This is a genomic window from Kitasatospora papulosa, assembly GCF_000717245.1.
GTDB lineage: Bacteria > Actinomycetota > Actinomycetes > Streptomycetales > Streptomycetaceae > Streptomyces > Streptomyces papulosus.
The window spans coordinates 283,742-514,427 of record NZ_JNYQ01000003.1 but is presented as its reverse complement, the minus strand read 5'-3'; the positions used below and the strand labels follow the sequence as shown (position 1 = coordinate 514,427).

General features: G+C 71.7%; 190 protein-coding genes, 2 pseudogenes and 1 riboswitch (2 of these 193 cut by a window edge). Of the genes and pseudogenes, 110 read left to right on the top strand and 82 right to left on the bottom strand.

The features are described from left to right. Together IA22_RS0110735 and IA22_RS0110730 are read right to left on the bottom strand one after the other, a co-directional pair. A protein-coding gene (locus tag IA22_RS0110735) for an SRPBCC family protein (RefSeq protein WP_014157770.1) crosses the window boundary here: on the bottom strand, positions 1-384 show its 5' portion. Its footprint begins 51 nt before the window's first position; only the first 384 of its 435 coding nucleotides appear in the window; it begins with the start codon at positions 382-384; the stop codon falls past the left edge of the window. A gap of 67 nt (positions 385-451) precedes the next feature. Then, positions 452-1,282, bottom strand: a complete 831-nt coding sequence (locus tag IA22_RS0110730) for a DeoR/GlpR family DNA-binding transcription regulator (protein ID WP_030123464.1) — start codon at positions 1,280-1,282, stop codon at positions 452-454. Between the two features lie 226 nt (positions 1,283-1,508). On the opposite strand from IA22_RS0110730, the gene IA22_RS0110725 reads away from it, so the two are divergent. Next, on the top strand, positions 1,509-3,932 hold the full coding sequence (locus tag IA22_RS0110725; protein WP_030123463.1) for a hypothetical protein: 2,424 nt from the start codon (positions 1,509-1,511) through the stop codon (positions 3,930-3,932). Here IA22_RS0110725 and IA22_RS0110720 read toward each other — a convergent pair. The 4 genes from IA22_RS0110720 to IA22_RS0110705 all read right to left on the bottom strand — a co-directional run bounded on the left by IA22_RS0110720 (position 3,902) and on the right by IA22_RS0110705 (position 8,651). Beyond that, positions 3,902-6,337 (bottom strand): right-handed parallel beta-helix repeat-containing protein, encoded by a 2,436-nt coding sequence (locus IA22_RS0110720; RefSeq protein WP_030123462.1) that lies wholly within the window; start codon positions 6,335-6,337, stop codon positions 3,902-3,904. The genes IA22_RS0110725 and IA22_RS0110720 overlap by 31 nt on opposite strands. Before the next feature lie 205 nt (positions 6,338-6,542). Further along, a complete protein-coding gene (locus IA22_RS0110715; protein ID WP_030123460.1) occupies positions 6,543-7,154 on the bottom strand; it encodes an Rv1733c family protein in 612 nt (203 codons plus the stop codon). Positions 7,155-7,289: 135 nt separating this feature from the next. Beyond that, positions 7,290-8,114, bottom strand: a complete 825-nt coding sequence (locus tag IA22_RS0110710) for an MOSC domain-containing protein (RefSeq protein WP_030123459.1) — start codon at positions 8,112-8,114, stop codon at positions 7,290-7,292. Between the two features lie 45 nt (positions 8,115-8,159). Then, entirely contained in the window at positions 8,160-8,651 is a 492-nt protein-coding gene (locus IA22_RS0110705; RefSeq protein ID WP_014157775.1) for a DUF6643 family protein, read from the bottom strand. Positions 8,652-8,868: 217 nt separating this feature from the next. Here IA22_RS0110705 and IA22_RS0110700 point away from each other — a divergent pair, with 217 nt between their 5' ends. After that, complete coding sequence (locus IA22_RS0110700; RefSeq protein WP_051800359.1) at positions 8,869-10,146, top strand: TerD family protein; 1,278 nt, start codon at positions 8,869-8,871, stop codon at positions 10,144-10,146. A gap of 34 nt (positions 10,147-10,180) precedes the next feature. Here the strand turns inward: IA22_RS0110700 and IA22_RS0110695 are convergent, their stop codons facing one another. Continuing rightward, the gene (locus tag IA22_RS0110695) at positions 10,181-11,362 is read right to left on the bottom strand and encodes a glycosyltransferase (RefSeq protein ID WP_030123458.1); all 1,182 of its coding nucleotides are present in this window, start codon (positions 11,360-11,362) and stop codon (positions 10,181-10,183) included. Positions 11,363-11,420: 58 nt separating this feature from the next. On the opposite strand from IA22_RS0110695, the gene IA22_RS0110690 reads away from it, so the two are divergent. The 12 genes from IA22_RS0110690 to IA22_RS0110635 all read left to right on the top strand — a co-directional run bounded on the left by IA22_RS0110690 (position 11,421) and on the right by IA22_RS0110635 (position 22,369). Then, complete coding sequence (locus IA22_RS0110690) at positions 11,421-12,212, top strand: glutamate racemase (RefSeq protein WP_030123457.1); 792 nt, start codon at positions 11,421-11,423, stop codon at positions 12,210-12,212. A gap of 70 nt (positions 12,213-12,282) precedes the next feature. Then, the gene (locus IA22_RS0110685) at positions 12,283-12,846 is read left to right on the top strand and encodes a hypothetical protein (RefSeq protein ID WP_030123456.1); all 564 of its coding nucleotides are present in this window, start codon (positions 12,283-12,285) and stop codon (positions 12,844-12,846) included. 56 nt (positions 12,847-12,902) lie between these two features. Beyond that, positions 12,903-14,537 carry an apolipoprotein N-acyltransferase gene (gene lnt / locus IA22_RS0110680; RefSeq protein WP_030123455.1) on the top strand — a complete coding sequence of 545 codons (1,635 nt, stop codon included), beginning with the start codon at positions 12,903-12,905 and terminating at the stop codon, positions 14,535-14,537. 9 nt (positions 14,538-14,546) lie between these two features. Further along, positions 14,547-15,026, top strand: a complete 480-nt coding sequence (locus IA22_RS0110675; protein WP_015576049.1) for an NUDIX hydrolase — start codon at positions 14,547-14,549, stop codon at positions 15,024-15,026. A 222-nt stretch (positions 15,027-15,248) separates the two neighbouring features. Next, positions 15,249-15,380: a hypothetical protein gene (locus tag IA22_RS37995; RefSeq protein WP_015576048.1), complete on the top strand. Its 132-nt coding sequence runs from the start codon at positions 15,249-15,251 to the stop codon at positions 15,378-15,380. A 265-nt stretch (positions 15,381-15,645) separates the two neighbouring features. Continuing rightward, entirely contained in the window at positions 15,646-16,491 is an 846-nt protein-coding gene (locus IA22_RS0110665; RefSeq protein ID WP_015576047.1) for an STAS domain-containing protein, read from the top strand. Next, entirely contained in the window at positions 16,488-16,865 is a 378-nt protein-coding gene (locus IA22_RS0110660; RefSeq protein ID WP_014157783.1) for an STAS domain-containing protein, read from the top strand. The genes IA22_RS0110665 and IA22_RS0110660 overlap by 4 nt, the downstream gene beginning before the upstream one ends. Next, on the top strand, positions 16,862-17,287 hold the full coding sequence (locus IA22_RS0110655) for an anti-sigma regulatory factor (protein ID WP_015576046.1): 426 nt from the start codon (positions 16,862-16,864) through the stop codon (positions 17,285-17,287). Before IA22_RS0110660 ends, IA22_RS0110655 begins: the two co-directional genes overlap by 4 nt. After that, entirely contained in the window at positions 17,275-18,480 is a 1,206-nt protein-coding gene (locus IA22_RS0110650) for an ATP-binding SpoIIE family protein phosphatase (RefSeq protein ID WP_030123454.1), read from the top strand. Before IA22_RS0110655 ends, IA22_RS0110650 begins: the two co-directional genes overlap by 13 nt. Continuing rightward, the gene (locus IA22_RS0110645; RefSeq protein WP_030123453.1) at positions 18,477-20,258 is read left to right on the top strand and encodes a hybrid sensor histidine kinase/response regulator; all 1,782 of its coding nucleotides are present in this window, start codon (positions 18,477-18,479) and stop codon (positions 20,256-20,258) included. The genes IA22_RS0110650 and IA22_RS0110645 overlap by 4 nt, the downstream gene beginning before the upstream one ends. Beyond that, positions 20,255-21,931 carry a fused response regulator/phosphatase gene (locus IA22_RS0110640; RefSeq protein ID WP_014157787.1) on the top strand — a complete coding sequence of 559 codons (1,677 nt, stop codon included), beginning with the start codon at positions 20,255-20,257 and terminating at the stop codon, positions 21,929-21,931. Before IA22_RS0110645 ends, IA22_RS0110640 begins: the two co-directional genes overlap by 4 nt. A gap of 69 nt (positions 21,932-22,000) precedes the next feature. Further along, positions 22,001-22,369 carry an STAS domain-containing protein gene (locus IA22_RS0110635; protein ID WP_234435356.1) on the top strand — a complete coding sequence of 123 codons (369 nt, stop codon included), beginning with the start codon at positions 22,001-22,003 and terminating at the stop codon, positions 22,367-22,369. Between the two features lie 4 nt (positions 22,370-22,373). On the opposite strand, the gene IA22_RS0110630 is transcribed toward IA22_RS0110635, so the two are convergent. The 5 genes from IA22_RS0110630 to IA22_RS0110610 all read right to left on the bottom strand — a co-directional run bounded on the left by IA22_RS0110630 (position 22,374) and on the right by IA22_RS0110610 (position 29,109). Further along, on the bottom strand, positions 22,374-23,762 hold the full coding sequence (locus tag IA22_RS0110630; protein WP_030123451.1) for an MFS transporter: 1,389 nt from the start codon (positions 23,760-23,762) through the stop codon (positions 22,374-22,376). Between the two features lie 222 nt (positions 23,763-23,984). Continuing rightward, positions 23,985-25,805, bottom strand: a complete 1,821-nt coding sequence (locus IA22_RS0110625) for a glycoside hydrolase family 2 protein (protein ID WP_015576040.1) — start codon at positions 25,803-25,805, stop codon at positions 23,985-23,987. Positions 25,806-25,880: 75 nt separating this feature from the next. Next, entirely contained in the window at positions 25,881-26,780 is a 900-nt protein-coding gene (locus IA22_RS0110620) for a carbohydrate ABC transporter permease (RefSeq protein WP_030123450.1), read from the bottom strand. Between the two features lie 3 nt (positions 26,781-26,783). Beyond that, the gene (locus IA22_RS0110615) at positions 26,784-27,716 is read right to left on the bottom strand and encodes a carbohydrate ABC transporter permease (protein WP_030123449.1); all 933 of its coding nucleotides are present in this window, start codon (positions 27,714-27,716) and stop codon (positions 26,784-26,786) included. Positions 27,717-27,738: 22 nt separating this feature from the next. Continuing rightward, complete coding sequence (locus IA22_RS0110610; RefSeq protein ID WP_030123448.1) at positions 27,739-29,109, bottom strand: extracellular solute-binding protein; 1,371 nt, start codon at positions 29,107-29,109, stop codon at positions 27,739-27,741. A gap of 272 nt (positions 29,110-29,381) precedes the next feature. Here IA22_RS0110610 and IA22_RS0110605 point away from each other — a divergent pair, with 272 nt between their 5' ends. Both IA22_RS0110605 and IA22_RS0110600 read left to right on the top strand, forming a co-directional pair. Then, positions 29,382-30,437, top strand: a complete 1,056-nt coding sequence (locus IA22_RS0110605) for a LacI family DNA-binding transcriptional regulator (protein WP_014157794.1) — start codon at positions 29,382-29,384, stop codon at positions 30,435-30,437. Positions 30,438-30,601: 164 nt separating this feature from the next. Then, positions 30,602-31,522, top strand: coding sequence for an AEC family transporter (locus tag IA22_RS0110600; protein WP_014157795.1), 921 nt, complete (start codon positions 30,602-30,604; stop codon positions 31,520-31,522). An 80-nt stretch (positions 31,523-31,602) separates the two neighbouring features. Here the strand turns inward: IA22_RS0110600 and IA22_RS0110595 are convergent, their stop codons facing one another. After that, positions 31,603-32,727 carry a polyprenyl synthetase family protein gene (locus tag IA22_RS0110595; protein WP_030123447.1) on the bottom strand — a complete coding sequence of 375 codons (1,125 nt, stop codon included), beginning with the start codon at positions 32,725-32,727 and terminating at the stop codon, positions 31,603-31,605. Beyond that, positions 32,724-33,812, bottom strand: a complete 1,089-nt coding sequence (locus IA22_RS0110590; RefSeq protein WP_030123446.1) for a tetratricopeptide repeat protein — start codon at positions 33,810-33,812, stop codon at positions 32,724-32,726. The genes IA22_RS0110595 and IA22_RS0110590 overlap by 4 nt, the downstream gene beginning before the upstream one ends. A 429-nt stretch (positions 33,813-34,241) precedes the next feature. On the opposite strand from IA22_RS0110590, the gene IA22_RS0110585 reads away from it, so the two are divergent. Continuing rightward, positions 34,242-34,460: an MbtH family protein gene (locus tag IA22_RS0110585; RefSeq protein ID WP_014157798.1), complete on the top strand. Its 219-nt coding sequence runs from the start codon at positions 34,242-34,244 to the stop codon at positions 34,458-34,460. A 58-nt stretch (positions 34,461-34,518) separates the two neighbouring features. Here IA22_RS0110585 and IA22_RS0110580 read toward each other — a convergent pair whose 3' ends face one another. The 4 genes from IA22_RS0110580 to IA22_RS37535 form a co-directional block, all read right to left on the bottom strand. Beyond that, positions 34,519-35,454: an SDR family oxidoreductase gene (locus IA22_RS0110580; RefSeq protein ID WP_015576033.1), complete on the bottom strand. Its 936-nt coding sequence runs from the start codon at positions 35,452-35,454 to the stop codon at positions 34,519-34,521. Positions 35,455-35,686: 232 nt separating this feature from the next. Next, complete coding sequence (locus IA22_RS0110575) at positions 35,687-36,706, bottom strand: bile acid:sodium symporter family protein (RefSeq protein ID WP_081889787.1); 1,020 nt, start codon at positions 36,704-36,706, stop codon at positions 35,687-35,689. A gap of 113 nt (positions 36,707-36,819) precedes the next feature. Next, the gene (locus IA22_RS0110570) at positions 36,820-38,433 is read right to left on the bottom strand and encodes an ABC-F family ATP-binding cassette domain-containing protein (RefSeq protein ID WP_038272099.1); all 1,614 of its coding nucleotides are present in this window, start codon (positions 38,431-38,433) and stop codon (positions 36,820-36,822) included. A 246-nt stretch (positions 38,434-38,679) separates the two neighbouring features. Next, complete coding sequence (locus IA22_RS37535) at positions 38,680-39,366, bottom strand: DUF4232 domain-containing protein (protein WP_239987734.1); 687 nt, start codon at positions 39,364-39,366, stop codon at positions 38,680-38,682. Between the two features lie 229 nt (positions 39,367-39,595). On the opposite strand from IA22_RS37535, the gene IA22_RS0110560 reads away from it, so the two are divergent. The 4 genes and pseudogenes from IA22_RS0110560 (at position 39,596) to IA22_RS0110540 (ending at position 42,886) form a co-directional block, all read left to right on the top strand. Further along, positions 39,596-40,738: a PP2C family protein-serine/threonine phosphatase gene (locus IA22_RS0110560; RefSeq protein ID WP_015576027.1), complete on the top strand. Its 1,143-nt coding sequence runs from the start codon at positions 39,596-39,598 to the stop codon at positions 40,736-40,738. 63 nt (positions 40,739-40,801) lie between these two features. Then, positions 40,802-41,356: an NUDIX hydrolase gene (locus tag IA22_RS0110555; protein ID WP_275658118.1), complete on the top strand. Its 555-nt coding sequence runs from the start codon at positions 40,802-40,804 to the stop codon at positions 41,354-41,356. Positions 41,357-41,593: 237 nt separating this feature from the next. Continuing rightward, positions 41,594-41,917, top strand: a pseudogene (locus IA22_RS0110545) (MFS transporter); the annotation flags it as partial. 39 nt (positions 41,918-41,956) lie between these two features. After that, complete coding sequence (locus tag IA22_RS0110540) at positions 41,957-42,886, top strand: oxidoreductase (protein WP_030123437.1); 930 nt, start codon at positions 41,957-41,959, stop codon at positions 42,884-42,886. 51 nt (positions 42,887-42,937) lie between these two features. Here IA22_RS0110540 and IA22_RS0110535 read toward each other — a convergent pair whose 3' ends face one another. The 3 genes from IA22_RS0110535 to IA22_RS0110525 form a co-directional block, all read right to left on the bottom strand. Continuing rightward, on the bottom strand, positions 42,938-43,729 hold the full coding sequence (locus tag IA22_RS0110535) for a DeoR/GlpR family DNA-binding transcription regulator (protein ID WP_014157805.1): 792 nt from the start codon (positions 43,727-43,729) through the stop codon (positions 42,938-42,940). Positions 43,730-43,815: 86 nt separating this feature from the next. Beyond that, positions 43,816-45,174 carry a GntT/GntP/DsdX family permease gene (locus tag IA22_RS0110530; RefSeq protein ID WP_030123436.1) on the bottom strand — a complete coding sequence of 453 codons (1,359 nt, stop codon included), beginning with the start codon at positions 45,172-45,174 and terminating at the stop codon, positions 43,816-43,818. Continuing rightward, entirely contained in the window at positions 45,174-46,586 is a 1,413-nt protein-coding gene (locus tag IA22_RS0110525) for a homoserine dehydrogenase (RefSeq protein ID WP_030123435.1), read from the bottom strand. Before IA22_RS0110525 ends, IA22_RS0110530 begins: the two co-directional genes overlap by 1 nt. Positions 46,587-46,800: 214 nt before the next feature. On the opposite strand from IA22_RS0110525, the gene otnK reads away from it, so the two are divergent. The 5 genes from otnK (at position 46,801) to IA22_RS0110500 (ending at position 51,631) form a co-directional block, all read left to right on the top strand. Beyond that, positions 46,801-48,084, top strand: a complete 1,284-nt coding sequence (otnK, locus tag IA22_RS0110520; protein ID WP_030123434.1) for a 3-oxo-tetronate kinase — start codon at positions 46,801-46,803, stop codon at positions 48,082-48,084. Next, entirely contained in the window at positions 48,081-48,722 is a 642-nt protein-coding gene (locus IA22_RS0110515; RefSeq protein WP_014157809.1) for a class II aldolase/adducin family protein, read from the top strand. Before otnK ends, IA22_RS0110515 begins: the two co-directional genes overlap by 4 nt. Before the next feature lie 106 nt (positions 48,723-48,828). Further along, a complete protein-coding gene (locus IA22_RS0110510) occupies positions 48,829-49,395 on the top strand; it encodes a PadR family transcriptional regulator (RefSeq protein WP_014157810.1) in 567 nt (188 codons plus the stop codon). 47 nt (positions 49,396-49,442) lie between these two features. Continuing rightward, positions 49,443-51,161: an acyl-CoA dehydrogenase family protein gene (locus IA22_RS0110505; protein WP_014157811.1), complete on the top strand. Its 1,719-nt coding sequence runs from the start codon at positions 49,443-49,445 to the stop codon at positions 51,159-51,161. A gap of 107 nt (positions 51,162-51,268) precedes the next feature. After that, the gene (locus IA22_RS0110500) at positions 51,269-51,631 is read left to right on the top strand and encodes a hypothetical protein (RefSeq protein ID WP_030123433.1); all 363 of its coding nucleotides are present in this window, start codon (positions 51,269-51,271) and stop codon (positions 51,629-51,631) included. A gap of 77 nt (positions 51,632-51,708) precedes the next feature. On the opposite strand, the gene IA22_RS0110495 is transcribed toward IA22_RS0110500, so the two are convergent. Beyond that, positions 51,709-52,332 carry a TMEM175 family protein gene (locus IA22_RS0110495; protein ID WP_030123432.1) on the bottom strand — a complete coding sequence of 208 codons (624 nt, stop codon included), beginning with the start codon at positions 52,330-52,332 and terminating at the stop codon, positions 51,709-51,711. A gap of 102 nt (positions 52,333-52,434) precedes the next feature. After that, positions 52,435-52,698 (bottom strand): DUF5133 domain-containing protein, encoded by a 264-nt coding sequence (locus tag IA22_RS0110490; RefSeq protein ID WP_014157814.1) that lies wholly within the window; start codon positions 52,696-52,698, stop codon positions 52,435-52,437. A gap of 194 nt (positions 52,699-52,892) precedes the next feature. Here IA22_RS0110490 and IA22_RS0110485 point away from each other — a divergent pair, with 194 nt between their 5' ends. The 3 genes from IA22_RS0110485 to IA22_RS0110475 all read left to right on the top strand — a co-directional run bounded on the left by IA22_RS0110485 (position 52,893) and on the right by IA22_RS0110475 (position 54,934). Further along, positions 52,893-53,561 (top strand): DUF998 domain-containing protein, encoded by a 669-nt coding sequence (locus IA22_RS0110485; protein WP_030123431.1) that lies wholly within the window; start codon positions 52,893-52,895, stop codon positions 53,559-53,561. A 131-nt stretch (positions 53,562-53,692) separates the two neighbouring features. Further along, the gene (locus IA22_RS0110480) at positions 53,693-54,313 is read left to right on the top strand and encodes a HEAT repeat domain-containing protein (protein ID WP_030123429.1); all 621 of its coding nucleotides are present in this window, start codon (positions 53,693-53,695) and stop codon (positions 54,311-54,313) included. A gap of 72 nt (positions 54,314-54,385) precedes the next feature. Next, the gene (locus IA22_RS0110475; protein ID WP_030123428.1) at positions 54,386-54,934 is read left to right on the top strand and encodes a YciI family protein; all 549 of its coding nucleotides are present in this window, start codon (positions 54,386-54,388) and stop codon (positions 54,932-54,934) included. Between the two features lie 127 nt (positions 54,935-55,061). Here IA22_RS0110475 and IA22_RS0110470 read toward each other — a convergent pair whose 3' ends face one another. Both IA22_RS0110470 and IA22_RS0110465 read right to left on the bottom strand, forming a co-directional pair. Beyond that, entirely contained in the window at positions 55,062-55,739 is a 678-nt protein-coding gene (locus tag IA22_RS0110470; RefSeq protein ID WP_014157818.1) for a response regulator, read from the bottom strand. Then, complete coding sequence (locus tag IA22_RS0110465) at positions 55,740-56,933, bottom strand: sensor histidine kinase (RefSeq protein WP_030123427.1); 1,194 nt, start codon at positions 56,931-56,933, stop codon at positions 55,740-55,742. A gap of 186 nt (positions 56,934-57,119) precedes the next feature. Here IA22_RS0110465 and IA22_RS36780 point away from each other — a divergent pair, with 186 nt between their 5' ends. Both IA22_RS36780 and IA22_RS0110460 read left to right on the top strand, forming a co-directional pair. After that, positions 57,120-57,275 (top strand): hypothetical protein, encoded by a 156-nt coding sequence (locus IA22_RS36780; protein WP_157840924.1) that lies wholly within the window; start codon positions 57,120-57,122, stop codon positions 57,273-57,275. 31 nt (positions 57,276-57,306) lie between these two features. Further along, positions 57,307-57,960 carry a hypothetical protein gene (locus IA22_RS0110460; RefSeq protein ID WP_030123426.1) on the top strand — a complete coding sequence of 218 codons (654 nt, stop codon included), beginning with the start codon at positions 57,307-57,309 and terminating at the stop codon, positions 57,958-57,960. A gap of 328 nt (positions 57,961-58,288) precedes the next feature. On the opposite strand, the gene IA22_RS0110455 is transcribed toward IA22_RS0110460, so the two are convergent. From IA22_RS0110455 to IA22_RS0110435, 5 genes are read right to left on the bottom strand one after another with little or no spacing between them, the layout of a single operon-like run. Next, positions 58,289-60,064, bottom strand: a complete 1,776-nt coding sequence (locus IA22_RS0110455; protein WP_030123425.1) for a hypothetical protein — start codon at positions 60,062-60,064, stop codon at positions 58,289-58,291. Then, positions 60,061-63,945, bottom strand: coding sequence for a vWA domain-containing protein (locus IA22_RS0110450; protein ID WP_030123424.1), 3,885 nt, complete (start codon positions 63,943-63,945; stop codon positions 60,061-60,063). The genes IA22_RS0110455 and IA22_RS0110450 overlap by 4 nt, the downstream gene beginning before the upstream one ends. A 3-nt stretch (positions 63,946-63,948) precedes the next feature. Further along, positions 63,949-65,184, bottom strand: coding sequence for an ATP-binding protein (locus tag IA22_RS0110445; protein WP_015576009.1), 1,236 nt, complete (start codon positions 65,182-65,184; stop codon positions 63,949-63,951). After that, positions 65,181-70,373 (bottom strand): hypothetical protein, encoded by a 5,193-nt coding sequence (locus IA22_RS0110440; RefSeq protein WP_030123423.1) that lies wholly within the window; start codon positions 70,371-70,373, stop codon positions 65,181-65,183. The genes IA22_RS0110445 and IA22_RS0110440 overlap by 4 nt, the downstream gene beginning before the upstream one ends. Continuing rightward, the gene (locus IA22_RS0110435; RefSeq protein WP_015576007.1) at positions 70,370-71,230 is read right to left on the bottom strand and encodes a DUF4132 domain-containing protein; all 861 of its coding nucleotides are present in this window, start codon (positions 71,228-71,230) and stop codon (positions 70,370-70,372) included. Before IA22_RS0110435 ends, IA22_RS0110440 begins: the two co-directional genes overlap by 4 nt. 457 nt (positions 71,231-71,687) lie before the next feature. Here IA22_RS0110435 and IA22_RS0110430 point away from each other — a divergent pair, with 457 nt between their 5' ends. Continuing rightward, entirely contained in the window at positions 71,688-72,428 is a 741-nt protein-coding gene (locus IA22_RS0110430) for an alpha/beta hydrolase (RefSeq protein ID WP_015576006.1), read from the top strand. A 60-nt stretch (positions 72,429-72,488) separates the two neighbouring features. Here the strand turns inward: IA22_RS0110430 and IA22_RS0110425 are convergent, their stop codons facing one another. Then, positions 72,489-73,136, bottom strand: coding sequence for a hypothetical protein (locus IA22_RS0110425; protein WP_015576005.1), 648 nt, complete (start codon positions 73,134-73,136; stop codon positions 72,489-72,491). Positions 73,137-73,259: 123 nt separating this feature from the next. On the opposite strand from IA22_RS0110425, the gene IA22_RS0110420 reads away from it, so the two are divergent. The 3 genes from IA22_RS0110420 to IA22_RS0110410 all read left to right on the top strand — a co-directional run bounded on the left by IA22_RS0110420 (position 73,260) and on the right by IA22_RS0110410 (position 74,911). Then, entirely contained in the window at positions 73,260-73,694 is a 435-nt protein-coding gene (locus IA22_RS0110420; protein WP_030123422.1) for an Hsp20/alpha crystallin family protein, read from the top strand. A 337-nt stretch (positions 73,695-74,031) separates the two neighbouring features. After that, on the top strand, positions 74,032-74,466 hold the full coding sequence (locus IA22_RS0110415; protein ID WP_030123421.1) for a DUF2267 domain-containing protein: 435 nt from the start codon (positions 74,032-74,034) through the stop codon (positions 74,464-74,466). 172 nt (positions 74,467-74,638) lie between these two features. Next, complete coding sequence (locus tag IA22_RS0110410) at positions 74,639-74,911, top strand: hypothetical protein (protein ID WP_014157830.1); 273 nt, start codon at positions 74,639-74,641, stop codon at positions 74,909-74,911. A 210-nt stretch (positions 74,912-75,121) separates the two neighbouring features. On the opposite strand, the gene IA22_RS35150 is transcribed toward IA22_RS0110410, so the two are convergent. Further along, entirely contained in the window at positions 75,122-76,159 is a 1,038-nt protein-coding gene (locus IA22_RS35150) for a bifunctional GNAT family N-acetyltransferase/NUDIX hydrolase (RefSeq protein WP_030123419.1), read from the bottom strand. Positions 76,160-76,380: 221 nt separating this feature from the next. Continuing rightward, positions 76,381-78,420, bottom strand: a complete 2,040-nt coding sequence (locus tag IA22_RS0110400; protein WP_030123418.1) for an ABC transporter ATP-binding protein — start codon at positions 78,418-78,420, stop codon at positions 76,381-76,383. A 586-nt stretch (positions 78,421-79,006) separates the two neighbouring features. On the opposite strand from IA22_RS0110400, the gene IA22_RS0110395 reads away from it, so the two are divergent. Further along, entirely contained in the window at positions 79,007-79,588 is a 582-nt protein-coding gene (locus IA22_RS0110395; protein WP_015575999.1) for a snapalysin family zinc-dependent metalloprotease, read from the top strand. 212 nt (positions 79,589-79,800) lie between these two features. Then, positions 79,801-80,571: a type I methionyl aminopeptidase gene (gene map, locus IA22_RS0110390; RefSeq protein WP_030123417.1), complete on the top strand. Its 771-nt coding sequence runs from the start codon at positions 79,801-79,803 to the stop codon at positions 80,569-80,571. 494 nt (positions 80,572-81,065) lie between these two features. Here the strand turns inward: map and IA22_RS0110385 are convergent, their stop codons facing one another. After that, positions 81,066-81,872: a nucleotidyltransferase domain-containing protein gene (locus IA22_RS0110385; RefSeq protein WP_030123416.1), complete on the bottom strand. Its 807-nt coding sequence runs from the start codon at positions 81,870-81,872 to the stop codon at positions 81,066-81,068. A 391-nt stretch (positions 81,873-82,263) separates the two neighbouring features. On the opposite strand from IA22_RS0110385, the gene IA22_RS0110380 reads away from it, so the two are divergent. Next, on the top strand, positions 82,264-82,785 hold the full coding sequence (locus tag IA22_RS0110380) for a P-loop nucleotide/nucleoside kinase family protein (protein WP_030123415.1): 522 nt from the start codon (positions 82,264-82,266) through the stop codon (positions 82,783-82,785). 214 nt (positions 82,786-82,999) lie between these two features. On the opposite strand, the gene IA22_RS0110375 is transcribed toward IA22_RS0110380, so the two are convergent. The 6 genes from IA22_RS0110375 to kdpF form a co-directional block, all read right to left on the bottom strand. Continuing rightward, complete coding sequence (locus IA22_RS0110375; protein WP_014157837.1) at positions 83,000-83,815, bottom strand: SAM-dependent methyltransferase; 816 nt, start codon at positions 83,813-83,815, stop codon at positions 83,000-83,002. A gap of 259 nt (positions 83,816-84,074) precedes the next feature. Beyond that, complete coding sequence (locus IA22_RS0110370; protein ID WP_081889798.1) at positions 84,075-85,055, bottom strand: polysaccharide deacetylase family protein; 981 nt, start codon at positions 85,053-85,055, stop codon at positions 84,075-84,077. A gap of 660 nt (positions 85,056-85,715) precedes the next feature. Next, entirely contained in the window at positions 85,716-86,393 is a 678-nt protein-coding gene (locus IA22_RS0110360; protein WP_030123413.1) for a potassium-transporting ATPase subunit C, read from the bottom strand. A gap of 21 nt (positions 86,394-86,414) precedes the next feature. Next, entirely contained in the window at positions 86,415-88,514 is a 2,100-nt protein-coding gene (gene kdpB, locus IA22_RS0110355) for a potassium-transporting ATPase subunit KdpB (RefSeq protein ID WP_030123412.1), read from the bottom strand. Further along, the gene (kdpA, locus tag IA22_RS0110350; RefSeq protein ID WP_014157841.1) at positions 88,511-90,175 is read right to left on the bottom strand and encodes a potassium-transporting ATPase subunit KdpA; all 1,665 of its coding nucleotides are present in this window, start codon (positions 90,173-90,175) and stop codon (positions 88,511-88,513) included. The genes kdpB and kdpA overlap by 4 nt, the downstream gene beginning before the upstream one ends. 8 nt (positions 90,176-90,183) lie before the next feature. Next, a complete protein-coding gene (gene kdpF / locus IA22_RS34920; RefSeq protein ID WP_033248102.1) occupies positions 90,184-90,273 on the bottom strand; it encodes a K(+)-transporting ATPase subunit F in 90 nt (29 codons plus the stop codon). Between the two features lie 554 nt (positions 90,274-90,827). Here kdpF and IA22_RS0110335 point away from each other — a divergent pair. The 3 genes from IA22_RS0110335 (at position 90,828) to IA22_RS0110325 (ending at position 94,931) form a co-directional block, all read left to right on the top strand. Beyond that, positions 90,828-91,397: a TetR/AcrR family transcriptional regulator gene (locus IA22_RS0110335; protein WP_015575988.1), complete on the top strand. Its 570-nt coding sequence runs from the start codon at positions 90,828-90,830 to the stop codon at positions 91,395-91,397. Positions 91,398-91,455: 58 nt separating this feature from the next. Next, positions 91,456-92,655 carry a GDSL-type esterase/lipase family protein gene (locus IA22_RS0110330; protein WP_030123411.1) on the top strand — a complete coding sequence of 400 codons (1,200 nt, stop codon included), beginning with the start codon at positions 91,456-91,458 and terminating at the stop codon, positions 92,653-92,655. Between the two features lie 110 nt (positions 92,656-92,765). Next, entirely contained in the window at positions 92,766-94,931 is a 2,166-nt protein-coding gene (locus IA22_RS0110325) for a SpoIIE family protein phosphatase (protein WP_030123410.1), read from the top strand. 118 nt (positions 94,932-95,049) lie between these two features. On the opposite strand, the gene IA22_RS0110320 is transcribed toward IA22_RS0110325, so the two are convergent. The 5 genes from IA22_RS0110320 to IA22_RS0110300 form a co-directional block, all read right to left on the bottom strand. Continuing rightward, positions 95,050-96,495, bottom strand: coding sequence for a glyceraldehyde-3-phosphate dehydrogenase (locus IA22_RS0110320; RefSeq protein WP_015575986.1), 1,446 nt, complete (start codon positions 96,493-96,495; stop codon positions 95,050-95,052). A 226-nt stretch (positions 96,496-96,721) separates the two neighbouring features. Next, complete coding sequence (locus tag IA22_RS0110315) at positions 96,722-97,228, bottom strand: MarR family winged helix-turn-helix transcriptional regulator (protein WP_234434490.1); 507 nt, start codon at positions 97,226-97,228, stop codon at positions 96,722-96,724. A gap of 41 nt (positions 97,229-97,269) precedes the next feature. Beyond that, positions 97,270-97,500 (bottom strand): hypothetical protein, encoded by a 231-nt coding sequence (locus IA22_RS0110310; protein ID WP_030123409.1) that lies wholly within the window; start codon positions 97,498-97,500, stop codon positions 97,270-97,272. A gap of 166 nt (positions 97,501-97,666) precedes the next feature. Then, complete coding sequence (locus IA22_RS0110305; protein WP_030123408.1) at positions 97,667-99,337, bottom strand: FAD-dependent oxidoreductase; 1,671 nt, start codon at positions 99,335-99,337, stop codon at positions 97,667-97,669. A gap of 9 nt (positions 99,338-99,346) precedes the next feature. After that, positions 99,347-100,261: an AurF N-oxygenase family protein gene (locus IA22_RS0110300; RefSeq protein ID WP_014157849.1), complete on the bottom strand. Its 915-nt coding sequence runs from the start codon at positions 100,259-100,261 to the stop codon at positions 99,347-99,349. A 462-nt stretch (positions 100,262-100,723) separates the two neighbouring features. Between IA22_RS0110300 and IA22_RS0110295 the strand changes: the two genes are divergently transcribed. From IA22_RS0110295 to IA22_RS0110285, 3 genes are read left to right on the top strand one after another with little or no spacing between them, the layout of a single operon-like run. After that, entirely contained in the window at positions 100,724-102,064 is a 1,341-nt protein-coding gene (locus IA22_RS0110295; protein ID WP_015575981.1) for an extracellular solute-binding protein, read from the top strand. Continuing rightward, entirely contained in the window at positions 102,061-103,023 is a 963-nt protein-coding gene (locus IA22_RS0110290; protein ID WP_015575980.1) for a carbohydrate ABC transporter permease, read from the top strand. Before IA22_RS0110295 ends, IA22_RS0110290 begins: the two co-directional genes overlap by 4 nt. Further along, positions 103,020-103,919, top strand: coding sequence for a carbohydrate ABC transporter permease (locus IA22_RS0110285; RefSeq protein WP_015575979.1), 900 nt, complete (start codon positions 103,020-103,022; stop codon positions 103,917-103,919). The genes IA22_RS0110290 and IA22_RS0110285 overlap by 4 nt, the downstream gene beginning before the upstream one ends. A 36-nt stretch (positions 103,920-103,955) precedes the next feature. On the opposite strand, the gene IA22_RS0110280 is transcribed toward IA22_RS0110285, so the two are convergent. Next, entirely contained in the window at positions 103,956-104,843 is an 888-nt protein-coding gene (locus IA22_RS0110280; RefSeq protein WP_038272089.1) for a UbiA family prenyltransferase, read from the bottom strand. 120 nt (positions 104,844-104,963) lie between these two features. Here IA22_RS0110280 and IA22_RS0110275 point away from each other — a divergent pair, with 120 nt between their 5' ends. From IA22_RS0110275 to IA22_RS0110250, 6 genes are all read left to right on the top strand, one after another. Next, complete coding sequence (locus tag IA22_RS0110275) at positions 104,964-106,022, top strand: type III polyketide synthase (RefSeq protein WP_030123406.1); 1,059 nt, start codon at positions 104,964-104,966, stop codon at positions 106,020-106,022. Positions 106,023-106,035: 13 nt separating this feature from the next. After that, on the top strand, positions 106,036-106,554 hold the full coding sequence (locus IA22_RS0110270; protein ID WP_030123405.1) for an isoprenylcysteine carboxyl methyltransferase family protein: 519 nt from the start codon (positions 106,036-106,038) through the stop codon (positions 106,552-106,554). Further along, positions 106,551-107,564 (top strand): NAD(P)/FAD-dependent oxidoreductase, encoded by a 1,014-nt coding sequence (locus IA22_RS0110265; protein ID WP_030123404.1) that lies wholly within the window; start codon positions 106,551-106,553, stop codon positions 107,562-107,564. The genes IA22_RS0110270 and IA22_RS0110265 overlap by 4 nt, the downstream gene beginning before the upstream one ends. Before the next feature lie 45 nt (positions 107,565-107,609). Then, on the top strand, positions 107,610-108,362 hold the full coding sequence (locus tag IA22_RS0110260; protein ID WP_030123403.1) for a YqjF family protein: 753 nt from the start codon (positions 107,610-107,612) through the stop codon (positions 108,360-108,362). 114 nt (positions 108,363-108,476) lie between these two features. Next, positions 108,477-110,591: an MMPL family transporter gene (locus IA22_RS0110255; RefSeq protein WP_030123402.1), complete on the top strand. Its 2,115-nt coding sequence runs from the start codon at positions 108,477-108,479 to the stop codon at positions 110,589-110,591. Between the two features lie 82 nt (positions 110,592-110,673). Then, positions 110,674-113,376, top strand: a complete 2,703-nt coding sequence (locus tag IA22_RS0110250; protein ID WP_030123401.1) for a SpoIIE family protein phosphatase — start codon at positions 110,674-110,676, stop codon at positions 113,374-113,376. Positions 113,377-113,391: 15 nt separating this feature from the next. On the opposite strand, the gene IA22_RS0110245 is transcribed toward IA22_RS0110250, so the two are convergent. The 3 genes from IA22_RS0110245 to IA22_RS0110235 form a co-directional block, all read right to left on the bottom strand. After that, the gene (locus IA22_RS0110245) at positions 113,392-114,042 is read right to left on the bottom strand and encodes a class I SAM-dependent methyltransferase (protein WP_015575972.1); all 651 of its coding nucleotides are present in this window, start codon (positions 114,040-114,042) and stop codon (positions 113,392-113,394) included. A 25-nt stretch (positions 114,043-114,067) separates the two neighbouring features. Next, positions 114,068-114,853 carry an SAM-dependent methyltransferase gene (locus IA22_RS0110240; RefSeq protein ID WP_014157861.1) on the bottom strand — a complete coding sequence of 262 codons (786 nt, stop codon included), beginning with the start codon at positions 114,851-114,853 and terminating at the stop codon, positions 114,068-114,070. Between the two features lie 141 nt (positions 114,854-114,994). Further along, positions 114,995-116,710 (bottom strand): lysyl oxidase family protein, encoded by a 1,716-nt coding sequence (locus IA22_RS0110235; RefSeq protein WP_030123399.1) that lies wholly within the window; start codon positions 116,708-116,710, stop codon positions 114,995-114,997. Between the two features lie 440 nt (positions 116,711-117,150). Here IA22_RS0110235 and IA22_RS0110230 point away from each other — a divergent pair, with 440 nt between their 5' ends. The 12 genes from IA22_RS0110230 to IA22_RS0110170 all read left to right on the top strand — a co-directional run bounded on the left by IA22_RS0110230 (position 117,151) and on the right by IA22_RS0110170 (position 127,383). Next, positions 117,151-117,912 (top strand): DeoR/GlpR family DNA-binding transcription regulator, encoded by a 762-nt coding sequence (locus IA22_RS0110230; protein WP_014157863.1) that lies wholly within the window; start codon positions 117,151-117,153, stop codon positions 117,910-117,912. Positions 117,913-118,047: 135 nt separating this feature from the next. Continuing rightward, on the top strand, positions 118,048-119,406 hold the full coding sequence (locus IA22_RS0110225; RefSeq protein ID WP_014157864.1) for an ABC transporter substrate-binding protein: 1,359 nt from the start codon (positions 118,048-118,050) through the stop codon (positions 119,404-119,406). Further along, positions 119,403-120,368 carry a carbohydrate ABC transporter permease gene (locus tag IA22_RS0110220; RefSeq protein ID WP_014157865.1) on the top strand — a complete coding sequence of 322 codons (966 nt, stop codon included), beginning with the start codon at positions 119,403-119,405 and terminating at the stop codon, positions 120,366-120,368. The genes IA22_RS0110225 and IA22_RS0110220 overlap by 4 nt, the downstream gene beginning before the upstream one ends. Continuing rightward, the gene (locus tag IA22_RS0110215) at positions 120,365-121,243 is read left to right on the top strand and encodes a carbohydrate ABC transporter permease (RefSeq protein WP_014157866.1); all 879 of its coding nucleotides are present in this window, start codon (positions 120,365-120,367) and stop codon (positions 121,241-121,243) included. Before IA22_RS0110220 ends, IA22_RS0110215 begins: the two co-directional genes overlap by 4 nt. Continuing rightward, positions 121,243-122,232, top strand: a complete 990-nt coding sequence (locus IA22_RS0110210) for a zinc-dependent alcohol dehydrogenase family protein (RefSeq protein WP_014157867.1) — start codon at positions 121,243-121,245, stop codon at positions 122,230-122,232. The genes IA22_RS0110215 and IA22_RS0110210 overlap by 1 nt, the downstream gene beginning before the upstream one ends. Then, a complete protein-coding gene (locus IA22_RS0110205) occupies positions 122,229-123,143 on the top strand; it encodes a PfkB family carbohydrate kinase (RefSeq protein WP_030123398.1) in 915 nt (304 codons plus the stop codon). The genes IA22_RS0110210 and IA22_RS0110205 overlap by 4 nt, the downstream gene beginning before the upstream one ends. A 265-nt stretch (positions 123,144-123,408) precedes the next feature. Continuing rightward, the gene (locus IA22_RS0110195) at positions 123,409-123,828 is read left to right on the top strand and encodes a DUF6221 family protein (protein ID WP_030123397.1); all 420 of its coding nucleotides are present in this window, start codon (positions 123,409-123,411) and stop codon (positions 123,826-123,828) included. A 98-nt stretch (positions 123,829-123,926) separates the two neighbouring features. Continuing rightward, the gene (locus IA22_RS0110190) at positions 123,927-124,160 is read left to right on the top strand and encodes a hypothetical protein (protein WP_030123396.1); all 234 of its coding nucleotides are present in this window, start codon (positions 123,927-123,929) and stop codon (positions 124,158-124,160) included. A gap of 350 nt (positions 124,161-124,510) precedes the next feature. Then, on the top strand, positions 124,511-125,059 hold the full coding sequence (locus IA22_RS0110185) for a lamin tail domain-containing protein (RefSeq protein ID WP_014157871.1): 549 nt from the start codon (positions 124,511-124,513) through the stop codon (positions 125,057-125,059). 149 nt (positions 125,060-125,208) lie between these two features. Further along, positions 125,209-125,706: a peptidylprolyl isomerase gene (locus IA22_RS0110180; RefSeq protein ID WP_014157872.1), complete on the top strand. Its 498-nt coding sequence runs from the start codon at positions 125,209-125,211 to the stop codon at positions 125,704-125,706. A 154-nt stretch (positions 125,707-125,860) separates the two neighbouring features. Beyond that, positions 125,861-126,655: an SDR family NAD(P)-dependent oxidoreductase gene (locus IA22_RS0110175; RefSeq protein WP_014157873.1), complete on the top strand. Its 795-nt coding sequence runs from the start codon at positions 125,861-125,863 to the stop codon at positions 126,653-126,655. A 26-nt stretch (positions 126,656-126,681) separates the two neighbouring features. Further along, on the top strand, positions 126,682-127,383 hold the full coding sequence (locus IA22_RS0110170) for a ribonuclease H family protein (RefSeq protein ID WP_030123395.1): 702 nt from the start codon (positions 126,682-126,684) through the stop codon (positions 127,381-127,383). Positions 127,384-127,398: 15 nt separating this feature from the next. Here the strand turns inward: IA22_RS0110170 and IA22_RS0110165 are convergent, their stop codons facing one another. Beyond that, a complete protein-coding gene (locus IA22_RS0110165) occupies positions 127,399-127,803 on the bottom strand; it encodes an ATP-binding protein (protein WP_030123394.1) in 405 nt (134 codons plus the stop codon). Between the two features lie 247 nt (positions 127,804-128,050). Between IA22_RS0110165 and IA22_RS0110160 the strand changes: the two genes are divergently transcribed. The 4 genes from IA22_RS0110160 (at position 128,051) to IA22_RS0110145 (ending at position 131,601) form a co-directional block, all read left to right on the top strand. Next, positions 128,051-128,905 carry a Scr1 family TA system antitoxin-like transcriptional regulator gene (locus IA22_RS0110160; protein ID WP_014157876.1) on the top strand — a complete coding sequence of 285 codons (855 nt, stop codon included), beginning with the start codon at positions 128,051-128,053 and terminating at the stop codon, positions 128,903-128,905. Between the two features lie 119 nt (positions 128,906-129,024). Next, the gene (locus IA22_RS0110155) at positions 129,025-129,282 is read left to right on the top strand and encodes a WhiB family transcriptional regulator (RefSeq protein ID WP_014157877.1); all 258 of its coding nucleotides are present in this window, start codon (positions 129,025-129,027) and stop codon (positions 129,280-129,282) included. A 41-nt stretch (positions 129,283-129,323) separates the two neighbouring features. Continuing rightward, positions 129,324-129,662 carry a YkvA family protein gene (locus IA22_RS0110150; protein ID WP_030123393.1) on the top strand — a complete coding sequence of 113 codons (339 nt, stop codon included), beginning with the start codon at positions 129,324-129,326 and terminating at the stop codon, positions 129,660-129,662. Between the two features lie 37 nt (positions 129,663-129,699). Beyond that, positions 129,700-131,601, top strand: a complete 1,902-nt coding sequence (locus IA22_RS0110145; protein ID WP_030123392.1) for a rhamnogalacturonan lyase — start codon at positions 129,700-129,702, stop codon at positions 131,599-131,601. A gap of 42 nt (positions 131,602-131,643) precedes the next feature. Here IA22_RS0110145 and IA22_RS0110140 read toward each other — a convergent pair whose 3' ends face one another. Next, on the bottom strand, positions 131,644-132,375 hold the full coding sequence (locus IA22_RS0110140) for a VOC family protein (RefSeq protein ID WP_014157880.1): 732 nt from the start codon (positions 132,373-132,375) through the stop codon (positions 131,644-131,646). A 16-nt stretch (positions 132,376-132,391) separates the two neighbouring features. Then, positions 132,392-134,431 carry a prolyl oligopeptidase family serine peptidase gene (locus IA22_RS0110135; protein WP_030123391.1) on the bottom strand — a complete coding sequence of 680 codons (2,040 nt, stop codon included), beginning with the start codon at positions 134,429-134,431 and terminating at the stop codon, positions 132,392-132,394. Positions 134,432-134,740: 309 nt separating this feature from the next. Here IA22_RS0110135 and IA22_RS0110130 point away from each other — a divergent pair, with 309 nt between their 5' ends. Both IA22_RS0110130 and IA22_RS0110125 read left to right on the top strand, forming a co-directional pair. Beyond that, positions 134,741-137,176, top strand: coding sequence for a GH92 family glycosyl hydrolase (locus IA22_RS0110130; protein WP_030123390.1), 2,436 nt, complete (start codon positions 134,741-134,743; stop codon positions 137,174-137,176). 172 nt (positions 137,177-137,348) lie between these two features. Then, positions 137,349-140,690, top strand: a complete 3,342-nt coding sequence (locus IA22_RS0110125) for a LamG-like jellyroll fold domain-containing protein (protein WP_030123389.1) — start codon at positions 137,349-137,351, stop codon at positions 140,688-140,690. 85 nt (positions 140,691-140,775) lie between these two features. Here the strand turns inward: IA22_RS0110125 and IA22_RS0110120 are convergent, their stop codons facing one another. Continuing rightward, the gene (locus IA22_RS0110120) at positions 140,776-141,681 is read right to left on the bottom strand and encodes a LysR family transcriptional regulator (protein ID WP_030123388.1); all 906 of its coding nucleotides are present in this window, start codon (positions 141,679-141,681) and stop codon (positions 140,776-140,778) included. A gap of 239 nt (positions 141,682-141,920) precedes the next feature. Between IA22_RS0110120 and IA22_RS0110115 the strand changes: the two genes are divergently transcribed. Next, positions 141,921-142,565 (top strand): CatB-related O-acetyltransferase, encoded by a 645-nt coding sequence (locus IA22_RS0110115; RefSeq protein ID WP_014157884.1) that lies wholly within the window; start codon positions 141,921-141,923, stop codon positions 142,563-142,565. Positions 142,566-142,568: 3 nt separating this feature from the next. On the opposite strand, the gene IA22_RS0110110 is transcribed toward IA22_RS0110115, so the two are convergent. Beyond that, a complete protein-coding gene (locus tag IA22_RS0110110) occupies positions 142,569-143,630 on the bottom strand; it encodes a LacI family DNA-binding transcriptional regulator (RefSeq protein WP_030123387.1) in 1,062 nt (353 codons plus the stop codon). 210 nt (positions 143,631-143,840) lie between these two features. Here IA22_RS0110110 and IA22_RS0110105 point away from each other — a divergent pair, with 210 nt between their 5' ends. Beyond that, complete coding sequence (locus IA22_RS0110105) at positions 143,841-144,668, top strand: phytanoyl-CoA dioxygenase family protein (RefSeq protein WP_015575958.1); 828 nt, start codon at positions 143,841-143,843, stop codon at positions 144,666-144,668. Positions 144,669-144,724: 56 nt separating this feature from the next. Here IA22_RS0110105 and IA22_RS0110100 read toward each other — a convergent pair whose 3' ends face one another. Both IA22_RS0110100 and IA22_RS34035 read right to left on the bottom strand, forming a co-directional pair. Continuing rightward, positions 144,725-147,076 carry a glycoside hydrolase family 2 gene (locus IA22_RS0110100; RefSeq protein WP_030123386.1) on the bottom strand — a complete coding sequence of 784 codons (2,352 nt, stop codon included), beginning with the start codon at positions 147,074-147,076 and terminating at the stop codon, positions 144,725-144,727. 74 nt (positions 147,077-147,150) lie between these two features. After that, a pseudogene (locus tag IA22_RS34035) lies at positions 147,151-149,558 on the bottom strand (RICIN domain-containing protein). 476 nt (positions 149,559-150,034) lie between these two features. On the opposite strand from IA22_RS34035, the gene IA22_RS0110090 reads away from it, so the two are divergent. The 6 genes from IA22_RS0110090 to IA22_RS0110065 all read left to right on the top strand — a co-directional run bounded on the left by IA22_RS0110090 (position 150,035) and on the right by IA22_RS0110065 (position 157,018). Further along, entirely contained in the window at positions 150,035-151,120 is a 1,086-nt protein-coding gene (locus IA22_RS0110090; RefSeq protein WP_014157889.1) for an ABC transporter substrate-binding protein, read from the top strand. Positions 151,121-151,220: 100 nt separating this feature from the next. Next, positions 151,221-152,828: a sugar ABC transporter ATP-binding protein gene (locus tag IA22_RS0110085; protein ID WP_030123385.1), complete on the top strand. Its 1,608-nt coding sequence runs from the start codon at positions 151,221-151,223 to the stop codon at positions 152,826-152,828. Further along, positions 152,825-153,823, top strand: coding sequence for an ABC transporter permease (locus tag IA22_RS0110080; protein ID WP_030123384.1), 999 nt, complete (start codon positions 152,825-152,827; stop codon positions 153,821-153,823). The genes IA22_RS0110085 and IA22_RS0110080 overlap by 4 nt, the downstream gene beginning before the upstream one ends. Next, positions 153,820-154,860 carry an ABC transporter permease gene (locus tag IA22_RS0110075; protein WP_030123383.1) on the top strand — a complete coding sequence of 347 codons (1,041 nt, stop codon included), beginning with the start codon at positions 153,820-153,822 and terminating at the stop codon, positions 154,858-154,860. The genes IA22_RS0110080 and IA22_RS0110075 overlap by 4 nt, the downstream gene beginning before the upstream one ends. 56 nt (positions 154,861-154,916) lie before the next feature. Next, on the top strand, positions 154,917-155,954 hold the full coding sequence (locus tag IA22_RS0110070; RefSeq protein WP_030123382.1) for a LacI family DNA-binding transcriptional regulator: 1,038 nt from the start codon (positions 154,917-154,919) through the stop codon (positions 155,952-155,954). Continuing rightward, complete coding sequence (locus IA22_RS0110065; RefSeq protein WP_015575951.1) at positions 155,954-157,018, top strand: aldose epimerase family protein; 1,065 nt, start codon at positions 155,954-155,956, stop codon at positions 157,016-157,018. The genes IA22_RS0110070 and IA22_RS0110065 overlap by 1 nt, the downstream gene beginning before the upstream one ends. A gap of 57 nt (positions 157,019-157,075) precedes the next feature. Here the strand turns inward: IA22_RS0110065 and IA22_RS0110060 are convergent, their stop codons facing one another. Further along, on the bottom strand, positions 157,076-160,084 hold the full coding sequence (locus tag IA22_RS0110060; protein WP_030123381.1) for a carbohydrate binding domain-containing protein: 3,009 nt from the start codon (positions 160,082-160,084) through the stop codon (positions 157,076-157,078). 283 nt (positions 160,085-160,367) lie between these two features. Next, the gene (locus tag IA22_RS0110055; RefSeq protein ID WP_015575949.1) at positions 160,368-161,354 is read right to left on the bottom strand and encodes a LacI family DNA-binding transcriptional regulator; all 987 of its coding nucleotides are present in this window, start codon (positions 161,352-161,354) and stop codon (positions 160,368-160,370) included. Positions 161,355-161,849: 495 nt separating this feature from the next. Between IA22_RS0110055 and IA22_RS0110050 the strand changes: the two genes are divergently transcribed. The 4 genes from IA22_RS0110050 (at position 161,850) to IA22_RS0110035 (ending at position 167,392) form a co-directional block, all read left to right on the top strand. Next, positions 161,850-162,770 carry a carbohydrate ABC transporter permease gene (locus IA22_RS0110050; protein ID WP_014157897.1) on the top strand — a complete coding sequence of 307 codons (921 nt, stop codon included), beginning with the start codon at positions 161,850-161,852 and terminating at the stop codon, positions 162,768-162,770. A gap of 3 nt (positions 162,771-162,773) precedes the next feature. Then, positions 162,774-163,715, top strand: a complete 942-nt coding sequence (locus tag IA22_RS0110045) for a carbohydrate ABC transporter permease (RefSeq protein WP_014157898.1) — start codon at positions 162,774-162,776, stop codon at positions 163,713-163,715. Positions 163,716-163,875: 160 nt separating this feature from the next. After that, positions 163,876-165,219 (top strand): ABC transporter substrate-binding protein, encoded by a 1,344-nt coding sequence (locus tag IA22_RS0110040; protein WP_014157899.1) that lies wholly within the window; start codon positions 163,876-163,878, stop codon positions 165,217-165,219. Between the two features lie 91 nt (positions 165,220-165,310). Continuing rightward, positions 165,311-167,392: a beta-galactosidase gene (locus IA22_RS0110035; protein WP_015575945.1), complete on the top strand. Its 2,082-nt coding sequence runs from the start codon at positions 165,311-165,313 to the stop codon at positions 167,390-167,392. A gap of 76 nt (positions 167,393-167,468) precedes the next feature. On the opposite strand, the gene IA22_RS0110030 is transcribed toward IA22_RS0110035, so the two are convergent. Then, on the bottom strand, positions 167,469-170,669 hold the full coding sequence (locus IA22_RS0110030; protein WP_030123379.1) for an alpha-L-rhamnosidase: 3,201 nt from the start codon (positions 170,667-170,669) through the stop codon (positions 167,469-167,471). Positions 170,670-171,016: 347 nt separating this feature from the next. Between IA22_RS0110030 and IA22_RS0110025 the strand changes: the two genes are divergently transcribed. The 17 genes from IA22_RS0110025 to IA22_RS0109945 all read left to right on the top strand — a co-directional run bounded on the left by IA22_RS0110025 (position 171,017) and on the right by IA22_RS0109945 (position 192,239). After that, complete coding sequence (locus tag IA22_RS0110025) at positions 171,017-172,201, top strand: S8 family peptidase (protein WP_014157902.1); 1,185 nt, start codon at positions 171,017-171,019, stop codon at positions 172,199-172,201. A gap of 377 nt (positions 172,202-172,578) precedes the next feature. Further along, the gene (locus tag IA22_RS0110020; RefSeq protein WP_051694785.1) at positions 172,579-176,868 is read left to right on the top strand and encodes a discoidin domain-containing protein; all 4,290 of its coding nucleotides are present in this window, start codon (positions 172,579-172,581) and stop codon (positions 176,866-176,868) included. Between the two features lie 391 nt (positions 176,869-177,259). Then, positions 177,260-178,672 (top strand): extracellular solute-binding protein, encoded by a 1,413-nt coding sequence (locus IA22_RS0110015; protein WP_030123377.1) that lies wholly within the window; start codon positions 177,260-177,262, stop codon positions 178,670-178,672. A gap of 84 nt (positions 178,673-178,756) precedes the next feature. Continuing rightward, on the top strand, positions 178,757-179,719 hold the full coding sequence (locus tag IA22_RS0110010; RefSeq protein ID WP_014157905.1) for a carbohydrate ABC transporter permease: 963 nt from the start codon (positions 178,757-178,759) through the stop codon (positions 179,717-179,719). 16 nt (positions 179,720-179,735) lie between these two features. Beyond that, a complete protein-coding gene (locus tag IA22_RS0110005; protein ID WP_030123376.1) occupies positions 179,736-180,686 on the top strand; it encodes a carbohydrate ABC transporter permease in 951 nt (316 codons plus the stop codon). 110 nt (positions 180,687-180,796) lie between these two features. Beyond that, entirely contained in the window at positions 180,797-182,434 is a 1,638-nt protein-coding gene (locus IA22_RS0110000; protein WP_030123375.1) for a glycoside hydrolase family 13 protein, read from the top strand. Positions 182,435-182,466: 32 nt separating this feature from the next. Beyond that, entirely contained in the window at positions 182,467-182,784 is a 318-nt protein-coding gene (locus IA22_RS0109995) for a cupin domain-containing protein (protein WP_014157908.1), read from the top strand. A gap of 121 nt (positions 182,785-182,905) precedes the next feature. Next, positions 182,906-183,814 (top strand): YihY/virulence factor BrkB family protein, encoded by a 909-nt coding sequence (locus tag IA22_RS0109990; protein ID WP_015575938.1) that lies wholly within the window; start codon positions 182,906-182,908, stop codon positions 183,812-183,814. 49 nt (positions 183,815-183,863) lie between these two features. Then, the gene (locus IA22_RS0109985) at positions 183,864-184,556 is read left to right on the top strand and encodes a GNAT family N-acetyltransferase (RefSeq protein WP_014157909.1); all 693 of its coding nucleotides are present in this window, start codon (positions 183,864-183,866) and stop codon (positions 184,554-184,556) included. Between the two features lie 5 nt (positions 184,557-184,561). Continuing rightward, the gene (locus IA22_RS0109980) at positions 184,562-185,428 is read left to right on the top strand and encodes an ABC transporter substrate-binding protein (protein ID WP_030123374.1); all 867 of its coding nucleotides are present in this window, start codon (positions 184,562-184,564) and stop codon (positions 185,426-185,428) included. Positions 185,429-185,547: 119 nt separating this feature from the next. Continuing rightward, on the top strand, positions 185,548-185,811 hold the full coding sequence (locus tag IA22_RS0109975) for a type B 50S ribosomal protein L31 (protein WP_030123373.1): 264 nt from the start codon (positions 185,548-185,550) through the stop codon (positions 185,809-185,811). A gap of 112 nt (positions 185,812-185,923) precedes the next feature. Then, the gene (locus IA22_RS0109970) at positions 185,924-186,874 is read left to right on the top strand and encodes a carbohydrate kinase family protein (protein WP_030123371.1); all 951 of its coding nucleotides are present in this window, start codon (positions 185,924-185,926) and stop codon (positions 186,872-186,874) included. Positions 186,875-186,920: 46 nt separating this feature from the next. After that, on the top strand, positions 186,921-188,765 hold the full coding sequence (locus IA22_RS0109965; RefSeq protein ID WP_030123369.1) for an acyl-CoA dehydrogenase family protein: 1,845 nt from the start codon (positions 186,921-186,923) through the stop codon (positions 188,763-188,765). Further along, a complete protein-coding gene (locus IA22_RS37090; protein WP_014157914.1) occupies positions 188,762-188,926 on the top strand; it encodes a hypothetical protein in 165 nt (54 codons plus the stop codon). Before IA22_RS0109965 ends, IA22_RS37090 begins: the two co-directional genes overlap by 4 nt. A gap of 98 nt (positions 188,927-189,024) precedes the next feature. Then, positions 189,025-189,211, top strand: a riboswitch (cobalamin riboswitch). Positions 189,212-189,268: 57 nt separating this feature from the next. Next, positions 189,269-190,315 carry an ABC transporter substrate-binding protein gene (locus tag IA22_RS0109955; RefSeq protein WP_030123368.1) on the top strand — a complete coding sequence of 349 codons (1,047 nt, stop codon included), beginning with the start codon at positions 189,269-189,271 and terminating at the stop codon, positions 190,313-190,315. Continuing rightward, on the top strand, positions 190,312-191,397 hold the full coding sequence (locus tag IA22_RS0109950; RefSeq protein WP_030123367.1) for a FecCD family ABC transporter permease: 1,086 nt from the start codon (positions 190,312-190,314) through the stop codon (positions 191,395-191,397). Before IA22_RS0109955 ends, IA22_RS0109950 begins: the two co-directional genes overlap by 4 nt. Next, the gene (locus tag IA22_RS0109945) at positions 191,394-192,239 is read left to right on the top strand and encodes an ABC transporter ATP-binding protein (RefSeq protein WP_030123366.1); all 846 of its coding nucleotides are present in this window, start codon (positions 191,394-191,396) and stop codon (positions 192,237-192,239) included. The genes IA22_RS0109950 and IA22_RS0109945 overlap by 4 nt, the downstream gene beginning before the upstream one ends. A 62-nt stretch (positions 192,240-192,301) precedes the next feature. Here the strand turns inward: IA22_RS0109945 and IA22_RS0109940 are convergent, their stop codons facing one another. Next, entirely contained in the window at positions 192,302-193,297 is a 996-nt protein-coding gene (locus IA22_RS0109940; protein WP_014157918.1) for a PRC and DUF2382 domain-containing protein, read from the bottom strand. Positions 193,298-193,539: 242 nt separating this feature from the next. On the opposite strand from IA22_RS0109940, the gene IA22_RS0109935 reads away from it, so the two are divergent. Both IA22_RS0109935 and IA22_RS0109930 read left to right on the top strand, forming a co-directional pair. After that, positions 193,540-194,259 (top strand): adenosylcobinamide amidohydrolase, encoded by a 720-nt coding sequence (locus IA22_RS0109935; RefSeq protein WP_015575931.1) that lies wholly within the window; start codon positions 193,540-193,542, stop codon positions 194,257-194,259. Positions 194,260-194,308: 49 nt separating this feature from the next. Then, positions 194,309-195,211 (top strand): NAD(P)-dependent oxidoreductase, encoded by a 903-nt coding sequence (locus IA22_RS0109930; protein ID WP_015575930.1) that lies wholly within the window; start codon positions 194,309-194,311, stop codon positions 195,209-195,211. Between the two features lie 205 nt (positions 195,212-195,416). On the opposite strand, the gene IA22_RS0109925 is transcribed toward IA22_RS0109930, so the two are convergent. The 10 genes from IA22_RS0109925 to IA22_RS0109880 all read right to left on the bottom strand — a co-directional run bounded on the left by IA22_RS0109925 (position 195,417) and on the right by IA22_RS0109880 (position 205,425). Continuing rightward, complete coding sequence (locus IA22_RS0109925; RefSeq protein ID WP_030123365.1) at positions 195,417-196,313, bottom strand: sucrase ferredoxin; 897 nt, start codon at positions 196,311-196,313, stop codon at positions 195,417-195,419. Continuing rightward, positions 196,310-197,518 (bottom strand): cupin domain-containing protein, encoded by a 1,209-nt coding sequence (locus IA22_RS0109920; protein WP_030123364.1) that lies wholly within the window; start codon positions 197,516-197,518, stop codon positions 196,310-196,312. The genes IA22_RS0109925 and IA22_RS0109920 overlap by 4 nt, the downstream gene beginning before the upstream one ends. Beyond that, positions 197,515-197,793: a hypothetical protein gene (locus IA22_RS0109915; protein WP_030123363.1), complete on the bottom strand. Its 279-nt coding sequence runs from the start codon at positions 197,791-197,793 to the stop codon at positions 197,515-197,517. The genes IA22_RS0109920 and IA22_RS0109915 overlap by 4 nt, the downstream gene beginning before the upstream one ends. Positions 197,794-198,012: 219 nt before the next feature. Further along, positions 198,013-198,717 carry a GPR1/FUN34/YaaH family transporter gene (locus tag IA22_RS0109910; RefSeq protein WP_014157924.1) on the bottom strand — a complete coding sequence of 235 codons (705 nt, stop codon included), beginning with the start codon at positions 198,715-198,717 and terminating at the stop codon, positions 198,013-198,015. A gap of 172 nt (positions 198,718-198,889) precedes the next feature. After that, positions 198,890-199,249, bottom strand: coding sequence for a VOC family protein (locus IA22_RS0109905; RefSeq protein WP_030123362.1), 360 nt, complete (start codon positions 199,247-199,249; stop codon positions 198,890-198,892). Between the two features lie 557 nt (positions 199,250-199,806). Beyond that, positions 199,807-200,160 (bottom strand): PRC-barrel domain-containing protein, encoded by a 354-nt coding sequence (locus IA22_RS0109900; RefSeq protein ID WP_014157926.1) that lies wholly within the window; start codon positions 200,158-200,160, stop codon positions 199,807-199,809. A 325-nt stretch (positions 200,161-200,485) separates the two neighbouring features. Then, the gene (locus IA22_RS0109895) at positions 200,486-201,763 is read right to left on the bottom strand and encodes a sulfite oxidase (protein ID WP_030123361.1); all 1,278 of its coding nucleotides are present in this window, start codon (positions 201,761-201,763) and stop codon (positions 200,486-200,488) included. Beyond that, positions 201,760-202,947 (bottom strand): homoserine O-acetyltransferase MetX, encoded by a 1,188-nt coding sequence (metX, locus tag IA22_RS0109890; RefSeq protein ID WP_030123360.1) that lies wholly within the window; start codon positions 202,945-202,947, stop codon positions 201,760-201,762. The genes IA22_RS0109895 and metX overlap by 4 nt, the downstream gene beginning before the upstream one ends. A gap of 20 nt (positions 202,948-202,967) precedes the next feature. After that, the gene (locus IA22_RS0109885) at positions 202,968-204,329 is read right to left on the bottom strand and encodes a bifunctional o-acetylhomoserine/o-acetylserine sulfhydrylase (protein WP_015575922.1); all 1,362 of its coding nucleotides are present in this window, start codon (positions 204,327-204,329) and stop codon (positions 202,968-202,970) included. 223 nt (positions 204,330-204,552) lie between these two features. Continuing rightward, positions 204,553-205,425 carry an RNA polymerase sigma factor SigF gene (locus tag IA22_RS0109880; RefSeq protein WP_030123358.1) on the bottom strand — a complete coding sequence of 291 codons (873 nt, stop codon included), beginning with the start codon at positions 205,423-205,425 and terminating at the stop codon, positions 204,553-204,555. Between the two features lie 483 nt (positions 205,426-205,908). On the opposite strand from IA22_RS0109880, the gene IA22_RS0109875 reads away from it, so the two are divergent. The 3 genes from IA22_RS0109875 to abc-f all read left to right on the top strand — a co-directional run bounded on the left by IA22_RS0109875 (position 205,909) and on the right by abc-f (position 209,824). After that, complete coding sequence (locus IA22_RS0109875) at positions 205,909-206,667, top strand: GNAT family N-acetyltransferase (protein ID WP_030123357.1); 759 nt, start codon at positions 205,909-205,911, stop codon at positions 206,665-206,667. 24 nt (positions 206,668-206,691) lie between these two features. After that, a complete protein-coding gene (locus IA22_RS0109870; RefSeq protein WP_030123356.1) occupies positions 206,692-207,891 on the top strand; it encodes a PP2C family protein-serine/threonine phosphatase in 1,200 nt (399 codons plus the stop codon). Positions 207,892-208,132: 241 nt separating this feature from the next. After that, the gene (gene abc-f / locus IA22_RS0109865) at positions 208,133-209,824 is read left to right on the top strand and encodes a ribosomal protection-like ABC-F family protein (protein ID WP_030123355.1); all 1,692 of its coding nucleotides are present in this window, start codon (positions 208,133-208,135) and stop codon (positions 209,822-209,824) included. On the opposite strand, the gene IA22_RS0109860 is transcribed toward abc-f, so the two are convergent. Continuing rightward, positions 209,788-210,297 (bottom strand): NUDIX hydrolase, encoded by a 510-nt coding sequence (locus IA22_RS0109860; RefSeq protein ID WP_030123354.1) that lies wholly within the window; start codon positions 210,295-210,297, stop codon positions 209,788-209,790. The genes abc-f and IA22_RS0109860 overlap by 37 nt on opposite strands. A gap of 183 nt (positions 210,298-210,480) precedes the next feature. Between IA22_RS0109860 and IA22_RS0109855 the strand changes: the two genes are divergently transcribed. Then, positions 210,481-213,972 carry a phosphodiester glycosidase family protein gene (locus IA22_RS0109855; protein ID WP_030123353.1) on the top strand — a complete coding sequence of 1,164 codons (3,492 nt, stop codon included), beginning with the start codon at positions 210,481-210,483 and terminating at the stop codon, positions 213,970-213,972. 116 nt (positions 213,973-214,088) lie between these two features. On the opposite strand, the gene IA22_RS0109850 is transcribed toward IA22_RS0109855, so the two are convergent. From IA22_RS0109850 to dhaK, 3 genes are read right to left on the bottom strand one after another with little or no spacing between them, the layout of a single operon-like run. Continuing rightward, on the bottom strand, positions 214,089-214,499 hold the full coding sequence (locus IA22_RS0109850; RefSeq protein WP_014157936.1) for a PTS-dependent dihydroxyacetone kinase phosphotransferase subunit DhaM: 411 nt from the start codon (positions 214,497-214,499) through the stop codon (positions 214,089-214,091). Continuing rightward, positions 214,496-215,113, bottom strand: coding sequence for a dihydroxyacetone kinase subunit DhaL (dhaL, locus tag IA22_RS0109845; RefSeq protein WP_030123352.1), 618 nt, complete (start codon positions 215,111-215,113; stop codon positions 214,496-214,498). Before dhaL ends, IA22_RS0109850 begins: the two co-directional genes overlap by 4 nt. Before the next feature lie 47 nt (positions 215,114-215,160). Further along, on the bottom strand, positions 215,161-216,153 hold the full coding sequence (gene dhaK / locus IA22_RS0109840; protein ID WP_037828106.1) for a dihydroxyacetone kinase subunit DhaK: 993 nt from the start codon (positions 216,151-216,153) through the stop codon (positions 215,161-215,163). A gap of 238 nt (positions 216,154-216,391) precedes the next feature. On the opposite strand from dhaK, the gene IA22_RS0109835 reads away from it, so the two are divergent. Further along, entirely contained in the window at positions 216,392-217,450 is a 1,059-nt protein-coding gene (locus IA22_RS0109835; RefSeq protein ID WP_030123349.1) for an NAD-dependent epimerase/dehydratase family protein, read from the top strand. Positions 217,451-217,460: 10 nt separating this feature from the next. Here the strand turns inward: IA22_RS0109835 and IA22_RS0109830 are convergent, their stop codons facing one another. Both IA22_RS0109830 and IA22_RS0109825 read right to left on the bottom strand, forming a co-directional pair. After that, positions 217,461-218,576, bottom strand: coding sequence for a sensor histidine kinase (locus IA22_RS0109830; RefSeq protein ID WP_014157940.1), 1,116 nt, complete (start codon positions 218,574-218,576; stop codon positions 217,461-217,463). Between the two features lie 5 nt (positions 218,577-218,581). Then, a complete protein-coding gene (locus tag IA22_RS0109825; RefSeq protein WP_202432894.1) occupies positions 218,582-219,355 on the bottom strand; it encodes a response regulator transcription factor in 774 nt (257 codons plus the stop codon). 123 nt (positions 219,356-219,478) lie between these two features. Between IA22_RS0109825 and IA22_RS0109820 the strand changes: the two genes are divergently transcribed. Genes IA22_RS0109820 through IA22_RS0109810 form a run of 3 tightly spaced genes read left to right on the top strand, consistent with a single transcriptional unit; the run spans position 219,479 to position 221,645 of the window. Further along, on the top strand, positions 219,479-220,210 hold the full coding sequence (locus IA22_RS0109820) for a glycosyltransferase family 2 protein (protein WP_030123347.1): 732 nt from the start codon (positions 219,479-219,481) through the stop codon (positions 220,208-220,210). Then, positions 220,207-220,866, top strand: coding sequence for a TIGR04282 family arsenosugar biosynthesis glycosyltransferase (locus tag IA22_RS0109815; protein WP_015575912.1), 660 nt, complete (start codon positions 220,207-220,209; stop codon positions 220,864-220,866). Before IA22_RS0109820 ends, IA22_RS0109815 begins: the two co-directional genes overlap by 4 nt. After that, entirely contained in the window at positions 220,863-221,645 is a 783-nt protein-coding gene (locus tag IA22_RS0109810) for a class I SAM-dependent methyltransferase (RefSeq protein WP_014157944.1), read from the top strand. Before IA22_RS0109815 ends, IA22_RS0109810 begins: the two co-directional genes overlap by 4 nt. A 307-nt stretch (positions 221,646-221,952) precedes the next feature. Here IA22_RS0109810 and IA22_RS0109800 read toward each other — a convergent pair whose 3' ends face one another. Beyond that, positions 221,953-223,224: a molybdopterin-dependent oxidoreductase gene (locus IA22_RS0109800; protein WP_030123346.1), complete on the bottom strand. Its 1,272-nt coding sequence runs from the start codon at positions 223,222-223,224 to the stop codon at positions 221,953-221,955. Between the two features lie 164 nt (positions 223,225-223,388). On the opposite strand from IA22_RS0109800, the gene IA22_RS0109795 reads away from it, so the two are divergent. Next, positions 223,389-224,792: a hypothetical protein gene (locus IA22_RS0109795; RefSeq protein WP_030123344.1), complete on the top strand. Its 1,404-nt coding sequence runs from the start codon at positions 223,389-223,391 to the stop codon at positions 224,790-224,792. 87 nt (positions 224,793-224,879) lie between these two features. Here the strand turns inward: IA22_RS0109795 and IA22_RS0109790 are convergent, their stop codons facing one another. Both IA22_RS0109790 and IA22_RS0109785 read right to left on the bottom strand, forming a co-directional pair. Further along, positions 224,880-226,076, bottom strand: a complete 1,197-nt coding sequence (locus tag IA22_RS0109790; protein WP_030123343.1) for a glycoside hydrolase family 26 protein — start codon at positions 226,074-226,076, stop codon at positions 224,880-224,882. 111 nt (positions 226,077-226,187) lie between these two features. Next, positions 226,188-227,477: a cytochrome P450 gene (locus IA22_RS0109785; protein ID WP_015575908.1), complete on the bottom strand. Its 1,290-nt coding sequence runs from the start codon at positions 227,475-227,477 to the stop codon at positions 226,188-226,190. Positions 227,478-227,669: 192 nt separating this feature from the next. Between IA22_RS0109785 and IA22_RS0109780 the strand changes: the two genes are divergently transcribed. Together IA22_RS0109780 and IA22_RS0109775 are read left to right on the top strand one after the other, a co-directional pair. Beyond that, positions 227,670-228,134, top strand: coding sequence for a tyrosinase family oxidase copper chaperone (locus IA22_RS0109780; RefSeq protein WP_014157950.1), 465 nt, complete (start codon positions 227,670-227,672; stop codon positions 228,132-228,134). Positions 228,135-228,149: 15 nt separating this feature from the next. Further along, a complete protein-coding gene (locus IA22_RS0109775; protein ID WP_030123342.1) occupies positions 228,150-229,010 on the top strand; it encodes a tyrosinase family protein in 861 nt (286 codons plus the stop codon). Positions 229,011-229,097: 87 nt separating this feature from the next. On the opposite strand, the gene IA22_RS0109770 is transcribed toward IA22_RS0109775, so the two are convergent. From IA22_RS0109770 to IA22_RS0109760, 3 genes are all read right to left on the bottom strand, one after another. Next, the gene (locus IA22_RS0109770; RefSeq protein WP_015575906.1) at positions 229,098-229,382 is read right to left on the bottom strand and encodes a chaplin; all 285 of its coding nucleotides are present in this window, start codon (positions 229,380-229,382) and stop codon (positions 229,098-229,100) included. Between the two features lie 111 nt (positions 229,383-229,493). Continuing rightward, positions 229,494-230,660: a GNAT family N-acetyltransferase gene (locus IA22_RS0109765; RefSeq protein ID WP_030123341.1), complete on the bottom strand. Its 1,167-nt coding sequence runs from the start codon at positions 230,658-230,660 to the stop codon at positions 229,494-229,496. After that, positions 230,657-230,686, bottom strand: partial view of a YveK family protein gene (locus IA22_RS0109760; RefSeq protein ID WP_030123339.1) — the final stretch only. The gene runs 639 nt beyond the window's last position; 30 of the gene's 669 nt are visible here — the last part of the coding sequence; its start codon lies off the right edge, out of view; it ends in the stop codon at positions 230,657-230,659. Before IA22_RS0109760 ends, IA22_RS0109765 begins: the two co-directional genes overlap by 4 nt.

The window sequence follows — 230,686 nt, the reverse complement described above, 5'->3', positions numbered from 1 at the left end:
CGCCGCCAGCAACGGGTCGGCCCAGCGGGGAAGCAGGCGCACACGCAGCTCCTCGACCCAGATCACGTGGGAGCCGGAGCCGGTCGGGCAGACGTCGATCGAGGCCTGCCCACGCACCACGGAACCCCGCTTCTCCAGCCGGCAGACCCCCGCCCGGCCGGCAGCTGGCGGGGTCCAGCGCACCACTTCCATCGGGTCGTCGAAACCCAGCGGCCCCACACCGGTACGGGCCACGAAGACCGTCCCCGGCCCGGTGGATCCGCCCGCCGGGACGGTGACGGAGGTGAGCGGAACGGTCCCGCCGTGCCGCTCCCAGTCGGTCACCCGTCGCCACGCCTCGGCGGCGGGAAGGGGAGTGAATCGTTCGATACGGAAGAGGGCCACAGCCCGATCCTAGGACGTACGGCACCCGCCGGGCGCGGAGCGCGGGACCCGGGTGCGGCGCGGCGGACTACTCGTCCGGCGACCCACCCGCCACCACGAGGCCGGGGAGGTGCTCCTCGATCTCCTGCCGCGCGGCGTCGGGCACCCCCGCGTCCGTGACGAACGCGTCGACCTCGTCGAGTCCCGCGAACGAACTCAGCCCCACCGTGCCCCACTTGGTGTGGTCGGCCACCACGACGACCCGCCTGGCCGCACGCACGAAGCGCCGGTTCGTCTCGGCCTCGGCGAGATTCGGCGTGGAGAGACCGGCCTCGACCGAGATCCCGTGCACACCGAGGAACAGGACGTCGAAGTGGAGCGAGTCGATCGCGCGGTCCGCCACCGGTCCCACGAGCGAGTCCGAAGGCGTCCGGACCCCGCCGGTCAGGACCACCGCGGCCGCGCCGGCCCGCGCCCCGCCGGCCGACGTCGGACGCTGGGCACTGTGGAACACCTCGGCCACCCGCACCGAATTCGTCACCACCGTCAGCCCCGGTACGTCCAGGAGGTGATGGGCCAGCGCGAACGTCGTCGTACCGCCGGAGAGCGCGATCGCGCTGCCGGGCACCGCCATCGAGGCCGCGGCCCGCGCGATGTCCTCCTTGGCGCTGAGCTCCAGTGTCGACTTGGCCTCGAAACCGGGCTCGTGCGTGCTCGCCTCGACGACCGGAACAGCTCCGCCGTGCACCTTCTCGACGACGCCCTGACGGGCGAGCGCGTCCAGATCCCGGCGGATGGTCATGTCGGAGACGCTCAGCCTGCGGGTCAGCTCGTTGACCCTGACCCCGCCGCGCCTGCGGACCTCGTCGAGGATGAGCGCGCGCCGCTGCTCCGCGAGCAGGTTCTGATTGTCGCTCAACGCCGGCCCCGGCCCTTCCCTCTGTCCGCACGGTCCGGCAGCGGTCCTGCGGGACGCCCTCATCCTCCCACGCACGCCCGCGCACCGTCCCACTGGGGAGATTCGGTGAGAGCCGGTGCGGCGAGCCCCTCCCGTCCGCGAAAGTGGTGACTGCGCATCAGTTCAGACCCCGTCCGCCCTTCCCACCGGCCGAGAGCCGGACGGAGCAGAGAGCGAGTCACCCACATTGCCTCCCGCATCCCGGGCCGAGGCCGCCCAGAGCAGCGGCCCCACACTGGAACTGCTCGTCCACGGTGTCGGCGGAACCACCCCGCAGGAGATGCTCGGCGACCCGCGTACCACCAGGATCACCGGTGACGCCACGGCCGCCGTGTACCGCCGCACCGAGGACGTCGGAGCCGAACAGCACCCCGGACGCCACCGGGACGGGCCCGTCGCCGAGGCCTACTGCTGGTCCAACCTCACCTCGGGCAACGGCTCGCGGGCCCTGTGGCTGCTCCTGCTCCCCTTCATGGTGGTCAACCTCGCGCACTGGATGAGGCCCTCCACCCGGGGGCACGTCCGGACGGTCCGGCTCTACGGGGTCCTGGTACGGCTCGTCGCCCTCAGCCTCACCGTGCTGCTGACGGCGGCCGCCTGCGAGGTCGCCCTCGACCTGGTGGCCTGGCAGTGCGCCGGGACGCCCGCGTGCTCGACGCAGCGTTCCTGGCTCGGCTTCCTGTCCGCCCGGCAGGACGGCTGGTTCGCCCAGCCCGGACGCCGCCTGGCCGTCGCCGCGCTCGTGCCCACCGCGCTGGTGGGCCTGCTCTGGTACCTGTCCAACCGCACCTGGAGCGCCTACGAGTCCCAGCGCCCCCTCACCTGGGAGGAACCGGCCGGCACGGAGACGGACGCGGAAGCCGGCGCGGACGAGGACACCGAGGCGGCCGCCCCGACCGGTGCCCCGCGGGTCCGACCGGCTCTCGGCAGGCCCGGGTTCTGGTACGGACGCAGGCTCGTGGCCCGGCTGCGCGCCGCGCACACCGCGGCCGGATTCCTCACGGTCGCGGCGGCGGTCGGCACCACGGCGGCCCGGCACGACAGGGCCGCCGGGAGCCCCGTACCGGCGGTGGCCGGACACCTGGTCGAGGCGGGCCTGGTCCTGTGCGGACTCCTCACCGTCACCGTCGTCTGCCACCGCGGCCGCAGCGAGCGACGTCTCGACAACCGGGTCGACCGGGCTGTCACCACCTTCCTGCCCGGCGCCGCACTCGCCCTGCTGCTCTGCGCGGTCGTCCACGCGGGCTGGTCACGTCCCGACTGGGTGTCCACGGGCGCCCTTCCCGGCGAGACCGCTTTCCGGGCACTCGCCCTCGGCCAGGGTCTGCTCGTCGTCGTGCTCGCCGCGGTGGCCCTGAGCCTGTACCGGCGCGCCCCGGAGGCACGCACCACCCTGGGCGGCCTCGGCGGCCCCGCGGTTGCCATGCTGGCCTGCGCCCTCGGGGGCGTGATGACCGGCGGGATCGCCCAGCGGGTGGCCGACTGGCTCGACGGCCCCGGAACCCCCGGCATGGGTGCGGGAGCCGACATAGAGGGACCGCCCGTCCTCCTCAGCTGGCAGGCCTCCGTCATCCCGGTCCTCCTGCTGCTCCTGGTCCCGCCGGTCCTCTGGCTGGCGGTCCGCACCGTGCGCCGGGCCCGCCGGACGGGACCCGCGATCGAGGCGGAGTACGGCGAGGAGCACCCGCAGCCCGGACGCACCCGGCAGATCGCCCGCACCCGTGCCACCGCCGCACTCACCGACGCCGCCCCCGGGATCCTCGGGCTGCTCTCCGCCGCCACCCTGCTGCTCGGCATCGGGGCGGTGGCCGGCTCCTGGCTCACCGGCGAGGTCCCCGGTCTCGCCGCGGACGGCACCGCGCCCGTCGTCGAATCGCTCGCCGAGACCGCTCAGTCGACCGGATCCTGGCTGACCGGATTCGGGGTCATACTGTTCGTCACCTGGGGCCGCCGTGCCTACCGTGACGTCTCCGCACGCCGCACCATCGGCATCCTCTGGGACGTGGGGACGTTCTGGCCGCGCGCCGCACACCCCTTCGCGCCGCCCTGCTACGCCGAGCGGGCCGTCCCGGACCTCTCCTCCCGCATGTGCGCGTGGACGGGCAGCACCCGCGGCAGGCTGGTCATCTCCGGACACTCCCAGGGCAGCGTGCTCGCCGCGGCGGCGGTGTGGCAGCTCCCCGACCCGGCGCGGCGCCGGGTCGCGCTGCTCACCTACGGTTCCCCGATCGAGCGGCTCTACGGGCGGTGGTTCCCGGCCTACTTCGGCCGGGTCCCCCTCGAAGGACTCCAGAGGTCCGTGCACTGCTGGCGCAACCTCTGGCGCGCGACCGACCCCATCGGCGGCCCCGTCCTGATCGACGAGGGGCCCGGCGGCCACGAGGTGGACCGCGGCCCGCTCAAGGACCCGCTGGTCTACGGACGTACGGTCGAACACCCGCTGCCGGAGCCGGTCCTCGGGCATTCGGACTACCAGGCCGACCCGGTCTTCGCCGTCGAGCGCGCCGCGCTCCTGGAACGGCTCGGGCCCGTCGTGCCCCAGCAGGCGGGCGGGGACGCCGAGGGCCGGGGCGGCGTCGCTCAGGGCAGCGCCGGGAGGTCCTCCGGGTAGAGCATGGTCAGGTCGTCCGTGCTCGGCTCGCTGAGCTGGGCGACCCGTCCCGCGTGCCGCTCCACCATCGACTCGAATGTCTGACGCGCCGTTCTGCCGTTACCGAAGGCGGGGCCCTTGGGCAGCGCCGTGAAGTACTTCAGCAACGCTTCACCCGTCCCCTCCGCCAGGCTGTACTCGTGCTCGTCGCTCTGCTGCCCGACGATGCGCAGCAGCTCCTCGGGCTCGTAGTCGCTGAAGGTGATGGTCCGCGAGAAACGCGACGCCACACCGGGGTTGACGGTGAGGAAGCGCTCCATCTCGTGCGTGTACCCGGCGACGATCACCACGACGGCGTCGCGGTGGTCCTCCATCAGCTTCACCAGCGTGTCGATGGCCTCCCGGCCGAAGTCGCGGCCGGAGTCCTCGGGGGACAGGGCGTACGCCTCGTCGACGAACAGGACCCCGCCGCGCGCCCGGTCGAACGCCTCCTGGGTCCGGATGGCCGTGGAGCCGATGTGCTCGCCGACCAGATCGACACGCGACACCTCCACGAGATGGCCGTGCTCCAGGACACCGAGCGAGGCCAGGATCTCGCCGTAGAGCCGGGCCACCGTGGTCTTGCCCGTGCCGGGGGAGCCGGTGAAGACCAGGTGCCGGCGCACCGATGCCGCCTTCAGGCCGGCCAGCCGGCGGCGACGGCCCACCTCGATCATGTCGGTCAGTGCCCGCACCTCGCGCTTGACGCTGTCCAGGCCCACCAGCGCGTCCAGTTCACCCAGCACGGCCGCGGCGTCGCGCGCGGGTTCGGCGGTGGGCGAGGGGGCGACGTCGGCGGGCTCGGCGGCCCGTTGGCCGGGCATCGTGCCCAGCAGCCCGGGTGTGGTCTGGGTCGCGGTGAGGACCGCAGGGGCCGGGGGAGTGGCGCCGCGCAGCCCGCTCTCGTCGCTGGTGCACTCCTGTGCCACGGGGCCCACCGCGTGTCCGTCGCCGCCCGAGGTGTCCGGGAACTCGTAACCGCCGCGTGCGCAGCGTTCCGTCCGGCAGCGGGTCAGCGTGGACCGGCAGCCGTCCATCACATGGAAGCCGTAGCCCTCGCTTCCCGTGACCCGGCAGCTGTCGAAGGTTCCCCGGCCCTCGGCGGAGACGTAGAACCCGGCCTCCGCGGGCGAGGTGACCGTGCATCGCTCGATGGTCGGGTCCGCGCCCTTGGTCACGATGACCCCGGTCTGCGCCGCGTCGATGGTGCAGTTGTTCAGCGTGCCGCCGCTGCCGTGGTCACGGAACCAGGCACCCGTGGACGCCTCCCGGATCCGGCAGTCGTCGAGCTGGGCGGTGGCCCCGTCGCTGACCGAGACCGCGGTGTTGCGGATCTGGGACAGGTCGCTGTCCACGACATCCGCACGGGAACCCCGGTCGAGGACGAAGAGGGCGTCGGGCACGTCGTGGACACGGCACGAGTCCAGTATCACCGTGGCCCCGTCGCTGACCCACACCGCCGGATAGTCGCCCGTGCTGTCGTGGATCTCGCACTGGTTGGCGTCGACACGGGTGCCCGGGTCCCAGACCGAGAGGCCGTTGCGACCGAATCTGCGGACGGTGGATCGGGTCAGGGTGAGGACCGAACGGGAGCGCAGGTCGACCGCGTTCTCCGGAATGTCGTGGATGTCGCAGTCCGCCAGAGTGACGACCGCGTCGGTGTCCAGGGTGACCCCGTCGGCGGACGTGCGGTGCACGCTGCAGTCCGTGAGGTGCGCGGTGCCGCGGGAGGTGACCTGTACACCGCTGCCCTTGATCTCGTACACCTCGCAGCCCACGGCCTCCAGGCCGCTGCCCTCCCCGGTCACGCTCAGTCCCGCCCCCGAGGCGTGGTGCACGCGGCAGCGTTCGAGCCTCGGGTGGGCGCCGTCGCGCACCGCGACGCCGGACTGTCCGGCGGAGACGATCTCGCACTCCTCGAACACCCCGCCGGCGCCGTCGAGTACGGCGATGCCCACACCCGCCGGGTTGTCCACCGTGCAACGGCGGACGGTCGGCCGCGCCGCACCCCGCACCTCCATGCCGGCGGCCGACCTCGTCACGATGCGCAGGTCCGACAGCTCGGGAGCGCCCTCCTCGACGAGCAGCGCGGGAGCGGCGGAGTCCTGGCCCTCCACGTGCAGGTCCTGGATCACGGCGGAGGCGCGGACGGTCAGCGGGACGCCGTCGGCCGGGGCGATCCGTACGGACCCGGCTGACCCCTCCGGTCCGCGCAGCGTCACCGCGCGGTGGACGACGAGATTCTCCCTGTAGGTGCCGGGGGCGACGGTGAGGACGTCACCGTCCGCTGCGGCCTCCAGGGCGGCGGTGAGGGAAGCGTATTCGCCCGTGCGGCGCCGCCATCGCGATGTGCCGGTGTGCGTCACCTGGACCGTGCCCTGTGCCATGGTGCTGCTGTGCCCCCACCTCGTGCCGTGTGCGCTGCCTCGAACCTGTCCGCGTGAGCCGCCGGTCCACCGGCAGCCCTCCCGCCCGCCTGCCGAGGAGTCGGGCGGGCCGGTCCACCGTAGCGCGCGTGACGGGTCCGGGTTGACGGGTCGGCCGCCGAAAAGCCCTACTCAGCCGTGCGAGAGGGAACCTGCGCCCCGGATGTCAGCTGCCCGTACCCGTTCTGCCCCAGTCGGGGCCGACTTCGGCCCATGCGCGGTCGAGCCGGGCGTACCGCCGTTGTCTCATCCGCCATACGACGAGCCTGCGGACCGATTCCGTCAGACCGCCCGCCAGCAGTGCCGCGCCGATGCCCGCGAGCACCGCGTGGGTGTGGGCGGCGGAGATGTCCATGGGGCGCATCACCAGGTCTCCCCGGTCGTCCGTCCAGACGTCGATCGGGGTGCCGGGAGCCGTCTTCGTGGACGCCGTCGACACGGTGCCCCTGCGTGCCGTACCGTCCGGGGCGACCCAGTCGGCGACCACCGACCGCCGCATGGAGTCCTCGGTGACGGCGGCCTCGGGGTCCTGGGCGAAGCGGGACGTGCCGGAGGCCGCGCGGACCACGACGGCCGGGGTGAGACGGCGTTGCTCGTGCTGCGCCCGCACGGTCCGCCGGAGGGAGTCGTCCGTGAGCGCACCGGCCTTCCAGCCGAGCACCGGTGCCGCGATCAGCATCAGCAGCAGCGCGGTCAGCGCCACCCAGGCCTCGTGACGGTCGGTGGGCCGGCACACAGGATTGCGCCGCCACCGCCGGATTCCCAGAACCGCTCGCACCGTCCTGCACCCCCTTTCCCTCCGTGATAACCCGACAGGGCCGCGAATGCCTCCTCGGACGGCGAAGAGAGAGCAACCTCACGCCGTAACACCCCCCGCATCCGCCCGAGTTCTCCCGTCGGGCGGTCCCGGCGGTCAGCCGAGCACGCGCACCGGGTCCCCGACCCGGACCGCCCCCGTGCTCTCCGGGATCATGTTCTGGCCGAAGAGGAGGTGCTTGCCGTCCCTGCGGTGGCGGGCGAGTGTGCGCAGCGGTTCCCGGCCCCGCGCGGCCGTCCGCTGGTCGGTGGTCGTGACGACGCACCGACCGCACGGCTTCACGACCCGGAAGACGACCTCCCCGATCGCGATCCGCTTCCAGCCGTCCTCGGCCCAGGGTGCCGTGCCGTCCACGACCACGTTCGGCCGGAACCGGTCCATCGGCAGCGGTCCCTCCCCGGGAAGATCCCCCAGGGCCACCCATGCGTTCAACGCGTCCAGCGAGGCACTCGTGGTGAGGAGCAGCGGATAGCCGTCGGCGAGCGAGACCGTCTCGCCGGGCCGGCCGAACTCCGGATCGACGGGCCTGCGGTGCGACGGCGCGTCGAGATGGACGAGCCGGACCTCCGCACCGAGGCGCGCGCCGAACCAGGCGTGTGCGGCCTCCGCGGCCACGGTCACCTCGACCTTGCTCCGGTGCAGCTCCGCGACGACGGAGCGGTCGGAGCCGGGCACCTCCACCACCAGTGACGGGCTCCCGGGCGCGGACAGAGCCACTCCGCCACCGGGCAGCACCTCGGCGGACAGCTGTGCCATGCGGGGCTGCTGACGCTGGGTGACCACCCTGTTCTCGGCGTCGATCAGCATCCAGCGGCGGTCGCCGTCGAGTCCCCACGGCTCGACCGCGGCCTCGTCCGCCGCAACCGCGGCCAGCGACTTGACCGGATGAACGAACACGGCGCCGAGTGCGGGGGAGACCATGCCTCCATCCTGCCAGCCGTCACCGGACGTGCCGGGCGTGGCCCGTCAGTACCCCCGGCTCTGGTACGGCCGGTTGTACGGGTCCTCGTACGGCGACTGCGCGGGAGCGGGGGCCGGCCGGGGCGACGCGGGGCGCATCGCCTCGTACCCCGTGCCGGGCCGCTGGGGCTGCTGCGGCTGCTGGTAACCGCGGGGCGCCGACGGCTGCTGCGGGATGTACGGCGCCGGGGCGTGCTGCAGCTGCGCGGGCTGCATCATCGGCGACTGCTGCATCCCGGCGCTCTGGTACTGCGGCTGCGCCGACTGCTGCGGATAGCCGTAGGACCCGGTCTGCTGCGAAGGTGCCGCGGGCAGGGCGGGGAGCGACGACGGCAGGGCCGGCAGGTAGCTGTTCCCGGTGTCGTAGGCGGCCGGGACCCGGATCGGTGCGATCTGAGGGGTCCCCCGCTCGGCTACCAGGGAGTCGTAGATCGGGGTGTCGGGGAACGACGGCGTGGCGTAGTAGCCGCTGCCGTAGGTGGAGCGGGGGGAGGTCATGACACCTAAGTTAAGCCCACGATGTGCCGGTTGGGGAGTCCCAATCTTGGGCTCATCCGATTTATGCTGGTTCTGATCATCTGACCAGCCAAAACATCGTCAGCGCTTCTGCGGACGGCAGGTGTTTCCGCGCCGGGGCCCCGACGGCCGGACTGTGGGCTCACCGGTGGGCCGGGCACTAGGTTGGCGGAAGACTCTCCGGGCAGCCGGACTCGTGATGGGGGCGAGCATGACCATGCAAAAGGGAACCAATGTCGGGGTGCCGGCTCGGGCCGTGCGGGTCGAGCTGGGCTGGCACACCTCACCCGGAACACCCGACGTGGACGCCTCGGCGCTCCTCCTGGTGTCGGGAAAGGTGCGCAGCGACGCGGACTTCGTCTTCTACAACCAGCCGGTCCACGGATCCGGCGCGGTGCGACACGAGGGCAAACGGACGGCCGGGGGAGCCGTCACGGACAGCCTCACGGTCGACTTCGCCCGGATCGAGCCGGCGATCGACCGCGTCGTGATCGCGGCCTCGGCGGACGGCGGCACCTTCGGGCGCGTGACCGGGCTCCACGTGAGGATCGTGGACCAGGTGAACGGCTCGGAGATCGCACGCTTCGACACCGCCGACGCCACCGTCGAGACCGCCTTCATCCTCGGCGAGCTCTACCTGCGCCAGGGAGCCTGGAAGTTCAGGGCCGTGGGGCAGGGGTACGACACCGGACTCGAAGGTCTCGCGACGGACTTCGGGATCTCCGTCGACGAGCCCCAGCAGTCGCCTCCGCCCCGGAGGGCTCCCCAGCCGCCCGCGCCCCCGGCCGCGGCGCGGACCGCCCCCGCACCTCCGCCCGCGCCCCCGGTCGTGCAGGCCGTGAGACTGACCAAGGTCACGCTGACGAAGGACGCCCCCTCGGTGTCGCTGTCGAAACAGGGCGGCACGTCGGGAGCGCTGCGCGTCAACCTCAACTGGGAGGTGCGCAAGCAGTTCAAGGGCTGGGGCGCGAAGCTCGGCAGGGCGGTCGCCGTGCACGCGGACCTGGATCTCGACCTCTGCGCACTGTACGAACTCACCGACGGACGCAAGGGCGTCGTCCAGGCGCTCGGAAACGCCTTCGGGTCCCTCCGGCAGCCTCCCTACATCCACCTCGACGGCGACGACCGCACCGGTGCGGTCTCCACCGGCGAGAACCTCACGGTCAACCTCGACCACAAGGACCAGCTCCGCCGGGTCCTGATCTTCGTCACCATCTACGAGGGCGCCCGGAGCTTCGCCGATCTCCACGCCACGGTCACCCTGCAGCCGCAGAACGGCGCGGCGATCGACTTCTCCCTCGACGAATGCACCGTCCCGTCCACCGTGTGCGCGCTCGCGCTGATCACCAGTGACGGGCGGGACCTCACCGTGCAGCGCGAGGCCCGCTACCTCGTCCCCCAGCGAGGGGTGAGCCCCCAGCGGACCATCGACGCGGCCTACGGCTGGGGCATGAACTGGACCCCCGGGCGCAAATGACCGCCGAGCCCGGCCACCCCGCCGGCGGCCGGGCTCAGGACTCCGGTGCGGCCTCGGGACGGGCGTACGTACGCCCCTTCCAGGCCGCGCCCCGCCCCCGGTGGTGCCGCACCGCGGAATCCACCGTCATCAGGAGGTAGAGGACGGCGGTGAAGGGCAGCAGCGGTGCCAGCCACGACGACTGCCGGTAGTACCCGAGCATGGGCAGGTAGGTGCCCGCCATCACCGCCCACGCCGCCCCGCCCGCCGTCGCCGCCACCGGCTCGCCCGTCAGCAGCCCGGCGACCAGCGTGACGGGCGGCGCGACGTAGACCAGACCCAGCCCCAGGACCGTGCCGGCCAGCAACCACGGGCTGTGCCGCAGCTGCGCGTACGCACTCCGCGCGACCATGCGCCACAGGTCGGCCAGTCGCGGAGAGGGCCGCACACTGTCGACCCGGTCGGCGAGCCCCAGCCAGATCCGGCCGCCGCTGCGCCGGACCGCGCGCGCCAGCGAGACGTCGTCGATCACCGCCTGACGGATGGACTCCGGGACACGCGCCCGCTCGGCGGCCCGTGTACGCAGCAGGACGCAGCCGCCCGCCGCCGCCGCGGTCCGCGACCTCTTCCCGTTCACCCGCCGGAACGGGTAGAGCTGGGCGAAGAAGTAGACGAAGGCGGGAACCACCAGCCGCTCCCAGACGCTCGTCACCCGCAGCCTCGCCATCTGCGAGACCAGGTCGAAGCCGTCCTCACCCTCGGTCCCGGCCGCGGCGACGAGTTCCCGCAGGCTGTCCGGCTCGTGGGCGATGTCGGCGTCCGTCAGCAGCAGGAACTCGGGTTCCCCCTGCCGGGCCAGCGCCATCCCGTGCCGCAGCGCCCAGAGCTTCCCCGTCCACCCGGGCTCCGGCTCACCGGGTGCCACCACCGTCAGCGGCAGCCCCCCGCACCGCGCGGACAGCGCACGTGCGAGCTCACCCGTGCCGTCGCCGCTGCAGTCGTCGACCAGGATGATCTCCGCGTGCCCGGGATAGTCCTGGGCGAGCAGCGACGGCAGGCTCACCGGCAGCACCTCCGCCTCGTCCCGCGCGGGGACGACCACGGTCACCGAGGGCCAGCGCTCCGGGTCCCCGCGCCGTGGGAGCCGCTGGTCCGTCCGCCAGAAGAACCCCTGGCCCAGCAACAGCCACACCCACACGACCAGCGAACCCACGGCGATCCAGGCAACGGCGCTCATCCGTCGAAGTGTGCCCCACACCGGCGGCCCCGCAAGGGCTGTCGACTATGGTGACCGGGTGAAGATCGCACTCATGGACTCGGGAATCGGCCTGCTCGCGGCAGCGGCCGCGGTACGCCGACTGCGGCCGGACGCCGATCTGGTGCTGTCCTCGGACCCCGGCTCGATGCCCTGGGGGCCGCGTACCCCCGAGGACGTGACCCGGCGTGCCCTCGCCGTGGCACAGGCGGCCGCCGCCCACCGCCCGGACGCCCTGATCGTCGCGTGCAACACCGCCTCCGTCCACGCGCTGCCCACCCTGCGGGCCGAACTGGAGCCCGGCCTCCCCGTCATCGGCACGGTGCCGGCGATCAAGCCTGCCGCCGCGGGCGGCGGCCCCTTCGCGATCTGGGCGACGCCGGCGACCACGGGAAGCCCCTACCAGCGCGGGCTGATCAACGACTTCGCCCGGGCCGTGGACGTGACCGAAGTGCCCTGCCCGGGTCTCGCCGACGCCGTCGAGCACGCCGACGAGCAGGGGATCGACCGTGCGGTGGCGGCCGCCGCCGCCCTCACGCCGCCGGACGTCACGGACGTCGTCCTCGGCTGCACCCACTACGAACTCGTCGCCGAACGCATCCGCGCCGCGGTCGAGCGGGACCGGCCGGGCCGGGCGCCGCTCGTCCTGCACGGTTCCGCCGACGCGGTCGCCGCGCAGGCGCTGCGCCGTGTCGGAGCGGCTCCCGCCCCGTCGGCCGAACCGACCGGCGCCCTCACGGTCCTCCTCGCGGGGCACGCCGCCGAGCTCCCCGTACCCGCTCTGGCCTACGCCGAGGGGCTGCTGCTCAAGGCCGTCAGCCCCGCTGTCTGACCGTGTGAGGCCCCCTCGCCGGGTCGCGCGTCCCCTCCCCGGGTCGCGGAACGTGGGTACGCTGCTGGGCATGACGGACCACCCCCGTAACGCGCGGCACGGTTCGAGCCAGGTCCCGAGCACGGTGTGGACGGGACGGGCCACCAACCGCTTCCAGTGGCTGCTCGCGGCCGTGGGGGCGGCGTTCCTGGCACTCGGCATCGAACTGGCCGTCGACTCGGCCTGGGGCGGCGGATTCGCCCCCCTGCTCATGTCCGTCATCGGCTGTGTCGCCGCCGGACTCCTGATCCTCTTCGGGACCCTCGCCTTCGTGCACGTGGCCGTCAAGGTCGACGGGGACGCCCTCGAGGTGCGCTGCGGTCACGCCGGGCTCCCCAGGCGCCGGATCCTGCTCACCCATGTGGTGGGCGCGGAGTTCGCCCCCACGGTCACCCCGCGCCAGTGGGGCGGCTGGGGCTACCGCTGGCGGCCCGAACAGGGCACGGCCGTCGTCGTGCGCCGCGGGGAGGCGCTGGTGCTCCGGCTGGGGGACGGCATGACCTTCACCGTCACCGTCGACGACGCCGAGGCAGCCGTGCGTTTCATCCGCGACCGCCTGCACCTCACGGCCACCGGGAAGACCCCGGCGCCCTGAGACGGCGGGCCGGAGCGGCTGCCGGGCCCTCAGCGGCCCACCGTAGACTCCGGCAGGTGAGCGCCACCATCACCACCGTCGAACCGCCGCCCGTCCCCGCGCCCCGCAGCAGCACGCTGTGGCCGAGGCTCGCCAGGCCGGCCGCAGCCGTGCTGTCCGGCGCCCTGCTCTACGCGAGCTTCCCGCCCCGGCCCCTGTGGTGGCTGGTGCTGCCGGGCTTCGCCCTGCTGGGCTGGGTCCTCTCGGCACGCAAGCTGCGCGCGGCGCTGGGCCTCGGCCTCCTCGCGGGCCTCGGCTTCATGCTCCCGCTGCTCCACTGGACGGGGGAGGAGGTCGGCCCCGTCCCCTGGCTCGCGCTCGCACTCGCCGAAGCGGTGTTCGTCGCCGTCGGCTGCGTCGGTGTCGCCGCGGTCTCCCGGCTGCCGTACTGGCCGGTCTGGGCCGCTGCCGTCTGGACCCTCGACGAGGCGGTGCGCGCCCGCGTTCCCTTCGGCGGCTTCCCCTGGGGCAAGATCGCCTTCGGCCAGGCCGACAGCGCGTTCCTCCCGCTCGCCGCACTCGGCGGCACCCCGCTGCTCTCGTTCGCCGTCGTGCTGTGCGGCTTCGGGCTCCTGGAGGCCGTCCGGCAGGTCCGCCGGCACCGTGCCGCGGGCACCGTGCCGCGCTCCGCCGTCGTCGCCGCCGTCGTCACCGTGGCCGCGCCGGTCGCCACGGCCCTGGCGGCCCTTCCGCTCGTGGACGACTCGCCCGAGGACGGCACGGCCACGGTCGCCGCCGTCCAGGGCAACGTGCCGCGCCTGGGACTCGACTTCAACTCCCAGCGCCGGGCCGTCCTGGACAATCACGCGAACCGGACCGAGCAGCTCGCCCGCGACGTGAAGGCGGGGAAGGTGCCCCAGCCCGACTTCGTCCTCTGGCCGGAGAACTCCTCGGACCTCGACCCGTACCGCAACGCCGACGCACGCGAGGCCATCGACCGGGCCGTGCGGGCCATCGGCGCCCCCACCGTCATCGGCGCCGTCCTCACCCCCGACACCGGGCCGCTGCGCAACACACTGATCGAGTGGGACCCGAAGAACGGCCCCGTGGACACCTACGACAAGCGGCACATCCAGCCGTTCGGCGAGTACATGCCAATGCGGTCCGTGGCACGCGTCTTCAGCAAGGACGTCGACCGCGTGCAGAGGGACTTCGGCCGGGGCCGCACGGTCGGTGTGTTCGACCTCGCGGGCACGAAGGTCGGGCTCGTGACCTGCTACGAGGCCGCCTTCGACGACGCCGTGCGCGACACCGTCAAGAACGGCGGACAGCTGATCGCCGTGCCGAGCAACAACGCCACCTTCGGACGGAGCGAGATGACCTACCAGCAGCTGGCCATGAGCCAGGTGCGGGCGGTCGAGCACGGGCGGTCCGTCGTCGTGCCCGTCACCAGCGGCGTCAGCGCGGTGATCAGGCCGGACGGCACGATCGTGGAGAAGACGAAGATGTTCACCCCGGACGCGCTGGTCGACGAGGTGCCCCTGCGGTCCTCGCTCACGCCCGCCACCAGGATGGGGGCCCTGCCGGAAGGCGTCCTGGCGCTGCTCGCCCTGAGCGGGCTCGGCTGGGCCACCGCCCGGTCGGTGCGTGCCCGGAACGGGCGGAAGGGTGCGGCGGCGGCCGCACCGGAGGACGTTCCGGCCGGGACGTAGGCTCCTCGCATGGGCACTCCAGACTTCATCCGCGACATCCGCGCCACCGCCGGCCACCAGCTGCTCCTGCTGCCGGGGGTGACCGCGGTCGTCTTCGACGACGCGGGCAGGGTCCTGCTCGGCCGCCGGTCGGACACCGGCAAGTGGTCGGTCATCGGTGGCATCGGGGAGCCCGGCGAGGAACCCGCGCTGACAGCGGAGCGCGAGGTGTACGAGGAGACGGCGGTGCGCTGTGTCGCGGAGCGGGTCGTGCTCACCCAGGCGCTGAAGCCGGTGCAGTACGCCAACGGGGACCGCTGCCAGTACGTCGACATCACCTTCCGCTGCCGTGCGGTCGGGGGCGAGGCCCGGGTGAACGACGACGAGTCGCTGGAAGTCGCGTGGTTCGACGTCGACGCCCTGCCGCCGCTGAGCGAGTTCTCGCTGTTCCGTATCAAGCAGTCCCTCACCGACGGCCCTACCTGGTTCGCGCGCACGCCGGACGCCTGACACGCGGGGCCGGGGCGCGGGAAGTGGCGTTCAGGCGACCTCCCCAGGTGCCTGGAACGACCGCTTCCCGTGGTGCCCGTCCGGAGTTCAGGAACTGACGTGTCCTGGGCGACCTCGGGACCGTCTCACCCGTGAGCGCCTCCGTAAACCTGCCCGCTCGGGAGAATCACGGGCGGGGCGGTCCCCCGGACCGCCCCCATCAGGTCACGCGCGGTTCCCAGGGTGGAAAATCCCCCCGCGAGCAGGCGTGAAGTATCTGTGAAGGGGCACCGGGTGTTCATGCTGCCTGTCGTGCTCGTACTCCTCCTCGGCCTCGTCCTGCTCTGCGCCGGGTTCGCGCTGGAGGAGATGTGAGGGAGCGCGCTCACCGCGCCCGCCGTTCCCGTCTCCTGGTGCCGTGCTCCTCTTCTGCCACAGCCCGCGAAAGGCCTGGTGGCGGCAGGTCCGACGCGAGCCGCAGGGCCGGGTCGTGCGCTCCCCGGCTGCCGCTCGGGGCCGGGCGGAACGAGTGTGATGATGGTCGCCGTCGTGGCGGGTGCGAAGCCGTCCGGGGCGTCGTTGCGATGGCATACGCTGCGCAGGAACGGTGATGACGGGCATGAGAGAAGGGGTCACTTCGGTGGCAGAGCAAGAGATATCGACCCGCCTGGTGGAGCTGCTGACGCAGCAGCGGGAGTCGCTGGGCGCCGCTTGGCTGGAGAACGTCTCGGCCACGCTGCGGGGGCGGATCTCCGTCGCGGAGCTGGACCGTGAGCTGCGGGAGCTGTACTCCGCGCTGGTGGACGGCCTCCGGACGGGGGGATTCGACTGGCAGGGCGACTCGTACGCAGAAGTCCGCGCCCTCCTCGGCGAGCTGTCGCGGAACCGCGCACGCCAGGGCTTCTCGCCCACCGAGACCGCGGTCAGCGTGCTCGCAGGCAAGGAGATCCTCGAACCCACGACCGAGACGTCGGCCGAGGACATCCAGGCCTACCTCCGGCTGAGCCGCCTCATGGACGCGCTCGGGCTGTACACGCTCGAGGTGTACGCGAAGACCCGCGAGGAGATCATCAGCGCCCAGTCCGAGCAGCTGATGGAGTTGTCCACCCCGGTGGTGAAGCTGTGGGAGGGCGTCGTCGCCGTCCCTCTGGTGGGCACCCTCGACTCGGCGCGCACCCAGGTCGTCATGGAGAAGCTTCTCCAGACCCTTGTGGACACCGGTTCCGACCAGGCGATCATCGACATCACCGGTGTCCCCGCCGTCGACACCGAGGTCGCCCAGCATCTGCTCAAGACGGTCGTCGCCGCGCGGCTGATGGGTGCTGAGTGCACCATCTCGGGTATCCGCCCGCAGATCGCCCAGACGATCGTGGCGCTCGGCATCCAGTTCGGCGACATCGTCACCAAGGCCACGCTCGCCGACGCGCTCAAGCACGCCCTGCGACGCAACAGCGTCGACCTCGGCCGGGCCGGAGGCGCAGCGTGACCGAGCGAGTCCCCGTGCTGAAGATCGGCGACGTCCTGCTGGTGTCCATCCAGGTCGACCTGGAGGACCAGACCGTCCTGGACCTGCAGGACGACCTCGCGGCGCGCATCGTGGCGACCGGTGCGTCCGGCGTCGTCATCGACATCACCGCGGTGGAGATCGTCGACTCGTTCGTCGGCCGCATGCTGGCGACGACGGCCGCCATCTCGCGCATGCTGGATGCCGAGACCGTCGTGGTGGGCATGCGGCCCGCCGTCGCCATCACCCTCGTCGAGCTGGGCCTCTCGCTCGGCGGCGTCCGTACGGCTCTCACCCTGGAGAAGGGGCTCGACATGCTGGCCCGGCCCGACAGTCGCCCCCCGGCGAAGCCGTGAGCGGGCCCCGGCCCGTCCCCGACGCAGACCACGAGACGATCACCATCGAGTCGAACGACGACGTGGTCCGAGCCCGCCAGCTGGTGCGCACCCTTGCCCAGCGGTGCAAGCTCTCCCTCGTCGACCAGACCAAACTGGTCACCGCCGCGAGCGAACTCGCGCGCAACACCCTGGTGTACGGAGGCGGCGGCGTCATGCGCACCGGACTCGTCCGCCGGGACAGCCGGGTGGGTGTCACGGCCGTCTTCGAGGACTCCGGCCCCGGCATCCCGGACCTGGACCTCGCCCTGACCGACGGATGGACGTCGGGCGGCGGCCTCGGCCTGGGCCTCAGCGGAGCCCGGAGGCTGGTGGACGACTTCACCCTCGACACCGAGGTCGGCCGGGGCACGCAGGTTGCGGTGACCAAATGGGCCCGCTGAACCTGCCCCTGCTGGAATCCGAGGACATCGCCTGGTTCCGTGACGACGACTCGCTCCCCGCGTCGACGAGGGGAGCCGCTGCGGCGCTCGCCCGGCGCCTCGGGTTCGACGAAGTGCGTTGCGCCGAGGTCGCGCTCGCGGTGAGCGAGGCCGCCTCCAATCTGCGCAAGCACGCCGTCGACGGAGCGCTGCTGCTCCGGGTCGTGCGCACGGAGCACGACGCCGGGCTCGAATTCGTCACGACGGACGAGGGGCCCGGTATGGCCGATGTCGCCGGGTGCCTGGTGGACGGCTCGTCCTCGGCGGGCACGCTGGGTATCGGCTTGGGCGCGATCGTCCGCCTCGCCGACACCTTTGACGTGCACTCACTGCCCGGAAAGGGCACGGCCATGTCCGCCCGCTTCTGGACGAAGGACGCCGCGGGCCGTTCCGCCGCCGTGGGTGAGCCCGTCGTCGCCGGACTCACCCGGCCCCTCACGGGGGAGTCCGTCTGCGGGGACGCCTGGGCCGCGCGCGCCGTCGGCGACCGCGAGCACATACCGACGCCACCTGCCGAGCGGCGGGTGACGGGACGCGAATCCCCGGCGGAACCGCTCGGATGGGCCGCGCTGACCGGTTTCCGGCCTGAGCCGGACCGGGCACGGCCGGCGAAGGCCGTGCAGGAGCGGACGGACAGGACCGAGGGGCCCGCCCTGCTCATGATGTTCTGTGACGGACTCGGCCACGGTCCTCTCGCGCACCGTGCCTCCCAGACGGCGGTGGCGGCGTTCCGCGACAGCCGGTCGCAGACCCCCGAAGGCGTGCTCACCGACATGCACAAGGCACTCCGCGGAAGCCGTGGGGGAGCGGTCGCCGTGGTGCGCGTCGAATCGCTGACGAGGAGCGTCCACTTCTGCGGCGTGGGCAACGTGAGCACCTTCGTCGTGGACGCGGACACGGACGAGAGGCGTGCCCTCCTCTCGTCGCCCGGGATCGTGGGCCACCAGCTTCCGACGCTCCGTACCGTGCGTCAGGAGCTCCCGCGCCACGGCGGCGTGGTCATGCATTCCGACGGGCTCACCGAACGCTGGCAGCCGGCCGCCCTGCCCGGCTTCCTGTCGCACACCCCGCTGGTGGCCGCGGCGCAGCTGCTCCGGGAGGCGGGCATACGCAGGGACGACGCAGGCGTCGCCGTACTGAAAGGAAGCTGGTGACTTCGACCGCGGCCGACGGCACCCTCCACCTCGTCACGATCCGCATCACCACGGAGCAGGACGTCTTCGCCCTCCGCCGCAGCGGCAAGGCGGCCGCCGAGGCCCTGGGCGCGGAGGGACAGGACCAGATACGCCTGGCGACCGCCCTGAGCGAGCTGGGCCGTGATCTGCTCGGCTCGTCCGAACTGAGGGTCGCCCTGAGCGCGGAACAGGGCGCACAGCCCGTGCTGCGCGCGGCGCTCCACTGGGGGGACGGCCCCGGCCCCGGCGCCGAGTCGCTGCGGGCCGCCTCCCGCCTGGTCCAGGTGCACCACGAGGACGGTGGCCGGACGCTGCTGATCGAGCAGCAGCTCACGGCGGGCGCGCAGACCGCCGAGAGCGTGCGCAGGGCACGGGACCTCCTCGTCGAGCGCAACGGCGGCGGCGTCCTCGAGGACGCCCGCGCCCAGACCAGCGATCTGATCGCCGCGCTCGAGGAGTCGCGGGAGCAGAAGGAGGAGCTCCGCCGTCTCAACGAGGAGCTGGAGGAGACCAACCGGGGAGTGGTAGCCCTCTACTCCGAGCTGTCCGAGGAGTTGGAGGAGACCAACAGAGGGGTCGTCGCCCTCTACGCGGAACTGGACGAGAAGTCGCGCCAGCTGAGGGAGGCCAGCGAGGCCAAGACCCGGTTCTGGGCGAACGTCAGCCATGAACTGCGGACGCCGGTCAACTCCGTGGTGGGCCTCGCCCGGCTCCTGAACGACGCCGGCTCCGACGGGCTCGACGAGGAACAGCGCAGACAGGTCTCCCTGATCTCCGCCTCCGGAGCCACGCTGCTCGCGCTCGTCGACGAACTTTTGGACGTCGCCAAGGCCGAATCGGGCCGCCTCGAACCGCACATGGCGCAGGTCGACCTGCGGGCCGTACTCGGCCAGCTGCGCGGAACGCTCAAGGGATACGGCGCGCGGGGCGAGGTGGAGCTGTCGGTCGCCACATCCGGCCTCCCGCTCGTCACCGACGAGGTGATGCTCACCCGCATCCTGCGCAACCTCCTGTCCAACGCGCTCAAGTTCACCGAGCACGGCACCGTGAGCCTGGAGGTCGAGGCCGAGGACGGACCCGGGGGCGACCACGTGGTCTTCACGGTGACGGACACGGGAATCGGCATCCCCGAGGAGGAGCAGCAGCAGATCTTCGAGGAGTTCTACCAGGTGCGCGGCCCGCACCAGCGCGGGCGTTCCGGAACCGGCCTCGGTCTGCCCTACGCCCGGCGGCTCACGGAGCTCCTCGGCGGAAGCCTGGTACTCACGAGCGGCCCGGGTCAGGGGACCCGGGTCACCGTCAGGCTGCCCGCCGGACAGGCCCCCGCCGACGCGGGCGCCGGCCACACCGGGCATCGCCCGGCTCTCGCGCTGCTGGTCACCGTGGACGACGACGAGACGTTCCGCGGCACCGTCCGTCCCGTCCTGGCACAGCTGGCCGGCCGGGTGGTGGAGGTCGGAGAAGGCGGCCTGGCGATCTCCACCGTGCGCGCCGAACGGCCGGACGCGGTCCTCCTCGATCTACACATGCCGGACATGGACGGCTACACGGTCCTGGCCGGACTCGCCGACGACCCCGAGCTGCGCGGCACACCGGTCGTGGTCGTCACCTCGGCCCCCACCGAGGCGCTGGACAAGGACAGACTGGCCCACGCGCGAGCCGTCCTCGACAAGTCCACGCTCACCCTCGCGCAACTCGTCTCCGCCTTCGGAGACGCGCACAGCCCCCGCACAGCCGGAGAGGACGGCGGTCAGTGAGTACCCACGCGCACCTGGACAGCGCCGTCGCGACGGTCATGGTGCTCGACGACAACGACACGAAGCGTTACATCGTGGGCAGCTGGCTGCGACGCGCCGGGCACACGGTGGTGGAGGCGGCCGACGGGGCCGAGGGCCTGGCCCTACTGGCCGGTGCCTCCGACGCGGACCTGCCGGAACTGGCCGTCGTGGACGTACGTCTGCCGGACATGAGCGGGTTCGAGGTGTGCGAGCAGATCAAGGCGGACCCGCGCACCGCCTCCCTGCCCGTCATCCACGTCTCGGCGTCGGCCGTCGAGGTGAGCGACCGCGCCCAGGGCCTGCACCGTGGAGCCGACGCCTATCTGACCGAGCCCATCGCGCCCGACGAACTGCTGGCCACCGTCACGGCCGCACTGCGCTACGCCCGGGCCCGGCGGCGTGCCGAGCGGCTCGCGCGGCGCGTGGCCGCGCTGAACAGCAGCACCCTCGCCGTGTACGGCGCGCGGGACGGTGAGGCCTTCACCGCCGCTGCCGCCGCGGGGGCGGCCGCTCTGATGGCCTCGCCCGCCGTCGCGATCTCCCTGAGCCCCGACAACCGCACACTCCTGCTCGCCGCTGCTGCCGCTGCCCCGCCGGGCCTGTCCGGCCCCACGGAGCCCCTGGTGGTCCCGGAGCAGCCCGCGGCGTCCGTCCGGCAGGCGGACCTGCGTGTCCTGGACCTGCTCTGCGAGACGGCTCTCGGGGACGGCATCGGGACGGACATGGTGCTTCTGTCCGGTGAGCAGTGGAAGAGCCTCGTCCCAGGGGACCCGTCCGGCGGGGCCGACGTGTTCCCCGGGCGGGTCGGGCTGGTCCTCGCCCGTACGAAGCAGGGACGCCCGCCCGTGGCACTCGCGGTGGACGCCACGACCCTCGCGGGGGTCGACGACGGCGAACTCCTGTCCCAGCTGGCGCAGGCGTGCGCGCTGGCCCTGGAGGCTCTGCGCAGCCAGAGCGAGGAGCACGCCCTCGTGCTGACCCTGCAGCGCACGTTCCTGCCGGACAGGCTTCCCCAGGTGCCCGGCGTGGACATGGCGGTGCGGTACGAGCCGGCCGCCGATCACGCCGAGATCGGCGGCGACTTCTACGAGGCCATCCAGACCCCCGACGGCCTGCTGCTCGCCATCGGTGACGTGGCCGGGCATTCCCTCCAGGCCGCCATGGTCATGGGCGAGGTACGCCACGCGCTACGCGCCTACGCCATCGAGGGGCACGATCCCCGGACCCTGCTGGACCGCCTGGACGCCCTGCTGGTGCGGCTGCGCCCCTCCATCACCGTCACCGTCTGCCTCGTCCTGGTGGAGACCGGCGGCCGGCGGATCCACGTCGCCAACGCGGGCCACATACCACCGCTGCTGAGACGCACCGACGGTTCCACGCGCTATCTGACGGAGCACGGCCCGCTGCTCGGCCTGCAACTGCCGCATCCGCCCGCGACGCCCCATGACGTGGCGGAGGGCTCCACGATCCTGCTGCTCACCGACGGGCTGATCGAGGTGCCGGGGGAGGACCTCGACGACAGCATGGACGCGCTGAGCGACACGCTCCGAGGCGCGCCCCAGGAACTGGGGGAGCTGTGCGACGTACTGCTCGACACCTTCGGAAAGGGAAAGACGGATGACATCGCGCTGCTGGCGGCCCGGCTCCTGTGACGTCCGGCGCACTCCGGCCCGCGCCCGCCGTGACCGGGCCGTCCAACCCGTGCTCGGGGGGTGCTGACGGTGCCTGACCGCGCGCTGGTAGTCACCGCCGACCACAGTCCTTCCGGCGCGGTCGTCCTGCGGCTCGAGGGAGTGCTCGACCACCTCACCGCCGCCCGTTTCCGCAGGACCGTCGAGGAGATCCCCCTGCGCGCGGAGTCACCGCTCGTCCTCGACATGTCCCAGCTCTCGTTCTGCGACTCGGTGGGACTCACGGAGCTCCTCCTCGCCCACCGCAGGGCCCGGACGGCGAGTACGTCGGTCCTGCTCGTGGGCGTGTCCAGGGAACTCGGCCATCTCCTCGAACTCACCGGGGTCGACAGGGTGCTTACCGCCGGGGAGGGCCCCGTCGGCGGGCCGGGAGACGGATCCCGGCCCGCCCGCGAATGAGGGGTCAGACGCTCCGGGCGTCGGCGGGGAGCGTCGTGGCGTCCGCCGGTGCCCGGCCGGAGTCCGGCTCGATCTCCGTGAGGTCGCGGTTCCTGGTCTCCTTCGCGCAGACGATCGCCAGCACGGTGAGCAGCGAGGCGGCGATGACGTACAGCGAGATCGGAGTCGAACTGCCGAAGTCGGCGAGGAGCGCGGTGGCGATGAGCGGTGCCGGGGCCCCTGCGGCGACCGACGAGAACTGGGCGCCGATCGAGGCTCCCGAGTAGCGCATCCTGGTCGCGAACATCTCCGCGAAGAAGGCCGCCTGCGGTGCGTACATGGCACCGTGGAAGACCAGTCCCACGGTGACGGCGAGCAGCAGGCTTCCGAAGCTCCTGCTGTCGATCAGCGCGAAGAACGGGAACATCCACAGGGCCACACCGATGGCACCGACCAGATAGACGGGCCTGCGCCCCACCCGGTCGGACAGCGCCCCCCACAGCGGGATCACGGCGAAGTGCACGGCGGACGCGACGAGTACGGCGTTCAGGGCGGTCTGCTTGCTCAGCTCCGCGGAGGTCGTCGCGTACACGAGGATGAACGCGGTGATCACGTAGTAGCTGATGTTCTCGGCCATCCGGGCGCCCATGGCGATCAGGACATCCCGCCAGTGATGCCGCAGGACGGCGACCAGGGGCATCCTCTCGGCCGGCGCGGCGGCCGCCTTGCGCTGTTCGGCCTGGGCCAGTGCCGCCTTGAAGACAGGCGACTCGTCGACGGAGAGACGAATCCACAGTCCGAGGATCACGAGCACACCGGAGAGGAGGAAGGGGATCCGCCAGCCCCAGGACTCGAAGGCGGACTCGGACAGGAGCGCGGTGAGGGCGGAGAGCACGGCGGTCGCGAGCAACTGCCCCGCGGGCGCCCCGGTCTGCGGCCACGACGCCCAGAACCCGCGCCGTTGCGCGTCCCCGTGCTCCGACACGAGCAGCACGGCGCCGCCCCACTCGCCACCGAGGGCGAACCCCTGCACCAGGCGAAGGACGGTGAGCAGCACGGGCGCCGCCGAACCGATCGTGGCGTGCGTCGGCAGGAGCCCGATGGCGAAGGTCGCGCCTCCCATCATCAACAGGCTGAGCACCAGTAGCTTCTTGCGCCCGAGCCGGTCACCGTAATGCCCGAACACCAGGGCCCCGATGGGGCGTGCGGCGAATCCCACGGCATAGGTGAGGAAGGAGAGAAGGGTGCCGACGAGCGGGTCGGACCCGGGGAAGAACAGCTTGTTGAACACCAGCGCGGCAGCGGAGCCGTAGAGGAAGAAGTCGTACCACTCCACCGTGGTCCCGACGAGGCTCGCGGCGACGATGCGGCGAAGGTTGGACGGGGGTGGGGGAGCGGTTGCTGGGGCGGCCATGGATACCACTTCCGGACAGTTGGCGGGGACGTTTCCGTGTCGCCATACCGTAGGAAGGGGCAGGTCGGTGGCGTATGTGGCGGGACACCACAGTTCCGGGTGCGGGAGTGCGCCTGTCCACCATGGAGGCGGGGCCGTGTTCGGGACGGGACCCGCACGAGGCCGTCCGGCGGGTCCGACGGCCGCCCCGGCGGGCCCGGGGCGGCCGTCGTCAGGTCCGCGTCAGCGGCCGTCCCGCTCCTCGATCGCCGCCGGGCGCGTCTGGGCGGCCCGGATGCGTTCCACGTCGAGCTTGGTGCCGCGGTCGAAGCGGTAGACGCCGTTCTGCTCCTGGAAGACGTCCGTCAGCTGCGTGTAGCAGTAGCCGAACATGGCGGGGTCCTGGAGCAGCACCCCGGTGAGACCGGTGAAGCGTTCGTGGAACTCGTCCTCGTTCCGCACCCGCTCGCCGTACCCCCACGACAGGGTCCGGTCCTCACCGGACTGGGCGGCGGCCTCGGGGTCCCACCAGATCCCGCCGAACTCGCTCACGAAGTACGGCTGCCCCCGGTAGGGCTGCGAGTAGGCCGCCCCGTTCTCGTAGCTGTTGACGAAGGGCTCGCCCTCGGCCAGGCCGGCCATCTGCCGGCGGAAGGCCTCCGGGTCCTGCTCGTAGCTGTGGGAGTCGTAGACGTCTGTCTCCGCGACCCGGTGGGCGTAGCCGGACGCGTCGATAACGGGTCGCGTGGCGTCGAAGGCCTTGGTGGCCAGGAACATCGCGCGTGTGACGTCGTCGAGCACGGTGATGCGGTCGTGCAGCTTCTGGTACGTCTCGTTGAGCGGGCACCAGCCGACGATCGAGGGGTGCGAGTAGTCGCGTTCCACGGCTTCCAGCCACTGGCCGACGTAGGAGGCGTCCGGCTGCTGGTTGTCGCCGGACGAACCGCCCGTCTCGCAGCCCCAGTCGCCGAACTCGCCCCAGACCAGGTAACCGAGGCGGTCCGCGTGGTACAGGAAGCGCTCCTCGAAGACCTTCTGGTGGAGCCTGGCCCCGTTGAAGCCGGCTTCCATGGCGAGCTCGATGTCGCGTACCAGGGCCTCGTCGGTGGGCGCGGTCATCAGCCCGTCGGGGTACCAGCCCTGGTCGAGGACGAGCCGCTGGAAGACCGGGCGCCCGTTGAGGGTCACGGCCTTGCCCCGCAGGCCGACGGCGCGCAGCCCGGCGTAGCTCTCCACCGTGTCGAGCACCTCCCCGCGCTCGTCGACGAGTTCGAGCCGCAGGTCGTACAGGTGCGGGTCGTCCGGACCCCACTCGCGCCTCCTGTCCGCCGGGACGGGGAGGTGGAGGCGGGGCGCGAGGTCCAGGTCGGCGCGCGCCTCGGCCCTGCACACCTCTCCCTCGTCGTCGCTCAGTACCGCGCGCACCACCTGGCCCGGACGGTTCCCGGACAACGGGAGCTCCAGGTGGAAGGCGGAGCCGGCCAGGTCCGGGGTGATCCGAGGACGCCTCAGGTGTGCCTCGTGGACCGGCTCCAGCCAGACGGTCTGCCAGATGCCGGTGACACGCGTGTAGTTGCAGTCGTGATTGGCGTACTTGATCGCCTGCTTGCCACGGGCCTGCGGGCCCGAGCGGGTGTCACGGGCCCGTACGGTGACGACGACGTCCCGCCCGGAGCCCGCGATGTCGCCGAGGTCGGCGGTGAACGGGGTGAAGCCGCCACGATGGCGCGCCACCTCGGTGCCGTCCGCCCAGACCGTCGTGTCGTGGTCGACCGCTCCGAAGTGCAGCAGGACCCGGCGCCCGGCCCAGTCGGCCGGCAGGGTGAGGACACGCCGGTACCAGACGGCCTCGAGGAAGTCGGTGTCGCCGACGCCGGACAGCTCGGACTCGGGCGGGAAGGGGACGAGGATCTGCCCGTCCAGGTCACGGGTGAGGAGACCGCGTTCGAGACCGCTGTCCCCCCGGTCGGTCTCGAACTGCCAGAGGCCGTTCACGTTGAGCCAGTCGCGACGGACGAACTGCGGTCGCGGGTACTCCGGGCGGGGTACGGAGTGAGTGGGCACACATGCTCCAGTGAGTCGTAGGGCGGCGGCGGGCGCCGGCCCCGGGTGGTACGGAGGGACGGGAAGAGGTGCGGGTCAGGCGCCGCCGAGGCCGGTGGTGGCCACCGAGCTCACGATGCGGCGCTGGAAGAGCAGGAACACCACGACCAGCGGGAGCGCCGCCAGCAGGGCCGAGGCCATGGCCTGGGCGTACTGGATGCCGAAGGCGTCCTTGACGGTGGCGAGTCCGACGGGGAGCGTCATCAGGCCGGGGTCGTTGGTGACGATGAACGGCCACATGAAGTTGTTCCACGCGCCGATGAACACGAAGATCGACACGGCTGCCACGATCGGCCTGGACAGCGGCAGCACGACGGACAGGAAGACCCTGACCTCGGACGCGCCGTCGAGCCGGGCGGCGTCCTCCAGCTCCCGGGGGACGCCGTCGAAGAACCTCTTCAGGATGAACACCATCATGGGCGCGACCACTTGGGGCAGGATCATCGCCGCGTAGGTGTCGACCAGGTCGAACATCAGCATCTGCTCGAACAGCGGCACGACGAGGAGCTGCGGCGGGACCATGACCGCGGCGACGGTGACGGTGAGCAGGAGGCGACGGCCGCGGAAGCCGCCCCGCGAGAAGCCGTAGGCCGCCAGCGTGGATACCGCGACGGTGATCAGGGTGACCAGGCCGGCCACGAGGAAGCTGTTGGCCGCCCAGACGGTGACGTTCCCGCGTTCGAGTATCTGCTGGTAGGCGTCCAGGGTGAAGGCGCCCTTGAAGGGGGACAGGCCCGGCTTGGCGACGTCCTGCTCGCTCTGTACGGAGGTGGCCACCGCCCAGACGAGCGGCAGGAGCCAGACGGCCGCCAGGACGACGAGTGCGGTGCCGGCCAGGACGCGCGGCAGCCGGCCGTGGCCGAGGAGCATGGGGGCGCCGGGCCGTTCCCGGGGCGGGAGACGGCGGGCACGCACGGGGCTTGCGGTGGTGGACATCGGTCAGTCCTCCTGGCGGAAGAGGCGGAGCTGCGCGAGCGAGACGACGATGACGAGGGCGAAGAAGACGTAGGACACGGCGGAGGCGTAGCCCAGCCGGTACCCGGTGAACCCGACGTCGTAGACGTACTCGAGGATCGGACGGGTCGAACCGTTCGGGCCGCCCTTGGTGAGGATGTAGATCTGGTCGAACACCTTCAGCGACGCGAGGATCTGGAGCATGGCGACCAGGACGGTGGTCCTGCGCAGCTGCGGAAGGGTCACGGACCACAGACGGCGCCAGGCACCCGCGCCGTCGAGCGCCGCCGCCTCGTCGAAGACCGTGGGCAGGGACTGCAGTGCGGCGAGGTAGAGCAGGAAGTTGAAGCCGACCGTCCACCAGACCGTGAGTGCGGCGACCGACCACATCGCGACGGACTCGTCGGACAGCCAGCCGACCGGTTCGAGGCCGAGCGCCCCGAGCAGTTCGTTGCCGAGGCCGACGTCCGGCTGGTAGAGCCAGGTCCAGATGAGGGTCACCACCGTCACCGGCAGCAGGTAGGGCACGAAGAAGGACAGGCGCCACACCCACTGCCCGGCGAGCCCGCTGTGCACCAGGAGCGCCATGGCGAGTGCGACCAGCACCAGGGGGACGCTGGAGGCCGCGGTGAAGAGGACGGTGTTGCCGAGACTGCTCCACACGTCCGGGTCGCCGAAGGCCTCGGCGTAGTTGTCGAGACCGACGAAGGACGTGTCGCGCAGCGCGAGCGAACTGTCGGTGAAGCTCATCCAGATGCCCTGGAGCACGGGCCACACGAGGAACAGGACGAAGGGGACCGCGAAGGGCAGGACGAAGAGCGGGCCCGGTCCGCGGCGGCCGGTCCTGCGCCGGGGGGACACGACGGGGGGCCGTTCGCCGGTCGGGGCGGGCGCCCCGACGGGCGTGGTGGTGGTCACGTCGGTTACTCCTTCTGCTCGGTCAGGCCACCGGATTGGGCTGCCGCAGCAGCGTGTTCGCCTCGCGGACCATCTGGCGTACCGCCTTCTCGGCGGAGGTGTTGCCCAGCAGTGCCGACTGGAGCGGCTGGCACATGCGGTTCTGGAAGTTCGAGGCGGCGCCGGCGAACCAGTTCGGCGGGTCGAGCACCGCGACCTTCCCCGCGTCGGCGTAGGAGGACTGGGGGTCGAGCTTCGCGTACGCCGGTTCGGCGAGCACGGGCTGGTAGGCGGGGATGTGCCCCGCGCTCGCCCAGGTCAGGCTCTGCTTGAGGATCTCCGCGACGTAGCGGTGCGCCTGCCTGCGGCGGGCCGGGTCGGGGCTGCTCTGGTGCGGCAGGACGTAGCTGTGGGAGTCGGTGTAGACGGCCGGCTTGCCGAACACCTGGGGGAAGGGTGCGGCCCCGAGCGGTATCCCGGACTTCCGAAGCGTCGGAAGCTCCCACTCGCCCAGCATGGCCATGCCGCCGCGACCGCCCAGGAACCCGGCGAGGGCACTGTTGTAGTCGAGGTTGTTGGGATTCGTCCGGCCGTCGAAGAGCTGCTGCATGAACGACACGACCTGCACCGCGGCGTCGGTGTCGATCTCGGCGGGCCCGCCGTCCGGCAGGGTGAAGGCGGCGCCGGTCTGCGCGTAGAGTGCGGCGAACTGCCGCCAGTTCTGGGCCGTGTCGGTGACGTGGCCGAAGAGGATGCCGGACTTGCCCGTCACCTCCGCCAGCGCCTTGCCCGCTTCCAGCATGGCCTTCGGTGAGCCCATGGGGGCGAGTTCGCCCTCGGTGTCGAGGAGACCGGCCCGGTCCGCGGCGTCCCGGTCGTAGAACACGATGAACGGGTGGACGTCCAGGGGGATGGCGTAGACGACCCCTTCGTGCTTCGTACGCGCCCAGACGGCCGGCGTGAAGTGCTTCTCGGTGACGCCGAACTCGGCGAGGAGATCGAGGTCGAACGGGTCCAGCAGCCCGCCCGGGGCGTACCCGGCGAGCCGTGACAGATGCAGGACCGCCACGTCGGAGGCCCGTCCGCCGGCGGCCGACATGGCGAGCTTCGTGTAGTACGACGGTCCCCAGTCCAGGATCGTGCGATCGACGTCGAAGCCGTCGGACCCCTTGGAGACGGCCCGGATCATGTCGTCCATCAGCATGCCGTCACCGCCCTGGAACAGGTCCCACACGTTCAGTGCCGAGGCGTCGGAGGCGGAGGCCCGCGAGGAGCAGCCGGTCAGGGAACCCGTGGCGAGCAGCGCGCTCGCACCGGCCGCTCCGTAACGCAGCAGCCGACGGCGCCCGATGCCGGGGGCCGGGCCGGGGCCGGGCACCGCCGGCACCTCACGGGGATGGGACGAAGAACTCATCGCGGACCTTTCGACGGCCGGACGCTCATGCCGGATCGGCGGTGGACCGCCGGCACGGGCGGGTCCACCGCACACGGCAGGTGGGTGGGCCGCGCTGGCTGAAACAGTGCGGCCACCTTTTTTTACATCGATGTACATTCGCTGTAAAGAGTTCGGGCGGTACTGCTGGACGAGAGCCGGAGCGCCGGCCGCGAACCCGGCCGGGAGCCTCCGTCCACCGCCGTCGCGCCGGGACATAGACTCGGCATCGCTCGAGGCCAGGGAGGTTGGGCGTGGCACGGCCCAGGATCAAGGACGTCGCACGGCACGCGGGGGTGTCGGAGAAGACGGTGTCCAACGTGATCAACGACTACGTCCATGTCTCCGAACGGACCCGGCGCGTGGTCCGCGAGGCCATCGACCACCTCGGCTACCGGGTGAACCTGGCGGGGCGTCACCTGCGGAAGGGCCGGACGGGCATCATCGCCCTCGTGGTACCCGAGCTCGACGTGCCGTACTTCGCCGAGCTCGCCCGGCACGTCATCCGTGAGGCGGAGCGGCTCTCCCTCACGGTGCTCATCCACCAGAGCGGGGCGGACCGCGAGCACGAACTGGCCGCGCTGGCGGGGTTCGGCTCGGACTTCGTCGACGGGATCATCCTCAGCCCGCTCGCCCTCACGGCGGACGACGTCAGCGACCGGGCGGGGGCTCCCCCGACCGTGCTGCTCGGGGAGCTCCTGGAGGAGGGTGCCGATCACGTGGCCATCGACAACGAGAAGGCGGCGCGTGAGGCCACGGAGCATCTGATCGGTCTCGGGCGGCGCAACATCCTCGCGGTCGGTGGCGTCGAGGCGCCGGGCCTCGGGACCGCGGAGGCGCGCACCCGTGGATACCTGGCCGCCCTGGCCCAGGCGGGAATCCCCCACCGCCCGGAAGCCCTGCTGCCCGTGGGCGACTTCAGGATGCCCGACGGCGCCCGCGCGGTGGCCGGGGTCCTGCGCGCCGGAGAGCGGCCCGACGCACTGCTCTGCCTCAACGACCAGCTCGCCCTCGGAGCGTTGCGAACCCTGTACGAATCCGGCCTCCGCGTCCCCGAGGACGTGGCGGTGATCGGCTTCGACGATGTGGAGGGGGGCCGCTTCAGCGTGCCGACGCTGAGCACGGTGGCACCCGACAAGGCGGCGGTCGCCCGCGTCGCCGTCGAGCTCCTCCACCGGCGCATCGAGGAAGCGGCGCAGGGCCCGGAGGCGTCCGGTGCCGGGTCCGGCGGCGTCCAGTCACCCCAGGACCGTGTGGTCTCCCACCGGCTGGTGCTGCGTGAGAGCACGGAGGGACCCGGGGGCGGATGACCGCGTGCCGGACGCGGCGCGGCCCTTTGACCCCGCACCTCCGTCCCTGCCCCCCGTCCCGTTAGACTCCCCATGCCCAAGCCGTTGACCAGCACCGATGAAGGGGGCGGGAGCGCCGAGGCCCCTGCCCGACCCGGTGGTCGGGTAGCTCAGCGAGGAAGTCCATGCAGGGAGTTCTCACCGGATTCGCGGTGATCGCCGTCGTCATCGGCGTCGGTTACGTCCTCGGACGGCGAGGGCACCTGGGTGAGGACGGCAGAACGGTCCTGACCCGGCTCGCCTTCAACGTGGCGACGCCCGCACTGCTCTTCACCACCCTGGCGCGGGCCGACCTGTCGGTCATCTTCTCGCAGCGGCTCCTGGTCACCGCGGCCGCGACGGCGGCCGCAGCCGCCGTCTTCGTCGCCGTGGGACTTCTGCGGGGCTGGGGCCCGGGGCAACTCACCATCGGCGCACTGTGCTCCAGCTACGTCAACGCCGGCAACCTCGGGATCCCGATCGCCGTCTACGTGCTGGGTGACGCCTCGCTCGTCGCCCCCGTCCTGCTGTTCCAGCAGATCGTCGTCACCCCCCTCGCCCTGACCGTCCTCGACCTGAGCCGGCCGGGCGAGCCCCGCTCCCTCCTGCGGCGCCTGACGACGCCTCTGCGCAACCCGATGGCCCTCGGCTCGCTGTCGGGCGTCGCCGTCGCCGCCACCGGGTGGACCGTCCCGGCACCCGCCCTCGAACCCCTCACCCTCATCGGCAACATGTCGGTCCCCGCCGTCCTGCTGGCCTTCGGGATCTCGCTGCGCGGCAGCGGCGTCCCCGCCCGCGGCGAGAACCGTCCCGCCATCGTCCTGTCCGCCGTCCTCAAGACGGCGTTCCAGCCGGTCGTCGCCTGGGGCATCGGCGCCGGCGTCTTCCACCTGCACGGGGCGGCGCTCCTCGACGTGGTCGTGACCTCGGCGCTGCCCGCCGCGCAGAACCTCTACACCTACGCCTCGCAGTACCGCGTCGCCGAGCAACTGGCCCGGGAGTCCATACTGCTGTCCACCCTGGGTTCGGTCCCGGCCCTGATCACCGTGGCCGCCCTCCTCGGGTAGCACATACGCGCACCTCACCCCGCCGCCGGTGCCGGCGCCCACGCCCGCGACAGCCGCCGATTCGCCTGATGCCGGCACGGTCACATCCTGCGGCGGAGCAGGAATCCGAGCAGCACCTCGATCTCGCCCGCCGCGCGCGGGGCGAGGGACGCACTCCGCAGGCAGACGCGGGCGGCGTCCAGATGGTGACGCGCTTCCTCCAGGGTGGCGTCACGGCCCCCGCACGCCTCGACGAGCGCGGCCGCGCGCAGGGCGCCGGCCTCGTCCAGCGGCACCGGGGAGTCCAGGATTCCGGCGAGCTCCGCCGAGCGGCGATCGTCACGACCGAGGGCGGCGAGCACGGGGTAGGTCTTCTTGCGCTCCCGCAGGTCGCTGTGCACGGGTTTGCCGGTGACCGCCGGATCGCCCCAGATGCCCAGCAGGTCGTCGACGGCCTGGAAGGCCACTCCGAGGTGCCGCCCGGCCCGGTCCAGCGCCGCCACGACGGGCTCGGGGGCCCCGCCCAGGAGTCCGCCGAGCGCCGCCGCGCAGCCCAGCAGCGTGCCCGTCTTGAGCTCCGCCATGGCACGGTACTCATCGGTCCGCACCGCACCGGGCCCCGTCCAGGGGCGAGCGGCGAGAAGCAGGTCCTCCGCCTGGCCGCGGGCGAGACCGCTCAGCGTCTCGGACAGGCGCCCCACGGCCACGGCGGTGAGCGGACCCGGTGCCTCGGCGAGGGTCTGCACGGCCAGGGCGAGGAGCGCGTCGCCCGCCAGCACCGCGGGACCGGTGCCGTACGCCTTCCAGACGGTCTCCCTCTGCCGACGGGTCCCGTCCCCGTCCATGATGTCGTCGTGCAGCAGCGAGAACGTGTGGACCAGTTCCACGGCCACCGCCGCGGCCACCGCGCTGTCCGGGGGAGCCCCCGCGGCCTCGGCGCACAGCACGGCGAGGGCCTGGCGGACGCCCTTGCCCTCGCGTGAGCCGTCGGAGGGTGCCCCGCCGACCTCGCACCAGCCCAGCGAGAACGCGGCCATCTCGCCCTGCCACGGATGGAGCCGCCCGATCGCCGCGGCCAAGGAGGGGCGCACCAGGTCACGGCAGCGGGCGAGTACGCGGTGGGCGCCGTCCGCGCTCTCCCGCGAGCCGGTGCCCGGGGGTGTCGCCTTGCCGTGAGCCGCGAGGCCGGACGGGAGACCGGTGCGCACGGTCGTCCGGGAGGTCATCGCGTCACTGCCCGCTCCGCGGGGTTCCCGACGTCGGGCAGTGGGCCCACCCCCAGCTCGGCCGTCGCCTTGTCGACCATGTCCCGCGCGTGCCGCAGCCCTATTCGGTCCAGGTCCCGGCGCAGTTCCGCCAGTTCCACGACGGTCTCCGCCGGGTTGCGCCCGAGCCGCGCCAGCGCCTTGGCGAGCCCCAGCCGTGACAGCGCGGTGCCCCTCGGCTCGTTCATCTCCTGGAATTCCGCGAGTGCCTGCGCGTAGGTGTCACGCGCCTGCGCGTACTGCCCCGCCCGGTAGTGGACGTTGCCGCGCATCTTGTGGTTGTACGCCAGAGCGCTGGACAGCTTCATCCCACGGCAGAGGGATTCCGCCTCCGTGAGCAGCGACAGCGCACGCTCCACATCGCCGTCGCGTACGGAGACCACGTCGGCGATGCCGCGCAGTGCCCAGGCCCGGCCGCGCCGGTCGTCGGCCCGGCCCGCGGTCGCCGCCGCCTCCTCGAAGAGGGCGAGCGCCCTGTCGTACGAGCCGGTGTTGCGGTGCATCTGGGCTATGCCTTCCAGCGCCCACACGGTGTGCCGCGCCTCGCCGCGCCTGCGGGCCTCGGCGAGCAGCTGCTCGTGCAGTTCGCCGACCGCCTGGTAGTCGCCCTGGATGCGCCCCGTCTCCGCGAGACCGGCGAGCGAGTAACCGCGCACCACCACGTCGCCCCCGCGTTCGCCGAGGTCGGCCGCGAGCCGCAGCAGCCGGTAGGCCAGTGCCAGCGAGCCCCGCTGGCGGGCGAGTGTCCCGCCGCTCCACAGCGCCCAGGCCATCGCCCCGACGTCGTCGACCGAACGTGCCGCGCGGTAACTCGCCTTCCAGGCGGAGTCGGCCTCCGTCACCCGCCCCAGGCGCCTGCACGCCTCCGCCACGGCGAGCCCGCAGCGCGCCATCTCCCGCCGCTCCCCGGCCTGCTCGGCGGCCCGCAGTTCCTCGACCCCCTTCGCCAGCACGTCGGTGAGGGAGGAGTTCACCGACAACGAGCCGAGTGCTCCCTGGTATTCGGGAGCGAACGCCTTGTCCGTCGGCCGTTTCCGCTGATCCACCCGCGCCACCCGCTCACTGTCTCGCCTGTCTTCGACACCGTCAGGGGCGACTCCTGTCGGCAGCCGCCCTTGATCAAGACGGTAGGGGCGGGCGGGGGTTCCACGAATCCCTCTCTTTATGGGTCCTGGGTCCTACCTGAGTGCCACGGGGCACGGCCCGCGTAGTCAGCGGGATGGACACGGGCGGGGCCCGGAGCCCCGGCACACGGGGCGTCCTCCGGGTGGTGGAGGCGGCCTGGCACGCCTGCTGACGCGACGTCACCACGCGTACCGCGTCGGGGACGCAGGCCTCGGCCCCGACGCACGCCCGTCCTGTGGACGCGAGTCAGCCGCGGGGAAATTCACGGCGTTCCATACGCCGACGAGGCGCGATCCGGGTATGGTGACCAAGCGAAGTCAAGATAGCCTTACCTAAGTCGAGGAGCACCGGTGAGTAATCCCTTCGAGGACGAGAACGGCACCTATCTGGTGCTCGTCAACGACGAGGGGCAGCACTCGCTGTGGCCCGCCTTCGCCGACGTGCCCGCCGGCTGGACCGTCACCCACCAGGAGGACACGCGCCAGGCCTGCCTCGACCACGTGGAGCGGAACTGGACGGACCTGCGGCCCAAGAGCCTGATCGGGAGCACGGCCGCCGACCCCGCCTGAGCGGCCGGGGCGTCGGACCGCGCACGTGGTCCGACGCCCCGCCCCGGGAGCAGCGCGGTCACCGGTACCCGGCCGGGTCGGCCGGCCTGCCCGCGCCCTCGACCTCGACCAGGTAGCGCCAGCAGTCCGGACGTGAGCCGTCCAGGTCCGTGAAGCCGTACTCCTGGGCGAGCTGACCGCTGGAGAGGGACCGGCCGTTCCGGCGCGCGACATCGGCGTCGCCGGCCAGCGCCGCGACCGCGCGTCCGACGTACGCCGGGCTCTCCGAGATGCAGAAGTGCGGCACCGCGGCCTGCGCGTCGCGCCAGTTGTCCTCGGTGACTCCGAACGCGTCGAGCATCATCTCCGACCGCATCCAGCCCGGGGTGAGCGCCACCGCCGTGCCGCCGTGCGGCTCCAGCTCGTGTGCGAGCACGAACGCCGTACGCAGCACGCTGTTCTTGACCAGGTCGTAGAAGTACGAGTTGCGGTAGTGCGTGCTGTTGTACGCGGACGTCCCGTCGGTCATCTCGACCACCAGCCCGCCCGGCCGCCGTACCAACAGCGGGAGCACGAAGTGGCTGGTGATCGCGTGGGTCTCCACGCCCAGCCTGAGGAGCCGCAGCCCGTCGTCGAGGTCGTGCTCCCAGACCGGCTTGTCGAACGCGAACAGCCGCTCACCGCCCCAGACGTCGTTGACCAGTACGTCGAGCCGGCCCTGCTCCCTGTCGATGCGTTCGGCCAGGGCGCGGACCTGCTCCGGCACCAGGTGGTCCGTCGGCACCGCGATGCCGGTTCCGCCGGCCGCCGTCACGAGCTCGGCCGTCTCCTCGATAGTCTCGGGCCGGTCGTACTCCGAGCGCCGCTGGCGTGTCGTCCGGCCCGTGACGTAGACCGTGGCGCCTGCCGTGCCCAGCTGGACGGCGATGCCGCGCCCGGCTCCCCGTGTGGCCCCCGCGACGAGCGCGATCTTTCCGCTGAGGTCCGGTGCCGAGCTGTCGGGCGTGAGTTCCATGGAGTTCCCTTGTCCGTGCGCGTGTCCTGGTCGATGCCTTCACCGGCACCGCTCTCCGGCACCATGCTCGACCCGAAAGAAGACATCTTGTGTCGTACTTTCCCGCACGGTCCCGCCCGCCCGGCGGACGTGGCGGAAGCGGTCGCCCCGGGGGCCGCACGCGGGAGCCCTCCGTCCCGCCCGCGGTGGCGGGTGGGACGGAGGGCTCCCGCCGACAGGTGCGGTCCGCCCGTCAGGCTTCCTCGGTGACCGCGGTCCTCGGCGCGGGTCCGGCGACCGGAGGCGCCGGCTCCTCGCGCCGCGACCGGTGGGACATCCAGGCGGCGACCAGGGCGCCCGAGATGTTGTGCCACACGGAGAACACCGCGGCCGGCAGCGCCGCCAGCGGGCTGAAGTGCGCGGTGGCCAGCGAGGCGGCCAGCCCGGAGTTCTGCATACCGACCTCGAAGGCCATGGCGCGGCTGGCCGGCCGGCCGAGCCCCGAGATCTTGCCCGCGCCGTATCCGAGCGCGAGTCCGAGGCCGTTGTGCAGCACGACGGCGATCAGCACGGTCACGGCCGCCGACTTGATCGCACCGGCGCTTCCCGCCACGACCGCGCAGACGATCGCGGCGACGGCCACCGACGAGAGCCAGGGCATGAGGCCCAGCGCCCGGTCGACCAGCTTGCCCGCGACCAGCCGCACGACCAGACCGCCGAGGACCGGAAGCAGGACGGTCTTGAGGATGTCCGTGATCATCGACCCGGCGTCCACCGGCAGGTACGCGCCCGCGAGCAGCAGCGTGAGCGGCGGCGTCACCAGGGGAGCCACCAGTGTCGAGACGGTTGCCACGGACACCGACAGGGCGACGTCACCGCGGGCCAGGAACGTCACGACGTTCGACGCCGTGCCGCTCGGCGCACAGCCGACCAGGATGAGTCCGGCCGCCAGTTGCGGCGGCAGCCCCAGCAGATGGGCGATGGCCCAGCCGAGTCCCGGCATGATCACGTAGTGCGCGACCAGTCCGATGGCCACGGCCCACGGGCGTTTGGCCACGCCCCTGAAGTCGACCGGGGTCATCGTCAGGCCCATGCAGAACATGACGATGCCCAGCAGGTACGGAACGGATCCCGTCCAGCCGTCGAACGTGCCGGGAGTGACGAGACCGGCGACGCCCGCCACGAGTACGAGCACGGGGAACACCGTGACGGCGCGCCGCGCCGCCTTGTCGTCGGACACCGGTTGATCAGGGGTTATCTGTTCCTTTTGCACAGGCGCGATCAGACGCCGCAGGCAGGGGCCTCTGCAAACCCGTCTCGACATACGGACAGATTGTCCAGGATTCGTCTGTCGCGCGGCCTCTCGGCATCACCCTCCGGCCGGCGTCACAGGCGTAGCTCACGCCCCTGCCACCGCCTCCGCAGCCAGCGGTCGTGACCCGCCACCACGATGGCTCCGGGCCCCGCGCCCATGGCGGCCTCCAACTCGTCGCACAGGGCGGGCGACAGATGATTCGTGGGCTCGTCGAGCAACAGCAACTCGGGCGGATGCGCCACCAGGAGGGCCAGCGCGAGGCGGCGGCGCTGGCCCACGGACAGGTGGCCGACCGGCCGGCCCAGGTCCGCCTCGCTCAGCAGGCCCAGCGAACTCAGTGGCACGGCTTCCGCGCGCTCACCGCCGAGCGTCTGCGTGTAGGTGTCCCGGACCGTGCGGTCCGGCCGCTCGAACACGGTGTCCTGGGTCAGCAGCCCGACGGAGAGGCCGCCCTTGCGCCGTACGCCGCCGTCCGCGGCGAGCCGGCCGGCGAGCACGGCCAGCAGCGTCGACTTCCCCGCCCCGTTGTCACCCGTCACGAGAAGACGCTCGGTCGCCGACACGTCGAGGCGGTCGAGGGTGAGGCGCCCCGGCACCCGCACGTCACGGAGGGAGACGAGCGTCCCGTCCGCGGTCGGCCCGGTGAGCGAGGTGCGGCGGAAGCGCAACGGCCGGGGCGGTTCGGGGATCCGGTGCCGTTCCAGTTCGTCCAGCCTCCGGGAGGCGTTGCGCACCCGGCGTGAGATCTGGCTCTGCACGCGCCCCGCCCGGACCCCGTAGCCCATCTTCTCGTTGTCCCGGGGCCCGCGGTCCGGAGCGACCCGGTGCGCGGTCGTGCCGGCCGACCGGTGCAGGGCTTCCCGTTCCTCCTGCTCCTCGGCGTAGCGGCGTTCCCAGCGCTGCCGTTCGGCGCGCTTCTCGGCCTGGTAGGCGGTGTAGTCGCCGCCGTACCGCACCGGCCCTTCGGCCGCCGGGTCGAGGTCGACCAGATCCGTGCACACCGCGTCGAGGAACGCCCGGTCGTGGCTCGCCAGGACGATCGCCCCGGGCAGAGCGCACACCTGCGCCTCCAGGAACGCGGCAGCGGTGTCGTCCAGGTGGTTGGTCGGCTCGTCCAGCAACAGGGCCGAGGGCCGCCGGACCAGCAGGGAGGCCAGGGCCAGCCGCCCGCGCTGGCCGCCGGACAGGGAGCCGAGCGTGCGGTCCTGCGGGATCCCGCCGAGGCCCAGGCCCTCCAGCACCCTCCCGGCCCGGCGGTCGGCGTCCCACGCCTCCTCGTCCTGGGCGTGCTCGAGCCGTCGGGCGTAGGCGTCGAGCAGCGCGGCACGGCCGGGGTCCTCCTCCTCGGTGCGCGCCAGCCGCACCGAGAGCCGTTCGAGCTCGGCGAGCCCCTCCCGGACCTCGCTCAGCGCGCCGTCCAGCACGTCGGCGATCGTGGCCGCCGCGTCGAAGGGCATCTCCTGGTGCAGGTAGCCCACATCGGCGGGCCGGGTGATGCTGCCCGAGTCCGGTTGGTCGGCACCGGCCAGGAGGCGCAGCACCGTCGACTTGCCGGCCCCGTTCTCCCCGATCAGTCCGATGCGACGGCCGGGGGACGCCGTCAGGGAGAAGCCGTCGACGACCCGGCCGGTACCGAAGGACCGGACGATGTCGCGTGCGAGCAGGGCAGTGGGTACGTCGGACACAGGCAGGACCTCGCGTGACAGGGGGGGGCGGACGGACGTCCGCCCCGGGCGGGCACGGTGAAGGGGAACGACACAGGGGCCTGACGGCAAAGGGGTGCTGTCGCATCCGCCGTCGGCCGCTCACACGTCCGGGTGTCACCCGGAGATGTCGTCGTCTCCCGCCATGTCCGGTCTCCTCGTCGAGGGGTCAAGGTCCGGAGCGACCCTAGCAGCCGCCCGTGAGAAGGCCCTGAGGGTGTGTCACCGCTACTTGCCCGAGCCGACCGGATCCACCGTGATGCGGGAACCGGAGCCTGTGTCCGCGGGGATGCCGACGGCGAGGGGCACGCGGTGCGCGTGGGTCTCGTCCGGCGGTGTCACCATCGCCGAGGTGAAGGTGACACCCGAGCCGCCCCCGGTGTCCGGCGGGAAGTGCAGGGAGAAGTTGGTGCCCTCCCCGGGGGCCAGAGCGACCGTCGGGATCGTCCGGCCGCTGCTGCGCCCGGCACTCACGGTCCCCTGCTCGCTCTCGAGGTCGAGGCCGGGGAAACCGTGCATCGAGCAGGACGAGGATCCGGTGTTCTTCAGGTTGATCAGCACCTCGCCCTCCGCCATCCCGCCCGAACTGCTGAAGGAGAGGTCCGCCGTCCGGCAGATGTCGCCGTACGGCGCCCCGGCGGCGGGCGAGGTCGCGGAGGCCGGTGCCCGCACCTCCCCTCCGCCGGATCCTTCCGTGGCCGCGGGCCCGGTGGAGGAACCCGGGCCGACGGTGGCCGGGGGACCGCCCGAGCTGTCCGTGGTGGACGCACCCGGCGACGAGGGCGCCGATGCCGATGCGGGAGCGGATGCCGCCGCGTCGGTTCCGTCACCGCTGCCACTGCCACCGCAGGCGGTGAGCGTCAGGGCTGCCGTCGCGGCCGTGGCGAAGGCGACGTAGGTCTTCTGAAGGCGCATGAGTTCCCCCGGGACGAGGACCGGCTGCTCCGTACGAGCACTTCCATGTGCAATACACGCGATCGTTCCGCGAGGTGGCGTGCCGGACCGAAGATCATCGCACGGGGTGGACGACCGGCCCGTCACGCGCCCTCGGAGGACTCGTGCCCGTCAGGAGCCCCGCCATGTGTGCCGGAGGGCGGTGGGGCCCGGAGATGCGGAGGACGGCGCCGGCGGGCAGCGTGGTGGGGTGTCGCAACTGCTGAGAACCCGGTGGATCCCCGTAGGCCTCATCGTGCTGGCCGTGGTGGTCGACCTGGTCACCCCGCACGACGTGACATCCGCGCCGCTCCTGATGGCGGCGCCCGTCGCCGCCGCACCCCTCCTCGGGGTCCGCGGGATCATCGTGACCGGCCTCGTCTCGATGATCGTCCACGCCTTCCTCGCACGGGTCGACGGCACCTTCGGCTGGCGCGCGGGCATCGCCAACCAGCTCACCCTGGCGGCCCTCACCGCGCTCGCCGTCCTCATCCACCGCACACTGCGCCGACAGGACGACAGTGCCCGGCGCGCTCGGCACGTCGCGGCCGTCGCCCAGCGGGCCGTACTGCCGAGACCTCCGTCCCGTCTGGGGGACCTGCACATCGAGGCGCGGTACGTGCCCGCCGAGAGCGAGGCCCTGATCGGCGGGGACCTGTACGTGGTGCAGAGCACCCCGTACGGGATCCGGGTCATGGTCGGCGACGTACGGGGGAAGGGCCTCGGGGCCGTCAGTGCCGTCAGTGCCGACCTCGGCGCGTTCCGGTACGCGGCCGACGAGTCCGAGGACCTTCCCCAGCTGGTGAACCGTCTGGAGCGCGCCCTGCTGCGTGAGGGCGGCCGGCGTGGCGGCCAGCAGCAGGAGGAGGGCTTCACGACGGCCCTGATCGCCGAGTTCTCCCAGGACCTGGAGACCGTGCGCCTGGTCAACCGCGGCCACCCGCCCCCGGTCCTCATGGACGCGCAGGGCCGGGCCACGCTCCTCGAAGCGTCCGAGGAGGCACCACCGCTCGGGATGAGCGACCTGGGCGCCTGGTCCTCCCCGGTCGACAGCTTCCCCTTCCCGGCCGGCTCGACGCTCCTCTGCTACACCGACGGCATCACCGAGTCCCGCGACGCCACCGGACGTTTCTACGATCCGGTCGCCCGCCTGCCGCTCGTGTTCGTCAGGCGCGCGCGGGGCGGCCGTCTCTCGCCGGGGCAGCTCCTGGACATGCTGATCCACGACGTCCGCCGTCACGTCGGTGGACGGCCCCAGGACGACCAGGCCGTGCTGGCCCTCCACCGCGCGCCTGCCGGGTCCGGCCCCGTCCTGCGGGACGGGGGGACCGCGCCGGCCGCGTCCCCGGGCTGACGGCGGGCCCGCACGCCCGTTCCCACCCGTTTGCCATGCCCAAGGCGGGACATGATGCGGTTCATGACGGGAAGTCGTGAAGCGATGACGTGGACGCTGAAGAGCGAGCGTCCGGAAGCCGCCGGGTACCTCACCGTCCGGTGCCGCACCTACCTGCAGCCCGACGGCAAGGAGTCGGACTGGGACATCCTGCAGGGCTCGCCGACGGTCGCCCTCGTCGCCTTCACCGAGGAGGGCCGGGGCATCCTCGTGCGCCAGTACCGCCCCGGCCCCGGCAAGGTGCTGGCGGAACTGCCCGGCGGCATGATCGAGCCAGGCGAGGACGTGCTGCGCGCGGCGGCGAGGGAGCTCCTGGAGGAGACGGGGTACCGGGCGGGGACGGCCGAGGTGGTCCTGAAGACCTACCTGGCGTCCTACGCGACCCACGAGCGGTACGCGGTGGTGGCACGGGACTGCCGCAAGGTCGCCGAACCCACCCCCGACGCGGAGGAGTTCGTCGAGCCGTTCACCCTCGCGCGGGACGCCTACGTGGACCACCTCCTCAGCGGCGAGTACACCGACACGGACGTCGGCCTGGCGGGGCTCGTCGCGGCGGGACTGCTCGTCAGGAAGGCCTGAGGTACCGCCGTCCGGCGGGCCGGGCCTGACGTGCGGGGTGCCCCCGCGCCGCCGACACTCGGACCATGCCGACCACGGGGGTCCCCGACCCAGACCCGCCGGCCGGACAGGGGGCCGCCCACCAGACACTGTCCCTGGCCGCGATGCTCTTCGCCGTGTCGATGACCTTCATCGACCAGACGATCGTCGCCATCGCCGCTCCGAGCATCATCGACGAACTCGGCCTCACGTCGCCGGGTCGTGGAGACCCTCAGGTCCAAGGGCGTACCGGCGGGCCCGGCGAACGAGGCCGCCCGGTCCGTCGCGGAGGCGGTCACGGGGAACGCGGACGCGAAGGAGCCGGCCGGGGACGGCCGGACCGCCACGCTGATGCGGGACTCGATGGACGCGATCAGGCTGGATTTCGCCGAGGCGAACCAGTGGGTCTTCTACGGGATGGCCCTCGCGCTCGGCATCGCGTACCTGTGCGCCCTCCGGCATCCGGGGACCCGGGTGACCGGGGACGCGCCCGTCCGGACACCCGGGGGAGAGGCGCCGGTCACCCGAGGAGACGGTGGCTGAAAGACGTGTGCGGGCCCGCTCGCGGGGGAGGCGGGACGTATGCACTCATGGACGTTCGACGACATGCCCGACCTCTCCGGCACCACCGCGGTGGTCACCGGGGCCAACAGCGGGATCGGCGCCGTGACCGCGCTCGTCCTGGCCCGTTCCGGGGCCCGGACGATCCTCGCCTGCCGTGATCCCGAGCGCGGCGCGCGGGCGCTTCAGGCGGTCCGGCGCGCCGCACCGGGATCGGACACCCGGCTCGTCGGCCTCGACCTGGCCGACCTGTCGTCCGTCGCCGAGGCGGCGGGGCACATCGCGAAGGAGACCGACGGGAGTCTCGATCTCCTGGTCAACAACGCGGGAGTGATGGCCCTGCCCCTGCTGCGTACGGCCGACGGGTTCGAGATGCAGTTCGGGACCAACCACCTCGGCCACTTCGCCCTCACCCACCACCTGCTGCCCCTCCTCGGGACGGGCGGCATGTCCAGGGTGGTGACGGTGTCGTCGCTGGCTCACCGCATCGGCCGCATCGACTTCGGCAACCTCGACGCCGCGCGGGGTTACGACAAGTGGCGTGCCTACGCCCAGTCCAAGCTCGCCAATCTGCTCTTCACCGCGGAGCTCCAGCGCCGGGCCGACGAGGCGGGGAGGCCGGTGCTCGCGCTGGCCGCCCATCCGGGCCTGTCCGCGACGGAGCTGGGACAGGCGGGTCCCCGGCTGGCCGGGCGTACCTGGGCGGCGAAGCTGGAACGGGCCACCCGCGTCTACACGCAGCCCGCGTCCGCCGGTGCCCTGCCCACGCTGTACGCGGCCACCCTGCCCACGGCGCTCGGCGGAAGCTACTACGGACCCCGGCTGCTGGGAGGCACGAGGGGCGGCCCCGGACCCGCGCGCATGTCCGCACGCGCCCAGGACATGGACACGGCCCGGAGGCTGTGGGACGAATCGGCGCGCCTCACCGGGACGCCGGCCGACGCCATCTGAACGCGGCGCCGCCCCGCTCCCCCTCGGAGGAGCGGGGCGGCGCCGGCGGGCTCAGACGACTGCCAGCCGCAGGTCCGCGCCCCCCGCGCGCAGCCCCTCGGCGGCGGCCTCCGCGAGGCCGTGGTCGGTGACGATGGTGTCGAACGCGCCGAGCGGCGCGACCCGGAACTTGCCGAACGTCCCGTACTTCGACGAGCCCGCGACCAGCACACTCGACCCCGTGCACTCCATCGCCGCCTGCTTGACCTCCACCTTCGCCGCCGACGGGGTGGTCACCCCGCGCAGCAGATCCCAGGAGCTGGTGCTGATGAAGGCGATGTCGAGGGCGAGCTGACGCAGTGTGGTGGCCGCGAGCCGGCCCACACTCGACCGGTTGGACGGGTCCACCTGCCCGCCGATGTGTATGACGTCGAGGTGCGACGAGCCCATCAGGCGGTCGACGGTCGTGAAGTCGTTGGTGACGACCGTCAGCGACTCGTGGCGTGCGAGCAGCGGCACCATGGCCAGCAGCGTCGTGCCCGCGTCGAGGTAGACCGTCATGCCCTCCTGGACCAGCCCGGCGGCGACCCCGGCCATGGCCTCCTTCTCCGGCTGCTCTATCAGCGACTTGGCCTGGAAGCTGGGCTCGCTCCGGAGATGACTGGCGATCCGGGCCCCGCCGGGCACCGAGAACACCAGTCCGCGGCGCTCCAGTTCGGCGATGTCGCGGCGGACGGTCATGTGGGAGACGCCGAAGAGCTGGGTGATCTGCTGCACGCTGAGTACCCCGTCGCGCCGCAGGTGCTTCAACAGGAGCTCGCGCCGTTGATCGGGGATCAGGGGCAACTGCTCTTCGTCGGCCACTGCTTCTTACCTTTCCTCGCGCGGCCACCGCGGCCGCTGCTCGATTGTGCCGTCCGGGCCCGGGCCGTCCCAACAGGGCACGGCGTTCAGGACCCGACGAACGTGCTCAGCAGGAGTACTCCGCCGAGGCTGAGCAGCGACTGCAGGGACAGCATGAGCGTCCAGGTGCGGAACGTCTGGGCGACCGAGAGCTGGTAGTACTCCTTGAACAGCCAGAACCCGGAGTCGTTGACGTGCGAGAGCATCACCGCGCCCGACGCCGTCGCCAGCACCAGCAGTTCCGGGGAGAGGCCCGGGTAGGCACCGATCAGCGGGGCGACGATGCCGGTGGCGGCGGCGGTGGCCACCGTCGCGGAGCCGAGGCAGATACGCAGCAGCGCGGCGACCAGCCAGGCGAGCAGCAGCGGGGGGACCGACCAGTCCACCGCGTAGTCGGAGATCAGCTTGTCGATCCCGGTGGCGGTGAGCATCGCCTTCAGACCGCCGCCGGCGCCCAGGATCAGCACGATCCCGCCGACCGGCCCGAGACCCTTGCCCGCCATCTTCTGGAGCTGGCCCAGGCCGAAGCCGGAGCGCAGTCCCAGGGCGAAGAAGGCGAAGATGACCGCGGCGAGCAGCGACATGACCGAGGAGTCGCACGCCTCGAAGATCGCGTAGGGCAGGGAGCCCTCCGCGGTGTTCGCGGTGCCGACGGTCCCGATCAGCATCAGGACGGGCGGCAGCAGCACCGTGATCAGGGCGAGCGTGAAGGAGGCGGGCCGCTTGCGGTTCTCCGGTTCGGGGCTCGACTCGGGGATGGGGCCCTTGTCCAGGTCCGGGGCCGGACCGAACCACCGAGAGGCGAACTTCGTGAGCAGCGGACCGCTGATCACGGCGATCGGGATGCCGATGATCAGACCGTAGAGAATGGTCAGGCCGGTGTTCGCCCCGTACGCCGAGACGGCCAGGGTGGGGGAGGGGTGCGGCGGGAGCAGGCCGTGCGAGATGTAGAGGCCGGCGGCCAGCGGCAGTCCCACGTACAGCAGATGCGTACCGGTGCGCTTGGCGACGGCGTACACCAGCGGCACGAGCATCACGAAGCTGACGTCGAAGAGGTGAGGCATCCCGATGAGCAGGGCCGCGGCCGTGATGGCCGTGGGGATCCACTTGACCGGGCGGGCCCCGATGAAGACGGTGGCGATCCGGTCGGCTCCGCCGGAGCCCAGCAGGATGCCGCCGAGTATGGTGCCCAGCCCGATGGTGGGACCGGTGCTCTTCAGCGCGTCGCCGAAACCGTCCTGGAAGTGCTCGACGGTGTCGCCCGGACCCAGGCCCGCCGCGAGTCCCAGACCGAGCGCGGAGAGCGCCAGTGCCATGAACGGGTGCAGCTTGGCCTTGGTGATCAGCAGGATCAGGACGACGACCGCGGCGGCGCCCAGCAGGAGGTTCTGGAGGTCGGTACTCATCATCGGCTCGCGTGGGGGGCGTCAGTGGTGCCGGTGGCGCGCGATCCACGCCCGGACGTCCAGGCGTGGAGCAGGTCCGCGTCCGGGTCGGCGAGGTCGCCGAGGGTGATCAGGGCGCCGGCCGGTACGTCACGTCCGAGCGTCGCGTGCGCGGCAAGGTACAGCGGGGCCGTGTCCGCGGGAGCGTCCTCGTCACGCAGCAGCACGGCCTGGACGCCGGTGACGTCGTGGTGGTGGCCGCCCATGTCCAGCACGGTGCCGGCGGGCAGGTCGCGCTCGGCCCGTCCCGCGAGCACGGCGTGGGCCTGTGGGTCGGTGCCGCCGGAGGGCCGGCCGTGGAGCACCGCGGACAGCAGCGAGACCGGGGTCTCGACCCCCATGAGGTGGTACGGCAGGTAGACCGCCGCGTAACGGCCGTCCCTGCTGACCACGTGGCCCTTGCCGCGCAGCGTCTCCCAGGTGACCGGGTCACCGGTCCGCACGACGACGAAGACGCCCCCGGCGAACGAGGCCTCGTCGGGCAGCCGCAGCGCGCTGAACACGTCGACGGCACCGGAGCGGTGCAGTACGCCGCCGTCCTCGCGCAGGGAGTAGACGTCGGCCAGCTCGGCGATCCGGGCGACCGGGTAGTGCAGGCGCTCGACGTCCGGCCGGAAGCCGGTGCCGGTCGCGACCACCGCCATCTCGCAGTAGTCCGCGGTGGCGCCGGTGGGCAGAGCGCTCACCGCGGCCGCACGGGCGGCGAGCGTGGCGCGTACGTCGGAGCCGAGGCCGAGCAGCCCGGCCAGTTCCGGAGCGGGGACGGTGGTGTCGAGCTGGGTCACGGAGCCGGTCTCGGGATCGAACACGAGGTCGTACTCGCTGGACTTGCCGATCGCCACGATGTCCAGGCCCAGCAGCTCCGCCCAGGTCACTAGGGCGATGAGGTTGGCGGGCTGATCGCCGTCGGCCGTGGTGTAGACGACGCCGTTGTCGCGGGCCAGATCCGCGAGGTGCAGCCCGGCGACGGAGTCGACCTCCTTGCTGACCATGGCGACGTGGCGTCCGCCCGTCAGCGCCTCGCGAGCCATCGCGTAGCCGTCGGCAGGGCTTCCTGTCGCCTCCACCAGGATGTCCCAGGGGGCCGCGGGCAGCAGTGCGCCGTCCGCCACCAGGGCGACGTGCCCCTGCTCCGCGGCGCGCGCGACCTCGGCGACGTCCGCGCAGACGGCCAGGTGGTCCGCCGGGTAGCCGAGCTCGACGAGCATGCCGCGCAGCCGCTCCACGTCACGGTCGCACAGGACGGCAGGGGCCAGACGACCGATGCGCGGGGTCTGCGCCAGCAGGGTCCGGGCGAAGCCGCCGCCGGCTCCGGACAGTGCGTAGCGCACGGTCCGGTCGCCGGTTCCGGCGAACAGGTGATGCAGATTCATTGGCTCTCCTAGACGGGCGCACGGCTCGGTTCTACGGCTCCGGCTGACGCGGTCTCGGCGACGGCACGAGCACCACACGGGAGCGTGTTAACAAGATGTACCAGCAGATATCGTCTGCGTAAAGTCTGTTAACATTTTTTCACACACGGACACGCAGGCACACTCAGCTGCCGGGGACTTCACCCGGCACCGCACACCGACGCAAGGAGGTCCGATGCCGACCCTCGGGGCCATCGCCGACGACTTCACCGGAGCAACCGATCTCGCCACCATGCTCGTCGCCCGGGGCCACCGGACCGTGGTCACCGTGGGCCCGGAGTCCCTCTCCGAGGGCCCGGAGGGAGCGGCCGTGCGTGACGCGGACGCGGTCGTGGTGGCCCTCAAGTCGCGCACCGCGCCCGTGGACGAGGCCGTCGGCACGTCACTCGCGGCCCTGCGCGCCCTGCGCCGGGCCGGCTGCGAGCGGTTCTACTTCAAGTACTGCTCCACCTTCGACTCCACCCCCGCCGGCAACATCGGGCCGGTCACCGACGCACTCCTCGAGGAGCTGGGCGAACGCCGCACGGTGGTCGTGCCCGCGTTCCCCGCCACCGGCCGCACCGTCTACAAGGGCCGTCTCTTCGTCCACGACGAACTCCTCGACGAGAGCCCGATGCGGCACCACCCGCTCACCCCGATGCGTGACTCCCACCTCGGCCGGCTGCTCACCCCGCAGACCCGTCACCCGGTCCGTCTCGTCGGCCTCGACACCGTCCGGCAGGGCGGCGACACCCTGCGCGCCGCGCTCGGCGCCCCCGAGCTTGCCGACTCCCTCGTGGTCGTGGACGCCGTGACCGACGAGGACCTGGTGACCGTCTGCGCGGCCACCACCCACCTCGCCCTCGTCACCGGTGCGGCGGGCCTCGCCCTCGGGCTCACCGGCCCTCACCCCGATGCTGCCCGCGCCACGCCCGCGTCCCGGCCGGGAGACCCCGGCGTCGTCCTCTCCGGCAGCGCCTCGTCGGCGACCAGGGCCCAGGTCGCGCACGCGCGTGCCCGCCTGCCGCACCGCAAGCTCGACATCCCCGCCCTGCGCGCCGACTTCACCGGCGAGGTCGCCCGGCTCGTCGCCTACGTACGCCGGTCCTGGGAGGACGAGCCGGGCAAGCCGCCCCTCCTCCACTCCGTGGACGACCTCGGCGACGTCGAACGGACGGCTCCCGGTGGCGGCCCCGCCGCCTCGGAACTCGTCGAACGGGCCCTCGCCGCCTGTGCCACCGCGCTGGTCGCGGCAGGCGCGCGGCGCATCCTCGTCGCCGGGGGCGAGACCTCCGGCGCCGTCGTCACCGCCCTCGGGGTCCGCACCCTGTCCATCGGCGCGCCCATCGCCCCCGGCGTCACCTGGGCACGTGCCGAAGGCCGGGCCCACGGCCGGGACCACACCGTGGACCTCGCCCTGAAGTCGGGCAACTTCGGTGACACCGACATCTTCACGGAAGCCTGGAGCGCGCTGGCATGAGCGACCCCCGCACCGAACTCGCCGCGGCCGGCGCCCGGCTGGCGGCCCTCGGGCTCAGCCCGGGTTCCTCCGGCAACCTGAGCGTCCGGATCGACGACCGTGTCCTCATCACCCCCACCGGCGCCGACCTCGCCGAGGTCGACCCCGACGGGCTCAGCGTGCTCGCTCTCGACGGCACCCACCTCGACGGGCCGCGTCCGTCGAAGGAGTTCCCCTTGCACGGCGCCTTCTACCGGCGGGACGACGCCACCCGCGCCGTCGTCCATCTGCACGCCCGGAACGCCACCGCGGTGTCCTGTCTCCCGCCGTGGTCCGCCCGGAGTGCCGTGCCACCGCTGACTCCGTACTTCGTGATGCGGGTGGGGCAGACCCCCCTCATCCCGTACGCCCCGCCCGGCGACGCGGACCAGGCCGAGGCCCTGGCCCTGCTGCCCTTCCCGCTCCGTGCGGCACTCCTCCAGAACCACGGCCCCGTCCTCGCCGGCCCCACGATGGCCCGCGCCGTCGACGCGGCGGTGGAACTGGAAGAGGTGTCGGCCCTGCTCCTGTCTCTGGGGGAGCGGTCCCCGCGGCTTCTGACTCCGGCGGAGGCGGACGCGCTCGCGAGGACGTACGACTCGCCGTGGGGCGAGCACTGAGGCACTGCGAGGCGCCGCGGCGGGCGGCGGGCGGCGGGCGGGTGAGGAGCGTCTCACCCGCCCGCCGCCGCTTGCTGTGCAACCAGTTGCATAGAACGATCGAGGCATGGCGCTCGAACACGCGATCCTCGTCTCCCTGCTGGAGCAGCCGGGCTCAGGCTATGAACTGGCCCGGCGGTTCGAGCGGTCCATCGGATACTTCTGGACCGCCACCCACCAGCAGATCTATCGCGTCCTCAAGCGCATGGAGGGCGACGGCCTCCTCGACGTCCGCGACGTCCCGCAGGAGCGGAGGCCCGACAAGAAGGAGTACTCCGTCGCCGGCCCCGGCCGTGCCGCGCTCTCCGGCTGGCTGCACGAACCGATCGAACCGGAAAGCCTCCGCCACGACCTCGCCGTGAAGATCCGAGGCGCGGCCTTCGACGACCCGGCCGCACTGCTCGACGAGGTCGAGCGGCACCACCGGGTGCACAGCGACCGGCTCGCGCACTATCTGACCGGGGAGCTCCGGGACTTCACCGGACCGGACGCCCCGGCGCCGCTCGACGCCGGTCAGGAGCTCCAGCACGTCGTGCTGCGCGGCGGCATCGCGTACGAGCGCATGACCGTCGCCTGGCTCGACGACGTACTCGCCACCCTCCATCGGCTCGGGGCGGCCGGCCCGCGCCGCTGACCCGCCCCGCATCCTCCCGCCCGCACACCCCTGGAAGGCGTACCGCCATGGCCGACCCGCTGATCTTCAACCCGCTCACCTACGACCCGGCACACTTCGACACCGAGACCCGCAGGCTGCTGCGCGCCACCATCGACTGGTTCGAGAGCCGCGGCAAGCGCCGGATCATCGAGGACTACCGGTCCCGCGCCTGGCTGGGGGACTTCCTCGAGTTCTCCGCGAAGGAAGGCCTGTTCGCCACCTTCCTCACCCCCGCCTCCGCCACGGACCGGGAGGACGGACGCTGGGACACCGCTCGCATCGCCGCGCTCAACGAGATCTTCGGGTTCTACGGACTCGACTACTGGTACGCCTGGCAGGTGACCATCCTCGGCCTCGGCCCGGTCTGGCAGAGCGACAACGCCGCCGCCCGCGACCGTGCGGCCGAACTGCTCTCCCAGGGTGAGGTGTTCGCCTTCGGCCTGTCGGAGAAGGCGCACGGTGCCGACATCTACTCCACCGACATGCTTCTGGCACCGGACGGCGACGGCGGCTTCCTCGCCACCGGATCCAAGTACTACATAGGCAACGGCAACGCCGCGGGCCTCGTCTCCGTCTTCGGCCGCCGCACGGACGTCGAAGGCCCCGACGGCTACGTCTTCTTCGCCGCGGACAGCCGCCACCCCGCCTACCACCTGGTGAAGAACGTCGTCGACTCCTCGAAGTACGTCAGCGAGTTCCGCCTCGACGGCTACCCGGTCGGCCCCGACGACGTCCTGCACACGGGACGCGCCGCCTTCGACGCCGCCCTCAACACGGTCAACGTGGGCAAGTTCAACCTCTGCACCGCCTCGATCGGCATCTGCGAGCACGCGATGTACGAGGCCGTCACCCACGCCCGCAACCGCATCCTCTACGGCCGCCCCGTGACCGCCTTCCCGCACGTGCGCCGCGAGCTCGCCGACGCCTACGTGCGGCTCGTCGGCATGAAGCTGTTCAGCGACCGCGCCGTCGACTACTTCCGCTCGGCGGGACCCGACGACCGCCGGTACCTGCTGTTCAACCCGATGACGAAGATGAAGGTGACCACGGAGGGCGAGAAGGTCATCGACCTGATGTGGGACGTCGTCGCCGCCAAGGGCTTCGAGAAGGACACCTACTTCGCGCAGGCCGCCGTGGAGATCCGCAGCCTGCCGAAGCTCGAGGGCACCGTCCACGTCAACCTCGCCCTCATCCTGAAGTTCATGCGCAACCACCTGCTGGACCCCGCCGGCTACGAGCCCGTGGCGACCCGTCTGGACGCCGCCGACGACGCGTTCCTCTTCCGTCAGGGACCGGCACGCGGCCTCGGCTCCGTGCGCTTCCACGACTGGCGCCCGGCCTTCGACGCGTACGCCGCGGTGCCCAACGTCGCCCGCTTCCGGGAACAGGCCGACGCGCTGTGCGACTTCGTGGCCCGTATCGCGCCCGACGAGCGGCAGAGCCGTGACCTCGACTTCCTGCTGTCCGTCGGCCAGCTCTTCGCCTTGGTCGTCCACGGACAGCTGATCCTGGAACAGGCCCGGCTCACCGGCCTGGACGAGGACGTGCTCGACGAGCTCTTCTCCGTGCTCGTCCGCGACTTCTCCGCGCACGCCGTCGAACTGCACGGCAAGGACTCCGCCAGTGGGGAGCAGCAGGACTGGGCCGTCGCGGCGATCCGCCGACCCGTCGTGGACGAGGCCCGCTCGGCGCGGGTCTGGGAGCGCGTCGAGGCGCTTTCGGGGGCGTACGAGATGGCTTTGTGACTCCGACCGGGTATCAGGCCGGGCCTGACCGCATCGCCCGCGCTCGCCGGGGCATATGGAAGGTCCGGCAGCCGGAAGTGGCCGGCTGCCAGGAGGAGGAGGTGACCATGACCATGGAAACGGTCTGGGCGGGTCCGGAGCACACGGACGGCGCGCTGGGTGAGGGTGTCATCGGGTACGACGTGGAGGCACCGGACGGAAGCGTGGGCACCGTGATCAGGCTCTCGCCGGTACCGGGGTTCGACCACCTGGTGATCGACGCGGGCGTCTGGAAGTTCGGGAGAAGCGTCGTGGTGCCCGCCGGCATGGTGACCGGTGTCGACGACGCCGCACGGGTGATCAGGGTGGGGTGCACCAAGGACCAGATCAAGGACGCCCCGCGCTTCGAGCGTGATCAGGACACCGGGGACCTCTTCTACCTGCGGCAACTCGGCGCGTACTACGAAGCGCTGTCCGCCGGCCAGGGATGACCGGAGGCCGGGTGGTACCGACGGTCGTCGGTGCCACCCGACGGCCGCCCGCCCCGCGTCAGGAAGGCTGCCCCGCGTCAGGAAGGCTGCTCCCGGCGGTAGCGCCGGCCGAGCGTCACCTTGAGCGGGAGGAGCACCAGCCAGGACCACATGGCGGCCACCGGTGATACGGCGTAGGCGAGCGGGACGGTCGCGCCGAAGACCAGGGCGGTGTTCCCCAGATCGGTCGCCACGAAGCGGGCCGTCCTCTCCGTCGCCGGATCGGACGGCCATCTTCCGTGCAGCCCCGTCCGGAGCACCGCCAGTTCGAGCAGGTTGGTCAGGCACACGGCGCCCGCGTAGACGGCGACCGCCAGGGGCTCCGACGCGTACTCCGACAGCAACGAGGTCGGAAAGGGGACGAGCGCGATGGCGCCGAGCCAGACGAGCGCGAGTTTCAGCGTGCGTCCCTCGAACCGCGGGACCAGCTCCACGATCCGGCGGTGGTCCCGCCAGAAGGCGGCGAGGATCATGAAGCTGAGAGCATAGGCGCCGAGATCGGGCAGGACACCGCGGACGGCATCCCGGAATCCTTGCGCGGTCAGGTCCGGCGGCACACGGACGTCGAGCACCAGCAGCGTCATGGCGATCGCGAAGATGCCGTCGGACAGGGCGGTCAGCCGTTCCGCGTTCTTCTCGCCGCCCGCTCGGGTGTCGTCCACCCGTCCAGCGTCCCGGGGCCGGTCCGGCACCCGGTGGATTGGGCCGACGGCGGGCAAGCCGGGCGCCGCGCCGCTCGGCCGGCGCCCGTACGCAGCCGCGGGTCAGACGGCCTGGAGGTTGTCGTCCCGCCGGGTGCCGGTGGCACGGCGGAGTGCGGAGGACCCGGTGGGGCGCGCGCCGAGCATGGTGTCGGCGGTGTGCAGGGCCTGAGGAACCGCCTGAGTGCCGGTCATCACGCACAGGGTGTAGGCGGCGTCCTCCACCGCCCGGGCGGTGGCGTCCGTGGAGCGCCGCGCGTCCTCGATCCGCGCGTCGGCGTAGCGGGCCAGAGCCACTCTCAGGTCCTGCGGGCTGGGTGTCAGCACAGGGTTCTCCTCCAGGGTCGATCCACGTCCAGGACGGGGGGTGCCGGGGCACAGGGCCGGACAGGCCCAGCGGTGCGGTTCACACTCCGTCATGTGACCCGGTATCACGCGTCTACCCGCTCATGGGCGGAGTACGCAGCGGGCTTCTGCGTGTGCACCGGGCGGTTCCGGGCCAGGCGTTCTACCGTTCACCGATGCGATCTGTCCCCTGGTGGGTCCTGTTCTCCTCGGTGTGCGCCCCCATCCTTCTCGTCGGTGGCTGGGCGGTCTCGGCGCACCTCCAGGGGCCCGGCTACGACCCCGCGTCGGCCACGATCAGCATCCTCGCCTCCGACGGCGCCGCCGGGTACTGGGTGATGACGCCGGCGCTGCTCGCGCTGGGGGCCTGCCACGTGGTCACCGCGACCGGACTGCGCCCCGCCGCGCCGTTCGGCCGGGCGGCGCTGGCCGGAGGAGGGCTCTCGGCGATGCTGCTGGCGCTTTTCCCGGCACCGGCCAGCGGCGGGTCGTTCGCCCACGGCGTGGTCGTGGCGGTGGGATTCTCGCTGCTCGCGGTGTGGCCGGTCCTGGCCGTGCGACGCCGGGCCTCACGCAGGCGTGTCGTGGCTGCCGCGGGCGACACGTGGCCGCGTCCCACGGCCCGGCCCTCGGACAGGACGGCACCATGGGCACTGCGCCCCGCACCCTCCGTCACCGCGGCCGCGCTGATGTGGCTCGGCGGCGCCTGGTTCCTGCTTGCCCTGTACACGCTCGACACGGCGGGGGCCGCGGAGCGCGTCCTGACGTTCGCACAGTCGTTCTGGCCGCTCGTCGTGGTCGTCTCCTGCTTCCGGCACGGCGCTGACGACGGGCGACCGGACTGATTCCCGGCACCCGCTTCCGGACTGATGCCTCGCACCCGCTTCCTGAGGGGCGTGGCATGATCAGCCGTCCGGCGGAACCGCCGGAGGAGCCGAACAGGGTCCGGTGACGTCCGTTTCCAGGAGGAGGGGCCATGGCCGTCGACGTCGTGGAGGAGATCCGCCGGCTCCAGGACCCGAGTTCCGCCAGGCGCCGCTCGGCCGCGAAACGACTTGAGCGACTCTCCGACCCGTCCGCGGGCCCCGCCCTCCTCCGAGCCTTGAGGAACGAGGTGCTGGATCCGCGGACCTGGGAGACCCAGTACCGGATGACGATGGCGCTCGGTACGTGCGGCTCCCCGTCGGACCTTCCCCACCTGCGCACTCTCGTCGTGCGGCCCGACACCCTCCACGCGGTTCGCACCGCCGGGGGCGACGCCGTCCTGCGGCTGAGCCACATGGAGGAGTCGCACGCCGAGGCGATCCGCTGGTGCCTGGACACCGGTGACGAGGTTCTCGTGGGTGGGGCGCTCCAGGCCGTGGCCATGCTCCGGCTCGCCCTGGACGAGGAGACCGTGACCGACGTCCTCGACTTCGTCGAGGCCAGGTCCCCGCAGGACGGCATCTACTTCTGGCCCGCCGTCGCCGCGGCCGGCTGGTCGGGGCAGCGGGTGCACGCCTTCCTCACCTCATGTGTCTCCGGCCCCCGCTCCGACGTCGCCGAGGCCGCCACGAGTTCTCTCGCCGGCAGCTACGGGACCTACCGGCCCTTCTAGCCGCCGGACGCAGGGCCCCGGTGTCGAAAAGCCCGTTGAGCCGATCCCGTGGGTGAGGAAGAGTCTGCGTTCATGGAGTACTTCTGCTACCACCGGGACCGGCCGGACTCTGTCGCGTTGCGCGAGGAACTGCTTGAGGAGCATTGGGCCTACATGGATCGCTACGCGAAGGAGCTGATCGCTCGCGGTCCGACCTTCGCCGATGACGGCGAAACTCCCACGGGGAGCGTGCACATCGTCGATCTGCCCGACCCCGCCGCTGCCCGGGCCTTCGCGTTCGACGAGCCCAACTACCAGGCCGGTGCGTACCGGGACGTGCTGCTGCGCCGTTGGCGCAACGTACTGGGGCGCACCATGTGGGACCGCCCCGGCGACAGCGGTGACGGCAACCTGTACCTGGTGCTCGGCCTCGGCGAGGGCCGGGCCGCGGACCTCACCCCGCCGCCCGGCCAGGACGAGCTGATCGTGTACGGGCCGCTGCTGTCCGACGACGGCGGCACCTGGCTGGGCACGGCGGCGCTGCTGCGGGCCCCTGACCCGGACACGGCACGCGCCGTCCTGACTCCGGACCGGTACGCGGACATCGAGGTCCACGACTGGGAGTTCGGAGGACGTCGATGAACCGGCGGGGTACCGCGCCCCCTTCCCCCTTCGACGCTCCCTGGCCGCCGGTGTCGAGACGTACTCCCGGCGCGTGACGACGCCACGGGGGACAGGCGTACGGGTGAGGTCGGTGGAGGCGCCCCGCTCAGTCCTCCGCGTCGCGGACCAGGAGTGCGATCTGCACCCGGTTCTCGACCGCCAGCTTCGCGAACAGGCTGCCGGTGTGGGCCTTGACCGTCGCGACGGTGATGCGCAGCCGCTCCGCGATCTGCGGGTTCCCCAGTCCGTCCGCGATGGCCCGTGCGGTCTCCCGCTCCCGTTCGGTCAGCACGGACAGCCGCCGGCGCGCGGCCTCACGGTGACGCCCACGGGCGTGCGCGGAGTCCGGGCCGGTGGCCGCGGCGATCACCCGCGCCGTGGCCGCCGGTGACAGCACCGGGTTCCCGTCCGCGACGGTTCGCACCGCGTCGAGGATGCGTGAGGGCGGGGTGTCCTTGAGGACGAATCCGAGCGCACCTACGCGCAGCGCCCCGAGGACCAGGTCGCTGGAGTCGAAGGTGGTCAGCATCAGCACCCGTGGCGGAGCCGGCCGGGCGAGCAACTCGCGAGCCGTGTCCAGACCGTCCCGCCCCGGCATCCGTACGTCCATCAGCACCACATCGGGCCGCTGCTCGTCCACCACGCGGAGCGCGGCGTTCCCGTCGGCCGCCTCCGCCACGACGGTCAGGTCCGGTTCGCCGTCGATGACGAGCCGCAGGGCCATGCGCACCAGTTCCTCGTCGTCCACGACGACGACACGTACGGGATCGTCCCGGTTTTCCACTCATGCGCTCCTCTCGTGGATGTGGGCGGGGCCGTCCGGCCAGGGCAGTCGTGCGGTGAGAACGTACCCGCCCCCGGGCGTGGCACGGTGGTCGAGTTCGCCCCCGGCGAGGCTGACCCGTTCGCCCAGGCCCAGCAGGCCGAAGCCGGAGGCCGGTGGCGGTGCGGTGCGCAGGGGGGCCGGTCCGTTCCGGACACCGATGCCGAGAGTGCCGCCCGCGGTGCCTTCGAGGGTGACGCGCACGACCGCGCCGGGGGCGTGCTTGGCAGCGTTGGTCAGCGCTTCCTGGACGACCCGGTAGCAGGTCCGTCCGACGCCGTCGGGCGGCGTTCCCGCCACGGCGTCGGTGAGCCGGACGTCGAGGCCCGAGGTGCGGGCGTCGGCCACCAGGTCGGGGAGCCGGTCGAGGGAGGGCTGCGGCGGTTCCGGGCGGCCGGGGCCGGAGCGGAGCACGCCGAGGACCTCCCGCAGCTCCTCCAGCGCCTGGTGGGAACCCTCGGCGATGCCCCGGACCAGGACGCGGTTCTCCTCGGCCGAGAGGTCACCGCGGTGGTCGAGCACCCCGGCCTGCATGGCGACCAGGGAGATGCGGTGCGCCAGGACGTCGTGCATCTCGCGCGCGATCCGGTTGCGTTCCAGCGCCCGTGCCTGCGCCGCCCGCGCGCTCTGCTCCCGTTCCGCGCTCTCCGCCCGCTCCCGCAGCGACCGCACCTCGACCCTCCGCGCTCCGACCGCCATGCCGGCGGCCACCGCGATCCCCGCGGTCAGCGCCGGCACCACGATCTGGACCCACCACAACGCCTCGGCCGAACCCTGCACCGGGTACATCCCGAGGGCCAGCTGCGACGCGGTCACGTAGGCGAGAACGACGGCCCCGATCTCCACCGGGCGACGGCGGGTGGAGACCGAGCACAGCGCCAGCAACGCGGCGCCGGTGGCGAGCGCCGACACGGTCGAGGCGACGGTGACCACCAGGGCGACCACGAGGGGCCATCGCCGCCGCCACAGGAGCACCGTCAGGCAGCCCAGGGCCACCAGCGGATCACCGACGAGGATCCAGGAGCCCGGGCCGCCGGACCCGTTCCGCATCAGCGCGGCGGTCGAGAGCCAGACAGGCAGGCTCACGAGCCCGGCCACCGTCAACCGCCAGGCCTGTTGCCACCACCCGAGCCGAGGCACAACGTCCGTGTTCACCAGGCCATTGTCGCCACATCGTGCGTCCGGCGGATCAGACCCAGGACCGATACGCATAGGACCCAGGTCGAAGAAGCACCTCGCCCGCGGTCGGGGCCGGGCCGGTCCGCCGGGCCGATGTCTCTCCCGCGTCCGCCGGACAGACTCGTTCGCGTGCCGGTGAAGCCCCCCACAGGAGGAAACCCCATGCGCGGAAGCCTGTTCCTCGCTCTCACCGCCCCCGCGTCGGCCGCGTTCGCCCTACGGCAGCAACACGTGCGCCGACGACGCGACGACGACGTTCCTGACCACCGGGAACGTCGCCCGCGCGATCTCTCCTGCGCGGCGGAACCGGCCAGCTGAACCACGACGCCCGTACAGGAGGCGACGCAACATGTTCGAGGAGATACGAAGCCGCAGGGCCGCCCGGCGGGTCACCCCGGGTGACGGACGTCCGCTCAAACGGTTCCGCTGGTGGCAACTGCCCTACCGTTCCCTGTTCTACCTCTGCCTGCCCGACGACAGCGGCGGACAGTCGGTCTACGCCGTGGACGTCAGGCGTGGCCAGGACCAGACATCCGCGGAGGCCAAGGCCGACCTGTACCTCGACGGCCGGCACCACCTCCGCTCGAGGCTCCCCGCCGCCTTTCCGGTCCCGGGCGGCACCGTCGAGGTACGGCTGAGCGCCTTCGGGCTGCGGCGCTGCCACTACGTCACCGCCGGGGGCACGGAAGAGCTGCTCGTCCCGGACAGGGCTTCCGCCGAGGGGCGCCGCGCCCGCTTCGGCCGCGCGCATCCGGCGCTGAGCCGCGGGATCGGCACCGTCTCGCTGACCGTACTCGTCGTCGCCCTGGTCGTGTTGGCCGCACAGCTCGCCCAACAGATCACCGAGGTGCCCGCGGTGGCCGAGCGAGTCGGGTCGTTCACCGCACCGGTCCGTCCACCGGCCTGGTGCAACGCGGTGCTGACCCTGGTCACCCTGGCGGCCGGTACGGAGAGGGCCCTGCGGGTGCGGTACAGCAGGCTGCTCGACGGTACGGCCGCCTGACCGCGCGGACGGCCGACGGCGCAGGCAGGCGTGGTCAGGCGTCGCCGTCCTGGCGGCGAGGGCAGCCGTCTGCGCCAGGAGTGCGGCGGGCGGTTCGTTCAGGTTCAGGGCGTGGGCGGTGATCGTCACGGGGGAACGGCGGATCACGTGGTCGGTGGGGGCCGGGCCCGACGTGGTCGCCGCGTGGACGAGGTGGCCGTGGGTGAGGCCCAGGGCGGTGCAGTAGGCCAGGAGCGGGAGGGCCGCACATGCGAAACGGCGAGAAGCGCCCGGTCCTGCACGCCCCCTCTCCGGAACGCGGCCCCGGCCGTCGTCCCCGGTGGCCTGTTCATGCCGGTTCCCAGGCGGCCGCGCACAGGGACTCGGACACGGCGGAGGTGTAACGGGCCGCGGCGAGCCAGTGGGTCGCGAAGCCGTCGGTGTCGGCGGGGAGAAGGCGGCCGAACCGGTCGCGCTCGCGCCGGGCCGCCGAGGCGCACAGGGCGGTGAGAAGGCCGGCGGCCGTGGGAAGGCCCGCCCGGCGGAGGCGGCGGGTCTCGGCGGAGACGTCACCGAGCATGCCGAGGGCGGCGCGGCCCGCCGGGACCGTCTGTTCGACGCGTCGCTCCAGGAGGTGCAGGGGTGAGTACGCGCCGGCGTCGCCGGCTTTCTGCGGGGCGGGGTCCACGCGGGCGTCCGGGACGGGGAGATCGGCGCGGCGAAGACGGTCGAGGCCGAGGTCGATCGTGCCCTCACCGGTGGGGTGGGAGCAGGCGAGGAGAGCGAGTCTGGGATGGAGCGCGGGTACCAGACGGCCGACGATCCGCAGCCGTGTCCCCGGTGCCGTGGCCAGCAGCATCAGGTTGTCCCGGTGGGCCAGTGCCGGGTCGTCGTCGGCGACCGTGAGCCGGACGGTGACACCACCGTCGCACGACGCGAGCAGACAGGCGCCGCCCGGCTCCCTCACGAGGCCGCGAAGTTCGACGTCCAGGAAGAGCAGATCGCTGCCGCCGGCATCCGGATCCGCGTAGCGGGACGTGGACCGCAGAGCTTGTGCGGCCTGCTGGGACGGGGGAACCTCCCACAGGGCGGCGAGCGGTGGTTCCGTCCATGCCGCGCCCCGGGCGGTGACCGCCCTGACGCCCTTTCCGGCGCCGAGTCTGCCGTCCGGCGAGACCGTCGCCCCCGAGACCGCCAGCCCCGCCCGGCCCAGTTCCCGGTGGGTGAGCGCGCTCTCCCCGAGGCGCACGGCCCGGTCGGCCACGCCCAGGGCGCGTCCGACGCCGCCGGGTGCCACGTCGCCGACCGTGAAAAGCCGGCCGTCCGGCCCGGCGACCCAGGTGCGGACGCCGCCGTGTCCCGAGCCGGTGACCACGGGTTCGGTGAACAGGCCGTACAGGCGCAGCGAGCCGTCCGGGCTGTACGGCCTGCGTGACCGGCCTCTGAGGGCGGCCAGTTCCGTACCTGAGGCGGTGCCCATCCGGTGCGCGATCCCCAGGACGTCGGCCAAGGCCGTGACGAGGCCGGCGGTGCGGTAGGACGGGTCCCCGGCACGGGCCGCGCGCAGCAGCGTGACGACGGACAGCGCGGCGCCCGCGACGCGCGGCAGGTGCTGGAGCCGGGCGGTGTGAGCGGCGCGCAGGAGCGCCGCCTGGGCGACCGCACCGGCCCCGTCGACACCGGCCTCCAGCACGGCCGCGGCCGCTGACCACACGGCCTCGGCCGCGGCTCGCTGGGCCGGGCTCGCCACGTCGGGCGCCTGCACGGTGTCGTCGGGCCGTGATGCGGGTTCGACCGCGGTGGCGTCCTGCGGTCCGGCGGGCTCCGGGGCCGGATCCGCCGTGGGGGCTGCGCAGGCGGCGGCCGCGCGGTGGACGCACGCCGGGGCGAGGAGGCAGCCGCACGTGATGGCGTCAGCCGTCACCACCACGCCGCCCGGGGCGTGCAGCCGCAGATCGGTCTCCTCGTCGACCGCGATCGTCACCGTGTCTCCGTCGTGCTGCACAGGGCGGGCGCCGAGCTTGGTGACCGCCGCGTCCAGCCGCTTGCGCAGCCGGGGCGAGAGGTCTTCCACCAGGGTGGCCGTGACCTCCGGTGCGACACGGGGCAACTGGGCGGCGGTCATGCGGTCTTCTCCCCTATCCAGCGGGCCAGTTCGAGTGGGCTGAGTGCTGCCACGGGCATACCGGCGGCCACGAGCTGGGCGGCGACCCCCGTCGAGTAGCGGGGCCGGCCCGCGTCGTCGAGGCTCGCGCACCCGAGGACGTGGGCCCCGGTGGCCACCAGGGCCCGCACCTCGGCCAGCAGTCCGCCGAGTGGAGCGCCCTCCTCGAAGTCGCTGATGACGACGACGAGGGTCCGGGTGGGCACCGTGATCAGACCGCGTGCGTGCCGCATCCCGGCGGCGATGTGTGTGCCGCCGCCCACGCTCACCTCCAGCAGGAGGGAGAGAGGATCGTGCACATGACCGGTGAGGTCCACGACCTCCGTGGAGAAGGCGAGGAAGTGGGTGCTCAGGGCCGGCACGCCGGCCAGCACGGATGCGGTCAACGCGGACCAGATCGTGGACGCCTCCATGGATCCGGAGACATCCGTGACGATGATCAGACGCCAGTCGGCGGACCGGCCGGCCCGGCTGCGGAACACCGGCTTCTCGGGAATGACCTGGACCGTTCCGTCCGCCGTCCGGCGGGCGGTGGCCAGATTGGCGCGCAGCGTGCGCGCCAGGTCGAGTCGGCCGCCCGGGCGGCGGGTGGGCCTGGCCAGCATGGTGCCGGTGAGCGCGGGCCGCAGCCGGGTGGCGAGCTGCCGGGTCAGTTCGTCGACCAGCCGCCGGACCAGAGGCCGGAGCGCAGCGAGACGCGCCTCGGGAAGGCCGCCGGCGTAGCGCAGGACCGTACGGAGCAGTTCCACGGAGGGTGTGGCGGCCGCCGGGTCGATCTCGGTGAGGACGTCCTGCCGGCCGGTCGCGGCCGCGGCGGCGAGGACCTCCTCCCGGACACCCGGGCCGAACAACGCGGCCAGTTCCTCGGACCACTCGCGGACACCGGGAAACGACGCCTCTCTGCCTCCACGTCGGCCGCCGCCCTGGCCAGGACCTGGCATGCCACCACGTGACCCCTCGCCGCGCCCTTCCCCGTACAGCTCGTCCAGCGCGGTCGCCAGACGGGCTGCGGAGGACGGCAGTCGATCGGGGCGTCGCCCCAGTACGAGCCGCCATCGGTCGGAGGGTGCGAGGGTCCGCGCGGCGCCGGCCGCGACCCGCGCGGGCACGGGGGCGGCGGAGGCGTCCGCCCCGGTGGCGGGTGTGGGGGTGAGGGATGCCCGGGTGGTGGGTGGCGGGGGCGCGGCGAGGTGGTCCGGCCGTGAGGCGAACCGGTCGTCGTGCGCGGGGGACGGTACCGGCAGGCCGAGGCCGGTGAGCAGTTCGCGGGCGGAGAGGTCGGCGGCCGTTCGCGCCGCCAGGGCGGCCGGGTCGTCTGCGTCGAGGCTGTCCACCCGTTCGCCGAGCCTCTCCTCGACGGTGTCCAGCAGCCGGTCACGTGCGGCCGGGCTGAGGGTGTCGAAGCCGCCGCGCAGGGCGGGCAGCCGTGCCAGGAAGGCGGCGTCGTCCAGCTCCACCACACGGTGCAGCAGGGGGTCCAGGGCGCCGGATCCGGTGGTCAGGAGCGGGCCTGCCACTGTCAGGACGCCGATGAGGCGGGCCGTGAGCGTGGCCCGGGAGGTGCTGTCGACAGCACCGTCCACCCACGAGGCGACGCGCACTCCGAAGGCCTCGGCCTCCTCGTGGCCCGTGAGCACCCGGACCGCCCCGGCAGCCGCGGCGATCAGCGGGGTGCCGTCGGCGGCCAGCCGGACGAGGGCGGCGGTGAGCCGGATGCCTCCCACGCGGTCGGCGCGCTGGGCCAGTTCGAGGAGGGCGCGAGCGTCCTCGGGGTCCTCGGACCCGGTGAGTCCGTCGACCTGACGGACCGCCGCCGAGGTCAGCAATTCCGCCGCGTGCGCGATGCGGGCAGCCCGGGCGGAGGCCGCGGGGGAGGCGGGGCCGGCCGGGCCCTCGGTGGCTCCGGGAACCGGCGAAGTCCCGGCAGCGGACGCGGCGTCGGGGGCGGCCGGACCCGGCAGGTGGCCGGCGCGGATGCGGTCCAGGAGGTCGAGCCCGGTGAGGATTTCGGGAAGGGTGCCGCTGGAGGGGAGCACGACCGCCAGCTCCGTGAGCCGTTCGTCGGCCAAGGAGGGGAGCCCGCACTCGGTGGCCTCCGTCAGGCCCCTCACGACCTGGGCGGCCGTGGGACCGCCCTCCGCGCGCTCGGTCGCGTGCCGCCGGCGCAGCACCCCCTCGGCCGCCTGGGCGGGGGTGACGCCCCGGGCACCGGCCGCGGTGAGCATCGCGGCCGTCGCCGGGGTCCACCCCACCTGCCAGCGGGTCGTCAGTCCTTCCGAACCCGCGGCTCCCGTCACCGCCTGTTCCTTCGCGTAGGGGATGCCGCACACCGTCAGCCTGCGCAGGAGCAGTTCCCGCCGTCCGTCGAGGGTGGAGCGGGCCGGGTCGAGCCGGAGATCACGTGGCGTCCTCTCATGGGCGTCCTCCGGGCCGGGGAGCGAGAGTGCCGACGTCTCGGCCTCCACGGCCGGACCCAGGCCGCTGCGCGGAGCCGCGGGTACGGGCCGTCCCGTGCGGGCTCCGACGAGTACGCGTTCGAGGGCCTGGGCGACGGCTCGGCCGGTGCCGTAGGTCTCGCCGCGCCCGAGCACCGTCTGCACGGCCTCCAGGAACTCGCCACGGCCGGGGGCGGGCAGTTCACGCAGCCGGGCCAGGTCACCGGCGACCCGGACGACCTCCCGGGCGTCCGCCGGGCCGTAGGGATGGCCCAGTTCGCGCAGGGCCGTACAGACACGGACCGCGGTCCGGATCAGTGTCTCGTGCAGCGCCGACGGGGAACCGGCGGCCTCCAGAACGGCCTGCTGCCACTCCGGGTCCCTGATGCCCGCCGGGTACCCGGAGCGTGAGTCGAGGAGCGGGTAGGTGTACGGGATCAGGGAGACCGTGCACGCCTCCGCCGACCCGGCTCCGGCCGCCCCGCCGCCTCTGTTCTGCTCCCGTGGTGCGGCGGACGTGGCCTGCCCCCACGGGGCGGGTGAGGTGGGTGCCCCCGCGGCCCTGACGGCGGACGGCAGCAGCGCCGGGGTGTGGAAGGCTCCCACCACCACGGCGGGTCGCCGGCCGCTCGCCAGGGCCTCGGCGACGTGTGCGCGCATGCAGTCCTCGCGCACCAGGTCACCGCCGTCCACGCCGCCCGTCGCCTCGGCCTCGTACCGCAGCGCCCAGCCTGTGAGGAGGGCTGCGCGGCGGAGTGCCTCCGGCGTCGAACCAGGCGCGGGTGCCTCCACCAGCCGGTCCCACAGGTCGTCGCCGTCGCGGCCGGTGAGCCGGGACCGCAGGGCGGCGGACAGTCCGTGGCCGTCCCCCGCGGGCGTGGGGCCGGGCCCCGGGGTATCCGGCCCGCCGCGCACCCAGGTCCGGTCGGCCAGCGGCAGATCGCAGGCCACCGCCGGGACGCCGTTCCGTGCCGCCCAGCGCAGGGCGACCAGTTCGGGCGAGAAGTCCGCGAACGGATAGAAGGCGGGACCTCGTTCGCCGGCCGCCCCCGTCCCGTCGGCGGGCACGGCGGCGAGCGCCACCGGAGCCTCGGTCTCCTCGTGGGCGAGCCAGCCCAGCCAGGGCTGGAACTCCGCGGGCAGCTCGACGAGGAGGACGTCGGGGGCCGCCGCGTCCAGGAGCGCCGGCAGGGCGGCCGCGAGCGAGGGCGCGTGATGGCGCACCCCGATCAGGAACGGCAGCCCGGGGCCGGTCGCGGCGAGGGCCGCGACCGCAGCCTCCGGAGAGGTGGGCCCGGCAGCGCGGCCCGGGGGCGCACCGGCGGGCGACACCTCAGTGCCGGGCGGCGCGTCGGTGGCGGGCGACGTCCGGGCAGTGGCCCCGTCGCGGGTGGTCGACCGGATCATCCGTCAGCTCTCCAGTACCGCGCGAAGCTCCCACAGGGCACGCCAGGTCGCCGACCCCTGTTCCGCGCGCCTGCGCACCGGACCGTCCCAGTACCCCAGCAACCGTGCCGCGTCGGCGGGATCGTCCTTCCGTACGACGCCGAGCAGATGGCCGGGCAGGAGGGAGAGCACGTCGCGGTCGCCCGGGAAGTAGGCGGTGGCCAGACCCAGGGATCCCGCGACGGACACCGCCTCGGCCGTGCTCATCACCGTGGAGGGACGTTCGACCTCCCAGCCTTCCGCCGAGCGGCCGTCGCGCAGGTCCCGGAAGGCGGTGACGAGCGCTTCGAGAACAGCCTCGTCCACCTGGTAGGCGGCACCCGCGCGTTCGACGGCTGCCCGGGACTGGCGCCGGACGAGTGCGGTCTCGGCGTCCATGTCCCCGATCGGGCCCACCGTCTCGAAGTTGAAGCGCCGCTTCAACGCGGCCGACATCTCCGAGACGCCCTTGTCCCGCAGGTTGGCGGTGGCGATGAGGGTGAACCCGGGAGCCGCGTGCACCTGGGCGCCTTCGGCTCCCGCGAGTTCGGGCACCGCGATCCGCCGTTCGGACAGCAGCGACACCAGTGCGTCCTGGACCTCGGGGAGGCAACGGGTGACCTCCTCGACGCGGGCGACGGCGCCCCGGGTCATCGCGGTGAGCACCGGGGAGGGCACCAGGGCCTGCTCGGTGGGGCCCTGGGCGAGCAGCAGAGCGTAGTTCCAGCCGTACTTGAGCTGGTCCTCCGTGGTGCCCGCGGTGCCCTGCACGGTGAGCCCGCTGGTCCCGCAGACGGCGGCGGACAGGAGTTCGGAGAGCATGGACTTGGCGGTGCCGGGTTCGCCGACCAGCAGCAGTCCGCGCTCGCCGGCCAGGGTGACCACGCAGCGTTCGACCAGAGCCCGTTCACCGACGAACTTCTGCTCGATCACCAGGCGGCGCGGCACTCCGGCGCCGGGCCGCGCGGTCTTCGGCAGGCCGAGCGCCTCGCCCGCACTGCCCATCACGAAGGTGACGACGGCGCGCGGGGTGAGGAGCCAGCCGGGCGGGCGGGGCCCCGAGTCGTGGGCGGCGAGGAAGGCCAGCTCGGTGGCGTACTGCTCCTCGGGCGGGGTGACCTGGCGGTTCTGCCCGCCGGAGACACCGGCGGTGGGCGTCGCCCGGTCCGGGACCCCGTCCGTGCGGGTGCTCCCTGTGGTGGTCGTGGTGTCGCTCGTCATCGGCGGCGGCCCTTCCGGGGTGCGCGGGTTTCCAGTTCTTCGAAAGCGGGGGCGTCGCCGCCCCTGGTCCGCGCCCAGGCCGTGGCGAACAGCTCGGGTACGGGAATGCCGGGCAGGGTTCGGGCGTACCCCTCCACGGGGTACAGCCGTTCCTTCCAGGTCTCCAGCGGCAGACCGGGCGCACTGCGCTCGAGCCAGCCGCAGGGGAGGAACAGGGTGCGCCCGGCACGGGAGCGTTTGGCCTCCACCACGAGGTCGGTGGCCGCGAGCTCCGCCCGGGCCCTCTTGATCCGTGCGGGCTTCCACTCGGTCCAGCGGGCGCAGTTGCGGTCCGTCGGGTCGGGCAGGGCGAGCAGCATCAGATAGAGGGCGGCGGCGTCGGCGCTCAGCCCGAGTGCCTCGGCGGCCTCGGTCACCAGATCCGGCACCGTGTGCGTCGGGTCCTGGGCAGGGTGGTGCGGGGTTCCGTCGGGGGCTCCCGCCGAGACCAGCGCGTCGATCTCCTTGCCCAGCAGGATGCGCAGGGCGCCCAGTTCGCTCATCCGGTACGGCGCGACCGTGCCTTCGACCAGGCCGAACGCCGGGTCCTCGGGGCCTTCCAGACGGGCCGGCCGGACCAGGAGTTTCTCGTGGTTGCCGTGGCCCGCTGCGAGGAGCAGCGCCGCACCGGCCCGGACCAGGCCGTCGGGCTCCGCGCCGCCGGACTCCGGAAGCTGGTGTGCGGCCCGGATCACGGGGCCGATCGAGCCGCCGTCCTCGGTCCAGTCCAGCCCGAGGTCCAGCACCAGGTCCGGTTCGGCGAGGGTGCGGCGCAGGGCCGCGAGCCCGGCGGGCAGGTGCGCCCGCAGGGGGTGCCCGTACGGCACGGTGTAGGCGAGGGTCCGCAGGGCGGTCAGCGCGGTGGAGAGCGAGCCGTGACCGCTCACCCGGCGCAGGACGGGTCGCCCCGTGCCGTCCTCGACGGGAACGCCGTGGCCCAGCCAGGTCGTGGAGGCCGGGTTGAGGACCAGATCGACGGCGCGGGGCGTGGTGCCCGACAGGTCGAGGTCCAGTTCCTCGGGAACACGGACGAGGGAGGCGAGACGTGACCGCCAGACCTCGGCGGCGGCCTGGACGTCCGGGCCCGTGGCCCACAGCTCGCCCGGGTCCCCGGGCAGCAGCGCCTGGGCCAGGGCCTGACGGTCGGCCTGGGGCAGGGCGTTCAGCCGTGCCTGGGCCGCCTCGAAGGCACGGGTCTTCGCCCCGAGCAGACCGAGCGCCTCGGCGCCCGGCTCGTCGACGGCGGCCGACACCAGGGCCACGGACTGGAGGGGCCCGATCCCGGTGGCCGTGTGGAAGGCCTCGGCGGCTTCGGGACGCCAGGGCGCCGGGCCCTGCTCCTTCACCAGGGTGGTGAGCCGGGTGAGCCGGGTGCGGTCGATGCCCTGCCGGTGGACGTGCTCCCGGTCCAGGGTGAAGCCGGGAACGGGACCGAAGGCGCCGGTGGGGTCGTGGTCCAGTGCCAGCCAGCGTGCCGCGTCGTTCCGGGAGTTACGGCCGTGCTGGGCGAGGACCACGACGGTGCGGGCGCCCTTGCGCAGCACCTGGCCGAGCCGGTGCACGGCCTCGGGACGCCCCTGCCCGGACGTCGCGCCGTACGGCTCGATGAGCTCCACCTGCCGGACCGTGCCCGCCGGGTCCGCGAGCGGGCCCTCGGCGAGCGTGTCGAGCAGGACCAGGAGACCTGCGCGGTGCTCGGGCGTGGTGGCCGCCGAGGCTGCCCGGTAGGCCAGTTCGGGCAGCTTGTCGAGCAGGGAGGTCCAGTCCATGGACTGGGCGGGAACAGTGCGTTCGTCACGCTGCCAGCCGTCCACGGGGGCGAACGGAACCTTGGACGGCACGGGCGGACCGAAAGCCGGCTGCCCGCCGAGTACGTGGTTGACGGCGAGGATCTGCCGGATCGTGGTCCACCGACCGGCCGCTCCCCACCAGCCGCCGGACATCCGCTCCGACCCCCAGCCGGTTGCGTGCAGAAGTGTCGTGTCGTCACCGTGCTCGGGCGAACGGTCGGAGAACATGTCCGGTGTCGGCGTGGCGCCCCGCGGCGGGGCGGGCCGAGGCGGTTCCAGGTAGCGGGCGGCCGAGGCGGCCTTGTCCACCGCGTCACGGACGAGCGCGGTGACTCCCGCGAGGAGCCGTGTGTCGGTCACCTCGGGCAGAACCCGGGCCACGGCTTCCAGGCTCACCTCACGCGACGAGGGCCCGGTGTAGTCCTGCACGGCACGGGACGCTTCCAGTTGCCGGACGACCGCGGTGGTGACCTCCTTGAACAGCTCTTCCGCCCGGGAGTCCGCCAGGTTCCGCAACGCGGCGGAGCCCTGCTCGTCGCGGGGGCGCATGGCGTGCCAGTAGGACACGGGAGGGACGTACGGGGTGCCCGCGGCGACGCCGCTCCCCATGGAGCCCGGGATGACGGACCACAGGCCTCCGACGGTGCCCTCGGAGCCGGCCGGGTGCGCCTCGACCGCTCGTCCGGCGAGGGCCATGACGGGGCGTGACCCGCCGGGGAGGGTGAGGGCGCCGAGCGGCACCGGGGAGCCGTCGGGCAGCGGGGCCGGCAGGGTCACCGTGTGGCCGTCGGGGGTGCCCGCGACGGTCCGGTGCCCGTCCGCGGGAGCGGGCAGGCCCGGTTCGGTCACCGTGCGGCGGACCCAACGGCCCAGGACCGTGCCGTCCGTGCCGAAGGGGGTGTTCTCCAGGCCGGGCTGGAGCGGCAGCACCTGGCAGTGTTCGGTGAGCAGCCGGGTGCCCTCCCGCACCCCGGAGTGGAGGAAGGCGGGCAGTGAGGCGCGGCCGTGCGTGCCGCTGACGGGGTCGTACTCCAGCCATACCCGCCGCGTGCCCTGGTGGCCGTCACGCCAGTGACCGGTGCCGTCGGAGAGGACGGCACGCTGCGGCGGGACGGAGGTGTCACCCGCGTGCAGGGCCTTTCCGCCGGTGGCCCGGCCGCCGCCGGGCAGCGGCACGCAGACGTCGTCGGAGGGGCCGGAAGAACCCCAGCGCGGGATCTGCTCACCGGCGACGGTGAACACCTCGACGGGGCGGTGCGACCAGTAACCGCGCTGTTTGCCGTCCTCCCACCAGATGACCAGCAACTCGCCGTCGGTGTAACGGAAGGCAGGATGCCGCCAGTGCTCGGCGGCCGGGGGCAGCCGCAGGGTGTGCCGCAGCAGAACGCCTTCCGGACCGACGACGACGGCGCGTTCCCAGGTGTTCAGGATCAGCGCCGGCCAGGCGCCGGTGACACCGACGCCCTCCGTCCGGTGGCCCCGCTGACGTGTGGCGGCCGCCTCCGTGGCCAGTTCGGCGTACGTCTCGTCCAGTGCGGGCCAGCCCAGTTCGTCGAGGACTCCGGTGCGCAGGGTCGAGGCGAGCAGCGGGACGACATCGTGGGAGTCGAGGAGCCGCACCGCCTCCGGGGCGACCTGAGCGGCCACGGACCGGAACGCCGAGAGCTTTCCGAGCGCGATCCTCAGCCCGGGGAGCCCTTGTGCGGCCGTGTACTCCTCGGCACAGGCGGTCAGCCACTCCCGCAGGATCACGGACAGCACCGGATGCGCCGCCAGTCTCGCCATGCCGGTGTCGTCCAGCCGCTGACTCCGTCCGCCGAGGTCGCCGACGGTCCGGCTCAGCAGGGCACGGAAGACCGGATGTCCGGCGACGGCGGTGAGATCCCGCGCGCCGGGCTCGGTGTCCGTGAGCCAGGAGCCGAGCGGGACGCCGTGGCCCTGCCTCGCGCCCGTGTCCGTGTCGTCCGGCTCGGCGACCGGGATGCCGGAGGCCAGACAGAGATCGAGGAGGTCCAGGTCGGCTGTGCGCTGCCAGCGGCCCTGGAACAGCTCGACGGGGCGCCCGTCCGCGCGCAGCCGGTCCGCCATGCGGGCGACCAGGTCAAGGGTCTGCCGACTGCGGCCGGAGGTGGCCCGGTTGCGTCGGCGGTGTGCCTCCCAGCGGCCGATCCAGTCCGCCGGGGAGACCGACGGGTCACTGACGGCCGAGGAAGCGGAGGTGGCCGGAAGCGCGGTCAGCAGATCCTCGGCGCCCGAATCGGCCAGAAGCACGAGCCAGTCGTGTTCGGCCTCGGTGACCCGGCCGCTCTCGCTGAACGTCTCCGGGAAGAACCCGAGGAGCCGGGCGCGCACGGACGGCTCCCGTCGCGCGAGAGTGACGAGCGCGGGGCGGTAGGCCGTCCAGAACGAGGCGGGGGCGCGGACGATTCCCGGGGAGCCGATCAGATCGGCCACCAGCTCGCGCTCGGCGCTCTCGCGGTCCAGCCCGGCTGCCTTGACCAGAGCGCGCACGTCCTGCGGCAGCGCCGCGTACGGTGGCATGCCTGCGGCGCAGCGCTCGACCAGCAGTCGGCGGAACTGTGCCCAGGCGTTCGCCGGTGCGAGCCGGGCCACCAGGTCGCGCACGTACTGCCGCAGCGCCTTGACGGTGAGCGCGCCGGCGAAGGCGAACTCCAGGAAGACGGCCCGCTGCCGGTCCTCGTCCACCACCAGTCCGTGCACCCGCTCCGCCTCGCGGGCCTTGCCGAAGAAGGAGGCGGCGTAGTTGGTGTTCTCCGCCTGGAGGAAGAGGCGCGCCACCTGCTCGTAGTAGGTGGGGAGGAAGTGGGGCACTGCCCGGCCGAGCCGGGTGCCGAGTGCGTCGAAGCCCTCCTTGGCCGCTCCGGCGCGGCTCCTGGCCTGCCGGCCCAGCCGCTCGATGTCCTTGACCAGGGCCAGGGCGTGGTGGCCGTTGGCCGGGTCGTTGACCAGGGCCCAGGCCGGGAAGCCCAGTGTCTCGCGGCGCACCTGACCCACGACGTGCGTCTCGTCGGTCCGGGCCAGCCCGAGGAACTCGAGTGCCAGGTCCTCGGCTTCGCCGAGCGTGCCGGGCACCAGCCGGACCACGGGGCGGTCGCCGAGGGCGGTGTGCGTGTAGGTGCGGGCGGTCAGCGCGTCGGCGTCCTCCCGGCCGGTGGTACCGGCCGGCAGCACCGCGCCCGCGTCCAGCAGGGCGGCCACGCGGGCCTCGGAGGAGTGGGTGGAGGTGCCTTCGCCGCGTGCCTGGGCGGGAAGGAGCACCGTGTCCGCATCGGTCGTGTTCACGTCGGTGTCCGTCGTCGTTGTCTGGATCGTCGTCGTCTTCGTCGTCGTGGTGCTCATGCCGCCTGCTCCTCGTCCTGCACGTCACGGCCCGCATAGAGCGCCGCCGCCATGCGCATGCCTTCGGACCAGGTGACAGGTCCTACCTCGGCGGACGTCAAAGCCCGTCCCGAGGGGTCGGTCCAGCCCAGCGGGCCCGTCTCCGTGCCGTATTCGTCGTAGCCGTCGTGCTCGCCGATCCAGATGCGAGCCTCGGCGGTGGCGCCGTCCTCGACGACCGGGCAGACCGCGTAACCGCCGCGCGACCGGTATCCGAGCTGGGTGACGCGGCCGTGCAGGAAACGAAGTTCCTTGAACACTCCGCCGGCGTAGGTGTCGACGGAGCTGGTGTCCGGGGCGAGTCCCCGCGGCCGGCGCCACACCTCGCGGAACAACTGCTCCACGTTCTGGCGCACCCCCAGTTCGACCGCGAACTCCCGGAGTTCGTCGAGGTCGTCGAGGAGGACGGGGTGAGGCACTCTCACGATGTCCGGGGTGATGCGGACCGTGTCGCCGTCCAGGTCGACGAGGCCGAGACCACGCGTGGGGTCGACATCGCGCAGGAACCCGGCGACCCCGCCGTCCACACCGGTCACCACCACGTCGCGCAGCGCGGTCTGCCACGCAGGGTCGGGCCACACCTGGGCGAGCACTGCTGTGGGGACGGGCAGCGAACGCACCATCCACTGCTCGACGTCGGTCAGGCACCGGCGTTCGTGCCGCTCCAGCCACTCGGTCAACTGCTGGAGCCCGACGACTGCCGGATCATCCTTCAGTTTGGGCGGAACGGACTTCAGCCGTCGGCCCTTCCCGTTGCGGCACACCACTTTGCCCGCCTCCAGGGCGACTTCGTAGTCGCCCGCCGGTACCCACCCCATGCGCTGTTCTCCCCGTCGATCCCGACGCCGCCGTCCGGCGGCACGTTGATGAGACCCGTCGACGGCGACACACCGTGACGAGTGAGAGAGACTCTAGGCGGACCCAGTGACAATGAGTTCGGGATCCGTCCGCACGGTCGTGCGGGTACGTGCCGCCGGCAGCCGGGAACGGTCCTCAGCACGCCCGGGGTGCACGTCCCGCGCGTCACGGGACCGCCCGCCCGTACCGTGCCACGAGGAGGGAAAAAGGGTCCACCGACCGGTGTCCGGTCACGGAGCCGACGAAAACCGCTGGTGGGCCACGGCGACCGCTGCTACGTTTCCGGCAGCCGTGCGAGAGACCGAGGAGGTGGTACCCGTGAACGCAGTATCCCCATGGGTGCTCCTCCCCGAGGTCACGGTCAGGCGATAGGTCGTCCGGGAGCGCCGTTCCAGTGCACTCCCGAAAGGCACGACCATGCAGGTCACTTCCGAGCAGCCCCTCGACGACAACGTTCTCGAACGCCGGTTCACCCTCGGTGGGATTCCCGGCATCCTGTGGACACCCGCGTCCGCATCCGCTTCCGCACCGGTGCCACTGATCCTGCTCGGCCACCCTCCCCTCGGGCTGCGCACGATGTATCCCCGACTGGTCGCCCGGGCCCTGCGTTCCGCTGCGGAGGGTTTCGCCACGGCCACCATCGAGCTTCCCGGAAGCGGCGACCGGCCCCGTTGGCCCGCGGTCGATCAGGCCCGCGCCGATCTGCGCCGGGCGATCGGGGCCGGCGATCCGGTGAGCGACGGGACCGTCGACGCCCTCATCCTCCCGCTGGTCGACAAGGCGGTCCCGGAATGGCGGACCGCCCTGGACGCCCTTCAGTCGCTACCCGATATCGGCGGACCGTTCGGCTACTCGGGGGGAGTGATCTCCATCGGAGTCCGGCTGGCGGCGGTCGAGCCCCGCATCGAGGCGGCCTGCCTGTACGCCGGGAGTTTCGTGCCCCGCTCCATGTTCGAGGAGGCCCGACGTGTCACTGTTCCGCTGCACGTCCTGCTGCAGTGGGACGACGAGGGCAACGACCGGCAGGCGGCCCTGGACCTGTTCGACGCCTTCGGTTCCGAGGAGAAGTCACTGCACGCCAACATGGGCGGGCACACCGGCGTCCCGCAGTTCGCGGCGGACGCCGCGGTCCAGTTCTTCGGCCGACACCTGAGGTGAGGCCGGGCTGTCATGGCGACAGCGGACGGTGACCGGCACCGGGCGGAACGCCAGGAGCTGTCAGGGGGCCGTCCGCTGTTCGTCGCTGTCCTGGCGGAGCTGGTCGGTGCGGCGGTTGAGCGTGTCGATGCGTGCCGCGAGGTCCGGGTGGCCCGTCCTCAGATGCCGGTGGGCGTCGGTCAGCGGGGCGATCAGAGCGGCCGCGTCGTTGTCGGCGAGTGCGGCGGCGAGGCGGGCGGCCGTGGTGTCGGGGAGATCGGACAGGGCGGTGATCTGGCCGGCGAGCTGTCGCAGGTCCGCGGCGTTGTCCCGGGCCCAGGTGTTGACGGTGCGGTCGGCGGCGCGGTGGTTGCGGGTCGCCTGCACGCGCTGCTCGCCTGTGGCGCCGGGAGTCCCGGGCCGCACGCGCAGGTAGCGGCGTTCGGCTGCCTGTCGGCTGGCGACGCCGAGAGGATGGGCGAGGTCGGCCCAGCTGGTGCCCGCTGCGCGGGCCGCTTCGATCAGGCCGGGCTCCCACCCCGCCAGCTGGTCACGCAGTTCGCGCAGGAGGAGCAGGGCGGCCAGAGCCTGCTCGGAGCTGGCCGCGTCCTCCGCACGCGGTGCGGGCGCCGGTGCCCGGGCGGCGCGCACGGCCTCATCGATGGCGTGCAGGGCTGCCGAGGCCGCGGCGAAGGAGGTGGGATCGCCGGCTGCGGGGAGTGCGTTCATGGGGCTCCTCGTGGTGTCAACCTTTCGGTGACATTGAAGTTGTCATCGCTTGGATGACATGTTACAACAGTGTCAGACGAAGCGCATTGGCAGTTTCTGCCAGACCAGTGGAGGTGTTTCGCAATGTTGATGCGCACTGACCCGTTCCGCGAACTCGACCGCCTCGCCCAGCAGCTCACGGGCGCTTCCGGCACATGGTCCAAGCCGTCGGCGATGCCCATGGACGCCTGGCGCGAGGGCGAGGAGTACGTGATCGCCCTCGACCTGCCCGGCGTCGCGAAGGACGCGATCGACGTCGACGTCGAACGGAACATGCTCACCGTCAAGGCCGAGCGCCGTCCCGTCGTGACGGACGAGAACGTACAGGTGGAGCTCTCCGAGCGGCCCTTGGGGGCCTTCTCCCGTCAGCTGGTTCTGGCCGACACACTGGATACCGAGCGCATCAGGGCCGATTACGACGCCGGGGTGCTGACCCTGCGGATCCCGATCGCCGAGCGGGCCAAGCCCCGCAAGATCGCCATCGGCGACATGCCGCACCACAGGCAGATCGATACCTGAACACGGCGGTCCTCACCTGCCCGCAGGAATCCGGAGTGCGGGGCCCCGTACGTCCTCCCGGCGCTCGACGCCCCGCGTGGCGGTGAACGGATCCAGCCCGCCGTCCACCCTCGGTATGCGCCCGGCGGCGACTCGGCCGCAGCGCGGACCATCCCTCGTCATGGACCGCGCTGCGGCGCACTCCTGAGCGGTCACGAATCGGACACGACCTGATTCGCCGGGACTGTCCCCCGTCGGCCGGGGCACCTGACTGAACGACCTTCCCCCAAGATCAGCTGCGCGGCTGCCGGTGCTTGCCCGGCCACAGGCGGTAGCCGCCCCTCGAGAAGGACCATCGATGCGTTCCATCCACGAACCGACCCGTGCCACGACGGACCTGACGTTCGATCAGATGCTGGAGAAGATCAGATACGAGGGCGCCTATCCCACGCGTGAACGAGCCGAGGCCGTCACCCACGCCGTGCTGTCCGCCCTCGGCCGGCAGCTGACAGGGGACGAACGTGTCGACCTCGCCGCCCGGCTGCCTGTCGAGGCGGCCCGCATCTTCACCGCCCAGATCCCCGCCTCCGAACAGCTCACCGGGTGGGGATTCGTCAAGGATCTCGCCACTCGCACGGGCGGGACCCCCGCTACCGCGCGGTGGGACACCGGGGCGGTCCTCGCCACTGTCGGTCACCTCGCCGGATCCGACCTGCTCGACCGCACTCTCGCCCAACTCCTCCCTGGGTACGCCCTGTTGTTCGGTCGGGCGGAGCTCATCCAAGCCGCATGAGCGGCTCCAGCTGCCCAGACGTTCCCGGCGGACGCCGTCGGCGCCCGCAAGCCCGCTCCTCACATGCGAGACATCAAGTCGCTGTATTTGTGCGGAACTTGGGGGTATCCGAGTGGTGGGCCGGTCCCGAGCGGGACCAGCTCTCCGGATCACTGTCCCGAAGGAGCAGCAGATGACGACACAGTACGGCGACAACTCGACCGGGCAGCAGCCGCACGGCGCACCGCAGCGCCCCGCGAGCGGCAACGTGCTGAGCATCATCGCGATGGTGCTGGGCGTGATCTCGCTGCTCTTCCTGCCGATCGTCTTCGGTGTGGTCGGCCTCGTACTGGCCGTCGTCGCCAAGGTGGTCCGGCACGAGCGGCTTGCCGTGCCCGCCATCGTGGTCAGCGCCGTAGGGCTGATCGGAGGCATGGTCCTCGGGGCCCTGCTGGCCGGCTCATGAGGTGAACGAGCGCCGACTCCGCCTGGGTGGAAGGACGCGTGGCGGTAGCTGATGTCAGACCGGCCGGGGCCCCCGGCCGGTCTTCCGTCCGGTGTCCGGAGGACCCTCGCGGCGCTCCTGCGTCGTGGACATGCAAGGGGCAGGAGCGCGGCGGGGGCGCGGTAGTGCCGGCTCACCCTGCCGGTGGTTGTGCCGCCCGCGGGCCGGCGATCACTTCCCCCAGTCCCAGGAGTCGAAGTACGCGGCCGCGCCGGTCAGCCGGGCCGTCATGACTGCGTCCAGACGAGCGAAGTCCTGCGGCGGCATCAACGGTTCCCACTCCTTCAGCGGAAGGACCCGCACCGCGTCATGCTCGTCCGGGTCCAGCACGATGGACCGGATCTGTTCGTCGGTGAGCCGGCCGCCGTCGAAGACACACCCCGTGGTGCTGAACGGCCAGTCGTCCCCCGGAAGCCCGAAGACCGACGCGAGCAGGCAGGGCGGACCCTCCACTGTGAGGCCGGTCTCCTCGCGGCATTCGCGCTGCGCCGTCTGCCAGGGCCGTTCGCCGTGATCCATCGTGCCGCCCGGGAGCTGCCAGGGGTGCACCTGGGAGTAGGTGGCCCGCAACTGGACCGGCCTGTCGTGCTGGTCGGTGAAGAAGATGAATGCGGACCCGGTCGACTTGGGCACGGTCGACGCGTACTCCTCCACCGGGAGCAGCACGGGCCCGGCCGACTCCTCGATCCGTCGATCGGCGTTCTCCCGCCGCGTCAGCCGCATCGATGCCGGATCGGCGGCGAACCCGAGTTCCCGGTACAGCGGCGTGGCCTCTTCGGCCGCACGCAGTTCGAACAGTGTCGCTCCGTCGGCCTGAAGGCGGTCCAGAAGGGCGGAGAGCAGTTCCCTGGCCAGCCCGAGGCGTCGATACCGCGGGTGTGTGGCGACAGCGTGCACCCGGGCGGCCAGACCGCTCGGACATGCCGGTGCGGGGAGCAGCGGGTGGATCAGGCCGAGTGCGCACGAGACGAGCGAACCGTCAGGGGCCTCCGCGACATGGGCGCGGGCGTCTCCCCCCGAGGCGAGCCGACGGGCCAAGTGCGTACTGGACAAGGCAGCCCGCTCCGCGTCGATGGGCTCGGAGAGAACGAGTTCCGACCTCAGCGCGATGATGCCTTCGGCATCCGAGGGAAAGGCCACGCGGGCCCTCGGCCGCGCGGTGACTGTCGGCAGCCCGGCTCCGGGAGCGGGCAGTACGTCTCGGTTCACGAATCCTCTTCTGTCGGTGAGTTGCACGGGCGGGTGATGTGTGGCGCGCAGCCGGGCCACGAGCCGTCGGCTGAGCTCGGTCCCCGCCGGAACGTGTTCGCGCCGCGGGAGGACGCGGTCCGACGAACGGCGGACGGGGGAGGGGGAGTAGGAGGGGAACGGACCGGGGACGTCCGGTCGCGTTTCGCCGGCCGGGCCACCGGGACCGAGCGAGCGGCGGTTCACTGCGGGCCGCTCTCCACCGGGTCGGGCGCTCCGGTGTGCCCGGGCTGTGAGGGGACGGCCGGAGAGGTGGTCCGGTACTGCGCGGCCTGGGCGGTGAACATCGACCGGTAGACACCGTCGGTCCGGGCCATGAGGTGATCGTGGGTCCCTTCCTCGATCACCTGGCCCTGGTCGAGGACATAGATGCGGTCGGCGTGTGCCGTGGCCGCCAGGCGGTGTGTCACGAGGACCACCGCCCGCCCTTCCTCCTTGAGTGACCACAGGCCCTCGAAAGCGGCGATCTCCGCGTGCGGGTCGAGCGCCGAGGTCGGTTCGTCGACCAGCAGGAAGGGAGCCCCCCGGTACAGACTCCGCGCCGTGCCCAGCTTCTGCCACTGGCCGCCCGAGAGCTGGACACCGCGCTCGTACCCCTTGAAGACGATGGAGTCCCAGCCGTGGCGCAGGCTCTCGATCAGTGCGTGGACACCGGCGGATCGCGCGGCGGCCTTCACCCGGTCCATGTCACGGACACGGTCGCCGGTGCCGATGGCCACGTTCGCGGCCGCGGTCATCTCCCAGCGAGGGAAGTCCTGGGCGAGAAGCCCCACCCTGGCGAAGAGGTCGGCCCGGTCGGCGTCCCGGAGTTCGACCTGCTCGCGGCCGTCGGCGTCCTGCCACCACACGTCGCCGTCCCCGGGGAGCAGCAACCCGGACAGTACCTTGGTCAGAGTGGTCTTGCCGGAGCCGTTCGCACCCACCAGCGCGGTCACCTCGCCGCGGCGCACCCGCAGACTGACGTCCCGCAACGCCGGGGAGTCGGCCCCGGGGTAGGTGTAGGACACGTGGTCCAGGCGGATCTGATGGACACCGGACGGCAGCGGGGTACCCGTGGTGGGGATGGCGTTCTCCGTGGCCAGGGTGATGGCGTCCTCCGTGTCCGTGAGGAACAACAGCTCCTCGTAGAGCCGGTTGACCTGCTGGACGAGCGAGGTCAGCCGCGCCGTCGACGCGCGGATCGCGAGTACCGCGGTTCCGCCGACGGCGAGAGGCAGGGAGCCGTCGGCCAGCAACCACCAGAGCAATCCGTAGCAGGCCAGTGACGCGATGCCCGCGAATCCTCCGGCGATCAGGTCGGTGGAGGCCTGCGCCCGGGCCAGACGCCGCTGTTCCCCCTCGGTCTGGTGGGCCATCTCCTCGTAGCTGTTCAGCAGCTTGGTTCCGGCGGCGTGCACGCGGATCTCCCCTTGCGCCTGCGGGCGGGTCAGGAAGCCCAGGAGGGAGGCGATGGCCCGCCGGTGATCGATCCAGTGCAGCTTCGAGACGTACTCGCGGCGTGCCGAGCTGACCGCGCCCCACCCTTTGGGCAGGGCGATGACCAGCAGCATGGGCAGGAGCATCCAGTGCAGTGACGCCAGTACGACGGCGGCCGCCACCATGGAGATCAGGACGTTGCCGACCCCCACCGACAGCATCAGCATGCTGCGGGCCGAGTCCGTACCGAACCGGCCTGCCTCCAGGACTCGTTGGATCTCGGGGCGCTCGGTCGCCTCCAGCTCCACCCTTGTGACGGCCCTGTAGTAGCGCGCCGACACCGCCCTTTCCACCTGGGGTTCCAGCCGACCGGACATCGCCGTCGACCATGCCGTCAGCAGAGCCGCGATCACCGCTGCCGCGGCCAGCGACGCCAGGGCCGGAAGGGACTCACGCAGCCTCTCGCCCGTCGGGCCCGCAGCGAAGAGATCGGTGAGAACGCTGTTGACCGCCACCAGTCCCCATGCCGCGGTCGCTCCTTGCCCGAGCTGTGCGGTCACCACGCCCGCCATCGCCCGCGGGTCCGCCCGCCAGCCGGTACGCAGCACCAGGGCCACCATGCGCGGAAGCGCGGCCGCCATGTGGCGGAACGACACTCTGGTCAACGGCCCCTCGTGACGCACGAAGGACATGTCGTATCGCAGCCGTCCTCCGTACAGTTCGCGCTCCGCGTCGGAGACGGAGCCCTCCGCTGCCGTGCTCTTCGTGTCCTTCCGGGCGGCGCGGTGTGGTCCGGTGCGTGTCACCGTGCTCCTTCCTGACGGTCGTGGCGGCCTCGTCCAGTACAACGAGTGCCGCGTCTTCTCGAAGGCGTGCCTTTCAGCCGAGCTTCGAACCCGCTCGCGGAGGCCACTCATGGTGCGGGCCGTCGCTCGGTGACCGGGACCGCTGCTTTGCGGACGTGATCGGCCCCTTGCCGATCCTGGCCAGGTGAAGCGGAGTCGCGCTCCGCGCGGGAGGTCGCGACATCCGTACCGCGCGCGGATGTTCCGCGATGCCGCCGCGACGCAGCTTGCTGCGGGAAGGCTGTGCGGGCCGTGGAGGGCACGGTCCGGCGCTGGGCTCCGGTCGTCGCTGCCGGGGGAGCGCGGATTTGCTCCGGCGCTGACCGTGGGCGGGACCGGGAGACGCCGAGGATCCTCCGAAGCGCGGATCCCGTGTGAGCAACGCCCCTTTCCGGCCTCTCAGTAATGACAGGGGCATGATAAACGCGATGGGGTGGGCATAGTCCTGAGGTCCGGAGAGAACCCGCGACCGGCCGCCTGGCCGACGCGTGTTCTCCCGCTCTCGGCTCCGAGTGGACCCGAGTTCCCCATCAGCGAAGGGACACCGATGCCGCACTCCTTATGGTTGAAGGCAGCCGGCACCGCCGCCGCGATCGCCCTGGCCACAGCAACAGCGGCGCACGCCGCGCCCACGCCGGAGCCCGCCACGGCGGTGGGCGCGGCAGCAGTGGTGACACTCCGCTACGACGACAGTCGCGCAGGCGGATGGGAAGCGGCGATCGCCGCCGGGGTCGCCTCGTGGAACCAGAACGTCAGCAACGTCAAACTGGTCGAAGCCGCACCTGGCGCCCGGGCCGAGATCCAGATCGTCGCGACCAGCGGCTGGCCCCAGGCGACGCTGGGCCCGGTGCGCCCGGGCGGTCAGGTGCGCGTGGAGCTCGGCAGTCAGGCTGTGTCCGAGGGGCACGACAAGACCCGCATCGCCGCCCACGAGATCGGGCACAGTCTGGGCCTGCCCGACACCAAGCCCGGCCCGTGCAGTCAGTTGATGTCAGGGTCGAGCGCCGGCATCACATGCAAGAACGCGGTTCCGAACGCGACTGAACGAAGCCGCGTCCAGTCCATCTACGCGAACGGCCTCACCTCGCGTACACCCGCAGCCGGGCGGACCCTGGTGGACGCTCCCTAAGGCCGGTAGGTGGCAGCGGCCGAGCTGGGACTTCCGGTGGACGGGAACGTCCGCTCCGTGACGGTCATGACCCACCGGAAGTACTCGCGCCTCGGCCGCTCGTACCGGAGAGACCGGGCGGTGGCAGTGGGCGGCGCCCTGCGCATGAATGCAATTCAAATACCGGTATAGTAATGACGGTATAGTTATTGGTTGCATGAGAAGGGCGCCACATGATCGAGATCCTCAACCCCACCCTGCTGGCCCGGGCCGAAACCACTGGCGCCCTGGTCGGTGACATCCTGCAGACGCTGAGGACCCGAAGCACGATCGGCGCGAACCTTCTCGACATCGACCGGTGGGCCGAGAAAATGATCGTCGAGGCGGGGGCGTCGTCCTGCTACGTCGACTACGCGCCGTCCTTCGGGCGAGGCCCGTTCGGCCACTACATCTGCACGGCTGTCAACGACGCCGTGCTCCATGGGCTGCCGCACGACTACACGCTCGCCGACGGTGATCTGCTGACCCTCGACCTCGCCGTCTCCAAAGGGGGAGTCGCCGCAGACGCCGCCATCAGCTTCATCGTGGGCGAACCGAGGTCCCCGAAGGACGTAGCGATGATCGACGCGACCGAACGCGCGCTCGCCGCAGGGATCGCCGCTGCCGGGCCCGGGGCTCGGATCGGCGACATCTCCCATGCCATCGGCACGGTTCTCGGGGAGGCGGGATACCCGATCAACACCGAGTTCGGGGGGCATGGCATCGGGTCGACGATGCACCAGGACCCGCACGTCGCGAACACCGGGCGGCCCGGCCGCGGATACAAACTGCGTCCCGGACTGCTGCTGGCGCTCGAGCCGTGGGTCATGGCGGACACCGCTCAGCTCGTCACGGACGCCGACGGGTGGACGCTCCGGAGCGCGACGGGTTGCCGCACGGCGCACAGCGAGCACACGATCGCCATCACCGACGACGGAGCCGAAATCCTCACGTTGTCGAAGTGAGCACGGGGTGAGGCCACCTCCCCGCGCTTTCGGGACCACGGGGGTTGCGGTGGTGAGTGCCGGCGGCCCGGTGTCCACATCAAGGTTGATTCGGGGCGGAGCGCTCTGGTGATCGAGGGCGACCGGCAGGGCTTGACGGCCCTGACTGACACTTCGGTCGATCGCGAGGGTGGACGACGGTGGGCACCAGCACATCCAGTACTTCCCGGACCACTACTACCTTGCCGCTGGGTCACTGGCCATGGCCGTGAAGAGTATTCATGTTGGCATGCCGACTCGACGGCCACCCCTTAAGCCGGTCGGATCCTGGCTCTTCCCTCCACCGGAACCCCATGGACGATCCTTTGAGGCGGAGTTTCCGGTGTCGGCATCGCGTCGGCCACCGACAGCTTCTGTCGATGAAGGTCCGTGTGCACGGCACGTTGGCCGCGAGCGGCTCGCTGGCGACCGGAGCGCGGTGTCGCCGGTTTGTCAGCGGTGGCCGTACGTGCCCGTCACGCGTGCAGGGCCTTCACGCCGTGCACGGCTGCGTACTCTGCCGCAAGCCAGGGGCCGAGATCGGCGATGAGCATTCTGAGCACCGCCGGATCGGGCGAAGGTGCGCGACCGACGGCTGCGGCGACGCGCATCTGCTCGGCTCGCTCGGGGTAGTAGCCGCCGAAGAGTTCGGCGGACTGGTCGAGGTCACTGGTCCAGCCGCCCCAGCTGGGCATGATCAGAGTGAAACCTGTACGGACCGTGCGTCGGCCTACGGAACGGCTGAGGATCCGGCGATCTGCGTCAGTGGTGGCTGCGGCGGCCTTGGCGCGCCAGCGCGGCAGCACATGGGCGAGGTCACCGTTGGTCTCCCGTGCGAGCAGGGTCGTGGGGCGGTAGCGAGGAAGCTGCGCCGCGAGGTCCGGGCCGAGTAGCGGTGTGCAGAGGCAGGCGATGAAGAATCCGCCGTCGTGCCGTTCGGCATCGCTGAGCAGGTGCTTTGCGCTGGTCAGCAGGATGCCGGCACCGTCGATCTGAGGAAAGGCTTGGTCGAGCTCGCCTTCGATCGCTCTTGCGTCGGAGCGATCGCCAACGGTGGGCTCGTTATGGAGGACGAGCTGGAGGTCGAGGTCGGATACCCCGGGAGTGGCGGTGCCACGAGGGATGCTGCCGTAGACATAGGCGCTGTGCAGGCGCGCACTGTCGAACGTCGCGGCGACATGAGCGCGTGCCGCATCGACGACGGGCGTGAATGGTGCCGGTACCCGTTCCAGTGCGCCTTCGCGTGCAATGGTTCCGTCGCGGTCCAGGCCTCGTTCATACATGGGGCCACTGTGCCCTCTGTCGCTGCACACTGCCGAACTGAGTTCTCGAGGTGTGGGGGCAGGGTGGTGACGACCTGTTGTGGCGAGTTCTGCGGCACTTGCCACGGCGGGTACTCAGGTATGGCAGACACGCGGAAGCCGACGGCAGGTGCGAGGTCCGTCGATCCTGCGCTATAGTCGATCTTGAAGGCGCGGCCACTTCGGTGGTGCGGTTGCCTGTGCGTTGGTCGTCCAAGGAAAGACGCCCCGCTTCCTGCGGGGAAATGCAGGTGCAAGGCCTGCCCAGCGCTCCATGTGAAGCCTCGTTCCTGTTGCGACAGGGGCGAGGTTTTCTGCTTGTCCGCGGCCTTGTCGGACGTCGGTCCCTGCAGGGGCGCTAGCGTCGGTTCCCATGATCCTATGGCTCAACGGAACCCACGGCGCAGGCAAGACCACCACCAGTGCCCTAGTGCAGCAGCTGATCCCCGATTCCCGGGTGTTCGACGCCGAAAAGGTCGGCGAGACCCTCATGGACATCAAGCCGGCGCTGCCCTGGACGGGCAACTTCCAGGACTGGGAACCCTGGCGGCCGCTGGTCGTCGAGACCGCCCGCCGCGTGCTCGAATACACCGGCGGCACTCTGGTGATGCCCATGACCGTCCTGGTCGAGCAGTACTGGCGCGAGATCAGCTCGGGTCTCGACCAGCACGAGATTCCGGTGCGGCACTTCGTTCTCCACGCCGACCAGGACACACTCCGCGGGCGCATCGAGGGGGACACGGATCTCGGTCCCTCCACCTTCCGTCTCGCCTACCTCGAGCCCTACGCCGAGGCGGCTCGCACGTGGCTGCACGGTGAGGCCGAGGTCGTCGACACCACGCACCTCACGCCCGCGCAGGCCGCCCAGCAGATCGCGGAGGCCGTCAAGGCGTGAGGTGTCCGCCCGCCGGGCCTCGCCACAGATGGCTCAAGGGCCGCCGTGCGACCGCGTGGGACAACGGCGTGTCTCACCGATGGCAGGCCGACCGTCTCGCCAGGTGGGTAACGAGCCCAACTGGTGTCGGGCGCCGTCGCCGACGTGCTCGGCAGCGCCTCGACCGCCGTCGCCGGGCACTCACCTCGGGACAGGCCTGAGGCCCGCCCCAGGACTACGGCTTGCGGCCGACCGCCACGTAGCCGGCACTGATGATGTCGTCCTGGCCCGCCACCGGATCGCCGAGCTCGGGGTGCCACGCCTCGGCCGCCACGATGCCGGGCTCCGCGATGTCGAGCCCGTCGAAGAAGCGGGCGAACTGGTCGCGGGTGCGGGGCGCCAGGGTGAGGGTGTTCGCCTTGTACATCTCGTCCACCTTGCGAGCCGCAGCCGGGTGGAAGTCCGCAGTGAGATGGGAGATCACCACATGGCTGCCCGGTGCGAGCACCTCGGTCAGCCGGTCGACCAGCTCGTAGGCGCCGTCCTCGTCGCTCACGAAGTGCAGCAGCGAGATCAACGAGAGCGCGACGGGCTGAGTGAAGTCCAGCGTCTTGCCCGCGTGCTGGAGGATGGCGTCCACGTCGCGGGCGTCGGCCTCCACGTAGTCGATGGCACCCTCCTCGGTGCCCTTCAGCAGGGCCTCCGCGTGTGCCAGGACGATGGGGTCGTTGTCGCAGTACACGACCCGGGTCGTGGGGGCGGCCTGCTGGGCCACCTGGTGGAGGTTCGGTTCCGTGGGGATACCCGTGCCGATGTCGAGGAACTGCCGGATCCCCTGGCCGGTCAGCCATCGGGTGGCGCGGTGCATGAAGGCGCGGTTCACCTTGGCCATGACCGGGATCCCGGGCTCCGCGGCGAGCATCTGCCGGCCCATCGCCTCGTCGACCGGATAGTTGTCCTTGCCACCGAGGAACCAGTCGTACATCCGGGCGGGATGGGGTCTGCTGGTGTCGATGCGCAGGGTGGAGGCATCGTTCTCCGGTCGGGACATGGCGAACTCCTGGGTATGCGCGACAGCGGTTGATCGGCTTGCGAACAGAATAGGGAACGTACGTGCCAAGGATGGTCGCCAGAGGCCAACTCCGCTGTCGAGGTGCGGTACTTCGCCGTGGATGTCACCTACGTTCCGTGGCGTGGCGTGGCCTGCTGGGCGGCCGGGGCGCCGGGCCGGTGGGGGAGCGGCGACCGGGAACCGGTGGGGGGCGGTGGGCAGTGCCACCGCCCCCACCGGCCGTGTGTCTGTCGGGTGGTCAGGTGGTGGTGCAGGTGGCGGTGGGCCAGGTCCAGTTGCCGTTGGCCTGGATGGTGGTGCCCCAGGTGTTGCCGTTGCCGTTGGGCTGGGCGGTGAGCGTCTGCGCGTCGGGATAGGTGGCGGTGGTGTTCCAGGTGGAGAGGACCTTGGCGGGGGTGGGGATGCGCATGGTGACGGTCCAGTTGCCGGAGCCCGCGACCGTGACGTTGAGGTTGTAGCGGTCGCTCCACCTCTGGCCGGCGGTCACCGTGACGGTGCAGCCGTTGCCCCCGCCACCGCTGCCGCCCCCGTCGGGAGCCACGGCGCGGCCGGTCTGCGGGGAGATCATGCCGGCACACAGCCCCCGGCTCGCCAGTCCCTGTGCGATGCGCGGGATGGCCGCGAGCGTGTTGGCCGGCCAGTCGTGCATGAGGATGATCTGGCCGTCGGTGAGCCGTGCGTTGGCCTGCACGATCGCGTCGGTGCTCGCGTTGTTCCAGTCCTGGGAGTCGACGTCCCAGATGATCTGGGTCAGGCCGTACTTGGCGGCTGCCGCCCGCACCGTCGCGTTGGACTCGCCGTACGGGGGCCGGAAGAGTTTCGGCGTGCCTCCGCCGCCTGCGGCGATGGCCTGCTGGGTGCGGGAGATCTCCGATTCGACCTGTGCCTGGGTCTGCTGGGTCAGATGCGGATGGGTGTAGCTGTGGTTGGCGACCCACATACCGGCGTCCACCTGCGCCCGCACCTGAGCCGGGTTGGAGGCGGCGTACTGGCCCTGGTTGAACATCGTGGCCCGCAGTCCGTTCTGCTTCAGGGCGTTGAGCAGGGCGGGGGTGCTGCTCGACGGGCCGTCGTCGAAGGTGAGCCCCACGTAGCCGTTGCAGGCGGCAGCCGTCGCTGCGTGGGAGGGCGGGGTGTCGACGACGGTCGTGGCCGTCGCGGCCGTCGCGGCGACGGCCAGTGCCGTGACCACGTGTCGTAAGGAAGGGCGTGTTCGCATGCGCATGGGGTCGGTCCTTCGATTCGTCGCCATGGCGACGACGTTGCGGACGGACCGTGTGAACCGCTCGTGCGTGCGGCTCGTCGGTCGTGCGGATACGTCGTTCATGTGCGTGTTCTCCTCCTCGTCCTCATGAGGCCGGGTGGGGGATCCGGGCAGCGCGGAACGCCCCTGTGTGACAGGTGCCGCGTGAACAGGTGAAGACAGCGATCGAGCGTCGGCGTCGTGCGCCCCGGCCGGCCGTGACCGGTCGTCGTACTCGGCGTCCGGCCCGGATACCGGGTCCGGGTGGATCCGGATCGACGGTGATCCGTGCCTGTGATTCATGTCCGTCGACGGCGAACAGTGTTGAACCGACACCGCCGGGTGTCAATGGTTTCGGCAAAGATTACGAAACGGTCGATTTCTGTGGCGGGTGTCGGAGCGCTGCATAAGTGCAGATCGTGGGCGTCGCGTACGTTTGCGAAGAGGTGTGAACGCGATGCTAGGTGCGGTTCTTCTCGACTGTCGTGCCGAATCGAATCGAAAGTTTCGATACTCCGCCCGGAGGACGTGATGCGGTCGGTCGGAGAGGCTCCGACCGACACGACGGGAGCGGGCTGCGGCGGTTCCGTACGGAACCGCCGCAGCCGGCCCGGAGGTGGATCGCGCCGCCTCGTGTCAGCCCTCGCTCACCTCCTTGAGCGCGATGTTGAGCTCCAGGACGTTGACCCGGGGCTCGCCCATGAAGCCGAGGGTGCGTCCCTCGGTGTGCTCGGCCACGAGTTTCGCGACGCGCGGGACAGGAAGGCCGTTCCGCTCGGCGACCCGGTGGATCTGGAGCTTCGCGTAGGCCGGGGAGATATGAGGGTCCAGACCCGAGCCGGAGGATGTCACCGCGTCCGCCGGCACGTCATCGGCCCGCACCCGGTGGCCCGGGGTGGAGTTGTCCGCCACGACCGCCGCCTTCGCCTCCGTCACCCACGTGACCAGATCGGCGTTGTCGGCCGCGCGGTTGGTGGCGCCGGAGAGGATCAGTGAGTACCGGGGGTTCACGCTGTTGCTGCCCAGGCCGTTCGAGGGACGGGGCTGGAACCACTTGAGGTCCGGCCTCGCGCTCTCGTCCGGGTCGTCGGGGTCCAGCTTCGGCAGGTCGTACCTCTGTCCGATCAGGGCCGATCCGACGGTGTGCCCGGTTCCGTCACCGACCTCGGAGCCGTTGGCCCTGCCGCTGAAGAACGCCTGGGCGACGCCCGTGACCGCGAGAGGGTAGAGGACTCCGCAGAGGACGCTCAGGACGAGCAGGGCACGCAGGCCCGCCCCCAGCAGTCGGGCGGTGTTCTTGAGGGAGTTGTTCATGGCGGATCAGCCGTTTCTTCTTCAGGAGAGCCCGGGAATCAGGGAGAGGAGCAGATCGATGGCCTTGATCCCGATGAACGGGGCGACCAGGCCGCCGAGTCCGTAGATCCCGAGATTGCGGCGGAGCATCGTGTCCGCGCTGGTCGGCCGGTAGCGCACCCCCTTGAGGGCGAGCGGTACGAGGGCGACGATGATCAGGGCGTTGAAGATGACGGCGGACAGGATCGCGGATTCCGGCGACGCGAGCCCCATCACGTTCAGCTTGTCCAGGCCCGGGTACACCACCGCGAACATGGCCGGGATGATCGCGAAGTACTTCGCGACGTCGTTGGCGAGGGAGAAGGTGGTCAGGGCCCCCCGGGTGATGAGCAACTGCTTGCCGATCCCGACGATCTCGATGAGCTTGGTCGGGTCGGAATCCAGGTCCACCATGTTCCCGGCCTCCTTGGCGGCCGAGGTGCCGGTGTTCATCGCCACGCCGACGTCCGCCTGCGCGAGCGCGGGGGCGTCGTTGGTGCCGTCGCCCGTCATCGCGACGAGCTTGCCGCCCGCCTGCTCCCGCTTGATGAGGGCCATCTTGTCCTCGGGGGTGGCCTCGGCCAGGAAGTCGTCGACGCCCGCCTCCTCGGCGATCGCCTTGGCGGTCAGGGGGTTGTCGCCCGTGATCATGACGGTCCTGATGCCCATGCGGCGCAGTTCGTCGAACCGCTCCCGCATCCCGCCCTTGACGACGTCCTTGAGGTGGATCACGCCCAGGACGCGGGCACCTTCCTCGTCCTCCACGGCGACCAGGAGCGGTGTCCCGCCCGCCTCCGAGATCCGGTCCGCGAGGAGGCCGGCGTCGTCGTCGACGCCGCCGCCCCGCTCCCGTACCCAGGCGACGACCGAACCGGCCGCGCCCTTGCGGGCCTTGAGGCCGTCCACGTCCACACCCGACATACGGGTCTGAGCCGTGAAGGCCACCCAGGTGGCCCGGGCGAGCTCACCACGGTGGCGTTCGCGAAGGCCGTACCTCTCCTTCGCGAGCACCACGACCGAGCGGCCCTCCGGGGTCTCGTCGGCCAGCGAGGACAACTGTGCCGCGTTCGCCAGCTCCTCCTCCGTCACCCCCTTCACCGGTACGAACGCCGCGGCCTGCCGGTTTCCCAGCGTGATCGTGCCGGTCTTGTCGAGCAGCAGCGTCGAGACGTCACCCGCGGCCTCCACCGCGCGGCCCGACAGGGCGAGGACGTTGCGCTGGACCAGCCGGTCCATGCCCGCGATCCCGATCGCGGAGAGCAGTGCGCCGATGGTCGTCGGGATCAGGCAGACCAGCAGCGCGGTGAGCACGATCAGGGACTGCCTGGCACCGGCGTACACCGCCAACGGCTGGAGCGTGACGACGGCGAGGAGGAACACGATGGTCAGCGAGGCGAGAAGGATGTTGAGCGCGATCTCGTTGGGGGTCTTCTGCCGGGCGGCGCCCTCGACCAGGGCGATCATCCGGTCGATGAAGGTCCTGCCCGGTTCGGTGGTGATCCTGACGACGATCCGGTCGGAGAGCACCTTCGTGCCGCCCGTCACGGCGCTGCGGTCGCCGCCGGACTCCCGGATCACCGGGGCGGACTCGCCGGTGATGGCCGACTCGTCGACGGACGCGACGCCCTCGACGACGTCACCGTCGCCGGGGACGATGTCGCCCGCCTCGCAGACGACCAGGTCACCTACGCGCAGTTCCGTGCCGGGTACGTCCTTCTCGTCGCCGCCCTCCAGACGGCGGGCGACGGTGTCCGTCTTCGCCTTGCGCAGGGTGTCGGCCTGGGCCTTGCCGCGGCCCTCGGCGACCGCCTCGGCGAGATTGGCGAACACCGTGGTCAGCCACAGCCAGGCGGCGATGGCCCAGCCGAACCAGTCACCGGGTTCCTGGAGGGCCAGCAGGGTGGTGACCACCGACCCGACCAGCACCACGAACATGACCGGGGACTTGACCATCACACGCGGATCGAGCTTCCGCAGCGCGTCCGGGAAGGACCTGAGCAGCTGCTTCGGGTCGAAGAGGCCCCCGCCGACACGGCCCGGAGGCGCGGTATCAACGCCGGACAGGTCCTCGTGCGGAGCACGGGTGGAGGTGGGGGTGCTCATGAGGCGAGCCCTTCGGCGAGCGGACCCAGCGCCAGCGCCGGGAAGTAGGTCAGACCGGTGATGATGAGGATCGTGCCGGCCAACAGCCCCGCGAAGAGGGGCTTGTCGGTCCGCAGGGTGCCCGCCGTGTCGGGGACGGGCCGTTGCTCCGCGAGCGAGCCGGCCAGTGCCAGCACGAACACGATCGGCAGGAAGCGGCCGAGCAGCATCGCGATGCCGATGGTGGTGTTGAACCACTGCGTGTCGGCGTTGAGTCCGGCGAAGGCGGAGCCGTTGTTGTTCGCCCCGGAGGTGTAGGCGTAGAGGATCTCGGAGAATCCGTGCGCACCGCTGTTGGTCATCGAATCGGCCGGGGTGGGCAGTGCCAGTGCCACCGCCGTGAAGCAGAGGACCAGCGCCGGGGTGATCAGGATGTAGCACGCCGCGAGCTTGATCTGGCGGGTGCCGATCTTCCTGCCCAGGTACTCGGGTGTGCGGCCGACCATCAGGCCGGCGATGAACACCGCGACGACCGCCATGATCAGCATGCCGTAGAGGCCGGAACCGACGCCGCCGGGCGCTATCTCACCCAGTTGCATGCCGAGCATGGTGATGCCGCCGCCGAACCCGGTGTACGAGGAGTGGAAGGAGTTGACCGCACCGGTCGACGTGAGGGTGGTCGCCACGGCGAAGATCGAGGAACCGCCGATGCCGAAGCGGGTCTCCTTGCCCTCCATCGCTCCGCCGGCCAGCTCCAGTGCCGGGCCGTGGTGGGTGAACTCGGTCCACATCATCAGAGCGGTGAACCCGATCCAGATGGCGGCCATGGTGGCGAGGAGCGTGTAGCCCTGGCGCAGGTTCCCGGTCATACGGCCGAAGGTGCGGGTCAGCGCGAACGGGATCAGGAGTATCAGGAAGATCTCGAAGAGGTTGGAGAAGGGAGTCGGATTCTCGAAGGGGTGGGCCGAGTTGGCGTTGAAGTACCCCCCACCGTTGGTCCCCAGCTCCTTGATGACCTCCTGCGAGGCGACCGCGCCGCCGTTCCACTGCTGGGTGCCGCCCGTGAACTGCCCGACCTCGTGGATGCCGGAGAAGTTCTGGAGGACGCCGCACGCCACCAGCACGACGGCGCCGACCACGGAGATCGGCAGGAGGATGCGCACGGTGCCGCGCACCAGATCCGCCCAGAAATTGCCCAGTTCGCCGGTGCGGGAGCGCGAGAACCCGCGTACGAGGGCCACCGCCACGGCCATCCCGACCGCGGCCGAGACGAAGTTCTGGACCGCCAGGCCGCCCGTCTGGACCACGTGCCCCATGGCCTGTTCGCCGTAGTACGACTGCCAGTTGGTGTTCGCCACGAAGGACGCCGCGGTGTTGAAGGCCTGGTCCGGATCGATCGACACGAAGCCGAGCGAGCCGGGAAGGACTCCCTGGAAGCGCTGAAGGGCGTAGAGGAAAAGGACACTCACCGCGGAGAACGCCAGTACGGCGCGCAGATACGCGGGCCAGCGCATCTGGGCCGAAGGATTGGCTCCGACGGCGCGATAAATCCATTTCTCGGGCCGGTAATGCTTTTCCGACGAGTACACGCGGGCCATGTGGTCGCCGAGCGGGCGGTATGCCAGGGCGAGCGCGGATATCAGTGCGAGCAATTGGAGCGCACCAGCTGTTACGGGGCTCATGTCGAGCTTCAGAACCTCTCCGGGTACACAAGCGCGAGGACGAGGTAGACCAGGAGGGAGACGGCCACGACCAGGCCGGTCATGTTCTCGGCGGTCATAGTTTCGTCACCCCCCTCGCAATGAGGGCCACCAGTGCGAAAACCGCGACCGTGGTGGCGACGAAGGCCAGATCGGCCATCGTGAGCTCCCGTGTGAAGTGAATGAAGTGGATTCGGCCTGGGTGGCCGAACAGAAGTGAATCCCGAGGTCGGCCGTGTGATGCGTGCCGTTGACGTGCTCCATACGGGCGCGTCGAATTTCTTGACGCGGCCCGTACGTGAGGCAGAGCCGCGGCCGCTGCGGAACAGGGGCGGGACTCGGCCGTCACCGCCGGCCACTCCTTTTTCGTGACACCGGCGGCCGTGCGTGCGCCCAGGGGGAGGGGGGAACGGTCAGGCCGCCGTGGAGGGGTACGTACCGACAGCCGGCCGGGAGCTGCTCGGGCCCGGGATCGGATTCGCGCCGGAGCGGACGCCCGGGGACCTCCCCAGGGCGGGCCGTGTCCGTGGGGATGCCCGACGTGCCTGGTGGCGGACGCGAAACTTAGGCAGTTAGGTAATTTGCCTAATACTCCTAGGTAAACGCATAATCGAACCCATCGAAAGGGGAGGTCATGGCAAGAGCAGGTCTCACGGCGGAGCGCCTGACGCGGGCCGGGGCGGAGCTGGCCGACGAGGTCGGCTTCGACAAGGTGACCGTCGCGGCGCTGGCCCGGCAGTTCGGCGTCAAGGACGCGAGCCTCTACTCGCATCTGAAGAACTCCCAGGACCTCAGGACGAGGATCGCCCTGCTGGCCCTGGAGGAGATGGCCGACCGTGTCGCGTCGGCTCTGGCCGGGCGAGCCGGCAAGGACGCGCTCGAGGCCTTCGCCCACGCCTACCGCGACTACGCCAGGGAGCACCCGGGCCGGTACGCGGCAGCCCAGCTCAGGCTGGACCCGGAGGTGGCAGCCGCCAGCGCGGGCGTCCGGCACGCACAGATGACACGCGCGATCCTGCGGGGCTACGACCTGGCGGAGCCGGACCGCACGCACGCGGTCCGGCTGCTGGGCAGCGTCTTCCACGGCTACATCAGCCTGGAGTCGGGCGGAAGCTTCGACCACAGTTCCCCCGGCACACAGGAGACCTGGGCCCGGGTCCTGGACGCCCTCGACGCCCTGCTGCGGAACTGGCCCGCGCCCTGACCCGGGCTCGCGCCCCCACCACCCGATCCCCTACGCACACCTGGACAGGCGACTGACCATGAGCACCCGGCCCCAGCTGACAACCACCCCCCTCACCGAACACCTCCTGCGTGGTGCGCTCGAAGTGGAGCGCACCGCACACGGACTGCTGCCGCACCGGCTGCCCGCCCGTGCCCGCGCCCAGAACACGGACGGCCAGCTGGCCATGGCGGAGGTCCAGCCCTCCGGCGTACGGATCGTCCTGCGCACCCGTGCCACCCTCGTCGAGCTGGACACCCTGCCCACCAAGCGGGTGTACGTGGGCGCACCACCCCGGCCGGACGGCGTGTACGAACTGCTGGTGGACGGCCGTCTCGCGGGCCGGACCGGTGTGAGCGGCGGCAACACCCTCACCATCGACATGGCCGCCGGGACCGCCGAATCCCGGCCGGGCCCGGTGGGCACCGCCCGCTTCGGCGGTCTGTCCGCCGGCATGAAGGACATCGAGATCTGGCTGCCGCACAACGAGACCACCGAGCTGGTCGCCCTGCGCACCGACGCCCCGGTGGAGCCGGTCGTCGCCGCGGACCGTGCGGTGTGGCTGCACCACGGCAGTTCGATCAGTCACGGCTCCGACGCCGACGGCCCCACCAGTACCTGGCCCGCGCTCGCCGCCGCACTCGGCGGGGTGGATCTGGTCAACCTCGGGTTCGCCGGAAGTGCCCTGCTCGACCCGTTCACCGCCCGCACCCTGCGCGACGCGCCCGCCGATCTGATCAGCGTCAAGACCGGCATCAACCTGGTCAACACCGACGCCATGCGCATGCGGGCCTTCACCCCGGCAGTCCACGGCTTCCTCGACACCATCCGCGAGGGCCACCCGGTCACACCGCTGCTGATCGTCTCGCCCATCCTGTGCCCGATCCACGAGACCACGCCCGGCCCCAGCGCTCCGGACCACCGGGCCCTGAGCGAGGGGCGGCTCAGCTTCAGCGCGGCGGGTGACCCTGCCGAGACCGCCGCCGGGAAACTCACCCTGAGCACCGTCCGGGGCGAACTCGCCCGCATCGCCGAGCAGAGGGCGGCCGAGGACCCGAATCTGCACTATCTCGACGGCCGCGAGCTCTACGGCGAAGCAGACTCCGTCGAACTGCCACTTCCCGACGCACTGCACCCCGACGCCGCCACACACCGCCGGATGGGGGAGCGCTTCGCCCGGCTGGCCTTCGGTCCGGGCGGCCCGCTCGCCGTCGCCGCCGACCGAGCCGTTCGGCTGTGAACGGCAGAAGGGCCGGTTGAGAGGCGGGGCACACCAGGGCATTCTGGATTCGAGGTCGCATGTATGTCCGTATGTGACCTGCCCAGGCGGGGAGGACCAGTGATGGGCCCATGAGCAGGGACGGGACGGGTGGTGCGGTCCCGCCATCGGACCGTGGCGAGCCCTCGGAGGTGACCGAGGGGCACCGGGAGCACGCCTACCGGCCGTCCGACGAGGAACGCTGCAGGATCCTCGACCAGCTGCCGGTGCCGGTGGCCTATTTCGGCCGGGACCAGCTGCTCGCCCTGGCCAACCGGGCCGCGGCGGAGTCGGTGGCCAGGCCCGCGGAGTCACTGGTGGGACTGCTGCCCGGTGAGATCGAGCCCGGACTCTACATGGAGGGCGGGCAGGGTCTCGTCGAAGCCATCGAACGGGTGCTGCGGACAGGGCAGGGCGAGCTGTACGAGACCCAGCTCGTGATGGAGGGGAGCGAACACATCCGGCAGGCGGCCATGTCGCCCGTGCGGAACGCCGCCGGCGAGGTCGAGGGAGTGTCCGTGGTGACGCTCGACACCACCGACCAGTTCTGGGCGCGCCGACGTCTGGCCCTGCTGAACAAGGCCGGTATGCGGATCGGCAGCACCCTCGACGTGGGCCGCACCGCCGAGGAGCTGGCGGAGCTTGCCGTCGAGGACTTCGCCGACTTCGTCACCGTGGACCTGCTGTCCGAGGTGGTGGCGGGCGACGAGGCGCGTTCGGTGCTGAACCGTGACTCGATCAGCTTCCACCGGGCGGCCCAGTGCTCCGTCCTCGAAGGGTGCCCCGAGTCGATCGTCGCGGTCGGTGAGACCCATGCCTACGACTCCGACTCCGTGGTGGGCCGCACGCTGATCAAGGGAGAACCGGCGCGCATGGTTCTCGACGAGGTGGCGCTGCGCCGCTGGAGGACGATCGAACCCGTACGGTCGCAGAGCATGCGTGACCACAAGATCCATTCGGTGATGGTGGTCCCGCTGCGGGCACGCGGCGTCATCCTGGGCACCACGCTGTTCTGCCGGCACCGCACACCCGGGGCGTTCGGTGCCGCGGATCTGCAGCTCGCGGCCGAGCTCGTGTCACGTGCCGCCGTCTGCGTGGACAACGCCCGCCGCTACACACGCGAGAGGGCCACCGCGCTCGCCCTGCAACGCAGTCTGCTGCCCCGAAGGGCCGCACGGCAGAAGGCCGTCGAGGTCACCGCACGCTATCTGCCGAACACCGACGGCGCGGGCATCGGAGGAGACTGGTTCGACGTCATCCCGCTGTCCGGCGCACGGGTCGCGCTGGTGGTCGGTGACGTCGTCGGTCACGGTCTCCACGCCTCGGCAACCATGGGCAGGCTCCGTACCGCCGTACGGACGCTCGCCGACGTCGACCTCGCCCCCGACGAGTTGCTCACCCAGCTCGACGACCTGGCGCTCACCCTCGACCGCGAGCAGCCGGCCGACGGCCCCGAGGGCGGGCAGGTCGCCGGGGCCACCTGCCTGTACGCCGTCTACGACCCGGCCACCGGACACTGCACGATGGCGCGGGCCGGGCACCCCGAGCCGGTCCTCACCCGCCCCGGCGGCTCCGCCGAACAGCTGCGGCTGCCTCCCGGGCCACCTCTCGGAGTGGGAGGGCTCCCCTTCGAGTCGGCCGAGTTCGAACTTCCCGAGGACAGCCGTCTCGCCCTGTACACGGACGGCTTGGTCGAGTCGGTCGGCAGGGACACCGGCCAGGCGCTCGCCGAGCTGCGCGATCTGCTCGGCCGACCCGCGCATTCCCTCGACGAGGTCGGCGACACCGTCATGGAGACCCTGGTCCCCGAGCACGCGAACGACGACGTCGCCCTGCTGCTGGCCCGCACCCGGCGCCTGGACGCCGACCACTACACCTCGTGGGACCTCCCGTCCGACCCGGCCGTCGTCGCGGACGCCCGGAGGCGTGTCGCCGCCCAACTCGCGGTCTGGGGACTGGACGACGCGGTGTTCACCACCGAACTCGTCGTCAGCGAACTGGTCACCAACGCCATCCGTTACGGCGGAGATCCCATCCGGCTCCGCCTCATCCGGGACACCGCGCTCATCTGCGAGGTCTTCGACGGCAGCAGCACCGCCCCGCACCTGCGCCGCGCCCGGATGTTGGACGAGGGCGGACGCGGTCTCCTGCTCGTCGCGAGCCTCACCGAGCGCTGGGGCACCCGCTACACCGGCACGGGCAAGGCCATCTGGGCGGAACAGCCGCTGACGGGTGTCGAGGACCCCGGTCCGGCCTGAGCGGGCACAGCCCGTCGAGCGGGAGGGTCAGCAGCCCCCGGTGTCCCGCAGGCTGCGCGGCAGGCAGGACGCCCGCGGCAGGCGGCTCCCCGCACGGGGAGCCGCCTGCCGGAAGGAATCAGACGGCCGGGGCCGGGTAGGTCGGGTACTCGACTCCCGAGACGTGCTGAACCACCCGGATGACCTGGGAGGAGTAGCCGAACTCGTTGTCGTACCAGAGGTAGAGGATCGCGTTGTCACCCTCGACCTTGGTGGCGCCCGCATCGACGATCGAGGCGTGGCGGGAGCCGATGAAGTCGCTCGACACCGCGTCGGGAGCGGTGATGAAGTCGATCTGGCGCCTGAGGGGCGAGGTCAGAGACACGTTGCGAAGGTATTCGAGGACCTCCTCGCGGTTGGTGCCTCGCGCCAGCTGCAGGTTCAGGATCGCGATCGAGACGTCCGGCACGGGGACGCGGATCGAGCTGCCCGTGATCTTCGCGTCGAGGTCGGGCAGCGCCTTGGTCACGGCGGACGCGGCACCGGTCTCGGTGATGACCATGTTGAGCGGCGCCGACCGGCCCCTGCGGTCGGAGTTGTGGTAGTTGTCCAGCAGGTTCTGGTCGTTGGTGAACGAGTGGACGGTCTCCACGTGGCCGCGCAGCACGCCGTACTCGTCCGCCATCGCCTTGAGCGGCGGCACGATCGCGTTGGTGGTGCAGGAGGCGCAGGAGATGATCTGCTCGTCCGGCTTGATCGTGTCCTGGTTGACGCCGTGCACGATGTTGGGGACGTCGCCCTTGCCCGGGGCGGTCAGGACGACCTTCGCGATGCCGGGGCGGAGATGCCTGGACAGGCCCTCGCGGTCGCGCCAGCGGCCCGTGTTGTCGATGAGGATGGCGTTCTTGATGCCGTGCGCCGTGTAGTCCACGGCCGTCGGGTCGTCGGAGTAGATCACCTGGATCTCGTTGCCGTTGGCGATGATCCTGCTGTTCGCCTCGTCGACGGTGATCGTGCCCTGGAACTGGCCGTGGATGGAGTCGCGGCGCAGCAGGGAGGCGCGCTTCACGATGTCCTGCCCGGCGCCCTTGCGTACGACGATGGCGCGCAGGCGCAGGCCGTTGCCCGAGCCGGTCTTCTCGATGAGCAGCCGGGCCAGGAGGCGGCCGATGCGGCCGAAGCCGTAGAGGACCACGTCCCGCGCCTCGCGGCGCTCCGTCTTGTTGTCGCCCGTGGCGCCGGCCACGGCCTCAGCGGTGAAGTCGCCCACCGACAGGCCGCGGTCGTCGCCCCGGTACGCCTCGGCGAGGATGCCGAGGTCGATCTGCGACGGGCCGAGGTCGAGCGCGGTGAGCGCGTGCAGGAAGGGCAGCGTCTCGGTCACCGAGAGCTCCGCGCCGGCTATCTGGCGTGCGAACCGGTGGGTCTTGAGGATGCTGACCACCGACTTGTTCACCAGCGAGCGGCTGTGGAGCAGGATCGTGACGTCCCGCTCCCGGTGCAGCTTTCCGATGATCGGGATCATCGACTCCGCGATCTCCTCGCGAGTCTTCCAATTGGTGAACGAGTCCTCGGTGGCAGTCACAAGTCCATCTTTCGAGCTAGGCGGTGCTCATATGTTAACCACACCCGACTTTTGATCAAGCGTTGGTGCCCTTGGTGCACTCGGCCCAGTCGATTTATCGCTTTGTGGACTGAATATTCCCTGGTCGTGCTCCCTGGGGTGTGTGCTGACGTGGTGAGCGGTCCGGCCGTGCGTGCCGGACGCCGATCGAGCGGCGGGGTCCGCCGGAACGGCCTCCTTCCGGAGCTCAGTGCGTGGGCGGATCCTCCCGGCCCTGTTCGAGGTGGGTGTGCACACGGCGCAGCAGAGAGGTGAACCGGTCGCGTTCCTCTCGGGTGAGCGGGGAGAGGAGATCCGCCTCGGTGGCGGACACCTCGTGGTCGAGCCGGGCCAGGGCGCCCCGGCCCGCCGCGGTCAGCGCCACCTCGATGCGACGGCGGTCGGAGAGGTCCCGGGTGCACGTGACGTGCTCGGCCCTCTCCAGATCGGTCACCGTCCTGGTCAGGTCGCTCTGGTTCATGTCCAGCCGCGAGGCGAGATCACCCTTGGACAGCGGGCCGGTGTCCTCCAGCATGGACAGGACGGTCAGGTGCCGCAGTCGCAGGCCGTGAGCCGTCAGCGCGTCGGTGAGTCTCCGGCGCGCGGCCTTGCCCGTCGCGTACATGAGGTAGGCGTTGAGGTTCAGCACGCTCGGCGGCGTCACGCCGGCGCTCCGGGGGCCGTACGAGGCCCCCGCGGATGTCTGCTGGTGCACGGTTCGTCCTGACGTGGCGGCGGCCGGGAGGGGGCGAGGGGTCATGACCTGCCGGCGAGCTGGTCGCCCGTCGGGACGAACTGCTGCGTGGCGCCCGGCGTCGCACCGTCCTCCGTCCGGACCCGGGTGGTGACCGGCTCGCTCCGGGTCTCCTCGCGGGCGCGCTTGCCGCGAGGGTCCGTCACCGCCGTCGCCCTGTCGTGCGCGGGGTCGAGGAAGGCGTGCGGGGTCCGGTGCCCGCACGTCTGACAGCCGAACATGGCGACCCGCACGTCTTCTCCTCGCAGCAACGACGAAGCTCAGTAAAGCAAGCCTAACCTAAGCCTGCAATGTTCGCCGCCCGCAGGGGAGTTGACGAGACGTCCATGGATCGGTGCCATGACGTGCGGAAGCCCGGCCCGCCGACGTGCTCGGTGGGCCGGGCCGGATCCGTCCGCCTCAGCCGGGAATCCGGCGACGACCGCCCTTCGCGGCGGCCAGCAGCTCGGGAACCGTCGCCAGCTTCACCCTGGGGCGGCCGTCGCGCCGCCCCAGGGCCAGCTCGACGCGCTCGATCTCCGCCAGGCCGCGGGCGTCCACGAGTCGCCGGTTGCGACGCCGCGCGAGCCGCTGGAACGCCCTCGCCCCGTGCTCGGGGGCGGGCAGCGCGCCACCCACGGCGTCGTCCAGCAGCGTGCCCACGGTCTCGGCGGCGCAGGCGCGGTTGGCTCCGATGCCTCCGGAGGGGCCGCGCTTGATCCATCCCACGACGTACGTCCCCGGCCGGCCCGCCACCCGGCCGCCCTCGTGCGGCACGGTGCCCGTCGCCTCGTCGAACGGCAGCCCGGTGACCGGCAGTCCGCGCTGGCCGACGGCCCGCAGCAGAAGTCCTGCGGGGATCTCCCTGCCGTCGGCGCCTTCCGGGCGGCCCGCGCCGTCCGTCACCCGGACCGCGCCCACGGCACCTTCGCCGACCGCCTCCAAGGGCGCCGAATGGAAGCGGAACACGATGCGGCGCCGCCCGGCCGTCGGAGGGCGCGACCAGTCCACCGTCTCCCGTGCCACGTCCCGCAGAAGTGCGGCCCTGTCGCCCGGAGCGGCGGTGTCGATCGCCGCGCCGGTCCGCGCGTCGTGGTCGTCCACGACCAGGTCCACGTCTTGCAGGTGTGTGAGCGCGAGCAGTTCGGACGCGGTGTACGCCGCGTCCTCGGGCCCCCGCCGTCCCAGCAGCACCACCTCGCGCACCGAGCCGGCGCGCAGCGCCGCCAGCGCGTGGTGCGCGATGTCGCCCCTGGCCAGCGCCTCCGGGTCGGAGACGAGGATCCGTGCCGCGTCGAGGGCCACGTTCCCGTTGCCGACCACGACGACCCGCTCCGCGGACACGTCCACGGCGTCCGACGCGACCTCCGGGTGCGCGTTGTACCACGAGACGAACGTCGTGGCGCAGATGCTGCCGGGCAGGTCCTCGCCGGGGATCCCGAGCCGTCGGCCTTCCGGCGCTCCGACGGCGTAGACCACCGCGTCGTGGTGCGCGGCGAGCTCCTCCGGGGTGACGTCCCGGCCCACTTCGAGGCCCAGGTGCATCCGCACCCTCGGATGCGAGTGGAACCTGGCGAACGTGTTCCCGGCCTTCTTCGTGGACAGGTGGTCGGGCGCCACGCCGTAGCGGATGAGCCCGCCCGCGACGGGCAGCCGGTCGATCAGTGTCACCTCGGCCGAGGTGTGCAGCAGCAGGTCCTCGGCGGCGTACATCCCGGCCGGCCCCGTGCCCACCACCGCGACCCGGAGCGGTGCGAAGTCCGAGGGCAGGCTGCGCTCGAAGGAGGGTTCCCCCCACACGTGGAAGTTCGGCCCCTCGGGGTCCTGCCCGGGCTCCCGCCCGGCGAAGCACTCCGCGTTGATCGGACCGTACTCCGCCTGCGCGGCGGGGAGGCTGTCCACGGGGAAGACGGCCTCCACCGGGCACGCGTCGGCGCAGGCGCCGCAGTCGATGCAGGACCTCGGGTCGATGTACAGCATCTCCGTCCGGCCGAAGTCGGGCTCCTCCGGCGTCGGGTGGATGCAGTTGACGGGGCATACCGAGACACAGGTGGCGTCGCTGCAGCACGTCTGGGTGATGGCGTAGGTCATGTCGTCCGCTCAGATCAGATGGGCACGCTTGTAGAACACCAGTGCGGGCTTGGTGAGCAGCCCGGCCGAGGCCAGGAAGTCCATCAGGCCCGAACAGCTGGAGCGCATCATCGACTTGTGGTGCTCGTTGGCCTTCGCCTCGTCCCGCGCCCGCTTCCCGTCGAGTCCGGCGTGGGTGTAGACGTCCTTGTTCACCATGCTGGTGACGATGACGTACGACGCGATCGCGATGACGAGGGCGTTGATCCGGCGCCGCACGGGGCCCGCGCCGCTGAGGTGCCTGCGGGTCTCGGCGCGGGCGAACTTCATGTGCCGTGACTCCTCGACGACATGGATGTTGTTGATGGTGCGGACGAAGGGCACCACCCGCTCGTCCCGCATCCAGTCGCGCTGCATGACGTCCAGGACCTCCTCGGCGACCAGGATCGCCGCGTAGGCCGCCTCCCCGAACGCGAGCGTCTTGAAGGCCCTGCCCAGCTCCACCGCGAACCGGCGCGGCCGGTACGCGGGCGCGCCGAGCTTCTGGGCGCCGCGGGCGAACATGATGGAGTGCCGGCACTCCTCGGCTATCTCGGTGAGCGCCCACTGGACGTCCGCGCTCGTGGGGTCCTTCGCGTAGACGTCGCGCAGGACCATCTGCTGCAGGATCATCTCGAACCAGATGCCGGTACTGGCCACGGACGCGGCTTCCTGGCGCGTCAGTTCCTTGCGTTGCGCCTCGGTCAGCTCGCTCCAGTACGCGGTGCCGTACAGGGTGCTCCACTCCGGGCTCGCGCCGTGGAACTCCTTGTCCAGCGGTGTGTCCCAGTCGACCTCGGTGGCGGGGTCATAGGCCAGCGTGGCGGCCGATTCCAGCAGGCGGCGGGTGAGGTGGTCCTCGGGCGGCCGGTCCTCTGCGTCCGGCCGAACGGTGCTGCTTGCCATGGTGCGGCTCCTCGGTTCGTCAGCGATGTCCTTGGTGCTGTCACATGTGCCTCGAGGGTGACGGGTCGTCATGAACCGTCCTGACGACCGGAGCAGGTGGCAGCGTCAGGCGAAGGGCCGGTGCCGGCCACTGCCGGGCAGCCTTTCCGTCTCCCTTGTTAGACGGAAGGTATAGCAAGGATCGGGGCGGGCCTACCCCCCAGTAAGAAATGTGTGCCGATCCCCGCGACATCTCCTCGCGTGCGCCGGTGCGTACACGTTCCTTCCGTGCGCGGACGGCCTCGAAGAGGCTCCTTGTTCGCCATGTCGAACATTGTTCGCAATTTCAGCGCGAGTCATTGACGCCGCGTTTTCCCGGGCCTACGGTCCCGTCCGAAGTGACGGGCAGGGGTCGAAATATCGAACACTCGCCCTTCTCCTCACGCGTCCCCGGACCTCATCGACGAGTCGAGACGAGCCGCCATGCAACCACCCCTCCTCAGTCGGCGCCGAGCCCTCGCGGGCGGCGCAGGCGCCCTGGCCGCCGCCGGAGCCCTGGGCTCCCTGTCGGGCTGTGCCGCGCCCGCGACCGCCGCGGGCCCGGGGCAGACCCTGCTGCGGTACTGGCATCTGTTCGGCGGCGGCGACGGCGTCAACATGCAGGGCATGCTGGACGACTTCCGGGCCGGACACCCGGACATCGCGCTGGAGGCCTCCACCCTCCAGTGGGGCGCCCCGTACTACACCAAGCTCGGCATGGCCGGTGCCGGCGGCAGGGCTCCCGAACTCGCCGCCCTGCACCTCGCCCGCCTCGCGGGCTTCGCCCCCGGCAGGCTCCTCGACCCGTTCGACCTCGATCTGCTGGCCGAACTCGGCGTGAGGGAGGAGGACTTCCCGCAGGACATCTGGCGCCGGGGCCAGGCGATCGGCAAGCAGTTCGCCGTCCCGCTCGACACCCATCCCTTCGTCCTCTACTACCAGACCGAGGTCTGCGAGAAGGCCGGTCTCCTGTCGGGCGGCCGCCTCAGGCCGGTCAGCGGCGCGGACGACTTCGCCGACGCCCTGCGCGCCGCGAAGAAGGCGACCGGGCAGCCCGGACTGGTGACCGAGACGCTGGGCCCCGACTGCATCACCCCCTGGCGGCTCTTCTCCAGCTTCTACGCCCAGACCGGCGGCACGGTCCTCTCCCCGGACGGCAAGCGCCTCGCGCTCGACGACTCCCGGGCGCTGCGTGTCCTGGAGTACCTGGCCCGGCTCGTCGAGGAGGGGCTGATGGTGCGCCGCGTCGACTACGCGGGGTCCATCGGCGTCTTCAACGGCGGGAAGACCGCCTTCCACCTCAACGGCGAATGGGAGATCACCACCTTCAAGACCACCGGCCTCCCGTTCTCCATGACCCGCATCCCCGCGCTGTTCGGCACGGCGGCCGCCCAGGCCGACTGCCACGCCTTCGTCCTGCCGCACCAGAGGGACCGGGGCGGCGCGACGAACGAGGCGGCGCACACCCTCGTCGCGTGGATGCTGAAGCACTCCGTGGCCTGGGCCCAGGGCGGCCACGTACCCGCGTACCTGCCGGTGCTCGACGACCCCGCCTACCTCGCGCTGAAGCCGCAGTCCGAGTACCGCACCGTGATCGACGACGTGGCGCTGGACGAACCCGCGTGGTTCGCCGGGTCCGCCTCCCGCCTGTGGATCGAGCTGGGAGCCGTGTTCTCGGGGGTCCTCACCGGCTCCCGCAGCCCGCGCAACGCCCTGACCGAGGCCAAGGCCCGGCTGCGGAACCTTCTCGACACCCGCAACCCCCTCCCGGGAGCCGCGTCATGACCTCCACCGCCGCCGCGGCGCCGGCCTCCGTGGCGAAGCCCGACGGGGGAGCGGCGGGGCGCCCCCTCCGAGGCGTGCGCAGGAAGTGGACCGAGCACGGTCTTGTGTTCATCGCGCCCTTCCTCCTCGTGTACGCCCTCTTCCTGGTCTGGCCCCTCGTATCCGGTCTGGGAATGAGCCTGACCAGCGAGAACATCACCGGCTCCGGAGGGGAGTTCGTCGGCCTCGACAACTACGCCGAGGCCGTGCGCGACCCGGACGTCTGGTCCTCGCTGTGGAACACCGTCTGGTTCACGGTCCTGTCCACCGTCCCCCTTGTCGTCGTCGGCCTCGTGCTGGCCCTGCTCGCCCACCAGTTGCGCGTGGTCCAGTGGCTGTGGCGGCTCAGCTGGTTCGCGCCGTTCCTGCTGCCGTCGGGCGTCGTCTGCCTGCTCTTCCTGAACATGATCCTCCCGTCCGGCTTCGGCCTCGCCGACCAACTGCTGGCCACCGTCGGCCTGACACCGGAGATCGGCTGGCTGACCGACGAGCGGTACGCGATGCTCAGCATCGTGGCGACGACCGTCTGGTGGACGGTCGGCTTCAACTTCCTGCTGTACCTCGCCGCCCTCCAGGCCATCCCGGCGCATCTGTACGAGGCCGCCGAACTGGACGGGGCGGGCACCTGGAAGCGTCTCCTGCACATCACCCTGCCGATGCTCCGCCGCACCACCGGCCTGGTCGTGGTCCTCCAGGTACTGGCCTCGCTGAAGATCTTCGACCAGGTCTACATCATGACCGGCGGCGGCCCCGACGAGTCCACCCGGCCGATCCTCCAGTACGTCTACCAGCAGGGCTTCACGGGCTACCGCATCGGCTACGCCTCGGCCGTCTCGTACATCTTCTTCGCCCTGATCCTGACCGTCTCCCTGGTGCAGCCGCTGCTGTCCCGGCGCCGAGCTGAGGAGGCCGCGAAGTGAGCGGTTCCGCCACCTTCACCACCCGCCGCGCCCCGGGCTCCGGCCGGTCCGCGGACGCCGGGGGACGCCGCCCGCGCTGGACGCCCGGCAGGATCGCCCTGCTCGTCGTCGCCCTGCTGCTCACCGCGGCCTGGCTCCTGCCGCTCGCCTGGGCCGTGGCCACCTCCCTGAAACCCGAGGGCGACACGACGAGGACACCGTTCTCCTGGACCGGCTCCCGTGTGACCTTCGACGCGTACAGCAAGGTCTGGGAGTCGGGCGACCTGATGGTCTGGCTCATGAACTCCGCGTACATCTCCGTCATGACCACCCTGCTGACCGTGGTGACCTGCGCGATGGCCGCGTACGGGTTCACCCGCACCGACTTCCGGGGCAGACGGCTGCTCTACGGTCTCGTGCTCGCCGGAATCATGGTGCCGCCGCAGGTCCTCATCGCGCCGCTGTTCCGGGAGATGGTCCAGCTCGGCCTGGTCGACACCTACTGGGGCGTCATACTGCCCCAGGTCGCCGTGCCCGCCATGGTGTTCATCCTGGTCAAGTTCTTCGAGGGCGTACCGCGCGAACTGGAGGAGGCCGCCTTCGTCGACGGCGCCGGTCGCTGGCGGGTGTTCTGGACCATCGTCATCCCGCTGTCCCGGCCCGTACTGGCGGCCGTGGCGATCTTCACCTTCATCTCCACCTGGAACAACTTCCTGTGGCCGTTCCTGGTGACCACCGACCCCGGTGGCATGACGCTGCCCGTCGGACTCGTGAACGTCCAGTCGACCTTCGGGGTGCGGTACGCCCAGATCATGGCCTCGCTCGTGATCGCCGGACTGCCGCTCCTGATCGTCTTCGCGTTCTTCCAGCGGCAGATCGTGCGCGGCATCGCGCACACCGGTCTCGCCGGCCAGTAGCGGTCGGCACACCTGACGGCCCGCCCGTGCGGCCCGTCAGGCGACCCCCGTGCCCCGCGCAAGCAGCAGCGCCACATCGGCCGACGCCACCAGGACCGTCCCCGCGAGCGCCCCCTTGCGCCAAATCCCGCCCCGCCGCGGACCGGCGCACACCGTCGTCACCACCACGGCGCAGACCGCCACCCCGCCGAGGACGGCGACGGCGGGTCCGCCGGGCGCCCCCGGGGGGCCCAGGACCAGCACCGCGGTGGCCCCGGCCAGGGGCAGCGGGAGTAGCAGCCGGGTGCGCGCCGCCCCCAGCCGCTGGGGGAGGCCGCGGACACCCGCCCGCAGATCCGCCTCGATGTCCGGAAGCACGTCCCCCAGGTGTGCCGCCACCCCGAGCAGCGCGCCCCCGGCCACCGCCCACCACGCGGGCCAGGGGCCACCGGGCAGGCTCAGGGCGACCAGACACGGAAGGCTGCCGAAGCCGATCGCGTACGGCAGCCAGGACAGCGGCGTCTCCTTGAGCCTCAGGTTGTACGCCCACGCCGCCACGACCCCGGTCAGATGCGCGGCACCCGCCGCCGCACCGCACGCGATGGACAGGACCACGCACAGCGCCAGCGCCGCGAAGGCCGCGGCCCACACCGTGCCCGGGTCCGACGCGCCCCGGGCGACCGGCTTTCCCCGGCGCCCGGCCTCGGCGTCCCGCAGGGCGTCGTAGGCGTCGTTGCACCAGCCCACCGAGAGCTGCCCGGTGAGCACGGCGGCGGTGACCAGGACCTGACGGCCCGTCCCCGGACCCGAGGCGACCGCGAGAGCCGCCACGAGGACCGTCACCGCCGCCGCCGGACCCGGATGGCACGACAGCGCGAGACCCGCCCACACGTGCGGCAGGCCCGGGGCGCGAGCGGGTGCCGGCGGCCGGTCCGTGGTGTCCACGGAGCCGATCGTAGGGACCCCCGGGGCGTACGGACACGACAGCCGCGCGTGGCATGTGCTCCGATTTGCCCCGCTCTGTAGGCAGTATGTGGCCATGACCTCTCCGAAGCGTTGGCCAGGGTGACCCGGATCGCGGCGGTGCACGGAGTCCTGCCACCGCACCGCCACACCCAGCGGGCCGTCACCGACATGGTGGCGCGCACCTGTCTGCCGGAAGGAGCCGACCGGCGGCTGCTGGACCGGATCCACGCGCACGCCGGCGTGCGCACCCGGAACACCGTGCTGCCGCTGGAGAGCTACGGCCGGCTGGACGGATTCGGGGCGGCCAACGACGTGTTCATCGACGCGGCCGTCGACCTCGGCGCCGAAGCCGTCCGCGGCGCCCTGCGCGAGGCGGGACTGCGGCCCACCGACGTCGACCTGCTGATGTTCACCTCCGTCACCGGCATCGCGGCGCCCTCCGTCGACGCGCGGCTCGTCGGACGCCTCGGACTGCGCCCCGACGTGAAACGGCTCCCCGTCTTCGGACTGGGCTGCGTGGCGGGGGCCGCCGGGGTGGCGCGGCTGCACGACTACCTGCTCGGCCGGCCCGGACACGTCGCGGTGCTGCTCTCGGTCGAACTCTGCTCCCTCACCTTCCAACGCGACGACGCGAGCGCCGCGAACCTGGTGGCGACCGCCCTGTTCGGCGACGGAGCCGCGGCCGCGGTCCTCGTCGGCGCCGGTCACCCGGCGCCGGTGGACGGACCCGAGGTGGTGGACACCCGCAGCCGCCTGTACCCGGACACGCAGCACATCATGGGCTGGGACATCCGGGGCTCGGGCTTCACCGTGGTGCTCGACCCCGCCGTCCCCGACGTCGTACGCCGGTACCTCGCGGAGGACGTCACGGCCTTCCTGGAGGAGCACGGGCTGAAGCCCAAGGACATCGCCCGCTGGGTGAGTCACCCCGGCGGACCCAAGGTCCTGGAGGCGGTCGCCGACGTGCTCTCCCTGCCCGAGGGAGCCCTGGACATCACCCGCTGCTCGCTGGCGGAGACCGGCAACCTCTCCTCGTCCTCGGTCCTGCACGTCCTGCGGGACACGATGCGACAGCGCGGGCCCGAGCCGGGCACACCCGGCCTGCTGATGGCCATGGGTCCCGGATTCTGCTGCGAACTGGTGCTGCTGCGCTGGTAGTCCGGAGGAACGCATGATCTGGTACACGGCCCTCGTCCTGGCCGTCGCCGCCGAACGGATCGCCGAGCTCGTGGTCGCGCTCCGCAACGCCCGCTGGAGCCTGGCCCGGGGCGGCACGGAGGCCGGCCGGGGGCACTACCCGGCGATGGTGGCCCTGCACGCCGCGCTGCTCGTCGCCTGCCTCGCCGAGACATGGCTGGCCGGGCGGCCCTTCCACGCGCTCCTCGGCTGGACCATGGTCGCGGTGGTGGCCGCGGCGCAGGTACTGCGCTGGTGGTGCGTCCGCACCCTGGGGCGCCGCTGGAACACCCGGGTCATCGTCGTCCCCGGGCTGCCCCCGGTCACCGGTGGCCCCTACCGTCGGCTGCGCCACCCCAACTACGCGGCGGTCGCCGCGGAAGGGGCGGCCCTGCCACTGGTCCACGGCGCATGGGTGACCGCCGTCCTGTTCACCGTGTCCAACGCGGCGCTCATGGCCGTGCGTATCCCCTGCGAGGACGGCGCCCTGGCCGGAGCGGACGCGCGCGCGTGATCGACATCCTGGTGGCGGGCGGCGGACCGGCCGGACTGGCGGCGGCGATCCGGGCCGCCACGGCCGGTCTGGAGGCCGTCGTGGTCGAACCCCGCCCCCTGCCCGTTGACAAGGCCTGCGGCGAGGGCATCATGCCCAGCGGGGTGGCCGCTCTGCGCGCGCTGGGGGTCACCCCGGCAGGAAGCACGCTCCGGGGCATCCGCTACGTCGAGGGCCCCCGCCGGGCGGAGGCGGTCTTCCGGGGCGGCCCCGGCCTCGGAGTGCGCCGCACCGCACTGCACGCCGCCCTGCACCGACGCGCCACGGAACTCGGGGTGCGCGTCGTCACGGGGCGGGCGGCGGAGGTGCGCCAGGACGACGACAGCGTCACCACGGCGGGTCTGACGGCACGCTGGCTCGTCGCCGCGGACGGCCTCCACTCCCCGCTCCGCCGCTCACTCGGCCTGGAACGCCCCCGCACCTCACCGCGCCGGTACGGACTGCGCCGCCACTACCGGATCGCCCCCTGGACGGACTTCGTGGAAGTGCACTGGTCGCGCGAGGGCGAGGCGTACGTGACCCCGGTGGGGGAGGAACTGGTGGGGGTCGCGGTGCTCAGCCGTCACCGGCGCTCCCACGAGCAGCACCTCACCGCCTTCCCCGCGCTGGCCCGCACCCTCCGGGGCCTGGAGACGGGCCCCGTACGCGGCGCGGGTCCCCTGCGCCGGGCCGTGAGCGCACCGGGAGCGGGACGGGTCCTGCTCGCCGGCGACGCGGCGGGCTACGTCGACGCGCTCACCGGCGAGGGCATCGCCCTGGCGGTGGCGACCGCGTCGGCGGCGGTCGACTGCCTCGCGGCGGGCCGGCCCGAGGCATACCCGGCCCGGTGGAAGCGGCTGACGCGACGGCACCGCCTGCTGACCGGGGCCCTGCTCGCAGCCGCGGGGCACCCGGCGACCGCCGGGCTGATCGTGCCCGCCGCGCACCGGCTGCCCGCGCTGTTCGGCGCGGCGGTGCGAGCCCTGCAGTAGCCCCTCCGGCGCGGGAGGCCCCGCCCGCTCTGCCATCCTGTCCGGGTGCCGTCCACACCCCGAACACCGCAGCCCGTCACCCCCGACCCGCCGTACCCGTCGATGAACCCGCTGATGACGCAGTCCTGGCTGGACCTCGCGTTCCTGCACTGGGCGGCCGACCCCGCGGACGTGGCGCCGCTGCTGCCCGACGGAACCGTGCCCGACACCCTGGACGGAGTCACCTACGTCGGACTCGTGGCCTTCCGGATGCACCGCATCGGCTGGTTCCGCCTCCCGGGCATCCCCTACCTGGGCACCTTCCCCGAGACCAACGTCCGGCTGTACTCCCGGGACGCGCACGGCAGGCGGGGGGTCGTCTTCCGCTCGCTCGACGCCTCCAGACTCATCCCCGTGGCGGTCGCCCGGACCGTGTTCCGGCTGCCCTACGTATGGTCCCGGATGACGGTCCGGCGCGACGCCGACACCTTCACCTACACCAGCAGCCGGCGTCTCCCCGGGCCCCGGGGCGCCCACAGCCGGATCGTCCTGCGCGCCGGCGCACGCATCGAGGCGCCCAGCGGGCTGGAGCACTTCCTCACCGCGCGCTGGGGCATGCACAGCACCCTGCGCGGGCGCACGATGTACCTTCCCAACGCACACCCCCGCTGGCCCCTGCACCGCGCGCGACTCCTGGAGTGCGACGAGAGCCTGGTGACGGCGGCGGGCCTGCCGGCACCCGTGGGCGAACCGGCGAGCGTCCTGTACTCACCCGGGGTCCCGGTGCGCTTCGGCCGCCCCGCCCGCCCGGAGGAGTGACAACGGTCCCGGCGGAGCCCCCGGCCGGGCGTCCGGCGCATGTCGTGGCCCCGTCCTGTCCCGCGCCGCCCTTAGTCTCGCCGCCACGGAACAGGACGAAGGGGCGGGAGCGGCATGCGTGGAGTGGCCCGGCTGCTGTGCGGACGCCGCACCAAGTGGCTCGTCGTGGTGCTGTGGCTCGTCGTCCTGGTCCTCGCGGCACCGCTCGCGGGGAAACTCATGGGCGCCCAGGACAACGACGCGGCCTCCTGGCTCCCCAGCAGTGCCGAGTCCACGCGCGTCTGGGAGGAGTCCAAGGAGTTCCGCCCCGAGATCATCACCGCCATCGTGGTGTACGCCCGCGAGGGCGGCCTGACGGCGGCGGACCGCGCCCGGATCACCGAGGACGAGCGGCGGCTCACGACACTGAGTGCCCACGGGGTCCGGGGCGAGGAGACCCGCGGTCCGCTCTACGACACGAGGACCGCACCCTCGGCCGCCCAGATCTTCGTGCCGATCACCATGGACGAGAAGGGCTGGGAACGGATCGGCCCCGCCGTCGACTCCGTACGGGACATCGTGGGGGACGGCGGTGGAGGGCTCACGGTCCACATCACGGGCCCCGGCGGGGTCGCCGCCGACTCGTCCGACGCCTTCTCGGGCATCGACTCGACCCTGCTCCTCGCCGCGCTCGCCGTGGTCATCGTCATGCTGCTGATCACGTACCGCAGCCCGTCGCTGCTCGTGCTCCCCGTGGTCTCGGTCGTCGCCGCGCTCCTCACGGCGCAGGCCGTCATCTATCTGCTCGCGGCACACGCGGGACTCACCGTGAACGGTCAGAGCGCGGGCATCCTGACCGTGCTGGTCTTCGGCGCCGGCACGGACTACGCCCTGCTCCTCGTCGCCCGCTACCGCGAGGAGCTGCGCCGCCACGAGGACCGTCACGAGGCCATGGCCCGCGCGCTGCACCGCGCCGGGCCCGCCGTGCTGGCCAGCAGCGGCACCGTCGTGCTGAGCATGCTCGTCCTGCTGGCCGCCGAGATGAACTCGACCCGGGGCCTCGGACCGGTGGCCGCGATCGGGGTGGCCATCGCGCTGATCGCCATGCTCACCCTCCTCCCCGCGCTGCTGGTGATCTTCGGACGCTGGGTCTTCTGGCCGGTCGTCCCGCACTTCGGCACGCCGGAGCCCACCGAGCACGGGTTCTGGGCACGGACCGGGCAGCGGCTGGCCGTCCATCCGCGCAGGATCTGGGTGGGCACCGCCCTGGTGCTCGCCGCACTGTCCCTCGGGCTCGTCCAGCTGCGCGCCGCCGGGCTCAGCAACGCCGACTCCTTCCCCGGCACACCGGACTCCGTCGCCGGACAGGAGATCCAGGAACGCTACTTCCCGGCCGGCGCCGGCAGCCCCCTCGTCGTCATCGCGGCGGCGGACCGGAGCAGTCAGGTGCGCGCCGCCGTGGAGAGGACCCGCGGGGTGCTGCCCGGATCCCTCGTCGTGCCGCCCGGCACCCGACCCGTGCACGAGGGCAGGGCCATCTTCGAGGCCACCCTCACCGACGCCGGGGACAGCGACGCCGCGGAACGCACCGTCGAGCGCGTCAGGAACGCCGTGCGCCCGATCGCCGGCGCGGACGCGCTCGTGGGCGGCGACACGGCGGCGGCCCTCGACATGGACCACGCCACCCGCCACGACAACGTGCTGATCATCCCCCTCGTGCTGCTGGTCGTACTGATCATCCTCGCGCTGGTGCTGCGCGCCCTCCTGGCGCCCCTGTTGCTGATCGCCACGGTGGTGCTGTCCTTCGCCGCCGCACTGGGCGTGAGCGCCCTCGTCTTCCGCCATGTGTTCGACTACGCGGGGGAGACCACGGACTTCCCGCTCTTCGTGTTCGTGTTCCTGGTGGCGCTCGGCATCGACTACAACATCTTCCTGACCACCCGGATCCGCGAGGAGGCCCTGCACCAGGGCACCCGCGCGGGCGTGGTCACCGGGCTCGCCGCCACCGGGGCGGTCATCACCTCGGCGGGCCTCGTCCTGGCCGGCACCTTCGCCGCACTCGGGACCCTTCCCGTGGTGGCCTTCGCGGAGATCGGCTTCGCCGTGGCCCTGGGCGTCCTCCTGGACACCCTGGTCGTCCGGTCCGTACTGGTCACCTCCCTCTTCCTGGACATCGGACCGCGCGTCTGGTGGCCGCACCGGCTCGCCCACGAGGACGGCGGGGCGGAGCGCGGGACCGCGGGCGTCTGAGGGGCCTGCCCCGGTCCGTGCGGCTACGGAGGTCGTGGCGCACGGCTCGCCCGGCGTATGACCAGGGTGTAGAAAGGGGGGCATGGCCGGACGCTACGGCCGCCCGCGTTCGTTTCTCCGCATGAGAAGCCTCGCTGGTCAGGTCTTCCTCCTGCAGGTGGCGATCGTGGTGCTCCTCGTCGCTGCCTCCGCGACCGCGCTCGTGCTGCAGTCCCACGCGGACAGCGAACGCGAGGCACGCAACCGCTCGGTCGCCGTGGCGGAGGCCTTCGCCAGCGGCCCGGGCATGGAGGCCGCGCTCAAGAGCCCCGACCCCACGGCCGTGCTCCAGCCGAAGGCCGAGGAGGCGCGGAAGGGGTCCGGCGTCGACTTCGTCGTCGTCCTGAACCTGAACGGCGTGCGGTACACCCACCCGCTGCCCGACCGGATCGGCAAGAAGTTCGTCGGCGAGCTGGCACCCGCCCTCGACGGCCACGTCGTGACCGAGAAGATCGACGGGACGATCGGCCCGCTGGTCCAGGCCGTGGTGCCCGTGAGGGGCGCGAACGGCGAAGTGGTGGGCCTGGTGTCCGCCGGTATCACCATCAGCAAGGTCAGCGGTGTCGCCGAGGACCAGTTCCCGCTCCTCTTCGGCTCCGCCGCAGGGATACTGCTGCTCGCCATGGGAGGTACGGCGCTCGTCACCCGGCGTCTCGACCGTCAGACACACGGCCTCGGCCCCACCGAGATGACCCGGATGTACGAGCACCACGACGCCGTCCTGCACGCCGTGCGGGAGGGCGTGGTGATCGTCGGTGGCGACGGACAGCTCCTGCTCGCCAACGACGAGGCACGACGGCTCCTGGGCCTCGGCCCGGACGTCGAGGGCACGCCCGTCGCCGAGCTGGGACTCGACCCGGTGATCGCCACCCTGCTGATCTCCGGACGCACCGCCACCGACGAGGTCCACTCGGTGGGCGACCGGCTCCTCGCCGTCAGCCAGCGCGCCACCGACCGGGACGGCGGACCGCCCGGCAACGTCACGACCCTGCGGGACACCACGGAGCTGCAGGCCCTCACTGGCAAGGCCGCCACCGCACGCGGCAGGCTGAAGCTGCTCTACGACGCGGGCACGGAGATCGGTACGGCCCTCGACGTCATACAGACGTGCGAGGAGCTGGCGGAGTTCGCCACCGTGAGGTTCGCCGACTACGCCACCGTGGACCTGGCCGAGGGCGTGCTGCGCGGGGAGGAGCCCACGGCCGTCCGCGCGACCACCGACGGCCTGCGGCGTTCGGCGTTCAGCGGTACCCGCGACGACACCGGTCTTCATCCGCTGGGCTCGGTCATCCGGTTCCTGCCGTCCACGGACATCGGCGCCGGTCTGCTCAGGGGCCGGTCCGTCCTCGACACCGACCTGGCGTCGCGCTCCGGCTGGCAGCAGCAGGACCCGGAACGGGCCGAGCGCATGGTGGAGTGCGGATTCCACTCGCTGATAGCCGTCCCGATACGCGCCAGGGGCGTGGTCCTCGGCGTGGCCATGTTCTGGCGCGCGCAGCGGCCCGAGCCGTTCGAGGACGAGGACCTGTCGGTCGCGGAGGAGATCGTCGCCCGCGCCGCGGTGAGCATGGACAACGCGCGCCGCTACTCGCGCGAGCACAACGTGGCGGTCACCCTGCAGCGCAGTCTGCTGCCGCAGGGGCTCCCCGACCAGAGCGCCATCGACGCCGCCTACCGCTACCTCCCCGCACAGGCCGGACTCGGCGGGCTGGGCGGTGTCGGCGGCGACTGGTTCGACATCATCCCGCTGCCGGGAGCCAGGGTCGCCCTCGTGGTCGGTGACGTGGTCGGTCACGGGCTCCACGCCGCCGCCACCATGGGACGCCTCCGCACCGCGGTGCACAACTTCTCCAGCCTGGACCTGCCCCCCGACGAGCTCCTGTGGCACCTGGACGAACTGGTGAACCGCATCGACCTGGACGAGTCGGCCAACGGCTCCGACGGAGCCGGCGTCACCGGAGCCACCTGCCTCTACGCGATCTACGACCCGGCGTCCGGGCGCTGCACCATGGCGCGGGCCGGCCACCTCCAGCCCGTGATCGTCAACCCGGAGGGCGAGGCCGTCTTCGCGGACGTGCCGGGCGGCCCGCCGCTGGGGCTCGGCGGCATGCCCTTCGAGACCCTCGACGTACAGCTCGCGCAGGACAGCCGGCTGGTGCTCTACACCGACGGGCTCGTCGAGGACCGGCGCCGCGACATCGACGAAGGGCTCGAACGGCTGCGCCGGACCCTGTCCGGGCACCCCGACCGGACCCCCGAGGAGACCTGCGAGGCCGTCCTGCGCGTCCTGGTGCCCACCAGGGCCCGTGACGACGTCGCGCTGCTCGTCGGCCGCACCCGCCGCCTCGCCCCGGAGAACGTGGCCGAATGGGACGTTCCCTCGGACCCCTCGGCGGTCGCCCGCGTCCGTTCCGACGTCTCCCGCACGCTGACCGAGTGGAACCTGGTGGAGGAGGCGTTCACGACCGAGCTGATCCTCAGCGAACTGGTCACCAACTCCATCCGCTACGCCACCGGACCCATCCGCGTCCGGCTGATCCGGGACAGGACGCTGATCTGCGAGGTGTCCGACCGCAGCAGCACCTCGCCCCACCTGCGCCAGGCGGCCAGCATGGACGAGGGAGGCAGGGGCCTGTTCCTCGTCGCCCAGCTGGCCGAACGCTGGGGCACCCGCTACACCGACGACGGCGGCAAGGTGATCTGGACGGAGCAGGTCCTGCAGCCCGGGGCCGGCGGGCCGCTGTGACGCGGTGCGCTCCGGTCAGCCCTCCGAGACCGCCGGGCCGCGGACGCAGTGCAGGAAGAGATGGGGTTCGGGTACGGCTCCGGGACCGTCCGGAGTGAAGACGGTCCGTTCCTCGTCCACGACGTCGAGCCCGGCACCCGTGGCCATCGCCCTGAACGCCTCGGGACCGAAACTCGTCACCCGTACCTCCTGGCCCATGAAGACCGCGTCCACGTCCTGCACGTCCAGCGGTACGGTCGCCAGCACCAGATGCCCGCCCGGCCTCAGCGCCCCCGCCAGGCGGCGCACGAGCGAGGACTGCTCGTCACGCGACATCTGCAGCAAGGAGAAGTAGACGCAGACCGCGTCGAAACCCTCCTCCTCCAGCGGCAGCTCCCTGATGTCGGCACAGCGGAAGGAGGCCTCGGGAACCCGGCGCGACGCCAGTTCCACCATGACGGGCGAGACGTCGACACCCAGCACCTCGTGCCCGGCGGCCGCCAGGGTGTGGGCCGTCGGCCGGCCGGTACCGCTGCCGACGTCCAGAACCCTGCTGCGCGGGCTCAGCCGCGCCAGCAGCCGGTCCAGGGAGCCACGGTGCGCGGGCGAGCCGGCGAAGGCCCGCTCGTAGTCGGCGCCGATGGCGTCGAACGCCTCGGCCGCCGCGTGCTGCCGGCCATCGGCCATGAGAACCTCCCCTGCCGGAACGGAACTACGGGATACGGGCGACCGCGACGTAGACGCCGCTCAGCTCCTGCTCGGGCGCAGGCGTGCCGCGGAACCACTCGGGAGCCGTCACCAGGCCCGGCTCGACGATGTCCAGACCGTCGAAGAAGCGGGCGAACTCGGCGCGGGTGCGCAGCGCGAGCCGGATGCCGCCCTTGCCGTACTCGGCCGCGCCCTGCTCCCCGCGCTCGGGGTTCACGTCCGAGGCGCCCTGGGACAGCACCACGTAGCTCCCGGGTGCCAAGGCGGCCGCCAGCGTGCGCACGATGGCCCGCGGGTCGACGTCGTCGGGGAGGAAGTGGAGCAGCCCCAGGAGCGAGAGGGCGATGGGGCGGTCGAAGTCCAGGACCTTGCGGGCCGCCTCGAGGATCGTTGCGGGCTCCAGGACGTCGGCGTGCACGTAGTCGGTGGCCCCCTCCGGATGGCTGATCAGGAGGGCTTCGGCATGCCGCAGGACGATCGGGTCGTTGTCGCAGTAGACGACCCGTGCCCGCGGATCGATGCTCTGGGCGATCTGGTGCAGGTTCGGCGCGGTCGGGATCCCCGTGCCTATGTCGAGGAACTGGCCGACCCCCTCACCGGCCAGCCAGGCCGTCGCGCGGTTCATGAAGGCACGGTTCTGGAAGGCTCCGGCCTTCGCCTCGGCCGGCAGCTGTTCGGCCACGGCCTGGTCGACCGGGTAGTTGTCCTTGCCGCCGAGCAACGAGTCGTAGACGCGCGCCGAGTGGGGCCTGCTGGTGTCTATCGGGGGGTGAGGTGTCCCGGACGTCATGACGAGCTCCGTTGCAGATGAGGTGGGCCGCTCCACCTGCGAAGTCTGCCACAGCAACCGTGCTGCGAGCGGCAGTTGGCGGTGTCACGGCGAAGGCCCCCGGGAGGGTCCCGGGGGCCGCGCGGACGAGGCGCCCGTGGGTCAGGGAGCGTCGACCAGGTCGTGCCGGGGCACGGTCACCGTGCGGGCGCCGGGCTTGCCGCCCAGAACCACCTTGCGCAGGGCGCTGTTGTTGCCGAGATCGGTCTCCTTGAGCCGGTTCTCCGGGTTGGCCAGCACCTGGATGAAGTAGGTGCCGTTCGGCAGCCCGGTGATGTCGAAGGACTGCCCGGGCAGGTCCTGGGTGTACGTGTCACCGGAACCCACGTCGAGCACCTCCCGCACGGAGATGGAGTTCTCCTGGCCGCAGGCCGTGGAGAGATCCGTGTTGTCCGGGTGCCAGTTGGCGTTCTTCACCGTGTAGTCGACCGCGTCGGTGTTGGCCAGGCAGAAGGCCTCCTTGCCGCTGCGCACGGTCTCCTTCTTGTCGGCCTTCAGCAGCCGGTAGCTCGCGAAGTCGGTGAAGTGCCAGTGCTCGTGGCCCGGGCGGGGGTCCCACTCCATGGTGCCGGTCGGGGTGTAGCCGACCTGCTTGCCCGAGGCGTCGTAGAAGTACTGGTAGGCGTCCATCAGCGCGTTGCCGGGCTTGCGGAAGCCGTCCACCACCAACTCCGCGGGACCCGCGTTCCACACGTTGGCGCTGAAGGCCAGGTAGTCCCTGCCGGGAGCCCCGCCGTCACCCGCACCGATGGTGATGCCGTAGGCGGGAAGGGAGCGCAGGTCGGGCTTGGGCACGTCCGGCACGGCCGCCCTGCCCGTCGGACGCTGGGCGTTCGGCCGCACGGCGGGCGCCTGCCGGGAGCCGTCCGTACGTCCCCGCCCGTCGCCCTCCGCGGCCCGGAGGCCCTGCCGCGCGGCAGCCCAGGGCAGAGCGGCGGGCGCGGGCGCGTAGGGACCGTGCCCCACGTTGTACGAGGTGCCCGCCCCGGTGGTCGCGGACACCGGGGCCGGAGGGCGGGTCGCCGGGTGGCCGGCGTGGGCCGAGTGCCCGGCCCCGTGCCCCGCGTGCCCGGACGCGGAACGGGCGGCCGGGGAGGGAGCGGGGCTCTCCTCCTCCCAACTGCGTTCGCGCACCGTCACCTTGACGGTCTTCGGCGCGTCGCTGATCCCGAAGATGTCCCGGTAGCGCTTGCTGACGGACACCTCCGCGGTGTACTTGCCGGCGGGGAGCGCGACCGGCGCCGAGTAGTAGCCGGCGTAGGTGTTGGACGCCCAGCCCTTCTCGACACCCCACACCGAGCCGAGCGTGAAGGGATTCACGGGACAGCTCTCGGGATACTTCGACGTCGCCGGGGCACCCGGGTCGACCCTGCCCGAGGCGTTGTTCGGGCAGAACGACTCGGTACGGACCGCCACCGTCCTGCCCGCGGTGTCCCGGACGGTGACCTCGATGAAGCCGGGCAGCCCCGAGAAGTCCTTCACCAGCCCCTCGGGCAGGGTCCGGGTCCTGGTCCTGGTCCCCTGGCGGATGACCTGGGTCGCCACGACCGGGTCCTTGTAGCTCTTCCGGGTCACGCGCAGTTCGAGCGGCGCGCCGGAGGCGGTGAGGTACGTCCCGAGGTCCAGGTAGACACCGGGCTCCTCCTTCCACGAGTCGAGCGTCACCGAGTCCGACGCGGCGACGAGGCCGAGCCGCGGGGGGACCGCCGCCTTCCTCGTGTCGGGTGTGGCGGCGGCGACACCCGCGGTCACGGCGATCGCCGCGGCGGCGGCGACCGCCGGACGCCACAGCCGGTTGCGGGGGGTTCTGGTGCTCATCGTTCTCCGATGTCCGGGTGCCCGTCGGGGCGGTGGAGTCGCTTTTGCCCATGAGAGGCGACTGCCGGGCCCGAGGTTGTCCGAAGGGGGCTGGGACACGGATTGTTGGCCGAAATCGTCTTTTGAGGTATGCAATCAGACATTTACCGGCCGTTCCTCCTGCGCTTCCGGGCCGGCCGTGCTAGAAGCCCTGAGGTCGGGTGACCGCGTACGGGCACCGAACGGGCGTGAGATCGAGCCGACCGGGCGCCGACGGTACGTCCGGTCGCGGACGTTTACCGGGCCACCAGTGCGGAAACCCGTGGTGAAACGGGCATGAACGGGCGCAGGCCGTGACGCGAAGGTGCTGGTCGAACTGCCGTTCCTGCTTGTACAAACGACGCATGGGCCCGAACGGACGCCGGGACCACACCGGATCCGTACTAGCGCAGGGATGTGTCGTGGGCACCGAGGAACGGCGACGGGCAATTCTCGAGACGGCCCGGCAGGACGGGGCGGTCGACGTGAACCGGCTCGCCGAACGGTTCGAGGTCGCCAAGGAGACCATCAGGCGCGATCTGCACACCCTGGAGGAGCACGGCCTCGTGCGGCGCACGCACGGTGGCGCCTACCCGGTCGAGAGCGCGGGATTCGAGACGACCCTGGCCATGCGCACCACCCACCACGTGCCGCAGAAGTCACGCATCGCGAAGGCCGCCGCCGACCTGCTCGGTGACGCCGAGACGGTGTTCGTCGACGAGGGCTTCACCCCGCAGCTCATCGCCGAGGCCCTTCCCAAGGACCGGCCGCTGACGGTGGTCACGGCGTCCCTCGCCGTCGCCACGGTCCTCGCGGAAGCGGAGAAGACCTCGGTGCTCCTGCTGGGCGGGCGGCTGCGCGGCAGCACCATGGCGACCGTCGACCACTGGGCCACCCGCATGCTGGCCGACTTCGTCATCGACCTGGCCTACGTCGGGGCGAACGGCATCTCCCGCCAGTACGGGCTGACCACCCCCGATCCGGCGGTGGGCGAGGTCAAGGCGCAGGCCATGCGCAGTGCCCGGCGCCGTGTCTTCGCCGGGGTCCACTCGAAGTTCGGAGCGGTGAGTTTCTGCCGCTTCGCGGGCGTCGGTGACTTCGAGGCCGTCGTCACCGACACAGGGCTGCCCTCGGCCGAGGCGCAGCGCTACTCCCTGCTCGGCCCCAACGTGATCCGGGTCTGACCCGGACCCGCCCCTTTCCCCGCCTCGTCCCCGCAAGGGGGCCGGAGGCCGGCCCCGCCATGCCCGGAGCGGTCAGGAGGACCGGGGGACCACGGGCACCGATCAACGAGCCGCTACGACCGATCAGGAGACTTTATGCCCCACCAGCAACGACGCCGCGGGACCCGCGTGCGTGCGGTCGCGGGCACGGCAGCCATGGCCCTTCTCGGCGCCGGTTGCGCCGGAGCCGGCGGGACCGCGTTCGGAGGGGGTGACGCCCTGAACGTACTCATGGTGAACAACCCTCAGATGGTCGAGCTGCAGAAGCTCACCGCCGAGCACTTCACCGCGGAGACCGGTATCAAGGTGCACTTCACCGTGCTCCCGGAGAACGACGTCCGCGACAAGATCAGCCAGGACTTCTCCAACCAGGCCGGACAGTACGACGTCGGCACCATCAGCAACTTCGAGGTGCCCTTCTTCGCCAAGAACGACTGGCTGCACCCGCTCGACACCTACGCCGAGCAGGACGAGGAGTTCGACCAGGACGACATTCTCGAACCCCTGAGGGACTCGCTCACCGCCGAGGGCAAGCTCTACGCCGAACCCTTCTACGGGGAGTCGTCCTTCCTGATGTACCGCAAGGACGTCTTCGAGGCGAAGGGCCTGACGATGCCCCCGCACCCCACCTGGACGGAGGTGGCGGGCCTCGCGGCGGAGGCGGACGGCGCCGAGCCCGGCATGAAGGGCATCTGTCTGCGCGGACTGCCCGGCTGGGGCGAACTCATGGCACCGCTCACCACCGTCGTCAACACCATGGGCGGCACCTGGTTCACCGAGGACTGGAAACCGCAGCTCACCTCGCCCGAGTTCACGAAGGCCACGAAGTTCTACGTCGACCTCGTGCGCAAACACGGGGAGCGCGGGGCGTCGCAGTCCGGGTACGCCGAGTGCCTCAACAACATGACCCAGGGCAAGACCGCCATGTGGTACGACGCCACGGCCGGTGCGGGGTCCCTGGAGGCGGCGGACTCGCCGGTCAAGGGGAAGATCGGCTACGTACCCGCGCCGGTCGAGGAGACCAAGAGCTCGGGCTGGCTCTACACCTGGGCCTGGGGCATCCAGAAGGCCTCCAAGAAGTCCGACGACGCCTGGAAGTTCGTCTCCTGGGCCTCCAGCAAGGAGTACGAGTCGCTCGTCGGTGAGACCAGCGGCTGGTCCAACGCACCGGCCGGAAAACGGGCCTCCACCTACGACAACCCCGAATACCGCGAGGCCGCCGGCGCGTTCGCGGACGTCACCGAGCAGGCCATCTCCGGCGCCGACCCGAAGAACCCGGGCGTCCAGCCGCGTCCCGTGCCCGGCATCCAGTTCGTCGGCATCCCCGAGTTCACCGATCTCGGCACCCGGGTCGCGCAGGAGATCAGCGCGGCCATCGCCGGCCGCCAGTCCGTCGACAAGGCGCTGGCCACCTCCCAGAAGCTGGCCGAGCAGGTCGCCAAGGAGTACCGATGACCACAGCAGTCGGCACCACCCCTCAGTCACCACCCCGCCCGGCCGCCGCGCCGGACCGCAGGCGAACAGGCCCCCGGGCCTGGGCCACCAGGGCCCCGCTCCTGCCCGCGCTGGTCTTCCTGATCGTCGTCACCCAGCTGCCCTTCGTGGCGACCCTGGTGATCTCCCTCTTCGACTGGAACTCCCTCAACCCCGACAAGCGCGCCTTCAACGGGCTGGACAACTACGCGTCCGTCTTCACCGACGCCGCTCTCCGCGAATCGGTCCTCACCACCATCCTGCTGACCGCGGGCGTGGTCATCGCCACCGTGGTCCTCGGACTGGCCCTCGCGCTGCTCCTGGACCGCGCGTTCTTCGGCCGCGGCCTCGTCCGCACCCTGCTCATCACGCCGTTCCTGATCGTGCCCGTCTCCGCCGCGCTGCTGTGGAAGCACGCGCTGTACAACCCGGAGTACGGACTCCTCAACGGCGCGCTCAGCTGGGTCGGTGAGCTCTTCGGCGACACGACCCCGAGCCAGCCGGACTGGATCGCGGAGATGCCCCTGCTCGCCGTCATCGCCGCGCTGGTCTGGCAGTGGACGCCGTTCATGATGCTGATCCTGCTCGCGGGGCTCCAGAGCCGGCCCGCCGAGGTCGTCGAGGCGGCGCGCCTCGACGGGGCGAGCGCCTGGCAGACCTTCCGCTACCTGACCCTGCCCCACCTGCGCCGGTACCTCGAACTCGGCGTCCTGCTCGGCGCCGTCTACATCGTGCAGAACTTCGACGCGGTGTTCACGATCACCGCCGGCGGACTCGGCACGGCCAACCTCCCGTACACGATCTACCAGACCTTCTACCAGGCCCACGAATACGGACTGGCGTCCGCCGCGGGAGTCGTCGTGGTGATCGGCACGATCATCATCGCCACCTTCGCGCTCCGGACCGTCTCGTCCCTCTTCAGTGAGGAGGCGAACCGCGCATGACCACCGCCACCGTCCCCGCGCCGACCCCGTCCGCGCGAGGCGCCCTGCGCAGGGCCAAACGGCGCTCCACCGCGCTCGGCCTGCTGGCCTGGGCGGCAGGACTCGCCTTCTGTCTGCCCGCCCTGTGGATGCTGCTGACCTCGCTGCACGCGGAGTCGGACGCCGCCACCAACCCGCCCTCCCTCTTCGCGCCGCTCACCCTCGACGGCTACCGGGCCTTCTTCGGAGCCGACACCGGCGTCACCCCGTGGCCGCCGCTCCTCAACTCCCTGGGCGCCTCCTTCTTCTCCACCGTCCTGGTGCTCCTGCTGGCGCTGCCGGCCGCGTACGCCCTTTCCATCCGGCGCGTCCGCAAGTGGACGGACGTGATGTTCTTCTTCCTCTCCACGAAGATGCTGCCCGTCGTCGCGGGCCTCCTGCCCGTCTACCTGTTCGCCAAGAACGCGGGGATGCTCGACAACATCTGGCTCCTCGTCCTGCTCTACACCTCGATGAACCTGCCGATCGCGGTCTGGATGATGCAGTCCTTCCTCGCGGACATACCGGTGTCCGTCATCGAGGCCGCCCAGGTGGACGGCGCGCGGCTGCCGACCGTCCTGGCCAGGGTCGTCGCGCCGATGGCCGCGCCGGGCATCGCCGCCACCGCCCTGATCTGCTTCATCTTCAGCTGGAACGAACTGCTCTTCGCACGGGTGCTCACCGGCGTCGTCGCCCAGACCGCACCCGTCTTCCTCACCGGATTCGTCACCAGCCAGGGACTCTTCCTGGCCCAGCTGTGTGCCGCGTCCGTCGTCGTGTCCCTGCCGGTGCTCGCCGCCGGCTACGCCGCCCAGGACAAACTCGTCCAGGGCCTGTCTCTTGGAGCAGTGAAATAATGCGGGCAGCGATCGTCGAAGCCCCCGGCAAGGTCTCCGTCACCACCGTCCCCGACCCCACACCCGGCCCGCGCGACGTCGTCGTGGACGTCGCCTCCTGCGGACTGTGCGGCACCGACCTGCACATCCTGCAGGGCGAGTTCGCACCGTCCCTGCCGCTCGTCCCCGGCCACGAGTTCGCCGGGGAGATCGTGGGCGTCGGAAGCGAGGTCACGGAACTGGCCGTAGGCGACCGCGTCGCCGTCGACCCCTCCCTGCACTGTCACGAGTGCCGCTACTGCCGCAACGGACGCGGCAACCTCTGCGAACGCTGGGCCGCCATCGGCGTCACCGTCTCCGGCGGAGCCGCCGAGTACGCCGTCGCCCCCGTCGCCAACTGCGTCAAGCTGCCCGACCACATCGACGTCAAGGACGCCGCCCTGATCGAGCCGCTGTCCTGCGCGGTCCGCGGCTACGACGTCCTGAACAGCACACTCGGCGCCGAGGTGCTGATCTACGGCTCGGGGACCATGGGCCTCATGATGCTGGAGCTCGCCAAGCGCACCGGGGCGGCGGGCGTGGACGTCCTCGACGTCAACCCCGAGCGCCTCGCCACGGCCGGTCTCCTCGGCTGCTCCCGCTCGGCGGCCGGGGCCGACGAGCTGGACCGCCCCGGCGGCTGGGACGTCGTCATCGACGCGACGGGCAACGCGGCCGCGATCCAGGACGGCCTGGGACGCGTCGCCAAGGGCGGGACCTTCCTCCAGTTCGGGGTCGCCGACTACGCGACGACGGCGGTCATCGAGCCGTACCGCATCTACAACCAGGAGATCACCATCACCGGCTCGATGGCCGTCCTGCACAGCTACGAACGCGCGGCAGCCCTCTTCGCCACCGGGATCCTGGACCCGTCGGTCTTCATCAGCGACCGGTTGCCGCTGGACCAGTACCCGCAGGCCGTCGACCGCTTCAAGGCCGGCGTCGGCCGCAAGATCGTGGTCGAGCCGTGACGGGAGGGCCCGGTGCCGTCCTCGTGATGGGCGAGGCGCTCGTCGACCTCGTCCCGGTGGCCGGGGACGGCGGCGTACGTACGGCCCAGTTCGGCGGCGCACCCGCCAACGTCGCCGTCGGACTGGCCAGGCTCGGCACCCCGGTCTCGTTCGCCGGGGGACTGGGCGACGACGGTTTCGCCCGGATGATCGAGGAGCGGCTGCGGGCGGCCGGGGCCGACGTGTCGCTGTGCGCGCGCAGCGGGCTGCCCACCGCGCTGGCCGTCGCCGAACCGGACTCGGGGGGAACGGGCTACCACTTCCACCTCCAGGAGACGGCGACGTTCAGGCTGCCGGACGTGTCCGCACGGACCGCCGGGTTCGGCGCCGTGTACGTGGGCGGACTCGCCGCCGTCGTGGAGCCCGCGGCCTCGGCCGTCCGGGAGGCCGCCCTCGCGGCCGCCCGGCACTCCCTCCTCGTGGTGGACCCCAACGTCCGCCGGGACCGCACCCTGGGCGTGGACCACGGCGCGGCGGCGCTGCGTGAACTCTGCCGCCTCGCCCACGTCGTCAAAGCCAGCGACGAGGACCTGGACCGGCTGTGGCCCGGCACCGACCCGGAGGACACCTGCCGGGAGCTGGCGGCCGGGGGACGGCTCGTGGTCCTCACCCGGGGCGCGAAGGGCAGCACGGCGTACACCGCTGCCGGAGCACCCGTGTCCGTCCCGGCCACACCGGTCCGGGTCGTCAACACGATCGGGGCGGGTGACGCGTTCGCCGCCGGTCTGCTGACCCGGCTGGGCGCCCGCGGCTCCTTCACCGCGGCACCGGATCCGGACGAGGTGCGGGACATGCTGTCCGCCGCCTCCGAGGCCGCTGCCTCGGTGTGCGCCCGGGCCGGCACGGAGCCCTCCGTCCCGGCGGGCGCCTGACGCAGCACGCAGCACGGCGAGGGGGCGCACCCGCACGGGTGCGCCCCCTCGCCGTGCTGTGCCGGGAGCGACGGAGAGAGCCGTCGCTCCCGGTCGGACATCCCCGTCGGCGCCCCCGCCGGGGATGTCCGTCATACGGACGCGCCAGGTGCGGACTGCGCCCTCGGTGCGCAGGTGAGGCATCCTCTGCTGGTCGGGCAGAACGGGCCCGCGGCGGTGAACGGATCACCGCCGCGGTCTGTGACGGAGAAGGATGCGGAACCAGATGGCAGAGAACTTGGACCTGTTGGCCTTCGTGCGGGCACGCCTCGCCGAGGAGGAGGACATCGCGCGGGAGGCGGGCGGTGACGGCTGGCGGACACCGGCCGAGGCGCCCGGTGAGGTGCACGACCGCACGAGCGGTATCGCCTTCGTCGTACGGTCGCGAGGTTACGACCGGCACATCGCCTTCCAGGACCCCGCGCGCAGCCTGCGCCGCATCGAGACGACCAGGGTCCTCCTGGACGAGTACGAGGAGATCTCGGCCCTGGACACCGACCGCCCGGCCCAGGACTTCGCCTCGGGGCGCGCCGTGGGGCTGGGTTTCGTCGTGCGGCAGATGGCAGCCGAGTACGCCGGACACCCCGATTACCGGGTGAGGTGGCTGCCCCGGTTCTCCCACTGGGGCCCTCCCTCCCAGGAATGAGGACGGGCGGGGCGGCGTGCCGGACTGAGTACCGGGGAGCAGTGCCTCTGAGTACGCGACCCGATCCCGGCACGGGCCCCGGCCGGTGGAATGGAACCATGCTCCCCGTCGCGCCGACGCGCCCCCGCATCCAGACCCTGGCCAGCGCCGGTACCGCGCTGGCGGTGACCCTCCTTCCGCTGGCCGTCGGCGTGCTGCTGGCCAGGACGATGGCGCTGGACCCGATGTCCCCCGTGAACGCGCTGGTGACCAGCGGCGGTCAGCGTGCCCGTATCGCTCCGTCCCGATGGATGCTGACGGCTCGAACGCGCGAGCTCCTTTCCCGCCAGTAAGGGAACCTTTGTCCAGGTAAGCGCTGTCGCTTCTGTTACACGGATCTGCCCGGATCCGCGCGGTCGGGCCCGGTGTGCCGGGGGAGTGGGTCCGAGGTGAACGAGATGTGGTGGCGCTGTGAACGGCTCCCCGTAAGGGTCGGTGCAGCAATCAACGGTTGACAGGTCTACGACCGCGGCAATCCGTGCCGCGTGCAGTCGTGTGTGACAGAAATGTCCGCACTTTGTCACACGAACCAGGGCACCTTTCGGCCACCTCGGAAGCGGGACAAAGTTTGCGTTCCCGGCACGACGCCGGGGTCGGAAAACGCCCGGCACTCCATTCCGGGCCTGCACGATGAGGGGTTTTCATGTCCCGTTCCGCACGACGGATCACCGCCACCGTTCTCGCCTCAGGCGCCCTGCTCGCCGCAGCGGCCCTGCCGGCGACGGCCGATGGCCGGGACCACGGCCACCACCGGCCGGCGCAGCGCTCGGCGGTCGTCCTGGGTGAGATCCAGTACGACAGCCCCGGCCGCGACAACGGCTCGAACCGCAGCCTGAACGCCGAGTGGGTGACCGTCACCAACACCGGCCGCCACGCCGTCAACCTCCGTGGCTGGACGCTCAGCGACGAGAGCCGCCGCACCTACACGTTCGACCTGCGACTGCCCGGCCGCTCCTCCGTCCGCGTCCACACCGGTGTCGGCCGTGACACCCGGCACGACGTGTACCAGGACCGTCGCCACTACGTGTGGGACAGCAGGGACACCGCCACGCTCCGTGACAACCGCGGGCACAAGGTCGACTCCAAGTCCTGGGGGCGGTACCGCGACGGCGGTCACCGTGACGGCGGGTACCGCGGCGGGGACCACCGTGACGGCGGTCACCGCGACGGAGGTCAGCGGGGCAACCGCTGACCCGCACGGATAGGGGGACGCGGCGTTCTCCCTGACTGAAACGGCGTACCACGGCTCATGGCCGTGGTACGCCGTGCCCGTGCGGCCCACGGCCTCCGCCGGGCGGGGGCTGTGCACCGCGGAGCGGCAGGTGATGTCAGGATGGACCCATGACCATCAAGGCGTATTTCGACATCACCATCGACGACCAGCCCGCGGGCCGGATCGTGTTCAACCTTTTCGACGACGTTGCCCCCAAGACCGCGGAGAACTTCCGCGCGCTCGCCACCGGTGAGCACGGCTTCGGTTACGCCGGCTCGCCGTTCCACCGCGTCATCCCGGACTTCATGCTCCAGGGCGGTGACTTCACCCGGGGCAACGGCACCGGTGGCAAGAGCATCTACGGCGAGAAGTTCGCCGACGAGAACTTCACCCTGAAGCACAACAAGCCGGGTCTGCTCTCGATGGCCAACGCCGGCCCGAACACCAACGGGTCGCAGTTCTTCATCACCACCGTCCTCACCCCCTGGCTGGACGGCAAGCACGTGGTGTTCGGCGAGGTCGCCGACGAGGACAGCATGGCGCTCGTCCGCAAGATCGAGACCTACGGCTCCCAGAGCGGCACCACCAAGGCGAAGATCGCCGTCTCCGCCTCCGGCGTTCTCTGAGACTCCGACGCACGCCACGGGGCCCCGGCCGGTCTGCACCGGCCGGGGCCCCGTCCCGCGTCCGCCGGAAGGCGTCCCTCGCCGGGAAGTGTCAGGGTGGGGACGGACCAGGTCCACCCGGTGGACCTCGGACAGGGGACGAAAGGGCCGCGCCATGCGTATCGATCTTGCCGGCAGGACCGCGGTCGTGACCGGGTCGTCCCAGGGCATCGGTCTCTCCATCGCCACCGGGCTGGCCGGTGCCGGAGCGCGCGTGGTGCTGACCGGACGCAGCCGCGAGCGGCTCGAATCCGCCGCCGGAGCGCTGCGCGCCGCCGAACCGGCCGCCGAGCTCCTCACCGTGGCCTGTGACCTCGCCACGGAGCAGGGAGCCGCCGAGCTCCTCGACGCGGTGCCCGCCGCGGACATCCTCGTCAACAACCTCGGCATCTTCGGCTCACGGCCGCCGCTGGACATCACCGACGACGAGTGGCGCACCTACTTCGACACCAACGTCCTCAGCGCCGTACGGCTGATCCGCCGCTATCTGCCCGGCATGACCGGGCGGGGGTGGGGCCGCGTCCAGAACATCGCCAGCGACTCGGCCGTCGTCATCCCCGCCGAGATGATCCACTACGGCATGTCGAAGACCGCGCTGCTCGCGGTCTCCCGAGGCTTCGCCAAGGAGGCTGCGGGGACAGGGGTGACGGTGAACTCCGTGATCGCGGGCCCCACCCACACCGGTGGCGTCGAGGACTTCGTCCACGAGCTCGTCGGCGCGGACCTCCCGTGGGACGAGGCCCAGCGCGTCTTCATGCGCGAGCACCGGCCCCAGTCCCTGCTCCAGCGGCTCATCGAGCCCGAGGAGATCGCCAACCTCGTCGTCTACCTCAGCTCGCCGCAGGCGTCCGCCACCACGGGTGCGGCCGTACGGGTGGACGGCGGGTACATCGACTCGATCGTGCCCTGACCTCCCGGGCTGGCATGATCGGGGGCATGGACGAGCGCATCATCGCCGCGTGTGACGGGGCATCCAAGGGCAATCCGGGACCTGCTGCCTGGGCATGGGTCGTGGCCGACGGCCAGGGCAACCCCCAGCGGTGGGAAGCGGGCCCGCTGGGCACCGCCACCAACAACGTCGCCGAGCTCACCGCTCTGCTGGAACTGCTGAGGTCGACCGACCCGGCCGTGCCCGTCGAGGTGCGCATGGACTCGCAGTACGCGATGAACGCGGTGACCAAGTGGCTCCCGGGGTGGAAGCGCAACGGCTGGAAGACGTCGGGCGGCAAGCCGGTCGCCAACCGGGAGCTGGTGGTCGCCATCGACGAGCTGCTGAGTACGCGCAGCGTGACCTTCCGCTACGTGCCGGCGCACCAGGTGGGCGGCGACCCTCTCAACGCCGTGGCCGACCAGGCCGCGAGCGAGGTCGCGGTCTCCCAGCGGGCCGCGGGGACGGCGCACGGCACCGCGGACCTGCCGGTGCCGGCCCCGGCCCGCTCGACGAAGGGCCGGGGGGCGGGGGAGGCCAGGAGCGGCTCTGCCGCCGGATCCACGGCCAGGAAGAGTTCCGGCAGCGGAACGATCCGTGCCAAGTTCGCCGGCCGGTGCCACTGCGGGAAGCCGTACGCGGCCAAGGACATGATCGCCAAGAACCCCAACGGCTGGGGTCACCCGGAGTGCCGGGCGGCCCTCGCCTGAGCGGTCCCGACCGGTTCAGACGTCGGCCCAGACGAGTCGGCCGGACACGCTGGTACGGGTGCCCCACCGCGTGGCCAGCGCGTCCACGAGCATCAGACCCCGCCCGTCCTCGGCCACCGAGGCGAGGCTGAATCCGTCGCCGGTGCCGTGCGGTCCGTCGAAGGCCACCGGGCCGGGGCCCTCCGAGCCGTGCAGCCCGTCCGCGGGACCGCCGTGCGGCTCGGGGTCCCGCGGACCCGGCAGCTCCGGTACGTGCCGCCTGCCGCGGTTCCACACGCAGATGCGCACGCGGCCGGAGGTCCGCAGGAGGCGGCACCTGATGCGCCGGCCCGCGGTGTGCTCCACCGCGTTCGCGACCAGCTCGGTCACGACCAGGGCCGCCGTCTCGACGCGCTCGTCCGGCTCTCCCCAGCTCCGCATGGCTTCCTGCACGCGGTGCCTTGCGACGGGGACGCCCCGGGGGAGGCGGGGAATCCACCAGCTCTGTGCGCTACGCCCGCTCGAACCCGACGGGGCCGGACGTGCGCACGTAACTATTTCCGACATGTACGTACTCTCCGTGCAAAATGCATACTTTGCAAGAGGCAGAGTGTCAGGATGGTTCGGAATCGGAGCTCACGGCTCCGGAATCCGCACCTCTCCGTGCGCACGAGGAAGGGACAGGTGGATGAGGCCCCGGTCCGGCCCCACCGTCGAGCACCGCGTCCTCGCGGAGCGCATGCGGATACTGCGGGAGCGCGCGGGCGTCAGCCTCCAGGCGGCCGCCGTGGCACTGGGTGCCCATCCCGCGACCGTCCGGCGCATCGAGCGAGCCGAGACCGGCCTCGACGCCCATCAGGTCCGCGTTCTGCTGGAGTGCTACGCGGTGCCCGCCGCGGAGGCCGAGCCGATCATGACGGGTCTCGCGGCCGCGAACCTGCCCGGCTGGTGGCACCGGTGGCGGGACGCGATGGAGCCGTGGCAGCAGGAGGTCATCGGCATCGAGTCCTCCGCCGCACTCGTGCGGACCTGGCATCCCGCACTCGTCCCCGAACTGCTGCGCACCCCGGCCTACGAGGCGGCTCTGCGCAAAGCCCTGACAGCGGATCCCGCGCCCGGACTCGACCGGCACATCGAACTGCTGGCCGAGCGGCAGCGCCGGCTGGAGGAGCGCGGCGCCGCCCTCTGGGCCCTGCTCCCGGCGGCCGCTCTCCACACGACGGTCGGAGGCCCCGTGGTGATGGCCGAGCAGCGCACGGTGCTGGAGGAGGCCGTACACCGCAAGCACCTCACCGTGCAGGTGGTGCCCCTCCACTTTCCGCCGCACCCCATGACCGGCCTCCCGCCCCTGCATCTGCTGCGTGTTCCGGTCCCGGAGATCGGCGACCGCGCGGTCCTGGAGGGCCCTGGTGCCAGGGCGGACATCATCGGCGAGCCGACCGCCGTCACGGATTACCGCATCAGGCTGGACGGCGCGTGCGCGGCGGCTCCACGTCCGGGATCGCCGCTGCCGGAAGGTGGCGGTGGGGCAGGGAAACCGTGAAGGCCGGGCCTGTTGTGGTTTCGAACGCCGGATGACGGTCACGTGGACCTACGGAGCCCGGAGACGACGTGGTGTCCGGCGGAGACCGACGGACCGTTCAGTGTGAAGGAGTGAGAGTCATGGACAACTGGCGCATGCACGCGGCGTGCCGCGAAGAGGACCCCGACCTTTTCTTCCCCATCGGCAGCACCGGCCCGGCACTCGTCCAGGCCGAGGAGGCCAAGGCCGTCTGCGGTACCTGCCCCGTGCGGGAACAGTGCCTGGACTGGGCCCTGGAGAACGGGCAGGACTCGGGGGTGTGGGGCGGCATGGACGAGAACGAACGCCGTGCCCTGAAGCGCCGCCGCGCCCGTCAGCAGGCCAGGAGCCACGGATGACGGCGCCGGGCGCAGGGCGCCCCGAAAGAAGACGGTGAGCGGTGGACGTCTCGGTCTGGCTCGTCGTCGGGGCGGTCGCGGTCCTGCTCATGGCGGGTACCGCCGCCGTCCTGCTGGTCCGCGTGATCCGGGCCAGGAAGCTGCTCGTCGACGCGGGCGTCCCCCTGCACAACAAGGCGCTCGTGTGGGCTGCGGTGATCTACACCGTGTCTCCCGTCGATCTCCTGCCGGACCCCGTCTACCTCGACGACATAGGCTTCCTGCTGCTCGCCCTGCGCTCGCTGCACTCCGCGGCGCACGCGGCCGGCGCGGGGCGGGGGAAGCCGGCCGCGACCGGAACGGAATCCGGCGGCAACCTTTCCGCGTCGGGCAGCAACTGAGGGGACGTAAGCCGTCCCCTGCCAGAAGGTGCCTCTCGTGGAGCCTCTGCTTCCCCAGCCCCCTTCCCGCCCTTGCCGCAGACGCCGTACCTCCCGCACCCGCGCGCTGGCCGGCGCTCTGGCCGCGGGACTGCTCGCCGCCGGCGGGCTCCTCGCGCTCGGCCCCGTCTCGCAGGCCGCCACCGCACGGCAGGCCGAGGCGCTGGACCGCGGCGTCGTGAGCGTCCACACCGACAGCGGCAACCTCGTCAGCTGGCGCTGGCTGGGTACCGACCCCGACAACGTGGCGTTCAACGTCTACCGGGCCGGCACCAAGGTCAACGCCTCGCCGGTGACCGCCTCGACGAACTACTTCCACTCCGGCGCGCCCGCCACCGCCGACTACACGGTCCGCGCGGTCGTCGGCGGGGTGGAACAGGGCGACTCCGTGCACGCGATCCAGTTCCGCGCCGGCTACAAGGACGTACCGATCAGCCCGCCCGCGGGCGGGACGACGCCCGACGGTGTCGCCTACACTTACGAGGCCAACGACGCGTCCGTCGGGGACCTGGACGGAGACGGCGCCCTCGACTTCGTCCTCAAGTGGCAGCCCACCAACGCCAAGGACAACTCCCAGTCCGGCTACACGGGCAACACGATCGTCGACGGGATCAAGCTCGACGGCACCCGGCTCTGGCGGGTCGACCTCGGCCGCAACATCCGCTCCGGCGCCCACTACACCCAGTTCCAGGTGTACGACTACGACGGCGACGGCCAGGCCGAGGTCGCCATGAAGACGGCCGACGGCAGCGTGGACGGTGCCGGGAAGGTCATCGGCAGTTCCTCCGCCGACTACCGCAACTCCTCCGGATACATCCTGTCGGGGCCCGAGTTCCTGACGATGTTCAACGGACGGACCGGTGCGGCGATGGGCACCGTCGACTACGTCCCCGCACGCGGCACGGTGTCCTCGTGGGGCGACTCGTACGGCAACCGGGTCGACCGCTTCCTCGCCGGCACGGCCTATCTGGACGGCGCCCGGCCCTCCCTGATCATGGCGCGCGGCTACTACACGCGGAGCGTCATCGCCGCGTGGGACTGGAGGAGCGGCGCCTTCACTCGGCGCTGGACCTTCGACACGAACAGTTCGACGAACTCCGGCAAGGGCTACGACGGCCAGGGCAACCACCAGCTCTCCGTCGCCGACGCCGATGGGGACGGCAAGGACGAGATCATCTACGGCGCCATGGCCGTGGACGACAACGGCAGCGGACTGTGGACCACGAAGAACGGCCACGGCGACGCCATGCACGTCGGTGACCTCGATCCGTCCAGGGCGGGCCTGGAGGAGTTCAAGGTCGACGAGGACGGCTCGAAGCCGTCCTCGTGGATGGCGGACGCGAAGACCGGGCAGATCCTCTGGTCGACGCCGGCGAGCGGGGACAACGGACGCGGGGTCTCCGGCGACATCTGGGCCGGCAGCGCCGGTGCCGAGTCCTGGTCCTCGGCGGTCTCCGGTGTACGCGGCCCCAAGGGAGACGTGGTCACCAGCCGCAAGCCGTCCAGCTCCAACTTCCTGTCCTGGTGGGACGGCGACACCACCCGGGAACTCCTCGACGGCACCCACATCGACAAGTACGGCACGTCGTCCGACACCCGCCTGCTGACCGGGGCCTCGGTCCACTCCAACAACGGCACCAAGGCCACCCCGGCGATCTCCGGCGACCTGTTCGGCGACTGGCGCGAGGAGGTCGTGTGGCCGACCAGCAACAACACGGCCCTGCGGATCTACTCCACGCCGTACGAGACCGGCACCAGGATCACCACACTGCTGCACGACACCATGTACCGGACCGCGCTGGCCTGGCAGAACACGGCCTACAACCAGCCCCCGCACCCCAGCTTCGCCATCGGCAGCGGGGCGCCCACCGCGTCCCGGCCGAGCATCACCACGCCGTAGCGCGGACGTCGCGACACCACGGCGCCCCGGAGACCGGCGACCCTACTCGCCGGTCTCCGGGTCGCGCCGGGTGAGGCAGTAGACGCCGCCCGAGGGATCCCGCATCACCAGCCAGGCGTCACCCCGGCCGACGAACTCCGCGCCGTGGGCCTCGTGCCACGTCCGGCCGGCCTCCAGATCCGGGCAGGCCACGTCCAGATGGGCGGAGGCGGGACGCGGCGCGTCCAGACGCTGGACGATCAGATGGACCGGCAGACCGAGGGCCGGGCGCAGTACGTGGAACTCCGCGTGCTCACCGGGGGACGCGTCCCAGCCGGTCAGCTCCACCCAGAAACCGACCTCGGCGTCGAAGGCGTCGGGTGACACGTCCAGACTGATCTGGTCCGCCCGGCTGCGCACCCCGCCGGGGCCGGTGACCACCGGCGGGACGGACCGCTGCCCGCGCCAGGGCACCAGACAGAACGGCTGGCCGGCCGGCGAGCGCAGGACCGTCAGCTCCGGCCGGCGGGCCCGGACGACGGCGCCGAGCTCCGTCGCCCGCCCGGTGAAGGCGGTCATGTCCTCCACCGCGAGGTCCGGGTGCGCACCGCCCGGCCCGCCCACGGCCTGCGTCACCAGACAGGTGTCGGCCCCCTCGGCGACCAGCGACGTGAACTCGCCCTCGTCCCCCCACGGTTCGGAGGCGCGGGTATCGGTGACCGAGGCCCAGAAGGCCGTCGCGCGGTCGACGGTCGCCGCGGGCCGGTCGAGGAATGCGTACGTCCAGCGGATCATCGCGCCCTCCGGGGTCTCAGGGGTTCGGCGGGGAGAGGTGCTGCCACAGGAAGGTGTACATCAGGGCCTCGTTGTGGGCGGCCTGTTCGTTGTCGCCGGCGCCCGAGTGGCCGCCGCCGGTGTTCTCGTGGAACAGGACGCGGTGGCCGAGCTCCCGCAGCCGTGCGGCCGCTTTGCGGGCGTGTCCGGGGTGGACGCGGTCGTCGCGGGTGGAGGTCGTCAGCAGGACCGGAGGATAGACCCGGTCCGCCGTGAGCCGGTGGTACGGGGAGAGCTCCCGCAGGTGCGGCAGATCGGCGGCGTCGTCCGGGTCCCCGTACTCGGCGGTCCAGGACGCCCCGGCGAGGAGCCGGTGGAAACGCAGCATGTCCAGCAGCGGCACATGGGCGACGACCGCACCGAACAGCTCCGGGTAGCGGGTGAGCATGGCGCCCATGAGGAGACCGCCGTTGCTGCCCCCCTCGGCGCCCAGCATCGCCGGGGTGGTGACACCCCGTGTGACGAGGTCGGCGGCGACGGCCGCGAAGTCCTCGTACGCACGCGGCCGTCCGGCGCGGAGCGCGGCCTGGTGCCACTGCGGTCCGTACTCGCCGCCGCCCCGGATGTTGGCGATGACGTGGGTGCCGCCGCGCTCCAGCCACGCGCGGCCGGCCACCGCGTCGTAGAAGGGGGTGAGCGAGACCTCGAAGCCGCCGTAGCCGTGGAGCAGGGTGGGTCCCGGGCCGGTGCGGGAGTGGTCGGGGCCGATCACGAAGTACGGGACCCGGGTGCCGTCCAGGGAAGCCGCGAAGAACTGCCGCACCGTCAGGCCGGCGGCGTCGAAGCGGGGCGGGGCCTGCTTGAGGACGTCCGTGGTGTCCGCGCCGCCGATGTGCCCGTGGTACAGGGTGGAGGGCTGGAGGAAGCCGGACACGTTCAGGAAGTACTCGTCGGAGACGTCCGGGTCCGTGTCCACGACACTGCCGTCGGACAGTGCCGGGACGTCCGCGAGCGGCCTGCGGGCCCAGGGGGCCCCGTCGGAACCCGGGGTGAGGACCTCGATCCGGGTGCTGACGTCGTGCATCGTCTCCAGGATCAGATGGTGGCGGGTCCACGAGTGCCCGGCCAGCGCCGTCCGCCCGTCGGGGGTGAACAGCACCTCGGGGGTGCGGTCACCCGCCAGGAACGCGTCGAAGCCGAACGCCAGCAGGGAGCCCGCCGGCTGCCCCAGCCACTCGGACCTCAGGGTGACGATCAGGTGGCGGCGGTGGGCGTAGGCGGAGGCGTCGTCGGGGACGTCGATCCTGATGCGTGCGCCGTCGGGGGCCAGGAGGTAGGTCTCGTCGCGGTAGAAGTCCATCGCCCGGCCGACGAAGCTGCGTTCGAAGCCGGGTGTGGTGTCGTGCGCTCCCCAGGCCGACACGTCCGTGGTCTCCGCCTCGAAGACCGGCTCGGCCTCGCCCGGCAGGGTGCCGCGCCGCCACCGGCGTACCGTGCGCGGATAGCCGGCGCCGGTCATCGAGCCGGGCCCGAAGTCCGTGCCCAGGAAGACCGTGTCGGCGTCGATCCACCCGACCCGGGTCTTCGCCTCCTCCACCTGGAACCCGTCCTGGACGAAGGCCCGGCCGGCGAGGTCGAACTCGCGCACCACCGTGGCGTCACCACCGTCGCGGGACAGGTGCACCAGCGCCCGGTCGTGATCCGGGTGGCGCACCCGCGCGCCGGCCCACACCCACTTCTCGTCCTCCGAGGTGGCGAGCGCGTCGACGTCGAGGAGGACCTCCCACTCGGGGGAGTCCTTGCGGTACTGCTCCAGCGCCGTACGCCGCCATACGCCGCGTACGTGTCCGGCGTCCTGCCAGAAGTTGTAGAGGTACGCGCCCCGCCGGACCGTGTAGGGGATGCGGTCCGAGGCGTCCAGCACCTCCCGCAGGCTCTGCTTCAGGGAGGCGAACCCCGCCCCGTCGGCCAGCGCGGCCCTCGTCTCGGCGTTCCGCTCGGCCACCCAGGCGAGAGCGGCCTCGCTCTCGAGGTCTTCCAGCCACAGGTACGGGTCGTCATCGGTCACACCCCGCATTGTGCCTGTCCCCGGAGCCCGGCAGGACCGCTTGCCCCCGTGGCCCGCCTCCACGCGACGCCGGGCCGAGGGGCGGGGGGCGGCCGGCCGCCCGGCCCGACCCCACGTCGGAGGAAGGGCCGGGACCCGCGTCGGACGAAGGGCCGCGACCCGCGTTCACCACTCGTTCACCGGTCGGATCCGTCCGCGGCATTCCCTCGCACGCCCCGGGCACCTACGCTCGGCCGCGAATCGATCAACGTGGCCGACGCCGCTGTCCGGACGGTGTTGACAACGTTGTCCCCCTCTCAGTCGGAGGTATCCGAGAACATGCCCTCCAGACCGTCCCCGGCCCGGCGTCACGCCGCACGGGCCGCCGCGATCGTCCTCGCCGGAGTGCTCGCCGGAGCCGTCACCCCGCCGGCCGCCCAGGCCGAGGCCCTCGTCACCCGCCCCACCGCGTACGTGGACCCGATGATCGGCACGGCGAACGGCGGCAACACCTACCCCGGCGCCGTCCGCCCGTACGGCATGATGGCGTGGTCGCCGACCAGTACCACGGGCGACCAGACGAGCACCGGCGCGGCCAACGGTTACGAGTACGGGGTGACCCGGATGCGCGGGCTCAGCCTCACCCATGTCAACGGGGCCGGGTGCAACCCCGGGGCCGCGGGTGACGTGCCGATCATGCCGTTCGTCGGCGACGTGACGTCCTCGCCGTCCGCCGACACCAAGGACGCCGTCTACGCGTCGGGCTTCTCCCACGACGACGAGCGCGCGGTGCCCGGCCGCTACACCGTCGGACTGGACTCCGGAGCCACCGCGGACCTGGCCGTGAGCGAACGCGCGGGTGTGGCCGACTTCAGCTTCCCCGCGGACAAGCCCGCCAACCTGCTCTTCCGGGTGTCCAACTCCCTCAACGGCAGCGAGGACGCCGAGATCGAGATCGACACCGCCCACCGCAAGGTGACCGGCTCGGTGCTCACCGGTGCTTTCTGCGGCAGGCGCGCCAACGGCGGTACCAACAACCGCAAGAGCTACTACCGGCTCTACTTCAGCGCCTCCTTCGACCGTGCCTTCTCCACCACCGGCACCTGGCGTGACGGCACCCTCGCACCGGGCGCCACCAGCGGCAGCGGCGGCGAGGGGTACGCCACCGGGGCGGACCGCGCCGGGCGCGGTTCCGGCGGCTGGGTCGGCTTCCACACCACGGCCGACGACGACGTCCGTATGCGGATCGGGATCTCCTACGTCAGCCGGGCCGGAGCCGAGGCCAACCTCCGCCAGGAGATCACGCCGAGGGCGAGCGTCGACGACGTGGCCCGGGCAGGATCCGCCGCCTGGGACCGGGAGCTGTCCTCCGCACGCGTCGGCGGAGGCAGCGAGGCGCAGCGCACCACGTTCTACACCGCGCTCTACCACTCGCTGATGCAGCCGAACCTGATCAGCGACAGGGACGGCCGCTACCCCGGCATGGAGGGGAAGCCGCACCGCGTCACGCGCGGTCAGAAGGCGCAGTACAGCAACTTCTCCGGCTGGGACCAGTACCGCGCCCAGATCCAGCTCCTCGCCCTCCTCAAACCGAGGATCGCTGGCGACTTCGCCCAGTCGCTCTACAACTTCGCCCGGCAGAACGACGGCGTCTGGGACCGCTGGGTGCACGTCAACGGAGCGACGCACGTGATGACCGGCGATCCCACCGCCGCCACGCTCGCCACGTTCTACGCGATGGGGGTACGCAACTTCGACTACGAGGGCGCCTTCGAATCCCTGGCCCGCCAGGCCACGGTGCCCCATCCGGACGGCCTCTCCGACGCGGGATGCCCCGGCCAGTGCACCGGCCAGCGCCCCAACCTCGCCCAGTACCTGGAGTCCCACTACGCGGCCCAGGACGTCTGCCACTGCTGGGGCGGCGCCGCCGAGACCCTCGAGGACGCCGTCGCCGACGCGGCGCTCGGCCGCTGGGCCCGGCTGCTCGGACGGGACGAGGAGGCCGCGGTCTTCGACGAGCGCGGCCTCTGGTGGCGCAACGTCTTCAACCCCGGGGCGGGGGACGGCGCCGGTACCACCGGCTACATCCAGGCGCGCAACCTCGACGGCTCCTGGGTCACCCCCTTCAGCCCCGGCAGCGACAAGGGCTTCGCGCAGGGCACCAGCGCCACCTACACCTGGATGGTCCCCCAGGACGTGCAGGGACTGGCCGAGGCCATGGGCGGCCGGGAGACGGCGGCGAAGCGTCTGGACGCCTTCTTCCACAAGGCGGACGGCTCCTGGTCGGTCAAGGGCGGGGACGCGCTGCGTTACGACCCGACCAACGAGCCCGGCATCCACGCCCCGTGGCTCTACAACGCGCTGGGCAAGCCCTGGAAGACCCAGGAGACCGTACGGGAGATCGTGGACACGGTCTACGGGACGGGACCGCGCGGCCTGCCCGGCAACGACGACCTCGGCACGATGTCGGCCTGGTACGTCTTCTCGGCGCTCGGCCTCTACCCGCAGACACCGGGCAGTGCCGCCATGCTGCTGGGGACACCGCTGTTCCCCTCCGCGGTGCTGGAGCGGTCCCAGGGCGGGGACATCCGGATCAGCGCCCCGGCCGCCGATGCGACACATCCGTACATCGACGCGGTGACGGTGGACGGACGGGCGGTCGACAGGTCCTGGGTGGACGCGCGACTGGTCACCCGAGGAGGTTCTTTGGCCTACCGGCTTGCCGAGGCGCCGAACACGTCCTGGGCCACGGGACCTGCGGGTCTTCCGCGGTAGTGACCCAACTGTCCCTGCGGTGGGGCCCGGTGGGCGGCACGGCGCCGGCTGCCGGGCCCCGCGCCTCCTGCGTGGGGCGTGGAGGAGGTCTCGTTTTTCTATCGTTGAAAATTCTCTGTGCACGACCGTTGTCAGGTGTTTGAGGCTGTGGCTCAATGTTCGACTATGTGCAGTGCTTCGCGGTTCGGAGCACTTCGGCTTCTTCGACGAGGACGACGCCTTGATACGACAACTAGCCCGCCCCCGCACGCTTTTCAGAACTCTTGCCTGTACGGCGGCCCTGCTGCTTCCGGTCGGGGCCACGCTGGTCCCGACCGCCGCGGCCGCCGCTCCCGCCGCCACTCCTGCCGAAGGGGCCGCCGCGGCACCGGCGTTCGTGAAGGACGACCCGTCCACCGAGCCGCACGGACTCAAGGGCGAGTACTTCGCCATGTCCGCGCCGGGCGCGCGTGACTTCGCCGAACTCGGCGCGACCGCGCTCGACCCGGAGATCAACTTCCCCGGTCTGACCGGGGCGTTCGAGTCGGCCACCGGCAGGACCGAGCACACGACCGCCCGCTGGACGGGGCAGATCGCGGCCCCCGAGACCGGCGACTACACCTTCTCCGCCATCGGTGACAACGGCTTCCGCCTCTTCATCGACGACAAGCCGGTCATCGACCACTGGGTGCCGGACTGGGACAAGGAGCAGACCAGCGCTCCGGTCTCCCTGAAGGCCGGGGAGCAGCACACGTTCCGGCTGGAGATGTTCCAGGACGTCGGCGGGGCGAACATGTTCCTGCGCTGGTCCAGCGCGAAGCTCGCCAAGCAGATCGTGCCCGAGTCCGCTTTCACCCCGCCCGCCGACTTCGAGGTCTACCCGGTCGCGCTGAGCGTCGCGGGGAACGGCCTCAAGGTGCAGGCGACCTTCGACCACGAACTCAGCGGCGTCAAGGAGGTGAAGGACCACCTCACGGTCGAGGCGGACACCACGCCGATGCCCGTGAAGTCCGTCGTCCGGGCGCCGGACAACCGCAAGGCGCTCGTCGTCACGCTGGGCGCCGCCGTCCAGAAGGGCCAGCAGGTCCGGATCGCGTACGACGGCAAGGGCGGCCTGAAGAACGGCGACGAGACCGTCCCGGAGATCAGCCGCAGGGCGAAGAACCTCTCCACGCACCGCCTGACCACCCCGTGGGGCGACAGGGTCGACCGCAAGAACCCGCTGCCCGAGTACCCCCGGCCGCAGCAGGTCCGCGACGACTGGAAGAACCTCAACGGCCAGTGGGAGTTCGCGGGAGCCGCCGCCGGTGAGCAGCCGGTCTTCGGCAAGCCGCTCGACGAGCGCATCACCGTGCCCTACCCCGTCGAGTCCCAGCTCTCCGGGCTCGAGCGCCACGAAGACCACATGTTCTACCGCAAGCTCGTCACCGTGCCCAAGAGCTGGTCGGTCGGCAAGCGGGGCAGCGACGAGCGGCTGAAGCTCAACTTCGGTGCCGTCGACTACCAGGCACGGGTCTGGGTCAACGGCAAGCAGGTCGCCGAGCACACCGGCGGCTACACCGCCTTCAGCGCCGACGTCACCGACGCGCTCAAGGGCACCGGTCCCCAGGAGGTGGTCGTCGCGGTCACCGACACCACCGGGGCCGACCAGCCCACGGGCAAGCAGTCCGCCAACCCGAGCGGCATCTTCTACACCGCCTCCTCCGGCATCTGGCAGACCGTGTGGATGGAGCCCGTCGCGCCCGCCGCCGTCGACTCCCTGAAGACCACGCCGGACATCGACAAGGGCCGGCTCGCGGTCACGGTCAATTCCGAGGGCGCCTCGAAGTCCGCCAAGGTCACGGCTGTGGCGCGTGACAGGAAGGGCAAGGTCGTCGGCACCGTCACCGGTCCGGCCAACGGCGAACTGAGCCTCCCGGTGGCCAAGCAGCACCTGTGGACGCCGGACGACCCGTACCTGTACGACCTGGAGGTCACCCTCAAGGACGGGCGTTCCAAGGACACCGTCGACAGCTACTTCGGGATGCGCTCCTTCGGCGTCGCCGAGGTCGGCGGCTACCAGAAGCTGGTGCTCAACGGGAAGCCGTTCTTCTCCCTCGCCCAGCTCGACCAGGGCTTCTACCCCGACGGTCTGAACACGGCGCCCAGCGACAAGGCCCTGGTCTTCGACCTGAAGGCGCAGAAGGACCTCGGCTTCAACTCCGTCCGCAAGCACATCAAGGTCGAGCCCGCCCGGTGGTACTACCACGCCGACCAGCTGGGCCTCCTGGTGTGGCAGGACTTCGTCTCCGGCAACATCACCGGCGAGAAGGGCCAGAAGGCCTTCCTCGACCAGGGTGCCGAGATGATGGAGCAGCTCCACAACTACCCGTCGATCGGTGCCTGGATCGTCTTCAACGAGGGCTGGGGCGAGTGGGACCGCACCGAGACCGGCAAGATCACCGAGAAGGTCCAGGCCGCCGATCCCTCCCGCGTCGTCAACGCCCACAGCGGTGTCAACTGCTGCAACTCGAAGGGTGACTCCGGCAAGGGCGACATCATCGACCACCACGACTACAACAACACCGACCCGGCCTTCCCCGACGAGAAGCGCGCGGCGATGGACGGTGAGCACGGCGGCTTCACCCTGCGGATGCCCGGGAACATGTGGCCGGGTGCCCCCACCGCGATCTACAGCGGCGTCGCCGACAAGGACGCCCTGACGGCGAAGTACGTCGACAACACCCGCACGTACTACCTGGACGCGGCCCGCGCCGAGCTCTCCGGCTCGATCTACACCCAGGTGACCGACCTGGAGAACGAGCTCAACGGTCTCTGGACGTACGACCGACGGGAGATCAAGGTCGACCCCGCCAAGGTGCGGAAGATCAACCAGGAGGTCATCGCCGCCGGTGCCGCGGCGGGCGAGCGCGACGAGATCAAGGGCGGCGGTGCGTGGTCCCTGGACGAGAACAAGGGCACGAAGGCCGCCGACAGCGGCCCCAACCACAAGGACCTCACGCTCTCCGAGGGCACGTCCTGGGCGCCGGGGGTCAAGGGCTCGGCGCTGAAGTTCAACGGTGAGGGCCAGTACGCGCAGACCGACGGCCCGGTCGTCGACACCACCGGTGACTACACCGTCTCGGCCTGGGCGTCGCTGGACGCGCTTCCGGGCAACTACGCCACCGTCGTCAGCCAGGACGGCCGGCGCCAGGAGAACCCGTTCTACCTGCAGTACGGGCAGGGCGCGTTCGCCTTCTCCACCCCCGGCGCCCACCGCGCCAGGCTGGAGATCAAGCCCGAGCTCGGCCACTGGTACCACCTCGTCGGTGTGCGCAGCGGTGACGAGATCAAGCTCTACGTCGACGGAAAGCTGGCCTCCACCGCGGCTGCCGGCACCGCCGACGTGAGCTCCGGCGCGCTGTCCGTCGGCCGCGCCAAGTGGTCGGGCGGCAACGTCGACTTCTGGAACGGTTCGGTCGACCAGGTGAAGGTGTACGACAAGGCGCTCACCGACCAGGAGGTGACCGCGCTCCACGACGGCGACCAGCCGTAAGGAGACCCCCGGCAGGACCCGCTCCCGGCGGCGCGCGCACAGGCCCGCGCCGCCGGGAGCTCCGGCCGTCTCCCGTGCCCGCGGCTCACCCGGCCGCGGCGAGCCCGATGACGATACGGGCGAAGGCGTGGACCTTGGCGTCGGCCCGCCGGGTGGACCGGAGCAGCGCGTAGTGGACCGGCGGCGCGTCGCGGAACGGGACGTGGACGACGTCCTGACGGGTGTAGAACGCGGCCGCCAGGGCGCAGGTGGGAGTGACACCCTTGCCCGCTCCTACGAGGGTGAGGAAGTCCTGCCAGCTCCTGGCGACCGGGCCGTCCGGGACAGCGCGGCCACCGGGTGTGTGCTGTGGGAAGTGCGCGTCGAGGAAGACCTGCGGGACATCGGCGGGTCTGATCAGCGGCGCCAGCGCGAGGTCCTCCAGGCTCACCGTGTCGCGCGAGGCCAGAGGGTGGCCCGCCGGAACCGCGAGAGCGCGGGCCGCCGTGCACACGGTGGGCCCCACGACGATGTCCGGCTCGTCGACGGGGAGTTCGGCCAGATGCAGATCGACCCTGCCCGTGCGGAGTGACCGCAGGGTGGCGCCGTAGGAATCCTCCAGGATGTCCACCGAGCACTCGGGGTGATGTGTGCGGAGCCGGTCGGCGGCCTCCAGGAGAAGGCTGCCGTTCCAGGCCGCCGTGTAACCGACGGTCAGACGGCCCGTGAGGCCGCGCGCCGTCTCCGTGGCGCGGCCGACCGCCTGCTGGATCCCGCGGTGGTGCGGTTCGAGATCCGTGCGCAACTGACGGCCGAGCGGGGTGAGCGCGACCCGGCGGCTGGTGCGGTCGAAGAGCGGGGCGCCGATGCGACGCTCGATGCCCTTGACGATCTGGCTCACCCTGCTCTGCGAGACGCCCAGCCGTTCGGCCGTACGCCCGAAGTGCAGTTCCTCGGCCAGGGCCAGGAAGATCTCGATCTCGAGCCGCTCCACGGGCACCCCCTCGTCCATCAGCCCGGCTCATGCATACTTTCGCATTCCGATCTTGTTCAGGATCCCGGGGTCCGCGATCGTGTACGGACGTCCGCCGGTTCCCTGCGGCGGGAGGAACCATGACGAGGTGGAGGGCCGCGGCGTGCCGTGCACTGACACCCGGCCGTGACGGCGCCCGTCGTCCTGCGGCAGCCTCGTGTCCGGGACCGGATGTCCGGCCCGCGGCAGACATACCCGGAGAAAGGAATCACCGAGCGATGCCACTGGTACCGGCCGACCCGAACGTGGTGCACCCCATGCCCGAGCAGCCACGGGTCGTGCTGCTCAAACCCCTCGTCACCTCGCCGCTGATCGAGGTCGGGGACTTCTCGTACTACGACGATCCCGACGATCCGACCGCGTTCGAGACCCGTAACGTGCTCTACCACTACGGGCCGGAGAAGCTGGTCATCGGGAAGTTCTGCGCCCTGGGCGAGGGCGTGCGGTTCCTCATGAACGGTGCCAACCACCGCATGGACGGCGCCTCCACCTTCCCCTTCCCGATCATGGGCGGGTCGTGGGCGGAGCACTTCGACCTCCTCACCGGTCTGCCCGGTCGCGGTGACACCGTGGTCGGCAACGACGTGTGGTTCGGGTACCGGTCGACGGTGATGCCGGGCGTGCGGATCGGGAACGGCGCGATCATCGCCTCCGGTGCCGTGGTCGTGGACGACGTGCCCGACTACGGCGTGGTGGGCGGCAATCCGGCCCGCCTCATCCGCCGTCGTCACGGGGAGGAGGACATCGAACGGCTGCTGCGGACCGCCTGGTGGGACTGGCCCCTGGAGCACATCACCCGGCACGTGCGGACGATCATGACGGGCTCCGCGGCCGAGCTGGAGGCCGCCGCACCGGCCGTGTGACGTTCAGCCGCGGCCCGGTCCGTCCGGTGTGCCGGGTCCGTCCGGTGCGCCCGGGGGGACAGGGCCGCCGGTGCTCTCCCGTGGCAGCACGCGGTGCGGGACCACGATCCGGCGGCCGGGAAGTGCCTCGAACCGGCCCAGTACGCGCTCGGTCAGGCACTGCACCGCGCGTTCGGCGATCTGCTCCCGGTACGGGGCGATCGTGGTCAGGGACGGGGCTGCGAAGCGGCCGTCCTCGATGTCGTCGAAACCCATCAGCGCCAGGTCCTCGGGAACCCGCACGCCTTCCTCGGCGGCCACGCGCAGGGCGCCGAGGGCGAGTTCGTCGCTGAAGCAGAAGACCGCGTCGGGACGCCCCGGCAGGCGCAGCAGTTCACGGAGGGCCCGTGCGCCCTCCCCGCGGTGCAGATCGGCCACCTCCACCTCGGCCACCGGGGAGAGACCGGACTCCCGCAGTCCTTGCCGGAAGCCCTCGGCGCGCAGTTCGGCCGTGCCGTGGCCGAGCTCCGACTGCAGGCCGATCGCCGCGACGCGCCGGCGGCCGCCGGCGACCAGGTGGCGGGCCGCGTCCCGCGCCGCCGCCACGTTGTCCAGGGCCACGTGGTCGATGGCGCCGTCCGGCGCCAGCTCGCCCAGGACGACGAGAGGCAGACCGCCCGCGAGCGAGGCCAGTTCGGCCGGGGACGTCGACCACGGGCTGACGATCATCCCGTCGACCTGGTGCCCCTCCGAACCGTCCAGCAGACGCCGCTCCAGGTCCGGGCGTCCCCCGGTGCGCTCCAGGAGCACCGTCCAGCCGCGCTCCCGTGCCGCGTCGATGAGGAGCTCCGCCAGGGCGCCGAAATAGGGGGAGTGGATCTCGGGCACGACCACCCCGATGAGCCCGGTGCGCCCCTGCCGGAGATTGCGGGCGGCGAGGTTGGGCCGGTATCCCAGTTCCTCCACCGCTGCCATGACCCGGGCGCGCGTCGCCGGCGCGACGGGTGCGGCGTTGCTCACCACGTTGGAGACGGTCCGGACGGACACGCCGGCGAGAGCGGCGACGTCCTTGAGCCTCGCTGCCACGGTCGGTGAGCTCCTGTCCCTGGGTGCGGGGCGGTCGGCGGACCGTGCCCCGTGCACCGTAACAGCCCGGTCCCACCACGGTGCGCGCACACTCTTGCCACGTTGCTTGCAACGTTGCAACATGGACGCGTCCGCAGGCTCGCGGACGAGGAGCACCGCGCCCTCCCGTGCCGGCCGGACGCGTGACCCGTCGACGAAAGGACCACCGCCATGCCCGGAGCCGCCCTGGCCCCGCCCTTCCAAGAGGCCGTCAACGACCTGTACACGGCGGGAATCACGGCCCACCGGGGCGCCTTCACCCCGCAGTGGGCCGACGTGATGCGCGAGGACATCGAGACGGCCTTCGCCGAGGCGCGCGGCCGGGAGGGCGGCGCCGTGGGCCGGGGCCCCCACCGGTACTACGTCGAGATCCATCCGGAGCAGCTGCGCGGCTTCGTCGAGCTCGTGGACCATCCATGGGTGCGCGGGGTGTGCGAGGCGGTGCTGGGGCCCGATTACCGCGTGGTCGAGCTGGGTTTCGACGTCCCGCTGGCCGGTGCGGTGAACCAGCCCTGGCACCGGGACTTCCCCATGCCGGACGAGACCCGGAACGGCCGTCGGCTGACGTCCCTCGCCTTCAACCTCACCGCCGTGGACACACGCGAGGACATGGGCCCCTTCGAGATCGCGCCGGGCACGCAGTGGGACGACGACGCCCGCTTCGGCCACGCGATGTTCCCGCCCCGTGACACCTACGGACGGTACGAAGGGCTGGCGGAGCGCAAGTACCCCCGGCGCGGGGACATCTCGGCCCGTTCCGCGCTGACGGTCCACCGGGGCACGGCCAACCACTCGGCCGACTCCCGGCCGGTCCTGGTGCTGGGCGTCGACGCCCCGGGGGCGGGCAACGACGCCCAGCACGACATGGCCGTCACCCAGGGCTACTGGGCGGCCCTGCCCGGGCGGGTCCGGGCCCGTCTGCACTGCCCGGTGGTGGAGGAACTGACCCCCATCGTCCAGAAGCACACCATCGAGGGCCTGGTCATGGGCGACGCGTGACGCGTCCGGGCCCGGCGCCGGCCTGGACGGGCGCCACCGGGCCCGGGTCGCTCACCTCACGGAGCCCAGGGCCCGTCCACGGCCCAGGTGGTGTCCTCGGTGAAGGTGGCCGCGTTGTCCCAGGCGTGCGTGCCGCCGGGAGTGGCCAGCCACACCTCCGAGCCGATGTGGCGCAGATAGCTGCCGGGCAGATTGGCGCTCGAGAACCGGACGCCGCCCGAACCCGCGAGCGCGCACCAGGTGGCGTCGGCCTTGAAGAGCGCCGAGCCGTCGCTCGCGTCCCGGCGGACCCGGAAGTCCCGGTGACGCAGGTACTCGCCGGGGTAGTTGCGGGACTCGAACGAATAGCAGTTGCTGTTCGCCAGGCCCGTGACGACCTTCCAGGTGGCGTCGTTCTTCAGCAGCGCGCTGCTGCCGCTGTCGACGACCGCGGTGTAGGCGAGCGCTTCGGAGTGGCGCAGGTACTTGTTCGTGTGGCCCGGGGTGGTGACCCGGAGCGACTTGTACTGCCCGGTGGGCAGCGTGACCGGTGGCGCGGGGGTCCTCGACGCCTGGATGAGGGCCTGGTTGGCGGCCTTCACGCGCGCGGTGTCCACCTTGACGACCTGACGGTCGTAGGTGAGCAGCCCGTTCGCCTCGTTCTCCACATCGGTGATCTCGGTGTAGACCGAGGCGGACAGGCCGGCCGGCAGCTGGCCGATCCTGATGGCGTCCAGGAGTCCGACGAAACGGTTGTTCAGCGCGGAGACGCTCGCCTGGTCCTCGTAGCTGAAACCGCCGCCAGGGAACCACTCGTGACCGGGGACCTTGTACCCCAGGCCGCCGAACTCGCCGAGTACGGCGGCCCGGGTCGCGGTGGGCGCCGTGTTGCCGGGGCCGACGTAGACGTGGTTGTCGATCACGTCGCCGTTGCCGCCGTCCACGGATCCGCAGCAGTTGACCCCGCTCATGTTGTTCACCAGCCGGGACGGGTCGTACGCCTTGACCTCGTTCGCGATCCTGGCCTGGTCGTACTGGCCCCAGCCCTCGTTCTGGTTCACCCACATGACCAGCGACGGCGAGCTGCGGTGCTGGTCGATGACCGCGTGGTACTCGGCCTCCCACTGGGTCCGTGCCGCGCTGTCAGGCGTCTTGCCGGTGTCCATCGCCGGCATGTCCTGCCAGACCAGGAGGCCCAGCTTGTCCGCCCAGTAGAACCAGCGCTGCGGCTCCACCTTGATGTGCTTGCGGACCATGTTGAAGCCGAGGTCCTTGTGCGCCTGGAGATCGGACCTCAGCGCGGCGTCGGTGGGCGCCGTGTAGATGCCGTCGGGCCAGTACCCCTGGTCGAGCGTCCCGGTCTGGAACACGAACTTCCCGTTGAGGACGGGGCGCAGGATGTTGTCGACCTTCGCCACGGCGATGGAGCGCATGCCCGCGTAACTGCCCACCGTGTCGACCACGGACGTGCCGTCGAGGAGTTCGGCGCGTACGTCGTACAGGAACGGGTCGTCCGGGCTCCACAGCCGCGGGTTCGGCACGGAGACGGAGAGATCGGTGCCGGGGGCCCCGGTGGCCGTACCCACCACGGTGCCGCCGCTGGAGACGGTGACCCGCGCGGTCCGGCCGCCCGCCGAGGCCGCCTGGACCTTGACCCGCAGGGTGCTGTTGCCGAGGTCCGGCGTCATGTCGAGGCGCGTGACGTGCGACGCGGCGACGGGTTCCAGCCACACGGTCTGCCAGATCCCGGAGGCGGCGGTGTAGAAGATGCCGCCGCCCGCGTGCGGGTTCACGTCGTTGATGCGCTGCTTGCCGACGGCTTGGCCGCCGGTCTGCGTCGGGTCGTACACGGAGACGACGATCGTGTTCGAGCCGCCGTTCAGCTGGGGCGTGATGTCGTACGAGAACGAGTCGAAGCCGCCCTTGTGGGCGCCGACCTGGGTGCCGTTGACCCACACCGTGCTCTGCCAGTCCGACGCGCCGAAGTTGAGCACGACGCGGCGGCCGTTCCAGTTCGACGGCACGGTGAACGTGCGCTTGTACCAGAGCTTGTCGTTCTCCGTGATTCTCCGCTTGATGCCGGAGAGCGAGGACTCCGCGACGAACGGGACCCTTATCTGCTCGGAGAACGACGCCGGCTGCCCGGCGTCTCGGCCGGTCACCGCGAAGTCCCAGATACCGTTGAGATTCGCCCAGTCGGGGCGGGTGAGCTGCGGGCGCGGATACTCGGGCAGAGGGTTGTCGACGGAGACCTGGCTGGTCCAGGGCGTCGTCATGGGGGCCGGCTTCGGTGTCCAGGCCGCGGGTGCCGCGGCCGCCGGAGCCGTGCTCGCACCCACCAGCGCGGTGGCGAGCAGGGCGAGCAGGCCGGTGCCGGCGGTGAACCGTCTCCATAAGGTGCGACGGCGTGGTGCGGGTGCTGACTTCATTCCCGGATCTCCTCGATGGAGGGAAGGACTCCCCGCGCCGGGCCGGTGCGGGGAGCGGTACCGGAAGCGGCTGCTCATCGGAGCAGCTGCCAGAGATGGTCGGCGGTTCCGTTGTCGTCGTACTGCACGACGTGGGCGCTGTCGGCGGTGGACATCAGGTCCACGCCCAGTACCTTGTCCGAGTTGCGGTTGCGGATGCGGTACCAGCCGCCGCCGTCGGGAACGAGCTGCCACAGGTGGTCCGCGGTGTCGTTGTCGTCGAACTGGACGACGTGGGCGCTGTTCGCGGTGGACATGAGGTCCACGCCCAGCACCTTGCCGGAGTGCTGGTTGCGGATGCGGTACCAGCCGTCGCCGTTGGCCACGAGGCGCCACAGGTGGTCCGCGGTCCCGGTGTCGCCGAACTGGACGACGTGGGCGCTGTTCGCGGTCGACATGCCGTCCACACCCAGCACCTTGCCGGAGTTGCGGTTGGCGATCCGGTACCAGCCGTCGGCCAGCCACGGCGTCCCGTCGGGGCTCACCGTCGGGAAGGACGTGATCCGCAGCCGTGCCGCGCCCATCGGGACGAGCGTGACCTCCTCGACCGGGGCGGTGCTGCGGGCGGGGCTCGGCTGGAGGGGTGCCACCACGTGCTCGTCGTCGGCGCTCCACTCGGGGATCCGGCGGGCCCGGGCGGTCATGACGAGCGGGGTGCCGTCCAGGGTGAACGGATTGTCACCGGGGGCGCGGCCGGTGGACCGGCGGCGCAGCGAGTACGCCGGCCGCGATCCGTCCAGGACGAGTCCGTAGTTCCACGGGGTGGTGGCGTGGACGGCGTACTCCGGGAACCGCTCGGTGCCGCCGATGCGCTCGTACGACTCCCCGATGCGCAGGGAGTAGGTCAGCGGCCCGTGGTCCACGCTCACCGAGCCGTGGTTGTCGGTCCAGGTGCGCACAGCCGTGCGCTGGGGGAGGCGCAGAGGAAGGCGGGGCCGGCCGGGGCGGTGACCCGCTGGCCGTTGACCCGGACGTCCGGCTCGGTGCACCAGGCGGGAACGCGCAGCACCAGGGGGAAGCGCAGCGGTTTCGGGGACCTGAGGGAGAGCGTGACCGTGTCCGTGAAGGGGTAGTCGGTCTCCTCGGTGAAGGTGACCTCGGTGCCGTCGGCCACCTTCGCGGTCACCTCGCCGGCGGCGTACATCGCCGCGGCCAGACCGCCGTCCGGGGTGGCGAGCCAGAGCTCCTCGACGAAGTACGGCCAGCCCATGCCGTAGTTGTGCGGGCAGCAGCGGTACTGGTCGACGCCCGGCAGGTACGCCTGCATGGCGAAGCCGTTCTGGAACTGCCGGTCCCGCTTGGGCACGTCGTCCAGGTCGACACTGTTGGCACTGGTGACGTAGTGGATCGCCTTGCCGGACGGGTCGAGCGACGCCGGCAGCGAGTTGAAGGCCAGTTCCTCGCACCGGTCCGCCCAGAGCGGGTCGCCCGTGATCCGGGTGAGCAACTGGTGGCTCGCCATGAACTCGACGATCCCGCAGGTCTCGAACCCCTGCCGGGGGTCCCCGTGGCCCGGCCGGGCGTTCTCGTCCCCGGCGAAGCCGCCACCGGGGAACTGGCCGTACCGGTCCATGGCCTTGGCGTACGTCCCGTAGGTGTCCAGGGTGTCCTGCCGCGATCCGCTGCGCAGGGCGTACTGGGCGGGCTCGCGGAAGCCCTGCGCGATGTTGACGTTGTGCGGGTCGACCAGGTTGTCGCCCCAGTCGGCGCCGTAGCGGTGGATCCTGTCGGCGAGGTCGAGCAGGAAGGTGTCGCCCGTGCGGTTGAACAGCCAGTAGACGCTGTCCAGCCCGTCGCCCCAGCGCAGGGCGATCCAGCTGGTGTCGAAGGCGCCGGGGCCCTGGGCGTTCATGTAGCGGAAGAACCTGCTGAGGAAGGGGATGACCCGGGTGTCGCCGTCGTACTCCTGCCAGGAGCGCAGCGCCTGGACGAGGGGAAGGAAGGGCCAGAAGTCCGGGCCGCCGTTCAGCGAGGTCCGCAGGGCCTTCGGCCCGAAGAAGCCGTCGGACTGCTGGGTCGTGAGGATCGCGTCGATCCAGCGGCGGGCGCCGGCCAGTGCCTTGGTGTCACCGGTGACGATGGCCAGGTCCGTGTATCCGCGCAGCCAGTAGGGGACCTCCTCCCAGCCGCCGCGGTCGGGGCGCACCCAGCCGGACGCCTCGAAGTCGAGGAAGTGCGAGAACTCCTCGTACCGGCCGCACAGGCCGTGCAGCTGGAGCCTGAGCTGCCCGGCGAGCCAGCCCTTGGCGGTCACCCGCCCGGGAGGCAGCTTCAGGAAGGCCGTGGGGTGCAGCGGCGCTGCGTTGGGGGAGTAGTGGCCACCCCGTGCCGCGGCCATCAGGCCCTCGGCCGCGGTCGCGGTGGTGGCCCAGCGGCCGGCCGAGGTGGTCGCGGCGACGGTGGCCAGAGCGCCGGTCATGAGTTGCCTGCGGTTCAGGGGCATCGTGTGGGGACTCCGCATCTGCTCGGCCTGACGAGGGGGTGACCGGCCCGGACGGGGCCGGCGCATGGCGAAGGAGGCCGCCGCGTCCGGCCCGCGGACACGACAACATGCTTTCAACGTTGGAAAACTGATGTCGGCGGTATGACAGCACGCGGTCAAGTCGATGTCCAGGGGTGGCGCAGCACCTGGTGCGATCGCGCCCGACGGACGGGAGTGCGGGAGGGGTCGCTTCCGGCCGACACATTTTGGAAACGCATCGACAACTCTCTTGCCGCTTGCGGCGCCTCGCCTATATAACGTTGTAAACCGAGCCGCCGAGAGGCCGCACAAGCCCCTCACGACCGTCGTTTCCGCAGCTCGAAGCGGGGTCGCGAGGGATACAGCGTCATCTGCCGCCCAGCGGCTGACGCATCGTCCCGCCATGCCCGACGCACGCCGAACCGCGTGCCGTCACCTCGCCAAGGAGCGTCCCGCGCATGATGATCCAGCGTCGATCCCGTACCCTCGCCGCGGCCTGTCTGATCGCCGCCACCGCCACGCTGGCAGTTTCCGGCTGCTCGAAGTCGGAGACCACGAACGACGCGGGCGGTGACAGCAGCCAGGGAGCACAGGCGGCCAAGTCCCCCGAGGCGGCTTCCGGCCCCGGCTGTTCGCTGCAGACCTACGGCGCGCCCAAGATCGACCTCAAGGACGCGGTGGTCGGCTTCTCCCAGTCGGAGAAGGAGGCCAACCCGTTCCGCATCGCCGAGACCCAGTCGATCAAGGACGAGGCCGCGAAGATCGGCGTCAAGAAGCTGCTCACCACCAACGCGCAGTCGCAGCTGTCCAAGCAGATCAGCGACATCCAGGACATGCTGTCCCAGGGCGCCCAGTTCCTCATCATCGCGCCGCTGAACTCCGACGGCCTCGAGCCGGCGCTCAAGGCCGCCGCGGCGAAGAAGGTGCCCGTCCTCACCATCGACCGCAAGGTCAACTCCGAAGCCTGCAAGGACTATGTGGCCTTCCTCGGCTCCGACTTCGTCGAGCAGGGCAAGCGCGCCGCCGACGCCATGATCAAGGCGACCGACGGCAAGGGCAAGGTGGCGATCCTCCTGGGCGCCTCCGGCAACAACGTGACCACCGACCGGACCAAGGGCTTCGTCGACCAGATCAAGGCCGAGGCGCCCGGTATCGAGATCGTCGCCCAGCAGACCGGTGAGTTCGCCCGCGACAAGGGCCAGCAGGTCATGGAGCAGCTCATCCAGTCCAAGCCGGACATCACCGCCGTCTACGCGGAGAACGACGAGATGGGCCTCGGCGCCGTCACCGCGCTGAAGGCCGCAGGCAAGAAGCCTGGCAAGGACGTCAAGATCGTCTCGGTCGACGGCACCCGTAACGCCGTCCAGGCCCTGGTCAACGGCGAGTACAACGCCGTGATCGAGTCCAACCCGCGCTTCGGGCCGCTCGCCTTCGCGACCGCCCAGAAGTTCTACGGCGGCGAGGAGATCCCCGAGAACGTCATCATCACCGACCGCGCCTACGACGAGACCAACGCCAAGGAATCCCTCGGCGGGGCGTACTGATCCGCTCCTGACCCAACGGCCCCGGCCGCCGTGGCACCCGCACCGGGCCGCGGCGGCCCCCGGGCCCTCATCCCTGGACAGCGGAAGGCCGGAAACACCCATGGCACCACCCGAAGCAGTACCTCAGGCACCGGAGGCGGCCGGGGACACGGCCTCCGCCGTGCTCGAAGCCCGCTCGGTGAGCAAACGCTTCCCCGGCGTCGTCGCCCTCGACGACGTCAGCTTCTCCCTGCGCGCGGGGGAGACCCACGCGCTGGTCGGGGAGAACGGCGCGGGCAAGTCGACCCTCATCAAGGTGCTGACCGGTGTGTACTGGCCGGACGGCGGCGAACTGCGGATGACGGGTGAACCGGTCAGGTTCGCCCGGCCGTTCGAGGCACAGCAGGCCGGGATCTCCACGATCTACCAGGAGGTCAACCTGGTCCCGCTCATGAGCGTGGCCAGGAACATCTTCCTGGGCCGCGAGCCCAGGAACCGGTTCAAGCTCATCGACTTCGCCCGCATGCACCGGGAGACGAGCGAACTGCTCGACGGGTTCGGCGTACGCGTCGACCCCCGGCGCCCCCTCCACACCCTCGGTGTCGGCACCCAGCAGATGGTCGCCCTTGCACGGGCCGTGTCCGTCAACGCCCGGGTCGTCATCATGGACGAGCCCACCTCCTCGCTCGAACCACGCGAGGTGGAGACCCTCTTCCGGGTCATCGGGAACCTGCGGGACAAGGGCATCGCCGTCCTCTACGTCAGCCACCGCATGGACGAGCTCTACCGCATCTGCGACCGGGTCACGGTCCTGCGCGACGGATGCCACATCCACACCGGCGACCTCGCCGACCTCGACCGGATGCAGCTCGTCTCGATGATGCTCGGCCGCGACCTCTCCGAGGTGCGGCGCTCGGGTGTCACCAGCTTCGCCGCGGAGGGGCACGATGCCGCCCGCACACCCGTGCTCACAGCGACCGGCCTCTCCAGCCGGCTCCAGCTCCACGACATATCCCTGTCGCTCCACGGCGGAGAGGTGCTCGGACTCGGAGGTCTCCTCGGCTCCGGCCGCAGCGAGACGGCCAAGGCCCTCTCCGGGGCGCTCCCCCTGGACGCCGGCGAACTCACCGTCGACGGCACCACCCTGAAGCGCCTCACCCCGGCCGCCGCGATCCGGGCCGGCATCAGCCTGCTCCCCGAGGACCGCAAGGCCGAAGGCATCGTGCCCGGCCTCTCCGTCCGGGAGAACATCGTGCTGGCGGCCATGCCCCGCCTCTCCCGTGCCGGTGTCGTCTCACGCGCCAGGCAGGACCGGATCGTCGACATCTTCATGAAGCGCCTGCGGATCAAGGCGTCGAGCCCGGAGCAGAAGGTCGGAGAACTCTCCGGCGGCAACCAGCAGAAGGTCCTCCTCGCCCGCTGGCTCTGCCTGGAACCCAAGGTCCTGCTCCTCGACGAACCCACCCGGGGCATCGACGTCGGAGCCAAGGCCGAGGTGCAGAGCCTCATCGACGACCTCGCGGGCGAGGGCCTCGCCGTCCTGCTCATCTCCTCCGACATCGAGGAACTCATCGAGGGCGCGGACCGCATCGTCGTCCTGCGCGGCGGAGCCGTCGCCGGTGAGCTGACGGGCGACGACGTGGCCGAGGCCCGGCTGCTCGAAGTGCTCGCCGACCACGCACCGGAGCCGGCGGGCCCGGCCCCGGCCGCCCAGGAGGACCCCCGATGACCCAGACCGCCGTCGCCCCGCCCGCGAAGAGCGACAAGCCCCCGAAGTCCGCGAGCCCGCTGGCCCGGCTGCGCGACCCCTCCTGGTACCAGCGCTACGGCGTCTACGTCGCCGTCGCGGTGGTCCTGCTCTTCAACGCGCTGTTCACCGAACACTTCATGACCGCGGACAACTTCCGTACCCAGCTCGTCCAGGTCGCCCCGATCGTCATCGTCGCCCTGGGCATGGCCCTGGTCATCGGCACCGAGGGCGTCGACCTCTCCGTCGGCTCGACCATGGCGCTCGCCGCAGCCTTCCTCCCGCTCTACCTCGGCTACGGGCTCGTACCCGCGCTCGTCGTCTCCCTCCTGGCGGGCGCCGTCGTCGGAGCCGTCAACGGCGCCCTCGTCTCCCTCGTCGGGCTGCAGCCCATCGTGGCCACGCTCGCGCTCTTCGTCGGAGGCCGCGGACTCGCCCTCGTCATGGCCGACGGCCAGCTCAAGCAGATCGTCAACCCCGACCTGCTGTCGCTCGGCACCGGCTCCTTCCTCGGCATTCCGCTCGTCGTCTGGATCGCCGGAGTCCTCGCCGTCGCCGTGGCGTTCCTGGTGCAGCGCACCACCTTCGGCCGGCAGGTCGTCGCCGTCGGCGGCAACCGATCCGCCGCCGCGCTCGCCGGGCTCCCCGTCAAGCGGGTCCTCATCGGCGTGTACGTGATCTGCGGGGTGCTCGCCGCGCTCGCCGGCATCCTCGCCACCGCCAGGCTCACCGCGAGCGACCCGTCCTCGCTCGGCACCCTCATGGAACTCTCCGCCATCACGGCGGTCGTCGTCGGCGGCACCCCCCTCAACGGGGGATCCGTCCGGGTGCTCGGCACCGTCGCGGGCGCCCTGCTCATGCAGCTCCTGCGCGCCACGCTCGTCAAGCACGACCTGCCCGACTCCACCGCACAGATCGCCCAGGCGGCCATCATCATCGCCGCCGTCTACGTCGCCCGGGAGCGTCGGTCCCGATGAACGAAACCAAGCCCTTCACCGCCGCCCCGGCCCCCGTGCCGGACAGGACGCCCGCGGTCCGCCCCGCCGGGCCCGAGTCGGCCGGCCGTCTGCGCGTCGCCGAACTCCTGCAACGCCAGGGCGTCCTCGCGGTCCTGCTGACCGTCGTGATCGCCGCCTCGTTCGTCTACCCGACGTTCGCCTCCCTGGACAACGCCCGCGGTGTGACCATCCAGGCGTCCTTCCTCGCCGTGGTCGCGCTCGGCATGACGCTGGTCATCATCACCGGCGGCATCGACCTGTCCGTCGGATCGGTCTTCGCCCTCGGCGGAGTGCTCGCCGCCTGGGCCTCGCAGTACGGATTCCTCGCGGCGCTGCTGCTCCCCCTCGTGGTGTGCGGCGGGATCGGCCTGCTCAACGGGCTGCTGATCGCCCGCGGGAACATGGCGCCCTTCATCGTCACGCTCGCCACCCTGCTGGGCGCCCGCGGCCTGCTGCTCGCCCTCACGGACGAAGGCGCCACCACCTACCTGGTGCCCAAGGACTCCGCCTTCGGTGAACTCGGCCAGGGCAGCGTCTGGGGCTTCGGCTACCCGATCGTCATCGCCCTGGTGCTGTTCGGGGCCGGCGGACTCGTCCTGCAGCGGACCTCGTTCGGACAGACCCTCTTCGCCGTGGGCGGCAGCAGCGACGCGGCCACCCTCATGGGTCTTCCCGTCGCCCGCACGAAGATCCTCGTCTACACGCTCAGCGGCCTGCTCGCCGGCCTCGCCGGCGCCCTCAACGCGGCCCGGCTCTCCTCCGGCGTCACCATCGTCGGCGTGGGCATGGAACTCGACGCGATCTCCGCCGTCGTCATCGGCGGCACCCTCCTCGTCGGAGGCGCCGGTTCCATCAGCGGCACCCTCTGGGGCGTCCTCCTGCTGGCCGTCATCCAGAACCTGATCAACCAGATCGGCTCGCTCAACTCCTCCTACCAGTCGGTGGTCAGCGGCGGCTTCCTTATCGTTGTCGTGGTGGCCCAGCGCTACCTCGCGCGCAGTCGCAGAAGCACCTGACGACCGGCCCGCAGGAGCCGGACACACAGCCAAGCCGAGCCGAACCAAGGAGTGCCGTGGGCGTCAGCCTCAAGGACGTTGCGCAACGGGCAGGCGTGTCCATCAAGACCGTGTCGAACGTGGTGAACAACTATCAGCACGTCACACCAGCCATGCGCGCCAAGGTGCAGAAGGCGATCGACGAGCTCGGCTACCGGCCGAACCTCACCGCCCGTCACCTGCGCAAGGGCCGCACCGGCATCATCGCCCTCGCTGTCCCCGAATTCGGCAACCCGTACTTCGCGGAACTCGCCGGAGCGGTCATCGACGCCGCCGCCCGGCACGACTACACGGTCCTGGTCGACCACACCGCAGGCCTCAGGGAGAAGGAACTCCTGGTCAGCCAGGGATTCCGGTCCCATGTGATCGACGGCCTCATCCTCAGCCCCATCCACCTGGAGACCGAGGACCTCATGGCGCGCACCGAGACGGCGCCACTGGTCCTGCTGGGCGAGCGCGAGTACGAGGCGCCGTACGAGCACATCGCCATCGACAACGTGGCGGCGGCCCGCGCGGCCGTCCGCCACCTCGTCGCCCAGGGCAACCGCCGGATCGCCTTCCTCGGATCCCGTACAGGTCAGGAACGCCAGCCCGCGCACCTGCGCCTGCGGGGCTGGCGCGAGGAACTGGCGGCCGCCGGCATCACACCGGACGAATCCCTCGTCGTCGTCACCGACGGCTACGGCCGGGAGGACGGCGCCGCCGGCATGGCGCGGCTCCTGGACCGGGAGGACCGGCCCGACGCGGTGTTCGCCTACAACGACCTCATCGCCATCGGCGCCATGCGCGCCCTCACCGAACGCGGCCTGCGGATCCCGGACGACGTCGCCGTCGTGGGCTTCGACGACATCGAGGAGAGCCGCTACACCACCACCACACTCACCACCATCGCCCCGGACAAGGACGCCATCGCCCGCCTCGCCGTCGACAGCCTCGTCGAGCAGCTCTCGGGCCGGCCCGTCGCCGAACCGCGAAGGCCACGCCCCGGCTACCGCCTCGTCGTCCGCGAATCCACCGCGTCCCGGTCCGACTCCGGCCACACCGAGGATCTCTGATGCCGCGTCCCACCGTGCACCGCGCCCCGTTCGGCTCCGTCCAGGGGACCCGGACCGACCTGTGGACCCTCGACAGCGGCACGGGTGTCCGCGCCGGGGTACTGACCTACGGCGCGTCCCTGCACCGCCTCACCGTGCCCGACACCACGGGAGCCGGTGCCTCCGTCGTCAGGTCCCTCGCCACCCTCGACGACTACACCGGCAAGCACCCCTACTTCGGCGCCGTCGTCGGCCGCTACGCCAACCGCATCGCCCACGGCCGCTTCGTCCTGGACGGGACCGAACACCACATCCCCGCCAACGACCGCGGCCACGCCCTGCACGGCGGACCGGACGGCTTCCACACCAAGGTCTGGCAGGCGTCCCCGGACCGCACCGACGACAGCGTGTCCCTGCGGCTCACCCTGCACAGCCCCGACGGGGACATGGGCTTCCCGGGAGCGCTGGACGCGACCGTGACGTACACCCTCGACGAGTCGGGCACCCTGGCGGTCGACTACGCCTCGGTCACCGACCGGCCCACGGTCGTCAACCTCACCAACCACGCCTACTTCGACCTCGCCGGACACGACGACGTCCTGGGCCACACCCTGCAGGTCGACGCCGACTCCTACCTGCCGGTGGACGACGACGGTATCCCGCTGGGCCCGCCGGCCGAGGTCGGCGGGACCCCGTTCGACCTCACCGCACCCCAGGTCCTCGGTGAGCGCCTCGGCACCGAGAACGCGCAACTGCGCGCCGCGGGCGGCTTCGACCACTGCTGGGTCCTGCGGGACTCCGGCGGCGGCCTGCGCCGCGCCGCACGCCTCACGGCCCCGGACGCCGCCCGGGTCATGGAGGTGTGGACGACGGAGCCCGGCATCCAGGTCTACACCGCCAACCAGCTCGACGGCTCCTTCACCGACGGGACCGGACGCCGCCACGGACGGCACGGCTCGCTCTGCCTGGAGACCCAGCACCTGCCCGACTCACCCAACCGTCCGGACCTGCCCAGCACCGTGCTGCGCCCCGGCGACACCGCGCGCAGCCGTACCGAACTGCGCTTCCCGCACCTCGGGTCCTGATCCGCCGAGAGACGGCCGGTGTGACGGGCGCGAGGCGCGCGCCCGTCACACCACGCGTCACTTCAGGTAGGCACCCGCCGTACCGATCTTCCCCGGGGCCGCGTTCCTGCCGCCGAGGTCGAGGACGTACACCCGCAGATTGCCCTTGCCCGGTGCCGCGACGGACAGCGTGCCACCCGTCACCACCTTGGTGTCACCGGTCACGGCGTCCTTGTAGGTGCCGTTGGGCACGCCCGTGTACGTGGCGCCGCCCGAGACCGTCACCAGCGCGAAGCTGTCGGTGCCACTCGCCGCGTCGGTGTAACGGCGCTTGTACGCCATCGAGCCGGTGATGCCTTCCGTGGAGTACTGCCCCATCTGCAGGGCGGGCACCGCACGGCGGATCTGGTTGAGCCGCTGCACGTGCTTGACCAGCGGCTTCGCCAGGGTGTCGGCGACCGCGCCGGTCGCCGAGTCCACGGTGCCGAACTCCGACGCCTTGACGTCTCCGGCGAGGTGCGCGCCGTAGTACGCCCGGCCGGTCGTCGCCAGCGGGCAGGTGGGCCCGCAGTCGATCTTCTTTCCGGCCTGGAACTCGATCTCCGAGCCGTAGTAGAGCGTGGGGATGCCGCGGAAGGTCCACATCAGCGACATGTTCTCGGCCCAGGCGTCCGTGCCGCCCGCGTACCGTTCGCTGCTCTTGTTCGGGCCGTAGTCGTGACTGTCGACGTACACGACGTTGTAGGTGGCGTCGTTGTAACTGTCGTCGGAGTCCTTGCCGTTGCTGTAGGCGTTGTTCGCGTCACCGAAGTTCATGTGCATGCGCATGTCGATGACGTTCATCCCGGAGAACTTGCTGTGGTCCGGCACGTGGTAGTTGTTGCCGTCGAGGAAGGCGTTGGCGGAGGTCGGCTGGGAGCCGGTGCCCTGCTGCTGCTCGTAGTCGTACATCTCGAGAGCCGCCTTCCCGTCGTCCGCGCTGTACTCCTTGCGCTCCTTCCATGTGAAGAACTGGGCGGAGTGGTTGACCGAACCGCGGTTCCACTTGTCGTTGACGAAGGCGGCGACCTCACCGAAGACGAAGAAGTTCTTCGCGGCCTCGGTGCCGAACCGCTGAGTGACGCGCTCCTGGATGGCCGGCAGGAAACGGCGGTTCCAGGTGGTGCGGGGGATGTGTACGGCGGTGTCGACGCGGAAGCCGTCGACCCCCATGTCGATGTACTTGTCGTAGGCCCCGATCAGATAGTTCTGCACGGGCGCGCTCTCGGTGTTGAAGTCGGCGAGGTCGTCGTGCAGCCAGCACGAACGGGAGTCCTCACCTTCCCAGTTGCCGATCCAGCAGTTGTGGTAGTACGCCTTGGGGAACATGCCGGACGTGGGGCTCGGCCACTGGCAGTTGTAGATCCGGTAGCCCTCCGGCGAGGTGTACTGGGTGGGGGTGCCCCAGTTGACGCAGGTGTTGCCGGACGGCTCGGCCGTGGACCACAGGTCGCCGTTGTAGTAGGACTTCCCCGACTTGGTCTCGACGGTCAGGCCGTCGTACTCGAAGCCGTCGTTCCGCTCGTCGTAGTACCAGCTCCACTGGGCGTCACGGACCCCGTACGTCTTCGGGGTGAACAGGCCTTTCGCGCCCCAGCGGGAGGAGTGGTTGTAGACGACGTCCTGGTAGATCTTCATGCCCTTGGCGTGGGCCGCGTCGATGAGGTCCTGGTACGAGGCCCCGGCGGACTCGAGCCGGGAGTCCACCTCGTAGAAGTCGTAGCCGTGGTAGCCGTGGTAGTCGTAGTCCGACCGGTTCAGGACGACGGGTGTGATCCAGACGGCCGACATACCCAGGCCCTTGATGTAGTCGAGCTTGTCGACCAGGCCCTTGAAGTCGCCCCGGAACATCGGGTCGTCGTTGGCGGCGTTGCCCGACTTGGTGTGCTGGCTGCCGCCCCGGTTGTTCGTGGTGTCACCGTCGTTGAAGCGGGCGGTGAGCACGAAGTAGATGGGGTCCTTGCGGGGGTCGGTGCCGAGCGGCTTCCCGGCGGCGGGAGCCGTCGGCTTCTCCCCGGTGGTCGCGGTGGCCGCCGCGGACGCCGCGGAGACGTTCCCCGCCGCGTCGACGGCCCTGACGGTGTAGCCGTACGTCGTCCTCGCCTCCAGACCGGTGTCCGAGAACACCGTGGAGCCGACGTCGCTGACCACCGTGCCCTTGGTCCCGCCGGTCCGCGTCACCTGGTACCTCGTCACACCCCGGTCGTCCGTGGACGGTTCCCAGGTCAGCACGACCGACACCCCGTCCGCGCTCGCGGACACCTTCGTCGGGGCGGTGGGGGCCTGGGTGTCCGGGGTCTGGGCGGCACAGGGGTCCGCCGCGCCGGTGGTGACCTTCCTGTCCCTCACCGTGGTCGTTCCGGCCGGGATCGTGTAGTCGGCACCGTTGTTGTTGTCCCAGACGCCGTTGCCGTTGTTGAAGGCGGCCTGCATGGAGCCGGCGGTGCCGAGGTCCACCGTCCTCTTCACCCAGCCGGTGCAGGCGGGCTCCATGCCCACGCCCGGCACGGTGGTCCAGGATCCGCCCGCCGGCCGGTAGTGGAGGTTGGTCGTCGTCCAGCCGACCGTGGCGGTCGAGTAGTAGACGGAGGCGGTACGGGCTTCCCCGGGCTCCGAGCCGGTGTCCGCGCAGGGGTCGCTGTGGGCCACCACGCCGTCCTTGACGGTGACGGCGCCCGTGCCCAGGGCGTAGTTCTTGCCGGCGTTGTTGTCCCAGACGCCGGAGCCGTTGTTGAACGTCGCCGCCAGACCGGACGCGCTGCCCAGGTCGACGGTCAGCTTCACCCAGTCCGTGCACGCGGCCTCCATGGCCGCACCGGGCACGGTGGTCCAGGACCCGCCGTCCGGAGCGTAGTGCAGGCGGTAGGAGGACCAGTTCCTGGTCTTCGTGTAGTAGAAGACGGTGGCGGTGGACGCCGAGGCGGCCACGGGCACGGCCGACTCCGGGGCCGGGGTTCCGGGTGAAGGGGTCAGGAGTCCCGTCGTCACCGTGGCGGCGACAGCCGCCGCCGCGAGGCGCCCGAGCAGCCGGGCAGGGGTACGTCTCATTCGTGTGTCTCCAGGGGAGGGCCACGGGCGGGTGGACCGCGGCTGCCAACACAGCACGGGCGCTCCGCGAGCGGCCGCGAGGATCCCGCCGGAGAACCCGGACGCGCCTCGGGGTTCGGGCCAGCGATGCGTCCTGGCAGAAATTCCTGTCAGAACCTTTCTGCAATCTCTTGCATCCGAGGAAGTTACCGGTGCATGACAGGTCCGTAAAGGGGGTGCGCACACCCTGCCACGGAGGAGGCCACCCGCCCGTGCGTGGGCCCGTCCGGGCGAGGGCGCGCGTTCAGCCGTGCGGCGGCGGGGCCGTGCTGGACCGGACGACCAGACGGGTCGGGACGAGGGTGGTGCCGCGCTCCGTCGTCTCTTCCCGGATCTGGCGCAACACCCCGTCCACGCACAGCCGGCCGACCTCGGCGAAGTCCTGGTGGACGGTGGTCAGCGGCGGAAGGAAGGAGGCGGAATCGGGGATGTCGTCGAACCCCACCACGCTGACGTCCTCGGGTACACGCCTGCCCTTCTCGTGCAGGGCCCGCAGGACCCCGAGTGCCATCTGGTCGTTCGCCGCGAAGATCGCGGTGCACGTGGGGTCCGCCGCCAGGGCGAGGCCCGCCGTGTACCCCGAAGCCGCCGACCAGTCGCCGTCCACCTGGGCGGGGACCGGGCGTCCCGCCTTCTCCAGGGTGCGCCGCCACGCGTGGGCGCGCCGCTGCGCCGCGAACGACTCCGGCGGACCGGCGACATGCACCACGGTGCGGTGGCCGAGGTCGAGCAGATGCTGCACGGCGGCCTCCGCGCCTCCGGACTGGTCGGTGTCCACGACGCTGTAGCGGTCGCCCGCGTCGGAGTCCGCCACCACGACGTGGGTGTGCGGCGGAAGCGAGATGGCGGCGTCCAGCAGGCGGACTTCCATGATCACGATGATGCCGTCCACGACCTGCTCGCCGAGCAGGGTGACGGCCCCTCTGACGCTCGTGCTGGTGGGAGTGGCGACGGGCAGCAGGGTGATGGCGTAGCCCTCGTCCGCCGCGGAGGCGGAAATGGCCTCCAGCGTCCGGACGTTGCCCGTCGTGGCCAGCGTGAACAGGATGACGCCCAGGGTGCGGAACTTCCCGCTCTTGAGCGCGCGCGCGGCGCTGTTGGGGCGGTAGTTGAGATCCTTCATGGCGGCGAGAACGCGTTCGCGGGTGTCCTCGGACACGATCGGGTGCCCGTTGGAGACGCGGGAGACCGTCTGGGAGGAGACTCCGGCGAGACGCGCGACGTCGGCCATGGAGGCCTCCTTGCGGGGAGGTCTGACCATGGCTCGTCCGTGTTCCTGCACTCGTCCGCCTCCGTCGTCGTATGAGCCTTTCACCGTGCGGGGAGTGCTCTTCCGGCCGCGGGGCGTCCTCGCACCGCGTGGGTTCCTGGGGGGATGACCCGGTAGGGAGACTCCCTGTCGCTGCTTCGCGTCGGGTTCGTACCGCGTGGGACCAGGGGGTCGGGTCACCGGCATTTGTACCACTGCCGGTCGGTCGGCGCCGACATGAGGGCCCTGATCCGCGATGTGCCCTACCAGACGACACGGCTCATGGGGGACAAACCCGCGAAACTCATCCGAGTGATTGACAATCCGGCCTTGACCGTTGGGAGGAGACCGTGTGAACATCCTCTCACCGATGGATGTTTACGTAAACATCGGTCCTCTCAAGCACAGCGCCTCCATGATGTCCGGTGTCTCCATCCGGCCGGGGCCATGCTCAACGCCGGAACAACAGGAGTACCCATGACGGCCGTTACGCCGATCACCACTGGACGCCGCCCACCGGCGGGAGTCTCCCGCAGCCGGCGCGGGCGAGCGGGATGGGTCTTCGTCGGACCGTTCATGGCCGTGTTCGCGCTGGTGTTCCTGGCTCCTATCGCCTACTCCCTGTATCTGAGCTTCTTCCGCGACCAGTTGGTGGGCGGGACGTCGTTCGTCGGTCTGGACAACTTCCAGCGGGCCTTCGAGGACGAGCAGTTCTGGGCGGCCGTCGGCCGGGTACTCCTCTTCCTCGTGGTGCAGGTGCCCGTCATGCTCGGGCTCGCCCTGCTCATCGCGCTGGCCCTCGACAGCGGGCGGCTGTACGGCAAGAGCTTCTTCCGGATCGCCGTCTTCCTGCCGTACGCCGTGCCCGCCGTCGTCGCCACCCTGATGTGGGGCTTCATCTACGGCACGCGCTTCGGGCTCGTCGGGAACATCAACGAGGCCCTCGGGGTGTCGCTGCCCGACCCGCTCTCGCCCTCCCTCGTGCTCGCCAGCATCGGCAACATCGTCACCTGGGAGTTCATCGGCTACAACATGCTGATCTTCTACTCCGCGCTACGTGTCGTGCCCAAGTCACTCTACGAGGCGGCGGAGATCGACGGCGCGGGGGAGTGGCGGGTCATCACCGCGGTCAAGATCCCCGCGATCCGCGGCGCGCTGGTGATCGCGACGATCTTCTCGGTGATCGGCAGCTTCCAGCTGTTCAACGAGCCCAGCATCCTGCAGAGCCTGGCGCCCAACGCGATCACGACCTACTTCACGCCGAACCTCTACACCTTCACGCTGTCCTTCTCCGGGCGGCAGCAGAACTACGCGGCCACGGTCTCCCTCGTCATGGGAGTCGTCACGATGATCATCGCCTACGCGGTCCAGCTGCGCGGCATGCGAAAGGAGGCGTGAGCGATGAGCGCCCCTTCCTTCACCGCCGATCAGACGTCCCGGCGAAGCACCCACCGCGCGCCGGCACCCCGTCGCGCCGCCCGCAGGAAGCACTCGGTGGCCCGGCCGCGCCGCAGCACCGTGCTCACCCTCCTCATGGGCCTCACCGCTGTCTACGCGCTCATGCCGCTGGCCTGGCTCGTCATCAACGCCACCAAGACGCAGAAGAGCCTTCTCGACTCCTTCGGCCTCTGGTTCAGCGGGGAGTTCGCCCTCTGGGACAACATCTCGCAGACGCTGACCTACGACGACGGCATCTTCGTCCGCTGGTTCCTCAACACCCTGCTGTACGTGGTCGTGGGCGCCGGCGGTGCGACGTTCCTCGCGGTCCTCGGCGGTTACGGCCTGGCCAAGTTCGACTTCGCGGGCAAGCGGGCCGTCTTCGCCACCGTCATAGGCGCCGTGGCCGTGCCCGCGACCGCGCTCGCCGTCCCGACCTTCCTCATGTTCAGCAAGATGGGCCTCACCAACACGCCGTGGGCCGTCATCATCCCGTCCCTCATCTCGCCGTTCGGCCTCTACCTCATGTGGGTGTTCGCCGCCGAGGCCATCCCCACCGAACTCCTCGAAGCCGCCCGGGTGGACGGCTCCGGCGAACTGCGGACGTTCTTCCAGGTCGCGCTCCCACTGCTGACGCCGGGCATCGTGACGGTGCTGCTCTTCACCATGGTGCAGACCTGGAACAACTACTTCCTGCCCGTCATCATGATCAAGAACCCGGACTGGTACCCGCTGACCCTGGGGCTGAACGCCTGGAACCAGCAGGCCTCCACCGCGGGCGGGCAGCCGGTCTTCAACCTGGTCATCACGGGCTCCCTGCTGACCATCGTGCCCCTGATCGCCGCCTTCCTGCTGCTCCAGCGCTACTGGCAGTCCGGCCTCGCGGCGGGCAGCGTCAAGGGGTGACACACCCCCCGGCCCCACCGGCCACCCGATCTCCGCGCTCCGGAACCGGTTCCCCCCGTTCCTCCACGGGCGCGGCGTACCACCCCTCCCCGTCCCCGCACCCCCGTGCGGACGTACCAGGGTTCGTGCACCACCCACACCACAACGGAGTAGAGCAATTATGAGAACCATGACCAGACGCGCGATGCGTGGCGTCGGCCTCCTGTGCGCGGCCGCGCTGAGCCTCACCGCGTGCGGTTCCTCCGACGACGACGCCGCAGCGGAGAAGACCGTAAGGGGATCTGATCTCCGGGCGGCCCTCAAGGAGGGCGGTTCCATCACCGTGTGGGCGTGGGAGCCGACGCTGAAGCAGGTCGTCAGCGACTTCGAGAAGGAGTACCCCAAGGTCAAGGTGAAGCTGGTCAACGCCGGTACCGGCAACGACCAGTACACCGCCCTGCAGAACGCCGTGCAGGCCGGATCCGGTGTGCCGGACGTCGCGCAGGTCGAGTACTACGCCCTGGGCCAGTTCGCCCTCGGCAAGTCCCTCGAGGACCTCAGCCGCTACGGCGCCGACGAGTTCAAGGACGACTACTCGCCGGGCCCGTGGAACTCGGTCACCGTCGACGACGCCGTGTACGCCCTGCCCATGGACTCGGGCCCGATGGCGATGTTCTACAACAAGAAGGTGCTGGACAAGCACCAGATCGCCACGCCCACCACCTGGGACGAGTACCTCGAGGCCGCCCGCGCCCTGCACAAGGCGGACCCGAAGGCGTACATCACCAACGACACCGGCGACGCCGGGTTCACCACCAGCATGATCTGGCAGGCCGGTGGTACCCCCTTCAAGACCCGTGACACCGAGGTGACGGTGGACCTCGCCGCCGACAAGGGCGTCACCGCCTTCACCAAGGTCTGGCAGAAGCTCCTCGACGAGGACCTCCTCGCGCCCATCGAGAGCTGGAGCGACGAGTGGTACAAGGGCCTGGCGGACGGCACGATCGCCACGCTCTCCACCGGTGCCTGGATGCCCGCCAACTTCGTCTCCGGCGTCGAGTCGGCCTCGGGCGACTGGCGTGCGGCCATGCTCCCGCAGTACGAGAAGGGCGGTGAGGTCAGCTCCGAGAACGGCGGCAGCTCCCTCGCCCTGATGAAGGCGGGCAAGAACAAGGACCTCGCGTACGCCTTCAACGAGTACGCGAACCACGCGGACGGCGTCCAGGCCCGCATCGCGGGAGGCGCCTTCCCCGCCACGTCGGCGGACCTGTCCTCCAAGACGTTCCTCAACACCCCCTTCCCGTACTTCGGCGGCCAGAAGGCGAACGAGATCTTCGCCCGCTCCGCCAGCCAGGTCCCCGAGGACTGGTCCTACCTGCCCTTCCAGGTGTACGCGAACTCCGTCTTCAACGACTCCGTCGGCAAGGCCTACGTGTCCGACACCACGCTGGCCGAAGGACTGCAGCAGTGGCAGAAGGCGGCCGTGGCCTACGGCAACGACCAGGGCTTCACCGTCAACAAGTGACGTCCCGGCCCTGAACCGGCGCGCGGCGGCTGCCCGTCCGACGGGCAGCCGCCCCGCCCCGCACCCGCACCTCGTATCCGAAAGGATCCTCATGACCCCCGCCTCCGAGCGCCACTGGCTGCGCCCGCCCTCCGACGACCGCCCCGCGAGCTTCGCCTACGGGGCCGACTACAACCCGGAGCAGTGGCCGCGCGAGGTGTGGAAGGACGACGTCCGGCTGATGCGCGAGGCCGGCGTCACCGTCGTCTCCGTCGCCATCTTCTCCTGGGCACGCCTGCAGCCGGCGCAGGACCGCTGGGACTTCGAGTGGCTGGACGAGGTCCTCGATCTGCTCCACAGCAACGGGATCTCGGTGGACCTCGCCACAGCCACCGCCTCGCCGCCGCCGTGGCTCACCACCCTGCACCCGGAGATCCTTCCCGTCACCCGCACCGGTGAGACCCTCTCCCAGGGCGCGCGACAGCACTGGCGTCCCACCTCACCCGTCTTCCGGAAGTACGCGCTGGAACTGGTCGAGGTGATGGCCACCCGCTACGCGGACCACCCCGCCGTGGTCGCCTGGCACATCTCCAACGAGCTCGGCTGCCACAACATCTACGACTACTCCGACGACGCGGCCCAGGCCTTCCGCGACTGGCTGCGCGCACGCTACGGCACCCTGGACGAGCTCAACCGGGCCTGGGCGACCTCCTTCTGGTCCCAGTACTACGGCGACTGGGCACAGATCCTGCCCCCGCGACTGGCCGCGAGCCACGCCAACCCGACCCAGCAGCTCGACTTCAAGCGCTTCTCCTCCGACGCGCTGAAGGACTACCTCCGGGCCGAACGCGAGGTCCTGCGCCGCGTCACCCCGCACATCCCCGCCACCACCAACTTCATGGTGATGGGCGAGACCATGGGCATGAACTACCCGGACTGGGCGGAGGAGATCGACTTCGTCTCCAACGACCACTACGCCCACCCCGGCCCGCAGCGTCTCGACGAGCTCTCCTTCTCCGCCGCCCTCACGCACTCCATCGCCCAGGGCAAGCCCTGGTTCCTGATGGAGCACTCCACGAGCGCGGTCAACTGGCAGCCCGTCAACGTAGCCAAGCGCGAGGGCGAACTGGCCCGCGACTCGCTCGTCCACGTCGCCCACGGAGCCGACGCCGTCTGCTTCTTCCAGTGGCGCCAGTCCGCCGCGGGCGCCGAGAAGCACCACTCCGCGATGGTGCCCCACGCCGGGCCCGACAGCGAGGTGTTCCGCGCCGTGGCGGCCCTCGGCCGCACGCTGGAGACACTCACCCCGGTCACCGGTTCCGTCCGGGAACCGGCTCGCGCGGCCCTGGTGTTCGACTGGGAATCCTGGTGGGCCGTCGAGCGCGACTCCCAGCCGTCCTCCCTGGTGCGCTACCGTCAGGAGGCGCTCGACTGGTACTCGGCCTTCCTGGCCCTCGGGGTCCGGGTGGACGTCGTCACCACCACGGCCGACCTCACCGGCTACGACTTCGTCGCCGCACCCGTCCTGAACGTGGTGCCCCTGGAACTCGCCGCCCGGCTGGACGCCTACGTGCGCGGCGGCGGCCACCTCGCCACCACCTACTACTCGGGTGTCGTCGACGAGAACGACCACGTCCACCTCGGCGGGTACCCCGGAGCCCTGCGCGATCTGCTGGGCATCCGCATCGAGGAGTTCGGCCCCCTCCTGGAGGACGTGGAGGTACGCCTCGACAACGGTCTCACCGGCACGCTGTGGACCGACCGCATCGACGTCACCGCACCCGACGAGGTCACCGTCCTCGCACGGTACGAGACCGGCGACCAGGCAGGCCGCCCCGCCGTCACCAGGCGCGCCCCGCAGGGCGGCGGCTCCGCCGCGTACGTCTCCACCCGGCTCGGCCGCCACGGACTGCCCGAGGTGCTGCGCCCTCTGCTGTCCGGCGCCGGCGTGCACAGCGAGCTTCCCGCCGAGGCGCGCGGGCTGGTCGAGCTGACCGTGCGGACCGACGGCTCGCAGGCCTACTGGTTCCTCGTCAACCGTACCGACGAGCCCGTCGCGTTCGACGCGGTGGCCGGAGAGGTCCTCTCCGGGCCCGCGCCGACCGACGGGGGCGGCCTCGTCCTTCCCTCCCGGGGGGTCGCCGTGCTCCGCCTGGCATCGGGCGGCACGCCCTTCCGGGACACATCCGCGTAGCCGGCCGCAGCGAGGAGACACCCCGCCCGGGTGTCCCGGGGACTTATCCGTCCCCGGGACACCCGGGCGGCATCCGTCAGGCGGGCGCCGTGAACCGATGCGCGCCCGGCCCCGCGGCGAACACCGCGCAGCCCTCCTCCTGCCGCAGATGGACCGCGGGCCCTCGGCCGGCGCTGTGCCTGCCGCCACCCGGTACCCACACCTCGCCGGTCGTGTTCGGGGGCAGCCCGACCTCCAGCACGAAACCGTCCGCGCCCTTCCTCCAGCGGGTGGTGACCGGCCCGTACCGCGACTCGAACCTGCCCTCGGCACGTGTCACCCCGCCACCCGGCCGCGGCCGCACGAGGACCTTCCGGAAACCGGGTGCGCCGGGGGCGATGCCCGCGATGTTCGCGTACATCCACTCCCCGACCGAGCCGTACGCGTAGTGGTTGAAGGAGTTCATCCCCGCGTCCTGGAAGCTCCCGTCCGGCCGGATCGAGTCCCAGCGTTCCCACATGGTGGTGGCGCCGTGGTCGATCTGATAGCCCCAGCTCGGGAAGGTCCGCCGCAGCAGAAGCCGGTAGGCGACGTCCGTGTGCCCGGTGTCGGTGAGCACCGGCAGCAGCCTCGGGGTGCCGAGGAACCCCGTCGACAGGTGCCAGTCCTTCGCCTCGACGAGGGCGACCAGGCGGTCGGCCGCCGGCGCGCGGTCGTCCGGCGCCAGCAGGTCCATGGACAGGGCCAGGACGTACGCCGTCTGCGTGTCGCCCTTCACCCGCCCGCCCGCGGTGACGTACGCGGTCCGGAACGCGTCGCGCACCCGGCCGAACAGTGCCCGGTACGGGGCCGGGTCCTTGCCGAGCACCGCGGCGATCCGGGCCACCAGGTCGGCGCTGTGGGCGAAGTAGGCCGTGGCGACGACGTCCTTGGGCGTCTCGTCCTCGATGTTGAGCCAGTCCCCGAACCCGTCGGCCGGCCGGAGCAGGCCGGTGCTGTGTGCCTCCAGGTACTCCAGCCACCTGACCATCGGATCCCAGGACTGCTCCAGCACCCGCACATCGCCGTACGCCTGGTACAGCGCCCACGGCACCGTCACCCCGGCGTCGCCCCAGCCCGCGGCCCCGTGGCCGACGCCCGGCAGATCGGGGGCGACGTGGGTGAAGGCTCCGTCGGAGGTCTGGGCGTCGCGCAGGTCGTACAGCCACTTGGTGAGGAAGCGCGCGGACTCCATCGTGTACGTGGCGGTGGGCGCGAAGACGTTGATGTCACCGGTCCACCCGAGGCGCTCGTCGCGCGCCGGCGTGTCCGTCGGGACGGACAGGAAGTTGCCGCGCTGCCCCCAGGTGATGTTGCTGTGCAGCTGGTTCAGCATGGGCACGTCGGTGGTGAGGTCCATGGTGAACGGCGCCGAGGTGTGGATGACCCGTCCCACGATCGCGTCGGGGCCCGGCGGACCCGGGTATCCCGTCACCTCGACGTAGCGGAAGCCGTGGAAGGTGAAGCGGGGCTCGTAGGTCTCGTGGCCGCGTCCCTTCAGCGTGTACGTGTCGGTGGCGCGCGCCGTGCGCAGGTTCGCCGTGTAGAGGGTGCCGTCCGGGTTCAGCACCTCGGCGTGCCGCAGCCGCACGGTCGTGCCGGCCGGACCCGACACGGAGAGGCGGGCGGTGCCCACCATGTTCTGGCCGAGGTCGAACACGAACACCCCGGGCTTCGGCTCCGTGACGTCGCGGACCGTCAGTTCACGCTCCACCCGGCAGGCGCCGTCCACCTCGGCGACGAGCGCGGCGGTGACGCCGTCGGCCCGGGCGGCCGGGAGCCAGCCCGAGGCGTCGAAGCCCGCACGGGTCCAGCCGTCGGTCTCCAGCCGGGCGTCGTACTCCTCGCCCGCCATGAGGTCCGCCGCCGTGACGGGCCCGGACGCGGCCCGCCAGTCGGTGTCCGTGACCACGCGCTCGGTCGTCCCGTCGGTGAACGTCACCTCCAACTGGGCGAGTGCCGCGGGCTGTTCGCCGTACTGGTGCGGTCCGAACCACGCGATGTTCCCGGCGTACCAGCCGGCCGCGAGGGTGATTCCCAGTGCGTTGCCGCCCGGTTCGAGCAGGCCCGTGACGTCGTAGGTCTGGTACTGCACCCGCTTGTCGTAGTCGGTCCAGCCCGGAGCCAGCCGGTCCTCTCCCACGGTCCTGCCGTTGAGTGACACCTCGTACAGGCCGAGGGCCGTCGAGTACAGCCGTGCCCGCGCGACCTTCCTGCGGCCCGTCCGGAACTCGCGGCGCAGCTGGACGGCGGGGGAGTACGCGACCGGCACCTTGCCCCAGGGGCCCGAGCCCCAGCGGGCGAGCACCTTGGCGGCGGGCCAGGCGCTGTCGTCGTAGGCGCCGGTGTGCCAGTCGCCCGGGGGCTCCTCGTCGGTGGCCCGCCAGTCGGCACCGGTCACCATCGTGACGACACCGTCCGGTGTGGTCAGTTCCAGGGCTCCGAGCACCCCGGCGGGGCCGGGGGTGGCGTTCGTCGCGGAGACCGCGATCACCTGGACGCCGGGGGAGAGGTGCCGCGTCACGTCGACGAGGACCGGGCGCTTCCAGTTCTCGGCGGGGCCGTCGGCCTCGGTGTGCGCGACCCGCACGCCGTTCATCAGCGCGGTGAACCCGTCGTCCGCGCTCATGACCAGACGCGCGCGGGTGACGCCCTGCGGCACCTCGACCCGGCCGCGGAACCACCGGGTGGCGGCCGGCGCGTCGGCCGCGGGGTCGCCCTCGGGGAACCAGATCCACGAGGCCGCTTCCAGGGACGGTGCCGCGGTCAGCGCGGCGGGTGCGGCGATCCAGCCGGCCGACCAGTCCGAGGCGTCCAGCAGCCCGGTCTCCCACCAGGACGGCGCACTCCACGCGGAGACCCGGCCGTTCCGGTCCCAGACCCGCACGGACCAGAAGTAGCGCGTACGGGAGACCTGTTCGGGGCCGCCGTACGGAACCAGCAGGGACTGCGCGGACTCCACCCTGCCGCTGTCCCAGACGTCGGGTTCCTCCAGGCGGCCGGGAGCGGTGGCCACGCGCACCTGGTAGGCGGTCTGGCTCAGCCCGGGGCCGTCCGCTTCCATGGGCCAGCTCAGCCGAGGACGTGCGGTGTCCAGGCCCAGCGGATCGCGTACGTACTCGACGGTCGGCCCGGTGAAACGGGCCCGTCCCGGCGGCGTCACCGTCGACCTTCCGGTCGCACCTGCAGCGGGGGCGGAGACCGCGGCCAGCGCGGCGGTGGCGGCGGTGGTGCTGAGCAGTCGTCTTCTGCTGATCACAACGCGGCTCCGTGATGATCGACTGTGAATCGTTTCAGTTCCGAGAAGTTAGAGTTTTGACGGGCTCCTGTCAATACCTGTCACGCGAGCGGTCTGCCCTTGGCTTGATGGTTCGAAGGCCACTGCGTGGGGCGTTGACGCCTTCACGCAGAGGAGCCTAGGCTCGCCGGAGAGGGGGTTTGAAACCTTTCATACATAGGGCCGAATGGGCCTGCCCGGACCCCGGCCGTTGCGCTGTCCGGCTGACGCGGCTCAGGCCCACGGAGGATGTGGACGAAAGGTCAGGTGTTCGCACTTCGCGGACCTGACAGGTCCGCGATCCGCTCCTCCACCCCAAGGGAGAACGCATGCGCCTGCGCGCCCACTGGGCACCGGCCGCCCTGCTGCTGATCGCCCCTCTGATCGGCACCACCACGGCCGCCGCAGACACCGCCGAGACTCTCGTCCCGGTGCAGAAGTCGGCCCGGGCCGTGCCCGGTCAGTACATCGTCACCCTCGCTCCCGAGCAGAAGCCTGCCGCCATGGCCGAACAGCTCGGCGTCAGCACCCTCTTCACCTACAGCAAGGTCCTGCACGGTTTCGCGGCCACGCTCACGTCCGCGCAGCTGGAGCAGGTGCGCGGCGATGCGGGGGTCCAGGCCGTCGAGGAGAACAGCGAGGCCTCCGTCTCGCCGCCCGCGGTGAAGTCGGCCGGCGGGGCGCGGGCCGTGGCCGGGAGCTGGGGGCAGGACCGCATCGACCAGCGGAATCTGCCGCTGGACGGCACGTACGACGTGGACGGCACGGGTGAGGGGGTGACGGCGTACATCCTCGACACCGGCATCGAGTCCGCGCACAGCGAGTTCGGCGGCCGGGTGGGGGCCGGGTACGACGCCATCGGTGACGGCCGTGACGGTGAGGACTGCAACGGCCACGGCACCCATGTGGCGGGGACCGTGGCCGGTGCGACCTACGGTGTCGCCCCCGCCGCCTCCCTCGTGCCGGTGCGGGTGCTCGACTGCGAGGGTTCGGGTACGTGGGCCGGGATCATTGCCGGCCTCGACTGGATCGCCCAGAACGCCGAGCAGCCGGCCGTGGTCAACGCCTCCCTCGGCGGACCGGCGTCCTCGGCCGTCGACGACGCGTTCGACGCGCTCGCGGCCGAGGGCACCCTGCCCGTCGTCGCGGCGGGCAACGAGGACCAGGACGCCTGCGACGTCTCGCCGGCGCGTGCCGACGGTGTGCTCGCGGTGGGCGCCAGCGACAACCAGGACCGCCAGGCGACGTTCAGCAACTGGGGCACGTGTGTGTGGCTCTACGCCCCCGGCGTGGACATCGTGTCCGCGAAGCTCGGCGGCGGCTCGACGACGCTGAGCGGAACCTCCATGGCCAGTCCGCACGTCGCGGGCGCCGCCGCCCTCTACAAGGAGCAGCACCCCGACGCGTCACCGCAGGACGTCGCCGACGCGCTCGCCACGGAGGCGACCCCGGGCGTCCTGACGGGCCTGGGCGCCGGATCGCCCGACCGGCTCCTCCACACCGGCGGCCTCTGACCGCCGGCAGGTTCCATGGGAGCGGGGCCCGCGGACGCGGGCCCCGCTCTTCGCCGTGCCCGGGAACAGCGCGTTCTCATCGGCTTACAGCTATACGCAAAAAAATTGCACCACTTGCGGTGTCGTTGCGCGGCTTCCCCGCTCGGGGTCACGTGCCCTTAATGGCCTTCCAGGAAGCCCTCTTGCGGTAGGTGCCGCTGCTCCTCGCCAATTCCGTTTTCTGTCTGAACCGTGGACGGTCCCGCACTTCTCTGCAACTCTCTGACCGCAAAGCGCAAAACACGGCTCAGTGTACGCAGGAATGGTTGTCACGGAGTCGATCGGACAGAGCCGCAGCCCTCGGTGCACCCCGCTCCGAGGCCGAAGATCGGGGATCTATGCGAGCCCAACGCTGGAGATGGCGGACCCTTTCCGCCGTGGTCACGACCAGTCTTCTGATGATCGGATGGCCGTCGCTCACCGCCTCGGCGGCCGCCGGCCCCAACATCGCCGCTGGCCGGGCCGGGGCGGCGAGCAGTGCGGGCACCGAGTACGTCGCCCGTAACGTGACGGACGGCAACCAGGCGACGTACTGGGAGGGGACGGGCGGCACGCTGCCGCAGTGGGTGCAGACCGATCTCGGTTCGACCGCCCGGATCGACGAGGTCACGCTGAAGCTCCCGGCGGGCTGGGAGAGCAGACAGCAGACCCTCTCGCTCCAGGGCAGCGCCGACGGCACCAGCTTCGCGACGCTCAGGAGTTCCGCCGCCTACACCTTCAGCCCCGGCACCTCCAACGAGGTGCGGATCTCCTTCCCGGCCACGCAGACCCGGTTCGTCCGGGTGAACGTCACGGCCAACACCGGCTGGCGGAACGCCCAGCTCTCCGAGCTCGAGGTCCGCGCCGCCGGGGAGTCGTCGGCGAACCTCGCAGCGGGCCGGACCCTCACCGCGAGCAGCTACACGGAGACCTACGTCGCCGCCCACGGCAACGACGGGAACAGGTCCAGTTACTGGGAGAGCAGGAACAACGCGCTTCCTCAATGGATCCAGGCCGATCTGGGCTCCTCGGTCCGTGTCGACCGCGTGGTGCTCCGGCTGCCCGACGGCTGGGAGCAGCGGACCCAGACGCTGAAGATCCAGGGCAGCGCCAACGGCACGGACTTCACCGACCTCACCGCGTCCAAGGCGCACACCTTCGACGCCGCCGGCGGCCAGTCCGCGACGGTCGCCCTCGACGCGACCACCACCCGCTACGTGCGCGTACTGGTCACCGCCAACTCGGCCCAGCCCGCCGCCCAGTTCTCCGAGCTGGAGGTCTACGGCCCGACGACCGGTGACACGCAGGCGCCCACCACGCCGTCCGGCCTGGCCTTCACCGAGCAGGCCGGCGGGCAGATCAAGCTGACCTGGAAGGCGTCGTCGGACGACACGGGCGTCACCGGCTACGACATCTACGCCGGCAACACGCTGCTGACCGCCGTGGCGGGTGACGTCACCACGTTCACGGACACCCGCCCGGCGAGCGAGACCGTGACCTACCACGTACGGGCCCGGGACGCCGCGGGCAACCAGTCGGGCAACAGCAACACCGTGACCCGGCAGGGCGACTCCGGTGACACGCAGGCGCCCACCGCGCCGTCCGGCCTGGCCTTCACCGAGCAGGCCGGCGGGCAGATCAAGCTGACCTGGACGGCCTCGTCCGACGACAAGGGCGTCACCGGCTACGACGTCTTCGCCGACAACGTGCTCCGCAGGAGCGTGGCCGGCGACGTCACCACCTGGACCGACACCCAGCCCGCGGCCGCCACCGTCAGCTACGTGGTGCGGGCCAGGGACGCGGCGGGCAACATATCCGGCGCCAGCAACACCGTGACGCGCAACGGCTCCACGGGCGGCGCCTCCAACCTGGCCGTCTCCAAGCCGATCACGGCCTCCTCGGTGGTGCACACGTTCGTCGCGGCCCACGCCAACGACAACTCGCTCACCACCTACTGGGAAGGCGCGGGCGGCAGTTACCCCAACACCCTGACCGTCGAGCTGGGTGCCGACGCCGACACCGAGAGCGTCGTCGTCAAGCTCAACCCCGACAGCAGCTGGGGTGCGCGTACCCAGACCATCCAGGTCCTCGGACGGGAACAGAACGCCACCTCGTTCACGAGCCTGGCCGCCGCCAAGGGTTACGCGTTCAGTCCCGCGACGGGCAACACGGTGACGATCCCGGTCACCGCGCGGGTGGCCGACGTCCAGCTGAGGTTCACGTCCAACTCCGGATCCGGCGCGGGCCAGGTCGCCGAGTTCCAGGTGCTGGGCGCCCCGGCCCCGAACCCCGACCTCCAGGTCACGGCGGTCGGCGCCTCGCCCTCGGCCCCCGTCGAGTCGGACGCCATCACCCTGTCCGCCACCGTCCGCAACTCGGGCGCCGTCGCGTCCCCGGCCGGCAAGCTGGACTTCCAGCTCGGCGGCTCCAAGGTCGCCACCGCATCGGTCGGCGCACTCGCCGCCGGCGTCTCCGCCCAGGTCACCGCCTCCCTCGGCGCACGCGACGCGGGCAGTTACACGCTGGGCGCGGTCGTCGACCCGGCGGGCGAGATCATCGAGCAGAACGAGACCAACAACGCCTTCACCGCCGGCGCTCCGCTGGTCGTGAAGCCGGTCTCCAGCTCGGACCTGGTGGCGGGCTCGGTCTCGACCTCGCCGTCGGCCCCGTCGAACGGTGACACGGTCACCTTCTCGGTCGCGATCAGGAACCAGGGTTCCCTGGCCTCCGCGAGCGGCAGCCACGGCATCACCCTGAGCCTGCTCGACTCCAGGGGCGCCACGCTGAAGACCCTCACCGGGGCGCACAGCGGAGCCATCGCCGCCGGTGCCACGACGGCACCCGTCTCCCTCGGCACCTGGGCGGCGGCCAACGGCTCGTACACGGTGAAGGTGGTGCTCGCCGACGACGCCAACGAGCTGCCGGTGAAGCGCACGAACAACACCAGCACCGAGTCGCTCTTCGTGGGCCGGGGCGCCAACATGCCGTACGACATGTACGAGGCCGAGGACGGCGTCGCGGGAGGCGGCGCGAAAGTCGTCGGTCCCAACCGGACCGTCGGGGACGTCGCGGGCGAGGCATCGGGCCGCAAGGCGGTCACCCTCGACAGCACCGGCAACTACGTGGAGTTCACCACCAGGGCGCCCACCAACACCCTGGTGACGCGGTTCTCCATCCCGGACTCCGCGGGCGGCGGCGGCATCGAGTCGAAGCTGAACGTCTACGTGGACGGCACCTTCCTCAAGGCCATCGACCTCACCTCGAAGTACGCCTGGCTGTACGGGAACGAGACCGGCCCGGGCAACGACCCGGGCTCCGGAGCGCCCCGGCACATCTACGACGAGGCGAACGTCATGCTGGGCAAGAACGTCCCGGCGGGCAGCAGGATCCGTCTGCAGAAGGACGCGGCCAACACCAGCACCTACGCGATCGACTTCGTCAGCCTGGAGCAGGTCTCCCAGGTGGCCAACCCGGACCCGGCCACCTACACCGTGCCCGCCGGCTTCACCCACCAGGACGTCCAGAACGCCCTGGACAAGGTCCGGATGGACACCACGGGCGTGCTCAAGGGCGTCTATCTGCCCGCCGGCGACTATTCCACGGCCGCCAAGTTCCAGGTCTACGGCAAGGCCGTGAAGGTCGTCGGCGCCGGCCCCTGGTTCACCCGGTTCCGCGCCCCGTCCACGCAGGACAACACCGACATCGGGTTCCGTGCCGAGGCAAGTGCGAAGGGGTCGTCGTTCTCCGACTTCGCGTACTTCGGCAACTACACGTCCCGTATCGACGGACCGGGCAAGGTGTTCGACTTCGCGAACGTCTCGGACATCGTGATCGACAACATCTGGAACGAGCACATGGTGTGCCTGTACTGGGGCGCCAACACCGACAACGTCACGATCAGGAACGCCCGGATCCGGAACATGTTCGCCGACGGCGTCAACATGACCAACGGGTCCACGGACAACCACGTGACCAACAACGAGGCACGGGCCACGGGCGACGACAGCTTCGCCCTGTTCTCGGCGATCGACGCCGGGGGCTCGGACATGAAGAACAACGTCTACGAGAACCTCACCTCCCTCCTCACCTGGAGGGCCGCCGGCGTGGCCGTGTACGGCGGTTACGACAACACCTTCCGCAACATCCTCGTCGCCGACACCCTGGTGTACGCCGGGATCACCGTCAGCTCGCTGGACTTCGGCTATCCGATGAACGGTTTCGGGACCGGCCCGACCGCGATCGAGAACGTCTCGGTCCTCAGGTCCGGCGGCCACTTCTGGGGGACGCAGACCTTCCCCGGGATCTGGCTGTTCTCGGCCTCCAAGGTCTTCCAGGGCATCAGGATCTCGCACGTGGACATCGTCGACCCGACGTACAGCGGGATCATGTTCCAGACCAACTACGTCGGCGGACAGCCCCAGTTCCCGATCAAGGACACCGTGCTCACCGACATCTCGATCACCGGGGCGCGCAAGAGCGGTGACGCCTTCGACGCCAAGTCGGGCTTCGGGCTCTGGGCCAACGAGATGCCGGAGGCGGGGCAGGGTCCTGCCGTCGGCGAGGTCACGTTCAACGGGCTGAAGTTCAGCGGCAACGCGCAGGACGTGAAGAACACCAGCCCGAACTTCAGGATCGACATCAATCCGTAGGAGCTGCCGCGTCGAATCGGCGGGGTGCTCCCCGGTCCCGAAAGCGGGCCGGGGAGCACCCCGCTTCGCGTAACCACTTGCAGCGGGACGTACGTCTCTTGCGCGCGCGAGCCTACTGAAACCTGTTGACGCATGGGGGTATCCGGGAGCGGCTGCCCGGTCGTCGAGTGGCGCATAGGGCCCTGATGACCCCCTGCGGGCCGTGCAGAGGTGTGCCGGGAAGAGGTCACGGCGGCAGTAAGCGGCGCTTCCTCACATGCGGAGCGCTGTCAAACATTTACGAAAACTGCGCGAGATATTGCGCTCGCTTGTTGCCGGTGGTTGAGTGTGCCGCGCCCCGGCAGACAGCCGGCCGGGGGTCTTCCGCGCTCATGCCCGAAGGGGACCACCGATGAGAAGTGCTGGGTTTCGCCGTACCCGCCGAGCCTCCGCTGCCGCCGTCGTCACCGCGCTCGCCCTGACCGCCCTTGCCTCCTGCGGCACGAGCAGCAGCGGCGACGGGAACGACGACTCCGGCAGCGGATCGTCCGATCCGTCGGCACCGCTCGACCCGAAGACGAAGGTGACGCTGACGATCGACTGCATGCCGCCGGCTGCGAAGGCCGCGGAGCTGCGCGAGTGGAACGAGGACGTCAAGACGTTCAACAAGAAGTACCCGAACGTCAGGATCGAGGGGAAGTCGACGCCCGGACAGTGTCTGGAGCCGCCGCGTTTCACGGCCATGCTCAAGGGCAGGTCGCAGCCGGACGTGTTCTACGCGTACTTCACCGACCTCCAGCAGGTGCTGGACAACGACGGTGCCGTGGACATCTCCGCGTACGTCGACGACACCTCCGTCCCGGCGCTCAAGGACATCCAGCCCCAAGTGTTCGACGTCGCCCGCAAGGACGGCAAGCTCTACGCGCTGCCGACCAGCAACTACACCATGGGCCTCATGATCAACCGGAAGCTGTTCACGCAGGCCGGTCTCGACCCCGACACCCCGCCGGCGACCTGGGAGGAGGTCCGGGCGGCGAGCAGGAAGATCGCCGCACTGGGCAAGGGCGTCGCCGGCTTCGGCGAGTACAGCGCCGGCAACAACGGCGGCTGGCACTTCACCGCCACCCAGTACGCCCTGGGCGGGGACGTCGTGGACGCGAGCGGCAGGAAGGCCGCGTTCAACGACGACAAGGGCAAGCAGGTCCTCCAGCAGTTGCACGACATGCGCTGGGAGGACGACAGCATGGGCAGGACCCAGCTGCTGAAGTGGGGCGACCTCCAGAAGCAGATAGCCACGGACAAGCTCGGCATGTTCCTGGCCGCGCCCGACGACATCGCCTACATGGTGCAGCAGCTCGGGGCGAAGTATGAGAACTTCGGGCTCGGTCCGATTCCCGGTGCCCAGGGCACGCTGTTCGGCGGCAACAACTACATGATCAAGAAGGGCAGCTCGCCCGACAAGATCAAGGCGGCCGTCGCCTGGCTGAACTTCAAGAACCTGACCCCCGGCAAGGGGCAGTTCGAGTGGGCCCGCACCAAGGCCGACAAGCTGCCCGTCGGCCTCCCGCAGCCCAACTTCTTCACCGGCGGGAGCAAGGCGAAGGACGACGCCGACCGCGCCGCCAACGCCACCATGCCCGTCGAGAACTTCAAGGCGTTCATGGACAACCCCGTCCAGGGCAAGGCCGAACCGCCGAAGGCCCAGGAGATCTACAAGATCCTCGACAACGCGATGTCCGCCGTGCTCACCAACAAGGACGCCGACATCGACAAGCTGCTCGACACCGCCGAGCAGCAGGTCAACCAGATCCTGGCCCACCAGTAGCGGACACGCGGAGGCCGGGCCGGGCGGGCCCGGCCCCGCGCCCCGTCCGTCCGCGAGCGACTGCACCGGCACCGAGGAGACACCATGTCGGCCCCCACCCTGTCCACCGGGAAGGCGAGCGCACCGCCCCCCGGGTACCACCCACGGCCCGGCGGGCCCGCCCCCGCCCGTGAGGAGTTCGTGCGCGCCGTGCGCCGCAACGTCACGGCGCACGGCTTCCTGATCGGAGCCGTCCTCTGCTTCTCCTTCTTCTCCTGGTATCCCATGGTCAGGGAATTCGTCCTGGCCTTCCAGAAGACCGAGGACGGCGAGACGACCTGGGCCGGCTGGTCCAACCTGAGCTACGTCTTCAACGACCCCGCCTTCTGGCAGGCATGGCGCAACACCGCGCTGTTCACCGTGCTGGCGCTCCTGTTGGGCTTCGCGGTCCCGTTCGTCGTCGCCGTCGTGCTCAACGAGTTCCGGCACGCGCAGGGATACCTCCGCCTGCTGGTCTACCTGCCCGTCATGCTGCCGCCCGTCGCGTCGGTCCTGCTCTTCAAGTACTTCTACGACCCCGGCTACGGACTCTTCAACCGCATCCTGGAATTCCTCCATCTGCCCGCCCAGCAGTGGCTCCAGGACCCCGGTACCTCCATGCTCTCCGTCGTCATCGCCTCCACCTGGATGAACATGGGAGGGGCCACGCTGATCTACCTCGCCGCCCTCCAGGGCATCCCCGGCGAGCTGTACGAGGCGGCCGAACTCGACGGTGCCGGGCTGTTCCGCAAGATCTGGCACGTCACGGTCCCGCAGACCCGGCTCATCCTGTCGCTGCTGCTGCTCATGCAGATCATCGCGACGATGCAGGTCTTCACCGAACCGTTCCTGCTCACCAACGGCGCGGGACCGGAGGGCTCCACCACGACCGTCGTCTACCTCATCTACCAGTACGCCTTCAACTTCAACAACTACGGCGCAGCGGCGGCCCTCGGCCTCCTCCTGCTGGTCGTCCTCGCGGGCTTCTCCGCGGTGTACGTACGCCTCAGCCGCAGCAGCGAAGACTAGGACGGGAGAACGAACGATGGCATCGAACACGCTTGTCTCCCGGCGGGGAACCGGCAGCGGACGCACGTCCCGCCACCGGGACGCGGACCAGGGCCGCCCGAGGACCCTGATCTCACCGGCCCAGCTCGGCAGGCCCCGGGGGAAGCTGGTCTACTGGGCCGTCTTCGCCCTGGTGGCCGCTGGCTTCACCCTGGTGTTCCTGGGCCCGCTGTACTGGATGGTCACCGGCGGCCTGAAGACCACCCAGGAAGTCGTACAGAGCCCGCCCACCGCCTTCCCCTCCTCCCTCCACACGGAGAACTACTCCCAGGCGTGGACCGTGATGGACCTCGCCCGACTGCTCCTCAACACCCTCTACTACGCGTTCGGGGCACTCGCCTTCCAGCTCGTCCTGGACGTGGCCGCCGCCTACTCGCTGTCCAGGCTGCGGCCGGTCCTCGGCAAGGCCATCCTCGGCATGATGCTCGCCACCCTGATGATCCCGGCGACCGTTCTGGTCGTGCCGCAGTACCTCACGGTCCTCGACGTACCGATCTTCGAGCGCAACCTGCTCAACTCGCCCTGGGCGATCTGGCTGCCGTCGGTCACCAACGCCTTCAACATCTTCCTTCTGAAGCGGTTCTTCGACTCCATCCCCGGCGAACTCCTCGATGCCGCGGCCATCGACGGCGCCTCACCCCTGCGCACCCTGCGCTCCCTCGTCCTGCCGATCTCCCGGCCGATCCTCGGAGTCGTCTCCATCTTCGCGGTCGTCGGGGTCTGGAAGGACTTCCTCTGGCCCATGCTCACCCTGCCGGACCCGGGAAAGCAGACCCTCAACGTCGGCATCTACTCGCTGTCCAACGGGGTCCCGCAGAACGTCCTCATCGCCGCGCTCACCATCGCGTCCGTCCCGACGCTGCTGATCTTCCTGCTCTTCCAGCGCAACATCATGAGCGGTCTCACCGCGGGCGGCCTGAAGGGCTGACACCGTCCCGCACCACCCGCCTCCCACCAGCACTCCGCCGCCGGCCCTCCCATCGCACGCCCCGCGTCCGGGCCGGGGGCGGAGTACCACCTGCCCGAAAGGAACGCCACGTGGCAGCCATCCGTCCGACCGAGGCCACCACCGCACCCTGGTGGCGCGACGCCGCCATCTACCAGGTCTACGTACGCAGCTTCGCCGACGGCGACGGGGACGGCACCGGCGATCTCGCGGGGGTGCGGGCCAGACTTCCCTATCTCGTCGAACTGGGCGTCGACGCGCTGTGGTTCACCCCCTGGTACCTCTCCCCGCTGGCCGACGGCGGCTACGACGTCGCCGACTACCGGGTCATCGATCCCGCCTTCGGCCATCTCGCCGAGGCGGAGAAGCTCATCGCCGAAGCCCGTGAGCTCGGCATCCGCACGATCATCGACATCGTCCCCAACCACGTCTCCGACCGGCACGGCTGGTTCCGGGCGGCGCTTGCCGCCGCCCCCGGCAGCCCCGAGCGCGAGCTCTTCCACTTCCGCGAGGGACGCGGTGAGAACGGGGAGATCCCGCCCAACGACTGGGTGTCGGAGTTCGGCGGCACCCCGTGGACCAGGATCGACGACGGCCAGTGGTACCTCCACCTGTTCGCCCAGGGCCAGCCCGACCTCAACTGGGCGCACCCGGCCGTCCGCCAGGAACACGAGGACGTCCTGCGCTTCTGGTTCGAACGGGGCGTCGCGGGCGTGCGGATCGACTCGGCGGCCCTGCTCGCCAAGGACCCCGCCCTGCCCGACTTCGTCAAGGGAACCGATCCCCATCCCTATGTCGACCGCGACGAACTCCACGACATCTACCGCTCGTGGCGCGCCATCGCCGACCGGTACGACGGCATCTTCGTCGGCGAGGTCTGGCTCCCCGACTCCGAGCGCTTCGCCCGCTACCTGCGGCCCGGCGAACTCCACACCGCCTTCAACTTCAACTTCCTGGCCTGCCCCTGGGACCCCGGGCTGCTGCGCTCCGCCATCGACGACACCCTCGCCGAGCACGCCCCCGTGGGAGCCCCCGCCACCTGGGTCCTGTGCAACCACGACGTCACCCGCACCGTCACCCGCTACGGACGCGAGGAGACCGGCTTCGACTTCGCCGCCAAGGTCTTCGGTACACCCACCGACCTGGAACTCGGCACCCGCAGGGCACGGGCGGCCGCACTGCTCTCGCTGGCGCTGCCCGGCGCCGTCTACCTCTACCAGGGCGAGGAACTGGGGCTGCCGGAGGCCGACATCCCCCGCGACCGCATCGAGGACCCGATGTACCTGCGCTCCGGAGGCGTCGACCCGGGCAGGGACGGCTGCCGGGTCCCGCTGCCCTGGTCCGCCGGTGAGCCGTACGCCGGTTTCGGATCCACCGTCGAACCCTGGCTCCCGCAGCCGGCGGCCTGGGCCTCGTACGCGGCCGACGAGCAGGGCACCGACCCCGGCTCCATGCTCACCCTCTACCGTGAGGCGCTGCGGCTGCGCCGCGCGGAGCCGGGCTTCGCCGCCACCCCCGGCGAAACCTCCGACGGCCGGCTGAACTGGCTTCCGTCGGCCCCCGGCGTCCTCGCGTTCACGCGCACCCACGGCCTGATCTGCGTCGTCAACCTCTCGGGGAGCCCGTCCCCGCTGCCCGAGCACGACGAGATCCTGCTGACCAGCGTCCCCCTCGACGGCTCCGGCCTGCTGCCGGACGACACCGCGGCCTGGCTGCGCCGGAAGCGATAGCGGAGGGACCCGGGCTGCGGCACAGTGGTCGTATGGATGACCTCAACGCTCTCGCCGACGAGCACCTGGCCGCGGCCCGGGCCAACGCGCACGGGCGCAGCGCGCATCTGCTGCTGCGCCAGGAACCACTGCGGCAGACGGTGATCGCGCTCACCGGGGGATCCGCCCTCGACGAGCACAACGCACCGCCCGCCGCGTCGCTCCAGGTACTGCGCGGCTCGGTCCGGCTCACCGCCGGCTCCGGGGACGTGGACCTCACGGCGGGCGGACTGCACCCCATTCCCCAGGAGCGTCACGGCGTCCTCGCCCTGGAGGACGCGGTGGTGCTGCTCACCGCCGTGAACGACTGAGGCGACCTGGAGTACACCCGCGGGATCGAGGCATGAGAGAAAGGGAGACAACGGGGACGCCGGGCACACCGGTGACGGCGTCCTGCGCGTCACCCTTTCCTACGTCCCCCGGAGAATCCGCGTGCCCAGCAGGACCGACGAACCCGTCGCGGAACCGACCGCGCCCCCGGCCGGGGGCGCGCCGCGCAGGCGCTGGCGCACCGCTCTGCGCCGCACCCCCGTATCCCTCTGGAACGACGACGTCTCCGACTGGGCGGCGGCCCTGACGTACTACGCCATCCTCGCGCTGCTCCCGGCGCTCCTCGTCACCGTCTCCGTCATCGGGCTGGCCAACCCGGGCGCCACCAACGCTCTGATCGCCGACATCACGGCCTTCGCGCCGGCCGAGTCCGGCGCGGCCCTGCGCCGGCCCCTGGAAGCGGCCACCCACGAGCGCAGCGCCGTCTGGCTCCTCGTGGTCACGGGCAGCGTGAGCGCGGTGTGGTCCGCGTCGAGCTACCTCGCGGTCTTCCGCAGGGCGATGCACGCCATGCACCGCGTGAAGGACACCCGGCCCCCGCTGCGCCAGGCCCACATCATCGTGGCCTCGGCCGTCGGACTGCTCGTGCTGCTGATGGCGAGCGCCTTCGCCCTCGTGCTCACCGGTCCGCTGGCGCGCTGGCTCGGCCGACGGCTGGGGGTCGCGCAGGCCGGGGAGACGCTGTGGGCCGGTCTCAAGTGGCCCGTGCTGCTCTGTCTGGTCGCCTGTCTCATCGTGGGTCTCTTCAGCACCGGTCCGCGGTCCGCGCGCGGGCTGCGGCAGGGGTTGCCGGGCGGGGTCCTCGCCGCGTCGCTCTGGCTGGTGGCCTCGGCGGGCTTCGCGCTGTACGCGACCCACATCGGGAGCTACAGCCGTCTGTACGGCTCGCTCGCCGGCCTGGTCGTCTTCCTCATCTGGATCTGGTTCACCAATCTCGCGCTCCTGACCGGCGCCCAGTTCAACGTCGAACTGGCCCGCTCGGACGAGGACTCCCGGCAGGCGGTGCCCTGAGCGGCCCCAGAGCCTTGTGGGAGCGCTCCCAAAGGGCGAGGATGGGCCGATGGAACGGACCGCGTACGTACGTCCCTACCGCCCCACCGACCGGGAGGCCCTCGCGGAGATCTGCGTCCGCACGGCCGACAACGGCGGCGACAGCACGCATCTGTACCCCGATCCCGGGCTGATGCCCGCGCTGTTCGCCGAGCCCTACGCCCACCTCGCGCCGGAGCTGACCTTCGTCCTGGACGACGGTTCCGGACGCGCGGTCGGCTACGTCCTGGGGACCGCGGACACGAAGCGGTTCGTGGACGACTTCCGTGCGATCTGGCTGCCCCGCGTGACGGACCGCTTTCCCGAGCCCGAGGGGGAGCCGGAGACCCCCACCGAGGCGATGACGGCCCTTCTCCACCGCCCGGAGCGCATGATCCTCGCGGAGCTGGAGGGCCACCCCGCGCACCTGCACATCGACCTGCTGCCGCCGTGGCAGCGCAAGGGGCACGGCAGACGGCTGATGGGAGCCTTCCTGGACGCACTGCACCGCCAGGGCGTCCAGGCCGTCCACCTGTCGATGCTGACGGCGAACACCCCCGCCCGGGCCTTCTACGACCGGCTCGGATTCCACGTGATCGACGTGTCCGACCCCGGGCCGCTCACCTTTCTGGGGCGCTCGACCAGGGGTGTGGAACCGGTGGGCTGGGCAGGTAGTGGACGGCGAGCCGGGGAGAGCGCCCAGGCCGCCGGTTCGGAGGGGTGAGCGGCATGACCGAGCAGAGCGCGTGGAGCTTCGCGGACGACCGGGGCCGGCTGGCAGTCGCCGGCCGCAGGCCGGCCAGGGTGCTCGCGTACGTCCAGGCGGGAGCGACGCTGTGGGACTACGGGATACGCCCGGAGGGGATCTTCGGGTCCGGCCACGACGGGGCGGAGCCCGACCGCGCGAAGACGGGCACGCTCCCGCTGGACTCCGTGGACTACCGGGGCGCGGGCGACGACCTGGACGTGGACACCCTGTTACGCGGCAGGCCCGACCTGGTCGTCGCCGTCAGCTACGGCCACGGCCAGCTCTACGGACTTGACCCGGACACCGCCAAGCACCTCGAGGAAAGCGTCCCGGTCGTCGTGATCGACGTGGGCCAGGCGCGCACCCTCGACCGGGTCGCCGAGCGGTTCGCCGAGCTCGCCCGTTCTCTCGGGGGCGCACCGGTCGCGGGCGCCGCGGAGGATTTGGACGCCGCCCGCGAACGGCTCCGCGCGGCGCCAGGTGAACCCAGGGTGCTGGCCCTGTCTCCCGCCGGCCAGGCGGAGGCGTACGCCGCCCGTCCCCCGATGTGGCCCGAGCTGCGGGTCCTGGCCGAGCTCGGCATCACGATGGTCTCCCCGCCCGCCGGAGCGGGCGTCAACTGGGCCACGGTCGACTGGCGGACCGCGGCGGCCCTGGAGCCCGACGTCGTCCTGACGGACGTCCGGTCCCACGCGATCCCCCTCGACGAGGTCGCCGCCCCGGCCTGGGAGCCGGCCCGGCGGCACGCGCGGACCGTGCCGTGGAATCCGGAACCCCTGTGCAGTCCGCAGGCCCACGCGCGCTTCCTCGCCCTCGTGGCGGACGCCGTGGAGGGGGCGGGAGGCTGAGAGCCGTACACGGCGGCGCCCTGCTCCGTACGGACGCCCCCGGATCGCGCGGGCCGCCGCCCTTGGCGAGGCTGGCCCGGAGCCGGGACGCGAGATCCCCCGTACTTCCAGGAGCACAGATGCAGCAGGACAAGCACCCGTCGTACCGTCCCGTGGTCTTCCGTGACCGATCCGCCGGGTACGCCTTCCTGACCCGGTCCACCGCGTCGAGCGAGCAGACGATCGACTGGGACGACGGCAACAGCTACCCGGTCGTCGACGTGGAGATCTCCGCCGAGAGCCACCCCTTCTTCACCGGCAAGGCGCGGGTCGTCGACACCGAGGGCCAGGTCGCGAAGTTCGAGCGGCGGTACGGCGACGAAGGGGGCAAGGGCGCTTCCTGAGCCCCGGGCCCCCGGGGCTCCCGCGTCCGGGGCACAATCAGCGGGCACGGTGTCCCGTGACAGCCGCGGTCCGCGCGGGCAGCCCGCCCGCCTCGTCCAGGAGATCCGCCCCATGCCCGACAGCCCCGCCCTGCTGGTCATCGGCGAATGCGTCGCCGACATCGTCCGGCGGCCGGGGGCCGCGGACCGGACGCATCCCGGCGGCAGCCCCGCGAACGTCGCGTACGGGCTGGCCAGGCTGGGCCGGCGGACCACTCTGCTCACCCAGCTGGGCCCGGACCCCGACGGGCGGCTGATCGAGGACCACCTGGCGTCCGCCGGCGTGCGGGTGCTGACGGACGGGGCCGTAGCGCCCACCCCCACCGCCACGGTCGAACTCGACGACGCGGGCCGGGCCACGTACGGCTTCGAGATCACCTGGACGCTCGGCCCGGTGGAGCGGGGCGTGGAGCCGCCCCGCCACGTCCACACCGGCTCCGTCGCCACCGCCCTGGACCCCGGCGCCGGCACGGTGCTGGACCTCGTCCGGTCGCTCCGGGAGCAGGCGACCGTCAGCTACGACCCCAACGTGCGGCCCGCGCTGATGGGTGACCACGCCCGCGCGGTGCGGCAGGCGGAACGCTGCGTCGCGCTGAGCGACGTCGTCAAGGCGAGCGACGAGGACCTGCGATGGCTCTACCCGGGGGAGGCACCGCGGGACGCGGCCGAACGGTGGCTGCGCCGCGGGCCGGCGGTCGTCCTGCTGACCGAGGGCGCCGCGGGCGCGACCGCTTTCCTGCCGGGTTCGGCGGTGAGCATCGGCGCGCCGCCCGTCCGGATCGCGGACACGGTGGGGGCTGGCGACGCCTTCATGTCCGGCGCCCTGCACGCGCTGGCCTCGTACGGCCTGCTCGGAGCGGAGGGGCGCGCGGGGCTGCGCTCCCTGGACACCACCGTCCTCGGCGACGTGCTGCGCCACGCCGGCGCCTCGGCCGCCGTGACCGTCGCGCGGGCCGGGGCCCTGCCTCCCGACCGCGAGGAGCTCGACGCCGCGCTGGCGGGCGGGTCCGTCCCCGAGCGGTAGGGGCGTCCAGGGTGTCCTCGCCCGTACCCCGGTCGTTCATTTCGGTATGACCGTGACCCTTACCGACATCGCCCCACCGTCCACGACCGACCTGCTGACCGGCGTCCTCCTCGGTCCGGAGTTCCGCCGCGAACACGGCTTCTGGCAGCGGCTGATCAGCACAGAACCGTTCCGCCGCCCCGCCGGCGGAACGCCCGAGGAGCGACTGGCACTCGCCTACGAACGGCTGCGGGTCCTCAACCGGGCCCTCGACAGCGGAGCACGGCTCGCCGCCGACCCGCGGGCGCTGGCCGCCCTGCACGCCTGGCTCGGCCCGGTGGACCCCGCGCTGACCACGGTGGCGGGCATCCACTACAACCTCTTCCTCGGCAGCCTCCTCGACCACGACAGCGTCGGCAGCCGCGATCTGTCGGACTACCTGACGATGCGGCGCATCGGCACCTTCCTCTGCACGGAGGTGGCGCACGGCAACAACGCGGCGGCCATGGAGACCACCGCGACGTACGACCGTGAACGGGACGGCTTTGTCCTGCACACACCGAACGCGGGTGCGCAGAAGTTCATGCCCAACACCAGCCCGGCGGGCGGGGCCAAGAGCGGACTGGTCGCGGCGCGGCTGGTGGCCGACGGCGCGGACCACGGGGTGCGCCTCTTCCTGGTGCCGCTCACCGACGACGCGGAGGCGCTCCCCGGCGTCCGGGTGCGCCTGCTGCCCGCGCGCATGGGCAGTCCCGTGGACCACTGCCTGACCTCGTTCGACCACCTGTTCGTGGCCCGAGACGCTCTGCTGGGGTCCGGTGATGAGGGAGATGCCGAGGGAATGTTCAGGACGGAGCCGGGGGACCGGCGCCGGCGGTTCCTGACCTCGATCGGGCGGGTCACCCCCGGCCGGATCGCGATGAGCGCCTGTGCGGCCGGCTCGGCCCGCGCGACCCTCGCGGTGGCCGTGCGCTACGGCGGCCACCGGCTGATCTCCGGCAGCCGCGGCGCGCCCCCCGTGCCCGTCAACGCCCACCGGACCCACCACGGGCCGCTCGCCTCGGCCATGGCCACCGTCTTCGCCATGACCCTGCTCTACCGCAGGGCGCAGGAGCGTTGGGAGGCCTGCGCGGACGGCGAGGGCCGGGCCGAGGCGGGGACGCTCGTCGATGTCGCCAAGGCGTGGATCACCTGGCGGGCCCGCGACGTCATCGTCGAGAGCCGTGAACGCTGCGGAGCCCAGGCGCTGCTGGAGAACAACGGCATGACCGAACTCGTCACGGGGGTGGAGGGGGCCATCACCGCGGAGGGCGACAACATCGCCCTGTACACCAAGGCGGCCGCCGACATGCTCTTCGCCGCCGATCCGGGCGGTGCGGGCACCCCGGCCCCGCACACCCGGGACCTCGCCGATCCGCGCTTCCTCGGCACGCTCCTTGCCTCGGTCCAGGAGATCTGGTTCGCCCGGGCCAGGGAGCGCGTGCTGTCGGCGACCGACGCCGACGCCCTCGGACGCTGGAACGCGGCCTCCGGCCCCGCGCTGCGCGGGGTCGAGGCCTATGCGTACCGGCAGGCCGCCGCGGCCTACGCCGAGGCCCGTGTCGCCCTCCCCGAAGGAGCCGCGAAGGACCGGCTGGGAGAGCTGGAGCGCCTGTTCGCCGTCGAGTGGCTGGCCCGCAACAGCGGTGACCTGCTGGCCGCCGGCCGCCTGAGCGGTGATCAGGTGGAGGCCCTGGCGGAGGACGCCGAGGACCTGATCGCCGCCGTCGCCGCGCACGCCCCGCAACTCGCCGACTCCTTCGCCCTGCCCGAGGCCCTGCTGGCCGACTGGCCGATCGCCGGCCCGGGCTACGCCGATGCCTACGACGACCCCGAGGGCCCCTGGAACACCGGTGCGGCGGAGGCCCGGTGAGCGCCCCGGGCAAGGAAGGGGCGACGGGGTTCGGCGAGCGCCTGGAGATCCTGGGTCTGCGCGCCGTTCTGCTGGCCTACTGGGGCACCGCGTCCGTGCTCTCCCGCTGCGGCGGGAAACCGCGGAGCAACGGCGGCGAATCGGTTCACCCCAAGCGCTGAACCGCCCGACGGCCGTCGCCGGTACGGATGGGGAGCGGACCACACCCACCCACCCACCCACCGACCGGCGACGGCCCGGAGGCCGGCGGCACACCGCGTGATAGCTTGCAGACGCCAGTCACACTCCACGTGGAGTCAGGGAATCCGGTGCGAATCCGGAGCTGACGCGCAGCGGTGAGGGGGACGGGCGGGGCCACGGCCACTGGGACACCCTCGGGTGCACCGGGAAGGCGCTCCGTCCGGACGAACCCGAGTCCGAAGACCTGCTGGCACCCGCTTCCGCACCGGGAGCGGAACACCGTACCGGGCTCCGCGCTTGAGCCCAGAGACGCAGAGGGACTCGTGCCGCCCATAGCCAGCACCGTACGCCGAACCGCCCTGCTCATCGCCGGACTTGTCCTCCTGACCGCCTGCGGCGGAGGCGGGAGCACGTCCGACGGCGCGGCGCGGGAGCGCTCCGCCGACGGCTTCCCCGTGACGCTGGAGAACTGCGGTCGCACGGTGACCGTCGACGCGGCCCCGCGGCGGGCCGTCTCGCTCAATCAGGGATCGACGGAGATCCTGCTCGCCCTGGGCCTCGCCGACCGCCTCGCCGGCACCGCGACCTGGACGGATCCGGTGATGAAGGGACTGGAGAAGGACGAGGCCAAGGTGCCCCGCCTCGCGGAGAACCAGCCCTCCTCCGAGAAGGTGCTCGCGGAGGAACCCGACTTCGTCAGCGCGTCCTTCGAGTCCACCCTCGGCAAGGGCGGAGTGGCGTCCCGCGACCAGTTCGAGGAACTGGGTGTGCCCACGTACCTCTCACCCACCGACTGCGCGGGCAAGGACAACGCCGGCAGCAGCGACGGCTCCCGCACCGCACCACTGACCATGGACGGCGTCTACGGCGAAGTGCGTGACCTGGCCCAGGTGTTCGGCGTCCCGCAGCGGGGCGAGAAACTGATCCGCGCTCTCCGGGAACGGATCGAAAGGGCGACCGCCGGCGTCGACGCCTCCGACACGACCCTGCTCTACTGGTTCGCCAACGCCGAGGCGCCCTATCTGGCCGGTTGCTGCGGCGCCCCCGGCATCATCACGGGGGAGCTCGGCGCGAAGAACGTCTTCGACGACACGCACGAGGAATGGCCCCAGATCAACTGGGAGACGGTCGCCGACCGCAACCCCGACGTCCTGGTCATCGGTGACCTGACCCGTAAGTCGCAGACGGCCGAGAGCGCGAAGAAGAAGATCGAGTTCCTGGAGTCAAACCCCGCCACGAAGAATCTGGACGCCGTCCGCCACAAGCGCTACGTCCTGCTCAGCGGCCAGGCCATGAACCCGACCATCCGGACCGTCGAAGGCGTCGAGCGCGTCGCGGCGGGGCTGCGTTCGTTCGGGCTCGCGGAGTGACGAGGACCGAACCCGCACCGGACACGGAGACGCACCCGCCTCCGCCGGCGGGCACGGCCGTCGGCACACGGATCCTGCGTGACGGCCTCCTGTGGAGCGCCGGGATCGCCCTGCTGCTCCTGTCCGTCGCGGTGGCCGTGACGATCGGCCCCGCACGCATCTCCGTCCCGGACGTCTGGTCCGTGGTGGCCTCGCACCTCGGCCTGGGTGAAGGACGGCTGACCCCGATCCGGGACGGCATCATCTGGAACCTGCGCATGCCCCGCACCCTGCTCGCCGCGGTGTGCGGAGCCGGGCTCGCGGTGTGCGGCACCGTGATGCAGTCGCTGCTGCGCAACCCGCTCGCCGACCCCTTCGTCCTCGGCGTCTCGTCGGGGGCGTCCACCGGGGCGGTCGTGGTCGTCGTCCTGGGCGTCGGCGGGGGAGCGGTGTCCGTCTCGGGTGGTGCCTTCGTCGGGGCCCTGTGCTCGTTCGCCCTCGTCCTGCTGCTCAGCCACACGCTCGGCGGATCCACCGACCGGGTCGTGCTGTCCGGGGTCGCGGCCATGCAGCTCTTCTCCGCGCTCACCTCGTTCGTCGTGATGACGGCCGCCGACGCCGAACAGACCCGGGGCGTGCTCTTCTGGCTGCTCGGCTCGCTGAGCGGGGTCGGCTGGGGCGACGTGTGGACGTGCTCCGCCGTGCTGGCCGTGACCCTCCTGATCTGCCTCGGCCACGCCCGTACCCTCGACGCGTTCGCCTTCGGCCAGGACGCCGCGGCCGCCCTCGGCGTGCACGTGGCCCGCACCAGGATCGTGCTGCTCTGCGCGACCGCGCTGCTGACGGCCGCCCTCGTCAGCTCGGCGGGCGCGATCGGGTTCGTCGGGCTCGTCCTGCCGCACGCGGCCCGGGCGCTGACCGGTTCGGGGCACCGGAGACTGCTGCCGGTGACCGCGCTCGCCGGAGCGGTGTTCCTGGTCTGGGTCGACACCCTGGCCAGGACCGTCCTCGACCCTCAGGAGGTCCCCGTCGGGGTGGTCACCTCCCTCATCGGCGTGCCCGTGTTCGTCCTGATCCTCCACCGCACCCGGAGAAGCGCATGACCCCCGAGACGTACCGGAAAGGAACGCCCGGCGACGGCCTGCGGGCCACCCGGATCACCCGGGAGGCGGGCGGGCGGATCGTCCTCGACGGGGTGAGTGTCGCGCCGCCGTCCGGCGCCACGGTCGGGCTCCTCGGACCCAACGGCTCCGGCAAGACCACGCTGTTGCGTGTGATGGCCGGCGTCCTCGGCCCCGGCGCGGGAGTGGTGACCCTGGACGGACGCACGCTCGCCGAGACCGGACGGCGGGCCGTGGCCCGACGCGTGGCGGTCGTCGACCAGCACGCGGACACCCAGATCGACCTGAGCGTCCTGGACGTCGTACGGCTCGGCCGAATCCCGCACCGGCGCCCCTGGTCGGCGTCCGGCCCGGAGGACGAGGCCGCCGTGCACGGGGCCTTGGCCCGCACCGGACTGGCCGACCGCGCCGCGCAGTCCTGGCACACCTTGTCCGGAGGCGAGCGCCAGCGGGTGCAGATCGCCCGTGCCCTCGCTCAGCAGCCGCGGGAACTCCTGCTGGACGAACCCACCAACCACCTCGACATCCAGCACCAGTTGGAGCTGCTCTCCCTGATCGCCGCACTGCCCGTGACCGCGGTGGTCGCGCTGCACGACCTCAATCTGGCCGCGATGTTCTGCGACCGGGTCGTCGTCATGAAGGAGGGCCGGGTGGTGGCGGGCGGAACGCCCTCGGAGGTGATCACGGAGGAACTCGTCGCCGAGGTCTACCGGGTACGCGCGGTGGTCACACCGGACGGACCGGACGGGCGCCCTTCGGTGCGCTTCCTGCCCGGAGGAGCGGTGCACGCGCGGTACGGGCACGACGAGAGGGCGGGCCCGTGAACCACCCGGGTCCGCCCCTCGCTGGTGTCGCACGGCCTTTCGCCGCTGTGTGAGGGGTCAGGTCAGCGACGACGTCCCTGGCCGTACTCGCCGCCCATGTCCTTGTCGCTGCCCATGTCCTTGCCGTCCGCGTAGTCGATCTTCTCCTTGCGGAGCTCGGCGGACACTTCCTTCTGTTCGGTGACCTTGCTGGTCTCGAGACGGACCCGCTCCACGGGGACCGCCTCCTTGCGGACGGTGGCTCGTTCGGCGTGCAGGGTGACTTCGACGTCCTGTTCGCCGAGTTCGGTCCGCCCCTTCACGGCTCCCTTCTCACCCGGCTGCAGAGGCTCGCGCACCACGCGCACCTCCTCGTGGGACACCGGCACGGTCCGTGTGACGTTCTCCGTCACGACGTACTTGTGCAGGCGTGCCTTCCCGCTCTCGTACTCCTCCGTACCGACCTGGAGCTGCTCCTCGGACCGGACCATCTCCTCCCGGCCGGTGCCGCCGGCGGACCGTTCGGCTCCGGCACCCGCGAGCGGGCGCGACGTGGAGGAGGTCTCCGTGTCCCGGTGCCTGCCCGTGCCGGCACCGGTGGTGCCCATGCCGGCGGTGGTGGTGCCGGTGTCCTTCGCGTGTCCGGTGCGCGCGGTGCCGGCCGCACCGGCCGCACCGGCTGCCCCGGCCGCGCCCATGGCTCCCGTTCCGGTCCCGGACGTCGTGCGCGCGTCACCGCCCGCGCCGGCCGTGCCCTTCCTGGTCATCCCGTAGTGGCGGTAGAGCTCCTGTTCCTCCGATACGGAGAGGTGCGCGTCGGCGTCCACCCGGGGAGCGTCCTTGACGCGTTCCTTCGGGTGCGAGACGTGCAGGTCGGAGCCCACCCGGCGGGCTCCCGCAAGCGGCACGAAGCTCTCCTTCATGCCGAACATGCCGGTCTTTACCGTGATCCAGTCGGGCTTGCCGGTGTCGTCGTCGACGTACACCCGCCCCACGGTGCCGACCTTCTCCCCGTCGCTGTCGTAGACGGTCAGACCGTCGAGTTCTCCGGAATCCGTGAAACCGTCAGCGGCTCCCATGGCCGATTCCTCCTCGCCCGGGCGCGTCCTGCGGTCGGGTCCAGCAGGGAAGGCGCGTCCGGCTTCCATCGCGCCTCACCCGGTTGGACGCTGCAACTTCCCGGCCCGGGCGCCGGGAGGCCCGAAGGACCGGGGAGGGGCGGTGGCCCCGTTCCAGGGGGCTCTCGAACCGCTACACGCGTTACGCCATTCGGGTGAGAGCCCTCCCGGACGCGCCGGTGACCCCGTCCCGGCCCGACCGTATGATCGACGCGCCCGAGCCGATCGTCGGCGGGCCTGACGAGGGGAGCGCCATGGGATCCCCGGGCACCCGCCTGCCCCGGCAACGTGGCGAGCTTCTGACCAGGCAGGAGGACGGCCTCGGACTGCACCACCTCGTCTGGCGGCTGGGCCCCGGCTGGCGGGCCTGCAGCAGCGCCGTACTCGGGGGCGGGATCGGGCCGCGCGCCTGGATTCTGAACGCCCAGGTACCCGGCGGCTACCCCCGGCTCGACCCCGAGCGCCACCTCGCGGAGATCGCGGCCGCCGAGGCGCTCGACGGCGCAGGGGCCGGGCTGATGACTGCGGCCGACGTCACGGCGTACACCGCCGCCGACGACGGCGGGGTGACCGCGACCGTCACGAGCGGGCTAGGCGTACGGGGATGGGCCGCCGTTCCGGCCGAGGGCTCGGCCCTGCCGCAGCCTCCGGGCACGGTCAACATCGTCGTCACCCTCCCCGTGGCGCTCTCGGACGCGGCCATGGTGAACGCGGTCGCCACCGCCACCGAGGCGAAGGTCCAGGCGCTCCTCGACGCCGGACTCGACTGCTCCGGCACGCCGACGGACGCGGTGTGCGTCGCCGCGCCCGACCCCGGGGGACATCCGGGCGAACCGTTCGCCGGACCGCGTTCGGTCTGGGGCGCGCGACTCGCCAGAGCCGTGCACCGTGCCGTGCTGGAGAGCGCGCTGCGGCAGGCTTGAGGCCCCGCAGTCCCGGGACCGCACCGCACCGACGAAGGGAATCTCCCTCATGACCACCGCACCCACCGCCGGAGCATCCCGGGGCCGACCGACCGTCGCGGTCCTGGGCACCGGGATCATGGGATCCGGGATGGCCCGCAGCCTGCTCAGGGAGCGGCTGCCCGTCCGCGTCTGGAACCGCACCCGGTCCAGGGCCGAGCCGCTGGCCGCCGACGGCGCCACGGTGACCGACACGGCCGACGAAGCGGTACGCGGCGCCGACGTCGTCCTCACCGCCCTGAACGACGGCCCGTCGGTGGCGCAGACGCTCACCGCCGCGGCGTCCGGACTGCGTCCGGGGCAGGTATGGCTGCAGAGCTCCACCGTCGGCCTGGACGCGACGACCGACCTGGCCCACCGGGCCGCCGGACACGGACTCGTCTACCTCGACGCCCCGGTCTCCGGCACGAAGCAGCCGGCGGAGCAGGGCGCGCTCACCGTGTTCGTCTCCGGCCCGTCCGGTGCCCGCGCGGCCGTGCAGCCCGTCCTGGAGGCGATCGGGCAGCGGACCGTGTGGGTCGGCGAGGAACCGGGCGCCGCCACCCGGCTCAAGCTCGTCGCCAACACCTGGGTCGTCAACCTCGTCAACAGCGTGGCGGAGTGCCTCAATCTCGCCGAAGGACTGGGCCTCGACCCGCAGCTCTTCCTGGACGCGATGAAGGGCGGGCCGCTGGACACCCCGTACCTGCAGGGCAAGTCGGCGGCGGTGCTCTCCGGCGATCTCAGCCCGAGTTTCGCGCTTTCCACGGCACTCAAGGACACCCGGCTGATCATCGACGCGGCCGAGGCGGCGGGGGTGACGCTCGACCTGGTCGCCGCCTCCGCCGAGCGGTTCGCCCGCGCGGAGGCGGCCGGACACGGCGGCCAGGACATGATCGCCACGTACTACGCGGGCCGCCCCGGCGGGGCGTGAAGCCCCAGGGACGCTAAGGGCCCTGGGGAAGCGCAGACGGCGGGTGACTCGTCACGGTCACCGCGGGGCCGGGCAGCGGGCCGGTCGGGCCGCGGGGCGGTCGGGCCGCGGGGCGGTCGGGCCGCAGGGCGGTCGGGCCGCAGGGCGTCACGCCGCCGGTCCGGCCTTCGACCCCCGTACGGGCATGCCCACTCCGTCGCCCAGGTCAGGCCTCACGCACGGACACCGCTTCGTAGACGAGGGCTGAACTCCCCTCGGGGCCCCGGCAGGTCAGCCGGCCCGGCGGGGTGCGCCGGGCACGGACCTCGACCTCCAGCACCCTGCCGTGCGACGTCCCTCCGCTGATCCTGACGCGCCATCCCTCCTCGACGCGAAGGGTGCGGACGATCGCGTAGTCGTGCCGGCCGGCCGGACCGAAGCGCCGCAGCACCGCGGCCACGGCTGCCTGCTGCGGCGGGTGCAGGGTCGTGTAGCCCCGGAGATGACCGGCATGGATGCGGCCGGCCAGGTGTTCCTCCATCACGGTGATCGACGAAGCGGGGTCGAGCCCGCCGTAGTAGACGCCATCGGGCACGACGACTACGTTGGCGGCGAACCTGTCCCCGCCCACATGCGTCGATTCCCACACCAGGTCGGGCCAGCGCTCGCTGAGGACTTGGCCCACGGGACGGCCGCGTACGGCACAACAGGCGTCGTGCAGACCGTGGGCGCAGACGAGGACGACGGGCGGTCCGCCGCGGTCCCCCGGGGACCGCAGAGCGGTCTGGATCGCGGCCAGGTCGTCGTCCCGTCGCCAACTGCCCCACTGCTGCCTCAGAGCACCGGATTCGTCATGGCGCAGTACCGCCCAGCGATCGCTGCCGTGGGGACGACGGCGTCCGGGGCGCCTGACCAGGAGTACCCGGGCCCGGCTCGCCCGGGCAGCCGAGAACACGAGTTCCTTGACGCCAGGTTCGAGGTCGAGACCGTCGAAGCCGTCGGCCGGCCAGCCGCGCCTGTACTCGATGAGCACCCAGACGCGGCCGTACGGAGCCGTTCCCGTGAACACGTCTCCTCGTGCCCGGGCGGCGTCGGCGCAGAAGAACCGCTCCGCCGGGGTCACCGGTTCCCGGGCAGCAGCACCCCGGCCCGCAGCAGCCGCCCGGCGAGGGCGAGCCCGAGGTCGCCTGCCGTACGGATGCCGCCGTCGAGCAGGCGGGTCACCGGCGCGAGATCGGATGCCGGCAGGTCGAGGTAGCCCACCCGGGTGAACAGCCGTGTCCCTGCCAACCGTGCCTCCAGCGCCTCCCGCAGCCGTACCGGTGTGGTCGGACCCAGGCCGTTCAACGCCGACAGCTGGGCCAGCGGCCCCAGCGGTGCGGGGCGGCCCTCGGCCCGCCGGGCGCGTTCGAACGACGGACCGGGGTCGGCCTCGGCCACAGCGGCCAGGAGACGCTCACGGACCAGTTCCCGCTCGTCGTCCTGACCACCGGCCCCCAGAGGCAGGGATCGGCGCATCGGAGGGTCGTCACGCAGCGCTGCTAGGGCGGCCCGGGCCAGCTGCTCGGCCAGGGCGTAGCGGGTCCAGGTGTGGACACCGAGGGTGAGATGGATCGACACCTCACCCTGGGCCCGGGCGGAGTGCAGCCAGCCACGCGGCAGGTAGAGCACGTCCCCGGGGCCGAGCACGGTGTCCAGGTGAGCCGTGCTCCGTGCCGCCGCGTCGGCCACGGCCGGCCGGTGATCGGTCCATGGCTGGTCGCGCAACGGGTCGGGCAGTACGGGCTCATGGACGATCCACCGCTTCGTCCCCTCGATCTGGAGGACGAAGACGTCGTGCACGTCGTAGTGGGCGTCGAATCCGCGGTTCTGTGGGGGAGTGACGTAGGCGTTGGCCTGCACGGGATGGCCCAGCTCCGTGCTCAGCTCGGACACGAGACCGGCGACCGGCTCCCAGGTGCGGTGAAGCGCCTGCAGAACGAGCGTGGCTCCGTCGGCGAACGCTCGCCACAGAGCGGTGTCGTCGAGTTGGTCGCCGATGGTGGCGCCGACGCCCGCGGGGGCGGTGAACGACGACTCGGGAAGTGTGGTGCCGCCCTTGGCGACACGGAGGAACGGCGTACGCAGCCCGCGGCGGGAGATCAACTCGTCCACGGCGGCCGAGGAGAACACGTCGGAGAAGTCACTCGCACCCCGGGTGAGCGCCGCGGTCCGCGCCCAGACGTCACGGGCGAAGTCCTCCCGGCTCAGTCCGGTCAGGCGAGATTCCAGAACGCCGACGCCCCGCTGGGCGCCGACGTCCTGGACCTGGGTCCGGAACAGGCTCAAGAGCCGCTGCCGGCGCCGCCGTCGGCTCCGCCGTCCGCTCCACCGTCGTGGGCGCCGGGCGTACCGGCCGCTCCGCCGTCCGCGGGACCTTCCGCTCCGCCGTCCGCCCCACCGTCGTGGGCGCCGGGCGTACCGGCCGCTCCGCCGTCCGCGGGACCCTCGGCCCCTCCGTCGGCGCCTCCGTCGGCGCCTCCGTCGTGGACGCCGGGAGACCCCGCCGCTCCACCGTCCGCAGGACCCTCGTTCTCGTTCGCGTCGCGCTCGGGGAAGGCCATCGTTCCTCCTGGGATTGCTCCGTACCACGGGGGATTTCCGATATGCGAATGACGGATCACCGGAAAAGACGCTGTGTGCCGGGATGATCCTCAATCACCGTATCCCCGGAGCCGGGAAACCTCGATCCGAGCGGTCAGGGGTGCTTCGACGTCGCTACGGCCGAGGCGACGACGGCCCCGAGGCTGCCACCGGGACGGGATGACCTCCGGAGCCCGGTGTCACAGCTGGTGGCGGACCCCGGCCTCCTGCTGGGCCTCGGTGAGCTGTTCGCGCAGGTCGCCCTCGATGGACTCGCGGGCCTTGCCGCGGCGGAAGAGCGGCAGCACGGTGCGCTGTTTGCCGTCCTCGACCAGCAGGGCGAGCCCGCCGTAGAGCGCGAAGACACCGATGCCGAGACCGGTCCAGCCCGCCGCGGTCTGGAGCGCGTTCCCGAGGCCCGCCTCGTAGAGGCCCGTGAAGGCGAAGCGAACGGAGGTGAGGGTGAGCAGGACGGCGAACAAGGGCTTGGACTGCGCGGCGGCCCCGGCGAGCGCGAGCACGAACGGGACGAGTGCGAGGAGGAAGACGGCCTGTGCCATCACCGGCTTGCCGGGCGGGGAGTCCAGGGACGTCACGCTTGTCCCCGCCCATGCGGCGCCGAGCAGCAGCAGCGCTGTGCCGGCGCCCGCGTCACGGGCCAGGAAGGCGAAGATCCCGCTGACGAGTTGGAGCGGCACGACGAAGATGAGGACGAGGAGCAGAAGGATGCTGCTCTGTTCGGCCGGTACCCAGCCCAGCTGCAGGGAGGACAGGACCGTACTGCCCATGCCGAGGGCGAAGAAGCCCAGTGGCAGCGGGCTGGCGATCGGACGGAGCACGATGCGTGTGACGGCGTCGGTCGTCAGCGGTTCTGAGGGCCTGGTCGGGCCGGAATCCTGGTGCATCGTGCAAGCGTACGAGTTCCGGCTTCCCCCTTTCCGGAGCGCGGGTGGTCCTACGGCGCTTCTTCCCGGGTCCGGAGACCCTGTGGCGGCAGGTGCAGCTGATGGGCGAGCGCAGAGGCGTGCCGCGCCTCCGAACGGTCCTGCTGATCCGCGGGGATCAAGCGGCAGCCCGTCAGCCCCCGGGGCGCTCTCCCAGCACGCAGAACTCGTTCCCCTCGGGATCCGCGAGCACGACCCACGGCTCGTCCCTCCGTTGCCCGATGTCCGTGTGCCGGGCACCGAGGGCCAGCAGGCGTTCGACCTCCGCGTCCCGGTCGTCGGGGCGGAAGTCCAGGTGGAGGCGGTTCTTGACGGTCTTTCCCTCCGGCGTGGTCCCGAAGAGCAGGCCGGGCAGCCGGTCGAGCTCCGGCCTGATCTCGTATTCCTCGGGCGAGTCGTTCACCACGACCCAACCGAGTGCCTCACGCCACCAGCTGCCCAGGGCGACCGGATCGGCGGCGTCGATGACGAGCTGTTCCCACTCGAGTCCCATGGAGACGAGGCTAGCGTCGCATCCGCATGCGGAGAACTACTTCTGTGGCGTCGTTCGGCGGCTCTCCAGCAGGCGGATGAGCACGCTGAACAGGGGCGGCGCGAGGCCGTCACGGGCCGACCCTGTGACCGGAGACGAAGCGATGACCTTGCATTCCGATGTGGCCGAGTTACCGGCGAGGACCGGCATCCTTGGCGTGGACGTCGAAACATTGCCAGGAACCGGGCCGGAGATCGCGCGCTGAGAAAAGAACGATTCCGTGGGTGCGGGTCGCACCATCACAGCAGGCCCCGGAAGGGAGTTCCTGAAATGCTCGCCGGGGCATTTCAGATTGTTCCCGTGCCGCGCGTAGCTTCTCCGGGGTGCTCGGAATTCCTTCGGTGCGGTGATCGCAGTGGAAGGCGAAAATCTCGCGTCGATCCATAAGGCGGCGTCGAGTGGACCGGGTATGCGCGGACCTGGACCTGCCCTTGTTTTCCTCGCTCGGAACACGTGGACAGCGGGCGGGGCGGAACGCCTCAGGCGTTCCGCCCCGCCCGCTGTCCACGAGGCGCAGGTCAGACCCGGCGGTGGCGGCCGTAGTACTCGCCGGTCGTGCGGTGGAAGTCCGCGTCACCGATGTGCTTGTCCTTGTCGAACTCCGGAGAGTCCTTGATCTGGTCCTTCGTGAGGTCGACGTAGACCTTCTTGTCGTCGGTGTCGATGCGGCTCACGGTGCCCGCCGGCAGAAGGACGTGCTTGCCGAAGATCCATACACCGGTGTCGACGACCAGGTAGGAGGAGGTGACGTCGTCGGAGTGCTTGTCGACCTTGCCGATGCTCCCGTCCGTCGCCTCGACCTTGTAGCCGATCAGGTCCGTTCCGGCGGTGTGACCGACGGTCGGCTGGTAACCCCACAGGTTCTCGCTCATGGAAATATCCTTTGTTCGCACGGAAAGAAATGGCTTATTCGGAACGGTCTTCAGGTGGTCGCTCGCACCGTTCGGCTCTTCCGTCCGGGCGAGCTGCCTTTTCCCTCAGCAACCGCTGACAGCCTCGTGCCCCACACAGCCGGGCGTATGTCCGTGAAATCAGTTGTTTTTCGGGCCGATAAGGGGGCACCCGATGCGCCTGCGCGGTGTTTCGTCATCCGGCTTCGCCGGCGACGATTCCAGACGTCAGGTGGGCACTCCTCGGGACGCGGACCTTCCCGTCCCGTCGTCCAACCGTCCTGGTCCGACAGGAACGGGGATCCACTCAGACCACGGTCACCGGGTGCCTCACCACCGCGTCGAAGAGGTAGCCCTGGGTGTTGTGTGCGGTCGTCGCCGGCTGGCTGCGGCCCGAGCGGTCCGTCGCCCGCGCGAGCAGCACACCCGGGCCCGTCTCCCTCGGAACCCAGTCGGTGCTCCAGCGGACCCAGCTGCCCGGCCTGGACTCGTCACGCAGCCGGGCCGGCCGCCACCGGGTGCCCCCGTCGGTGCTGACCTCGACCGAGCGTACCGGCGCGCCGCCCGACCAGGAACGGCCGGTCAGCAGATGCCTGCGGCGGGCGGCGAACGACGCGCCGGGTGCGAGCTCGAAGGCGCTCTTGAGCGTCTGACGGGCCAGCGGGGCGCTGCCCTCGGCCGGGTACCCGGGGCCGAAGAGCCGGTACAGGCCCGTGTTCCACGGGCTCAGCAGCGGCTCCGCGCTCACCTCGATGTCACCCACCCACTTGATGTTCGCGATGCCCACCCAGGACGGGACGATCAGCCGCACCGGGGCCCCGTGGTCCGGAGGCAGCGGCTCCCCGTTCATCTCGTACGCGAGCAGTACGTCGTCCAGTGCCTTGGCCACCGGCAGGGGCCGGCGCACCCTGCCCAGGTTCGTCCCGTCGCTGACGACCTCCGCGTCCAGCCCGCGCGGCAGCACGTCGACCGCGTGTCCGCCGAGGCCCGCACGGCGCAGCACCTCGGCCAGCCGTACCCCGCGCCAGCGCGCCGTCCCGATCGCGCCCAGGGTCCACGCCGTCCCGCCGACCTGCTGGCCCTGCTGCGAGGTGAAGAAGCTCCGGCCGTTACCCGCACACTCGACGAACGCGGTGCGGGTGACCGCCGGGAGGGCGCGCAGCGCCTCGTACGAGAAGCCCACCGGGCCGCCGGCCAGTCCGTCGCCCCAGACCGTCAGCGTCCAGTCCGTCGCGTCGACGACCGGCGTGGCGGTGTGGTTGCGGACGAAGAACCGGTCGGCGGGGGTGAGCAGCCCGGTGTCCCGCAGCGCCGAGAAGTTCGTCTCGGCGTTGGTGCCGCACACCGTGAACAGCTCCGGAGGCAGGGGCTTCACCACCCCCGCGAGCGACTGCGCCGCGTGGGCAGGGGACGCGGCGGCCGGGACCAGCGGGGCCGCGACGGAGGCCGCCGCGACGAGTTTCAGCAGATCACGGCGGTCGATCCCCGCCGATCTCGCGCGTCCGCGGGCCCATTGGCGCATCCGCGTCCGGTCGTAGGAGGATTCCGACGGTGATACGGAACTCGTGGGCGTTCCGGAACTCATGGGTGCTCCAGGGGAAGTGGTCTGCGGTCGGCGCCGGGCGGACCCGGTCGGTGGGGCGGAGGCAGCAACTCCCGTACGAGAGCTGCGACCTGCTCGGTCTCGATGAGGAACCCGTCGTGTCCGTAGGGCGATTCGATGATCCGGAGACGGTCCGCGCCGGGCAGCAGCGCCGCCGCCTCCGCCTGCTGCGCCGGTGGGTAGAGCCGGTCCGAGTCGATGCCGACGATCAGCGCCGGCATGCCCGCCCGGCGCAGCGCCCGCGCCCTACCGCCGCGTCCCCGGCCCACGTCGTGGGCGTTCATCGCTTCCGTGAGCACCACGTAACTGCCCGCGTCGAAACGGCGCACCAGCTTGTCCGCGTGGTGGTCGAGGTAGGACTCCACCTGGTAACGCCCGCCCTGCGCGGGCAGTTCACCGGGCTGCGCCCGTCGGCCGAACCGTGTCCCCAGCTCCGCCTCGCTCCGGTAGGTGACATGGGCGATCCGCCGGGCCAGCCCGAGCCCCCGGTGCGGGCCCGAGCCGGGCGGCGCGTCGTGGTACCGGCCGCCCTGCCAGCCCGGGTCGTTCCGGATGGCCGCGATCTGCATGCTGCCCCAGGCGATCTGCTCGGCCGACGACGCCGTGGGAGCGGCGAGCACCAGCAGTGAACCCGTACGGCCGGGCCGGCTCACCGCCCATTCGAGGGCCCGCATCCCGCCCATCGAACCGCCGATCACCGCGGCCCACCGGCCGACACCCAGGGCGTCGGCGAGCCGCGCCTCCGCCGCCACCTGGTCACGCACCGTCAGACGGGGGAAGCCGGCAGCCCAGTGGGTTCCGTCGGGCAACCGTGACGACGGGCCCGTGCTGCCCTGGCAGCCGCCCAGCACGTTCGGCGCGACGACGAACCACCGATCGGTGTCCAGCGCCCGGCCGGGGCCGATCAGCGCGTCCCACCAGCCGGCCGACGGGTGTCCCGGTCCGGCCGGGCCTGCCGCGTGGCTGTCCCCGGTCAGCGCGTGCAGGACCAGAACCGCGTTCGCGCCGTCCGGTGCGAGGCGGCCCCACGTCTCGTACGCCAGCCGCACACCCGGCAGGTCCGCCCCGCACTCGAGCCCGAGAGGGGCGTCGAACACGGTCCACGAACGGCGGCCGGGCGGGTCCCCCTCCCGCCGGCCTCCGGCGGCCGGCGGGAGGGGCAGCACCGGGGGCGTGGTGTCCCGGTTCAGGACGCCGCCTTCGCGGCGCGGAACCCTGCCTCCAGATCGGCCTTGAGATCGTCGACGTTCTCCAGGCCCACGGAGAGCCGCACCAGGCCCGCCGTCGCGCCCGTCGCCGCGAGCTCCTCCTCGGTCAGCTGGCTGTGGGTGGTGGACGCCGGATGGATGATCAGGCTCCGCACGTCGCCGATGTTGGCGAGGTGGCTGAACAGCTCCACCGCGTCCACGAACCTCTTTCCGGCCTCCACCCCGTCCCGCAGTTCGAAGGAGAGCACCGCGCCGGCGCCGCGCGGCAGGTAGCGCCGGCCGGCGTCGTACCAGGGGCTGGACTCGAGTCCGGCGTAATGCACCGCCGAGACCTCGTCGCGGCCCTCCAGCCAGCGTGCCAGCGCCAGCGCGTTGGAGGTGTGCCGCTCCAGACGCAGGCTGAGCGTCTCCACGCCCTGGAGGAGCAGGAAGGCCGAGTGCGGCGAGAGCGCGGGTCCGAGGTCGCGCAGCAGCTGGACGCGCAGCTTGGCGGCGAAGGCTCCGTGTCCCAGATCCGGCCAGTACCGCAGCCCGTGATAGCTGGGATCGGGTGTGTGGAAGTCCGAGAACCGCTCGGCGTGCGCACCGAAGTCGAAGCTGCCGCCGTCCACGACCACACCGCCGATGGTGGTGCCGTGACCGCCGAGGAACTTCGTCGCGGAGTGGATGACGATGTCCGCGCCGTGCTCCAGCGGCCGCAGGAGGTAGGGCGTGGGCACCGTGTTGTCCACGACGAGCGGAACTCCCGCCTCGTGCGCCACGTCCGCCACGCTCCGGATGTCGAGCACATCGCCGCGCGGATTGCCGAGCGTCTCGGCGAACAGGGCCTTGGTCTCCGGCCGGACGGCCGCCCGCCAGGCTTCGACGTCGTCGGGGTCCTCCACGAACGAGACCTCGATGCCGAACCGGGGGAGCGTGTGCCGGAACAGGTTGTACGTACCGCCGTAGAGCGAGGCGGAGGAGACCACGTGGTCCCCGGCGCCCGCGAGCGTCAGGAGCGCGAGGGTCTCGGCCGCCTGCCCGGACGCGAGCGCGACGGCGGCCACGCCGCCCTCGAGCGCGGCGACGCGCTGCTCCAGGACGTCCTGCGTGGGGTTGTGGATCCGGGTGTAGATGTTGCCGGGCTCAGCCAGTGAGAAGAGGTCGGCCGCGTGCCGGGTGTCCCGGAAGACGAAGGACGTCGACTGGTAGATCGGTACCGCACGGGCCCCTGTCGTCGGATCCGGCACCGCGCCGGAGTGGATCTGCTTCGTCTCGAAGGACCAGGCTGCCCCGGCGTCCTGCCGGTCGTGATCCTCAGGTGTGTGCCCCGCGGTGACGGAGTCGACGGGCTGGCTCATGTCATACCTCGCACGGTCGTTCGGGAGGATGTCCGCCGTTCGGACGTGGTCCGCGCGAGCACGGTGGCGTCGCCGCGGCGGCGTACTGGTTACGGACCGTAGAGGCCGTTCGAGGCGGGACGGAAGCAGGTCGTGCACGTGGCCACGAAGCTGCAATGCCGCCGCAACAGACACGCCGGGCCGGCCCCGCGTTCCACGGAGCCGGCCCGGCGTCGGTCGTGCGTCAGTCCTGCGCGAGCATGCCGTCGTGGAGCTTTCGCAGGATGCGGCTGAGCAGCCTGGAGACGTGCATCTGGGAGATGCCGAGCTCGTCGCCGATCTGGGCCTGCGTCATCTCCTGGCCGAACCGCATGTCGATGATGCGGCGCTCACGCGCGTCGAGCTCGCCGAGCAGCGGTGCGAGCGCGTGGAGGTTCTCCACCGTCTCCATCGCGGGGTCCGGTTCGCCCAGTACGTCGGCGTACGCGCGCCCGGCCGTCGTCCGGCCCGCGTGGTCCCCGGCGTCGGCCGGCATCTCCAGCGAGCCGGCCGTGTAGCCGTTGGCGGCGACGAGGCCCTCGGTGATCTCCTCCTCCTCGAGATCGAGGTACCCGGCGAGCTCCTGGACCGTGGGGTCACGGTCGAGCTCCACCGCCAGAGCCTCCTTGGCCTTCGCGAGGTCCACCCGGAGCTCCTGGAGCCTGCGCGGCACATGGACGGCCCAGGTGGTGTCCCGGAAGAAGCGTTTGATCTCCCCGACGATGTACGGCACGGCGAACGACGTGAACTCGACCTCACGGGCGAGGTCGAAGCGGTCGATGGCCTTGATCAGGCCGATGGTGCCGACCTGGACGATGTCCTCCATGTCACCGCTGCCCCGGTTCCGGAAGCGTCCTGCGGCGAAGCGCACGAGGGACAGGTTCATCTCGATCAGGGTGTTACGTGCGTACTGGTGCTCGGGGGTGCCCTCGTCCAGGGCCTGCAGCCGGTCGAAGAAGAGCCTCGACAGCCTTCGTGCGTCCCGCGGGGCGATCAGCCCGGCGTCCTCGATCCAGGGGAGTCCGCCGGAGGCACCTGCTCGTTCCGCGCCGGCGGTTTGTGCAGTGTGCGCGGTCATCCCGTCACGCTCCTCAGATTGTCGGCCTGAGGTGTGGGCGCGTGCCCGATGGGTGGCAACTCATGCGTGCGGAGGCTGATTTGAGCCGAGCTCTTGCCGGATATGGCTTGAAATCGCTGGAGTCGTCCTCCGTGGGGCACACCGGGGCGCTCTGGATCACGGGGGCGCACAGAACCGCCCCACCGGTACGGGGGAGCCCGGTGGGGCGGCCGTCTCCAGGGTGCCACAGGCCGGGACCCGTTGGGGGTGAATCCCGCGCAGTGGTGCACATCCGCTGCATCCGGCGTCCGCGGTCCCGAGCACACGGGAGTGTGTGCTCGGGACCGCGAGGCCGTGGGATGCCGGACGAGGCGCGTGTACGTGCTGCCCGGGGGTCCTTGATTGCACGCTCGTGAACAGTACGGAGGTGCGGGAATAGGCGCGGGGTGGCCCGGCCTTCCCTCCCTGTCGCCGACCGCCGAAACAACCGGAGTGAGAGAGTCCATGCCCGAGCCCGCACCCCATCCGCTGGACAACCCCGCCCGCGCCTCGCTCGCCGGCCCGCACGCCCACTTCGCCGAGCGGCGCGGTCGCATCCTGCGCTACAGCCCCGACGTCACACCCTGGCTGGCCCTGCCGGACGCGCCCGAGGCCCAGGACTGGGCCGATGTGGCCGCTCTCGCGGGCCCCGGCTCCCCCGTCACGCTCACCGCCTTCCGTGAGCCCCCTCCCGCCGACTGGGAGATCGTCTTCCGGGCCGAGGGCGTCCAGCTGGTCGACGACACGGTGGACGCCGCCCCCGATCCGGAGGCCCTGCTCCTCGGTCCGGCCGACGTCCCGGAGATGCTGGACCTGGTCGAGCGCACCCGCCCGGGCCCGTTCCTGCCGCGCACCGTGGAGCTCGGTACCTACCTCGGCATCCGCCGGTCCGGAGTTCTCGTGGCGATGGCGGGGGAGCGGCTGCACCCGCCCGGCTGGACCGAGATCAGCGGCGTCTGCACCGACGAGTCAGTCCGGGGGCAAGGGCTCGCGTCCCGCCTCGTCAGGGCCGTGGCCCACGGAATCAAGGAGCGGGGCGAGACTCCCTTCCTGCACGCCGCCGGGTCGAACACCTCAGCCATCCGGCTCTACGAGTCCCTCGGCTTCACCCTGCGCCGCAGGACGGCCTTCCTGTCGGCGCTGGTCCCGGCGGACCCGGTGCCGGCTCCCGACGCCAGGACCCGGGACCGCGGGGCGGGTAGCTTGGAACACGTGGGGCGATAGGGACGAACAGGCGGGAGGCATGCCGTGGTCCTGGGACTCCGGCGCCCGTCGGCGGCGCGCAAGACGCCGCTGCCCGGGGTGGACACGGGTGAGGAGTCAGCGGGTGCCTCCCGGATCGGGAACGTGGCGCTCGCGCTGTGGCTCTTCCTCCTCACCGCCGCGGTCGTCCTCCTGGACGCCTTCACCGGTGACGACCTCCCGGTCATCCCGCTTTTGGTCGTGCTGCCCGCGCTCACATCGGTCTTCTGCTCGGTGCGGCAGACCACGGCCGTGGCGGCATGGGTCACGGCGGTCGTCGTGGCGACCAGGATCCCCGCCGCCGGTGCCTTCTGGGACGTGCTCTTCCTCCTCGGCTTCACCGCCCTCGCCAGCTCCCTCGGTGTCGTCGCCTGTGCCGCGCGCATCCGGCACGCCACCGAGGTGGCGAGGCTGCGGACGGCGGCCGTCGCCCTCCAGCGGCAGATCCTGCGCCCGCTCCCCGTCCTCACGCGCCAGATCTGCGCCCACGGGCTCTACGAGCCGATCGAGGAGGACCGCTTCGTCGGCGGTGACGTCTACGAGGTCGTGCAGTCGCCCTACGGCACCCGCGTGATCATCGGTGACGTGCAGGGCAAGGGGCTTCCCGCGATCGGAGCCGGTTTCGCGGCGCTCGGAGCGTTCCGGGAGGCCGCCGTGCGGGAGCCCGACCTCGTCGCGGTGGCCGATTCCGTCGAGGACGCGGTCGTCCGGCACAACGCCCTCACCGCCGAGGCCGGAGAGGCCGAGCGCTTCGTCACCGCCCTGGTGCTGGGGTTCGACGGAAGCGACCGGGTACGGGTCGTCAACTGCGGGCATCTGTGGCCGCGGCTGCTGCACGACGGCGCGGCGTCGGTGGTCACCCTGAACCGGACGTCCGTACCGCTGGGCATGGCCGAGCTCGGCGGTGAGGCGCGGGCCGCGGAGTGGATCGACTTCCCGCCGGACGCCGCCCTGCTCGTCTGCACCGACGGGGTGACCGAGGCCCGCGACGCCACGGGGGAGTTCTACCCCTTCGACGCGCGCCTCGGCTGGTGGGCCGACCGCGAACCGGACCAGGTCGTCGAGGCGCTCCAGGCCGACCTGCAGAACTTCGCGGGCGGAGTGCGCCGGGACGACGTCGCCGTGCTCGTCCTGACCAGGCCCTCGGACGGGGCGGACGTGTCGAGCCTTCCGGAGGCGAGGCCGTCTGGAGAGGGCGGCCCGTAATCGTCCCCTGCGACCGGCCGTCGCAGGGTTAGACTGACTCCCATGGGTTCGTACTACTTCTTTCTCTGATACGCGGCCGGGCCGCCGCCACGCGACGCCAAACGTCGCCGCGTGACCCCTCGGGTCACGCCCGTGTGCCGCGGTCCGCTCGGTCGTCCGACACCCCTGCCCCCGAGCGCGCCCGCGTCCACGACGCCGACGTGCGCGCTGCCGCGGGCCTGTCACTTCAGGGAAAGCACCCATGTCTTCTCAGCGCACCCGCGCCCAACTGGCCATGCACGACGTCTCCAAGGCGTACGGCGACCGTTCCGTCCTCGATCAGGTGTCCCTGACCGTCCGCCCCGGCGAGAAGGCGGGCGTCATCGGCGAGAACGGCTCCGGGAAGTCCACCCTGCTCCGGCTGATGGCCGGCACCGAGGTCCCGGACGGGGGCGACGTCACCGTCAGCTTCCCGGGCGGCAGCGGCCACCTCGCCCAGACACTCGCACTCGACCCCGGCAGCACGGTCCAGGACGCCGTCGACGCCGCCCTCGCCGGGCTCCGCGACCTGGAGCGCCGGATCCGCGAGGCGGAGGAGACGATGGCCGGCGAGGAACCCACCGACGCGCGGCTCGCGGCCTACGGCGACCTGCTGACGGCGTACGAGGAACGCGGCGGCTACCAGGCGGATGCCAGGACCGACGCCGCGCTGCACGGCCTCGGGCTCGGCCACCTCACCCGGGACCGCGCACTCGGCACCCTGTCCGGCGGGGAGCAGTCCCGGCTGGCCCTGGCCTGCGTGCTGGCCGCGGCGCCCGAACTGCTGCTGCTCGACGAGCCCACCAATCACCTCGACGCAGCCGCCGTCAGCTGGCTGGAGGACCATCTCCGTGCCCATCGGGGCACCCTCGTCGCCGTCACCCACGACCGTGCGTTCCTGGAGCGCACCACCACCGTGATCCTGGAGGTCGACCGCGATCTGAGGAGCGTCTCCCGCTACGGCGACGGCTGGGACGGCTACCGCACGGCCAAGGCCGCCGCGCGCCGGCGGTGGGCGCGGGAGCACCAGGAGTGGCTGGAGGACCTGGCTCGCACCGGGGAACTGGTGAGCAGGGCCGGACAGCGCCTCGCGAGCACCGGGAAGGACCCCGGGCAGGGCTTCGGCAAGCACCGCCGGTCGCACGAGACGAAGCTGTCGGGCCAGGTCCGGTCCGCCCGGGCCAGGCTGGAGGAACTGCGCCGCTCACCCGTCCCGGAGCCTCCCCGGCCGCTGCGCTTCACCGGCGACCTCGCTCTCGCCGCCGAGGCCGACGGCCCGTCGGACGGCACGGGCGGCCGTGTCCCCGTGGTCGAACTGGAATCCGTCCGCGTCGGCGAACGGCTGTACCTGCCTTCCCTGAGGGTCGAGCCAGGCCGGCGGCTCCTGGTCACCGGGCCCAACGGGGCCGGGAAGACCACGCTCCTGCGTGTGCTGGCCGGTGATCTCGCGCCCGACGCCGGTACGGTCCGGCGGCGGGGCAGGATCGGCTACCTCCCGCAGGAACTCCCCGCCCGTCCCACCCGCCGCACGTTGCTCGCCACCTTCGCCGCGGGCCGGCCGGGGTTCCCCGAGGAGTACGAGGACGAGCTGCTGGCCCTCGGCCTGTTCCGTCCGGACGACCTGGCCGTGCCCGTGGCGGCCCTCTCCGTCGGGCAGCAGCGCAGGCTCGCCCTGGCCCGGCTGGTGACCCGCCCGGCGGACCTGCTGATCCTCGACGAGCCGACGAACCACATCGCGCTCGGTCTCGTCGAGGAACTGGAGGCGGCGCTCGAACGGTACGAGGGAGCCGTCGTCGTCGTCTCGCACGACCGGAGCTTCCGGGGCCGCTTCACCGGCGAACGCCTCGGGCTCCGGGCAGGGCGCGCCGTGACGGAGGACTACGCCTCCGAGGGGGTGCGCCCCTCGCGCACGTAGGCGCGCAACCGCTCGACGAACACCCGCTGGCCCGCCACGAGCCGTTCGAGGGCCTCGTCCGGCGTGCACCAGGCGAACCGGTCCATCTCCGGGAACTCCCGCAGCACGCCGGAGCCCTTCGGCCACTCCATGGTGAAGGTCCCCGGGACCGCTCCGGCGGGGTCGAGCCAGGCGTCCACTGCCCAGACGGTGACGATCTTGCCGCCGGCCTGACGTGCCTCGCCCAGCGGAACCCAGACGCCGTCGGGGACGGGCAGCCCGAGTTCCTCCTGGAACTCCCGGCGCGCGGCGGCGGCGGGCTCCTCCTCCGCGGGCTCGTACTCGCCCTTGGGGACCGACCATGCCGCCGTCTCGCGCCGCGCCCACAGCGGCCCGCCCATATGGCCGATCAGGACCTCCGCGTCAGGCTGGCCGTCCTCGCCGGCCACGACCCGGAAGAGCAGGACACCCGCGCTGCGTCTGACAGTCGACATGTCGTCAAGTGTGGCGCAGCGGAGCGTTCGTGTCCCCCTGTAGGGGCCCGGCGGAGTCACCCTTCTGCCGCGTGCTGTTCCTCCTGATGTCCCCGTTGCCCTCTGGTGCGTCCCATCCGGCCCGGTCATGCTGTCCGCCGACGGCGCGTTTCCCGCGCGATCAGCTCCCCACCAGGAGGACTTGTGGCCCCAGGCATCCCTCACGGCATCCGTCGGTCGCTCGTGCTGCTGGCGACCGCGGCGGCGACGGTGGCAGGGGCCGCCGTCCCCGCTGCCGCCGACCCGACGCCGGACCCCCGCCCGTACACCACCGCCGAGATTCTCCGGCCCGTCGCGCCGCCGCCCGCGAGCGGCCCGGCCGGCGGCGCGAGATCCGTCGTGGACGGCGACGGCATCGAGACCGCCCGCGCCACCCGTCCCGTCGCCCCCGGCGTCCGCCTGAGTTCCTACGACCGCCTCGAGTCCGACAAATGGCTGCGGGTCGACACCCTCTCCGTCGACCTGGACGGCAGCGGAGTGCGGGCCGACTACCTGTCCTCGGGCAAGGTCGCCGACCGGCACACGGTCTCCGAAATGGCCGCCGGGCACGACCCGGGCAAGGGCCGGCGCACCGTGGCCGCGATCAACGCCGACTTCTTCGACATCAACCAGACCGGAGCGCCCCTGGGGCCGGGGATCAAGGACGGGCGGACGGTCCATTCCCCGGCCACCGGCGTCAACCGCGCGGTGGGCTTCGGGCCGCGGAACGCGGGCCGCGTCCTCGAGCTGTACTTCGAGGGCACGCTGACCCTCCCCTCGGGCGGACACCCGCTGGCCGCGTACAACGCCGCGAACGTACCCGCCCAGGGCGTGGGCGCCTACACGTCGGCCTGGGGCGGAGCCGACCGCGCACCGACCGTCGACGACGCGCGCCCCGTCGCCGAAGTGGCCGTGCGTGACGGCGAGGTCGTCTCCGTGTCGGACGGCCCCGGATCGGGGCCCGTGCCCGAGGACACGGTGGTCCTCGTCGGCCGGGAGGCCGGGGCGGGCCTGCTGGCCGCCCTCGAACCCGGCGACCCCGTCAAGATCGCCTACCGGGCGCGCACCGACGGCGGAGCCGTCCCGCGCACCGCCGTGGGAGGCCGGGAACTGCTCGTCGTCGACGGGGCGGCACAGAACCACGACGGCGAGGGCAACAACACCGCGGCCCCCCGTACCGCGGTCGGGTTCTCCGAGGACGGCCGGACCATGCAGGTCGTCACCGTCGACGGCCGGCAGACCGACAGCGGCGGCGTCACCCTCACCGAGCTGGGCGAGATGATGCGCCGGGCCGGTTCGTACAGCGCCCTCAACCTCGACGGAGGAGGGTCCTCGACGCTGGTCGCCCGTCAACCCGGCAGTGACACGCTGCGGGTCGAGAACAGCCCGTCCGACGGCAGCGAACGCACGGTCCCCAACGGCCTCGCCCTGACCGCCCCCGACGGCAGCGGGCGCCTCGACGGGTTCTGGGTCGAGACCCGGACTCCGGCGGCGACCGCGCCCGGCGACGACCCCGTCGCCGGCGGCCATCCGGAAAGGGTCTTCCCCGGACTGACCCGGCAGCTCACCGCCGCCGGGTACGACGAGACGTACGGTCCCGCCGCGGGCGCCCCGCGCTGGCGTGCCGTCAGCCCCGCGATCGGCAGCGTCGACGCCCGGGGAACGTTCACCGCCCGCCGCAGCGGCGCGACCGACGTCCGGGCCGAACGCGCCGGAGCCCACGGCGGTACCCGGCTCACCGTCCTCGACCGGCTGGCCCGTATCCGGCCCACCACCCCGCGCGTCGGCCTGGCGGACGAGAAGGCGACCGGCACCTTCGGCATCGTGGGACTCGACTCGCACGGAGCGAGTGCCCCGGTCGAACCGGCGGACATCGACCTCGACTACGACCGCACACGGTTCGCCGTCGCCGACGACGGCCGGGGCTCCTTCACCGTCACGTCCCTGACCGGCTCCGGGGCGGGACGGATCACGGCCACGGTGGCCGGGGTCAGCACCACCCTCGCGGTGAGCGTCGGCCTCACCGAACAGACGTCGGCGGACTTCGACGACGCCGGATCATGGACGTTCAGCCAGGCCCGCGCCGACGGTTCGCTCGCCGCGACCCCCGACGGGCACTCCGGCACCGGCCTGCGGCTCACCTACGACTTCACCCGCTCGACCGCCACGCGCGCCGCCTACGCGACTCCGCCGCGGCCCCTCGTCGTGCCCGGCCGGCCGCAGACGTTCACCCTCTGGATCAAGGGGGACGGCAACGGCGCCTGGCCCACCCTGCACCTGAAGGACGCCGCGGGGTCCGACCAGCTGCTGCGCGGGACCTACATCACCTGGACCGGCTGGCGTCAGGTCACCTTCACCGTGCCGCCGGGTGCGCCGGCTCCCCTGACCGTGCACCGCTTCTACCTCGCCGAGACCGCCGCGGCCCGGCAGTACACCGGCGAGATCGTCATCGACGGCCTGACCGCCCAGGTGCCGCCCACCGTCGATCTGCCCGAACAGGCCCGCAACGCGGACCCGTTGATCGACCCGGCCACCGTGACCGAGGCCCGGGACTGGCAGTTCGCGGTCATGTCGGACGCGCAGTTCGTCGCGCGGGACCCGGACAGCGCACTCGTCCGGCAGGCCCGTCGCACCCTGCGCGAGATCAAGGCGGCCCGGCCCGACTTCCTGGTCGTCAACGGCGACCTCGTCGACGAGGGCTCGCCCGCCGACCTGGCCTTCGCCCGACAGATCCTCGACGAGGAACTGGGCGACTCGCTGCCCTGGTACTACGTACCGGGCAACCACGAGGTGATGGGCGGCAGGATCGACGACTTCGTCGCCGAGTTCGGCCCGGCACGGCGCACGTTCGACCACGAGGGGACCCGCGTCATCACACTCGACACCTCGGGTCTCAGCCTCCGCAGCGGCGGCTTCGACCAGATCAAGGAACTGCGCGCCCAGTTGGACGCGGCGGCCACGGACCGATCCGTCGGCGCCGTGATGCTGATCGAGCACGTACCCCCACGCGATCCCACCGCGCAGCAGGGAAGCCGGCTGAGCGACCGCAAGGAGGCGGCCCTCCTCGAACAGTGGCTCGCCGACTTCCGGCGCACGACGGGCAAGGGCGCTGCCTTCATCGGCAGCCACGTGGGGGTCTTCGACGCCTCACGCGTGGACGGAGTCCCGTATCTGGTCAACGGGAACGCCGGCAAGGCGCCGGCCGGCCCCGCGGACGAGGGCGGATTCACCGGCTGGTCGCTGGTCGGCGCCGACCGGGTCCTGCCCGGGGAACAGGCGGCGGCGCGCCGGCAGCCCTGGCGGGGCGGCCCCGACTGGGTGTCGGTCCAGACCCGCGCCCACGTCGACGCCCTGACCCTGACAGCCCCCTCCCAGCTGGTCAGGGGCCGGAGCGCGGCAGTCACCGCCCAGGTCACCCAAGGCACACGTACCGTGCCGGCGGCCTTTCCGCTGAGCGCCGACTGGACCGGTTCGCCGAACATCCACATCGGCGATCCCGACGGCGCCCGTGCGCGCCACATCGCGACGCTGGACCCCGCCACGGGCACGCTCACCGCGCTCCGGACGGGCACCGTCACACTCGCGGTGACCGTCAACGGCGTGGTCCGGCGGGCGGAGATCATGATCACGGCCGGGGAGGTGGCGCCGGCCGCCTGACGACCTGAGCACACGGCTCGCGCTGGGCTCCCCGGGTCGGCCCGGGGAGCCCAGCGGTGCCTCGCGTACGCCACCGCGCCGGGCATCCCGCTCACCGGTGCCCGGCGTGGCACCGCTCAGGTCTTGCGGTAGCCGTACGCGTCCGTCGCCGCTGCCTCCACGGCGTCCAGGTCGCCCCCCGCCGACGCGGTCACCAGGGCGGAGATCGCACCCTCCACGAACGGGGCGTCCACCAGCCGCGCGCCGTCGGGCAGTTCGTCGCCCTCCGCCAGCATGGACTTCACCGTGAGCACCGCGCTCCCGAGATCGACGAGCAGGGCCACCCCGGCACCCCTGTCGACCTCTCTCGCAGCCTCGGAGACCAGCTCCGCGCTCGTCCCCAGGCCGCCGGCCGAGGTGCCGCCCGCCGCCGCCATCGGCGCCGTCGCACCACCGGCCGCCAGACCCCTGGCCAGTTCGACGACGGCTTCCGCCACCGGCCCGCTGTGCGAGACCAGCACGATCCCGACCTGCCGCTCGTCGCTCACCCGGCGCTCCCGTCGCTCGACCCGGCGGCCTCGACGAGCGCCCCGACCAGCAGCGCCGACGAGGCGGCCCCCGGGTCCTGGTGCCCGATGCTGCGCTCGCCGAGATAGCTCGCCCTGCCCTTGCGCGCCCGCATGGGGACGGTCTCCAGCGCACCGGCCAGCGCCGCGTCCCGGGCCGCCTCGAACGAGGTACCGAGCACCTCGACGGCCGGCAGCAGCGCGTCGAGCATCGTCTTGTCCCCGGCCTGCGCCCCTCCGAGCTGCGTCACCGCGGCGACACCGGCCCCGAGGGCGTCGGCCAGCTGATCCGTGGTCACCTCCGTCGCGTCACCCAGGGCCTTCCCGGTACGGCGCAGCAGCGTCCCGTACAACGGCCCGGACGCTCCGCCGACCGTCGAGATCAGGTGGCGGCCGGCCAGCGTCAGCACCGTCCCCGGCGTCCGAGGGTCCTCCTTCTCGAGAACGTCGTTCACGGCGGCGAAGCCGCGCCGCATGTTGCTCCCGTGGTCGGCGTCCCCGATGGCGGCGTCGAGCTCGGTCAGCCGGTCCGCCTCACGGTCGACGGTGGCCGCGGTGACGGCCATCCAGCGACGGAAGAAATCGGTGTCGAGCACAAGATCTCCTGTTCCTCGTACGGTGGAGGGTCCGGCGGGAAGTCCGTTCACCGGCCCCAGCGCAACGCGGGCGTCTGTACCGGCGCGTCCCAGAGCCGCACCATCTCCTCGTCCACCTGGCAGAGCGTCACCGAGCAGCCTGCCATGTCGAGCGACGTCACGTAGTTGCCCACCAGCGTACGAGCCACCGTCACCCCCCGCTCGGACAGCACCCGCTGCACCTCGGCATTGAATCCGTACAGCTCCAGCAGCGGCGTGGCGCCCATCCCGTTGACCAGCACCAGCACCGGGCCGGCCGGGCGCAGATCCTCCAGTACCGCGTGGACCGCCACGTCGGCGATCTCCCCGGACGTCATCATCGGACGGCGCTCCCGGCCGGGCTCACCGTGGATTCCGATACCCAACTCCAGCTCGCCCGGGGAAAGATCGAACGTCGGTGTCCCCTTGGCCGGAGTGGTGACGGAGCTGAGCGCCACCCCGAAGCTCCGCGCGGACTCGTTCACGCGCCGGGCCATGGCCTCCACCCGCTCCAGAGGCGCACCCTCGTCGGCGAGCGCACCGGCGATCTTCTCGACGAACAGGGTCGCCCCGGTGCCGCGCCGGCCTGCCGTGAACGTGCTGTCCGCCACCGCCACGTCGTCGTCGACCAGGACCCGGGCGACCTGGACACCCTCGTCCTCGGCGAGCTCGGCGGCCATGTCGAAGTTGAGCACGTCGCCGGTGTAGTTCTTCACGACGAACAGCACGCCCGAGCCGCTGTCGACCGCGGCGGCCGCCCGCACCATCTGATCGGGCACCGGTGAGGTGAAGACCTCCCCGGGACACGCCGCGGACAGCATCCCGGGCCCGACGAACCCCGCGTGCAGCGGCTCGTGTCCCGAACCGCCCCCGGACACCAGCCCCACCTTCCCGGCGACCGGGGCGTCACGCCGGACCACGACCCGGTTGTCCACGTCCACCACGAGGTCCGGGTGGGCGGCGGCCATTCCGCGGAGTCCGTCCGCGACGACGGTCTCCGGCACGTTGATGAGCATGCGCAAGGGTTCCTCCTGGGGGAGCAACGACCGGCCGGGGGTACCGACCGCCCGTCGGTGCGGGTCCGGTCCTGCGTACGGCACCAGTATCGAAGAGACACCGGTGATCCGGAAGCGACGCGTCGGGGAGACGCGTGTCGGACGTGCCCGGGTGTCGCCGGACGGCCCCGGACCTTCTTACGGTCGGGTGACGTGGGCGCGCCGGACCGCGATTCCCGTCCCGGCCGGTCCTAGCGTGGCGGCCATGCGCGTACTGGTCACCGGCGGAGCCGGGTTCATCGGATCCCAGATCGTCCGGACACTCGCCGCCGACGGGCACGAGCCGGTGGTCCTGGACGCACTCCTGCCGTCCGCCCACGGCGCCTCCGTGCCCCCGCCCCCGCCCGGTGTCCGTTCGGTCGTCGCGGACGTACGGGACCGTGAGGCCGTCGCCGGGGCGCTGACCGGCATCGACGCCGTGTGCCACCAGGCGGCCATGGTGGGTCTGGGCAAGGACTTCGCGGACGCACCGCAGTACGTCGGCTGCAACGACTTCGGCACGGCGGTGCTGCTGGCGGAGATGGCGGCGGCCGGGATCCGGGATCTGGTGCTGGCCGGGTCCATGGTGGTCTACGGCGAGGGGCGCTACGACTGTCCCCGGCACGGCGTGGTCCGCCCCGGCCCCAGGTCGGTGGCCGACCTGGACGCGGGCCGTTTCGAACCCCGGTGCCCTTCCTGCCGGTCGGAACTGGTGCCCGGGCTCGTCACCGAGGACGCCCCCGTCGATCCGCGCAACGTCTACGCCGCGACCAAGCTCGCCCAGGAACACCTCGCCGCCGCCTGGACCCGTGCGACGGGCGGCCGGGCCGTGGCACTGCGCTACCACAACGTGTACGGGCCGGGGATGCCGCGCGACACGCCGTACGCCGGCGTGGCGTCCTTCTTCCGCTCGGCTCTGGCCCGCGGCGAGTCGCCCCGGGTGTTCGAGGACGGCGGCCAGCGGCGCGACTTCGTCCACGTCCGGGACGTCGCCACGGCCAACGTGACGGCGCTCGCGGCTCTCCGGGAGCGCGGACCCGGCTCGTTCGACGCCTACAACACGGGCAGCGGCGTCCCTCACACCATCGGTGAGATGGCCTGGGCCCTGGCCTCGGCGCACGGCGGCCCGGCGCCCGTCGTGACCGGTGAGTACCGGCTCGGGGACGTGAGGCACGTGACGGCGGACTCGCGACGGCTCCGCGAGGAGCTCGGCTGGAAACCGGCGACCGACTTCGTCACCGGCATGAGGGAATTCGCCACCGAACCCCTGCGCGGCGCCGGGTAGCCCTCCCGGGTCACCCTCCCCGCGCCGCGGGCAGGGTGACTTCGAAGCAGCAGCCGCCCGCCACGTTCCGTACGCCGGTACGGCCCGCGTGCGCCTCGACGATGCCCCGCACGATGGCGAGCCCGAGACCCGCCCCGGCCGGCGGGGTACGGGCGTGCGTGCCCCGCCAGCCCGTGTCGAAGACCCGGGCCAGGTCCTCCTCGGGGATCCCGCCGCAGGCGTCCGTCACCGAGAGGACGATGCCCTCCGGCGACCGCCGCGCCGCGACCGCGACCGTCCCGTCGGCGGGGGTGCGACGGATCGCGTTGATGAGGAGGTTGGCCATGACCCGGCTCATCTCCTTGCTGTCCACCTCCACGGGCACCGCGTCGATCCGACCGCCCACCAGCCGCACCCCGCGTTCGCGTGCCAGGGGATGCGCGCCGGCGAGTGCGTCACCGACCAGGTCGAGGGCGGAGACACGGGAGGGGGTCAGGGCCAGCGACCCGGCGTGGATCCGGGAGAGTTCGAACAGGTCGCCGACCATGTCGTTCATGCGCTCGACCTCCGTCCGTATCTGCCGCAGGTAGCGGCCGGAATCGGGGGCCATCCCGTCCTCCAGCGCCTCGGACATGGCACGCAGCCCCGTCAGCGGGGTCCGCAGATCGTGGGAGATCCAGGCGACGAGTTCGCGGCGTGACCTCTCCAGCGCCTGCTCACGCTCCCTGGAACCGGCCAGTTTCGCGCTGGTGGCCGCGAGTTCCCGGGTGAGGGCCGCGAGCTCCGCGGTGGCCTGGCCCTCCGGTGCGGCGAAGGTGCCCCCGTCGCCGAAGGACCGGGCTGCCAGGGCCAGGTCCCGGCTCCGGGCGGCCACCCAGCGTCCCAGCAGCACCGCGGTCACGAGGGAGACCACGGCGGCCATGGCCACCACGGTCGTCACCACCGTCAGATCGTGCGGGGACAGGAACATGGCCCACGCCACCGTCAGGGTCCCCGCCAGCATCGCCGTCACCGCCACGGCCGCGACGACCGTCAGCGACACGACGAGGGTGCGGTGTCGCAGCAGACGCAGGGCGAGCGCTCCCAGCAGGCCCGCGGCGGCCGCGCCCAGGAAGGCGAAGAGAGCGATGAGCGCGATGTCGGCCACGCCGGTCAGCCCGTCACAGAGGGAGCGCCGGACAGGTCGAAGCGGTATCCCACGCCCCAGACCGTCTGGATCAGGGCGGGCCGTGCCGGGTCGGTCTCGACCTTGCCGCGCAGGCGCCGCACGTGGACGGTCACCGTCGACAGGTCACCGAAGTCCCAGCCCCAGACCTCCCGCATCAGCTCCTCCCTGGTGTACGCCCGGCCCGGATTCCTCAGGAAGAACGCGAGCAGGTCGAACTCCCGGAGGGTGAGGCAGAGGTCCTCACCGCCGCGGGTCGCCCGCCGGGCCAGGGGCTCCAGGACGATGCCCGCTCCGCCGATCCCGGCGGAGGGGCCGGGCTCGGTCCGCCGCCACCGGCGCAGGACCGCCTCCACGCGCAGCACGAGTTCGCGTGGGCTGAAGGGCTTGGTCACGTAGTCGTCGGCACCGGTCTCCAGCCCGAGGATCCTGTCGTCCTCGTCGCCTCTCGCGGTGAGCATGATGACGGGCACGGGTCCGCGGGCGCGGATCCTGCGGCACACCTCGAAACCGTCCATGCCGCCCGGCAGCATCAGGTCGAGCACCACCAGGTCCGGTCGCAGCGCCGCGACGCTCTCCAGAGCCGCGGGCCCGTCGTCCGCCCGCCCCACGTCGTAACCGGCGCGTCCGAGATATCCGGCGGCCACCTCCGCCACGGTCGGGTCGTCGTCCACGACGAGCACGCGGCCGTACGACACGCCGTCCCCGGCACCGGTCGGTGGAACGGTCCCGGGGCCCGGAGGAGAGGAGATGTTCTGCATGGTGACACTGTGGCAGCACCCGCCGTTCGAAGGGCTGTTCACCGGCCGCCACACGGTCGACGTCCACGTTTCGTAAGAACCTGAAGACCGAAATGACGGATTTGGCTCCGTAGGGTGACCGGCGTGACCGATTACGCACAGGCTGATCCCGCAGCCCCCGTCCGAGCCGACATCGTCCTGCCCTGCCTCGACGAGGCCGAGGCCCTGCCCAGCGTCCTGGCCCGCGTCCCGGAAGGATGGCGTGCCATCGTCGTCGACAACGGCTCCACCGACGGTTCCGCCGCGATCGCCCGTTCGCTGGGCGCGACTGTCGTGCACGAACCGCGTCGCGGTTTCGGCTCCGCCTGCCACGCCGGCCTGCTCGCCGCCGAGGCCGAGTACGTGTGTTTCTGCGACTGCGACGGCTCCCTCGACCCCGGGCTGCTCACCGGGTTCGTCCGCCGCGTCGCCGAGGGGCGGTGCGACCTGCTCCTGGGACGGCGACGTCCCACGACGAGAGGCGCCTGGCCGCCGCACGCCAGAGCGGGCAACTTCGCCCTGTCCCGGATGGTGCGTCGTCGCACCGGACTGCGCCTGCACGACCTCGGCCCGATGAGGGCCGTGCGCAGGGAGACGCTGCTGGCCCTCGGCCTGACGGACCGGCGCAGCGGCTACCCCCTGGAGATGGTGGTGCGCGCCTCGGACGCCGGACTCCGCGTCGCGGAGACCGACGTGCCCTACGCGCCCCGGACGGGCAGGTCCAAGGTCACCGGCACCTGGCGGGGGACGTGGCACGCGGTGCGGGACATGCGCGAGGTGCTGCGGCAGCCGGAGTACCCCACGCCCCGGAGCATCAGGGCGGAGGCGACCCGATGAGCAGGCCCGCACCGTGTCCGGGAGTGACGGCACTGCTGGTCATCGCCAAGGAGCCGGTGCCGGGCCGGGTCAAGACCCGGCTGACGCCGCCCTTCAGCCCCGTCGAGGCCGCGGAGCTGGCCACCGCGGCCCTCGAGGACACTCTGCGGACCGTCCTCACGCTGCCCGCGCGGCGGCGCGTCCTGGTTCTCGACGGACACCCCGGCCCCTGGACACCCTCGGGCTTCGACGTCCTTCCGCAGTGCGCGGGCACGCTCGACGAACGCATCGCGGCGGCCTTCGGCACCTGTTCCGGGCCCGCCCTCCTCATCGGGATGGACACCCCCCAGATCACGTCCGCCCTGCTGGCGCCGGCGCTCGCCCAGGACGCCTGGGACGGCTGCGACGCCTGGTTCGGACCCGCCGAGGACGGAGGCTTCTGGGCCCTCGGCCTTGCGGTGCCGGACCCCGGCCTCGTACGGGGTGTGCCGATGTCCCGCCCCGACACGGGCGCGATCCAGCGGGCCCGCCTGACGGACGCGGGGCTCACGGTGCGCGACCTGCCGCCCCTGCGCGACGTCGACACGGCCGAGGACGCCCGGTACGTCGCCGGCGCCGCGCCGCACGGAGCGTTCTCCGCGACGCTCGGCCGCCTGGAGCGGGCGGTGGCCCGGTGAGCACCGTACTGCCACCGGCCGGTACGGGCGCGGCCACCTGGGCCGCCGACCCGTACGGGCGGGCGCTGAGCCGGGGCCGGGGCCCCCTCTTCCTCCGCGGCGAGGACGGATGGCTGCTGCCGCTCGACGTCGAGCGCTGGTGCGCGGACGCCGACGCCGCCGACCTGTCCGCGCTGCGCCGTTGCGTGGGACCGGTCATCGACATCGGCTGCGGGCCGGGGCGGCTCGTCGCCGCCCTGGCCGCACGCGGGCACCGGGCGCTGGGCATCGACGTCAGCGAGGCCGCCGTCGGACGCACCCGGCGGACCGGCGGTGCGGCGCTCCGGCGCAGTGTGTTCGAGCCGCTCCCGGACGAGGGCCGCTGGGGAACCGGCCTGCTCGTCGACGGCAACATCGGGATCGGCGGTGACCCCCGTGCCCTGCTCCGGCGGGTCGCGACGGTGCTCGCCCCGGGTGGACTGCTGATCACGGAGGCCGCGCCCCACGATGTGGACGAGCGGGTCCGGGTACGCCTCGACGACGGCCGGGAGCAGCCCGGCACCGCACCCCACTTCCCCTGGGCCCGGGTCGGTGAGGCCGCCCTGCTCGTACACGCGCGATCGGAGGGCTGGGAGCCCGTCGGTCAGTGGGAGGCCGACGGCCGCCCCTTCGTCGCCCTGCGGCGGGCCCGGACCGTGCGAACCACGAGCCAGGACGCCGACACGGCGAACAGTGCCGCCGTGATCAGCAGCCAGTTCCCGAGGAACCTGTCGGGAGACATCCCGCTCGCCGGCTCGTAGCGCTCGGCATGACGGGTGATCAGGGGGAACCACATCAGAAGGAGCAGTCCGGACAGGAGGAGGGGCACCCGTACGAAGTTCACCAGGCCCGGGCTGCGGGAGAAGGGGACCCGCAGGGCGCGGTCCGCCGCCGAGTACAGCGGGACCAGCACCAGGTCGTGCACCAGCGCGGCGCCCACGAACCACACGAGGATCAGGAGGGTGTCCCCGTCGAGCAGCCGTACCCCGGCGTATCCCGCGAGGGCGAAGGAGGAGACCATCAGGAGCAGATGCAGCGGGCCCTCCCCGTACCAGCGGCGCAGAACCCTCATCGCAGCTCTCCGAACGTCAGGCGGCTCACCCATTTGGTGTTCATCACGCCGGGGGCGGCCGGCACGATGACCCGTGCCGGGAACCCGTGGTCGGGTGAGAGATCCTCGCCGTTGACCGCCAGCGCCAGGAGTGAACGCGGGTCCCGCACCTGGTTGTCCCTGAGCGCCACCGACCGGAAGGGACCGCTGCGCTGGAGGGACTCCACGAGCACTCCCGGCGGATCCTCCGGGAAGCCCGCGAGCGCGGCGAGGTCACGCAGACGGACCCCACGCCACCACTGGTCGGACGTCGACCAGCCCTCCACGCAGGCGATCGGCAGTGCCGCGCTGTGCTGTCCCATGGACAGCAATCGAGCCCGGGACAGTTGCGTCTCCCCGGCCGGCCCGACGACCGTGAGCCGCCAGTCCGCCCCGGTCTCCGCCGGGGTGACGCCCACGTGGGCCGCGGTCTTGTTGATCTGGAAGCCGTTGGGCCCCGTCCCCGGTTCGGCGCCACCGCGCGGGGTCAGCAGCGCGGTCTGCCGCACCCCGCCGTCGAAACTCCGCCCGGCCGACGTGACCAGGAGGAGCAGTGAGCCCGCCCCCACGACCGCCAGGGCGCCGCGCCGGGAGACGGTCTCGGCGGCGGGGGCCGGAGAGGCCAGTTCGTCCTGCGCGGCGGGCAGCCCGCGGCGCAGGACCCGCAGCGCCCGCGGGAGCTTGAGAAACGTATGGATGAGGAACGCGGCGAAGAAGACCCACGCCCCGTAGAAGTGCAGCGGGTAGAAGGACCCGGGGAACAGGTACTCCAACTGGATGTTGAGCAGCCCGGTGACGAACTGGAAGAGGGCGCCGCCCACCAGCAGCAGCACCGAGCAACGCTCCAGGGCGTGTCCGGCCGACCGTGCGGGCGGCAGGGCGAACAGCTTCGGGACCACCGACCACAGCTTGGCCAGCAGGACGGGCACGAGCACGATGCCCACGGTGACGTGCAGCCCCTGGGTCAGCCTGTACAGCCAGTGGGGCCCCGTGGGCCAGTCGAAGAGATAGAAGCCGAGCAGGCCCTTCGCCGGCGTCTTGTCGTTCACCGCGGCGAGGTCGGGGTTGTACGCCGCGTAGGAGAGGAGGCCGGTCACGAACAGCAGGGTGATACCGGCCAGCAGCACCACGCCGAGCACGGCGGTGAAGCGGACCCCGCGCACCGGGCTGCGCCAGAAGGCGGGGCCGGTGGGAAGGGGGAAGGGAGCACGAGGAAGGTGTGGAGCGGTTCGCTGACGTCTGTCGCCCATGCGCCGACGGTATGCCGGGGAGACCGCCCCGGAGGGGTAACGACTCCTGACGAAAGTCTGACGCCGTGCGCCCGCCCGGACGGGTCCGCCGCGCGATCTGACAGTTGTGTGACGCGGGGGCGTCGCAGCACCCGTCGGGCGCCCCGGATGCGTAGCGTGCCTGCGTGACGACCGAGCAACGCGGTGACTTCCTCCGCACCTCCGAACCCCTCGTTCCCGACCGCCCTGCCGGTCGCCGGCGGGACCTGGCATCGGCCGCGGCGGGAGCCCTGCTGGTCGCCCTGGCCGCGGTGGTCGGATGGATGATCCAGGAGGGCGACGGCAGCCTGCAGGTCCAGTGGCCGCCCCTGCTGGCTTCCTGGGACCCGCACGTCGGCCCCGGCACCCCGCTCGCCCTGGGAGTCGCGGTCGCGGTGGTCGCCTACGGTCCACGGCTTGCGGCCAGGCTCCCGTGGCGGAGACTGCTCCTCACCTGCTGGGCCGGTTCGGTGGCCTGGATCCTGTCGCTCGCCCTCGTCGAGGGCTGGTACCGGGGGGTGGCGCGCCGGCTGACCACCAAGCACGAGTACCTGCGGGTGATCGACCGCTTCGACGACATCGGTGCCGCGCTGCGCGGCTTCACCGACCACATCGTGATCGGCCCGCCGGGCAACTGGCCCGCCCATGTCGCGGGACACCCGCCGGGCGCCACCCTCACCTTCGTCGGCCTGGACCGGATCGGGCTCGGGGGCGGCGCCTGGGCGGGGACGTGGTGCATCGTGCTCGGCGGTTCCGCCGCAGCCGCCGTGCTGGTCGCCCTGCGCGCCCTGACGGGCGAACACCTCGCCCGGCGTGCCGCTCCGTTCCTGGTCCTGGCCCCCTTCGCCGTCTGGACGGGGACGTCGGCGGACGGCTACTTCACCGCCGTGGCGGCCTGGTCGGTCGCCCTGCTGGCCCTCGCCGCGACCCGTACGGTCAGGTTCCCGGCAGTGGCCGCACTCGCCTCCGGCCTCCTGTTCGGGTTCACCTGCTATCTCAGCTACGGCCTGACACTCATCGCGGTCCTGCCGGCCGCCGTGCTGGTCATGACCCGCACCGTGGGCCCGCTCGGAACCTTCCTGCTCGGCGCGCTGGTCGCCCCCGTGGCCTTCACCCTGGCCGGATTCAACTGGTGGGAGGCCTACCACCTGCTGGTGGAGCGCTACTACCAGGGCGCGGGCGGAGTCCGCCCGTTCTCCTACTGGGTCTGGGGGAACCTCGCCTGCGCCACACTGGCGGCCGGGCTCGCCACCGTGGCGGGTCTGCGCCGCGCGGCGGCGTCCGCGCCGGCGGCGCTGCGCGGACTGCTCTCCGGCACCGCGACCGGTGTACAGCGGCTGGCGGTTCTGACCCTCGCCGCCCTGCTGGCCGTCGCCGTCGCCGACCTGTCCGGGATGAGCAAGGCGGAGACCGAGCGCATCTGGCAGCCCTTCGTCCTCTGGCTGATGCCCGCCGCCGCACTGCTCCCGGACGGCGACCGGCGCGCCTGGCTTGCCGCTCAGGCCGCTGTCGCCCTGCTCGTCAACCATCTGCTGTGGACGGGCTGGTGAGGGGAGCGGCCCGGCCCGGCAGGAACAACGAGGTCGCCCCGGTCCGTCCGCGCGCCCGCCCCTTACACCGGGGCGGTCACGCGTCCCTCAGCCGCGCGCACAGATCTCGCGGTCGGCCAGCCACTGGCCGAACCAGTCGCCCAGCGGGACGGTGAAGCACCAGGCGGGGTCGTTCACATCCGGTTCGGGTACCGTCGGCGCGGGCTCCTCCGGTACGGGCGTGGTCGGCGGCGCGCTCGGTTCGGCAGCGGGCGCAGAGGGCCCGGGGGCGTCCGGCAGCCCGCTCAGCATCTCGCGGAACACCTTCGACGACTCGGGGTTGTCGGCGCACTGCCACACCCCGTGCGGGCAGTAGTCCGTGATGGTCTGGTAGAGCGGCTTGTGCAGGTCCATCCACTCCAGCATGCGGCGCATGTACTCGGGGTTGTCCCCGTTGCGGAACAGCCCCCACTCGGGGAAGGAGATCGGCTTGCCGTGCTCGGCGGCGAAGTCGACCTGCTTCTGCAGGCCGTACGGTTCACTCACCTGCTCGTCGAAGGTCCGGGCCGGAGGCTGGTCGTACGAATCCATGCCGATGATGTCCACGACGTCGTCGCCCGGGTAGCAATCCGTCCACGGCACCGCGTCCAGGCCGCGGCTCGGTGCGAAGTCGAAGCGGAACTTCTGGCCGGAGACGGACCGCATCGCGGTGACGATGCGATTCCAGTACGCCTTCCACGCGACCGGATCGGGCCCGCAACGGTGCGTGTACGTCGTGCCGTTCATCTCCCAGCCGAGGACGATCACCGTGTCCGGGACCCCCAGCAGGACCAGGCGCTCCGCCAGCCGGCGGAAGTGCTCGTCGAACCGCCCCTGTGCGCCCTCCCGGAGCAGGCTTCGTACCTCCTCGTCGGAGAGGCGTTCCTCGTTCCGTTCCAGCATCGGCGTGTTGAGGACCAGCATCCGGTCGTCGGCGCCCTTGCGCCAGGCTGCCCAGGAGGCGAGGAAGCCGGGACGGCCCTCGATGTTCTCCCACAGGTCGCCCGGCAGATAGGTGTGCCCGACCCGCAGCTCCGTACCGCCGAGCCAGCGCGACAGTTCGCCCATCCGCTGCACGCCCTGCGGCCCGTAGTCCAGATAGGCGCCGACGGCAGTCGTCCCGACCGGCTCCGGAGCTCCCTGGGCGGCGCCCTTGCCGGTCTGGGTGTCCGCGGCGTCGTGGTCGGCGAGGAACGCGCCGCCGACCAGGAGACAGAGCGCGGTCGCCCCGATGCCGAATGTGGTGAGACGGCGCTGTACGGGCACGGATCCTCCTAGGACTGCGGCCTGACTCCGACCTTGCCGACCCTAAGGAGAAAGATTCAACAATGGGCTGCGGTACCGGCCGTCGATAGACCATTCGCGACACACGCGGCCTCATCGCGGGCCGTTCGGGTGATTTCTGCCGAAGGTGAAAGGGAGGGCGCCGACGCGGTTGTCGAAATTCGAGTCGACCAGCACCGCCGTGCCCGAAGTCCTCACACCTCCCAGCCGTGTGAGCATTGCGCGGAAGAGGGCTTTCATCTCCAGCTTCGCCAGATGTGCCCCCAGGCAGTGATGGGGGCCTCCTCCGCCGTATCCGAGGTGTGGATTCGGGGACCGGGTGATGTCGAATTCATCGGGATCGCGGAATACGGACGCGTCCCGGTTCGCGGACGCGTAGAGGAGCACGACCTTTTCCCCCGGGAGGAAGGTGTGGCCCCCGAGCGCGCATTCGGCCGCCACGGTTCTCCGGAACTGGATGATCGGGGTCGAGTGCCGGACGATCTCCTCCACCGCGCCGTCGGCGTGGCGGTCGAAGTCCGCCTCCAGGAGGGCCCGCTGCTCCGGGTGGGCGCTCAGCAGGACCAGCCCGTGAGCGATCGCGTTCCGGGTGGTCTCCACACCGGCGACGAGGAGCAGCGAGAAGAACGCGCCGAGCTGACGTGAGGACAGGGCCTGCCCGCCGACGTCCGCCCGGACGAGCGCCGAGATCACGTCGTCGGCCGGGGACCGGCGCCGCTCACGGGCGATGCCCGCCATCTCCAGTTGCATACGCGCCAGGGAGCGCAGGCCCCGCCCCGGCACCCTGAGCCGGGCGCGGCCACGCCGCTGGACCCCCACGTACTGCGAGGCGTGGTCGATCCGTGCGGCGATGGCGGTCCGATGGCGCGCGGGAATGCCCATCAGGTCGCAGATGACCTCGAACGGCATGCGTGAGGGAGCCGCGCGCATGAAGTCGCCCGGGCCCTCGGCGCGCACCTCGTCCACCAGCCGACGGGCGACGGCCTCGATGTTCTCCTCGGCGGCGGCCAGCAGCCTCGGTGTGAAGGCGCGCGAGATGGTCCGGCGCAGCGCCGCGTGCTCGGCGCCGTCCATGTTCACCATGGAGTTCCCGAACACCGCCTTGGCCCAGGGCGCCGGTTCCGGAACGGTGACCCCGGGGGCGCTGGCGAAGACCTGCGGCCGGCGGCTGGCCGCCCGTACGTCGGCGTGCCTCACCAGCACACGGAACGGCGTGCGCGATCCCGTACGCGGCGTGAAGCGGACCGGTGCGTCGAGCTCCCTCAGCCGGGCGAACGCCGACAGCCGCTCTGTCCGGGGGAGCCGCCAGAAAGCCGGATCGGCCAGATCCGCGCCCGCCGCTCCGCGCGCGCGGTCGGTGGGCACCTGCGTCGGCGCGTTCATGCACAACCTCCGGGAGTTCGGACGGCCATGGTTGCCCGACGTGCGGCGCCCGGCGGCCGACACGGCCGGACGGGCGTGTGAAATTCCCACGGTCGCGCGATGTCCGGCGCATGAGAGAACCGTTCGCGCCCCGTCTCGTTGCCCACTGGAGCGAGAGCTCTCGCAGGAGCGGACGAGAGGGAGGCACACACCATGAATCCGACCAGCGGCCCCGGCGAGGAGCCGGCCGGCGCCCCGCGGCCGGTCCGCCGCGCGGTGCTGCGCGCCGTCTTCACCGCCGCAGTGCTCGCCGGGACCGGCGGCGCGCTGGCCCCGGTCCTCCTCCAGGGCCAAGGCCCGGGAGGCCCGGGCCAGGAGCGCGACGCCGTGGGGCCCGAGCGGTTCTCCGAGCTCTACAAGGGCCGCGAGATCCGGGGCACGGCCACCACCGTGGTGCCGGCCGGGGCGCAGGCACACGCCGGTACGTCCTTCGCAGCTCCCGCCGCCGACGTCAGCGTCGACGGGAGGACGCTGCACGTGATGCGGCGCGCCGACGGAAGCTACCTCAGCACCGTCACCCACTACGAGTCGTTCCCGACACTTCTCGAGACGGCCCGCGCGGCGGTCGACGAACTCGGCACCGCCCAGTTGTCAGCCGTCTCCCCGCACACCATCTGAGACCTAAGGACGAGGGTGCACAGCCGCAAGAATCAGCGCGACCTCACGCGCACCGAGAAGAAACGCCTGGTCGACGCGATCCTGGAACTCAAACGCTCGGGCCGTTACGACGACTTCGTCACCCTGCACCGGCAGTACTACGTCACCGACGGCGAGAGCAGGCCCCGTCCCGCCCACATGACCCCGTCCTTCTTCCCCTGGCACCGTCAGTACCTCCTGGAGTTCGAGAAGGCGCTGCAGTCGGTCGATCCCCGGGTGTCGGTCCCGTACTGGGACTGGACGCGGGACAACACGGCGAAGTCCTCCCTCTGGGCCGAGGACTTCCTGGGCGGCAACGGCAGGCCCGGCGACCGGCAGGTCATGACCGGACCGTTCGCCTACCGGCGGGGAGGCTGGCGCATCCGTGCCGAGGTCACCGACGACCACTTCCTGCGGCGCAACTTCGGCCGGCCCTCCGCACCCGTCACCCTGCCCGGCGCGGCGGAGGTGGACCGCGCGCTGGGCGACCCGGTGTACGACACCGCGCCCTGGAACAGCGTCAGCGCCACCGGCTTCCGCAACAGGATCGAGGGCTGGGGCATCAGGGGCGGCCGGGGCATCGCCAACCACAACAAGGTGCACCGCTGGATCGGAGGGTCGATGGCGGGTGCCGCGTCCCCCGACGATCCGGTCTTCTGGCTGCACCACGCCTTCATCGACCTGCTCTGGTCCCGCTGGCAGAAGACGCATCCCCGCGCCCGCTACCTGCCGGCCCGCGCGCTCCCCGCCGACGACCCGCAACGGGACCGGATCTTCCCGCTCGACCGGCCGATGCCTCCCTGGGACGTGGCCCCCTCCCAGCTCATGGACCACACACGGCTCTACCGGTACGTCTGAACGACGCGGGCCGTCCCCCGGAACGGAACCGGGCCCCCTCCCCTCGCACGAAGCGGAGGGAGGAGGCCCGACGGTGCCTCGGGGAGATCAGTGGCCGTAGCCGTACTCGTCCGCCTTGGCCTCCTGGTGGTCCGAGACGTTGGCGCAGGTGTTGCCGAACGCCGGGTTCAGCAGCGCGATCACGTTCACCGTGTTGCCGCACACGTTGACCGGGATGTGCACGGGCACCTGGACGGCGTTGCCCGAAAGGACACCGGGGGAGTGGGCCGCCACGGCCTCCGCTCCGGAGTCGGCGGTGGCCATGCCGGCACCGCCGGCGATCAGGGCACCGGTACCTGCCATGACGGCGGCCACCTTCGAGATACGCGACATCAGTTCTCCTTGAGAGGGTCGAAACCGGCCACCTGGAGTGCGGCCGGCATGCTCTGACAACGCGGAAGTCGACAGACGGTAACGGATCGGATGAAAAGTCATCATCTCGGCTCAAGTCCGTCCGATGAACGCCATTCCGGCCGCCGGAAGTTCGCTCAGCCGGCCGCGCCAGTCCCGCGCGGCGGGAACCCGGGACTTCACCGCCCCGGCTGCCCGGTCCCGTACGGTCAGCTGCGTCTCGCGCAGCCGCAGCAGCGGCTCCAGGCCCGAACGGGCCAGCAGCAGGCGCCGGTTGACGACCGGGACGGGACCCCAGTGGTTCTTGTACTGCTCCGAGCCGCGCAGCAGACTCAGCACACCGTGGTCCAGGTCGCAGGCCTCCCGCGCGATCTCGCGCAGCAGCATCGTGGAGACGTCGACCTTCCTCTCCCTGAGCCGGGGGTGGACACCGTAGAGGTAGCCTCCGGTCAGCCGTGCCGAGCGGTAGGACAGATCGGCTGCCACCACCTCCCCGTCGAGCACGAACTCCCTGACCGAGGCCTCTCCGTCGCGCACCATCCGGCGGGCGGAGCGCACCAGGTGCGCGCAGAAGCGGGGCCGCAGGTGCTCAGGATTGACACCTCTGCCCAGCCACTGGAGTTCGTGCAGCGCGAGCAGGTTGCCGATCGCGCCCGACACCCGGTGGACCGGCGCCGGGCGGCACTCGATCCCCAACGTGTCGATCCTGCGCAGCTTGGCGCGTGCCCGCTGGGCCCGGGAACCGGTCATCCTCGCGATGAGGGCGTCGATCGGCTCCGCGGGCAGTTCCATGCACGTCGAGTCGGTGCGGCTGCTCCGCGCGCCCGGCCATGCCTCGAACAGCAGGTGCGCCGAGGCGTCGGGACGGACCTCCCGCAGGTCCACCACGGTGTGCGACGCGGCCCGGTGGAGCCCCCGCTCCAGCGCGGTGACCGCGTCCCTGGTGTCCTCGCCGTCCACCAGGATGTCGAAGAAGTCGGAGATCGCACCGCCCATCGGCACCAGCAGAGGCATCGGACGGTGGACGAGCATCAGGGGGGCCGCCCCGATCAGGCGACCGTCCCGGCGCGCCAGTACGACCCTGAGCCGGCCGGGCACTCCGTAGGAGAGCCACCACGAATGGAGCCACGCGTGGCTCTGGAAGGGCGTGGCGGTGGGGCAGCGGCGGTGCAGCGCGTCCCACTCGGCGGCCAGGTCCGCGAAGTCCGCGAGATCGCGGCAGAGGGTGACGGTCAGTCGTCCACGACGGTCGTCGTTCATCGCACGAGCTCCCTTTCACCGGCCGC

Bases quoted from the DNA above. Each gene is read 5' to 3' on its own strand.
- IA22_RS0110720 (WP_030123462.1), bottom strand. From the start codon at position 6,337: ATGGCACAGGGCACGGTCCAGGTGACGCACACCGGCACATCGCGATGG.
- IA22_RS0110710 (WP_030123459.1), bottom strand. From the start codon at position 8,114: ATGGTCTCCCCCGCACTCGGCGCCGTGTTCGTTCATCCGGTCAAGTCG.
- IA22_RS0110705 (WP_014157775.1), bottom strand. From the start codon at position 8,651: ATGACCTCCCCCCGCTCCACCTACGGCAGCGGCTACTACGCCACGCCG.
- IA22_RS0110700 (WP_051800359.1), top strand. From the start codon at position 8,869: ATGGGGGCGAGCATGACCATGCAAAAGGGAACCAATGTCGGGGTGCCG.
- IA22_RS0110695 (WP_030123458.1), bottom strand. From the start codon at position 11,362: ATGAGCGCCGTTGCCTGGATCGCCGTGGGTTCGCTGGTCGTGTGGGTG.
- IA22_RS0110685 (WP_030123456.1), top strand. From the start codon at position 12,283: ATGACGGACCACCCCCGTAACGCGCGGCACGGTTCGAGCCAGGTCCCG.
- IA22_RS0110675 (WP_015576049.1), top strand. From the start codon at position 14,547: ATGGGCACTCCAGACTTCATCCGCGACATCCGCGCCACCGCCGGCCAC.
- IA22_RS0110650 (WP_030123454.1), top strand. From the start codon at position 17,275: ATGGGCCCGCTGAACCTGCCCCTGCTGGAATCCGAGGACATCGCCTGG.
- IA22_RS0110630 (WP_030123451.1), bottom strand. From the start codon at position 23,762: ATGGCCGCCCCAGCAACCGCTCCCCCACCCCCGTCCAACCTTCGCCGC.
- IA22_RS0110620 (WP_030123450.1), bottom strand. From the start codon at position 26,780: ATGTCCACCACCGCAAGCCCCGTGCGTGCCCGCCGTCTCCCGCCCCGG.
- IA22_RS0110610 (WP_030123448.1), bottom strand. From the start codon at position 29,109: ATGAGTTCTTCGTCCCATCCCCGTGAGGTGCCGGCGGTGCCCGGCCCC.
- IA22_RS0110600 (WP_014157795.1), top strand. From the start codon at position 30,602: ATGCAGGGAGTTCTCACCGGATTCGCGGTGATCGCCGTCGTCATCGGC.
- IA22_RS0110595 (WP_030123447.1), bottom strand. From the start codon at position 32,727: ATGACCTCCCGGACGACCGTGCGCACCGGTCTCCCGTCCGGCCTCGCG.
- IA22_RS0110580 (WP_015576033.1), bottom strand. From the start codon at position 35,454: ATGGAACTCACGCCCGACAGCTCGGCACCGGACCTCAGCGGAAAGATC.
- IA22_RS37535 (WP_239987734.1), bottom strand. From the start codon at position 39,366: ATGCGCCTTCAGAAGACCTACGTCGCCTTCGCCACGGCCGCGACGGCA.
- IA22_RS0110555 (WP_275658118.1), top strand. From the start codon at position 40,802: ATGACGGGAAGTCGTGAAGCGATGACGTGGACGCTGAAGAGCGAGCGT.
- IA22_RS0110540 (WP_030123437.1), top strand. From the start codon at position 41,957: ATGCACTCATGGACGTTCGACGACATGCCCGACCTCTCCGGCACCACC.
- IA22_RS0110530 (WP_030123436.1), bottom strand. From the start codon at position 45,174: ATGAGTACCGACCTCCAGAACCTCCTGCTGGGCGCCGCCGCGGTCGTC.
- IA22_RS0110525 (WP_030123435.1), bottom strand. From the start codon at position 46,586: ATGAATCTGCATCACCTGTTCGCCGGAACCGGCGACCGGACCGTGCGC.
- otnK (WP_030123434.1), top strand. From the start codon at position 46,801: ATGCCGACCCTCGGGGCCATCGCCGACGACTTCACCGGAGCAACCGAT.
- IA22_RS0110515 (WP_014157809.1), top strand. From the start codon at position 48,081: ATGAGCGACCCCCGCACCGAACTCGCCGCGGCCGGCGCCCGGCTGGCG.
- IA22_RS0110510 (WP_014157810.1), top strand. From the start codon at position 48,829: ATGGCGCTCGAACACGCGATCCTCGTCTCCCTGCTGGAGCAGCCGGGC.
- IA22_RS0110505 (WP_014157811.1), top strand. From the start codon at position 49,443: ATGGCCGACCCGCTGATCTTCAACCCGCTCACCTACGACCCGGCACAC.
- IA22_RS0110500 (WP_030123433.1), top strand. From the start codon at position 51,269: ATGACCATGGAAACGGTCTGGGCGGGTCCGGAGCACACGGACGGCGCG.
- IA22_RS0110485 (WP_030123431.1), top strand. From the start codon at position 52,893: ATGCGATCTGTCCCCTGGTGGGTCCTGTTCTCCTCGGTGTGCGCCCCC.
- IA22_RS0110480 (WP_030123429.1), top strand. From the start codon at position 53,693: ATGGCCGTCGACGTCGTGGAGGAGATCCGCCGGCTCCAGGACCCGAGT.
- IA22_RS0110475 (WP_030123428.1), top strand. From the start codon at position 54,386: ATGGAGTACTTCTGCTACCACCGGGACCGGCCGGACTCTGTCGCGTTG.
- IA22_RS36780 (WP_157840924.1), top strand. From the start codon at position 57,120: ATGCGCGGAAGCCTGTTCCTCGCTCTCACCGCCCCCGCGTCGGCCGCG.
- IA22_RS0110460 (WP_030123426.1), top strand. From the start codon at position 57,307: ATGTTCGAGGAGATACGAAGCCGCAGGGCCGCCCGGCGGGTCACCCCG.
- IA22_RS0110455 (WP_030123425.1), bottom strand. From the start codon at position 60,064: ATGACCGCCGCCCAGTTGCCCCGTGTCGCACCGGAGGTCACGGCCACC.
- IA22_RS0110450 (WP_030123424.1), bottom strand. From the start codon at position 63,945: ATGATCCGGTCGACCACCCGCGACGGGGCCACTGCCCGGACGTCGCCC.
- IA22_RS0110445 (WP_015576009.1), bottom strand. From the start codon at position 65,184: ATGACGAGCGACACCACGACCACCACAGGGAGCACCCGCACGGACGGG.
- IA22_RS0110440 (WP_030123423.1), bottom strand. From the start codon at position 70,373: ATGAGCACCACGACGACGAAGACGACGACGATCCAGACAACGACGACG.
- IA22_RS0110435 (WP_015576007.1), bottom strand. From the start codon at position 71,230: ATGGGGTGGGTACCGGCGGGCGACTACGAAGTCGCCCTGGAGGCGGGC.
- IA22_RS0110430 (WP_015576006.1), top strand. From the start codon at position 71,688: ATGCAGGTCACTTCCGAGCAGCCCCTCGACGACAACGTTCTCGAACGC.
- IA22_RS0110425 (WP_015576005.1), bottom strand. From the start codon at position 73,136: ATGAACGCACTCCCCGCAGCCGGCGATCCCACCTCCTTCGCCGCGGCC.
- IA22_RS0110420 (WP_030123422.1), top strand. From the start codon at position 73,260: ATGTTGATGCGCACTGACCCGTTCCGCGAACTCGACCGCCTCGCCCAG.
- IA22_RS0110415 (WP_030123421.1), top strand. From the start codon at position 74,032: ATGCGTTCCATCCACGAACCGACCCGTGCCACGACGGACCTGACGTTC.
- IA22_RS0110410 (WP_014157830.1), top strand. From the start codon at position 74,639: ATGACGACACAGTACGGCGACAACTCGACCGGGCAGCAGCCGCACGGC.
- IA22_RS0110395 (WP_015575999.1), top strand. From the start codon at position 79,007: ATGCCGCACTCCTTATGGTTGAAGGCAGCCGGCACCGCCGCCGCGATC.
- map (WP_030123417.1), top strand. From the start codon at position 79,801: ATGATCGAGATCCTCAACCCCACCCTGCTGGCCCGGGCCGAAACCACT.
- IA22_RS0110385 (WP_030123416.1), bottom strand. From the start codon at position 81,872: ATGTATGAACGAGGCCTGGACCGCGACGGAACCATTGCACGCGAAGGC.
- IA22_RS0110380 (WP_030123415.1), top strand. From the start codon at position 82,264: ATGATCCTATGGCTCAACGGAACCCACGGCGCAGGCAAGACCACCACC.
- IA22_RS0110375 (WP_014157837.1), bottom strand. From the start codon at position 83,815: ATGTCCCGACCGGAGAACGATGCCTCCACCCTGCGCATCGACACCAGC.
- IA22_RS0110370 (WP_081889798.1), bottom strand. From the start codon at position 85,055: ATGCGAACACGCCCTTCCTTACGACACGTGGTCACGGCACTGGCCGTC.
- IA22_RS0110360 (WP_030123413.1), bottom strand. From the start codon at position 86,393: ATGAACAACTCCCTCAAGAACACCGCCCGACTGCTGGGGGCGGGCCTG.
- kdpB (WP_030123412.1), bottom strand. From the start codon at position 88,514: ATGAGCACCCCCACCTCCACCCGTGCTCCGCACGAGGACCTGTCCGGC.
- kdpA (WP_014157841.1), bottom strand. From the start codon at position 90,175: ATGAGCCCCGTAACAGCTGGTGCGCTCCAATTGCTCGCACTGATATCC.
- kdpF (WP_033248102.1), bottom strand. From the start codon at position 90,273: ATGACCGCCGAGAACATGACCGGCCTGGTCGTGGCCGTCTCCCTCCTG.
- IA22_RS0110335 (WP_015575988.1), top strand. From the start codon at position 90,828: ATGGCAAGAGCAGGTCTCACGGCGGAGCGCCTGACGCGGGCCGGGGCG.
- IA22_RS0110330 (WP_030123411.1), top strand. From the start codon at position 91,456: ATGAGCACCCGGCCCCAGCTGACAACCACCCCCCTCACCGAACACCTC.
- IA22_RS0110325 (WP_030123410.1), top strand. From the start codon at position 92,766: ATGAGCAGGGACGGGACGGGTGGTGCGGTCCCGCCATCGGACCGTGGC.
- IA22_RS0110305 (WP_030123408.1), bottom strand. From the start codon at position 99,337: ATGACCTACGCCATCACCCAGACGTGCTGCAGCGACGCCACCTGTGTC.
- IA22_RS0110300 (WP_014157849.1), bottom strand. From the start codon at position 100,261: ATGGCAAGCAGCACCGTTCGGCCGGACGCAGAGGACCGGCCGCCCGAG.
- IA22_RS0110295 (WP_015575981.1), top strand. From the start codon at position 100,724: ATGCAACCACCCCTCCTCAGTCGGCGCCGAGCCCTCGCGGGCGGCGCA.
- IA22_RS0110290 (WP_015575980.1), top strand. From the start codon at position 102,061: ATGACCTCCACCGCCGCCGCGGCGCCGGCCTCCGTGGCGAAGCCCGAC.
- IA22_RS0110270 (WP_030123405.1), top strand. From the start codon at position 106,036: ATGATCTGGTACACGGCCCTCGTCCTGGCCGTCGCCGCCGAACGGATC.
- IA22_RS0110255 (WP_030123402.1), top strand. From the start codon at position 108,477: ATGCGTGGAGTGGCCCGGCTGCTGTGCGGACGCCGCACCAAGTGGCTC.
- IA22_RS0110250 (WP_030123401.1), top strand. From the start codon at position 110,674: ATGGCCGGACGCTACGGCCGCCCGCGTTCGTTTCTCCGCATGAGAAGC.
- IA22_RS0110245 (WP_015575972.1), bottom strand. From the start codon at position 114,042: ATGGCCGATGGCCGGCAGCACGCGGCGGCCGAGGCGTTCGACGCCATC.
- IA22_RS0110240 (WP_014157861.1), bottom strand. From the start codon at position 114,853: ATGACGTCCGGGACACCTCACCCCCCGATAGACACCAGCAGGCCCCAC.
- IA22_RS0110235 (WP_030123399.1), bottom strand. From the start codon at position 116,710: ATGAGCACCAGAACCCCCCGCAACCGGCTGTGGCGTCCGGCGGTCGCC.
- IA22_RS0110225 (WP_014157864.1), top strand. From the start codon at position 118,048: ATGCCCCACCAGCAACGACGCCGCGGGACCCGCGTGCGTGCGGTCGCG.
- IA22_RS0110220 (WP_014157865.1), top strand. From the start codon at position 119,403: ATGACCACAGCAGTCGGCACCACCCCTCAGTCACCACCCCGCCCGGCC.
- IA22_RS0110215 (WP_014157866.1), top strand. From the start codon at position 120,365: ATGACCACCGCCACCGTCCCCGCGCCGACCCCGTCCGCGCGAGGCGCC.
- IA22_RS0110210 (WP_014157867.1), top strand. From the start codon at position 121,243: ATGCGGGCAGCGATCGTCGAAGCCCCCGGCAAGGTCTCCGTCACCACC.
- IA22_RS0110195 (WP_030123397.1), top strand. From the start codon at position 123,409: ATGGCAGAGAACTTGGACCTGTTGGCCTTCGTGCGGGCACGCCTCGCC.
- IA22_RS0110190 (WP_030123396.1), top strand. From the start codon at position 123,927: ATGCTCCCCGTCGCGCCGACGCGCCCCCGCATCCAGACCCTGGCCAGC.
- IA22_RS0110185 (WP_014157871.1), top strand. From the start codon at position 124,511: ATGTCCCGTTCCGCACGACGGATCACCGCCACCGTTCTCGCCTCAGGC.
- IA22_RS0110180 (WP_014157872.1), top strand. From the start codon at position 125,209: ATGACCATCAAGGCGTATTTCGACATCACCATCGACGACCAGCCCGCG.
- IA22_RS0110175 (WP_014157873.1), top strand. From the start codon at position 125,861: ATGCGTATCGATCTTGCCGGCAGGACCGCGGTCGTGACCGGGTCGTCC.
- IA22_RS0110170 (WP_030123395.1), top strand. From the start codon at position 126,682: ATGGACGAGCGCATCATCGCCGCGTGTGACGGGGCATCCAAGGGCAAT.
- IA22_RS0110165 (WP_030123394.1), bottom strand. From the start codon at position 127,803: ATGCGGAGCTGGGGAGAGCCGGACGAGCGCGTCGAGACGGCGGCCCTG.
- IA22_RS0110160 (WP_014157876.1), top strand. From the start codon at position 128,051: ATGAGGCCCCGGTCCGGCCCCACCGTCGAGCACCGCGTCCTCGCGGAG.
- IA22_RS0110155 (WP_014157877.1), top strand. From the start codon at position 129,025: ATGGACAACTGGCGCATGCACGCGGCGTGCCGCGAAGAGGACCCCGAC.
- IA22_RS0110140 (WP_014157880.1), bottom strand. From the start codon at position 132,375: ATGATCCGCTGGACGTACGCATTCCTCGACCGGCCCGCGGCGACCGTC.
- IA22_RS0110135 (WP_030123391.1), bottom strand. From the start codon at position 134,431: ATGCGGGGTGTGACCGATGACGACCCGTACCTGTGGCTGGAAGACCTC.
- IA22_RS0110130 (WP_030123390.1), top strand. From the start codon at position 134,741: ATGCCCTCCAGACCGTCCCCGGCCCGGCGTCACGCCGCACGGGCCGCC.
- IA22_RS0110120 (WP_030123388.1), bottom strand. From the start codon at position 141,681: ATGGACGAGGGGGTGCCCGTGGAGCGGCTCGAGATCGAGATCTTCCTG.
- IA22_RS0110115 (WP_014157884.1), top strand. From the start codon at position 141,921: ATGCCACTGGTACCGGCCGACCCGAACGTGGTGCACCCCATGCCCGAG.
- IA22_RS0110105 (WP_015575958.1), top strand. From the start codon at position 143,841: ATGCCCGGAGCCGCCCTGGCCCCGCCCTTCCAAGAGGCCGTCAACGAC.
- IA22_RS0110100 (WP_030123386.1), bottom strand. From the start codon at position 147,076: ATGAAGTCAGCACCCGCACCACGCCGTCGCACCTTATGGAGACGGTTC.
- IA22_RS0110090 (WP_014157889.1), top strand. From the start codon at position 150,035: ATGATGATCCAGCGTCGATCCCGTACCCTCGCCGCGGCCTGTCTGATC.
- IA22_RS0110085 (WP_030123385.1), top strand. From the start codon at position 151,221: ATGGCACCACCCGAAGCAGTACCTCAGGCACCGGAGGCGGCCGGGGAC.
- IA22_RS0110080 (WP_030123384.1), top strand. From the start codon at position 152,825: ATGACCCAGACCGCCGTCGCCCCGCCCGCGAAGAGCGACAAGCCCCCG.
- IA22_RS0110075 (WP_030123383.1), top strand. From the start codon at position 153,820: ATGAACGAAACCAAGCCCTTCACCGCCGCCCCGGCCCCCGTGCCGGAC.
- IA22_RS0110065 (WP_015575951.1), top strand. From the start codon at position 155,954: ATGCCGCGTCCCACCGTGCACCGCGCCCCGTTCGGCTCCGTCCAGGGG.
- IA22_RS0110060 (WP_030123381.1), bottom strand. From the start codon at position 160,084: ATGAGACGTACCCCTGCCCGGCTGCTCGGGCGCCTCGCGGCGGCGGCT.
- IA22_RS0110055 (WP_015575949.1), bottom strand. From the start codon at position 161,354: ATGGCCGACGTCGCGCGTCTCGCCGGAGTCTCCTCCCAGACGGTCTCC.
- IA22_RS0110050 (WP_014157897.1), top strand. From the start codon at position 161,850: ATGACGGCCGTTACGCCGATCACCACTGGACGCCGCCCACCGGCGGGA.
- IA22_RS0110045 (WP_014157898.1), top strand. From the start codon at position 162,774: ATGAGCGCCCCTTCCTTCACCGCCGATCAGACGTCCCGGCGAAGCACC.
- IA22_RS0110040 (WP_014157899.1), top strand. From the start codon at position 163,876: ATGAGAACCATGACCAGACGCGCGATGCGTGGCGTCGGCCTCCTGTGC.
- IA22_RS0110035 (WP_015575945.1), top strand. From the start codon at position 165,311: ATGACCCCCGCCTCCGAGCGCCACTGGCTGCGCCCGCCCTCCGACGAC.
- IA22_RS0110025 (WP_014157902.1), top strand. From the start codon at position 171,017: ATGCGCCTGCGCGCCCACTGGGCACCGGCCGCCCTGCTGCTGATCGCC.
- IA22_RS0110020 (WP_051694785.1), top strand. From the start codon at position 172,579: ATGCGAGCCCAACGCTGGAGATGGCGGACCCTTTCCGCCGTGGTCACG.
- IA22_RS0110015 (WP_030123377.1), top strand. From the start codon at position 177,260: ATGAGAAGTGCTGGGTTTCGCCGTACCCGCCGAGCCTCCGCTGCCGCC.
- IA22_RS0110010 (WP_014157905.1), top strand. From the start codon at position 178,757: ATGTCGGCCCCCACCCTGTCCACCGGGAAGGCGAGCGCACCGCCCCCC.
- IA22_RS0110005 (WP_030123376.1), top strand. From the start codon at position 179,736: ATGGCATCGAACACGCTTGTCTCCCGGCGGGGAACCGGCAGCGGACGC.
- IA22_RS0109995 (WP_014157908.1), top strand. From the start codon at position 182,467: ATGGATGACCTCAACGCTCTCGCCGACGAGCACCTGGCCGCGGCCCGG.
- IA22_RS0109985 (WP_014157909.1), top strand. From the start codon at position 183,864: ATGGAACGGACCGCGTACGTACGTCCCTACCGCCCCACCGACCGGGAG.
- IA22_RS0109980 (WP_030123374.1), top strand. From the start codon at position 184,562: ATGACCGAGCAGAGCGCGTGGAGCTTCGCGGACGACCGGGGCCGGCTG.
- IA22_RS0109975 (WP_030123373.1), top strand. From the start codon at position 185,548: ATGCAGCAGGACAAGCACCCGTCGTACCGTCCCGTGGTCTTCCGTGAC.
- IA22_RS0109970 (WP_030123371.1), top strand. From the start codon at position 185,924: ATGCCCGACAGCCCCGCCCTGCTGGTCATCGGCGAATGCGTCGCCGAC.
- IA22_RS0109965 (WP_030123369.1), top strand. From the start codon at position 186,921: ATGACCGTGACCCTTACCGACATCGCCCCACCGTCCACGACCGACCTG.
- IA22_RS0109945 (WP_030123366.1), top strand. From the start codon at position 191,394: ATGACCCCCGAGACGTACCGGAAAGGAACGCCCGGCGACGGCCTGCGG.
- IA22_RS0109940 (WP_014157918.1), bottom strand. From the start codon at position 193,297: ATGGGAGCCGCTGACGGTTTCACGGATTCCGGAGAACTCGACGGTCTG.
- IA22_RS0109935 (WP_015575931.1), top strand. From the start codon at position 193,540: ATGATCGACGCGCCCGAGCCGATCGTCGGCGGGCCTGACGAGGGGAGC.
- IA22_RS0109930 (WP_015575930.1), top strand. From the start codon at position 194,309: ATGACCACCGCACCCACCGCCGGAGCATCCCGGGGCCGACCGACCGTC.
- IA22_RS0109915 (WP_030123363.1), bottom strand. From the start codon at position 197,793: ATGGCCTTCCCCGAGCGCGACGCGAACGAGAACGAGGGTCCTGCGGAC.
- IA22_RS0109910 (WP_014157924.1), bottom strand. From the start codon at position 198,717: ATGCACCAGGATTCCGGCCCGACCAGGCCCTCAGAACCGCTGACGACC.
- IA22_RS0109905 (WP_030123362.1), bottom strand. From the start codon at position 199,249: ATGGGACTCGAGTGGGAACAGCTCGTCATCGACGCCGCCGATCCGGTC.
- IA22_RS0109900 (WP_014157926.1), bottom strand. From the start codon at position 200,160: ATGAGCGAGAACCTGTGGGGTTACCAGCCGACCGTCGGTCACACCGCC.
- IA22_RS0109895 (WP_030123361.1), bottom strand. From the start codon at position 201,763: ATGAGTTCCGGAACGCCCACGAGTTCCGTATCACCGTCGGAATCCTCC.
- IA22_RS0109885 (WP_015575922.1), bottom strand. From the start codon at position 204,329: ATGAGCCAGCCCGTCGACTCCGTCACCGCGGGGCACACACCTGAGGAT.
- IA22_RS0109880 (WP_030123358.1), bottom strand. From the start codon at position 205,425: ATGACCGCGCACACTGCACAAACCGCCGGCGCGGAACGAGCAGGTGCC.
- IA22_RS0109875 (WP_030123357.1), top strand. From the start codon at position 205,909: ATGCCCGAGCCCGCACCCCATCCGCTGGACAACCCCGCCCGCGCCTCG.
- abc-f (WP_030123355.1), top strand. From the start codon at position 208,133: ATGTCTTCTCAGCGCACCCGCGCCCAACTGGCCATGCACGACGTCTCC.
- IA22_RS0109860 (WP_030123354.1), bottom strand. From the start codon at position 210,297: ATGTCGACTGTCAGACGCAGCGCGGGTGTCCTGCTCTTCCGGGTCGTG.
- IA22_RS0109835 (WP_030123349.1), top strand. From the start codon at position 216,392: ATGCGCGTACTGGTCACCGGCGGAGCCGGGTTCATCGGATCCCAGATC.
- IA22_RS0109825 (WP_202432894.1), bottom strand. From the start codon at position 219,355: ATGCAGAACATCTCCTCTCCTCCGGGCCCCGGGACCGTTCCACCGACC.
- IA22_RS0109815 (WP_015575912.1), top strand. From the start codon at position 220,207: ATGAGCAGGCCCGCACCGTGTCCGGGAGTGACGGCACTGCTGGTCATC.
- IA22_RS0109800 (WP_030123346.1), bottom strand. From the start codon at position 223,224: ATGGGCGACAGACGTCAGCGAACCGCTCCACACCTTCCTCGTGCTCCC.
- IA22_RS0109785 (WP_015575908.1), bottom strand. From the start codon at position 227,477: ATGAACGCGCCGACGCAGGTGCCCACCGACCGCGCGCGCGGAGCGGCG.
- IA22_RS0109780 (WP_014157950.1), top strand. From the start codon at position 227,670: ATGAATCCGACCAGCGGCCCCGGCGAGGAGCCGGCCGGCGCCCCGCGG.
- IA22_RS0109770 (WP_015575906.1), bottom strand. From the start codon at position 229,382: ATGTCGCGTATCTCGAAGGTGGCCGCCGTCATGGCAGGTACCGGTGCC.
- IA22_RS0109765 (WP_030123341.1), bottom strand. From the start codon at position 230,660: ATGAACGACGACCGTCGTGGACGACTGACCGTCACCCTCTGCCGCGAT.